Here is a 203176-nt window from a genome sequence, read left to right on the forward strand (position 1 = left end):
CAATAGGACAGGATAATTAAGGCATACTAAAAAGACCCCCTACGGAGCCAAAAGAATAGTCTGCCCTACACGATGCGATAATTTCATCATCTATGTTAAATTATCCTTCCGCTGCCGCCGCTCCGGCAGGCAAAACCTCTCTCTTTTTCTGCCAAATTTTAAAACCTTTCTTTATCGGCAGTACGTTATCCCGCACGATTACTGCCTCTTTTTTCAGAGCGACTACCTGATCCTTATGAATGATGAGCTGTCCTTTAAGCATATTGGCAAGCAAACCTGTTTTAACATAATATTTGACCACTTGACCGTCAAGATCATCAAACTCAAAATCCCTGATTTCGCCCAGAATATCGCCGCTCTCCGTCACGGCTTGATTTTTTAAGATTGCGAATTTCTCCCGGTCTAACGCTGAAACATGAGCATCTTTCTCAATCGGCGCGATGGAATTGGGAAAAGCCGCAATTTTATTATCCGCGATATTTTTAATATTAGAGAACAAGATATAACTCTCTTTATTGATCTTGAAAGCATATATTCTTCCTGTTTCCCTGACAATAAAAAAGCCCTTAACTATTCCTTCAAAGGGTCCCGCAGAGTCTTCAATCTTTCGGTTCAAAATTTTTTGGGCGGATAAAAGCATAGTGAAAAAATTAACCTAATTATTCTAATTAACCTAATTGACCTAAATAAATCAGGAATACCCAAATCCCAATGAACAAAATTAATTATCAAGTAAGAATTATTGGGTGATTCAAGATTTGTTCATTGTTTAGAATAATTAGAGCAATTAGAATAATTAGAAATTTTCATTTACTCTTCTTTCGGCTTGATTATCACGCGCCTTTCTTCCAGTTCGCCTTCGCTTTCCGTGACTACCTCATCGCTATCCGCCAAGAAAAGATGAATAATTCTGCGCTCATAAGCAGGCATTGCTTCCAAAATAAGGGGCTTTTTAGTTTTAGCCACTCGCTCCGCGGAATCCTGGGCTAATTTTTGAAGGTAAACCATCCGATTCTCCCTATATTTATTCACATCTAAGATGAAATTGACAATTTGATTAACCTTGCGCCTCACCGCCAATCTCAATAAGTGCTGCAACGCGTTTAAATTAGAACCTCGCTGTCCGATTAAAAGATTGGGGTTCTCTTTATTCTCAATATTAACCCAGATTATATCCTCGTTGTCCTGATCCACAATTTTCGCCCTCACTTTGCCGGAGAGGGACATCTTTTCCAGCAACCCCTCTGTAAGCCCGCAAATCACTTCAATAATTTCGGAGTTATTCACTTTCGAATGAGAACTTTCTAATACTTCTTTTTGCATATTTTTGGCGTTAATCTTGATAAATCCCGCAAAATTTTAATTCGCTCTATAGACCTTTTGTAAGACAACCTTTTCTGCTGCAATTAGCGGATTGCATAACGAAAAATTATCTCGCAAAAGGTCTTATTTAAAAAGCAAGAAATATCTTAAGAAACAGGGAATGATTCTTTGTCTTTATCTGAATCCTTTCTCATCACCAACCACTGTTGGGCAATGGAAAACAAAGTCGTCGCTACCCAATAAAGGGAAAGACCCGCGGGAAAACTTAAGGCAATAAAAATAGTTAAGACGGGCATAATATAAACCATCTGGTTGGTCATATTGGCGGCAATAGCGCTAAAATCATTACCGCTCGCCCGCGGCGCGGGCTTCTTTTTTTTCATCAGCATCCTGGACTGCCAGAATTGGGTCACGCCTGCCAAAATCGCCAAATAAACGTTCCTTGCTCCTAAATCTAAAAAATTTAAAAAGTAGGGATCTAACTTACCCGGATTATGGACAAAAGAGTATAAGAGCTTAAGCACCTCCGGATTATTGAGACCATCCCTTAAAACTTGATAAATCGCAATTAGGAATGGAAATTGAATCAAAATGGGCAGGCAAGAAGAAAGGGGATTAATTTTATTCTTGCGGTAAAATTCCATAGTCGCCCGACTCATTCCTTCCTTGTCGTTTTGATACTGCTTCTTGATTTTCTCAAGCTCCGGCTGTAAATCCTGCAAGGCTTTTTGCGATTTAACGGATTTCGCGGACAAAGGATAAAGGATGAATCTCAAAACAATGGTCAGGACAATAATCGCGATGCCCAAATCATGGCCTGGAATAATATTATAAAAAAATACCAGCAGATTGAAAAGGGGTTGATAGAGAAGAGTACGAAACAAATCGCCGAGCATAATTTGGAATTATAAATTATGAATAGATAAGAGTTATCGCACAGGGTCGTAACCACCCTTGCTCCATGGATGACAACGGATAACCCTTTTCAGAGCAAGCCACGACCCGCGCAAAACGCCGAATCTTTGAATAGATTCGTGACCATATTCAGAACAAGTAGGGGTAAAACGGCAAAAGCCATAAGGATGGCGAAAGGCTGGAAAACCATGATCCGGAGAGAGGGTGATTTGATATAAGCGAATGAGCTTTAGAAGAAGAAAACGCATAAATTTCATTGTTCTATTGTTTCATTGCTTCATTGTTAAAGCAATAGTTTGGCTTTTAAGCCTGAAAAGTCCGGCTCTTGCAGAGTAAATTTTTTATATCTTCTTGAATTTTCTGGAAGTTTTTGCCAACTATAGCTGGCTGCGCAATGATGACCACATCATATCCACCCTGTAAGTGATTTAAAAAAAACTTAACCGCCTCGCTCATTCTTCTCTTAATTAAATTGCGGCCGGTTGCTTTTTTAATCAATTTTTTAGAAATCACAAAGCCAAATCTCGCCACACCCCGATCATTTCTGACTATTTTAGCGATGAATAATTCAGATCTTAAACCCCAACCTTGCCTGAAAACATAATTAAAGTCTTTTTTATCCGTCAAACGATGTTCTTTAGGCAACATACGATTTATCTCTATTTGCTCAATCTTTTTCTGCCCTTACGGCGTCTGCGAGCCAATAAATTGCGGCCGGCGCCAGTTTGCATTCTTTTCCGAAACCCATGGACTCTCTTTCTTCTTTTTCTTTTAGGCTGATAAGTTCTTTTCATAAGAAAAAATAAATCCAGCGCATTTCGGCGGGGCGTTAATTGCCTAATCACCGAAAAGATCGCAGCTTTCTGACGCCACCGAACAGACAGCGGAGCATTCAAAAAGGTGCTGGATAAAAAATATTAATTATTAAATCCTCTTTCAAAAGTGTAACTGATATTACCCCCAAAGTCAAACTAATGTATTTTAACTTATTCAGCTAACTTTATCCCGCCAGAGAAAGCCCCGACGAAGTCGGTAGTGGAAAAAATATAGACGCTGACCCTGTTAGAAATAAATTTCTAACAGGGTCTAATGGGGTTTACTAATTCACTCTAATTTATTGCTTCCCCAAATATTCCACAGTTTATGCACACTTTATTAACATTCTAACATAACCCTGCTTGATAACGAGATGATTTTTTCAGATTAATGCCAACACAAACCCATTTTTCAATGATTAATCTTTCTGTTATCAAGATTTTCAATTTACTTGTGGATAAATATATTGTATTATTATATAATTAGAGTCTTAGGGGGGTTGCGCGTCTTTCACAAATAGAGCCCTTCGCGAAGGGCTCTATAAAGGATGTCGTTCGCGAACGACATCCTAAAATAAAAACATATGGATAATCAACAAATTTGGCAGAATGTTCTCGGCGAATTAGAACTCTCCATCAGTAAAGCAAATTTTACTACATGGTTTACCAATACCGCCCTTGTTTCTTACAAGGATCGCCAAGCGCTCATCAGCGTCCCTAACCTCTTTACCAAAGAATGGCTGGAAAATAAATATCAAAAACCAATCTTGCACGCCCTAATAAACGCCGTTGGCGAACGCATTGAAGGAGTGAAATATGAAGTGAGGAGCCTCAAGGCACAAAACCCGCCCTTGCGGGAAAAGATGTCTCCAACAAAAGAGACATTTTTGGAAGATTTTAGTCCCGATGGATTTTCAGTACAAAAGGATCTTCCAGATAATGAGAATGGGGCATCTGCTCCTTTCAAACAAAACAGCGCCGCCCAGACCACAAATCTAAATCCCCGTTATACTTTTAATAACTTTATTGTCGGATCAAATAACGAATTGGCCCGTGCCGCCTGTCATGCCGTCGCCTGCAACCCTGGCGAGACTTACAACCCTTTATTTATTTACGGCGGCGTGGGTTTAGGGAAAACTCACCTTCTCCAAGCAGTGGGCAACGAAATCACGAAAAAATTCCACGACAAAAAAATAAAATATATTGCCAGTGAAAGATTTACCAATGAACTCGTGCGGTCCATTGAAAAACACGATGTGGACTATTTTAAAGAACGATACCGCAATATTGATGTGATGATTATAGATGACATTCAATTTATTGCCGGCAAAGAAAAAACCCAAGAGGAGTTCTTCCATATCTTCAATGCCCTCTATGGAGAAAATAAACAAATTGTCATTTCCTCTGACCGTTCACCCAAAGCCATCCCCGCCCTGGAGGAACGTCTCTCTTCACGCTTTGAAGGAGGGATGATCGCCGATATCACCCCGCCAGACTTGGAAACCCGCATTGCCATTCTTAGAAATAAAGCTGAGAAAATGGGAATCACACCCTGTGATGAAGTATTAAATTACATTGCCATCAACGTTCAACGCAATGTGCGCGAATTGGAAGGGGCACTAAACCGAATTATTGCCCACTATCAGCTCCATCATCTGGAACTAACCCTGGAAAACGCGCAAAAAATTCTTAAAAATGTGATTAATACCCCAAGGTCCCATCTTATTTCAGCCAAAGAGATTATTGATTCGGTCATTCAATTTTACAACCTCGACGTTAAAGACTTATTAAGCGAATCCAGAAGAAAAGAGATCTCTTATCCGCGGCAGATATTAATGTATCTTTTAAGATCCGAGGCTAAAATTTCCTACCCTTCCATCGGGCAAGAATTGGGAGGACGCGATCATACTACCGTGATCCATGCTTATAAAAAAATTAACGGGGAACTTGCTGAAAACGAAGAGTTGCGCCAAGAGATTGAGCTTATTAAACAAAGACTTTATAATTGACATTTCGCAAGAAGCAAATTTTAGAAATATCTGTACTTTATAAGCAGGCCTGCCGAAATTTTACAAAATGAAATCCAAGCTGATAAGTCTGGCTTCGCCAGACTCCAGCCCGAATGATCTTGGCGACCAGACAATTCAGATATTAAGGAAACATTCAGTCTATTCAAAGTCAGAAAACCTGAATAACTAAATGATAAAATGGGGATAACATATTGAATAAGAGGTGTAAAGAGTGGTGAAAAACTAACCATTTATCCACAATTTTATTTACACAGAAAACCAACTACTACCTTTTTGCAATATTCATCCACATATTATTCTTTCGCTGTTCGCTATTTATCCTCCGCCCGAAAAATGTCTTTCTACTGAACTGTTAGCTTATTTTCAAAAGAGTGTTACTTGCGGTTTGAATGTTATCAACAATATAATAATAACAATAATAATTAATTAAATATTATTAAATATTATTGTTATTAAATTTAATTCATGAAAATACTTTGCACACAGGAAAATTTAAATAAGGGGCTAACCGCAGTTAGTAAGCTGGCAATCCCCAATATTAATCTGCCGATTTTGAGCAATATTCTTCTGGAAACTAAAAATGGTCGTTTAAGATTGGCAAGCACTAATTTGGAAACGGGGATTAACTATTTTGTGCGGGGAAAGGTGGTGTCGCAAGGCAGTATTACTGTTGCCTCCTCTTTAATTACTAATTATATTAATTCACTCCCCGTGAATAAAGTAACTTTAAAGGTGGAAAATGATAATTTAAATATAAAAACCGCGTCCGATAAAGCGGTAATGCGCGGTTTGCCAGCCTCGGATTTCCCTTTCCAGTATGCTTTAGTTAGTAAAATGAAAAAGGGGATAATGTTTTCCGTTAAAGAAAGGGATTTGCGATTCGGCCTTCTGGAGGTTAGTTTCGCGACGACGCAAGACGAGCTCCGTCCGGAAATTGCGGGTGTCTTTTTTAATTTTGGGAAGCAGGATTTGACCTTGGTGGCAACCGACAGTTATCGTTTGGCAGAGAAATGTATAAAGTTTGAGCAGATGAATAAAGAAGCCGCGAAGGCTATTATTCCCTTGAAGGCGATTCAGGAGCTCGTTCATATTTTGGAAGACAGCGAAGAGATAGTGAAAATCTTTTTTGTGGAGAACCAGGTCCTTTTCCAATTTAGAGAAATTGATTTTACCGCCCGTTTGGTTGAAGGTCAGTATCCTGATTACAAACAAATCATTCCTCAAAGGTTGCTCTGCAAAGCGAAGGTGAAGACGCGCGATTTCGCCCAGGCAGTAAGGCGAGCGAGTTTTTTTACCGCCCGGGAAACCAATGATATCAGAGTTAAGCTGGACCCTAAAAGTAACGAGATTTTGATTTCAGCGGAGAGCGCTGGAATAGGCACTAATGAGTCTAGGGTAGAAGCCGAGGTGCGGGGCGAGCCTCAGGAGATTGTTTATAATCATCGTTACTTTTTAGAGGGTTTAAATAATTTGCCTTCCGAAGAAACCATTTTTGAGACTAATGGGCCTGATGAGCCTGGAATTTTGAGGCCTGTTGATCCCGACGGCATGCCTGCCGGGCAGGCAGGTTCTTTTCTTTATCTAATTATGCCTATTCGGAATTGAATTCCGGAAATTAAGAAGCAGGAATTCCCGCAAGATCAGTGTTCCTGATTCCTGATTATTTCTGATTCTATTTTATGCGCCTGAACCATCTAAAGTTAGTTAATTTTCGCAATTATGACAGTTTAGACATAGGGACAAAAAAGAGGGTGATTATTTTAGTTGGCGACAACGCACAGGGCAAGACTAATTTTTTGGAGGCGGTTTACCTTTTGGCAATTACTAAATCTTTTCGTTTGAGAAGCGACGCGGATTTGGTTGGCGAGAAAGATGATTTTGTTCGGATTGAAGCAGAGGTTGTAAGTCAAAACCGAGATTCTAAAATAGAGGTTGTTCTTAAAAAACAGGAGAATCGGGGTAATATTCAGAAAATAATTAAGCTTAATGGTCAGATGGCGCCTGTGCGCGCGATTTTGGGCGCTTTTTCGGCAGTTTTATTTTGTCCGGAGGATATCAATTTAATTAAAGCGGTGCCTGGCGCCCGCCGCCGTTTTTTAGATATCGTGGCCTGTAAAGTAAATTCTACCTATTGCGAGACATTGATGGGATACAATAAAATTCTGAAGAATCGCAATCAAGTTTTGTTGCGGATCAACAGAGGAATTGGAAATCATGAAGAGCTGATTTTTTGGAATAATGAACTTACGCAAAAAGGAAGTTTCATTATTAAATTCCGCCAGAATATGGCGCAAAGGCTGGCCTCTTTAACTAAGATTTATTACAACAAAATTGCCAAAAGAGTTGAGACCGCATCGCTGCCAGAGTTGAGTCTGCATTATCTGCCCTCATTTCATATTCCGCCTAAACTAGACGAGGAGGCAATTAGTTTGAGATTCCGTGGCGAACTTTTAAAGAGGGAGGAGGTGGAAATCGCGCGTCAGCAGACTTTATCCGGTCCGCATCGGGATGATTTCACTTTTATTTTAGGTCGGAAGAATATTGTTTTCGGGGGTTCGCGGGGCGAATTTCGGAGCGCCATTTTGTCTCTTAAGCTGTCGGAATTGGATTTTTTAAAAGAAAATTTGGGGGAACGGCCAGTTTTGCTTCTAGATGATGTATTTTCTGAATTGGACCGGGAGCGGAAAAGAAGGATAGCGGCATTAGTGAAAAATCAACAGGTTTTTATCGCGACTACCGACCTCAAAGAAATCCCTCCTGAACTCAAGAAAGAAGCTTTAATCTTAAAAGTAGAAATGGGGCGGATAAAGACCGCAGTTATGTAACTTATAACTTGTAACTTGTAACGCAAGAACAATGTAACTTGAGTTATAAGTTATAAGTTATAGGTTACAAGTTATAAGAAATATGTTTATTCCTTTAAAATCTGTTTTGCCTCAGATTACCAACAGGGTGGGCATCAGTGTGGCAATAAAAGAAGACCAGATTCCATTGGCCTATAAAAAGGTTGTGGAAGAGATTCTTAATCAAAAAGCCGCGAGCGCTTCGCGGGTTTTATTTTTGCACCATAAAATTTTGACCATAGAGGTGCCTTCTTCAGCATGGGCTTGCCAATTGCAATTCTCCCAAGCGGAAATTGTGGAGCAACTCAACACATTATGCGGCAGAGAAGTAGTGGAGAGGATTATATTCAGGGTAACTGGTAATTAGTGTTTAAGTAATCAGTAATCGGTAACTAGTAATCAGTAATTTTTGCCATTTAACCACGCACCTGCCTTTCACTTTTTAAAAAAGGTGTGGGATAGTGCGGGGTTTTTATTTTATTTCCACAACCACCCTCGCGCTTTGAGTAGTTTCGTTTTCGTGGGAGACCAGAATGGTATAGATTTCGTACTGGCCGGGCAAGGGTTTTCTTTCCCAAATTAAATCATATTCCTCCCCGTCGGGCGTCGCGGGTTCAAAACTGGACCCGATAAGGAAAGCTCTTTTGTCCCGGGTGAGGTCGCGGGCGTAAAAATTAATTTTTCGGATGCCATTTGGATGTGAGGCAACTGCCTTCAATTTATAGGGAAAATTTTCGTCTTGCAAAGTAAGCTGTCCGGCGGGTTGGCTTATATAGATAATTTGTTCGTTTTTAAGATTAATGGTCACGGAATCCTGCGCGGTGTTCCCCATCTTGTCGTAAGCAATGACTTTAATGGTATGGAAACCGGGTTCATCATAACTTACATAATGTGTTTTAAAAGGGGGATTGCCGTTTTTAACATCAAAGAGTTTATTATCAAGATAGAATTCTACCTTGTCAAAGGTTAAAGGCGCTTCGCCATCGGCTTCAATGTTGATGTTGCTATCTTCAATTAAGTCATTGTCGGCTGGCGAGGTAATATTGATGGCGGGTTGATTTTTTTCTTCATGGTAATCGCAAGTTTCCGTGGGCACCTTTCCCGTCTCAATTTTTTCCCGCGCTATCCATTCTTGGATGGGTTTTTCCCAACGTTCATACATAGGATCGTTCTCGGGATGCTCTGGAACGGGACCGCGAGGATTATCCTTGTCCGCATAGTAAAGAATCGTATGAATCTCGCGGAATGTTTTTTCAACCACTTGTTCGGGGCGGCAACAGGTTTCATGCAGGATTTGATTATTTACTTCACAGACCCGCGCCGTGGTTTCATTATATTTGCCGTGCAATATCATTTTGTCCAGCTGATATTTCGTATAAGGGGTAAATTTTTCGGTAGAAGCGCCCTCTAGAGCCTTTTTCATAAAAGCCTGCCAGATGGGGGCGGCAACTTGAGAACCGTCAGCGCGGCGCATCTCACTATTGTCATTATTGCCCACCCAGACGCCCGCTGCTAACGATGGGGTGTAACCGACTGTCCAGGCATCGCGATAATCTTGGGTTGTGCCAGTCTTAGCGGCAACCGGTATTCCTCCTAAATTCAGATAATTATGGGTTCCAAAGATCATCGCGCGGGCATTATTATCAGAAAGAATACTGTTAATTTCTCTCGCAACTTGCTCGGGGATGACCCTTTTTCCTTCTCCTTGCTGCCATTCTTCCAAGATTTGGCCATCTTTATCTTCTATTTTCATAATTACCGTTTTTTCCTGACGGATGCCATCATTGGCAAAAACGCCGTAGGCAGGCACAAAATCGATTAATTTTACTTCACCGCCGCCTAAAACCAGAGAAAGTCCGAATCGCGACCGTTCCCCCAGGGTGGTGATGCCCATTTGATTAGCAAGGTCAATAGTTTCATCAATGCCCGCTAAGTAAAGCGTTTTTACTGCTGGGATATTAAGGGAATTAGCGAGTGCTGTGCGCATAGTGACTGATCCGTGTTCTTTACCATCGTAATTTTGAGGGATATATTCTTTGCCTCCCTGGAGGCCAAAGTTAGTGGTGAGATCGAAAAGCAAGGTATCAGGGGTGTAGCCCTTTTGAAAGGCGCGGGCATAAGCAAATGGTTTAAAAGAGGAACCTGGCTGGCGGGGTCGGAGCGTAACATTCACATTGCCGTCATTTTGGAGGTCAAAATAGTCGCGCGAACCGACCATTACTAAAATTTGTCCCGTCTTCGGGTCAGAAGCAAGCAGGGCGGCATTGCGGGCATTAAATTTTTGGGGATAATCACCGCTCATCTCGTAGACTAACTCTTCGGCTATTTTTTGTTTGTCATAATCCAAGGTCGTGTACACCTTCAAGCCTCCTCTTTCAATAAAGTCTTCGCCATATTTATCCGCGAGGATTTCTTTAATATATAATACAAAATGGGGGGCGATTATCCCTTCTCTGTTTTCCGCGTAGCTCAATTCTTCTTGTTTCGCGCTATTCGCTTCCTCGGGCGTGATATAACCCAAAGTAGCCATACGGTTTAAAATATATTCCCTACGGGCAGCCAAAGCCTCTGGGTGGGAGCCAAAAGGAGAGTAGTAAGTTGTGGCGCGGGGAAGAGAAGCGAGGGTGGCAGCTTCCCCCAAGGTTAATTCCGAGGCTTTTTTATTAAAGAAGGTTTGGCTTGCCGCTTCTATGCCGTAGGCATTAGAACCATAAGGAATTTCATTCAGATACATCTCTAAAATTTGATCTTTGGAGAACCGCCTTTCCAACTCCAGAGACAGGATTAACTCTTTGAATTTGCGGGAGAAGGTCCGTTCAGGGGTTAAAATAGAGTTCTTAATAAATTGTTGAGTAATAGTTGAGCCGCCTTGGCGTACGCCGCCGCCCTTCACATCAGACCAGGCTGCCCTTAAGATGGAGCGGAAATCAATGCCCCTATGGTTATAGAAATCGTCGTCTTCAGCGGTAAGGGTGGCTTTGATTAAATAATTAGAAATTTGAGCGAAGGGAACTATAGTGCGCTTTTCCTCGCCGTGGATTTCGTATAAAAGATGCTCGCCGGTGCGGTCATAGATTTTAGTGCTTTCCGTCATCTGGCGTTCTGCAAGTTTTTGGGGATCAGGCAGGTCTTTGGCAAAATAAGCAAAAACCGAGATAGCGCTGACAACTAAACCAAAAATTCCCAATAAAAATAAGGCGAGAATGATTTTCACTGTTTTTTTCAGCCGCTTTCTTTTTCTTGTTTTTAGTTCTTCGCGGGTAATTACTAAATCTCCCCGCTTGTAGCGCGCGTAACCCGTTTTTTTGCGCTTAGGCAAAGATTTTTGTTGCTTTTGCGGATTTTTTAACATAGATAGCTTAATTCTACGAGATTTTGGGAGAAGTGTCAAAAGGGAATCGGGAATCAGGAATCAGGAATTTGGAATTTGGGATTTTTTGACTGTTTTAAGGAAAAAAGTTATAATTAGAACATATTAATCAATTTTTTATTATGAATCAAGATAAATTAAAAGAGATAATTAATTCTATAAATGAAAGGCTCGCTTTGCATGGCGGTAGTGTGGATTTGGTAGATTTTGACGGGAAAAAAAAGATAGTGAAGCTAAGACTACAAGGCGCTTGTGGTCATTGTCCAATGGCGCAATTAACTAGCGAGAATTTTATTAAAAAAGAACTTTTAGCTAAGATGCCGGACTTGAAAGAGATCATGATGGTTGGGTAGTAATTTTTGATTTGTAATTTTTAACTAATTTTTATTGAATTAAAGAATTATTGGAAAATGAAATCATTCAAAATTAAGTAGTTAAAAATTAGTTAAAAAACAAAAATTAAAAATTTGCAATTCATCATAGGCTAAATAGGCTAATCCGCCCAAGAAGGCGGAAAATTAAGATTTATGTCTAGAGTTATTGTAGATAAGCAAAAAATAGATGAACTCTTAACCCGCGGCGTGGCAGAAGTAATAGATAAAGAAAATTTGGCGAAAAAACTTTTGGCTGGAAAAAAGTTAAGAGTAAAATTAGGGATTGACCCTACAAGTCCGAATATTCATTTGGGTCGCACGATTCCGCTTTTGAAATTGCGCGATTTTCAAGATTTAGGGCATCAGGTGGTTTTGATCATCGGCGATTTTACAGGTTTAATTGGAGATACAAGCGATAAAACTAGCGAAAGACCGATGTTATCCCATAGCGAGATTGAAAAAAATATGCAGACATATTTGGAGCAAGCGGGTAAAATTTTAGACACCAAGGCTTTTGAATTTCGCCATAACTCGGAATGGCTCAAAAAATTAAATTATTTAGAAATAGGGGAGCAGGCTGATCTTTTTTCGATTTCTGAATTTATTACTCGGGAAAATATCAAAAAAAGGCTTAATGAAGGGAAGCGCGTTTCTTTACGCGAAGTGCTTTATCCGTTGATGCAGGGTTATGATTCCGTGGCTATAAAAGCAGATGTAGAATTAGGCGGAACCGACCAGCGCTTTAATCTCTTAGCAGGCAGAAAATTGCAAGAGCATTTTAGCCAAAAACCGCAGGATATTTTAATGAATAATTTGATTGCGGGCTTAGATGGGCGCAAGATGAGTTCATCTTGGGGCAATGTAATTAATGTCGGGGATACGCCCGAAGAAATGTTTGGCAAAATAATGAGTATGGCTGATGATTTAATTATTCCTTATTTTATCCACTGCACGCGGACGCCTTCAGAAGAAGTTGAAGAAGCCCAAAAAGCGCTTAAAGAAGGCAAAAATCCCAAAGAAATTAAGGAAAAGTTGGCTTACGAGATTACTCGGATGTACTGGGGCGAGGACGGGGCTAAAAAAGGCAAGGATAACTTTGATCTTGTTTTTTGCCAGAATAAAATTCCGGAAGATATTCCCGAGGTTAGTTTTCAAGAAAAGGAACTGGATATTTTGGATTTATTAGTAAGGGCTAAACTCTGCAAAAGTAAAAGCGAGGCGCGGGATATGGTGGAGCAGGGAGCAGTGAAGATTGACCAAGAAATTATTCGCGATTGGAAGATAATAATTTCTGGGTTGAACAATAAAGTTGTTCAGGTGGGGAAGAGGAAATTTTGCCGCATCAAGAATAATAAATGAAACCTTAAAATATAAATTCTCTGATAAAATAATATAAAAATCCGCGATTTTTATTGCGGATTGATGTTTTTTAAGATTCAGTATTAAATTTTTTGATTTCTAACGATCTAACAGCGCCGCTCCGATCATTCCTGCTTCGCGGCCAAGCTTGGCTTTGACGATTTTTACGCATTCACCTAAACCTTTTAAGGTGAATTTTTTTGTATTGTGAATAGCAAGATCAGCAAAATTCGCAACTTCAGACAAGCCGCCGCCGAGGACAATTATTTCGGGCTCTAAGATATTGATAATATTGGCAAGGCCTACGGCTAAATAGTTGCTTGCTTGCCTAAATATGGATTGAGCTGGCTCCAGACCGCTTTTTGCTTCTTCTTCTATGGCATAGGCATCCCGCCTAAACCCGGTGCGGTTTTCATATTCCTGGATGATGGCTGTAGCCGAAGCATACGCCTCCAGGCATCCTTTTTGGCCACAGGAGCATTTTCGTCCGTTATAATCAATAATCATATGACCAAACTCTGTCGCGGACGTGCAGACGCCGTGGTAGAGTTTGCCGTCAATGACAAGACCCCCGCCGATACCTGTGCCCAAGGTGAGTCCGGCGGCTTTTTTCTTCCCATACGCAGCGCCGTAAGTAACCTCGGCTAAGATAAAGGCATTAGTATCATTATCCAAAAAGACCTGTACTTTAAATTCTTTTTGCAGAAGACGAGCAAAATCAATATGCTCCAGAGCCTTTAAATTAGGCGATAAAAGATTGATTTTTTGATTAATGTCAATAATGCCGGCTTGGGCAAGGCCGATTTTTTTTACTCCAGGGACAATAATTTTTTTAATATTTTCTTGGACAGCTTGAATCAATTCTTCTTCTTTATGGGGCGAAGAGATGGTTGTTTGCTTTAAAATTTTAAACCCCTCTTTGTTGATTTCAAGTAGACCGAAATTGGTTTTGGTGCCGCCTAGATCAATACCCACAGAAAGCATAATTTTATGTCCAAATTTGTTCTTTATTGTTTAGATATTTTTTTAGAGTGAGCCGCGCCAAAAGGTATGAAATTGTAGATTCCGCGCCTTGATTGAGATTGACTGAAGATTCTCTTAAACCATCGTGACAGCCGCCCGTGCTTTCGTCGTAAACCATCCGATTTAAAAGATTTTTGCCCAGAAACCAATAAAACGCGTTGATCGCTTGATTCAGATATTTTTTTTGTTTGGTAATCTTATAACATAGAGTAAGGGCTTGAACCATTTCCGCAGCCTCTTCGGGCTGTTGGTCAAAATACGCCCTTTTGCCGCTAAGCGTATACCAACCTCTTTGACCAATAGGAGAAAAGATTTCATTTTCAAAGGTAATAGAGCACAAAAAGTCCAAAGTTTTTTCCGCAACTTGCAAGTAATTTTGTTTTTTGGTCGCTAAATAGGCATAAAGCAAGGCTGCGGGCAGTTTCCCGTTGGAATATGAGACTTTGCGCTCAAACCATTGCCACGAAGGGTTAGAATTCTTGCGATAAAGCGCGACAAGAGAGTTGGCTTTACGCTGTATATATTTGATGTTTTGCAGAGATGGGGCGATTTTGTGGAATTTGCAGATTCCGATTAGGGCACAGGCAATAGCGCGGGAATATTTCAATTTTTTAGTTGGAGGGATTGCTTTTTGGAATAAGGCTTTGGCTTTGTTTCTAATCGTTTGGGGTAAAGATTTTGTCGCAGTAATCGTCCCTAAGGCCCAGACTGCGCGGCCGTGCGCGTCTTCAGACCAATGTTTTAGGTCAATCTCTTGATTATGATTGACGAAATTGAAAAATCTACCATCATTTTTTTGCACGTGTTGAATGAAATTTAAATATATTTTGAGCAAAGGGAGAACATTTTTTTTTCTAAAAAGCCTGTAATGATAGCAGAGAGCAATGAGGCCGCGCGCCACATCATCCGTTGAGTATCCTGAATTTGGATCTGGCGTCGCGTGTTGCGCGAATTGGATAATACCGAAATTATCACTTAACTTTTTAAAATGCTTTAGGCTCACTTGCGGCAGTTTTTTTAGAGACTTTTGCTCAAGGCTCGAATATTGCTGAAAGATTTTGGTATAGGAGAGAGCGACATTGGGCCAGGTCATCATTCGGCTGGAGGAATAAGCCTCTTTTTCTATTTTTGTTTTTAGATCGGGATTATTCAATATCTTAAGGATGGCTTTTGCAAAGGATTGGGGATTTTTAAAATCAACGAGAATGCCTTGGTTTTCATTTTGAATTACATCGCGCGCATGCAGGAAGGGGGTGGAGATGACAGCGCGACCGCAACCTAAAGCATAGGCTAAGGTGCCGCTTGTGATTTGATAGGGATTCAGATTAGAGGCAACATAGACATCGGTCGCTTGAAGATATTGGATAATCTCCTGCAGGGTTAAATATTTATTGTAGAATTTAACATTATGCTGCAGTTTTAATTTTTGCACATTTTTTTCCAGAGAATTCCTGTACTCTTCGCCTTTTAAACTTCTGACCACAGGATGGGTTTCACCAATAATTAAGTAAAGAAGATTGGGAAATTTTTCCACCACTTTAGGGAGGGCTGCGATAACATACTCATACCCTTTATCTTCACTGACTAACCCGAAGGAAGAAAGAACGATTCTGTCTTGATAACCAAGCTTGATTTTTGGCTTCAAATTCGGCACAAAGGGGACACTGGGAATTCCGTGCGGGATTATTTCAATAGCGGATTTTATATTATAATCATTCCTTAATATTTTTATCGCGCGAGGAGTCATCACGATAAGACAGCGGGCATAGCGCGCAATAGACTGAACAATATTTTTCAAATGGTCATCAGGATGGGGCAGCAGAGAATGAAGGGTAACCACTATGGGTTTTTGCAAGGTTTCTAGAAAAGGCACGAGGTAGCTTCCCCATTCGCCGCCGAAAATGCCGAACTCATGCTGAATGCATACTAATTTTACCTCTTTCAGGGAATTGATCTTTTTTGCAATGTCAATATACTCTTGAATATTGGATTCATTAATTTCAAAGATTACCTTCTTTTGATAATTATATATGTTTATTGCCCCTCTATTTAATGCCAGAACTTTTGTTTTTAAGCTTGGCATTTTGTTGGCAATGGCATTTGCCAAATCGTGCGTAAAAGTCGCAATACCGCATTCGCGTGGCGGAAATGTGCCTACATACAAAATCCAAGATGGCTCTTCTTTAGTAATCATAGACAGTATTTTATCACGAAGCGATGATCCAGTCAACTTACATTAATTTTTAAGGGACCCCGCTCTTCGAATCTGAAGGCTCGTCAGAGTCTGAACGACCTGAACGACCTAAGTTTTTTAAAATTTAGGCGGGAAAGCTTCAGGCATTGCGTAATAATTTCACCAAAAGTTCATCTAAATTTAAAGAAACAGCAGCAATGACCTGATCGGCGGCGCCATAATAAATATACAGTCGACCGTCAAAAAGAGCAGTATCAGTCGGGAAAATGATGTTAGCCACATTGCCAGATTTTTCATAATCCGCCTCTGGCGAAAATAAAGGATAATCCAGCCTGCCGATTACTTTTAGCGGGTTCTGTTTATTAAGTAATGCCGCTGTAGCATGATAAATTTTGCCGTAGCTGGAATCTTCCACGGCGTGATAAATTAAAAGCCAGCCAGCATCAGTTTCCAGGGGCGGCGCGCCGCCGCCAATATTGCGGGATTCAAAAGCATATTTCGGTTCTAAAATAACATATTCCCCCAGTTTTTTCAGATAATGCTCCCAATATTTTTTATCCATTAATTGTTCAAAGCGATCAAAAAAAATAACTTGCATACCCGGCAGAATGCGGTGGATTAACGCAAATTTTCCGTTGATTTTTTTAGGGAAAAGAAGGGCATCTTTTTCCCAGAGGATAACATCAGGGCCTACCTTGTCTTTATAATATGATTCAAAGAAAAAGTATTTTTCTTTAAGATTATAGCTGGATTTTCGGAAAAGATCCTCGGCTTTATCATAGGTTAATTGGCACGAAATAATACCCCTCTTTTTCCATTCTTTTAAATCTTTGCTTTCCGCGTAAGCAATCCTAGCATTTTTTCCGTCAAATGCTGTGTAGGTTAGATAATAGGTGCCTTCAATATAGGCGATGCGGGGATCCTCAATGCCTTGTTTTTCATAATCATATTCTGGACGCAAGATAGGTTCCGCCGCCCTTTCTACCACTTTTAACGGACCCTCCAGAACACAATAGCCGATTGAAGAATAGTTGTCTTTCTGGACTGCCCGATAAAACATCTTTAGAATCTTTCCCGCCTGGACTACAGCAGGGTTTGAAACAGCCTCAGTTTCATGTTTTTGTTCGGAGGGCTTTAAAATTACGCCTTCTCTCTTAATGTTCATTGTTTTTAGAATCAGTTAATTGATTTTTTTGAAATAGCCCCCAAAATTTTTTATTGGAATTTTTGGGGTTTACTCAATCATCAATCATTTCAGGCTGTTCGTGCAGAGGTGTGATGTCTAGTTGCCTGTAAACCCATCGCGCGACATTATGCCCCCATTCATTGAGTTTATTGGTTCTTAAATCCAGCACGCCACGCAGAGCTAAAACGCGGAATAATCTCTGATTGGGCGTGAGTTTAGAATTAAGGATAGGCACGCCATCGGCAATTAGAAATTCGTCTTTGGTTTTTAGATGTTTGTAATGATAGCCTTCTCGTTTAAAGATGAATTTTCCGTTTTGATACTTATAAATCCCGGCTGCTATTTCCTTTTTGTTTTCCGCCCATTTATAAAGGAGGTTATGCAGGATCATCTGGCTGCCAATTTTCGGTCGGCGGATATTGCGATTGACCTTGTTAATATCAATGCGGTAATTAGCCTTTAAAAATTCCAGGACGTGGAATCCCAAAAGAGGTGGTTCTCCATTGGCAATTTGGACCATAGGAAGGCAGGGAAAAGAGCCTAGAAGGCGAGGATTACATTCCACGACATAAAGCTTCTCGGTTTCTTTTTCAAGGAGCATATCCAATCCAAAGATTCCTTTGTAACGCAGGCCAGAGAGATGAGAACCGATTTTTTCCGCGATTATATTGGCTTGTCTCTGGACCTTTTCATTAAATACTGCCTGCGTCCAGTCGTGTCCAGAGAATAAACCCGAACCTTTTTTGAGATTCCAGAGTTCAGGTATGTCTAGGAGTTGAAATTGGAGTCCAGTTGAAATAATTCCTTCTCTGGTTACACAACCGGTTAGGCTAGGGGATGGACCGTGGATAAATTTCGTAATCACAACTTCGGGCGGGGTTTCATATTCCTGCACGCGGCTGTGGTTAATGAAATTATTATAGTCCTCTTTATTATTAATAAAAAAAGTTCCTTTCCCGCCGCCGCGATCAGGAAGCTGGATTACAAAATGCGGCCCATATTTTTTATTAAGCGCGTCAAAATCTATTTTTGAAAGATTATCGGTTTCACCAGGGATTAAGTCAATGTCGCATTTTTTTAAGATATCTCGGAAATAAACTTTGTTTTCCAAACTTTTTTTGCCAAATTCCGGTGAATTGTTAAGTATGGTCCAGCCATGTTTTTTGGATTCCGCCATAATCTTGTCAGTAGTTTTGTAAAAGAGCAGGGCTGGCTTCTCCGGCAGTTTTTTTAAATACTTTTGGGTACGGCGGTTCAAAATAATAGAAGTAGCGTTACGGTTGCATTTCAGATGTTTTGTCGGTCTGCCTCGTTCCAAGGAATAAACAGAAATGTCTTTTTCAATCGCTGGCGTGTCTAAGCTATATCTTAGGCAGACTATCTTGTAGTTTGGGACGATGTCTTCCAAACCAGTACGATTAAAAGCAGTTACGCCGACACCAACAATCGGTTTTTTGATGGTCTGAAATACTGCTTTCAAGTCTTGGAGGTTGGTAACACGAATGGCCATATTTTTTATTTAATAAATTTACTTTGTATGATTTTTATTAACTCCTTTTTAAAAATATCAAAAGCGGAGATTAAACCAATATTTTTATAATTGATAAAATGTTGTTTTAAAAATGTGAATTCCACTAAATCGAATTTACCTTGGCTAAGGCGATCAAGCAAAATAAAGGTTTGCTTTAAATCAAGATTCTCTTGTTTTATTAAGGCATTGATTTCTTTTAAACCAAAAAAATAAAGACTGTCATGGTAATTGGCGCCTTTAACTGCGCTTGACCGCAAGCCTCTCTTGGCGCGCAGGGTTAAGTCCCATGCCAGGTCGTTATTGATATTCAATTTAGTTAAAGTGATAAACGTTTGATAAAAAGATTTCTTTCGGGCTAGTAAAATAGTTTTAAGGCGCAGATGGGGAATAAGGCTTTCACGACGGCTGCGTGCTTGAGGCGTTAAGAACTTTTGCAGTTCTTGATAAGCCAGTTCGCCTATTTTTACAGCAATGCCCTCTTCTTTCCTAACGCTCGCGCTAGAGTTGTGGCGGGCGAAAAAAGCAGGATATTTCCGGGCGTTAGTAGAGATTAAAGCGTGGCCCAGGACTTCATGGGCTAGGCTGCGGATGATCCTGGCGGGTGAACGCAAGGTACAAATCCCGACTTTAATATTTTTTCTGCTCGTGATAATTCCCTGGAGACGGCTATCTATCGCCGAGATTTTTGCCCTGTGTTTTAAACCTAGTTTAGAAAGGATTTTTTGCGCGAAATAGACAGTTTCATAGGCCTCAATAATTTCTTGTTTATTACGGGGGAATGACAATTTAGCAGGGAGTCCTGAATGCTTTATTTTTTTAAATTCATAATATTCTCTGCTCGCTAGTGAAAAGCCTTTCTTTTGGCTCAAAGAATTAAGAATAATCGCCTTCTCGGCATCAAAGATGCGGCGTTGGTAAATCTGACCTAGGGCTGACTTGTCACTCTCTACCTCCCGCCGGAAAGCGTTTAATTTTTTAACTAGGGCAGCTGCTTTATCAAAAGTGAGGGGAGAGCTTTTTTTGTAGTGAAATGCGGGATTATAGATTTTGTTTTCATAAAGCGCGCGAAAGAATTTTTTTTGTTCACTCAATTCATTGGTAATCGCGTGGAGGGAATAGGTTTTAGTGAATTTTTGGGCTAGAGATTTTAGTCTTTGGTGGTATTCCCTGTCTTTTTGACGACTGTATTGGTTCGCGGTAATAATTTGAGGAATTTTCCCCTTGTTGATCTTAATATATTCTTTCACCCATCGCAGATAAGATTTAGAGTCAAAGTGGGTCATTGATTTTAAGTGAATTTTAACTGCGTATAGCTCCTCTAACTTAATGCGTTTTAGCTATTTTATGCGGATCAACCAAAAATCTTTTTAAATCTTTGCGGCCAATAATCATTGGATATTTTAAATGCCTTCGTTTGACAATGGAAACAGCGGTTTTTACTTTCATGCCCGCCAGCACAAAGGTTAAAGGAACCATTACGCGATAGGTAGTGCCATGGGCGGAATGGATAATAATTGTGTTTACTATTTCTTTGTAATTGCTCAACACCTCTTCCTCAACCTCCTGGGCTATTATTTTTGCCTGCTCGGGCGAAAGGGGAGTATTAAAATGGTATTTTCCAATCGCTTCCAGGGCGTTGTCAAAACCTAAAATACGGGCAAGCTCGGTGCTAATTGAACTATAGCCCGCTCCCGTATCAATTTTAGCTTGGATTTGATATTGTTCTCCATTTTTGGTAAAAAGAATAATTGGTTCGCTGGAACCCACGATATATTTACCGCCTTTTTCATCTCTTTTGGCTTCTTCTATATCACCACCAAAGAGTTCTTGCGCGATGCGGATGCCTTTTTCTGCGGTTTTAATTTTTAAGCCCCGCACCCTTTCCAATCTTTCTTTCAAAGGGGAGAGATTGGCGATTTGGATAGAAAGACCGGGCCTAGCATTTACTTCAAGGAGCACCGGGCCTCGATCGCGATCCAGAACTATATCTGCCCCTAGATACCCTAATCCTGAAGCAATCTGCGCTTCTACAGCGAGCTTTAAGATTTGTTTCCAGTGGGGAATTTTGATGTTTGAGAGCGCGCGATTGGTGCCAGGGATATTTTTTAACACTTGGTCATCTTGGATTGCGGTTGTGGTCATGCCCGTGGCAATATCAATACCCACCCCAATACCCCCAAGATGAAGATTGGCTTTGCCTTCGGAACGCCGCGTGGGCAGGCGAAGCATTGCCATTAAAGGCATTTTATTGTAGATGATAATGCGGACATCAGGCGTGCCGCGGTAGCATAAGCGGCGGAATTTTTTAGTTTTTTTGAGTCTTTCCTCAAAGAAGGCGATATCCGGATCGCCAGAAATAGAATAACGTCCGTCCAAAATATCTTGAATATGAGCTTTAAAATCGGCAATTGTGGCTTCTCCCCCCGATGATTTAATCCAGTTGCTGTTTTTTTTGCGGCCATAGATTACCATAATTCCACCTCCCCCTAAACCCATATTGGGTTTTAACACAAAACTGGAGGGAAGAGTCTCCCAAGAGAAATGGTCTAGATCAGTGCGGTTCGCGATGACGCCGTATAATTTTGGTACGGGAATGCCCACCTTCTGCAGAATATGTTTGGTTTTTAGTTTGTTATTCGCGAGCCGAATCGCGCGGCGGTTGTTACTCGGACGAATATAGTCAAAATTGCGGGCATTCATACCTAAGATACTTTGAGCAGTTTTAAGATATTGAAACATAGGTAAAATTTTAAATTTTCAAGCACCAATTTTCAATGAAATCAAAAAGCACCAAATTCCAAACAAAACATTTTTTGTTTGGTTGAAAATTGGAATTTGGAACTTCATTGCAATTTGAAAATTGAAAATTAGAAATTTTATTTTCCTTCTTCTTTTTTCTTTTGTATTATTGCCTTTATAACTTTCCGAAAGCGGAAGTATTCCGAGACGCGCAGCCCTGTCCATCGTCCTAAAGCAAGATTCAAGACGATGGTTAAAAAGATAAGCTCGGGATAAGCAATAATGAGCGTGCGCAAGGTTTGCCAAGTGACAATAAAATAACAAATAATGGAGAGAATTAAAGTTTCCAGAGTTAATTTAATCGCCGTGCGTGCGCCTTTATCCACTTGGACGTTTACAAACTGCTCTACTAATATAATCATAATTAACATCGGAAAGATGGAAACGGCGATGAGGCCGGTGCGACCGTGATAAGCGCCTTCAGCAAGCATCGCCAGAATCGCGATACTGACTAAAGTCAAAACAATCGCAATACGGGGCAGATGGAGCATTTTAATTTTCTGCAGTATGAGACGCATTAGGGTGCCAAAGATGAGAATTAAAAGGAAGATCGCCAGTCCGTATTTTAAACCCGTAGCCACAAAGGAGAGAGCTACCACAGAAGGGATATAAATACCAAAGGCTTTAATCCCTAAAATCTGACGGGCAAAGGCAATGATGGTGGCGACCAAAGGGAGCATCAGGATAAGCAGAATCGTATTGGTAGGTACGCCCTTGTTAATCATAAAGTTCACCGCATAGGAAGCAAAGTTCCAAGGCGCGAGTTTATTCAATGTTCTTTGGCTATGGACACCCACAGTTTTAAATTCGATTCCCTGTGTGCGTAAGGCAGGGATAATATTTTGGGGAGTGCGCGCTTCGATGATAAAGGTTAATGCCTCCTTGTGGGTTAAAAGCACCACTTCCGGCTTTAAAATATCAAAAGTGCTCTGTGCTACTCGGGAAGCGATGCCAAAACCTTTGTCCGTAATTGCCACAATCGTTTTATTATTAAAACTTAAGTCTTCAATCTTTTCAGTTTGTTGGCCAAGCTTAGCGAGCGCCTCTAGTCCCGCCAAGGAAGAAGTCCAGCTGATAATGATATTAGATTTTTTCAAGTCGGCGGAGGATTCCGCGAGTTTGCGGGTTAATTTTTCCAAGCCCGTGTATTCCGCCTCGCTAGGTTCATATTGGATTGGAATAATTAAAATTCCTTTTTGCGCCGCGTATTGGGTCAGAGATTTAAGTTCTGGATCGTCTAAGGTCTTGTCCGTGATCATTACCAGGAGATCATTATAGACAGTGACAAAGATTTCATCTTCGGATTCCAGCTCGCCAGCGGTCATTTTTAGTTTAATGCGATAGTTGCCTGGTTCATTATAGATATGGATTACATCCACGCCTTCTTCCTTTTCACCATCGCCAAAATTCCATTCATAGTTTACTTCTAAATCCTCCGGAATTACCGTTGATCCCGACGCGTCAAAAAGCACCTTTCTTTGGGTCGCCACATTTTGATCCTTGCCGGCATTGGCTTTGATTTGGGGTGCAATCTGGATAGGTAGGATTTGATTTTGGTTTTGCAGGGGCGCGGTCTCTTGCGCCAGAGCAGCATTGGCGATTAAGGAGACTGCCGTGACGGTCAAGAATATAGCGAAAGATAAATTTTTGGTCATAAAGTTTGACTAAATTTAATTTGTGTTTTCTAAACAATTGTATTTTAACTTAAATTGAGGCAAGAGGCAAGACAGGAATCGGGAATCAGGAAGCAGGAATTATGAATTGGGAATAAGGAGGAAAAAAATAAAAAAGCGCTATTAGATTATAGCACTTATATTTATTTCTGGATTCTAGTTTCTGGCTTTTCACCTCACCGAATTTGCGGCGCAGACGGCGCAGGCGAGAGCGTCAGCCGCGTCATCTGGTTTTGGGATTTCCTTTAGATTAAGCAGTATTTTTACCATTTTTTGGACCTGCTCTTTGCCGGCACGCCCATAACAAGCAACCGCTTGTTTTACTTGCAAGGGAGTGGCGTCAAAAACCGGAATCTTGTTCTGTTCCGCGCAAAGCAAAATAACGCCTCTTGCGTGCCCCACTATGATTGCGGTTTTTGTATTTTTAAAGAAGAAAACCTGCTCGCAAGCCAAAAGATCGGGTTTGCTTTTTTTAATTATTTTGTTTATTTCCTTGTAAATCGTGGCAAGCCGCATAGGCAGATCTTGCTTGGCTGGCGTAGAGATTATGCCATATTTAATTAAAGTCAATCTATTTTTGTCTTTTCCTATTAAACCATATCCAGTAGTCGCAGTGCCGGGGTCAATGCCGAGGATAATCATATTTTAGTAATCAGTAATTGGTAATCGGTAATTAGTAATTTTTATCGGCCGCAGGTCGATTTGTACTAATTACTAGTTACTGATTACGGATTACTTTTTAGATTTGTGTAAATCTCCTGCACATCATCGTGCTCTTCTAAAGCATTCAGTAATTTTTCCACCCTGGAAACATCAATGGCAACAGTATTTTTAGGCGCGAATCCGAGCTCCGCGGATTCAATTTTTATTTGCAGGGCGTCTAGTTTTTCTTTGACTTTTTGAAGGTCTTGGGGCGCGGTATAAATTAAGGTCTCGTTATTTTCAATTTTGATATCTTCAGCGCCGGCTTCAATTACCGCGAGTTCCTGTTCCTCGGATAATTTGCATGCTCCTAAATCAATAATGCCGCAAGGCGTAAATTGCCAAGAAAGAGAACCGCTTTCTCCAAATTTGCCGCCGTTTTTAGTGAGGATATTTTTAATCTCGGAAAGGGTGCGGTTTTTGTTATCGGTGGCGGTTTTAATGATAATCGCCAAGCCCTCGGGTCCCACAGCCCCATAGGTTGCCTCCTCAATTTGACCTTCTGCTCCCTCGCCCGTCCCGCGCTTTACTGCTTTTTCAACTGTTACTTGCGGCATATTCGCTTGTTTGGCTTTTTCTAAAGCAAGGCGCAGTTTAAAATTCATCATTGGATCGCCGCCGCCGCCCTCTTTGGCCGCGATCGCGATCATACGGCCGATTTTAGTAAAAATTTTGCCTCGTTTTTGATCCGCGGCTCCCTTTTGGTGTTTAATTGTGGCCCATTTAGAATGACCGGACATATAGTTAGAATCTAGAATCTGGAATTTGGAATCTAGAATCAAGAATAATGTGATATAAGTATTGTAGCGGAAAGAGGGGAGAATTTCAATCTTTAATTTGGGCAAGAAAAAAACCACAAGATGTGCTTGTGGTATTTAATTATACGACATTAAGTAAGGAATTTCTGTAACCCCGCTGCCATCAGTGAGTGGTAGAATAATGGTAACTAAATTTTGTGCCTGGAAAAGCGTCCTCGTTTCACGTTTTAGTTTGGTAATTTTGAAGCCCTGACGCAAAGCAATTTTTTCTTTACGGTCTATTTTCGGATTGGCATCAAAAATCAAAGTTATTAACGTGGGCAAGAGCAGATTCACAGTTTTTGCTAATCTTTGCAATTTAGAGTTTTTTTCTACTTTGAACTGGAAATCTGCGTCGCTAAGAGCACTTTTATCAATGTTGGTTAGAATTTCCTCAATGATGGTTTGTTTTCTGTCAATCAAAGTAAAGAGCTTTTTCTGCTCGTCATTCATCTCTCCCACTTCTTCCTCAAGTTTGGGGTTCTGGGGGTATCTTGGTTCAATGTAGTCTTGGGGTTCAATTTTTTGAAATTTCGTCCAAAGCCGTAGTTTCTTAAATAACAATTCCAGGTTTAACTCTCCGTTCGTTTGTTCTGACATTTTGTACCTCCAGCTGGTGTTTTTTTGCGTTTAATGTTCAAGCGGATTTAATAAAGGAGCAATTTTCATTTTTACAGTATTTTTTGATTTTTGTCAAATAAAAAATGAAGAAAAATAAGAAGACAGGGGAGTAATAAAAATACATATTGGGTCCGGTTTGGGGCAAAATTTTTTGCTGATTTGGCTGAGTTTGATTTTCTGGGGTTTTTGGTCTTGTGATTTTTGCGGCTAAAATTTGCGGAAACCCATTATCCTTACCAGGAGTCGGATTATCTGTCCATTGCCAATGATCCACATTTTGACGGCTGTAAGATTGTCCTTCTTTAGCTTTGCTATATTTAATTTCATCAACTGCCTGACCTAAAGGGTTTAGAAGCCGCACACAATCGCCATTGTTGTTTAAAGATATTTTAGTTTCTTTGTAGTAAAGGACGAGATAAGAATTGGCTTTAATTTTAGTGTTTTCGGGAAAGGTGTGCGGCTTGGAGCCCGCGCTTTCGCAATCATCAATCTGCCAATTTGTTAAATCAATTTCTTCTTCGCCTCTATTTTGCAACTCAATAAATTCGCCTTCTTCGTCTTTGCCTTTTGGATCAGGTAAAAATTCATTGATCCAGAGAGCGCGTGAATAATCTTTGGTTTCTTCTTCGGGCGATGCGGCGCATTCTTCATCTGATACAATTTTGTTTGGTTCGCCCGGCGTGGTATTACAGCTCCAGCTCCAGCCATTGTTGGTTTTATTGTATGATTCGCCCTCTCTAGGGTCGGAATACGGAACCTCGTCAATGGCTTGACCATTAGGCCATAGGAGCCTGACCCAGTCGCTGTTGTTATTAAGCGAAATTTTAGTTTGAGAATAGGGGAGAGTAAGATAATCCCCTCTCTTGATGATAAAATTTTCCGGAAAAGTATAAGGATGCGAGCCTTTATTTTCCTGGTCATCAATTTGCCAATTTGCTAAATTGATTTCCGCGGGACCGGGATTATAGATTTCAATAAATTCGTTTTCCGCGTCCTTGCCTTTGGGATTAGGGAAAAATTCATTGATCCAGATGTGGCGGGGGTAGGATTTATTCGGTATTGCATTCACGGGGTCATCTTTTGTGGCAATGATATTTTGTAAGCCTGGTGTTGCGGTTGCGCTCCAGGCCCAAGTGTTATCAGTTTGGCGGTTGTAGGATTCGCCAGTCGGTGCTGGACCAAGGTAAGTAATTTTGTCCGTAACCTGATTTTCTTTTATTAAATAAACCGTATCGCCATTTTTGTCATTATTTAAGGAGATCTCTTTGCCCGTGTAAAAAGCACGATAAGAAAGAGCAGGTATTGTCGTGCCTACTTCAATAATGAAACCAGATGGTTTTTCTTTTTTATTTTCGGATTCGTCTCTCAATTCCCAGAGTGAAATATCGGCTGTGGTATCACTGTTATTGAAAAGTTCAACATATTCACCTTCGTGGTCATCGTTTACTGGATCAGGAAGAAGCTCATTGATTAGAATGAAATTAACCGCAGGGGCAGTATCTTGGTTTGGATTTTCTGGAGGGGTAGAGGGTTCTTCTGGGGGCAGAATATCTTCTCCTTGTCTACTATTAATTTCGCCTGGCGTGCCTCCATCCATTAATGACTCTTGCCATAAGCCCGCATTATTTTTCTCTAAAGTTTTTCCATTGCCAGCTGCACCTATAGCTTTATCGTAATTGGCTGTATCAACCTCGGTGCCATCTTTATTTAATAGTTTTAAAATAGATGAAGTATTAGACAAGTCTATAATTGTATCAATAATTGTTCCTTGATAAGCTGGCAGATCGGTTATTAGGGTGGCAGCATCACCAGCCAATAAAGCATATTCGCCAGCCGCTAAAATTAAAGAGCCGCGGCTGTTGTTCTTGGGCGGGGCGTTGAGGCCGTGATTAGTGGCGGTGTCGCCGTCATTAAATTTCCAATCAGTTAAATCAATCGTTTCGGTGCCGTTGTTGTGAATCTCTACCCATTCGTGTTTGTCATCGCTGCCCGGTAAGTCATACATAATTTCAGTAATTTCAAGTTTTGTTTGAGCTAAACAAGGCAAAATATCAAAAACAAAAAATTCTACCTCCCAAAAGAATAATAGAACAACAATGATGCTTAATTCAGTTTTGTACTGGCGCACCTTTTAAAACCTTCCTTCCTAAAGGGGTTTTGAATTTATTCCTTTTTCTTGAAGAAATTACAGTTGCCGCTTGCGTCTACTTCGTGCCCGAAACACATTCCTTTTCCGGCGTCTTCGGCATTCGCTTGGAAGTTAGCGCAATCAACACAGCGCTGGCCTTCGGGGCCATTGGGGGTGTATTGCACGTCCATATGAGTATTTTAATTATCAGAATTTTTTTCTGATTTTAACTTTTTAAAGTTGTGGTAGCTACCGGGATAAATAGTGATCTCCATTTCTGTCCCGTCTGGGCACGGCATTATAATCTTGGGATACCCTTCGCGGCTCGTTTCCCCGCTCACTTCGCCAGAGGGGTAGCGCGGCCATTTAATACATTCCATCTCAATCTTTGTGCCGGGTTTAAAAAGCCCTGCGTCTTCTGCTTCATGAAAGCCTTGGCATACTTTTTCCGCTTCTTTTTGCCCCTCCTGTTCTGTTGACTTTTTAACTATTCTTATCTTATCACTTTCTTGCCGGAATCCTTCTTCTAACCCAGGCGCATTTTCTATGGACATAGATTTGTTTTAACTATTGATTATATTAATCGTTCTTTTCATTGCGACAAAGGCATAGGCCCAAAGCACGGGAAGCCAAAGGGGCATAATATTTAAGAGGCTCCGGCTTCAATAACTCACCCTTCCCCTCCCTTTAGAGGCGAGGGAGTACTAATCCCTCCTGACAAGGGGGCTAGGGGGGTTGCAATTATGACAAATCGAGCCTCCTATTATCCATAAGATAATATTTATTTGCGGTAAGAAACATATACATACACGGTTTAAGGTTGTAAGATTGGATTTATTTATTCTTTTAATCTTTTCTTTAAATACTCCACCACCTCCACTGGAGAGGGATCGGTTTCATACTCCAATGCGAGGTAGTAGCTTAGAAAGTCGCCGAAGTAGAGGGCGCCGAAGATTTTAGTTAAAGGGTTGCCTTCGGGCATTTCAATATTCATTACTTCCCCGCCTTTTTCGCGGATAATTTCGCTTGTGATGTCCATCCGTTTCAAGATGCGCGGGTGGTCGGCTTTATTGCGCAGGATGATGACCACAGTCGGGATATTTTCTTTTTTGAAATTGGTTAAGCCCGCGGTCTCATTGTGATTTAATTCGGGGAAATAATTGTAAAAGGCAAGAACTTTGGAATTTTCATTGAATTTGATTTTCCAAATGCGGGCAATATCCTTGAATCGTTCGCTGGCGTACACTACTATGAGTTTTCTTTTTAATTGGGGAGCAATTTGTTTCGCGTTTTCTTCAAAAGTCATTTTAGTTAAGGCTGCCGCGGTTGCTTTGATTTCATTGGTTTTGTCGGGCGCGAGACCAGCGCGCGTCATCGCGGCTAAAATGCCGGTGAACATATAGCCCGTGCCGCAGCGGGGCTGGATGTTTTCATTGGGGATTAAAATTAAGGGCAGCTTATCTTTTTGGCATAGTTTAGCGAGCTCGCCGCCAGTGGTAATGCCGATCATCTGGATTTTTTTGCGCCGGCATTCTTTGTAAACACTCAACGTTTCTTCGGTATTGCCGGAAAAAGAAGAAGCAAAAACAAGGCTTTTAGTATTTGCTTCTTTGGGCAGGGAATAATTTTGGCAAATCAAAATTGGCACTTTTATTTTGTCAGCGAGATAGGTTTCAATAATTGCCGCGGGCAGAGAAGAGCCGCCCATACCGGCAATAATGATGTTGGAATACTTTTTTTTAGGCACCTTTACTTTTGTTGCAATAGTTAGCGCTTTGCCAAATTGGAGGGGAAAGTCCTTCAGGACTTTATACATATTAGCTTTGTCAATTGGGGAAGGCATAGATGTAATAAGTTAAAAATGAAAAATGTAAAATGTAAAATCATAATTCAAAATTAAAAATTTTGCATTTTACATTGTCTCGCTTTGCGAGATCTCGCGAAGCGATGATAATTTTTCATTTTTTACTTTAAATTTTGAATTATGAACTATTATAGCATTTTCTGTTTGCGGGGAACAATATTTAAGTGCTCATAAGCAAGATGGGTGGCAATTCTGCCGCGCGGGGTGCGGGTCAATAAACCCGCTTGCAATAAAAATGGTTCGTGCACATCTTCAATCGCGTCTTGTTCTTCGGAAGAAGAAGCGGAGAGGGCATTCAAACCCACTGGTCCCCCGTCAAATTTTTCAATAATCACTTTCAATAGTTCGCGGTCAATGTGGTCTAAGCCTAACTTATCAATTTCCAGCATAGCCAGGGCGGCTTCAACCACCTCCAGATTAATAAAACCGTCTGTTTTCACTTCGGCGTAATCGCGCACTCTTTTTAAGAGCCGATTGGCGATTCTGGGCGTGCGGCGCGAACAGCAGGCAAGTTTTTTCAGAGCCGCCTTTTCTATCTTTTGCACTTTTAAGATGCGGCTCGCGCGCGCGATGATTTGTTCAATCTCCTCTACTTCATAATAGCGAAGGCGATAAACCGAGCCGAAACGGTCGCGCAAAGGTGAGGAGAGCATACCGATTTTGGTGGTCGCGCCGATCAGGGTGAAACAGTTCAAGGGGAGGCGGATGTTTTTAGCCGAAGGTCCTTTGCCGATAATAATATCCAAAACCTGCTCTTCCATCGCGGGATATAGAATTTCTTCAATTTGGCGATTCATGCGGTGGCACTCATCAATAAAGAGGATGTCGCCATCTTCAAGATTAGTCAAAATCGCGCCCAAATCGCCGGGACGCTCTAGCGCAGGTCCGGAAGTAGTTTTAATCGCTACCCCCATTTCCCACGCGATGATATTGGCAAGGGTAGTTTTTCCTAAGCCTGGCGGTCCGTACAAAAGGATGTGCTCCAAAGGTTCTTTCCTTTTTTTTGCCGCGGCTAAAAAGATTGCCAGACTTTCTTTGATTTGAGCTTGACCAATGTATTCTTTAATAGTTTGCGGTCTAAGTTTTAAATCAAGATTTTTGTCTTCATTTTTTTCAGTATGGGAGACGACTGGACTTAATGGCATTTTGGTTTGGATTTAAACCTGTTCATTATATTATACAATTGATTTTGCGCATTGACAAAGATTTGTTTTGGATTTTCTCCGTAAGGGCTTGACAGGAAATTTTAACTGTGCTAATGTACAGTGTTCGTCTGTAAACCCCGTTAGAGAATGAAGTTTTTTACCCCGCTTAGAAATTTATTTCTAACGGGGCTGACGGTGGCATTAAACCACCATTGGCGTCTCCAATGGGGTAAAGATGGTGCTTCTTAATCTGTAGGCGGTTTTGAAGAAGGGCTAATCTTTCTGCGATGGATATTTATAAAGCGCGAGTTACCCCTCACCTTTTGAGGATTTACTTTACATATAAAGGAAGTAAATGGTTTTGTTTTATCTTAGATCAAATTATTTGATCCTTAAAAGGTGGGGGGGGCAGACTTGCCTTATCCTCGGGGATTAGCCTTGCTCTCAAGTAGACTTGGGGGCGCACGTCTACAGATTAAGGGGCGTTATATCAGAGGTTTATGTTGTTGTTAAAATAACAAAGGAGGATATGAATGATAAGAAACGGGACGATAGTTGATTTTATATTGTTGTCATGTTGGAATGGTGGGCTTTATGCTATTTTTGCCATTATTATATGGCAGTTGTTTAAAAAACACTTGAAGCTTCCTCAAGGAAGATGGGGAATGATTATAATGGATATAATCATTTTGGCACCCGTTGCCCTGTTTGTTTATCACTTGAGATAGAAGCGAATTTTTATTTTATGACGGGGTCTACTCGTCATTTTTTTTATTCCTCCTCATTTGCTACAGGTGGATTCTTTTTTGCTTCTGTCGGTGGGGGCGGTTTTTTTTGTTGATTTTCTATTTTAGGCGGAGTATTTCCTTTTTGTTCGCCTTTAACATCAGTTCCGCCTGTGCCTACTAAGAATACGGCGTTCCAAGGCTGGTATTTAGAATAAAAACTATCACGCAGAATTTCCTGCCCATCACGGGTTACGGCGCGGTGAAAAACCGTGGAAATGCCCTTATGTTCCTTTTCTATTTGTTTTTTTTCTCCTTTTTTCAGGGTGTTGGTTTCAATGTATTCCGGCGGGCTCGGGTTAACCCACCCTGAAGTATAGTATGGACCTTCAATGTTCACCTTGCGGCCGTCGTCCGTGCCGTAAAAATCAAAATAGAGTTTATTGCCAATGATGCGTTTTTGAATCAAGATATGGCCCGGCGTGTCGTTTTTAAAACGCAGATCTGGATGAGGAATGTAAATCGTGGCATCCATTCCGGTTGGTTTATAATAAGAGACGACATATTTATGGGCTTTGCGTTCCGTGATCGGCAGTCCAGAATATATAGCCGCGCGGAAGAGGGTGGTGGAGACTTGGCACAATCCCCCGCCAAATTCGGGAATCGTTCCCTCGGGTTTTATCACAAGTTCTGGCTTGTAGCCCGTAGCCGCCGATACTTCGCCTAAAGTTTGAATAATGGAGAATTCTTCGCCCGGTTCAATTAAAACACCGTTCAGTTTTTCCGAGCCGACGCCAATATTATGTTTGCGGTTTAAAGGAGAACCGGCAAAGTCTGATTCTCCCGTACCAATCAAAGTTTTAATGCCGAGTTCATCAATATTTTGATTGCTTACATTGGGCGTGACCGTGCGCACTGTGATTTCCGTTTTTTTCTCGCTTCCTTCGGTTGGGGTTTGCAGGGCGTTTTTAATCAATTCCATGGTTTCTTCTAAATCAATCTTTTTGCCATCTTGCCCTAATTCAAAAGCAACGACGCGATTGTTGTCAATTTTAAAACGGGCATCTTCAGGTTCCTGTTCAATTTCAGCGGCAACATTTTTTAAAAAGGCATCCGCGGTTTCCCTTTTTAAACCTGCTTCCATCATTTTGTTTTGGTTTAGTTGAAAGTCAACCCAAGAAACAAGCATTTTTGGAGAAACAGTCCAATATTTTTTTTCATAAGTAAGTTTTAGAGGCTTTTGAATCATTTCCTCCGCCATATTATAAGCATCTAGGACATTGGCGCGAGTCACTTCAGGGTGGCTTTCTTTAATAACTACCTCAATTTTTTGATCCTGAAGATTATCTAAACTATTTTTAATTTTTTGCTTGAGTTCCGCGAGGTCTATCTCTTGACCGATTTTCTCTTCTTTGATTTCAAAACCAGAATTTTTCAAAATCACTTCCGCCATCTCCGGTTTTACTTCTAAGAACGTCAGATTATTTTTTAGATATTGATCCAACTTATCCTCGTCTAGTTCATATCGCAGAGGCAGATTCACGCCCCGTATCAGAATCGCAAGTTGGCTTTTTAACCTTTGAACAATATCCTTTTCGTGGCCTAGGAGAAACGCTTCGTCTAAAGTTTGGTTCACCTTGAAGGTAAGTCCGATATCTTTTTCAGCCAGGGGCCATTCCCTTTCTTTATAGAAAATAGAGACCCCCTGATTTTGAAAATAGTTGATACGTTCTTGCAAGATGCTTTGCGCCTCATTTTTACTTTTACCTCCGAGATCCAAACCCGCCACTTTAATACGGGGGTAAATTTTTTCGGCATAAAAGAGATTCTGCGTTAAAATAAAAACGCCAAATACCAGAAGGATGATGATAGTGAAAAACAATGGGAGATTCAGTTTATTCTTATTCCTTTTAGGTTTAGACATAAAATCAACTTTATTTTAAAACTAAAACTATGAAGCGTTTTTTCGAGCTGCGGTTTAAAATTCTACGCTTTGCGTTTTTGTTATTTACCCCGTTATAGAACTTCGTTTTCTAACTATACTATACTATAACGAAAAGATGCTTTTTTTTCAAATTTAAAACCCTCTTTCCAAATAAAGAGGGTTTTGTTCGTTATTCATTCGTTATAATTTTTGGAAATCCAGTTTCTAGAGTTTGGATTCTAAATCTTGGACTTTTTGCCTGATCTGTTCATTATCCGGATTAAGTTCCTGAACCCTTCGAATATTTTCTAAGGCTTTACCAATTTCACCCAGACTTTCATAAGCTAAGCCTAGACTATAGAGAGCATTTGCGTGGTTGGCATTTTGACTGACCACGAGATTGAAGGCATCCAGGGCGCGTTGGAAATCCAAGTTGTTTTTTAAGTCATTATGATCTCCGACCATTGCTTTATTGTAGGAAACGCGGCCTAATTCATAAATGATATCTTGATTTTGGGGAGCAATTTGATACGCGGCGCCGATTTGTTCTAAGGCTTCGTCAAACTGTTTTTTGTTTTCATAAATCAGGGCAAGATAATAATGGGCGGCAAGGTAGTCTGGCTTTAATTCCACCGCCTTTTTGAAAGCTTCCAGAGCCTGATTATAGTTATTTTCCTGTTCTTCGCCTTCTGCCGTGGAAGCGGAAACCATATAGGCGCGTCCGAGTTTCGCTAAAAAGGTGGGATTCGTCGGCTCCAATTCCAGCGCTTTTTCATAAGACTTAATCACCCATTCATTGGCGTTTCGCGAGTAGAGAGTTGTGTTTTCGTAGATTTGACCCCGAGCTTCCCATAGATTGACATCGCTAGGGGAAAGATCGGTAGCGAGTTTGGATTCGTTGATGCTATTGGCAACCAGGGTTTGAATTTGGTTAATGTCCGCCGCTTCTCCCTTGGCGGCTTCTAAATTAGCTTGGGTCAAGTAGTTTTGGGCTAGGGCTAAATAGTATATCGGTCGGTATTTGTTTAGCGTGACGGCACGGTTAAAGAGGCCGGTAGCTTCACTGTATTTTTCCGCGGCAATTTTCTCTAATCCTTGTTGATGGTAGACGTCCGCCAGATAAATTCTTCCAAGGTAAGTGAATAAAACCGTAACCATACAAAGGGCTAACACAAAGATAAAAGAGAGAAACAGCGCGTATTTGGGCGAAGTCTTAAAGGAAAGCTTTGTTTTTTTAAATTCTTGGGGGCGATAGATAGTAATGAGGGCCATAATCAACCCCATAGAGAGCCAGAAAGAAATTTGCAGCGTGGTGTTGGCGAAATTTAAGAAGTTAGCGAGCAACAGAGCCGCCCAAGCGCCTACGATACCTAAGATAATAAAATCAGCATGCGGTTCGGGGCGCGCTATCTCTTCCTCCTCCTCTTCCTCTTCGTCTTCTTTGATTGTTCTAGTTTTTAAATCCACGACTCCTTTAGATGATGGGGGGGGGAAGATTTTCCTTCCTGTTTTAAGGTTAATATTAATGTTCCGCGGTTCTTCCGTGGCTGGGAGGGCAGCCTCTCTCTCAATATTTGGGAGTTCTATTGGTGTTGGAGTTGTTGTTTCAGTCCTTTGTTTATTAGTGTTGCCAGAATCTATTATTTTTTCCGGGGGAGGGTTTAGGGTCGCGGATTTGTGAAACAAAGCAAATCTTGATTTTAAGAGGGATTGATGAGGAGGCAACGTTGTTTTTTGGGGCTTATTATTTATTCCAAAAAGATACTCTCTTCTTGATTTGATTAATAGGAGGCTGGAGGATCCAATAAAAATCAGAAGAATCACAATATAGGTTAATGCTCCTAAAGCGCCGCTGGTAGCTAAAAGTTCCAGATAGGTGTTATTGGCTTTGTCAAAACGGACATTCCAGATGATATTTTGGTTAAAGCTGGCTGGTCGGAAGCTTGAAAAATCATAACCGAAAGTCTCTGGACCGGAACCGAAAAGAAAATTAAAGAAACCATGCCAGAGGGTATGGCGAGTAGTTTCCAAGGAAAGTTTAAAGCTTAGAGAAACCTCACTAGGTATCTTCCCTTTAATAATAGAGGGAATACCCAATGTAGTGGCGAAAATAGCAATAACGAGGATAGCCGCGGGCACGATTAACCATCCTTTGTTAATATATTCTTTTTCCTTGGCGATGCCGAAACTCAAGATAATAAACATACTTAGGATAAGGATATGCCAGGCTATTTTGAAATTAATCGTGTTGAGCAGAATAAGCGCAGCTAAAACCAAGATTAAGATCAAGATTCTAAAGACGATATTCATTTTGGGCTTGAGTAGAAAAGCGGCGGCGATACTTAAGACAAAGGCGAGAAAGGTTACAAGCGACGAGAAGGAGCCTACGGGGTTGAAGGAAATGTTTTTCGCAAATTCAAAAGGCAGAATGAAGATATTAAAGATTTGGAGAAAAACAAAAACAATTAAAATAGTGGTAGAGATGAGAAGGCTTATACAAAGCCGCAATACTTTTTTGCGGCTGTTCACATTACTTACTATGATGAAATACAGAAGGGCGTAAAAGATAACACTTACCAAGCCCGTGGCGCCTTGGCCGTAAGCGCCTAAAATACTCGTTACGCGGTCCACCGAAAAAATGGTCGCCAGTCCATACACAATTAAAAAGGCTAGAATGGGAATATCCAGGGGGGTCCGTTTAATAATAAGTTTTTTGTTTAAAATTCCCTTGCCAAACCAAGCGAGATATCCAATCAGAACAGTAACAAAGAAAAGGACCTGTTTGGAGAATTCGGTGAGCTGCGGCGTAAAAGGAAGAAAAAAGAGGGGAACCGAAAAGGTCAACAAAATTAATACCCAAAGAATAATGTGGTCACAAACAGAAGAAATCTTGTTTTGGATTGTAATCATAGAGTGAAAATTATTGATTATTTTTTATGCGCGTGTGGTAAAAAAAGACAAACTGCGCGATTCTTTTGCCATTAAAAGCGCATTGAAAGAGGCGCGCCTTTTATGTAGCTTCCACGGTGATTGTTTTTGTTTTGGCTTTAGAGGCTTTAGGGAGAACGATGGTGAGAATGCCATTTTTTAATTCTGCTTTGATATTTTCTGCTTCCACATCCACGGGCAGAATCACGGAGCGGGAGAAAGGACCCCAGTAACATTCTTGATAGTAATAATCCTCGGGTTTATTCCGCGCGTCATTTTTGCGCACGCCTTTGATGGTGAGCATGTCGTTGTTGATTGTGACGTCTAAATCTTCCGGTTTCACGCCGGCAATAGTAGATTTGATCACAATTTCATTGGGAGTCTGATAGACATCAATGGTGAGTTGGCCTTCATAGTCTTGCGCGGGCTCTTCACGCGGCGGGATATTGCTCTCATTCCTTTGCGGAGCATTTTCCAGCGGAACATTTTTTGCTCCCGCCAATTTTTCCAAAAAAGTTTTTTTTGCCATTTTATTTTGCCTCCTATTTCTTAATTATTAAAATTATTTACCCTCACGCTAAAGATTTTGGTGGTGAGGCTTTACCTCGTTAGACTCCGTTAGAAATAAATTTCTAACGGGGCTAGCGGGATTTACTATTGAGTTGGGCTTTTTTCCCTTTCAGGCCTTTGATCAGCTGATTTAAAGTGATAAAAATACCGAGGAGCAAGATGATTAGGAAGGGGATAGTCATATTCAGTCTCAACGTAATCATAAAATTGTAGGCTCCATGGATGATGATGGCAATTAAAAGCCCGCGCAGGATTAGCTTTTTTTCCTCTTTCGGGTTAAAGCGGGCGCGACCTAAGTAATATCCGACAATACCAGAGGTTAAGGCATGCATTAGGGTGGCGGTAAAAAAGCGGAAGAGAATAATAGAAGGACCGCTGCCTAAGGTGGCCATCAGATTTTCCAGGGAAGCGAAGCCTAGACCCGCGACCGTGCCATAAATGATCCCGTCCAATCGTTCGTCAAATTCAGGGCGGCGGTAAACCTTTCTTTTGATGACAAGATATTTTAAATACTCTTCCACCGGCGCAATCACGAGAAAAGTCCCCCAGATAATTTGACCGATGCTATTATTATCCGAGTAAGGCATAATGTAGTCCACGATAAATTCCAAGGCGGCTGCCGGTATGGTCATCAACATACCCCAGATGAAGATTTTAAAGACGAGCTTTAAGGGTTCCGGCTCTTCACGATCCTTGCGGCGATAAAAAATAAGCCAAAAAATTCCCGGCGAGAGCGCGATCAAGATGTAGAATAAAAGTCGCATAATCAAAAAACGAGAACGGTTGATTTCGCGTTCATTATAACAGAACGAGAGTTAGGAGGCAATGCGTGATTTTGAAAGAGCAGTAAGTTTGTTCTTTAAACTATAACGGGAAAGAATGCGAAATACTGCATAAATAAAAAACTACCTCCCTGTGGTAAATCTTATCAAGATTTACAAAGAGGTAGTAAGGACGATGTAGCTCATCCTACGAATAAAGGTTCTTAGTACGCTTGATCAGTCTGTCCCTGATTGCGTCTATGAATCTGAGCCGCTCGGACTCGGATAGCCAGTAGCCACAGGGGAGGCCGGATTCCGGCATATGATACCGGAGTCCGCGTCCATAGTTGAAACCGATTTCGGCCATTAACCACCCGAACATAGCTAGAGCCACGGACAAAATCACTATTTTAATAAGTCACTTCCAAAAACGCTTTGTCAGTATGGTTCATAGAAAAAGTCAAAATTAAAAAATAACCCGGCTTATACATCGTCAATTGATAAGTCCCTTCATCCTGCGTTTTATAGCCCTGATTTTCAAGATAATCTTTTACCGCGGTCATATCGTCTTTGGTAACAATACGGTCAAATACATAACTGAGCATTGCTCCGCCCATATTGTCCGTCAGCTTGACTTGATCATTGTAAAGCTGATTCAAAATCGGCATCAACTCGTCGTGGATAGTCTGGCTCTTCTCATTAGTCGGTTCAACGGGGGTCTTCCCTTCGTAATTAATTTGCGGCCAAGTTCTTTTCGCGGTTGAAGTGTCGGTTGAATTTTGAAGCGGGGCGTCATAAGCAGAAACCGTAGGCGACTGCGGATAGAGAGTATCTTTAGAGCTGTTAAATGGGGCATAAACGGTAGTCTTTGCTTTTTTATAAAGAGAAAATTCTGGTTCTCGTTTTGTTAAATTGATTGAATAGGGGACTACCCGCGCGCTTAAATCATTAGAAATAGCATAGGGCGTCATTATTTCCGTGACGATTTTATCATTATAATTTATAACCCAGCCAGCATTATTTTTAACATTGCCGCTCGCGTCTAATTTTATCAGAAAACCGTCTTTATAATAGGTTATACTGCCATATGAAGCCGATTGAACTACATTAGTTTCGTATTCCCCGGCGATGATAGCCCCGCTATCCGCAGTCGCCTTCAAGACATAGTTGGCGGTTCCACGATGCGTATTGACCACTTTTGCCCAACTGATATTTAATTCTTGATCGGTTTTCATCATAAAAATGCCTTCACGAAAAGCATCCTGAACGGCTTTAATAGCCGCCTGAACTTTTTTCCAATCTTGCCGCGATTGTGCGGTTTTTTTGCTATCGTCTTTTAGTATTTCAGCTTCTCCATATTTTTCACTATACCATTTGCGCTGGACATTAACATTTTGAACTTTTGCTTGATAATCATCATCAGCCCAAGTAATGGGGCCAACAAACATCAATTTACGGTCAGCTGTCGAAGAAACGGAAAAATTCAGCATCGGCACGCCAAATATATTAAAACCCAAAGTAATTTTTTTGACACGCTCCAGATTGCCTTCTGAATCAAATTTAAATCCTATTAAATAAGAATGGGGCAGTCCTGATTTCAGATCCATGCTGTCTGTCATCAAAGATAGTGCCGCGGATAAATTTCCCAGGACCAGATAGCCGTTGTCTTGCGTCTTAATTAGACCGCGGATATTACTGGCTCCCTGGCGCAACTTTTGAGAGCCGATTTCAAAGCCTCCGTCCGGATTCGGAACAGCCGCGGCCATTTCATAAGGTATGCCTTCAAGGCTTTTCGCCCATTCAAAATTAAAATTTTTATCAAATTTAGCTAATCCCGGATAAGTATCATAATTATAGGGAGGGTCTTTTTCTGAATTTGTTTCGGCGAAATTGCCCGCCAAGGCGTAACCGCCGTCGGGGGCCTGGATTAAATAAGAATCATTTTTGCGAGAAATAAAATTCTTTATATTTTTTGACCATTGAATGTTGCCGTTCTGATCAAATTGAAAAATTTTAAGCGATGAGTAAGGTTGGTCATAATAAACCTCGCTGTCCTCTCCTCTTTTGTTGGGCGCCAGGTCGGTGATATTCGCGTAAAATAAAAGACCATTATCATTGGTTTCCAATAAAGAATTTTTCGCGTCTTCAACGAATGCATTGAAAGATTTGTTCCAAATCATATTGCCGTTCTTGTCTAATTTAGTAAGCAATATTTTATTCACTTCTATTCCAGCATCAAATTCTTTGACTGTAATAAACCCCCAGACCTTAGAAGCCATTAAATATCCGCCGTTTTTCAGTTCAATAATCGATTGGACATCTTCATCACCTCGAGGATTCAAAAGACTTCCGGCGCCGGGAGAGTTTTTAGTTTTCAAAAATTTCACCCACTGAATATTGCCTTGTTTATCAAGTTTGGCCACAAAACCATCCGGCGGGATAAACATGACATTGGGATTTGTCGTGCCGGAAACAATATAACCGCCGTCCTTAGTCGGCCAAGCGCCATTAATTCTCGTAGATACTAAGAGGCGATATGATTTTAAAAAAGTAGTATTGGGAAGAGGCATGGTCTTTAGTCCGGCAATAGGGAGAGCACGGCTTAACTTAGCGTCATCAACAACCGGAATCTGATCATGAAAGAAATAAACCAAACTAAAACAGCTGGCTAATAAAACGATTAGCCCTAAAATTTTCCAGTTGCTCCTAATAAAAAAACGAATTTTTGCCATAACAATATTTTTCTGATTCATGCCGCTTTACCCAATTTGGAAATAATATTGCGATATATTACTTCCACTTCCTCTTTGTAAAGATAACCTTCTCTTGCATAATTACTTACCAACGGAACAATAGTAATACCTTTATATTGATTTTTTGAGCAGCCCCACAGGGAACTTCACGTCGCTAAAGTCCCTTAAAACCTTGCGCCCGCCCGCCATGCCATGTATTGGCGGGTATGGTTTCAATACTTCCACAGCGGGGAAACTATTGTTTCCCCGACCCCCTTGCTTGGTTCGATTCCTTTTAGATATTGAAAAGGCTATTTTCTATAACTGATTTTTTATTTTTAGATTGTTTATTAGTACCGCCACGGGGAATCGAACCCCGGTTTCAAGGATGAAAACCTTGTGTCCTAACCACTAGACGATGGCGGCATAGCAAGTGCAAAATTTAAAAATCCAAATTTAAAATTTAGGTAAATATACAAAGTGACTTTAGCATAGAGATTGAAATTTTTCAATAATTAAGATAGCGTGTAGATAAGTAATTTTTAATTTTGATTTTTTGATTTTTAGCTAATTTTTATTGAATTATTGTATTATTGTCTTGCTTATGATGGCAATAAAAATTAAGCAAATAAAAATTAGTTAAAAATTAAGAATTAAAAATTATGTTGATCTTGGGTATTGAGACTTCTTGCGATGAAACAGCCGCGGCGGTGTTTCAAGATGGATGCAGAATTTTGTCTAACGTTGTTTCCTCACAAATTAAACTCCATACGCCTTATGGCGGGGTGGTGCCGGAAATCGCCTCTCGCGCTCATATGGAAAATATCATTCCAGTAATTCAAAAGGCTTTAGAAGAGGCTAAAGTAGAGGGAAAAGATTTGGATGCGATCGCCGTCACCACGGGGCCAGGTTTGATTACTTCTTTAATGATCGGCGTGGATACTGCTAAAACCTTGGCTTATGCATGGGAAAAACCAATACTGGGCGTAAACCATATTGAGGGGCATATCTATTCAGTAAAGCTCAAAGCTCAAAGTTCAAAGCTCAAAAGTATAAAACTTCCGGCGATGTGCCTTACGGTTTCGGGAGGACATACAATGCTAGTTTTAATTAAAGAGTGGGGAAATTATGAGGTGATTGGCGAAACCATTGATGACTCTTGCGGGGAGGCCTTTGATAAAGTGGCTAAATTATTGGGCTTGGGTTATCCGGGCGGACCGATTATTGAAAAGCTGGCGCGAGGCGGCGGGAGACAGGCCTTTTCTTTTCCGCGGCCAATTTTAAATCAGGGTAATTTTAACTTCAGTTTTTCAGGCTTAAAAACCGCCGTGCTTTACCAAGCGCGTCGAATTAAGAAAATGGACAAAAAAGTTGTTCAAGATATTTGCGCCTCTTTTCAGGAGGCTGCCTTTGAAGTTTTAGTGATTAAAACTTTGCGGGCGGCGCGAAAATTTAAGGTCTCCACGATAATATTGGCAGGCGGCGTGGCCGCGAATCAAGCTCTTCAAAATTTTTTCAAAAAATCCTTGTCAGTTAATGATTACAAGTTACTTATTACTGATTTCCCTACTGATAACGCCGCTATGATTGCAGGGGCGGCTTATCCGCGGGTATTAAAAGAAGACTATGATGACTGGCATAGTCTTCAGGCAGATCCTAACCTTAAACTCTAGCTAATATTTATTTCGGATAATGAGGGGTAATAGTGAATCCCAAAAAGCTTCGCTTTTTTGAGAACATCGCTCCTTAAAATAAAGGCGATGAATATCATTTAACTTACTCTTTTTAATTCTTCCAGGGTGGTATCGCCCCGTATCACCTTGCGCAAACCGTCTTGGATCAAGGTAAACATTCCTCCTTGAATAGCCTCGCTGTAAATTTCTTCGGGCGCGCCGCGACTGGCGATTAATTTGCGAATTGTTCTGGAAATATGCATAATTTCAAAGATGCCGACCTGTCCTTTATAGCCAATATTTTCGCAAAGTGGACACCCTTTGGACTTAAAGAGAGTTAATTTTTCTGGCAGGGGTATTTTATTTTGGGCGACTTTTTTAATTTTTTCATAAAGTTCCGGAGAGACATCGTAAGGCTTGCGGCACTCTTTGCAAAGAAGGCGTACCAATTTTTGGTTGATTAAAAGATTTAAGACGTTGGAGAGGTTTTGAGGGTCTGTGCCCATATTGGTGAGCTGCGTAATAATCTCGGGGGTAGAACCGGCATGGAGGGTAGAGAGGACTGTATGTCCGGTGGTGGCGGCACGAATGGTGATCTCCGCAGTTTCCGGATCTCTGATTTCCCCGACCATAATCACATCAGGATCTTGTCTCAACACGCCGCGCAGCGCCCGAGCGAAAGTGAGGCCTTCTCTTTCATTAATCTGGATTTGGGAAATCCCCTCAAGACGATATTCAATAGGATCTTCTAAGGTCATAATTTTAATTTCGGATGTCTTTCTGTGGCTTAAAAAAGCGTAAAGGGTAGTGGTTTTTCCGGAGCCTGTGGCGCCGGTGAGCAAAATCATCCCGCTAGTTTTACTAAGGTCGGTTTTTACTATCTCTAATTCTTCCTCGCTGATGCCTAAGTTTTCAATCTTGAGCAGGTAATCACGATCAAGACCAAGCAGGCGCAGGGTAATTGCCTCCCCGTAATTAGTGGGCAGGGTAGAAATCCGAATGTCAATTTCCGCATGATTGTGGTAAACAGTGAATCGGCCATCTTGAGGCATTTTTCTGACATTTAATTTCAGCCCCCCGATTAATTTTATTCGCGAAAGAAGACGGGGGTAAATTTGAGGGGAGAAAGCAATAATGTCGCGCATAATTCCATCAATACGGAGGCGCAGAACCACTTCATTCTCTTTAGGCTCTAGATGGATGTCGCTCGCTCTTGCCCCAATGCCCCGCGCAATAAGGAGACTAATAATTTCTTCAGTATTTTTATTGATGAGAGCCGGCCCTAAGGCTTGCCAGGATTCCAGTTCCGAGGAGGCTCCCGCGATTAAATCCGAGGTGATTCTAATTTTTTCTTCTTCCGAAAGCGGAATTTTGATTTCACCAACCATGAGCGGATAAAGGGAAATGGCGTGTTCAAAACTGGCTTCCGAAACAAGGTAAATAATGCATTGATATTGTTTTTTCAATGTGTCAATAATACTTAAAGCGGCTTGGTTGTGAGGGTCAGTAATGCCCAATCTTAAAACATCCTTACTTTTATAGAAACAGATGATTTGGCCTTTTACGCTTTCAGCTTTGGAAATCAAAGTTAAAGCTTCAGATTCAATCGCCAGCTTTTGCAGATTAATGTAGGGTATTTTATTTTTTAACGCCAGGGCTTTAATCCTTTTTTCTTCAAAGCTAATGCTTTTTTCTTCCACGGTGCTGAAAAGTTCGGTAACATCTTGGGATTGTTGATTTTGAATATCTTTAGGCATAATGTAGAAAGGTAAAATGTAAAGCGAAAAGTTTAAAGCAAAAATTCAAAATGCAAAATATAAATATAGAAACACTAATTTATTTTACGCTTTTATTATACTCTTTTTATGGAAAACAAAAAGACCTTCCTTTTTCCACGCCTCTAGTCGTTATGTGGAAGGTCTGTATATTTTAAGCGGGCAAGATTCCTTTAATTACATTCAGAATATCTTGTTCCATGTTGGCCAGAATACCTTCACTTTTCGTGAAAGAAATCAAATCATCGGGATTTTCTTTTACTTGGAAACCTTGTTCTTTAAATATCCTCTCAAGATTTTTCAAATCAATATTTTTATTCACCTTTTTGATTTTTAGATGGAAGGAGTTTGGCTTATCTTCCGCGAGGAGGAAGACGATTTCTGACTTCGCGGTATTATTTTTAAGATCAGATAAAATTTGATCCAGATGGGAAGCTTCACTTTTTGATTTTTCAAAATCCACGGGAGAAAGGAGCGACCAGATTACTCTTTGTTCCGCCGCGGTTTTAAGACGCGCCAAGGTTCTTCCCCAAAGGCGGAGGTGAGATAAGGGACGCGTTTTATAAAAATGATGAATAATTATTTCCCTGTTCGCTCCCATCTCCACTAATTTGGCGGCGGTGGTAAAAGCCGCTGGCGTGGTGTTTTGGGCTTGGAAGCTCTCTGTTATGCCGATAATACCCGCTAATAGGCAGGTAGCGATTTCCGGGGTAATATTTTTAGGATCAAAAATTTGGAAGAGGGAAAATAGAATTTCCGAGGTAGAGGAGACAGCGGGCTCTGCGAGATTGATTTCGCCGAAATTTTCATTATTCGGGTGGCAGTCAATATTAACAAGAGGGGACTCATAGAAGATTTCCGCGTTTTCTTCATAAAGGCTGCCTAATTTTTCTAAGGTAGAAGTATTAAGAGTAATAATTAAATCGTATTTTGACTTCCCTTTTTTTGTTTCTATGTCGCGGGGTTCAAAGTAACCATTGCTGGGCGTAATATAGATATTCAGTTTATTATCCTTAATGCTATATTTAAACTGCTCTACCTTTGTTCGGCTGATATCCAGAGAAATAATAAAATCCTTGGCGCCTTTTAAATTAGATTTAAGGTCGGAGAAAGCAGGCAAAAAATCTAGGTCTTTCATTTTTTCCACTTGCGCTATCGGGTCGTTTTTTTTACCTATTTTATTCAGGAAGAGATGGAAGGCGAGGAGGCTAGACAGCGAATCAATGCTATTTTGAGCTTCGGCAATTAATAAGATTTCTTTGCTTGGCTCAATGATTTTTTTGATTTGTTCTTGGGAGGTGATTTCCATGGTGCTTTTGATTTTTTTGAAAATGTTTATCACTTTAATTTATCGCATCTTATTAAAGGTGTCAAATAGGGTAAAATAAATTAAAATGCAAAATGTAAAATTATAATTAGAATTTTGTCATCTTCTTAATTTTTAGGTAAGATAAACAATGAAGCTTCGCGCTACATAGAGGCACAGAGAAGTAATTAAATAATAAAACAATGAATCTTTGGCAAGTGATTATTTTAGGCGCTGTCCAGGGTGCTACGGAATTTATTCCGGTTTCCAGCTCGGGGCATTTAATTTTAGCGCTCCGATTTTTCGGTTGGGCGGACAGCGGCTTGAGTTTTGATATAATTCTTCATTTTGGAACATTGGTGGCGATCCTTTTTTATTTTCGGGAAACTTGGCAAAAGCTGATAGTCGGATTTTTCAAATGGGAAGCAACTTCTCGGAAGCTTACTTTTGGAATTATAATCGGCACTATCCCTGCTGTAGTCGTAGGTTATTTTAGTGAAAAAATAATTGCTCAATATTTTCGTTCCGCTTTTGCCGTGGGGATTTTGATGATTTTGGTGGGTATAGGATTTATTACCATTGAATGGTGGAGAAGCAAGAAACAGGAAGCGCACGCGAAAGAAGTATTATCATTGAAAGATTATTTTGTTATCGGTTTGATCCAAAGTATTGCGTTGCTTCCTGGCGTATCGCGTTCTGGAACGACAATCGCGGCTGGGATGAGCCGCAAGCTCGCCCGCCGCGAAGCGGCCGAAGTCTCGTTCCTTTTGGCCGTTCCCGCGATTTTGGGAGCGACTGTTTATGATTTGGTAAAAAATTATAATATGTTGGTGGGAATTAAATTATCAATGTTGGCTATTGGTTTTTTGACTGCTTGTATTGTTGGCTATTTAAGTATTCGGTTTTTGATGTCCTATTTAAATCAGCATAAGCTCAATATATTCGCGTATTATTTATTCGTGGTTGGTTTTTTAGCAATTATTTTTAGCCTATGAGTTTAAAGCAAGCATTCCTGACTGACTCACCTGAAAAGACAAAAAAGCTTGGCGAGATTCTCGCGCAAAGTTTGATGAGTAGCGTTCTGATTTGCCTTTATGGAGATTTGGGTAGCGGAAAAACTACATTTGCCCAAGGCTTCGCGGCTGGATTAGGTATCAGGGAAAAAATCACAAGCCCGAGTTTTGTCTTGATGAAAAGGTATTTATTAAAAAAGAAAGGTTTAAAATATTTTTACCATTTTGATTGCTATCGTTTGCGCGAACCAGAAGAGATTTTGGCTTTGGGGTGGGAAGAAATTTTGGGGGATAATAATATTGTTTTAGTAGAATGGGCGGAGAAGATTCAAAAATATTTGCCGCAAGGGAGAATTGGAATAAGATTTGAGGTTTTAGGGGAGAGGAAGAGGGGAATTATAATAACGAATAACGCGTAATGAGTGAAGAGTTTTATTTGACATAAGAATTGATTTATGTTAAGATAAAAGAGCCTTATTGGGAGGCTCTTTTGATTAATTCAGTTATTTTTGTTTTCAGAATTGGAGGAAGGAAAGATGGGGAAAATAGAGTATTTGTCCGTGTTGGATTTTGACGGGTGTTGCAACAGTCGGACCGGTGGACCTGGCGTGCCTTGGGATCTTAGTGGGATGGAGGGACTAGCCAAAACCATAGCCAAGGTTCCAGATAATTTTGGTGTTTGTCTACTCACCGGGCGCGGCGCGCAATACAGCTTGGCAGTTGCCGAAGCCTTGGGGCTTATCAAATATCATCCGGGGCTTTGGTCTGGATTTGAAGGCGGACTTATAATGGCGCAACATCTGCCTGATTGGCCGTGCGGATACTCAAAGTGCGTAACAAAAGAGTATTTGGAAGCACGAGAGACTTTGGATATAACCCTTGCTTCGGCAATAAAAAAACGGGGCGGAAAACAAGAAAAAAAAGAGGTTTGTTTAACTTATAACCCGTCTCCAGACATGTCATTGGATGAATTGTTAGAATTAGCTAAGGAATTTGTCCGAGATCTAAGTTTGACTGAAACAGTAAACTGCACCCGCACAAATTCCGCGGTGGACATCTGGCCCCTTGGAGGCTCCAAAGAAAATAATATCCTGGATCTATGCGATAAAAACGGCGTGGATCCGAAAAATGTGCTTTATGTTGACGACGCCAAGGGGGGACTTCCTGTATTTGAGGTCGTTGGTTATTCCGGCGCGCCATATAATGCGCCAAAAGAAGTGCGTGAGGCGGCGAAGTTTCCGGCACCTAGTTATTCAGGGAGCGCGCCGTATGAAACGGCGTGGATTATTGAAACTTTTGTTGGATATATAGCAGTAAGGAGCTAAATGAAAGAGCTCCTTTTTTATTTCTCAAATTTTAGCTAAAATGGTATGATAGGAATTAGAATTACGAAGTAGGAATCACGAATTATGAATTAAGAGCATCCAGAAGTTAGTTAAAGTTTATTGAAATTAAGAGTTTTATTGTTAAGTGAATTTATGTCTTCTCAAAAAAGAAAGAAAAAATTTGTTCTCATTGATGCCAATGCGCTCGTGCATCGTGGTTTTCACGCTCTCCCCGCAACAATGACGACGAAGTCGGGCGAGATTGTGAACGCGGTTTATGGCTTTACTTTGGTTTTTTTAAATGTTTTGGCAAAATTAAAACCAGATTATATCGCCGCTTGTTTTGATTTGGCTGCGCCTACCTTTCGCCATAAAGCCTCGGATTTGTATAAGGCGCATAGAGTGAAGGGCGCGGATGAGCTTTATGCCCAGATTCCGCGGGTGAAAGAGCTATTGCGCGCTTTTAATATCCCTATTTTTACCAAGAAAGGTTTTGAAGCTGATGATTTAGTTGGCACTCTGGCGCGGCGGATTGGGCAAAAAAACAAAGATATTCAAACCATTATCGTGACTGGGGATTTGGACACCTTGCAGCTTGTCACTGATCACACACAGATTTTTACTTTACGCAAAGGCGTTAAAGATACAGTGCTTTATGATGAGAAAATGGTGCGGGAACGCTATAGTCTTAGCCCAGAACAATTGCCCGATTTCAAGGGTTTAGCCGGGGACGCTTCAGACAATATCCCTGGAGTTTACAAAGTAGGCGAGAAAAGCGCCATCCAAATTTTAAAAGCCTTTCACTCTATAGAAAATCTTTATGCCTTTTTAGATCAACATCCCGAAGAAGAGAAATTAAAATACAAGGGTTTAGAATTAAAGGGCAAGCTTTTGGAGAATTTAAGGAAATACAAAAAAGATTCTTTCTTAAGCAAAAAACTGGGTACTATTATCCAGGATGTGCCTTTAAAATTAGATTTACAGAAGTGCGTTCTTGTTGATTTTGACCGGCAAAAGGTTTTGAATCTTTTCCGCGAATTAGAGTTTCAGAGTTTAATTTCTAAGGTGCCCCAAAGTGAGCGACTTTCAGAATCCGCGCGTGGTCTCCAAATAAAGGATAAAAAGAAAAGTTGCGATTACAGGGTTATCAAGAGCTATGCCGAGCTGAACAATTTAGTTGTTCAGCTTCAAAACTCAAAAAATGGTTTTTGTATTGATACCGAGACCACGAGCGAGAAGCCAATGTTGGCAGAGTTAGTGGGCGTTAGTATTTGTTCTCAAGCGGGGCAAGCTTTTTATATTCCCGCGCGCTACCTGGATCAGGAAGTGTTATATGACGGCAAAAGCGCTTTGGAGGTTTTAAAACCCGTTTTAATAGATAAAAATTTGCCTAAAATTGGTCATAATTTAAAATATGACTATATTGTTTTAGCGCGCGCTGGCGTTAAGATGCGGGGCATCCCCTTTGACACGATGCTCGCCTCTTATCTTTTGTCTCCCGGCTCGCGCGCGCATTCTTTAGACGCCCTTTCTTTTAATTTATTAGGACACGAGAAGATTAAGACCGAGACATTGATTGGCAAGGGCAAGCAACAAATTACAATGAATTTAGTAAGCCTTCCTGAAATAGCGGAATACGCTTGCGAGGATGCGGATATGACTTTAAGGCTGATGCCGATTTTAAAGAAGAAGTTGCGGGGAGAAGGATTGGAAAAACTGTTTTGCGGCGTAGAAATGCCTTTGGTAAAAATTTTGGCGGAAATGGAAATGAACGGGATCCGCGTGGACCAGCATTATCTTAAGGATTTGGATTGGGAAATTAATGTGAAGATCCGCCTTTTTGAAAAGCGGATTTACAACCAAGCCGGGCAAGAATTTAATATCAATTCCACGCGCGAACTGGAACAAATTTTATTCCATAAATTAGGTTTATCAACCCTAGGGATTAAAAGAACCAAAACTGGTTATTCTACTGCGGCGGAAGAATTGGGGAAATTGCGCGCCAAGCATCCGATTATTGATTTAATCTCCCAATATCGGGAACTCTATAAATTAAAATCTACTTATGTGGCGGCGTTGCCTCGTTTAATCAACCCTAAAACCCGGAGAGTGCACACGAGTTTTAATCAGACCATTACGGCTACGGGCAGGCTTTCTTCTTCTGATCCGAATTTGCAGAATATTCCTATTCGGACGAAACTCGGGAACAGCATTCGCAAAGCCTTTGTGCCGGAAGAGGGATATAGCCTCGTGGCATTGGATTATTCCCAGATTGATTTGCGCGTCGTCGCCCATTTATCCGGCGACTTGCAGCTTATTGCCGCTTTTCAGGATGATCAAGACATTCACGCCGCCACCGCGGCAAAAATCCACAATGTTAACATTGAAGACGTGACGCCGCGGATGCGCCGCGCTGCCAAAGCGATCAACTTCGGCTTAATCTATGGGATGAGCGCCTACGGCTTGGCGCAAAGTTTAAAGATTAGCCGCGAGCAGGCGGAGGAGTTTATTGAAAGTTATTTGGAAAGCTATCCTTCTTTGGAAGAATATGTGCAGAAAGTGATCAAATTTGCGAAAAAACACGGTTATGTGCGAACGCTTTTGGGCCGTAAGCGTCTTCTCCCTGAAATCAATTCTTCCCAAGCGCAGATTGTGCGAGCCGCCGAGCGGATGGCGATTAATATGCCCTCCCAAGGAATGACCGCGGATATCATTAAAATGGCGATGATTGCGGTGCGCAAGATAATACAAAAGGATGCTCAAGAATGCCGCCTTTTGCTCCAGGTTCATGATGACTTGTTGTTTGAAATTAAAACCGCAAAGGCTAAATTATGGGCGCGGAAATTCAAGAAGATTATGGAAGCTGTGTATAAGCTTAAAGTGCCTTTGAAAGTGGAGGTATCCGTGGGGAAAAATTGGGGGGTGATGAAGAAGATAGAAGTTTAATTTTGATTTAGTATTATGATTCTTTTTTTATACGGCGAAGACACTTTTCGCTCGCGGGAAAAATTAAAACAGATTAGAGAGAAATTTTTAGAAAAAGACAGGCAGGGTTTAAATCTCACTGTTTTAAAAGAGGATATTACTTTTAGCCATTTCCGCGATGTGGTGCGGCAGATGCCTTTTTTGGGGAAGACGCGATTAGTGATCTTGGAAAATCTCTCCCAAGCGAAAAAAGAGGAGCAGGAAAAAATTATGAGTTTTCTAGGGCAGGAGCATATCCCCGCTTCCACGGTTTTAGTATTTTGGGAGGAGGGAGTCCCTGACGCGCGCCGTCATCTTTTTAAAACATTGGTCAAAATAGGCAAAAAAGAGGAGTTTGATTTATTGTCAGATTATAAGAGAGAGGAGTGGATTAAGGAGCAGGCGCACAGAGCGGGAGGGGCAATTGGAAAAGAAGCGATAGCGGAACTTAGTTTTCGTCTCGGCAGTAATCTTGACGCAATCAACAATGAACTGGAAAAATTATTAGCTTATAGAGCCAAAAAAGAAGTGAGGTTAGAGGATATAGAACTGCTTATTAAACCTAAATTAGAAACAGATATTTTTAAATTCGTGGATGCCTTGTCACAAAAAGAACGTGAACCAGCTTTAAAATTCATCTACGATCAATTTAACCTCGGCACAGACAAACTTTACCTCGCGTCAATGATCGCATACGCCTTTCGCAACTTGCTCGTAATCAAGGACCTAGCAGAACAAGGTTCGCAGAGAGAGGGCATTATTCGGGAAACGCATTTACATCCTTTCGTGGTTCAAAAAAATCTGGCGGCGGCTGCCAAATTCAGCCTTTCGGAGTTGAAAAGAATTTATGAAAAATTATTAGACTTGGACATAAAAATAAAAACAGGGAAAGTAAATCCTGTTTTCGGTTTAGAGATGTTTATTTTTGGCGCGACCGCTTAAAGATTATTTTTGCGCTGCGATTTTGTTCCAAGCCAAAGTTAACCGCGATTTTTTGCGACTGGCGGTATTTTTTTTAATGACGCCATTTTGCGCAGCCTGACCCAAGGCTTTAATGGTCTTTTGGAGACTCACTTTTGCTTCTTCTTTTTTTCCGTCGGCAATGAGCTTGCGCATCGTTTTAACTAGTCGTTTTAGATTATTTTTAATTGGCTGATTTTTTGCGGTTCTTTTTTTCGTTTTTCTTAAATATTTTTTAGCCGCTTGTTTGTTGGGCATAAATATTAGATTCAATGAATTTATTATTGGTTTCAATATAGCATAGGCAAGTGAAATGATCAAATTTTTGCTTATGAATAATTTTTAATTTTTATTTCTTAATTTTTATTAAATTTTCAATGTTTTAATTTTTAAACATAATTTTACGGCAATATTTCCATATGGCTTTCATTGTTTAAAAATGGAATTTGATTGGAAAGGAATTATTTTTTATGTTTCAACTGTTTAATCTGATCTCTTAATTTTGCGGCTTTTTCAAACTCAAGATTTTTGGCGGCTAATTCCATTTCGTCTTCTAATTCGTGAATGAGGTATGCCAGTTCTTCTGGGGGTATGTTTTGAAGATCCAATGCCTCTTTTTTAGTTTTTTGGATTTCTTGGGTTGGCAGAAAATCCTTGATTTTTTTCTGGATGCCCCGCGGAGTAATTTTATGTTTTTGATTATAAGCTACTTGAACTTTACGCCGCCGAGACACTTCACTGATAGCGCGGCGCATTGAGCCTGTCATTTTATCAGCATACATCAGCACTTTGCCGTCAATATGACGGGCGGCGCGGCCCATAGTTTGAATGAGGGCGGTTTCGCTGCGCAAGTATCCTTCTTTGTCCGCGTCTAGAATAGCGACTAAGGATACCTCCGGCAGATCTAATCCTTCGCGCAAAAGATTAATACCGACGATAACATCATATATTCCTTGGCGCAGTTTTTTCAAAATATCCAATCTTTCCATGGTATCAATCTCGGAATGGAGATGATGCACTCTAAGATTGACTCCTTCTAAATATTGCGCCAGTTCTTCAGCCATTCTCTTGGTTAAAGTAGTTACCAGAATGCGCTGTTTTTTAGCGATTCTCTTTTTGATTTCATTTATTAAATCATCAATCTGGTTCTCTATGGGTCGCACCTCTATTGCTGGATCTAAAAGCCCGGTAGGGCGAACGAGTTGTTCCACAATTTGTTTTGAATTCTGGATTTCGTATGGTCCCGGCGTGGCGGAAACAAGGATTGACTGTCGCACTTTTTTCTCAAATTCAGCGAATTTTAAGGGCCGGTTATCTAGAGCGGAAGGCAATCTAAATCCATATTCAATCAACATTTTTTTGCGCGATTTATCTCCAAAATACATACCGCCGATTTGCGGTATGGTCATATGCGATTCATCAATGAAAAGAAGAAAGTTTCGCGGGAAAAAATCAATTAGGGTGGAGGGCGGCTCTCCCGGAGCGCGATTATCCAAGTAGCGGGAATAGTTTTCAATGCCGTTGCAATAGCCGACTTCGCGCATCATTTCCAGGTCATAGCGCGTCCTTTGTTCGATCCTTTCCGCTTCCAGAGGTTTGTTTTCTTTTTGGAAAAATTTGATTTGTTCTTTAAGTTCTTTTTTTACCTGAACCAAAAAATTATTTATACCTTGAAGAGGGGTAATCCAGTGCCGCGCGGGAAAGATTTCGATTTCCGAGATGCTCTGGATTTTTTTTCCGGTTAAGCGGTTTACTGAAGAGATGTTCTCAATCAAATCCCCGAAGAATTCAACGCGCATTATTTTTTTATCTTCCGAAGCGGGAAAGATTTCCAGGGTGTCGCCGCGGACCCTGAAGGTGCCGCGCGTAAAACCAAGATCGTTGCGGGAATATTGGATGCGGGTGAGTTCGCGCAAGACTTCCTGGCGGTTCATGCGAGTTTTGATTTTTAAGGCGACGGCTTGGTCCTTGTATTCTTGAGGCGAACCCAAGCCATAGATGCAGGATACTGAAGCCACAATAATCACATCTTGGCGGGTGAGGAGGGCGGAGGTCGCGGCATGGCGCAATTTATCTATTTCTTCGTTAATATTGCTTTCCTTGGCAATATAGGTATCGGATTGAGGGATATAGGCTTCAGGTTGGTAGTAGTCATAGTAGGAAACAAAATAATGTACGGCCGCCTCGGGAAAAAATTCTTGAAATTCGCTCGCGAGTTGCGCGGCGAGGGTTTTGTTGTGCGAGATCACTAAAGTCGGACGATCAATGTTTTGGATTACATTAGCCATCGTAAACGTTTTGCCGCTGCCGGTTACGCCAAGTAAAGTTTGATATTTATAGCCCTTTTTGACGCCTCGCGTCAATTTTTCAATCGCCTGCGGCTGATCGCCAGCGGGCTTGAAAGGGGATTTAAGTTTGAATATTGACATAAAAAGGTTATTTTTGTAAAATTTAGAGTTGTATTATTTATTGTAGCATAGATAGAAAAAGAAAGGAGTGATAATTGATGCAGTTATGGAGAAATAAAGCAGACAATTCTTTGGCTGTGAGTAAGGACGTTTCAACTGGCTCGGGTGATCTAATTGTCATCGGTGAAGATGGAGAAGATGGTACCGTGGATATAGAAGATTGGGAACCGATTCCCTTAGAAGAATTTATGAAGGAGATAGGTAAATTAAGGAAGGGATTTGAGGCTGCAAAGAATGTGCCTTCAACGCAATTTTCGTTTCGACTCTGAAAAGAATTCTTTTTGATTTGGCATTTTTGTTTTTTAGGAGGAATAAGCTGTGGAAAGGGAACTTAAGTCTGGTGACTTGCTGAAGGATCCCGAGACAGGAGCATTATACATATTCCTAGGTGTTTTTATAGAAGAAGGGGGAAAGACAGTCCTTAAAATAAAATCACTGATGGTTGGTACTCTTGGAGTATGGGAAAATATAATTTTGTAAAAGTGCATGATAAAGAAAATGCCGCAATATCTTTATTAAAAGACATTAATGAAGAGAAAGCCTGCGCGGCAGGGTATCGCGACCAAACTATAAAGAAGTTTTCTGATGAGTAGCTGGTTCTTTAATCAGATATTTGGAAGGGGACAAGTTAACTGAACTTTATAAGAAGGAGTTCAGTTTTTTATTTGCTTTTGCTTCTTCTTTAGGCTAAAATAAAGATAATTCCTTTGATTCGTGATTCTTAATTCCTGATTCAACTTTTATGATTTCTTATTTACACGGCAAAATTAAAATCAAAACGGATAAGTTTGTGATTTTAGAAGTGAATAATATTGGCTACAAGATTTTTGCGCCGCAGAATGTGCTGGAATCTTTGAATGCCGAAGGCGAGGAGCAAGAATTATTTATTCACCATCATGTTTCCGAGGATCGAGAGGAATTGTATGGCTTTTTGAACTTTCAGGACTTGGATTTTTTTGAGCTTTTGATGTCAGTTTCGGGCATTGGGCCGAAATCCGCACTTGGCGTGATGGCGCAAGCGGATACGCAAACTTTAAAGACAGCGATTATCACGGAAGATAAAAGTATTTTCACTAAAGTCTCTGGAGTGGGTCAAAAAACCGCGGAAAGGATTATTTTGGAACTGAAGACTAAAATACCGGCAGATATCACTTTGGGGGGTGGCAATCAGGATTTAGAGGCTTTAGACGCTTTAATTCATCTTGGCTATTCCCAAAAAGAAGCCCGCGAGGCTTTGCGGCAAGCGCCAAGAGGTTTAATCCTTGCCTCGGAAAGAATCAAATGGGCTTTGCAGAATTTAGGAAAATAAATGAGAATTGTTGAAATAAATCAAAAAGAAGAGTTGAACAATTTTATTGTTCAGTATGGAGGCAGTAATTTTTTGCAATCTTGGGAATGGGGAGAGTTGCAAAAGAATTTAGGTAGAGACATCTGGCGCGTGGGGATAGAAGAAGCGGGAAAATTAGTTTTTTCCGCTTTGATTATCAAAAATAGACTGCCTTTGGGCAGGAGTTATTTGTATTGCCCGAGGGGACCGGTTTTTGAAAATTCAAAATTTAAAATTCAAAATTTAAAATTAGTTGGTTGGAAGCTGTTGTCAGAGAAGATAAGAGAAGTAGCTCAAAAAGAAAGAGCAGTTTTTTTCCGTTTTGATTATCCTGATTTACACTTGCCAGAGTTTCTGAAAGGCAAGGTTGTTCAATCTCCCAAGGATATTCAACCCAGAAGCACTTTAATTTGGGATATTACAGGGTCAGAAGAAGAAATTTTAGCCCAGATGAAGCCTAAAACGCGCTATAATATTCGTCTAGCGCAAAGAAAGGGGGTACGCGTCAGGCAAGGCGTAGAACAGACAGATTTAAATATTTTTTTAAGCTTAATTAAAGAAACCTCGCAAAGAGATGGATTTAAGATTCATCCGGAGTTTTATTATCAAAAAATGGTGGATTTTTTGGGTAAAGAAGGGATTTTAAAGATTTTTTTGGCTGAATTACAAGAAAAGGTTTTAGCCGCAAATTTAGTTTTGTTCTGGGGCGAGCGAGCGACCTACTTGCACGGCGCCTCGGGTAATGCGAATCGCAATGTGATGGCGCCGCACCTTTTGCAATGGGAACAGATTAGAGAGGCAAAACGGTTTGGTTGCAGGGAATATGATTTTTGGGGAATCATGTCGGAATTAGGAATCAGGAATCAGGAATTAGGAATAAAGACCAATGATGAGCAGAGTTCTTGGGTAGGTATTACCAGATTTAAGAAGGGTTTTGGGGGCAGGGAAGTCAATTATGCCGGCACTTATGATTTCGCGCTTAATCATTCTTGGTATAAAATATATCGCCTATTTAAATGATTAAAAAACTAATTAAAAAATCTTTTCCTGAATCCTGGCTTCTTTTTTATCATAAAATGTTAGCAGTTTTAGCGGATTGGATTTATCACTTTCCTTCTTCCCGAATGATTGTAATCGGGGTGACGGGCACGAATGGCAAAACTACGGTTTGCCATATGATTCGGGATATTTTAGAGCAAGGGGGATTTCGCGTGGGGATGACTACTTCCATTGACTTTCAAGATGGGAAAAGGACTTGGGAGAATAATACCAAACAGGGAATGCCCGGTCGTTTTCGTTTGCGAAAGTTGCTCTCTCAAATGGTGGAAAACAAATGCGATTACGCGATTATTGAAACTACCTCCGAAGGTATCAAACAGTTTCGCCATTACAGGATTGATTATAATATTGCCGTTTTTACTAATTTAACCCGCGACCATATTGAGTCTCATGGCTCTTTTGGGGCTTACCGCCAGGCAAAAGAGGAATTATTTAAAATTGTGAGCATCAAGAAGGATGGCGCGAGTATTATTAATTTAGATGATTCTAATGCCGAATATTTTTTGCGATATCAAGCGAAAAAAATTTATGGCTACGGGGCGCATTCGGAAAGAGCACGGGATGATCGAGTGACGGATCAGATTACCGCTGAAAATATCAAACTGTATCCTGAAGGTTCTGTTTTTACGGTTGGGGACAGGCTCTATAGTTTAGCTCTTGCCGGTAAACATAATATCTATAATGCCTTAGCTGGCATTTGCGTGGGTCTAGCCCAGAATGTGCCTCCCGAGATGATTCAAAAAGCCTTGACGCGTTTCAATGGCCTTCCTGGTCGGCTTGAGGAAATTTCAAATCATCAAGGTTTTCGCATTTTTGTGGATTACGCGCATACAGAAGACGCTTTAGAGAATATTTATGAAACCTTGAAAGCGATGCCGCACCAAAGAATGATTGCGGTTTTAGGGGCGACCGGCGGTGGCCGCGATAAAAAAAAGAGACCAGAACTTGGTCGTTTAGCAGCGCGGTATTGCGATTTAGTTTTTGTGACGAATGAAGACCCTTATGACGAAGACCCGCAAGAAATTGTGAATCAGGTTTTTACTGGCGTGACCGCGGGCGGTGGAAAAACAGAAAAAGGGAACTGTTGGCACATTCTAGATCGCAGAGAGGCAATAAAGGAGGCAATCCGGAAGGCAAAAAAAGGAGACATTGTGATTATCACGGGCAAGGGTTGCGAGAGGGTAATGGCAGTCAAGTATGGATTTATCCCTTGGGACGATCGGGAAGAGGTTAGAAAAATACTTGATCGGTTCACTCCGTTAGAGAAAGCCGCCGCCAAAGTGGCGGAAAAAATGTAGATGTCGACCCTACTAGAAAGAAATTTCTAGACGGGGTTTAACGGGGTTCACGGTAAAAACCAGTATAACAAAAGGGTAAGAATGATTCCTAAAATTGCCCCTCCTAGCACTTCTGATAGAGTGTGCCCAATTTTCTCTCTTTGGATTACAAAGCCATTTTTTTTGTCGTCAGACAGTTCATATACTAGCTTATTAATTGCCTTACTGTGTTCGTCTAGATAACGTCTTAAACCCAAAGCGTCGCGGACAATCAATATTGTAAAAACCATAGCCACAGCAAAAATACTGGAAAAGATACCCTCATAAAGGCCAATCAAGATTAAGACGGAAAGGGAGAACGCTGTGTGGGTGCTGGGCATACCGCCGTAACCGATTAGAATACCGCGATTAAAGCTTTGCCCTTTGGCGAGTTTAATCGCGATTTTAAGCACTTGGGCGACGAAGCCGACAATTAAAGGAATGAGAATAATTTGATACATAAATTTGTGCCTCCGCTATTATTATACTATATAAAGAAGATAAATTTCAAATTCAAAGCACTAAATCCTAAATAAATTACAATAGCCAAAATTCAAAATTAAAAACATAGATGAAAAGTTGAATTTTTGAGAATTGGAATTTTGAATTTATTTAGGATTTGGGATTTGGTGCTTGGGATTTATATATTATGTTTCTATTTATCAATACTGCCCTAAATAATAAACTCACGATTGCCCTTGTGTCGTATACTCTCGGGATTTTGGATAGAACTGATTCAGATATTTACCAAAATCATTCGGAAAAGCTGTTGCCTGCGGTGGAAAAGTTGTTGTCCCAAAATAAATTAATCTTGAAAGATTTAAAGGGTATTGGCGTGGTGCGCGGACCGGGCTCTTTTACGGGCGTGCGCGTTGGCGTCGCCTGCACTAATGCCTTGGGCTTTGCTTTAAACATCCCAGTAAAAGGAATAAGATATCAAGAAGGCAAAGATTTAGTGAAGCAAATTTTCCAGAGATTTCCTGGGGGTGGATTTGACAAACCTGTCGTTCCCTTTTATCAATATAAACCGGTATAGTGATAAAGATGAGTAATACCCTTGACAGCCTTTTTACTTATGTTACACTTAATCTATGGAAAATAATATATTAGTTTCGGACTGTTAGTCTTTCCGAAAAGACTCGTTTTTGGTTGATCCAAAAGGAGATTTGTTTTATTTGCATTTTATTATAGCTATTATTGGCGGAATAATGCGGGTTTTAAGGAGCTGCCACAGAAGCGCCATACAGGGCGTTTACTAAAGCGAGAGATGGGGTATTCCATCTGTAGCTCCCACAATTTATTTTTTATTTGCGGCATTAATTTTATGCGCTCTATTAAAAAGATAAAAAATAAGAAAACTATAACTTCAAGTAAATTCTCCAATGAAGTAAATAAATTTCCGCCGCGGAAATATTTTACTACGAATCATGAGGTGATGGAATTGCCTAATCTCATTGAAATCCAAACAAAATCTTATGATTGGTTTGTAAGCGAAGGTTTAAGGGAGCTTTTTGATGAAATTTCGCCGATTAAAGATTATTCCGGCAAAGAGCTGGAATTATATTTGAAAGACTATTATCTGGATGAACCTAAATATGATGAACTGACGGCAAAGTCCCGTAATACTACTTTTGAATCTCCTTTGCGTTGCCAAGTGGAGTTAGTGAATAAGAAAACAGGCGAGATTAAGGAGCAAGAAATTTACCTTGGGGATTTTCCTTTAATGACACCCCGAGGTACTTTTATTATTAATGGCGTGGAAAGAGTAGTGGTTTCACAACTAATCCGTTCTCCGGGCGTATTTTTTACCGCGGAGTTCAACGGGGAGCGCAGACTCTTCGGGGCGAAAGTAATTCCTAACCGCGGAGCTTGGTTGGAATTTGAAACTGACTCCCAAGGCGTCATTGCAGTGAAAATTGATCGCAAAAGAAAGGTGCCGGTGACGAGCCTTCTGCGTGCTTTTGGTTACACCACCAATGAAGAAATCAAAAGCCTTTTTAAAGAAGTGGATGCGCACCCGGATTTATCCTATATTCAAGTGACGATTAGTAAGGATCACGCTACAAATCAGGAAGAGGGATTGAAGGAAGTTTACAAAAGAATTCGTCCAGGAGATCTCGCTACCGCGGACAACGCCCGCTCTTTAATTTATGCGATGTTTTTCAATTTTGACCGCTATGATTTTGGCAGGGTGGGCCGTTATAAAATGAATAAGAGGCTCGGTCTCAATGCGCCGATAAGCAAAGAGGGGAGGGTTTTGCAGAAGGAGGATTTAGTCGCGATTATTCGTGAGATTATCCGTTTGAATAATACCCAGGGCGAGCTGGATGAAATTGACCATCTTGGGAATCGTCGGGTGCGGGCTGTGGGGGAGCTTATTCAAAATCGGTTCCGTGTCGGTTTGGCGCGCATGGAGAGAATTGTCCATGATCGGATGAGCACGATGGATTTATCCGTCATCACACCTTCTCAACTGATTAACGCTCGGCCAGTAATTGCGGCGGTGCGGGAATTTTTTATGTCTTCGCAATTATCTCAGTTTATGGACCAAACAAATCCTTTAGCGGAACTGGAACACAAGCGAAGATTGTCCGCAATGGGACCGGGCGGGTTGCATAGGAAAAGAGCAGGATTTGATGTGCGCGATGTTCATCGTTCGCATTACGGCCGGATCTGCCCTATTGCCACGCCTGAAGGGCCGAACATTGGTCTTGTCGGACATTTAGCGAGTTACGCTCGCCTCAATGAGTATGGCTTTATCGAAACGCCCTATCGCAAGGTAGTGCGGGAGGTGGAAAATAAATCCGGAGAAACCAGCGGCGAGATTGCGCGGGGGACTTTTCAAGATAAAAAGGGGAGAATTATTGTGCGAGACGGCGAGGAGATTACTTTAAAGGCAGCGCGGGAAATAGCAAAGATGCCGTTAGAAAAAATCACAGTTAAACCTCACCTCACCAACGAGATAGTTTACCTCGATGCTTTTACCGAGGAGGCAACGGTGACTGTGCCGGCGACCGTGAATCTAGACGCAAAAGGTTATTTTTTGGAACATAATGTGCGTTGTCGCGTTCAGGGCGAGCCTACGATCCGTTCCTCGGAAAAGATAGATTATGTAGATGTTTCGCCGCGTCAAATTGTGAGCATTACCACTTCTCTAATTCCTTTTTTGGAGCACGACGATGCCAGCAGAGCCTTAATGGGAACGAATATGCAACGTCAGTCCGTATCTTGTATTATACCTGAAGCCCCTATAGTCGGCACAGGGACAGAATCCGCGGCCGCGCTTTATTCCGGACAGGTAGTGGTGGCGCAAAGCGAGGGCAAGGTTATTGAGGTTTCCTCGGATCAGATAAAATTATTAACAGAGGGTGGCGAAATTGAGAATTATCCTTTATTGAAGTTTGACCGCTCTAATGCCTCCACGTGCATGAATCAGCGTCCCTTGGCAAATAAGGGTCAGAGGGTAAAGAAAGGGGATGTTTTAGCAGATGGCGCGGCCACGGATCATGGTGAATTAGCTTTGGGTCAAAATCTTCTTGTCGCCTTTATGGCTTGGGAAGGGGGAAATTTTGAAGATGCAATTTTAATCTCCGATCGAGTCGTGCAAACCGATCGCTATAGTTCTATTCATATTGAAGATTTTTCTATTGATGTGCGGGATACCAAGTTGGGACCCGAGATGGTCACGCGTGATATTCCTAATGTTAGCGAAGAACGTTTAAAAGATCTGGACGAAGAAGGAATTGTTCGCATCGGCGCTGAAGTATCCTCGGGAGATATCCTAGTAGGTAAAGTGACTTTAAAGGGGGAAAGTGACCTTTCTGCCGAGGAAAAACTCTTGAGAGCTATCTTTGGTGAAGAGGCGCGAGATGTCAAGGATACCTCTTTATATTTGCAGCACGGGGAACACGGCAAGGTTGTGGACATTAAGATATTTTCCCGTGATCAAGGAGATAAGTTGCCGACAGGGGTAATTAAAACTATTCAAGTAAGCGTAGCAAATTTAAGAAAGATTCAAGTCGGTGATAAAATGGCGGGTCGTCACGGCAATAAAGGGGTTATTTCGCGCGTCGTGCCCCAAGAAGATATGCCCTTCTTAGAAGACGGGACGGGAGTGGATATTATTTTGTCTCCCTTGGGAGTGCCTTCACGGATGAATGTCGGACAGATTTTGGAGACCCATCTTGGGTGGGCGGCGAGAGATTTGGGTTATCGGGTGGCGAGCCCAGTTTTAGATGGAGTGCCTGAAGAGATTGTGCGCCGCGAGCTCCTAAAGGCGGGTATACCTCCTGACGGAAAGGTGACCCTTTATGATGGTCGCTCTGGTCAACCCTTTATGGAAAAGGTGACAGTGGGGGTGATTTATATGATGAAATTAAATCACTTAGTGGAAGACAAAATGCACCAACGTTCCATAGGACCTTATTCTTTAGTTACTCAACAGCCCCTAGGCGGGAAAGCCCAGTTTGGCGGTCAGCGCTTTGGGGAAATGGAAGTTTGGGCGCTTGAGGCTTATGGCGCCGCCTATACCCTTCAGGAGATGCTAACGATTAAGTCTGATGATGTTTTGGGGCGCTCTAAAACTTATGAATCTATTATTAAAGGCGAGGAGATCCAACAACCGAATATACCCGAGTCTTTTAACGTATTAGTGAAAGAATTGAAAGGTTTGTGTTTAAATGTAGAGTTGGTCGGGGCAGAAGATAGAGAATCCAAAGGATCAAATTAACGAAGTCATCCCTTTCCGGGTAAAGGTCTTTTTCAAAATTTTAACAAAGTCATCATCACAAAGCGATTACTTTGTGGCTTCGTGATTATGTATCTTCCCACAACCCATATAGCTTTCGGTGTCCTAGGTTCTATATTGAGCAGTTTTATTTTGAAAGTTCCCTTGACGCGTGAAATGGTGGTTTTTGGAATGATTACTTCTGTTTTTCCTGACATTGATTATGTATATTATTTGGCGCGTTTTGGCATCAGACCCGCAAAATATAGCCATGAGCACCGCCAGGTCCTAACCCATAGCTTATCTCCTTATGTCGTCATCGCAGTTTTAATTTTTTTCTTTGGGAGTAAAGTTTGGGGCGCAACTTTTTTCCTTGCCTCTTTGTCACATTTAATCTTGGACAGCGTTCGTTCGCCTTGGGGCATTCGTTGGTTTTGGCCGTTTTCCAATCAATACTACAGCTTGAGCTTTAAGAGTGGTTTTCATGGCTTTACCAAAAAACAGTTAGACGAATTTACAAGTCAACGCAGTAATAAAGCCTGGGTAGACCGTTTCTTAAAGTGGGATAATCCTTATTTCCTTTTTGAATTTTCAGTTATTATATTTTTAAGCGCATTCTTATTCTTTTTCTTCTTTAAATATTTTTAATTGAGATACAATTATCTCCCCGCCAGTCCGCCTGAGGCGGGTGGTAGCGGGGCCGCTCCACGAGATTTAATTTTTTTTGTAAGATGCCACAGGCTCAAGACCGTGGAGCTTTATCTATACCAAAATGTCTAATATTACCCCTTTTAGAGCAATCAAATTAAAACTCGCCTCTCCTGAAGAAATTCTTGCTTGGTCATATGGAGAGATCACTCGTCCTGAAACCATTAATTATCGCACCGGTAAACCGGAAAAGGATGGGCTGTTTTGTGAAAAGATTTTTGGTCCCACGAAAGATTGGGAGTGTTATTGCGGTAAATACAAAAGGATTCGTTATAAAGGAATTGTCTGCGACAAGTGCGGCGTGGAGGTAACCCGTTCCATTGTTCGTCGTGAGAGAATGGGGCATATTTCTCTAGCCGTTCCCGTATCCCACATTTGGTTTTTGCGCGGCGTGCCTTCCAAGGTTGGCTTGGTGCTGAATCTCGGAGTACAGAGTTTGGAAAAAGTAGTCTATTTTGCAAGTTATATTATTACTAAAGTGTATAAAGAAGCGAGAGAAAAAGCGAGGGTGCAGATTAATAAAGAGTTAAAAGTGAAACGAGAAGATATCATTCGCAGATATAAGGAAGTCGTCAGTTTATTAAAACAAGAGAAAGGCAAGGCGCTCTCGCGCCTCGAAACAAAAAGCAAGAGGGCAAAGATTGAGGCAGGATTTGATCAAAAGATTATTGCAAAGCATAAAGAACGGGAAAAAGCGCTTGAAGAATTGTCGGGCGCTGTGTTACTTGCCCAGCGAGAGCTTGCTAGCATTAAACGTCTAGCCGTCATCTCCGAATTGCAATACCGTAATTTTTCCTTAAAGTATGGCGAGGTATTTGAGGCGGGAATTGGCGCGGGCGCAATCCGAGATATTTTAGCTAAAATTAATTTGGAGAAGTTGGCGCAAAAATTGAACATAGAGTTTAAAAAAGCATCTTCTACAGAGCAGAAGCGGCTTAAAAAAAGGATTTCTTTAGTAGAGGGTATGATTCGAGCTAAGATTCGTCCCGAGTGGATGATTCTAACCGAGCTTCCGGTCATTCCCCCCGATCTTCGACCTATGGTTCAACTTGATGGAGGACGTTTCGCCGCTTCCGATCTTAATGATTTGTATCGGCGCATTATCAACCGCAATAATCGCTTAAAAAGATTGCAGGAATTAAATGCCCCGGAAGTAATCAAACGTAATGAGAAAAGAATGTTGCAAGAAGCAGTGGATGCTTTAATTGACAATGAAGCGCGGCACGGCAAGGTGGCCTCTTCTACTACAGGACAAAAAAGAGTTTTGCGATCGGTGGCGGATATGCTCAAAGGCAAGCAGGGCCGTTTCCGACAAAATCTTTTAGGGAAGCGCGTAGATTACTCTGGTCGCAGCGTAATCGTTGTGGGACCGAAACTGAAGTTGCATCAATGTGGCATTCCTAAAAAAATGGCATTGGAGCTTTTTAAGCCTTTCGTTATTTCTAAACTTATTCAAAAAGAATATACCCATAATGTCCGCTCGGCGGGTAAACTTTTAGAGGCTGGTACTCCGGAGGTTTGGGATATTTTGGAAGAGGTAATTCGCGATCAGTATGTCCTTTTGAATCGCGCCCCAACCCTGCACCGTTTGAGTATTCAGGCTTTTAAACCTATTCTTATCGAAGGTAAGGCAATTCAAATTCACCCTATGGTGTGTAGCGCTTTTAATGCTGATTTTGATGGCGATCAGATGGCAGTCCATGTTCCTTTGACGCGGATGGCGCGGGAGGAAGCAAGGAAGATTATGCTTTCCTCGCGCAATTTACTCAAGCCGGCAACCGGCGAACCAATCACTACTGCTTCTAAAGATATTGTGTTGGGTTGTTATTATATGACAAGAATTAGAGAAAAAGCGAAAGGGGAAGGCAAGATCTTTGCTACGCCCGAGGAAGCTTTATTGGCGCATGAGGAAGGGATTGTTGATATTCAAGCCCTGATTTTTGCAAGAATGAATTCGGGGGAGAAAGTTCAGACCTCCGTGGGCAGAATTATTTTTAATCAAATTTTACCTCCCGCTTTAAGGTTTCAAAATCAAGTCATGGATAAAAAGGCATTGAAAAATTTGATTGATTCCTGCCTGAAGAGATATGGTCGGAAACGAGCAGTTAAACTGATTGATGACATTAAGGACATGGGTTTTGAATATTTGACTCGTTCAGGGCTTTCTTGGGGGATGAATGACCTTCAGATTCCTGCCAGGAAAGAAGAGATTTTGAAAAAGGCGGATATAGAGGTAGATCAGATTTACAGGCAATTTAAGGAAGGACTTTTAACCGACGAGGAACGTTATACCAAGGTTTTAGAGATTTGGGCTCGCACTAAAGATTTAATTACCAAGGAAGCCGAGAAAGCAATAGATAAATATGGGCCATTATACTCAATGTTGGATTCTGGAGCGCGAGGGAGCTGGAGCCAGGCTTCCCAAATGATTGGGATGAAGGGACTCGTTGCTAATCCTGCCGGCAAGACCATTGAATTGCCGGTGAAAGATAGCTTTAAAGAAGGCTTTTCGGTATTGGAGTATTTCATTTCCACTCATGGCACGCGGAAGGGAATGTCGGATACTGCCCTGCGCACCGCCACCGCGGGTTATTTAACCAGAAGGCTCGTGGACGTGGCGCAGGATATGGTGGTTCGGGATGGGGATTGCGGCGATACCAAGGGACTTTTAATTACAAGAGAGGAAACCGAAGAAATGGGCGAGACCATCGCTGAAAGGGTAACCGGTCGGGTCTCTTTAACTAATTTGCGCGATTTGAAAACAGGCGAGATTATTGTGAAAAAGGGCGATCTTATTGATGAGGAGCAAGCGAAGAAAATCGCCAAGATTGATCCTGGCGAGTTCTATATCCGTTCGTCCCTTACTTGTAAGACAGTAAAGGGTATCTGCCAAAAATGTTATGGTTGGGATCTCGGGCACAAACAGTTGGTTAGGCTAGGGGAAGCGGTAGGGATTATTGCCGCTCAATCCATCGGGGAGCCAGGGACCCAGCTTACGATGCGCACCTTCCACACCGGAGGTGTGGCGGAAGGAGATATTATTCAAGGGTTACCTCGGGTGGAAGGACTTTTTGAATGCCGACCCGTCAAAAATCCAGCAGTCATGGCGGAAGTGGATGGCATCATGGATATTGAAAACCGCGGTGATCAAAAAATCGTCAGGATATTTACTAAAGACATCATCACTGACCGTTATTCACTGCAAGGCAAAAAAGCAAGAGTAGAGAATGGTAGTTATGTGGAGGCTGGTGAAGAATTGGCTATTTCGGATAAAGGTCAGAAGATTAAAGCTAAAGCTGCTGGTATTGTGAAGATCCAAGGGGAAGAATTATCCGTGGTAAGAGAACAAAATGCGGCTCAAGAACATCTTTTACCTTTGGAAACACCTTTATGGGTAGAAAAGGGGCAGGAGGTTATAAGGGGTGATCAATTTACCGAAGGTTATTTAGACTTACGCAAGTTATTTAAGGTTTCGGGCGCGGAAGCAGTGCAGAAATATATTATTTGTGAAGTACAGCGTATTTATTCTACCCAAGGTCAGGATATTAATGATAAACATATTGAAATTATCACGCGTCAGATGTTTTCCAAGGTAAGCGTGGAAAATCCCGGAGACTCCGATTTCATCCCTGGCGCTATCATAGATAAATTGCGTTTTGAACGCGCGAATCAGGCATTAAAAAAACAAGGTCGCGAAGAGATTACAGGCGAACATCTTCTCTTGGGGATCACGAAGGCTTCCTTAAATACCGAAAGCTTTTTATCCGCTGCCTCCTTTCAAGAAACTGCTCGGGTGCTCATAGAGGCCGCGGTGATGAATAAAGAAGATAAACTGGAAGGATTAAAGGAAAACGTGATCATTGGTCGTTTAATCCCGGCGGGCACAGGTTTTAGAAGAGATGTCTAAAAGTATTGCCTAAAAAGTTTTTTAGGTTGTCTTTTTATGTCAAGCCTTTTGATATTGTTGGGGTAATATTTTTAAGGGTTTATATACATTATCAAATTGTAAAGCCTCTCATTTTGAATTTAGAATAATTTAAGGTGTGCAACCTTTTTGTTGAAAAGAGGTTGTTTTTGTTTTTTAAAACAAAAAATGTTATAATTTATTTAATTCCCTTACCTCGTTAGAGGAAGCCGCCGATTTTAATCGGTGGTCAATACTGGTCTGGTTTATTTATTAAAAAAATGGATCTTATGTTTCATTCTCCGAACGCGCGGCGCCGGGGCAGACCCAAAGGAGCAAAAAGCAGAAGAAGGGGTCGGCCTCCGAAAAAACAAAGCATTATGGGAGAGAGCCATGAGGAATTAATTTCCCGCCTTAATCCCCGTATGACACGGGCAGTGGTTTTAATCTTGTTTTTCATAAGCGGCGCTCTAGGGGTTTTAAGTGTCTTTGGTCGTGCCGGCATTTTAGGACAATATTGTAAACTTCTTCTCATTAATCTTTTTGGCTGGTCTTATTTTTTTATCCCATTTTTTATTTTGATCTTGGCTTATTTTGTTTTGAGAGCTCAACATTATCATTTGCGTAAATGGAATTATCTCGGTGCGGCTTTGTTTTTAGTAAATTTAGTCGCTTTATTCCAGCTGATTTTAGCCCGCAATTTGGGTTTTCAGGAGATGAAAGGAATCGCCGGCGGCGGTTATTTAGGTTTTGCGGCCACCTTTTTTCCCCAGAAATTTTTAGGCCTCGGGGGTAGTTTGGTTTTGGTAGTTGGACTTTTTGTTCTAGGCGTCTTCTTAATGTTTAATATTTCTTTAAGGGGTGTGGCCCAAACTACAAAAGAGGGACTAAATAAAGCTCATTTATTGGGCGCGAAATTGAAATTCGGGCAAGGGGATGATGTTGCGATTAGGGATTTGGATGGCGAGCCGAATTTAATGAGCACCGCAGAGATTGAAAAAGCAATGCGGCGGGAACAAAAGAAAGATCGGCCCCAGATTCATTTACCTGTGGATGTGGATTTAAATATAGCAAGCAGTAAGAGAGCAGAATCTTTCATTGATACTAGTTGGATTCTACCCCCTCTTACTCTCCTTAAAGAAGCGCGAGGCAAGCCAGTATCGGGTAATATCCGATTGCGCTCGCAGATTATTCAAAAGACTCTAGCGGATTTTGGCATTGCGGTGGAAATGGATCAGGTGAATATAGGGCCCACTGTGACCCAATACACCCTCAAGCCAGCGACGGGCGTGAAGCTTAGACAAATCACTACTCTCCAGAACGATCTCTCTCTCGCCCTTGCCGCTCATCCGATCCGTATTGAAGCGCCGATTCCGGGAAAGTCATTGGTGGGGATTGAGGTTCCTAATCAAGAGGTGGCTTTAGTGCGCCTTAAAGATATTCTTGTTTCTGATCAATTTTACGGTTTAAATTCTGATCTTAAGATTGCTTTAGGCAAAGATGTGGCGGGGCATCCGGTAGTTACGGATTTGGAGAGGATGCCTCATCTTTTAATTGGAGGAGCGACCGGCAGCGGCAAATCCGTATGCTTGAATGGCATTATTTTAAGTCTTTTATATCAGCGTTCGCCAAGGGAATTAAAATTTATTCTTGTGGATCCTAAAAGAGTAGAGATGACTAGTTATAATGATCTCCCTCATCTTTTAACGCCCGTGGTTACGGAACCCAAAAAGACCGTTAATGCTTTAAAATGGGCTGTTAAAGAGATGGACCGCCGTTTTCAAGTTTTGTCGGAAGCAGGGAAGAGAAATATAGGAGGCTTTAATGCGGCTTGTGTTCCGGAAGAACGTTTACCTTATATTGTAGTTGTTATTGATGAACTAGCCGATTTAATGGCCGTGGCCGCTAATGAGGTTGAAGCCGCTATTGTGCGGCTGGCGCAAATGGCGCGGGCGACTGGGATTCATCTTGTAGTTGCCACTCAAAGACCATCGGTTGATGTCATCACAGGCTTAATTAAAGCTAATATTACGAGTAGAATTGCTTTTAATGTCGCGAGCCACATTGATTCGCGGACAATTATCGATACCGCGGGCGCAGATAAACTCCTTGGTAACGGTGATATGCTTTTTATTTCCTCCACAGAAAGTAAACCTAAACGGATTCAGGGTGCTTTAGTATCGGATTCAGAGATTGAGGGAGTGGTGAAATTTTTAGGCAAACGAGAAGAACCCGAGTTCAATCCTGAAGTAACGGAAAAACAAGGCCGCTTGGGTTTCGGGGGTGTCCCTTTGCCCGAGGGGGAGGAAGAAATTGACGATGAGTTGTTTGAAGAGGCAAAAAATTTAGTAATTCAATCCGGCAAGGCTTCAGCTTCTCTTTTACAACGTCGCTTAAAGGTGGGTTATGCCCGCGCCGCCAGGCTTTTAGATTATTTAGAGGAGCAGGGGATTGTGGGGCCGTCAGACGGCGCGAAGCCGAGAGAGATTTTAACTAAAGGGAATGTGCAGATTATTAATGCCAATGGCGAATCCCAGAATACAGGGAATCAGGTCTTACGAGAGGATCTGGAACGGATTAAAACTTTTGAAGATGAAGAAAGGAATAATGGGAATTATTAATACGCGAATCAGGAATCAGGAAGTTAAAAAAATCGGGCAAAAGCCCGATTTTGTAATTGAAATAAGAAGAATCGTTTTTTTTATTTAATCTCCTTACTTGATTCTTTTCGCGCTCGCGCGAATAAATTCCAGAAACAACGGATGTGGATGCAGGGGTCGGGAAGTGAATTCGGGGTGAAATTGGGTGGCTAAGAAGAAAGGATGCGAGGCGAGTTCAATAATTTCTACGAGATTTCTTGCCGGGTTAATTCCGCTGACCGCTAATCCCTTCTTCTCTAATATTTTACGATACTGGTTATTAAATTCATAGCGGTGGCGGTGGCGTTCCGCAATGTGGGTTTTATTGTAAGCGCGGCGCGCGATTGTGTTTGGCAGAATCTCGCACGCATAATTGCCCAGACGTTGCGTGTCCCCGTATTTTTTGTTTTTTAAAAATTCTTTTTGTTCGCTCATTAAGCTAATCACAGGATAAGAGGTTTTAGGATTGATTTCTGTGGTGTGGGCGTTTTTCATCCCCGCCACATTGCGGGCAAATTCTATAGTGGCGAGTTGCATGCCGTAGCACAAGCCCAAGAAAGGAATCTTATTTTCCCGCAGATATTGGATGGCTAAAATTTTTCCATCCACACCTCGTGAACCATACCCGCCGGGCACGATGACGCCATCGTAATTTTTTAGCTCGGTTAAATCTTTGGGGTTTTTTTCATATTTTTCACTGGCAAGCCATTGAATAATTGGCTTTAAATGATTAGCCCAAGCGGCGTGTTTTATTGCTTCTATGACCGAGATGTATGAATCTTCCAGCGTAAAATCGCCGGTTTGAAAATATTTTCCCACAATACCGATTTTTACCTCTCTTTTGACGTTTTTAATTGTCTGCACTAATTTTCTCCAAGCCGCAAGGTCGTTTTTTCTTGGTTTAAGATGAAAGTGGGCGAGAATTTTTTCGCCTAATTTTTGTTCATCCAGAATGAGGGGCACCTCATAAATTGATTCTACATCCGGGTTAGAAATTACGTGTTCTTTGAGCACGCTGCAAAAGACGGAAATTTTGTCTTTCCTTTTCTCGTCTAAAGGCCGGGCAGCGCGGCCGATTACAAAATCAGGCTGGATACCCGCGGCATTTAAAGTGCGGACAGAATATTGGACAGGTTTGGTTTTCATCTCTCCTACAGTAGAGGGAATAGGGAGGTAAGAAACATGGACATGGGAGACGTGTTTGGGGTCTTCCCATTTCATCATCCGATTTGCCTCCAAAAAAAGTACCCCCTGATATTCGCCGACCGTGCCTCCGAGTTCAACAATCACAAATTCAGCTTTAGCTTTTTTCCCCGCTTCCTTGACGCGGCAAATAATTTCTTCGGGAACGTGAGGCACCACTTCCACATCCTCCCCATCATATTCCAGGTTCCTTTCGCGGCGAATCACCGCCTCATAAATCTGACCGGTGGTTAAAAAATTGGAAGCGTTAAGGTCTGTTTCTGTAAATCTTTCATAAGAGCCAATATCCTGATCAGTTTCAATGCCATCGTCTGTGACAAAGACTTCGCCATGTTCAGTCGGTCGAATCGTGCCCGCGTCAATATTAACATACATTTCGCATTTGACATTGGTGACGCGATAGCCTTTCGCTTGTAAAAGTTTAGCAATGGAAGCGGCGGTAATCCCTTTGCCTAGGCTAGAGATTACGCCGCCGGAGATGAAAATGTATTTAGTGGTCATAATATTGAATGCAAAAATTAAAAATCAATCTTTCGACTGCGCTCAAGATTGATGGTGAATAAAGTCGAACCATCAAAACGATAGTGTAAAATGTTAAAATTTCTATTTATTTTAATTTTACAAAATATAAAAACCCTTAATTATAGTTAAAATTATTTACAGGGTTTTTTTTAATTCTTATATTTAGTTCTAACTTTATTTTATTTGTGTTAAGATAAAAAGTCAAGGGGAGGTTATCCGCCTCCACAAGTTAAAAAGACCGCTTTTATCTCAAATAGGCGGAGCTACACTTTTGCCAATGATTCCATAAAAAGTTAAAATGATAATAGGGATTTAGAATATTTAAAACAATGACCAGTTTTAGTTCTAAAAAAATTCAAGGGGAAACCTTTGGCGAGATTTTAAAGAAGAAAAGAAAGAGCATGGGCTACAGTCTTAAGCAGGTTTCGCATCGCCTCAAGATTAACTTCGGTTATCTTAAAGCTCTAGAGGCGGAAAGTTTGCAGGGGTTGCCTCCTCCTGTTTATGTGCGGGGGTTTTTAAAGCATTATGCTCGTTTTTTAGGGCTTCCAGAGGAGACAATTTTACGATATTATAGGACAGAGCGGAATATTTTAGATAATCTTCATCCGGAGGAAAATCTGGTTTATCAAAGTAAAATCAAGAGAGTTTCTCTTTTGAATATCAGCCCAAAGGCAGTCAAATTCGGTTTTATCGCCTTAGGGATAGTGATGTTTTTTATCTATTTGGGATGGGAACTCTCGGGGTTTTCTGCCCCGCCGTCACTGAAGATTATTTCTCCGCAGGAGAATGAAAAGGTGACTACCGACTCCATGGTGGTTGCAGGGGAGAGCGAGAAAGAGGCAGAAGTTTTTATTAATGGTCAGCCGGTTTTTGTGGACGAGGAGGGCAATTTTCGGGAGCAGATTATTCTCAACGCAGGCGTGAACCCCATTGAGATTTTAGCGCGGAATAAAATAGGGCGGGAACGCAGAGTAGCAAGGAATGTTTTAGTTTATTTGCCGGCGAATGCGGGCGCCGTAATGGACGCGGCGAAAGAAAATAATAAGGAGGAAAAACTCCAAGAGTTATCATTGCTCGTTAAGATTAAGGAGGGCGCGACTTGGATTTCAGTAGATACGGACGGGACTAATGTTTTTCAGGGGACAATGTTGCCGGAAACTTCGCGGGAGTTTAAGGCGCGCGATAAAATCACGATTACCTCCGGGAGCGCGGGCAATACTTATATTGTCTTTAATGGTCAGGATTTAGGAAATTTAGGTGAAAACGGGGATGTGGTTCGAAATGTAGAATTCACAAAGGATCTTAAAATACCAGATAAAAATTAATTTATGTCTTACAAAATCAAAGCAAAAAATTTGGAGAAAATGTTTAATTTTTTACATCAGGTGGAACACTTAAAATCCACCTTGAGGTATACCTCGCTCGCGAGCGGACGCAAGGAATCCAGCGCAGAACATTCTTGGCGACTAGCTTTGATGACTTTTCTCGTCGCTGAAGCATTAAAATTGGATTTAGACAGCAATCGCGCTGTCAGAGTCGCCCTTGTCCATGACATTGCTGAATCCGTCACAGGAGATATTGATGCCGTTAAGATTGGCAGAAAGGAATTTTCCAAAGAAGAGAAACATCGCCTTGAAATTAAAGCGATTAAAAAGATCAAAAATAAATTACCCTTAGGACTTAGCCGCGAAATTCATGATTTATGGTTTGAGTATGAGAAAAGTTTAACCCCGGAAGCAAAATTCGTAAAGGCGCTGGATAAGTTAGAGACCTTAACCCAACTTGCAGAGGCAGGTTACAAAACTTATGACGCGCCAGAGTTTATCGCGAATTATGCTGATTTGAGTGTGCAGAATTTTCCTGCTTTAAAGGGAATGTTGAAAATCGTGAAACGCAAACTCAAAACAGAATTTAGGAAGGGGGATATTCCTTGGAAAAAGGAATATAGCACTTATCCTTAATTTTAGAAGTTGCTTTCTAATATTTCGTGGGTTATAATAAATTAATCTTTTTTATCCTCTTTTCTTTCAGGAGGGGAGAAGAAATAAAATGACTAAAATTAATACTATGGAGGAGGGAAAATCCCAAGCCGTGGAAATGGCGGTGAGCCAGATTAAAGAGAGGTTCGGCGAGGGTTCAATTATGAGATTGGGTGAAGCAAAGATTATGCAGGTAGAAGCGATTCCGACTGGTTCAGTTTCGCTGGACATTGCTCTTGGTATTGGCGGCGTGCCGCGAGGCCGGGTGATTGAAATTTTCGGCCCTGAATCTTCCGGCAAAACGACGTTAGCTCAACATATTGTCGCTACGGTGCAAAAGCGCGGAGGAGTAGCGGCTTTTGTGGATGCGGAACACGCTTTGGATCCTGATTATGCTAAAGTGATTGGCGTGAATATCAATGATCTTTTTATCTCCCAGCCGGATACGGGTGAACAGGCTTTAGAGATTGTAGAAACTTTAGTCCGTTCCAACGCGATTGACGTGGTGGTAGTGGACTCGGTAGCAGCTCTTACTCCTCGGGCTGAGATTGAAGGCGAGATGGGGGACAGCCACATGGGCTTGCAAGCGCGTTTAATGAGCCAAGCCCTAAGGAAACTCACTGCGGCTATTTCTAAATCCAAAACCACGGTGATATTTTTAAATCAAACACGGATGAAGATCGGCGTTTTTTTCGGTAATCCCGAGGATACCACGGGAGGAAAGGCATTAAAATTTTATTCCTCGGTGCGCATTGAATTGAGGCGGGCGGCGCAAATTAAACAAGGCGATAAGATTATCGGCAATCGCGTGAAAGCGAAAGTAGTGAAGAATAAAGTGGCGCCGCCATTCCAAACCTGCGAATTTGACATTATGTATAATGAAGGAATTTCTTACGCAGGGGATTTGGTTGATATGGGAGTATTTTATAAAATTTTAACTAAAAGCGGTTCTTGGTATCAGTTAGACGAGGAGAAACTGGGACAGGGCAGAGAGACGAGCAAGCAATATTTAAGAAATAATCCCAAGGTCGCGGAGATGATTCAGAAGAAGATTTGGGAGAGAGTGAATGAGCAAAGAAAGGCAGAGGTTTAGGTTGTGGATAACTTTTGAATCCATTGTTCGATTGTTCCATTGCTCAACTGTTACAGGTTCATTTTATTTTCCAAAAGATAAGGTCAACAATCGAACAATAGAACAATTGAGCAATCAAAATTCAAGACAGGATTAAATCCAATAAAAAAATAACCTTTAAGCGATGTTAGGTTATTTTTTATTTTCGTTATTAAAAAATTTTATGCTCGCTCTACGTACTCCCCTGTTTCCGTATTTACTTTTACTTTATCTCCTTTCTTAATGAACAGGGGAACGGTTAGTTTGGCATCTGTTTCTAAGGTGACCTGTTTGGTTCCTCCTTGAGCTGTGTCGCCGCGCACATCCGGAGGCGCGTCAACAACTTCAAGCACTACTTTCAGGGGGAGGTCAATGGTTATTGGTTGACCCTTAAAGATTAAGACATCAGTGCTTGTTCCTTCTTTAAGAAATTGCGCCTTCAGACCAATTTCTTTTTGCGGGAGACCAAACTGTTCATAAGTCTTTTCATCCATAAAATAGAAAATTTTGCTGTCTTTATATAAAAATTGAACCTTATTTTTAGTAATATCCGGCTCTTGAAATTTATCGTTGCCCTTAAAGTTTTTACTAAGGACATTTCCCTTGATGAGATTTTTCAATCTTGTTTGCTGCACTGCGCCGCCGCGGCCCAATTTAACATGTTGGGAAGCAATCACTGTGTAGGGTTCGCCATTATATTCAATATTGGTGCCAATTTTTAAATCATTGATATCCAGCATAGTGGAGTTTTATTTAATTGTGTAAGGAAGAAGGGCCATCAAGCGGGCATTTTTAATCGCGCGCGCTAATTTGCGTTGATGGAATGAACAAGTGCCTGTTCTCTTTTTGGGTCTGATTTTACCATAATTAGACAAGCACCGTTTGATTAATTCTACATTCTTGTAGTTAATATTTTTCTTGGGGTCAACGCAAAAACGACAATATTTTTTAGGTTGCATAAATGAGTTAGTAACTAGTAATCAGTAATCCGTAATTGGTAAAATATTAAAAATTGTCACTGATTACTAGTACAATTTATCAGTTATTTTTTAAAACGGTATATCTTCAATGCTAATGCCTTCATCTTCTTCCTTTTTTTCTGGAGCGCGCGGTTTCGCCTCCTGTTCAGATGTTATTGTTTCATTCTCCGTTTCTCTGGTTAACTCCTCTTCTACATTAATGGTGGGGATTTCGGAGGCGGGGGCGGGGGGAGTTACCGTGGCGGTAGGAGCGGGTGCGGCTTGCTGATTAGGATAAGGAGACCTTCCTTGGGTGCGCGGCGGGGATAACATAATCATATCCCGGGCTATAATCTCGGTGCGATAGCGCTTGATGCCATCTTGGCCTTCCCAGTCATGAGTCTGGAGCGAGCCTTCAATATAAACTCGGTCCCCTTTTTTTAAGTATTGACCGCAAATATCGGCTAGCTTGCGCCAGGCGACAATATTATGATATTCAACATTTTCTTGTTTCTGACCCTGGGCATTTGTCCAGACGCGGTTGGTAGCAATACCAAAATTAGCCACCGCATCTCCCGAAGGGATATTGCGGGTTTCCGGATCGCGGGTTAAGCGCCCGATAATCATTACTTTATTGAGGTCCATTTTATTTGTACTACCTCCTTGTTGTTTTGAATTAAAAAATTAGATATTTCAAAGCACTTCTTCTTTTAGGATCTCTTCCAATTTTTTATCCAAGTCTTCCATTTCAGCTTTAGGCTCTTTAGAGGTTTTAGAGATTTTTTTCTTCTCGGAGGGCGCTTCTTCTTGGGGAAGAGAGATTGATTTTTCAGCCTCTGGCTTAGGAAGAGCGGGTTCAGCTTGTTCTATAATATTTTCTTTTTCTTCGCTCTGAATGGCAGTTTCTTTTTCCTCTGTGACCGCTGTTAACAAAAATCTTAAGAGATGGACTACAGATTTCAGTTTTTTATCTAAAGAATCTACTTGATCTTTATTTAATTTAAACCAGGTGATATGATAATAACCTTGTTTAAAGTGTTTAATCTTGTAAGCCAAATCTTTCAGTCCCCAATATTCTTCTTTCTTAATCTCGCCACCCGATTCTTTAATAATGTTATTCGCTTGGGCAATTTTTTCCGCCGCTTCCTTTTCAGAGATTTGTGGCGAAAAAAGATACATTATTTCGTATTTGGGCATTATTTTTCTTCTATTTTTAACAATATTTATATGGTAAATAATAGCAGAGAAATTTTAAAAAAGCAAGGATAATGTCTGAATCTGGATTTTGGAATTTGAAATCCAGATTAAAGTTCTTTCTATGAAAAATCCATATTTTGGATTCAAGGTTTAAGATTCTGTCCTTTATTCTCTTGCTAAAGTCATTAAAAGAGAGTATAGTGTTTTTATTAAAATTTAATTTTGAGATTTTTAAAGTAAAAATATGAGAATCAATCCTTTCGTTTTCAGAAACTATGATATCAGGGGCATTGTGGGCAAAGAGCTAGATAGCGAGAAAGTATACGCAATTGCCAAGGCGTATGGAACTTTTTTACAAAGAAGAAAAATACGCCAGGCAGTAATTGGCAGAGATTGTCGGGTGAGCGGAGAAGAATTTAAAAAAGTATTTATTAAAGGTCTTAGAGAGATGGGCATTGATCTTATTGATATTGGTATGGTGATGACGCAAATGATGTATTACGCGCAATACCGTTTCCAGACCAATGGCGGGGTAATGATTACAGCCTCTCATAATCCGTATAATTTTAATGGATTTAAGCTGGGAATTGGTTTTTCCCTGACAACTGGGCCGGAGGAAGTGCAGGAGATAAGAAAAAATACTCAAACCGAGCGGTATTACGTTTCAAAAAAGAAAGGTTCTATCACAAAAGCTGACATCAGAGAAGATTATTTTAATGATGTTTTAAAGCGTCTTCGTTTAAAGAGAAAGTTTAAGGTTGTCGTTGATTTTAGGCATGGAACACCCGCTATGTATGTTCCTGAACTTTTCAAAAGAGCGGGTTGCAAACTGATTTTACGCAGAGAGAATGTGGATGGCAATTTTCCGGCGGGGACCCCGGATCCTACTGATGAAAAATTCATCAGGGAACTTGGCAAGGTTGTTCTTGCCGAGAAAGCCGATTTAGGACTCGCATTTGACGGCGATGGCGATAGGATAGGAATGGTTGACGAAAAGGGAAATATTTTATGGAATGATGTTGTGGTGGCAATTTTCGCGCAAGAAATATTAGAGAGATTTCCTAATTCAAAAATTATTTATAATACGCTTTGTTCACAGGTGGTTCAGAAAGTTATTAGTCGGAATGGCGGGATTCCGATGATGTGGAGAACCGGACACTCATTTATTAAGAAAAAAATCGCTGAAGAGCAAGCCGCATTCGGAGGAGAACTTTCCGGACATTTTTTCTTTAATGATAATGCCTATGGTCATGACGATGGAACATACGCCGCATTGAGAATTTTAGAGTATTTATCTGATAAAAAGCTTTCATTGAGTAAATTGTATCAAAGTTTTCCGCGATATATTTCCTCGCCCGAGATTAAGATTGGATGCGCGGATGAGAGAAAAGTCGCTGCTGTTGCGGATATTGCTAAAAGGTTTAGAAAGGATTTTCCGAACGCAAAAATTACTGACGCGACAGTTATTCCAGGAGATGATGGAACACGCGCTGATTTTGATGATGGTATGATGATTTTTAGATATTCTCAAAATGGCCCATATATTACGGTCAAATTTGAAGCGCGGAGCAAGAAAGTTTATGATAAGCGGAAGAAATATGTCCGGGAAATGCTGGAAAGATATCCTGAAATGATTTGGGAAGACCAGCTGTGTGTTAATCTTGAATCACTTCAGTAAATAAATACCGCAAGAATGATTAGTGTTGTTTATACCTCTTGTGGATAATTTTTTTGACTCTCTATTGCAGAGTATGATAAAGTATGATAGTATCATATTGAATCATACTTTTTTTATTAACAAATTTTTTAAAAGTGGTTAACAGACCCCCTCCAACCTCCCCCTTGGTAAGGGGGAGAAAATTATAGCGATGTCCAGAGAAAGATTAACAATTACCATTAACAAACGACTCATCGGCTTATTAGACGATTTTATTGACGGTGAGAAGATCCGCAACCGTTCGCACGCGATTGAGTATCTTTTGAGTAAAACGCTGGCGCCCAAGGTTTCGCGCGCGATTATTTTAGCGGGTGGCCAAGGCTTAAAAATGCGGCCTTTTACCTATGAAATGCCGAAGTGTTTGATTCCAGTGCGCGGCAAACCTCTTCTCGAGCACACTTTGGATTTATTAAAGAAATATGAAATCCGCGACATTGTGATTACGATCGGACACCTGGGAGAGAAGGTGCGGAATCATTTTGGCGACGGCTCGCGGTTCGGGGTAAAAATTACCTATGCGGATCAAGGAGAGGGTTTTCGGGGGACGGGCGGCGCTTTGAAGGTGGCAAGGAATCTAGCGGGACATCCTTTTTTGCTTTTCTATGGAGACGTCTTAGCAAATATTGATTTAAATGATTTGATTGACTTTCATAAAAGCCATGGCAAAACAATGACGATGGCTTTAACGAGCGTGGAGGATTCATCGGTTTGGGGAGTGGTGCAGCTTCACGGCTCCCAAATCCGGGATTTTGTGGAAAAGCCTAAACAGAGCCAGAGATTATCGCGGCTTATCAACGCAGGGATTTATGTCGTGGAGCCTAAGATTTTTGATTATTTCCCCGGAAAAAATATTTTTCGCCTGGAAGAAGATGTTTTCCCAAAGCTCGCGCAAAGCGATGAACTATATGGCTATCCTTTTGAGGGGCAATGGTTTGACATTGGCACGCCTGAAATTTACGCGCGGGTGATTAAGGAGTGGAACGGGATCAAATAAATGAAAAATTGTCTCGCTATGCGAGATCTGGCGGAGCCAGAAAAATGAAAAATGCAAAATTGCAATGCAAAATTAAAAATTGAATAAGAGATTTTTTAGATTGCAGGGTTGCGTTTTTTATTTTTTTGATCAGTTCTTTTTTAAGTTGGTTTAAATCTTTGATTTGAACCAAAATGGTTCTTTATGATTTATGATTTGGTGGTATTGGATTTTTGGATAAGGGAGGAGCAATGAGATCTTTTGATGAGGTTAAACAGGATATCTTGAGTCAGATTGAGCACGTGGCGTCAGTAAGATGCGATAGTACAGTAGCGGCTTGCTCTTTGAGGCGGAGAGAGAATATAAAATTCAGAATAAGTGGAGGGAGTTGCCCTGGAGCAAAGAGTGTTTGTGACGATGTGGAAGGCGCTTCTTCTATCCAAGGGCTGAAAGATAGCTTAGGCAGTCTAATGTGCGTTCAAACAATGTTTGGAGATATTTTGAAGGAGGGTGAGTAGTGGAGGAGGAAGAAATTTTTGACATTTTGCCTAGGCCCACAAAGAATATTAGTGCCGAGGAGATTCAGATGGCACTAATTGAGCTGCAAAATGCAGGAATAAAAACTTTTATGGGGGGTTATGATGTAGAAGCTTTGTTGATGTCAGTTTCAGAAGAAGGGGGGCAAGATGAACTTGGGGAAGTATATAGAGAATCTCAAGAACGATCTTGAGAATGGGGGCGTGGCAGATGATTCGGTCGCTGTACTTTGTTATATTACAGCAGCGAATCGTGCTAAAGAAGTTATCCAAGCAGGCGGACCAGAAAAAGAGACTGCTCAAAGTTTTCTAGATCTTTGTATGCAGTCAGGCTGTGAAGGTTTAAGAACTGTTGTAGCTCTATAATTAGTTCTTTGTTTGAAATCAAAAGACCGTGTGTAATTAAGACCCTTCTTAATTATTACACGGTCTATTTTTTTAGAGATTTTAGATTTTCAATTTTAGATTTTAGACTATCTCACCCCAATTTTCTCTCGTATTTCTTGCAAATTTTTCCCCGCGATTTCGCGCGCCCTTTTTGCGCCCTCAATTAAAATATTTTTTACTTCTTCGGGCTTTTGTTTCAACTCCGCATATTTTACACGCATATCGCCAAAGTGCAAGGCAATGTTTTGAGCCAAGATTTTCTTGCATTCCACGCAGCCCAAATTTCCCGAACGGCAATCTCTTTCAATGGTTTTTACTAAATCGGGGAGGGAGAATAATTTGTGCAAGGCAAAGATATTGCATTTTTCTGGATGCCCCTTATCGCCCTTTTTTATTTTTTTAGGGTCTGTAAAAGCATTGCGCAATTTAGCGTCAATTTCTTCTTGGGATTCAAAGAGCCCAATGTAATTATTCAAAGTTTTGCTCATCTTGTTTTTACCGTCCAAGCCCATAATCCGCGGCGCTTCGGTTTTTAAGGTTTGGGGCAGAGGAAAGGTTTCGCCGAAACGTTTATTAAAGCGCTCGGCGATAAAGCGAGTAAATTCCAGATGAGGATCTTGGTCTTCGCCAACAGGAACAGCATCGGTTTTGTAAACTAAAATGTCGGCCGCCATTAAAACAGGGTAAGAAAGCAGGGCTAAATTCAGATTATCTGGAAATTGTGTTTTTTTTTCTTTATAAGTGGGCATGCGCTCTAACATCCCCAAGGGAGTGAGCGCTCCCAGAATCCAAGCAAGTTCAGTTTGTTCCGGGACATAAGATTGGACAGTCAAAATGGATTTTTGAGGGTCAATACCGCAAGCGAGAAGACCAGTAGCCATCTCTATAATTTCTGAGCACAAGGTTTCTGGCTCAAAAGGCGTGGTTAAGCCATGGTAGTCCACGATTTCAAAGACACATTGGTATTGATCTTGCAGTTCCACCCAATTTTTAATTGCACCAAAATAATTGCCTAAATGTAGAGTACCCGATGGTCTGATTCCTGAAAATAATTTTTTCTCCATATTTTTGGAATTAGTCGCGCATTAGTCAAGCGGCTATTTTTTTCAGATAATATCACGCAGAATGACTATTTTAAAATTTTTGGTTTACTATGCTCCAATAATCACAGGTAAAATCATTGGCCGGCGCTCTGTGCGCTTAAACAGATATTCACCGATTTCTTCCCTGATTCGCGATTTAATGTAAGCCTCATTCACGCTTAATTCTTTTTTACCTTTTGTATCTACAATCTTTTTGATTTGATTTTTGACTTCTTTCAGTAGTTTATCAGATTCTTTCATATAAATAAAGCCGCGAGAGACAATATCTGGTTCGCCAATTAAAGCGCCGTTATCCTTGTTGACAGTGATAATCACCACGAACATTCCATCTTTGGCCATTTGCTGACGGTCGCGCAAGACTACATGGCCAACATCGCCGATACCGAGGCCATCAACTAGGACATAGCCAGAGGGTACTTTATCTTTTAAGATAAGCCCTTTCTGTTCTTGGTCAATATTCAGGATTTGACCGTTCTCCATAATAAAAATATTTCCGCTCGGTATGCCCAGTTCCCGGGCAATCCAAGCATTATTCACGAGCATATGATGTTCTCCGTGGATCGGGACAAAATATTTTGGTTTCAGGAGGGAGAGCATTAGTTTCATATCCTCTTTATGGGCGTGTCCTCCAGTATGAATATCCATAATTTTTTCATAAAATACGCGCGCGCCTAGGCGGAAGAGGTTATCCATCATATTATAGATGGAGCGTTCATTTCCTGGGATGGGAGATGAGGAGAGAATAATGGTATCCCCTTTATGAATTTTAACTTCTCTATGTTCTTGGCGGCTCATTCGGGCGAGGGCGGATGACTCTTGACCTTGACTTCCCGTAGCCACAATTACCACTTTATTATCGGGTAAGTTTTTGGCTTGTTTCAGGCTAATGACTGTATCAGGAGGAATTTTTAAGTAGTTAAGGCGCACAGTAATTTCCACTGCTTTTTCCAGCGACATTCCCGAGAAGGCGAGTTTACGGCCGGTTTGATAAGCAGAGTTTACAGCCTGCTGGATTCGGCTGATCAAAGTAGAAAAAGTGGCCATAATAATGCGTCCTTTAGCGGTTTCAAAGATGCGGTGCAATGTTCTACCAATCTTTTTTTCAGAGATAGAGTGGCCTTCTTTTTCGGCGCTTGTGGAGTCGCACATCGCGACAAGGACACCTCTGCCTCCGAGGAGTGCGATGCGCGAGAAGTCGCTCGGTTTTTCGTCAACAGGCGTGTAGTCAAATTTAAAATCACCAGTCGTCACGCACAGCCCGACGGGGGTGTAGATGGCGATGCCCACACCATCCGGAATATTATGATTGACGCGAAAGAATTCTAATTCAAAATTGCCGATCCGGATATTGTCATTGACCGTGAAGGTATTGAGACGCGCTCTTTTGTCCATTCCAAATTCTGCCAAGCGATCACGGATGAGTTCAATGGTGAGGGGCGTACCATAAAGGTAGGGGTTGCCTAGTTTTTCCAAAAGATAAGGGATTGCCCCAATATGATCTAGATGACCATGCGTAAAAATTATGCCGCGAATTTTATGCTTATTTTTAACAAGGTAAGAGATATCCGGGATCACATAGTCAATGCCGAGCATTTCTTCGTTGGGAAACATTAGCCCCATATCAATCACGATAATATCATTTCCATATTCAAAAACCGTCATATTTTTACCCACCTCTTCCAAGCCGCCTAAAGGAACGATTTTTAGGTTTGAGTCGCGAGGCTCGGAAAGAGGGGGAGACGGGATAGACTTGATAGCGGGTGGAAGTGTGGGTAGGGGTTTGGTAGTAAACTTTGGTTTTTTGTGATGAAGCATGATATAAAGGTCAAAAGTCAAATCTCAAAAGTTAAAAGTATCATTCTGAATTTTTTATTGTAGTTAAGATTTGAGTTTTGATTTTTGAGTTTTGAGTTTATGTTAGTGCTGGGAGGGAGATTTGAACTCCCATGGTATTGCTACCGCTAGCCCCTGAAGCTAGTGCGTCTGCCAAATTTCGCCATCCCAGCATTTTTTGAAAAGGCGCATCACGGCAGCGATTTTCAGACAAGAATCGTGATTTTCTGAAGATCTCGCGCAGTGATAGCAAGAAGAGAGGTTAGAATAAACCCTTGCAATTTGGTTAATCAATAAATTATTATTTTGTTTTTTATTTAAAAGGGGAGGAAAAAACAGTTTTATTCGTCTTGGCGTAAGAGTTGCCTTTTTTGTTCTGTATACCAGTAGGATAGTCCCGCAAAACGTTCGTAAGGGAAGACGACCTTTTCACTTTCAATACCTTTGATTTTTTTATTGACGCCGCAGAGATAGATGGATCTGTAGAGAGGAATAACTGGTATTTCTTGATTTAATATTTGTTCTAATTTTTTGTAATCTTCTTGCTGTAAGATCGGGTCATCGATAGTTTTTAGTTCTTCTAGAATTTTATCCGCTTCTGTGTTTTCAAAAGAAGCTAAGTTTAATCCGGGGTCGCGGATTTGCGAAGAATGCCAAAAGATATAAAGATCAGGATCGTGGACTAACACTTCTCCGTAGATGAGGGCGTCAAAATTACGCGGTCGGATATATTCTTGTTGAATTTTTGCCGTATTATAGGATTCCGTGATCAGTTCAATTCCCACTTGTCTGTAGGCGGTTTTTAGAATTTCCGCGGTTTGGACATATTCCGTCCAATCCGTAGTCACAAGAGTAAAACTTAAACGGTCTTTACCTTTAGCATATATTCCATCCGTCCCTTTTGTCCAGCCCTCTTTTTCTAAAATTTGCTCTGTTTCTTGGGGGTTAAACTCCCGTTTGGTAAGATTTTCTACATCCCTCGGGGCTGAAGCCCTTTCGGGACTGAAGTCTGCCAAGAGAAGGGGGGAGTAGGTTATTTGTCCGGCGTCTGCGATAGCTTCCTCAATAATTTGTTTCTTTGGGGTCGCATATTCTAAGGCTTCGCGAATATACTTCTCTTTAAATAATTTATTGCGGTTTGGATTTAGAAATATAGAATATATATGAGGCAATTCTAGAGAGTAGAGATTTAGAAAGTCGTTATTAGCAAGTTTATTTTTATATCCTTTAGGAATATAGCCCGTTCCATCAATCTGGCGGCTTTGCAGATCTGAAAGTAGAGTATCAAAATCGGGATAGAATTGGAAATTTAGTTTTTCTAGATAGGGCTTCAGACCATAATAATTAGGGTTCGGCTTTAAGGAGTAGGATTCAATGCCGCCTTCTTTGTTTTTTTTAAGTTTGTAAAATTGCCATGGTCCAGAGCCGATTGGTTTTAGATTATATTCAGATAAAGGGGCGTTCGCCGAGGGGATTGTTTCCCAGATATGCATGGGCAGGATGCCAAAGGTGAGCATGGAAAGAAAGGGAGCATAGGGTTCTTTGAGGGTAAACTTAAGTTTTAATGCGTCGATTTTTTCCATTTCTACGCTCAAAAAACTTGAGCGCAGGGGGCTTTTAAAGTCCGGGTCTTGAATTCTGTGAATGGTGAAAATAATATCGTCAGTAGTCAAAGGCTCGCCATCCTGCCAGATGAGGTTAGGCTTTAACGTGAATGTATAGGTCTTTTTATCCTCTGAAATTTCATAATCTCGGGCTAAGTCTGGAACCAATTCCTGTTTGTCATTATAAATCATTAAGCCGGAAAAGATGAGGTAGGCGAGATCCATATCAATGTCGTTGGTTTGGGCCAGAATAGGATTCACGTATTTAGGCTGACCTACTAGCCCCTCGGTATATTGCCCCCCTTGGGCTGGCACTAATTTGGAGTGCTTCAGATAATAGATATCTATCCAAAAGACAACACTGGCAAGAATGATGCCGCTTAAGATAAAGATCACGATCCGCTCCCAAGGTTTCAAGGTGCGGGGGATATTAGCAATCTGTTTTAATTTAGGAATGCGGATTTTCTTTGATTCTTCTTTAGAAAAAAAGGAAGTCCGCAGGGGGCGGATTTGTTTTAGGCCATCCAGGGATTTTTTGAAGAGAGAGGAGGAAGAAAGATTAGAGGATACTTCTTTCTCTTTTTCCCCGATTTTGGACATATTGTTAAATTAATACGTTCACTAACGCTATCGCGCCAAAGGCAATAGCTAAAAATATAGTCGCGCGAAAGACAATTTTTTCCACGCCTCTTTTAGTGCGGTAAAATCCTCCTTCGCCGCCAAAAGCACTGCCTAAACCTGTGCCGCGGGCTTGGACTAAAATCGCCGCCGTGAGCAATATTGCGAGGATAATCTGGACAATTTTTAATATTTGTGACATATTAAAACAAGGTCTTGCTTAAAACAAAAGGTGATTATAGAATACCATTTTAGAGTGGAGGAGTCAATAAGAAGGGAAGCAGGAATAGGGAATAGGGAATTATAAATAATAAATAATTCTTTTATCTCTTTATTTCTAATTCATTTTATTGTTCTTTTTATCCAGTGTTCTTTTAATCACAAAGACACTCTTGCCGGAGATTTTCATTTTCGGCAAGATTTTTCTGTTTCGGTTTTTGATTTTTTGCTGGGCTCTTTTAATTGGGTGGGTCATAGGTATTTGATATTTAGAAGGAGGTATTTTTTATGGGTGGAGCAGGAAGAGTTGATTGTGGTCTGTCTAATAAGGGAGATTCTTATCCGAATTCTCCAATGAACTATTCAGATCCGGTAGAATTTATAGCCACACCATCAAGATTACAAGAGAGGGTTGATGCCTTAGAAGCACAAGTTGCAGAACTTACCGAGTTAGTTAAGAAGCTCCAAAAAGGAGAAAAAGACGAGGAGGCTGACTTATTTGCTCGGACAGAGTTAAGTTGAAAGGAGGATTTTCGCGATATTGCGGCAGATTTAGTTATCTAGAGCCCTTATAACGATTAAGGCTGATGAGAAAATCAGCTTTTTGCCAACATTCAGTTGGCTTTTTTTATTTTTTCCCTTTGTTGGCTCCATAGTGGCGTTAGCCCTATGGAGCCATAATGCAAGCCGTGAAGAGAAAATATGATCAGACTTTATGTGCATTGCGGCTCCATAAGCTCCTCGCTTCGCTCGGGGACTATGGAGCCAACAGAGTCATTAAAGAGCAAGGCAGACAAAGAGACGATGATATCTTCCAAATTATACTTTAACTTTTCAAGACTTAGGTCTGCTCTTCTAATCTCTGGACTTTCAGTCCAGAGTGGTTGGGTTTAACAAATTTTTACTTCTTAATTTATGGTGATAGGCGATCGCAAAGCGGTGAGCTTCGTCGCGAATGCGTTTTAAGAGCATCAGACCCGCGGAAGCCAGAGGAATGCTAATGGGTTCTTTTTGATGGGGAATATAGATTTGTTCTAATTTTTTCGCCAGCGCGCAGAGGGGAATTGTGATTTGGTATTTTTTGAAGACCTGAAGAGCGGCATTGAGTTGAGGTTTGCCGCCATCCACTAAAATTAAATCTGGCAGAGGCCAGCTATCCTTTTGATTAATTCTTTTCAGGCGGCGAGCGAGGATTTCCCGCATCATAGCGACATCATTGGGGGAGTGGATGGTTTTAATTTTAAAGCGGCGGTAGGAATTTTTTTGAGGTTTGCCGTTTTCGAAAACAATAAGAGAACCGCTCGCCTCTTGACCCTGAATATTGGAGATATCATAAGCCTCAATCCTTTGAGGAGGTTTTTTAAGCCTTAAATAGCTCGCAAGTTCAATAAGCGCCTTTTCTATTTTTCTTTTTTGCGTTTTTTCTGTTCTGATGCGCGTTTTTAAATACTCACGGGCGTTTTTTTCTCCCATTTTGATCAGTTTTCTCTTTGGGCCTTTCTGGGGGACAGTGAGTTTTGCTCTAAGGAGAGGCGTTTTTTTCACTGTGGCGGGGAGGATAATCTCTTGAGGTTGATTCTCTTTGTAAAAATAGTATTCACCTATAAATCTTTGCAAAATTTCGTTGTCTGTTTTTTTCATTGTATGCAGAAGGATAAAGTTTTCTTTACCTATGAGATGCCCTTCGCGAATACGGAAAAGATTCACCACGGCCATCTTTTTGCCGCGGGTGACGCTAATCACATCTTGGCTTTTTAAATCGCGGCTTACTACTTTTTGTTTTTCCTGAATTTTTTCTAAGGCTAAAATCCGATCGCGCAGGATAGCCGCGGTTTCAAAATTTTGTTTAGCGCTTTCCTTCCCCATTTTCTTTTTTATTTCTCGGATAATAGGGAGATTATGACCGCGCAAAAAAGAAGTAATCTCGCTAATAATTTTTTGGTATGCTTCTCTCTCTATTTTATTCTCGCAAGGGGCAGGGCAGAGTTTGAGGTGCGAGAAAAGGCAGATGCGATGGGGTAAAATTCGGCAGGAGCGGTAGGGAAAAATTTTGCGCAAGACTTTAAGGGTGGTGCGCGCTTCGTCGCTCGCAGGATAGGGTCCGAAAAGAATACCCTCTTCCTTTTTGGTTTTGCGGTTTTCCCTTTCTATAAAAACGCGAGGGAATTTTTCAGCCGTGATTTTAATGTAAACATAGGATTTGTCGTCCTTGAAGACAATATTATAGCGGGGCCTATATTTTTTGATTAGATTATTTTCCAAAAGCAGGGCTTCCTGCTCGTTGTCCACGACAATATGTTCTAGGCTTTTAGCGCGAGCGAGCATAAGCTTTTTATCAGGCGCAAGGTTCTCTTGATTTCTGAAATAAGAAGCAATCCTTTTTTTAAGGTTTTTGGCTTTACCCACATAGATTACCTTTTGATTCTGATCGCGGAAGATATAGATGCCGGGAGCAGGAGGGAAGTTTTCTTGACTTATTTTGAGGTTCATAGGATAATTGTGAATTGAAATTTGGGCAGTTTGGTTCTTTATTATATTATAGATTTTGATTATTTTTTTGGAAAGGATGGAAAATCTAAAATCTTTTAGAAAGAGAGGGAGAAATGAAAGTGATTAATGAGGATGAATTAGAGAATTGCATAGAGAATATAATTTCGGAAATAGTGGATTTTGAGGATGGGATCGTCTAGAAGCTGTTTGATGTTTTGGGAGTTGGTTCTTTGGAAAGTTTAGGGGGTGAACCAACATTTTTAGACGACTTGGCGAGTGAGGTAGGTGGAATTTTAAGGAAGGGAAAAGCAAGTCTTAGCCAAGATAGAGGTTTAGAAGATATTTTAAAACAAATTGAGGAAAGAATATTGGTAGTTATTGTAGAATTTGTTAACAGTGTTTTAGATGCCGTTGATTTTGACAAAGGCAGAATAAATATTACTTTAAGGTGCCGCAAACCTTCCTCGGTTCTGCATGGAAAGATTAAAGGAATAATTGAAGATTATTTAACAGAAGAAACCAGCAATACTGCGTGATTAGATTCTCGCAGTTTTTTTTATTGGAAGGGAATGGAGTCGCACGGATATTTTCATCTTGCAATATGACTCCACAGCCCCTTTGGGGACTATGGAGCCAACACCCTATTATCAAGTTTTGACCCAAGGGCTTTTTTGGTATATAATTATAAAGTTTAAAAATTTTTAAGTAAGATAATTCAAAACAAAAAATAATGCCGAAGAAAATTATTATCCGCGGGGCGCGGGTGCATAATCTAAAAAATATCAATCTAGAGATTCCACGAGATAAATTAGTGGTTTTTACTGGTTTGTCCGGCTCGGGAAAGTCCTCGCTTGCCTTTGATACGATTTATGCCGAAGGTCAGCGCCGTTATGTGGAGAGTCTATCCGCTTACGCGCGGCAGTTTTTAGGTTTAATGGATAAGCCGGATGTGGATCAAATCGAAGGATTATCACCAGCGATTTCCATTGATCAGAAATCCGCTTCCTCTAATCCGCGGTCTACAGTGGGCACGATTACTGAAATTTACGATTACTTACGTTTGCTATTCAGCCGCGTCGGCAAACCTCATTGCCTTTCCTGTGGCAAGCCGATTACCGCCCAGACAGCGAGCCAGATTACAGACAAGATTCTTGCCCTTCCTCGCGATTCTCGGGTAATTATTTTAGCCCCCTTGGTGCGCGATCGCAAAGGCGAACATAAACGGGAAATGGCAGAGATTCAAAGAGCAGGGTTTGTGCGGGTGCGTTTAGATGGAGTGATATTAGAATTGGAAGAGGCGCTTCAGGGCAATATTAATCCTAAAAAGAAACACACTTTAGAGATTGTGGTGGATCGGCTAGAGATCAGTGGAAACAAAGAAAACAGAGAGCGGGTTGCCGATTCCATAGAGACAGCATTAAATTTAGGCAATAGTTTAATTATTGTGCATAATCTGAACACCAGTGAGGACTTGATGTTTTCAGAAAATTTTGCCTGCCCGGAATGCGGCTTAAGTCTGCCTAGCTTAGAACCGCGCGATTTTTCTTTTAATTCGCCGCACGGCGCCTGCCCGGAATGTACTGGTCTTGGCACTAAGTTAGAGGTTGACCCTCTCTTAGTGATTCCGAATAAAAGGCTTTCTATTTATGAGGGCGCGATTCGGCCCTGGGCAAGGAGCGCTTCGCGCAATGGTTGGTATATTCAGATGTTGGAAGCAGTGGCTTCTTATTACGGTTTTTCCTTGAGCACCCCTGTGGCAGGGCTTAAAAAAAAGGATCTGGAGATTATCCTTTATGGGACTGCCGATACCCGCATTCCTACCGCGTTTAAAAGAGATTATCGTTATTTGCAAGCCGAAATTCCTTTTGAAGGGGTGATCCCTAATTTGGCTCGGAGATATCAGGAGACAGAATCTGATTATGTGCGCCGTGAGATTGAAAAATATATGCGCATTTATCCTTGCCCCACTTGCAATGGTATGCGTCTCAAAAAAGAAATTTTAGGGGTAAAGATTATGGGGCGTTCCATTGTGGATATTGCGCAAAAGGACATTGCTGAAGCCATAACTTTCTTCCAAAATTTAGAAAAGGATTTAAACGCTCGGGATAAAATTATCGCTAAGCAGATTTTAAAAGAGATCCGCGCCCGTCTTTCTTTTTTGCAAAATGTGGGTCTTTCTTATTTAACTTTGGATCGGCCGGCAGCCTCCTTGGCGGGCGGCGAATCCCAAAGAATCAGGCTCGCAACCCAGATCGGTTCTGCTTTAGTCGGCGTGCTTTATATTCTGGATGAACCCTCTATTGGTTTGCATCAAAAAGACAATGTGCGCTTAATTGAAACCTTAAAAAAATTGAGAGATCAGGGTAACACGGTAATTGTAGTGGAACATGATGAAGAAATGATTTTAAACGCCGACTTTATCGTGGATATCGGACCAGGGGCGGGGAGAGAAGGCGGGGCAATCGTCGCTTGTGGAACACCGGCAGAGATTAAAAGGAACAAACGTTCTCTTACGGGTCAATATTTAAGCCGTCATCTGGAGATTCCCTTGCCTCAAAAATATCGTCCTGGAAGCCACAAAAAAATCACCATTTATGGCGCTTCGGCGCATAATTTAAAAGAGATTACCGCGGAGATTCCTTTGGGCAAGCTAGTTTGCGTTACCGGCGTTTCGGGTTCGGGTAAATCCACTTTAATCTGCGATATCTTGGCGCGGTCCTTGGCTCAATATTTTTATCGCGCCCGCACCCTACCGGCTAAACATAAGAAGATCACGGGTTTTTCATATCTGGACAAAGTGATCAGTATTGATCAATCACCGATTGGCCGCACTCCGCGTTCCAACCCGGCGACTTATACTGGCGCATTCACCCACATCCGTGATCTTTATGCGGCAACTCAGGAGGCCAAAATTCGAGGTTATCGCGCGGGTCGTTTTAGTTTTAATGTGAAAGGAGGTCGGTGCGAGGCCTGCCGGGGTGAGGGTTTAGTCAGGATTGAAATGCAGTTTCTGCCGGATGTGTATGTGGAATGCGAAGAATGTAATGGCACCCGTTACAACAAAGAAGCCCTGGAGATTTATTACAAAGATAAAAATATCGCTGATGTTTTAAAAATGACCGTGGCAGAAGCTTTGCAGTTTTTCCGCAATGTGCCAGCGATATATCAAAAATTAATAGTTTTATGCGATGTGGGTTTGGATTATATTCAGTTAGGTCAACCTGCACCTACTCTTTCTGGCGGCGAAGCGCAAAGAGTGAAACTCGCTAGCGAACTCGCGCGGCGCGCTACAGGGAAGACCCTGTATATTTTAGATGAACCGACCACGGGTTTGCATTTTCACGATGTGGGAAGGCTGTTGGCGGTTTTAAACCAACTGGTGGATAAAGGCAATACGGTTTTGGTGATTGAGCATAACTTAGATGTCATCAAATCCGCGGATTGGATTATTGATTTGGGACCGGATGGCGGGGAGGCGGGCGGCTATCTTGTAGCGGCAGGCACGCCGCGCCAAGTCGCCAAAGTGAAAGCAAGTTATACGGGACAGTTCTTGAAGAAATACTTTCAATAATTTTTAATTTTTAATTCTGAATTTTAAATCAAATCCAAATTTTAAATTCTTAATTTTAAAACTTTTTTTTCTTCGTTTTAAACTTTAAAATTCAAGCATTTAAAATTGATTTAAAATTAAAAATTTATAATTTAAAATTTTATTTAAGGATGAAAGCTGGTATTCAAAAAAATATCTTATACACTCTCACCTTTTTTGATTTGATTGGCAAACCTTTGACCATTTTTGAGTGTTGGCAATATCTTTTTAATGTCTTTCCCTTGAAATCCGGAGCAAGCATTATAGAGATAGAGAGTATTCTTCGGAAACATCCGAAGGTAGCAAATTTTCGTGGTTTTTATTTTTTGAAAGGCCATAGAGGGTTAGTGGACAGAAGGCGGAGAGAACATAATTTTTCTCAAGTTAAATGGAAGAGAGCGCGCCGCGCCGCCCGTCTTTTGTCTTATGTGCCCTTTGTGAGGATGGTCGCGGTCTGTAATACCGTGGCTTTTGATACAGCCGGAAAAGGAAGTGATATTGATTTTTTAATTTTAGTCCAGAACGGAAAAATGTGGACTACCCGCTTTGCGGTTACTTTTCTCGTCTCCTTTCTGGGCCTTAGAAGACATCATCGCAAAATCGCTGACCGCATTTGCCTGTCTTTTTATTTAGCGGACAATTGTTTGGATTTAAGAAGAGTGGCTTTAAGGAAAGAAAATGGCGCGATTAATGATCCTTATTTAGTTTATTGGACGAGTAAGGTGAGTCCTGTTTACGATGAAGGGAGGGGAAAATCTTTTTTATTACAAAACAATTGGATGCGTAAATATCTTCCAAACTATATTCCTTATTCGGGAGTAGGGAGGCGCGTTATTCAAAATAATCTTCCAAAAAAGATTTGGAAAAAAAGCATAGAATGGTTATTGTGTTCAATTTTTGGCAATTTAGGCGAAGATATTTTAAAGAAATTACAACTCGCTAAAATGTCACACAATACCAAAAGCGTGGCGCGCGAACAAAATACGAAAGTGATTATTTCGGATCAAATCCTGAAATTTCACGAACGGGATTTAAGGGGGTTTTATCAAGAGGGGCTTGACAAGAAATTTAATTTTGCTAAAATAATTTAGCACTCTTGACAGGAGTCTGCTAATTCTCTATAATTAATTATTATTAGAAATTAAATCCAATAAATCAAAAAATTATGATCATCCAACCTTTAGACGACAAAGTGGTGATTAAACCATTAGATGAAGAAGAAAAAACCAAAGGCGGCATTGTTTTACCTGATACCGCGGAGAAAGAAAAACCCGAAAAAGGAAAAGTGGTAGCTGTTGGTCCGGGCAAAATTTCGGATAATGGCGCGAGATCTCCGATGATGGTTAAGAAAGGGGATGTGGTTTTATTTACTAAATACAGCCCGAATGAAATCAAGATTGACGGCAAAGAGGTTTTAATTGTTTCTGAATCTGACATTTTAGCAATCCTTAAATAATTTTAAAACTTGTAACTAATAAACTTGTAAATCAGAGGAACATAAAATTTGAGCTATAAGTTGTGAGTTACATGTTACACGAATATGGCGAAACAAATTAAGTTCGACGAAAAAGCGCGCCAAGCCTTAAAGCGCGGCGTGGACAAATTGGCTGATGCTGTCAAAGTGACGTTAGGACCCAAAGGGCGTAATGTAGTTTTAGATAAAGGCTTCGGGGCGCCGACGATTACTAATGACGGCGTAACGATTGCCAAAGAGATTGAATTACCCGATAAATTGGAAAATATCGGCGCCGAACTAGTAAAACAAGTAGCCGAGAAAACCAATGATGCGGCTGGCGATGGCACGACTACAGCTACCTTGCTGGCGAAAAGTATGATACATGCTGGGATTAAGAATATCACCTCGGGTGCAAACCCCATCGCCGTTAGGCGCGGTTTAGAAAAAGGAGTAGAGGGAGTAGTTGCGGCTTTAAAAAAATCATCCAAGCCGATTAAATCCAAGGGTGAAATCGCGCAGGTCGCCACGATCTCGGCGCAAGACCCGCGGGTCGGAGAACTTATTTCAGATATTATGGAAGAGGTCGGCAAGGATGGCGTCATTACCGTGGAAGAATCGCAGACCTTTGGTTTGCAAAAAGAGGTCGTGGAAGGGATGCAGTTTGACAAGGGTTATGTTTCTCCCTATATGGTTACTGATGCGGACAAGATGGAAGCGATTTTTGAAAATCCCTACATTTTAATTACAGACAAGAAGGTAGCCGCGGTTAATGAAATTTTACCCCTTTTAGAAAAATTGGCTCAGACCGGCAAGAAAGAATTAGTGGTGATTGCCGAGGAGATTGAAGGCGAAGCCTTAGCCACCTTCGTGGTCAATAAATTGCGCGGCACTTTCAATGCTTTGGCGGTGAAAGCTCCTGGTTTTGGGGATAACCGCAAAGAGTTGCTTCAGGACATCGCCGTTTTGACTAACGCGAAGGTGATCTCCGAAGATTTAGGTTTGAAATTGGAAAATACCCAAGTTGCGGATTTAGGTCAGGCGCGCAAAGTAATCGCGACCAAAGAAAATACCACCATTGTTGAAGGTAAAGGCAAACCTCAAATGATTAAAGAGAGAATTGCGCAGATTAAGCTAGAGATTGAGCGTGCGGATTCGGATTATGATCGTGATAAATTGCAAGAACGTTTAGCGCGTCTTTCCGGCGGCGTAGGCATTATTAAAGTGGGCGCCGCTACGGAAACAGAGCTGGAAGAGAAAAAACATCGGGTGGAGGATGCCGTAGAGGCAACCAAAGCCGCCATTGAAGAAGGAATTGTGGTCGGTGGTGGCGTCGCCTTGATTCGTACGATGCCTATTTTAGCTAATTTAATAAAGAAGATGAAAGGCGATGAAAAGACCGGCGCGAGAATCCTTTACAAGGCATTAAGCGAACCATTAAAACAGATTGCTTATAACGCGGGCAAAGAAGGCGCGGTAATTGTGGAAAGCGTGAAGAAGGAAAAAGGCAATTTTGGCTACAATGCGGAAACAAATAAATTTGAGGATTTAATTCAAGCGGGTATTGTTGATCCGACTAAAGTTACCCGGAGCGCTTTGCAGAATGCCGCCTCTATTGCCGGAATGTTCTTGACTATTGAAGCGGTAGTCACTGATCTTCCTGAAAAGGAAGAAAAAGGACCCGCAATGCCCCAAGGCGGAATGGATATGTAAAAAATCAAAGTTTTTAGATAAAAAGAGACCCTTCTTAAAAGGGTCTCTTTTGTTTTTATGGTTTTATTGCGGTAGAGACAGGTTTTAAACTTGTCTCTACAAGGTGCAGGAATTTGTACTAAAAGTTTGACAGAAATAAATTTTTATGTTAGATTGAAGTGTCGAAAAAAATCAAATCTTTTCGGCTCAGCTTTGAACTGATGGTTCTTAAGACTTATAAATATTCAATTTTTCTGTTAAGGAGGTAAAAATAATGTTGAAAAGATTCTTTCTGTACGTAGCGTTAAGACCGGTATATACTTTCGTATTGTTCACATTATGTTTATTTGTCGCCAGTTTGGTGCCCTTATTTTGTAATGGTTGGTTATATTTAAAAGTGGCATGGATCGTGATAGCAGTATTGATAATGGTGTTATTGGTACTTTATTTGGCGGTGAGTTACAAACATATTACCAAAACAAGCAGGAAACAGAGGCGCAATGGTTATAAGATAATCAAGATTGAGAAGGGAAATATCGGGATCAGAGAAAAGGATGTCATGCGGGGAGATGCGTTATGGGGAAAAGAGAATACTTACGTTTTTAAATTTCCCGTCATAGGTGACAATAATATTACCTACTTTGAACTGGAACACGATGTCCCTGGGATCAAGCTTCCCATTGATGTTGTGATTGAGATTTCCGAGACAGGGATTAATTATCGGGAAGTCCGTGAGAAGGTCCTGAAAGCCGGCTTCAAGAGTATTGAGGAATGGTATAGAAGTTTAGTAATAAGCGCCTTTAAAGACAATCCGAATATTTCTAAAGCTTTGGAAGCATTTCAGAGCGATGGAGACACAAAGAAGTTGAGAAAAGCGATGGTTGATTGTTTAATTATGCCTGAAGGATTAGAATGCTTTAAAAAAACATGGATTGTTTTCTTTAGTGATCCCCAATTGAAAAGATGAAGTAAGCGCATAGCAGATTATCAAGGAGGAGAAAGATGAAAAAGGGTGAAAAGATATGCTGCTCTATTATTGCAATATTGGTGGTGGCTCTTATTATATTAGCGGTTTCAATCTTTATTGAATCCCATAAACTCCACCCAGCGGGACCTATTGCGTTTAATGATGATGGTGATCCGATAGCGATGGATGAACATCAGAATGTCTTAATTTTGAACGCGGACGGATCGCATAGAAAGTGGTTAAAGTTGAAATATGATCATTTTTTCAATCCGATGGATATGGTTTGTAGCAATATGTGGAAGCTATATCTATTAGATAACCAGATAATATTGGGATTCAACTACATTATTAGAAATAAGGAACTGTTGATACAAGGACAATATACAGATGAATTTGGTTGGCGGGAAGAACCTTATGTCGCAAAAGGGGGAATGAAAAGAGGCGGGGACTTTCTCTTTGTGGTCAGTGTTAAAAGACCTAGAGTGGAGATTTACAGATTCTCTGGATCCCAGATAGATGGAGAGAAGGTAATTTTCGTGGATACGGAGGGAGACCCTTTATCCCTTGATGTTAGTTCAAAGGGAGATTTATATGTTTTAACACAGCAATATTCTCCAGATAATCATCTAACATATCAGATAGAAAAGTTTGTCTGGGATGAGAGATTATTTTCTTATGAATATGGTGGTCAGTGGGGAGTGAAGCATTACGGTCTGGAATATTCTCATATAGCCATTGATAAATTAAGAGATTGGCTATATATTGCATATGATAATGGAGACATTCATAAATTTTCCCTCAATGAACCATTATCAGGTTCAATGTTAGATTTTGAAAAGGGGCATTCTATGCTCAATCTCGTTACCAATGAACACGGATATTTGTTCGCTGTCTATAGAGACAGGGTTATAGAGATTGATCCATCGGGTAAAGTAGTTACCCAATGGAAATAATTGTCCTTGCTCGCATATTTATGCGGGCTTTTTTTATTGGCTTCTACTGGTTTAAATTCAGACTTGAACAGTAAGATGATCTTCTGTGCAGAGACAGGTTTTAAACCTGTCTCTGCTGCTCTTTTATTTTTTCCTTATTTGCGTTAAAATAAAGAGAAATTTTGGAAACAAAATGCGAGATGAAATTTTTGTTATTATTCCCGCTTATAACGAAGCCGCTCGGATCGGGGCGGTTTTGGAGGGAGCGGAAAAGTATTGCCGCAATATTATCGTGGTGGATGACGGATCGGATGATGAGACTTCGGAGGTCGCAAAGCGGCATAAAATTATTGTTTTACGCCATAAAGTGAATTTAGGCAAAGGCGCGGCGCTCAAAACTGGCTCAAAGGCGGCTTTAAAATTGGGAGCGAAGATATTAGTTTTTATGGACGCAGATGGTCAGCATCAGGCAGAGGATATACCGCATTTCATTCAAGGCATTAAAGAGGGTTATGATTTAGTGATTGGGATGCGGCGTTTCAATCGGAGAATGCCATTTTCAATGTTGGTGGGCAACAAGATTTTTTCTAGACTCATTTATTACCTTTACAATTTTAATTTGCCTGATACTCAATGCGGTTTTCGTGCTCTTCGCGCTTCGGTCTATTTTAAAATTCAGTGGATGGCTCAAGGGTATGAGGTGGAAACAGAGATGCTGCTTAGCGCTTTGCGAAAAAAATTGCGTTGCGCCGCTATTCCGATTCAAGCCATTTACTATGATATTTATAAGGGAACGACAATAGTGGATGGGATAAAAATATTAATGAAAATTTTAGAGCAGAGGATATCTTTAAAAAATTTCTAATTTTTAATTTTCAATTTCTATTAAATTTTTAATTAATCAATTTTTAAATACTTATTTTAAAAGGAAGTTTAGAAATTAAATCATTAGAAATTTAATAAAAATTAGAAATTAGAAATTAAAAATTAACTTATGACTTCTTTTCTAGGTATTCAAATCTTAGGTGTTTTCTTCGGCGTTTTTATGGCTTATTTTAGTTTTATTTATTTTAAACGCCGTGAATTTTCGCTGGGGGTTTTGATTTTTTGGGAAGTTTTGTGGCTCGCTTTGATTTTTGTTTCTATTTTTCCCCATTCCACGAATTTTTTTCTCCAAGGCTTGGGCTTAATCAGGGCAATGGATTTATTTATGGTACTTGGTTTTATTATTGCTTTTGGTTTGCTTTTTTATAATTATGTGGTCGTGCAAAGGTTGAGGAAGAAAATGGAAAAGGTGGTGAGAAAGGAAGCGCTAAAGAGCGTAAAGCGTAAAGCGTAAAATGCAAAATAATATTAATAAAAGCAGTAGAGACACAAAATTTTACATTTCTACTATTTTTTGTTTTTTCTGTACCATTGAATAAATTTTTGTATCCCTTCCTCAATATTGGTTTTGGGATCAAAATGCAATAGTTTTTTAGCTTTGGTAATGTCGGCCCAGGTTTTAAGAAGATCGCCCGGCTGGGGCGGTAATTTTTTTATCTTTGCTTTCTTATTTAAATATTTTTCAAGTAGCTTAACTAGGGTTATGAGAGGGGTAGTTTGAGAATTGCCAAGATTATAGATTTCAAAGCCGCGGTGGTATTTAATAGTATTCATAATACCCTGGACAATGTCATCAACATAGGTGTAATCTCTTTGCGATTTGCCATGGGCATAGAGAGGAAGGGTTTCAAAGAGACTAATTAATCCAGTAAATTGGTGTATTGCCATATCTGGTCTTTGCCTCGGACCATAGACCGTAAAAAAACGCAAGACAGCAATATTGATTTTATAAAGTTGATGATAAGTATAGCATAAGAGCTCCCCTGCCTTTTTGCTCGCTCCATAAGGCGAAAGGGGATGGTCGGTCATGTCTTTTTCAGAGAAAGGCACCTTGGCATTTGCGCCGTAGACCGAGGAGGAAGAGGCAAAAATAAAATTTTTGATTTTATGGAGACGCGCTTGTTCTAGAAGGTTTAAAGTGCCGTTGACATTTACTTCCAGATATTCCGCGGGGTTTTTTATAGAAGGACGGACTCCCACTTTAGCGGCAAGATGGATAATGAAATCAAAATGATGTTGCGTAAAAATTTTTTTCAAGGGATTTTGGTCACGAATGTCGCCGCGGATCAGGGTGTAGCGCGGATTTTTTAACGCAGTTGTGATGTTTGTTTTTTTGATATTTGAATTATAGAAAGGATCAAAATTATCCAAGCTTAAGACTTGGTGTTTTTGTTGCAATAATTTTTCCACTAAATGCGAGCCGATAAACCCGGCACCACCTGTTACTAATATTTTTTGGGGCATAATTATAAAAAGTTAAGTTATTCGATTACTAAAATGCATTACAAGGATAGTGAAAGGTGGTGCGGGGTAAACCCCGCGCCGCCTGTGATGAGGATATTCATAATATTTTTAGATCCCTATTTTAGAGCATTGCCCAATGAGGGTTTAATTGTTATATTCTAAATATGAGTCCAAAACAGAGAATTTACAATTTTTTGCGCTGGTCGGAAAAATATACCCGAACCGATATGGTTTACCTTGCTCGCGGCGGATTCTGGCTGACAGCGGAGCAGGTCATTACTTCCCTTGCGGGAATCTTGCTCGCTGTTGCCTTTGCCAACCTTTTACCCAAAGAAACATATGGGGTTTACAGGTATGTTTTATCTTTAGTGGGTATTTTATCTGTTTTCAGCCTGTCCGGTATGAACACAGCGATCGTGCGGGCTGTAGCGCGGGGATATGAAGGTGTGCTGGCGCCTGCTTTCAAAACGCGTTTGCGCTGGGGAGCCGCGGGGGGAATTTTAAGTTTAGGTTTGGCTGGCTTTTATTTTTTAAACAATAACCTTACTTTGGTTTTTTGTTTCTTGGTCGCCGCCGCCTTTTTACCATTTATGGATTCCCTGACTGTTTATGAATCATTTTTTGAAGGGAAAAAACTTTTCAAAACGCGGGCCCTTTATAATATCTCTATTCGTATCGTCGCGACGCTGGCTTCGGTCGCGACTTTGGTTCTGACCCAAAACCTTTTTTTTATCCTTCTTGTCTATTTTTGCCTCTACACCTTTCTGCGTTTAATTTGCTTTTGGATGACTATTCGGAAATCATCCTTTAAGCCAAAACAAGATCTTGAGACTATCTCTTATGGCAAGCATTTAAGCCTGATGAATGCGATCGGAGTGGTGAGCAGCCAGTTGGATAAAATTCTTCTCTGGCATTTTTTAGGCCCTGTGTCATTAGCCTCCTACGCTTTAGCCACTACTCCTTGCGAACACATTGGCAACCTGTTTAAAAATCTTGCTCCTTTATCCTTGCCCAAATTCAGCGAGCAGTCTCTGGGGGCAATTAAAGCCAAGCTGTTTAAAAAAACTGCCAAACTTTTCCTTGCCGTTATTCCTCTTATGGGTCTTTATGTAATTTTAGCTCCCTGGATCTACAAACTTTTTTTTCCTATTTATTTAGAGGCCGTTTCTTATTCTCAATTTTACACGGTGGCGATTCTGCTAATGATTCCCCAAGTGCCCTTGGGCGCTGTTTTGGCGGCGCATATGAGGAAGAAAGAGCTTTATATTATAAAATTTACCTCTCCTTTGGTGCGCATTGTTTTAGTTCTGATTTTGGTTCCTCTATATGGAATTTGGGGAGCAATCATCACCGCCATACTTATTCAAGTGATTAATTTTGCCCTCTTATTATTTTTTTTAAGAAGGATGCAATAGTTTATTTAATCAATTGCCAAACGCGTTGCGCGGCTTGCCCATCGTTTTTAAAAGTATAATTTTTAACAAATTTTTGTCGATTGTTTTTTAACTCCAGTTGTGTTTTTGAGTTATCTAAAATATTTTTAATGCTCTCTTCAAGCTCTCTAGAGTTTTCCACGCTTAAAGCCGCTTTGGATCGCACGATGGGCAGTTCTGGATCATGATCCAGATTCATAATAATAATGTTTTTATCCAAGAGAGCGGCTTCAATATGAACAGTGGAGTGAACGGTGATTAGCAAATCGCAAATTTGAATTAGACTTAATGTGTCTTCATCTTTTAAAAATAGGATATTTTTCGGAGTTAACTTTTTTTCCTGAAGGATGGAAGCGTAGAAGGGGATTGTTTCTTCGGGGGCGGGATGGAGTTTAATTATGAAAAATGTTTGAGGCAGGGCTCCGGAGGCTTGGAGGATACTTTCAAAAACCGCCCTTTTTTTATTTTCGGAAAAATTTTGCGTGGCATAGAGGATGAGCTTCTTCTTTGGATTAATGTCATGGCGCTTGCAGAACGCAAGATGGTTGAACTGAAATTGAGGCGCTTTCAGCCTGTCAAAGCCGGGAAAGCCGGTAATCTTTATTTTATTTTCTGGCACGCCGCGGCGTAGAAAATAGTTTTTACTTTCCTCGCCCCACACGGCGATTTTATCCGCAGCAAGCGGAAGGTAAGCGATCCGGTAGTATTCTTTGTCTAGGGTAACCCCATGTTGGACCACTAAAGTAAAGATATTATTTTTTTGGGCTATGAGGGTAATCGTTTTGGCGAGAGGCCAAACATCTTGCGGGAGAACAACTGTTTTCAGATCTTTTCTTCGCTTGAAATATTTTTCCGCCGCTTCTATATGAAATAAAGAGGAGAGCCCGGATTTTTTCCATAGATTTCCTAAACTGTTGTTTTTTGAGCCTAAATTTATGCCACGGTAGCTTAGTATGGGATGACTTTTAATTTTTTTCCGCCAAGTTTTCTCCAGCCAAACCAATTTTTTAAGGAAGAAGAGAGGCTCGATATTAAGGTCGGAATGCAAAGTAGAGTAAATAATATTCTGCTTTTGGAGATAGCTATCTATTTTAGGGTCTCCGGTCGTGATGATTTCAAATGCCCCCCCTTTTTTTCTAGCGGCAATCTCTCGGACTGGTTCCAGAATTTTGAATCCTTTATCGTAAAAGAATAATATTTCCGGAGAAGATTTTTGTTTTTTTCCGGATTTTATTTTTTGGATGAGTTTTTCTAAATAAGATGCAAGATAAACCAGCCGGCCGCGATAATAAAGTAGTTTCAGAATTTTATTCCATCCAGAAGACAGGGAAGATAATGCGTAAAATTTGGTTTGGGCGTTACCCCTTTTTTTGATTAACTGAACTATCTCTTTGTCGGAAAAGAAGATGACCTCATCTAATTTATTCCGCCTAACCAAGCTTAAAATCATCTCTATCTTCTCCAGGGTTTTTTTAAAATAAAAAAAGATGGGGACTTGTAAAATTTTTCCCAAGGAAATATCTTCGTAGAGAGTCGGGTCTTGACCATCTTGGAGAAACCAATTCGTAGAAGATTGATATGCTGAATGGTCAATTTCATCAATGGCTTTCTCGGACAAATATTTTTCGGGCAAGACCAGAGAGCGGAGATTTTGGTTGGTAAAGTGCTTCCGGAGGGAAAAATCATACAAGCAGATGAGAACATCATTTTCAGGAGATAATCTCCGAGCGATTTTTAAAGACTTTCTGATTTCGCCTTCCATCTCCACAATAAGAGCAATTTTTTTCCGTTTTTGCGGGGTTGTTTTTTTTAATGCTATGATGAAATGTCGCGCGCGCGCTGAGCCGATGATTTTTAGGATCAGCCCCCTAGTAAGTTTCAAAACCGATTTTTTAGCCGCGACAGTCAGCAAATATTGCGTTTTTGAGTAGCGGACACGGCGCAGAATTTTTTTGTAATCGTCTTTTTCGCTAGGGGTATAGAAATTTTTTGATGGTTCAGCCTTTCGCGCCAGCACTCTCCAGCCTCTTTGCGCGTTAGCCGCGCTGATAATCTTGAATCCCGCTTTGGTGAGGATCATCTTGAGGGTGGCAGGGGAAAATAAATAGAGATGCGCGCTCGCGAAAAAACTGGAGTATAAAACTTTTATTTTCGGCCTGCGGATGTCAGGCACTTCTATAAATAGATAGCCATTATCGCTTAATTTTTTTCCGGCGATTGACAAGAAATCAATCGGGTCGGAAATATGTTCCAGGACGTGAGAGATGACAATGAGGTCAAATTTGATTTCAGGGAAGGTTGTTCTTTTAAAAAAACCCGTTTTCACATTTAATCCATATTCTTTTCTGCTATACTCGGCAAAGGACAGAGAAGGCTCTACGCCAAAGGCGTCCCATTGTCTTTTTTGAAACATATTTAACAAAACGCCGGCGGAGCTTCCGATATCCAATACTTTGCGCTTTTTAGTTTTAGGCAGGTGATGCTCTATCCATTGTATTTTTTCTCGCGCGTCAGGATAAATAATTCTGAAATATTTTTCCGAAGGAGCGTCTACCCTGAACTTGCGGGAGTAGATTGCAGCGAGTGTTTTAGCATTTAAAGGCGGATTTTGAAAGACCAAGCCGCATTTTTTGCAGACCACCATTCTAATTTGATGTCTGCAGGAGCTTACTCTTTGGACAAATTGGTCATTGCGGTGCGTTAATAAAATCTGAAAATTTTTGGAGCCGCAGATAATACACTTTTTTGCTTGCTCGGGATTATAGCTCATATTGTTCAGTCTGTTTTGTTTCTTTTAATTCCTGTAAAATTTTTTCTGCCAGCCACAAATCAAATTCATTATGGATGTCTATAAAAGGCGCCGCGGGGTCATTAATAATGATTGCGATTTTATCCCCGATTCTCCTGCCCTGCTTAATGAAACGCGCTCTCGTAGCGCAGGCGAGGCCTGTGTCCTCTCGGTATAATGATTCTCGTTTTTGTCTTGGTCCGCCATACGGAATATCAGAAGCCAAGCGCGCCCATCCTCTACCCTGCTTTCTCCAAAAATTTTTATGGGTGGGCGTGGCTATAAAAGCCGAATCCGTTTTTTTGTTTTCGAGCAACTCTTTGACTACTTCTTCAATTAGTCCCTTTTTTCTGAATTGATCCGTGGCTTGCAGAAAAACTAAGATGTCAGCTTGATAATGCTCGTTTTTTTCCAACCATTCCACGGCGTGTTTTAAAACCGGTTCGGTGGGCGTGGAAGCGCCTGCCAATCTTTTTGGTCTTTTAAAAGGCGTTTCCGCCCCGTATTTTTTGGCGATTTTAGCGATTTCACTATCATCAGTGGAGACAATTACTCTATTTACAAGATGGCAGTTTTTAGCCGCTTCTATCGCATAAGCGATGAGGGGTTTCCCGCCTAATAGGCGTATATTTTTGCGAGGCAACCCCATAGATTGTCCGCGGGCGGGAATGAGGGCAATAATATTTTGGGGTTTTAATTTTGGCTCTGTCATAAATTTAATTGTCTTTAAACTACTTTTTTATCCAAAGCTTGGGCGATTTTTTTCACCTTCTTTAATAAGGCGCAAAATTGCTTCAGACTCACGGTTTGATTTGGGTCGCTTTTAGACTCTCTGGGTTCGGGATGGATTTCAACCATCATTCCATCCGCCCCTGAAGCAGTTGCGGCGGCGGTTAAAGAGGGAATAAACTCTCTTACTCCGCAACTGTGGCTTACGTCTAAAATAATAGGCAGTTTACTAATTCTCTTGATCGCGGGAACAATGGTGATATCTAATAACCAACGCGCGTTAGGATCATGAGTGTAAGGCGCAGTAACACCGCGTTCGCATAAAACCAAGTCTTGGCAGCCATAGTATAAGAGCCATTCTGCCGCGCCTAAAAAATCTCGGAGGCTCGCACCAGGATGTCTTTTTAAAAGCACGGGTTTGCGGGTTTTGCCGATAGTGGCTAATAAATCGTAATTCTGCATATTGCGGGCTCCCACTTGAAAGACATCAATATATTGTTTAGCCAGCGGGATCTCGCTAATGGCCATCACCTCGGAAACACTAATTAAGTCATATTGATGAGCGATGTCTTGGATAATTTTTAACCCTTTTTTACCTAAACCCGGAGGAGAGTAAGGAAAAGTCGCTGGTTTGTACGCGCCCGCGCGGATCAATTTCAAATGATTTTCGCGCAGCGTTTGAGCCACGGCAGTCATCTGCTTTTTTGATTCCACTCTGCAAGGTCCAGCGATAACCATAAAATCGTTGGGGTTTAAGTCCCACCCCTTTTTTCCCATGCGAAACCGTCCGGGAGCGGAGGCAACCCGCTTTAAATTGTTTTTCAGGTCGTGTTTATTAATATCTTTCATAGAAGCTTCAGATTCAGCTTTTTTACTCCAGTAAAAAGGTCTCTTTAAGGGTGCATTCTCGGCAGGCATTTATTTTACAGAGTTTTTTTTGATGATGCAATCGGCGAATCCGATTTAATTTTTCTCCTTTCCAAAAAGATCGCACGGTTTCATTTTTAATTTCTCCTAAAACGTTTTTTAGAAACCAGTCCCGACAGCACATCACTATTTTTCCGTCCCAAGTAATCACCATCCTTTGCCATATTTGAGGGCAGGGCAATCGGTTTAACTTTTTTTTAGCAGAAGATAAACTTTGGTTCTTTTCTCCTCTTTTTGTGCAGTCTTGAGTGGTGACGGAATCCACAAGGGGCTTCCACATTTTAATTAAGCAATCAAGTTCCGCGAGATTAGAATTCATTTTCACCATCTGAATCCTAACCAATGGTTTTTTTAATCCCTTGCTGTTTCTCTTTGCGATAAAATTTTTAACATTACGGTTAAACTTGGCGAAGCTAGCTCCCCGCCTTATTTTTTCATATGTTTCTTTCGTGGCTCCGTCGCACGAGAAGATAATTTTATCCAAACCGGCGCTAATTAAGGCTTCTGATTTTTGAGGGGTCAAGAGCTGGCCATTAGTGTTGATCATAACTTCCTGAATGCCTTTTTGCTTGGCATATTTAATCATTGCAGGGAGATCTGGATGTAAGAGAGGTTCGCCTCGCCAATTAAATTTTATCGCGGAGAGGCCATTTTCAGCCCCTTCATTGATTATTCTTTTAACTAGTTTAAGATTGATAAAACCTAAATTTTTCTGATGGAATGCTATCATTTTAGGATTATCAAAACCGTGCGGACACATTACGCATCTTAAGTTGCAGAGGTTCGTGACCTCAATATCAAGGTTAATTGGAAAACGCGTGATTAATTTTAATTTGGGAGCGAGATGCCATTTCAACCGGTAAAGCCAAAATCTAAAATTCGGCTCGGTGGCGAGTTTAGCTTTCCATCTTTCCCAGATACTACCGGTTTCTTTAAAAGCTGATTTTTGGGAATTTTTTAACATCAAAGCAATAATTATTACTTCAAGGCGTAAATATAGAAACTATCTCCCATTCGCAAGAGATCAATTAATTTAACTAGCGGTTTGATGGTAAGGCACAGAAGCTTGTTTTTTCTAAAATTCTTGCGCCACCTTTTTTTCTCTTTCAGCCAATTTTGGAAGCTGCCCAGGATACCGGCAGTGCTGCTTCCATATTTCATTTTTTGGATTGCAAATCCGTGCTTTCGCAGTATCAGTTTTAGAGTAGCGGGGGCGTAGTGGTACAAATGCCTCGGGAGATCAAGATTAAACCAGTAGGATTGGAAAGTCTTAGCGGCTAAACTTTGAATGTTAGGTAGGTAAATTTGCAAAAGCCCGTCAGTTTTTAGGATTCTATGTATTTCTTTCAAGACGGCGTTGGGGTGAGGCAGATGTTCAAAGGTATGGTTCAACACTATAACATCAAAGAAGTCCGCGGGGTAGAGAGCAGAGAGCAGATCGCCGGTCAAAATATTCAAACCCAATCCTCTCGCTTTTTGGCTGGCGAGAGGAGATAATTCCACGCCGTAGCATTGCCAGCCTGAATTTTTAAGACGCTTTAGAAATTGGCCAGAGCCGCAACCGATATCCAAAATTTTACCCCTTTGCGGATGGCGCGGGGGCGCGCCTTTGATTTTGGAAAAGGGTTCTTGACGCAATCTCAAATACTTTTTCATTTTTCGTTTCCAGTTTGAGCCTTTTTCCATAAAGTCTTTGCTGTTTTGATGGGCGGCATATTCTGGGGGATAAAAAAGATCTATTTCCTCGCGGGTGGGCTGGGGATTAATATAAACGAGTCCGCATTTTTCGCATCGGACAAGTTTAAATTTTCCGGGCAAGCCGTAAATAAAATCTTTACTCACGAAGAGGTTGAAAGTTTGATTGGAGCCGCATAGAGCGCATTTTATAAACTGCATAATTTGCAAGATTCTAGTGGTGAGTGATCACAGAAAATAGGTTCTGCGCGTAATTTTTCCAAGAAAGATATTTTCGGACGGTTTTTCGCGCGTTTTCCCCCAGGACCTTTCTGCGGGGCGCATCTCGCAGAAGATTATTAATGGCTTGGGACAATTCTTTTATACTGCCTGGCTCAACGAGAATACAGTTTTTGCCATGTTCTAAGTAATATCCTTTTTTTATAGCTCCAGTTTTACTGACGACCACTGCTTTACCCATTGCCATCGCTTGCAACAGGGTAGTGGTTGCCCCAGAGTAGGAATTTTCTCTCACCGGCAAAACAATGAATTTCGCGCGGGCGATAAAGGTTTTGATTTTTGAAAAGGGGACATCCAAAATTATGGAAACATTAGGAGGCAAAACTGTCCATTTTTTCTTGATTTCCCGCATTCTCGCTGGGGTGGTAATTAGTAAAATTTTTTCCGGAATCAAACTTGCCAAATTTATCAGAAGATCAAAGTCTCTCTCGCGGTCTTTGCCAATAGACAGTAAATAATTATCTTCTTCGGTTTGCAGGGGTTGGAAGTATTCCGTGTCTACCCCGAAAGGAATAAATTCTATTTTTTCTTGGCCAAAGATTTCTTGGAGTCTTAAGCTTTCTTCATAGCCGTAACAAATAATTTTTTGTATGTTTTGCGCAAATACCTTCCGATAAAAGGCAAGCCAGCGAGGCCGCAGTTTTTTCAATTTTTCAAAGAAGCCGATGCTCACATAGATAATGGGTTTATGGGGAGCTAATTTGAAATATTTAAGGAGCGTCAAAGGAACGCCCACTCTATCCGTCGTGGAGAGAATAAGATCGGCCTCGCGCATCCTATGCCTTAGGGCAAAAATTTTATGCCAAGATCCGCCCAAAGCCCCTACGCTCACCCAGATTTTATTTATAACGAAGTCTATGGTTTTGCCATAGAGACTATTCTCAATTCTTTCGCAAATATCCAGATCATCCAGCGCGGAACAGCCATACCGCGCGGCGTAATCCTGACCATACAGGAGGTAAGTGTTGCGATCGCGTTCGTTACGGTCCAATATTTTTTTTCTCGCAGCCGAGTCGGCATAAAGATAAAAGATTTTCATAGCGGGTTTTTATAATACCAGTTCTTTGAATTTTAATACTGGCGCGATTCCTAGAATTTGGGCAGCGAGCGCTATGCCCTGTAGAAATATACAGGTTCCATGAATATCGGGTTCATTTAAACCCCTAGTAATTTTCGCTCCATAATAATAAATATTTGCTTGATTCGACGAAAAGGAAAAACCGCCGATTGCGGGGAAATAATATCTTTCGTAAGTTTCTAATCTATCTTCTGCGAATACTTTAATTTCGTTAGCCCGATAGTTATTTCCCGCAACTTTATTCGCGTAATGCAAAACATAAATAATATTGAAATTATCGCAGGCATGCTTATTATTTTTAGCTAAAAGACACAAATCTATTAATTTTTCCGGATATTTGAAATTTATTTTTTCTGCGACTTTTAGTCCGGTAATAATCTTCATCGCCCCATTAATTTTTTGTTGCAAGGAAGGGTGCCCTTGGTACCAAGTGCCATCTTGAAGATTTTGCTGTTTGTTAATCCATTTGATCGCGGTATCAGTAAGTTCGTTTTTATTGGCAAGATCGCTGTTTTGAAGAAAAAACAAGAGATGAGAAAAGTGGCTTCCCGCATGCCAGGGTTTTTGCCAATTTAGCTTTGATAAATATTTTATAATTTTTTTCCTTCCTTTGTCAGGATTTCCAACTTTGTTTTGAGGAACCCCCGCATCCCAATTTTTGGCGCGCGGGTCTAAAAGTTTAAGGCTGGAAATCGCTTGTCGAGTCTCGGCGCGCATCGTCTCTTTACCAAAGATATTCCGGAAATTTTTATTCTTAAGGGAGAGCAGCAGATTTTTTTTCCAAGCCAATCTTCTGATGAGGGGATCACAGATAGCGCCATCCTTTTTTTGAAAACTTTTTATAAAGGAAGCCATTGTTTTCTTTTGTTCTGCCGACAGACTTTCGAGTAAGCCTAAAACGGCATAGATTTTAACGGCAAACACTGTGTTGCCTAATCCCCATTTTATATTTTCATTATATAAATCGCCGCTTAGAGAATAATGAAAGAAACCGGGCGTGGCCTTGCCCTTTAATTGTTCCAAGAAAAGAGGCACTCTTTTTTTTAAATCAAAAATCCAAGTATAAGTTTCCATAAGTTTGGCGATTTTTTAAGAGAGACTTTGCCCGTAAGGTCTCTTTTGACAAAGAATGAAATAATGGTAAGGATTTTCCGGGACAGGATATTTTTTCACAATTTTAAATCCAATCCTTTTCACATCCCTTAAAATGTTTTTTAATGGATATCCCTTTTTGCCGATTTCCCAATAATGCTGACCGTTAAATATATGAGGACGCGGGAAGAAGTTAAAGATTTTCACCCAAGATATTGGTTTTAGAAAAGGGAAAAGGTGAATATTAAAGTAAGGCTTAAAGGTGCCGGTCGAGGTATAAGGCAGGCTTATGAGGAGATATTTTTTTGTCAGGGAATAGAGATTTTTGAGGGCGAGAGCGAAACTAGAATAGGGCAGATGTTCCAGCACCTCGCAGCATAAAACCAGATCAAATATTTCTGGGGGTAATTTTTTGGATTGAATGATGTCTGCCAGAAAATCGGGTCGCGTTTTAGGGCTTGAGTCTAGGGTTTTTACTTTGTAGCCCATTTTTAAAAGGGTGTCGGCAACGATTTTGTTTCCCGACCCAACTTCTAAAACGGAGTGAACGTTTTTTAAGGATGCCGCCTCCTTAATTTGATGCCAATAAGAAATCCACCTTTTTTTTCGCAAGTAATTAAGCGTCAAATAAGGCGTAGGCGTTGTTATTGGAGTATTTTTTCCTTGAGGTATAATGTTTTTTGAAGAATTTGGTAAGTGGCAGAGTAAGAAGGTAATTTATGCCCGGTTAATCTTCTCTCGGAGAGGATTTTTTGTTTACGTTTTATTAAAGCAATAAAAAGGTCCAGATAACCCTGCGCCATTTTGTTTGCTGTATGGGGATATTGGAGCATTTTTTGCGCCCAAATATGATAGTTTTTTCGCATTTCCCCAAGCTTTTGGGGAAAATCTTGGATGTTGCGAAAAGGGATCCCGAATCCTTGGCAGTATTCAGGAAGTGCTCCCTCTTGCCGATATAAGAGGGGAAGACCGCACAAGCCCCCTTCAATGTGATGCATGCCCGCGGGTTCGCTCCGTGAGGCAGTGAGATAGACGTGGTTTTTTTTAATTTCATTGGCTAACATTTGACCGCTTTGAGGGATAATGACTTTGGTTTTTTTGAATTGAATTCCTTGTGGCAGATTACCGATGAATGTGAATTCGATTTGGTTCTGCCTTTTTTTATTTAGTTGCGCGTCTAAAGCAAGGTAAATATCAAAACCTTTGTTCCAATGCGCGCCCCAGTGATGAGTAACGAGGCGCAAAGGCCCTTTGCGTGCCCATCTTTGATATCCTATGGGGTTGAATATTCTTTCATCTGCCCCATTTAAAATCAGGGTTGATTTGCGCTTTAGATTGGAGTCTTGCCGGAGAAATAAATTTTGCAGCCACGCGGAGATAAAAATCACGTGATCAGCTAATTTTGCATGTTGGAGGATAAATCTGTTCAGGAGTTTAATCTTTTGCCCTTTTCTTTCGTCGCATTCATTAATCCGGAAGACCACTAAAGTGTTTGGTTTTTGGGAAAGATATTCAGCCACCTCCCTTCCATCAAAGGCGCAAGAAGAAAGCCACCTCCTTGTTTCAGTTAAAAGAATGAGGTTTATGTCTTGGTCAGCTAAATTAAAAACCACATCAATGCCGCGGGAATTAAGAAAATTGCTTAGAGTTTTTCCAAATTGATTTCCGCCTCCGAACGCTCCTTTTTGGAGGTTCATTCCGATCGCAATTTTCAATTTTTTATTCATAGCAATTGAGCATAAATTTCTTGATAATATCTGCGGATAATTTTAGGCCAGCCGTATTGCTGCGCCTTTTGGAGCGCATTTTGAATGATTTTCTCCCGCAGGGATTGATCCTTAAATATCTTTTTACTCGCGGCGACAATGCTTTTGATGTCTGCCTTGTTAGCTAAGAGGATGTCTTCAGTATTTTTCGCAAGATCAGGCACCATCCCTACCGCAGTGCTGACGATAGGCACGCCGCTTGCCCAAGCTTCAAGAAGAGCACTCGGGCCGCCTTCAATCCGTGAAGTAATAAGATATAAATCGAGAGCATTATACATTTTCCAGATGTCTGAATAGTTTTTCAGATAAAAGTGTTTGTAAGGGATACCCGCTCTTGTCAAACCTTGTTTAACATAACCGCGGCTGGGACCAGTTAAAAGAATAAAGGGCTTGTATTTTTTGAGCGCCGTCACCGTCCGCAGAAAAATGTCCGGCCCTTTAATGAGCTTAGGTTGCAAGCCCTGGCCCCAACCAATGCCGTCTTTTTGAAAAGAGCCGATAATGAGCCGCTTTTGAGGCAGACCCAGAGCCTCTCTTATTTTTAGTTTTTGATGGACGGACACGGGTCGGAAGAGATTCAAATCCACGCCGAGGGGAATAGTAATTATTTTTTTTAATGGCAAACCAAGCCCCAAGAGCCTCTCTTTAGTAGATTGGCAAGAGGTATGGAAAAAATCCACATACTTCGCGGCCTTTTTAATCCATTTTATTTTGGGATCAAGAGGCATAAGATGAAAGCAGCTTACTACAATTTTATTGGAAGAGCGCAGCTTTAAAAATCCTTTTTGGGCGAGGAAGGCGTGGAGAGAACCAAAGTGGATGATTTGTTTTTTTAATCCCCATGGGGTAGTGGTGGCGTGAGCCTGCAACAGCCCAAAACTTCTCATATTTTCCGTGATGTCTTTACCCATTCTGTTAATGATCCAGTCGGCATTTTCCACAATGTAAAACAGCTGGTTGGATTCTTTGGCGCCAAGATTAAGGATGAAGTCTTTTAAAATTTTGATTGGACGACTGCCCATATTTCACCAAATTGAATGGAATAATTTTCTATTATTAAACCTGATTTTTGCAATTCATCTTCAAAAGATTTTAGGGTGTACTCAATAAAATGAGTTTTATCGAGTCTCCATTCTACGCCCAATTCTTTTTTATATAAAGCCAGCCAATCCCTGTTTATCATTGGCACTCTGATTAAAATTTTTGGAGCCAGAGTTTTGATTTTTTTTAAAAAATCTGTCCGCTTTTCAATATGCTCCAAAACATTGGATAAAACAACGGTGTCAAATTTTTGACAATTTTCAATATGAGTAATATTTCCTTCCTTATATTCTATATTCGGCGCGTTGTAGTTTTTTTTCGCCCAAGCAATATTTTTTTTATTAAAATCAATCGCTAAAATATACTCCGCCTTTTCGGCGAGGTCGCGCGTTAAGGCTCCATTACCGCACCCAAGATCCAAAACCCGACTTCCTTCTAAAATGTGATTTAGAAAAAATTGGTGATATTGCATAATCCTGTGCTTGGGGTGTTCGCCGTGATTGAATTTCATGACCGTTTCAGAGATTAAACGGTAAATAAAATTGTCAGTGAGGAGTAGTATCTTGAGGATAAATTTTGGCAAGATTTTTTTTCTCATATGTTCTAGAAAGTTTTCTGAAAGATGTAAAGGAGGGAATGGGCGGCAATTCTGGAGGAGAGTAGAGAGAGCAGGAGGTTCGCCCCCTTCATTACGGAATTTTGAGAGTCATACAGTTTTTGAAGGACAGGCCTTATAATGCCGCATTCATCTTTAAGCCCCTTGGTGCCGTCTAGATAATGTTGAGTGATTAAGGTCAACCCCCTTTTCCCTATATCTTTTTTTACTTGATTCGCGTCCAGCGCAAATTGATAAAAATTTTTTCGTAAATCCAGATTTTCTTTCCATAAAGGATAAAAATTTAATCTAGCTTTAATTTTTCGGAGAGGAGACATAAAAGGAAAGCATAAAAAAAGAAAGCCATCTTTTCTGAGAACGCGCGCCATCTCGTCAATGATTTTTTCATACCCCGCGTAGAAGTGTTCAATGACGCCGATTGACCAGTAACCATCGAAATAGCCATTTGGGACTTTCAGGTGTTCGAGATTTCCTACTTGAATATTTAATTGAGGAAAATGTTTTTTTACCCGCTTTATGGTTTGGGATGCATAATCTATCCCTTGGGCGTTAAACCCCTCTCGGGAGAGCTTGTATACATTTTGACCTCTCCCACAGCCGCCTTCTAAAATTCTACTTCCGCGGGGGAGGAATTTTTTGGTATATTTTACGACCAGATCAAAAGAGGAGTTTTGAGCGTATAATTTTTGAATGTTATATCTCCTCCAATGTTGGTCCCAAAAGAGGGGATCAGCCCGGGTACCAATAAAAATCAACCGACGCAAAGTTGGATCAAAATATTGGTTCACTTATTTAAATAAAAGTTCATAGATCTTAATTTCCTGCTTGGCAATATTTTTAAGATTAAATCTTTTTTCTATCGTTCGTCTGGCCTCGTTGCCCAATCTATTTTGCAGACAGTCATCTTGGATTAGATTCTGAATCCCTTTGCGTATGCTTTTTACGTTTGGGTTCACTAAATATCCATTAACATTATGTTGGATCACTTCTCTTATCCCTTCGATGTTGGTGCCCAAACAAGCCAAGCCGCAAGCCATTGCTTCAATCAGAGCTTTAGGCAAACCCTCATATAGGGAGGGAAGCACATATATTTTGTAGCGATTAAGAATGGCAGGCAAATTTTGATGGGGGATGATGCCTAAAAATCGGATTGAGACACCCAAATTGTGCGCAAATTTTTCCAGTTTGTTTTTTAATTTACCCTGACCAATGATGTCTAATTTAAGGCTGGTGTATTGAAGAGCCCTCACTAGATTAAACAGATTTTTTTGGGGGTGGAGGCGACCCACATAAACGATGGACTTCGCGAGTTTAGGAACATAAGGCTGGGGTTTAAAAAGATCAGTGTCCACATAGTTAGCAAGCACTATTAATTTGGCTGAAGATAAGTGATACTGCTTTTGCAAGTAGGCTTTATCTGCGGCAGAGGAAACTAAAGCCGAATCGCAGACGCGGTAAAGCCATGTTTCAAGGATGACCGTAAAAAGGCGCAGGATTTTATTCTCTTCCCTGGCAAAAAGGGACCAAGTGAAGCCAGTGCGGAAGACAAACTTTCCTCCGCGATTACACATCAATTTAGAGAGATAAGCGCTCCAGGCGCCATTAGCCTGATTGGATTTAAAAAAAGAACAGCTTTTCAGAGTATGACGGTGATACAGGGGGATCAGAAGAGAATAGAGAAAGTCTGGCAGTCTGCTGTTTTTAAAAATGATTTTAATATTGGAAGCAAGATACTTTTGAAAGGCTAGCTCTTGTCTCGCGCCATAAGTGAAAAAATATATTTTTCGGAATTGAGAAGCCAAGAGATTGTAAAGAGCAATCTCTCGTTCTAATAGGCCTGTTTCTGACCATTTTTTTAAAGAAAGGCCGCAGGTAAGAAAGAAAGCCAGATTTTTATTCCGTATCCTTGGTGGCATAGGGGTGATTTATCCCCCACCTATACTATAGGTGGGGGGTGTACTAATTTTGCCTTCGGAAAAGGCGGTTTAAAAAAATTCTTGTTTGGAGAGGCAGGAGGGGCACTCTTCTTTTTGTCTTTTCCATGATGGTTTGGGCGTTAAAAAGATGGTATTCATCCTGTCCCAATTTTAATCTTTGATTATAGAACTCTCTGGCTTTTTGAGCAAACCTTTTTTGGATTTTAAGATTTTTAAAACTTAAAGAGCCGCGATAATAACGATATTTAATTAAGCATTGAGGCAGATTGGTAATTTTTTCCCCTGCCGTTAAAAGGGTTAAGTAAAGGTCATAATCTTGGGCATAATAAAATTTTTCGCGATACATCCCCACACCAAAATTTTTGGTGTGGGGATAAACTCGTTTGTTGCGGAACATAATTGAAGGATGCAGGATACAGTTACGGCGGGTCAAGGTCTGTGCTGTCTTTTGGGGATTATCCTTTTTTAAATAATGACCGATTTTTTTACCTTGACCGTCAATAAATACAGCGGAACTGCCGATTAAAGACATTTCAGGGTGATTTTCCAAGTAAGAATATTGAATCTGCAAACGTTCAGGCAAAGAGAGATCATCCGCGTCCTGCCGAGCGATGTATTTGCCGCGGGCGACCTTAAGCCCTTCATTTAAAGAACGGGTTAAGCCGAGATTGCGATTATTCTTGATGATCTTTATTCTTTTATCCTGACTCGCGAACTTTTTTACTATTGACGAAGAATCATCTTCTGAAGCATCGTCAATGATAATAAATTCAAAGTTTGCGAAGCTTTGGTTTAAAATAGAAGAGATGCTGTCTTCTAGGTATTGGGCGCCATTGAAAACAGACATTATGATTGAGATTTGGGGAACTTTCATTCTTTTAACTTATAACTTGAAACTTGTAACCCAAGACTTGAGTTACAAGTTATAGGTTACAAGTTACAAAAACTTTTAATTGTTAGCTATCGTATTTAGTTTAGACTAAGTATATCAATATAATATAAGGTTATTCGTTTTTAGAATTTTTAGTTTTCTTTCATTTCAAATAATCTTACCCATTTTTCCGTTGCCCGATCTTTTTCTTCGTGGACGAGTTTTACTTTTTTCAATTCCCGTGGATGATAAACCATCTGCGCCAGAAAGGAGTTAGTCAATTCCTCTGTGCCCAGGGACTGTTCAAGCGCCCCGCGGAAACTGTAAGCGATTTTGTCTTGAGGCATTTTATAAATAGCAAAATCATCGGAATTAATGAGGAAATATTTGATTCCTTGTTCTTTCGCATAGGCTGTAGCTTCTTCCTCCCCTTGCCAGTAGATTTTGTTTTGGTCAAAGCCAGTTTTTGCCAGGCGATTTACGGGCGTGAGATTGGTCAAAAAGTCATAGTAAGGGGCTTCGCCCCAGTTTAAAAAGATTTTTTCTTGCGGCGGCGTATTCGCCTTCATCCATCGCGCCATTGTGTATTCGCCTTCGGTAAGCGCGGGTTTGATCCAATATTTATAAAGAAAAAGGGAGAAAAAAGAAGGGGCGAGAAGGAGAATTAAGAGAGCGGTGAGGTAGATTTTTTTGTTCACGATCTCCCTATATTTCTGAAAGTATTTTTTAAAAGCCCAAAGCAAAATTAAGGGCAAAAGAATAAAGATGACTTTATCCGGTGTTTTGAGCATTCCTGACCCGGGATTCAAAATAAATAAGATGATTAAAGCTGAAGCCACAACATAATTAAGAAGATGGAATTTTTGGCGATACCAGAAGGCATAGCTAGCTAAAATGGCGGCGGCAATGTTGAGCAGGCGGGAGCCGCGGTCCATCGTGGTCGCGAGGAAGTAGCTCGCAATAAAGAAGGTCGGGGCAATCACCCTCCTTTTCTCGTAGGCGGCGTAAAAACCAAAAGGCAGAAAGAAACATAAAACATATAAATCCAAGAATTTTTTGTCTATATCCGTCGGCACAAGGTCTTTGGAATTTTGACCGAGGATATAAAGAAGGTCAATGCCCTGCAGTTTGAGCAGTAGATGCTGAAGAAGCTGAAGAATTTGATCATAGAAGACATAACGGCTTAAAACCAAAGTCAGGAAAACAAAAACATAAAGTAAAAGAACAGTACTTTTTTTTACCTTTTTGTGTTTTCGGTAGAGGATTTGGAAAATGGAATAAATTAAGAGAAAGGGCAGGGTGAGTAAAAAGACAGGATTGATATTGAATCCAAGGTAAGCTAAAAGTGAAGAAGCAGCCAAGTAGGGCCAATTTTTTTTCAGGCCAATTTGCCACTTCTCGGAAGCATTAAATCTTTTCCAGAAAGCGACGACGCAGGTCAAGAACCCCAACATAATAGGAAACTGGATAAGATCATGGGTAAAAGAAACAACTGACAGAGCTTGCGTTGAAGAGATACCCGTATAGAAAAAAGCGGCGGCGAGTGGAATAAAATAATCATCTTCTTTGGATTCCTCTTTGGTGTTGGGGAGGATGAGATTTTTCACTAAATAAAAGATCATCACCGCGGTAAGGCTGGAAAGAATAGCGGCGAAAATGCTGACCGCATGAAGCAGATAATCAAAAGGAAAAATTTTGCCGATGAGCCTTAATAAATAAAGCGTGATATCTTTGTTCTTGAAAGTTAAGGCTTGGGTCGCTTTTTGGCAGTAGATCCAGATTTCGGTGAGATGGGAGGCGTGCCAGCCGTATTTTTCCCAAAAAGCAATGTCCAAAATAACCCTTTGGAATAATCCGTAAACAAAGATGGTGACGGCCAGCAGCTTGGAATTTTTTAAAAAGTTTTGCATAAAGTAATAGCGTCGATATAAGGAAGACGCCTTTCTTATAATTAGGGGAGCAACAGGGTCGTCCCATTTTGTGATGATGATTATTTTTTGCGCCCCGATGTTTGCCAATATTTGAGAACCCCTACCCCTAATCCTAGAAGAGCGACATTGTTGCGCAAAATACTGATCGCGGGATAAAGCAGCATCACCCGATCATTTTTGCGCCGCAGGGTCCAAATCATAGGAGGTAGGGTGGAGAGAAGGTAAAGCACGGCGAATAAAAAACAACCGAAAAAGAGCAGCGGGTCATTAAAGATAACCGCGAAGAGCAGAATGACAGGGATTAAAAAAGCCAGAACAATTTGAAGCTTAATGATATAATCATAAGGATAAGGAGTAATACCTTTTAGATATGGCCGGAAACGGGCATAGGCATAGGAACGTTTTAAAAAAGCCGAGAGTGTGGGCTTGTAATGATGCCAGGCCTTCGCGCCGGGGTTATAAACCAGCCGACCGCCAACACGGATCACTCTTGAATTGAATTCTATATCAAAAGAGGAGTTTTTTAAATCAGCACGGAATTGACCAATTTTTCGGAAGATAGACGCGCGGTAAAGAACATTTGCCGAGGTAAGATGGATTGGACAGCGCGGTTGATGCGCCAGCTTGTATTCTATTTCGGAGCCTGCCAAGCGCGCAATCCACTTGTCTTTTCGGAATGGTTGTAAGCTACCTCCCACTCCCATTATAACAGGTCTTTGAAATACAGGGAGATTTTTCTGAAGCCACTCCCTTTCAATTTTTACATCCGCTTCCACGAGGGCGACAAAGTCGTAGCCTTGCGCCTTTTTGAGCCCAAAGTTTAAAGCCGCTGCCTGGCTTTGATGTTTCTGCTGCAGGATTTGGATTTCCGGATATCGGCGCGCTAACTCTTGCACTTTTAGGACAGATTGATCACGGGAGCCGTCATTAATAACTAAAATCTTCTTCTGCCAAGCGCCTCTTTGGCTGATGATTGCGGAAAGGGATTCTTGAATAAACTCCTCATTATTAAATAAACTTACGATAAAAAGAATTTTTGGGTCGGGAATATTTTTTAGTTGAAGCGGGGCAATGTTGTTTTTTTGGTCAGGGATTGAGGGAAACATAGGGTTTTTTTGGGGATAACTTGCTTTTAGTAAATCGCGAACCCCCGATTTTTAATGGCAATGCCATTACTCTTTAGAGACCGCCTTTCATTATAACAAGATCACTTTGTTGTTGCTAGATTTTTACCCTGTGTTATAATACTAGAAGGAAAACAAAATCAAAGAAAAAGTTTTAAAAAATCTATCATTTCACAGACTGGGAAAAATCATAAAGAGTTTTTTATGATTTATTCTCCGCATCTATAACATAGGTGTGGGGGTATATTTCCAATTTGTGACTCTAAAAAAAGTGGCCGAAAACACAAAGACCCCTCCTTCTCCTCAGGGAGGCAAAGATGTTGAGGAGAATAAAGTTTTAGCGGCAATCAGCTATCTCTGGATTATTAGTTTGGTAATCCTGCTGATAAAGAAAGAGAGCCCTTTCGCGAAATTTCACGCTAAACAAGGGTTGATTTTATGGATTGCTTCAGTCGTCTGTTGGATTATTCCAGTGGTGGGTTGGATTTTGAATTTGGTGATTTTCATCTTTATTGTCATTGGTTTTATTCAGGCTATGTCAGGAAAATGGTGGAAGGTGCCGGGGGTGGGTCAGCTTGCGGAAAAAATCAAAATTTAAATTCTCAAAAATTGGCTTTTAGAATTGGAGAGGGTTCTCTTTTGAAAGAGGCGGATTTCTTGTTGGTTTTATTCCATCATATAATATTGTGGGTGTCAGCTCGTGACGATAAACATTTAAGTTATTCTAAAATTTTAATTTGTGTTGAAAAAGCAAACAAAAATTATCTGCACCATTGGACCAGCATCCAGCAGGATGGAGACTATTTTGACGATGCTGAAAGAAGGGATGGATGTGGCACGGGTTAATTTTTCCCACGGAACACATGAGGATAACGGCGCTTTGATTCGCAATGTGCGCGGCGCGGCGCGCACATTGGGGAAAGGAGTGGCGATTATCCAAGACCTTCAAGGGCCGCGCGTGCGCGTAAGCAACATCAAAAAGGGAGGTTTGACATTAAGGGAAGGTGAAACCGTAATTATTACTACCGCGCCCCTTACTCCGCAACAGAAAAAAAATCAAGATAAGCTCAAGGTTTTTCAGGTTACTTACAAGAAGCTGGATCAAGATCTAAAAAAAGGAAGAGTTATTTTGATTGATGACGGTCTCTTTAAATTTAAAGTCCTCGCCATTCGCAAGAAAGAGATTAAGTGCCGCGTTTTGATTGGCGGTTTGCTCACTTCCGGGCGAGGAATGAATTTTCCAGGGTCTGCTTTGGGTTTATCCGCCATCACCCCCAAGGACAGACAGGACTTAGAGTATGGGATCAAGATAGGAGTTGATTTTGTCGCCCTTTCTTTTGTGCAGAGCACAGAGGATGTGTTGGCTCTAAGACGTTTGATTAAGGTCTATGAAAATAGGGAAACGCCTCGGACTAAGGTTATCGCCAAGATTGAAAAAGAAGAGGCTTTAAATAATTTAGAAGCGATTATTGAGGAAGCGGATGGTATTATGGTCGCGCGCGGAGATTTAGGCATTGAAATTGATCCTACGCGCCTGCCCTTAATTCAAAAAGAGATTATCAGCAAGTGTTTAGCCGCGGCGAAGCCGGTGATCGTGGCTACTCATATGTTGGATTCTATGCAGGATAATCCTCGGCCGACGCGAGCGGAAATTTCCGACGTTGCCAACAGCGTGATGGACCATGTCGACGCGGTAATGTTGTCCCAAGAAACGGCAACAGGCAAGTATCCTACAGAGGCGGTGAGGTTTATGGCTCGCACCTGCGCCGAGACCGAGCGCTCGCCCTACGATGATATTATTTATCCCTCTCATCCCACAAAGAAAGAGTTATCGCCGGTTTTAGCGATGAGTCAGGCGGCTTGCATCTTAGCTGCCAATATTCGCGCCAAGGCGATTTTGGTGACCACGCGCTCTGGTTTTTCCGGTCGGGCGCTTGTGAGCCACAGGCCGAACGCCGGTTCTATTATCGCCATAACTGGCAGCCCCAATGTTTACCGCGAACTTTTACTTTCTTGGGGTATCACTCCTTATCTTGTTCAGGATTTTCACGATAGCCAGATGCTCATCCAGAAGAGCATAAAGACACTTCAGAAAGAAGAACTGGTAAAGGCAGGGGACAGGGTGGTAGTAATGACTGGATTTAAAGAGCGAGGCAATGGCTGGTCTACATCTTTACGCATCGTGACTGTTTGACTTTTTTTATTTTTATATTATAATTAAAGCACCGTCAGATATGGGTGTTTTTTGGTTTTTACACAACACCAATGAAAGGAGTGATAGGGTGAAAAGAAGCTTGTACTTCCGTGGGGACTCGTTCTTTGGCATACTGACAATCCATCGCTTTGGGAGGTGATGAATAAATGCGAGGGGATTGGTTTCGTTTTCCGACTTGAATTGTACCTTCAGTGTTTATGTTCTTGGTGCTATCCTAAAAATTTCCTATTATGGAGGGAAATAAGAATGAATCGACAGATGTTTGAAGACAGCGTTAGAAGTATTATTAAACAGGCTTGCAAAGCGGTCAATTTTTCCTTGGGTGATTTCAAAGATGTTGCCTTCTTCTTAAAAGCAGGTAGTACATTAAGGAAAATTGTGAAAATTCCACGCAAAATTGCTAACGCTATTGGTTTGTCGAGAGTTAGATTTGAGGGTAGTGCGAAATACATCATCGGATTGATCTTGAATGATGTTGGGCATTTACTGAAGGCTACATAACCAGTTTTTCATTGTTCCAAAAAATCGTAGGGCGTCGACCTTAGACGCCCTTTTCTTTTTGGCTTAAATTGGGTAGAATAAAGAGGAAGGAAGCAGGGATTTAGAAATTACGAATTTTTGTTTTTGATTCCATTATTCCCTATTTCTGATTCCATTTTTGGAGAGGTCGCATCGGCCCAAGGCCGACCAGCCTAGGGCTGGTAGTGGTCTAGTTAATATGTATTATGTATATATATTATTTAGCACGAGGTTAAAAAAAATATACAAGGGTTTCACATCTAATCTTAAAAGAAGATTTTTAAAGCATAATCTAGGTGAAGTTAGATCAACTAAGAAAGGAATTCCATGGCAGCTGGTGTATTATGAGGCTTTTTTAAGTAAGAGAGACGCTAGGAGAGAAGAGTTATTTTTAAAGTCGGGTAAGGGTAGAGAAAGGGTGAAATATTTACTTAAGGATATTATGGAATTTAATAAATAATATTTTGGGAGAGGTCGCATAGTTGGTTTATTGCGCACGCTTGGAAAGCGTGTATGCCGCAAGGCATCGCGAGTTCGAATCTCGCCCTCTCCGCCTTCGCCTCGCCGAAGCCCGTAATGGCGGAGGCGGGCTTCGCCACGCTGAAAGCTACGCCCTGCTGAAGGCGGGCTTCGCTCGGCTACGGCGTGATAAATCCGCCAAATATTGTCTATAATAAAAACATATGAAATTTAATAGTCTAAAACCTGAATTGTATGTTTCTAACTTTCAAAAAAGTTTATATTTTTATACAAATTTATTAGGTTTTAAACTCGAATACCAACGCCCTAATCCTTTGTTTGCCTTTCTTTCATACCAAGGTAGTCAAATTATGATTCAGCAAGAAGATAATGTTGAAGAATGGCATAATGGAAAACCAGAGTATCCTTATGGGCGAGGATTAAACTTTCAAATAGAGACAAATGATGTGCAAAGAATTATTGATTCACTTGCGAGCAGTAATTATCCACTAAAAAGAGGAATAAAAGACAGTTGGTACAAAGTGGATAATACATTACATGGTTGTCGAGAAATTCTCGTGATGGATCCTGATGGGTATTTATTGAGATTTTCTCAAGGGATAGGCATAAAACAAGAATAAAAAATTCTAACTTTGTCTCGCGCTCTCCGCCAAGTTGTGCTTTTAGCGAAATTGAAAGATGTTGCCTCGCACGCTCGAATTTTTATTCCGCCAAAGAAAAATTTAAAAATGGTTTGCACTATAAAATATGAGTGATAGACTAATTACAACTTTATTCATGCTTAGCTCTGTTGATGGAAAAATTTCCACTGGTGATACCGATAATATGGATACTGATTCTGATTTTCGCAAGATAAAAGGAATAAAAGAGGGAGTTCAGCAGTATTATGATCTTGAAAAAACCACGGATATGCATTTTTTGATCACGGGCAGAGTGATGACAAAAAATTGCGAATCGTTAAATGTAAATAATAGAAAAGACGAGCCGGCTAAGCTTCCGGCTAACTGCATAATCGTAGACGGAGTTCATTTGCAAGAAAGTGGCATTCTATATCTTTTAAAAAAGTTTAATTCATTAACTGTCGTAACAGCCAATAGAAATCATCCAGCAGAAAAAGTCAAATCAAAAAATTTAAAAATAATTAGTTATCAAGATGAGATTAATTTTTTGGATTTATTGAGAAAACTAAAATCGGATTATGGCATTGAAAGATTAACTATCCAGTCTGGGAGCACAATGAATGCCGCACTTTTGAGGGCTAATTTAATTGATCATATTTCACTCGTAGTTGCGCCTTGCTTGATTGGTGGGAAAGACACGGTTAGTTTGATTGGCGGAGAATCATTGCATTCTTTGAATGAGCTAAAACAGATTAAAGCGTTAAAACTCAAGCGGTGCGATGTATTAGAAAATTCGTACTTGCATTTGCAATATGATGTTATTAACAAAACAGAAGTTGAAAAATTTGTTATGTAGACAGCAAGCGCAATAATCATCTATACCATAATTATAAAAAATATAACAAATAATAAAAATTATGAACCAAAAAAGTATTACCACGGCATTGGAATTGCCGGGCAAAAAGATAACCCAAAATTTGGGTTTGGTGCGGGGCATCACTGTTCGTTCAAGGTCAATTTTCGGCTCAATCGGGGGCTCATTGCAAACTTTGGTCGGAGGAAACATTTCGCTGTTCACTTCCTTGTGCGAGAAAACGCGCCAGCAGTCGTTTGACTTAATGGTAAAACATGCCGAGGAAATGGGCGCCAATGCCATTATCGCGGTGCGCTATGATGCCAATGAAGTTATGTCCGGCGTAACTGAAGTGCTTTGCTATGGCACGGCAGTGGTGGTTGAATAAAAGGTTAGTAAAATAAATTTTTTCAATGGATTTCCAATAAATTGAACTTCAGATATCTCGGAACGTTATACGCCATAATTAAAAGCCTTAATAAAAGTAGCCTTCAAAAAAACAATATATGAGCATGAAATCCGCTCAAGAACAAATCAAAAATATTTTTGACGAGATTCATAAAAAGAAAGGATTAAAACCAGATCCCTATTATTCTTTTGTCAGAATAGTGGAAGAGATTGGCGAGGTGGCACGACAGATTTTCAGTGAAAAAATTCGTCCTGAAAAGTATGACGGGGAAAACCTCAAAGAAGAGATTGTGGATGTGATCATAGAATTGTTGTACTATAGCTCTTTGCATGGCATTGAAGTAGAAAAAAAGATTTTTGAGAAATTGGAAAAAATACGTCAAAATAATTTAAACAGCAAGACAAAAAATTTACATAACAGTGTGTATTAGGCGTGGTTCAATTCACAAGAGTTGAATTATCAGCTTAATATTCATAAATCAATATGAAGCAGACAAAATTAATTTTTACAGGTTTTTTGGACGCGCTTGGTGTTGCTGCTTATGTGGTTGTGATATCATTGATTCTGGGGCAGGGCGAAAAAATATTCGGCAAGATGGATAATTTTCTCGGGCCCGTGGCGCTTTTGCTGCTTCTCGTTTTATCCGCCGCGATTACCGGAGCGCTCACGCTCGGCCGACCGATTATTCTTTATCTTCAAGGTCTGAAGAGAGAGGCGATCAAGCTTTTTCTCTATACTCTAGGCTGGCTTTTTTTAATGACCTTATTGGTTTTCACATTGCAAGTTTTAAAATAAAATTTATTTTAAGAAGTGGAAACCCCGCTAGCCTAGTCATCGCTACGCGAGATCTTTAGACTAGCGGCTCAGGTAATCCATTCTTAAAATATAAAAAAATGTACATCGTCATTTTAGTCGTCCCTGTTATCATCGCTATGCTCTCCATCAAACAAATTAACCAATATCAGAAGGGGGTGAAGTTCACACTGGGGAAGTTTGCGGGTATTTTAAATCCGGGGTGGAGGATTGTAGTGCCGGTTTTTCAGAGTTGCCGCAAAGTGGATATGCGGATTAAAGCTGTGGATGTGCCTGACCAGGAAGCGATCACCAAAGACAACATCTCTGTAACGGTAAACGCGGTTATTTATTATAAAGTGCGCGACGCCCAGAAAGCGATTATTGAAGTAGAAGACTTTTTTTATGCTGTTTCCCAGCTTGCACAAACGACAATGCGCAACGTTGTAGGCGAAGTTAATCTAGACGAGCTTTTATCCAATCGCGAGGCGATTGCGGAGAAGATCAGGGGGATTGTAGATAAGGCTACGGATGCCTGGGGGATTGAAGTGCAATCCGTAGAATTAAAGGACGTGACTTTGCCCGAACAGATGAAGAGAGTAATTGGCAAGCAGGCGGAAGCAGAAAGAGAAAGGCGCGCGGTGATTATCCAAGCTGAAGGAGAAGCGGCGGCGGCGACAAATTTGGCTAAGGCGGCGACAATTTTATCCGGAGCGAATGGCGCCTTGCATTTGCGGACATTGAACACTTTAAATGACTTAGGCGCGGATAAATCAAATACAGTGGTTTTTGCCATTCCAGTAGAAATTTTGCGGGCTTTGGAAAAAAGGGGGAGCGATTATCCAAATCAATAAATTACATTTTTAACAAAAATAAAGAAATGAAAATAGAAAGCAAAAAATTTCCGCAACAAGGTTTAGCGAAGCCATATGGAGTTCTTATTGTTTTTATAGTGATTTTAGGATTGGCGATTCTTGGCTATTTTATTTATAGGGGACCAGTCAAACCGGACGGGGTGATTTCAGAGAATGGTACGGGAGTAGTACCGGAGGGGAAAAATGGGCCCGCCGCGATTCCACAGAAGATTTTGGACAATAAATTTGGCTTTTTGTCCGCGGGATTTGACGATTATTTGTTTATGAATAGCGTGGGCGCAGGCTGGGTGAGGCCGCATCCGGGCGCGTTTCTGTGGGACGCCATGCAGAAAAACAAAAGTGCGGACTATAACTTTGCCAACACTGACCGCGCAGTGAAAAAATACCAGGAGCATAATTTGGCGATTCTCGCTACGCTTTGGCCTTTCGCGGAATGGGATCAGAAAAGCAGGGACGGTTTTGACCTTTGCGCCGTGAGCGAGAATGACGAGTTTTTACTGGATATAACCGGAAAAAGAGGCGAGGAATATATTGCCCAGCATAGATGCGCTCCTATGGATTGGACGGCTTATACGGCTTGGGTGAAAAATGTAGTAGAAAGATACGATGGCGACGGCAATGCTGATATGCCGGGACTCAAAATACCAATTAAATATTGGGAAGTAATGAATGAGCCGGATTTAGACGGCAACGACAGATTGGATTTTTGGAAAGACAGCATAGCAGCATACGCGCAACTCTTAGTGCGCACAAGTGCGGCAATTAAAGAAGCGGATCCGGAAGCAAAAGTAGTAATTGCTGGAGCGGCAGGAGGGGACAAAAGATTTTTGGATTTTTACCGTTCAATTTTTAAGCAGAAGGAAGTGATAGAAATGTTTGATATTGCCAATATTCATTGCATTTCCAATGACACTTATGATTCCTTTAATGTTGAGCCATATAAAAAGATGCTAGCCGAATTCAAGATTAATAAACCGATTTGGGTGACAGAGGCAGAGGCAATAGTATCAGCGGATATGGATGTCAATGCGACGCAGACTATGAAGAGCGCGGAGAAAGCGCTTTCGTTGGGGGCGGAGAGGATTTTTTTCACGCGTTACGATTTTGGGATACGCGGGGATTTGAATGATCGGCCGATGAAGAATATCCCTTTGATCAAGGCTGAAATTTTCGGCAAAGACCCAGAAGCAGCGTATAAGAAAATAATTAGTCAGTAGATAATTTACAAAATAAATTGATTTTATCAGTATCAACTAAATTTTATGAAAAAATCACACGAAAATTTATTAAAAGCAATCGCTGGCGAATCGATGGCACGGAATAAATACACCTATTACGCGGAAATCGCAATGAAAGAGGGGTTAGTTTGGATCGCGCGCGTTTTTGAGGAAACGGCTGACAATGAAAGAGCGCACGCGCAAGAGGAATTAGAAAAATTGCATGAAAAGACAGAGATGACAAATACTTACGATATTCATCCACTGGGGACGACTTTGGAAAATTTGCGTAATGCGGCAGCGGGGGAAACCTACGAATTTGGCACGATGTATCCTGATTTTGAGAAAGTCGCGCGCGAGGAAGATGAAGAAGGGATAGCGACTTTGTTTAAAGAAATCGCGGAGGTGGAAGAGAAGCATGCCGAGCGCTATAACATTTTAGCCGAGCGCCTAGAAAAAGGATTGCTTTTCAAAAGTGATGCCGAGATTGAATGGAAATGTTTAAATTGCGGGTATATCCACAAAGGAATATCGGCGCCTGAAAAATGCCCGCTTTGCCAAAAACCGCAAGGCTATTATATGGCTTTGGGCGCGGTTAGATAAAATATGTTTTTTTGGATCTATTTAACAGGATTGTCGGCTGGCTTGATATCCGACATTCTATTGGTGCAAGATCATGAAAGATTACAAAAGCTTATTTGGCAAGTATAGAACAGTTGTCGACCTCTCTGTCCATACTATTTTATCTTTTGGAATTTCAATCTGGCTAATAGTTTTCCAGTTTCCCCTCGTTTATTTTGCTGCTTGTTTTTTAGCCGGATTATTATTAGATATGGATCATTTTTTGAACAGAACTATTGCTAGATTGTTAAGAGTAAAGAGCCACGAAGACAGCTTAATGTATGGATCTGGCGGTTGCGTAATTAAAATAGCGCACGGTTTTGACATTAGTTTTTTGTTTGGACTGTTATATTTTTTAATAACGTCCGACCTTGTTTTTTCATTATTGATTTTTATGAGTTTGTGCGCGCATGAGTTTTGGGATTTCGTCGTTTATCCTCATACATGGAAAGAATTATTTTTGTTCACCAGGATTAGAAAGGGTTTTTATCCTGGGCAGAGAAAGAAATTTGTTGGAAGAATATTTGATTATAAGACATTAAAATTTTAAGCTAACATAAAGGAAATAAAGCTATTTAAAAAAATAAATAAAAACCATGGCTAAACCCACTACCTATGCCACGCCGATTTGCCTCGGCTTAACAGCGCTTTTGATCATTGGCGCCATAATCGGTGTTTGGAAAATGAGCCCTCTTATAATTATTCTGTTTTTATTACCAGCGGTTGCCTACGAGGTTTACCGCACTGAAGGGAGGTCCACGAAGTTGGCTTCTTGGGTAATGCTTTTGATTTTGTTAGCGGAGATTATTGCCGTTTCCTTCAAGATTAATTTTAATCTGGCGAAGTTTTTTGGAGAGGAAGGAGGATATGTTGGCGGTTATTATGTTCCTTTCGGTGATTTGAGGGTTATTTTTCCGGCCATTGTCGCTGTCCTATCTATTATCCTCTTTGTGAGGACTTACGGCGTTTACACCAAGTGGCTGGCAGTTTTAATTTTTATCGGCGCTTTTGTAATCATTTATGTCTTGGATCCAGCAGTACTAAAGATGCTTTTAATAGATAACATACGGAAAGTTTTTTAATAGCGCATCACATAAAAAAGCCTAGCAGAATTGTCTTTATTTTAATAAATTTAAAAACTATGAGGACAAAAATTCTTCTTGCCCTTACCCTGATTTTTTTCCTGGGTGGGGTAAGCGCGGCAATGGCGAAAGCCACAGCCGCGGCGCAAAATTCTGGCAAGGTTAATACTGCCTGCATCCAGAGCGCGGCGGAAAAGAGAGAAAGCGCGATTATTGCTGCCTATGCTAAAAAGACGGATGCGATTAAAGCCGCTTTAGAGACGAGGAAAGCGGCTCTGAAGGAGGCTTGGGGAAAAGCCACAGTGCGGGAGAGAGTGCAAGCGCGAGCGCAGGCATGGAAGACCTTTAAGGCGGCGGAAGTGAAAGCGCGGCTTACTTATAATCGGGAATTAAAAGCGGCGTGGGCTACTTTTAATAAGGAGCGGAAGGCCTGCAAGATTACGGAAACTAATGATGAAAATGGCGCCACGGATACGGGGTTGTAAAATATTATCAGTTCACCAACGCGCAAAGGCGAGGTTTTTTCAAACCTCGCCTTTTTTGTTCTTTTTGCTTATGATAAGAATATTAGTTGTTAATCCTTTATAACTGAAGTCCATTTTTATGCGATTTTTAAGCCGTCTTTCGCGCAAAGAGCAATATATCAGTTTGGGGGTAGTTTTTGTTTTGACCACGATTTCCATTTTTGCCTTTAATCCATATGAATATGGCTTATCAGACCACGCGATTACTATTCCTTTTTTGAAATCGATAGCAAATCCCAGCCTATACCCTAATGATTATTTAGTAGCAGAAAAGTCTTATTATTATAGTTACTTCTGGCAAGCTTTGGGTTTTATCGGCCGTTACTTCCCGCTTAATATCCCCCTTTTATTTTTTGTTCTTTATTATGTTTCCCTGTTTTTCTTTTTCTGGGGGATTTACTTAATTGCCAAACTCATTTTTCAAAAACAGGAGGTGGCGTATCTATCTCTCTTTTTCCTTTTGTTTTTCAAGCCGACCTTAGGCGGAATGTCCACCTTTGACCGCGCTTTTTTGACGCGGGTGGCGGTTCTACCCATTCTGGTTTTTGCTTTTTATTTTTTTCTCAAAAAGAAGTTTTTGTGGTCTTTTGTTTTGCAGGGATTGGGTTTTCTGATGCACCCTTTAAGCGCGGCGCATATGATTGCTATTCTATTTTTAGCGTCAATCATTTGGATACGGGAGATGGGCTGGAAAAGATTATTGGTTTATTTAATTATTTTGGCAAGCATGGCAAGTCCAATTTTTATTTGGAAGATTATTTCCTCGCCTCCTTCCGTGAGCCTTTTGCACGCGAACGCAGATTGGTTAGAACTGCTTCGCTTGCGGTCCGCTGATGAAATTTTCCCCTTTTCTTGGTCTCGGGTAGTTTTTTTGGAGGCGGGATTAGTCTTTTTAGCTTTTTTAGCAAGTTGGAAATACAAGCCGCAAGCCCAATACCATCGGATCATCATTGGCGCCGCCTTTTTAATAATTGGTTTTTGCATTTTGGGCACAATCTTTTCGGAAATTTATTCCTTCCCTCTGGCGCTGAATTTACAGCTCTTCCGCAGTTTTCAGTGGTTAGTTTATTTAGCTTTCATCTATTTTGCCAATTATGTTTTTCAGGAACTTCGAAGCGGCAGGGGATTATGTAAATTATCAGCAGTTCTTCTCGCTCTCGGCATTTTTTATGGAGCAAGCAACTGGGTTTATGGTTACGCGGCTTTTTTGATTTTAGCGTTGCTCTTGGTTTTAAAAAAGAGAGGAACAGATTCTAAATTACCGCGCTATTTTGTCCACGCTCTTTTGGCTGTGGTTCTAATTTTAGGCAGTATTTTTTACTTTCAGGGAGAAAGATTTTCTTGGGGTAATCATCAAGAGAAATTTTGGCTGGATGTGGCGAAAAAAGCGAAGGCAGAGACAGGACAAAGGGATGTGTTCATTGTGCCGCCTCATTTAGAGGGTTTTCGTATTGAATCGGAGAGAACAATCTACGGCGACTGGAAAGACGGGACTTTGACTTTTTACAATCCGGCTTTTGGCAAGGAGTGGCTTATGAGGATGCAAAGACTGGGTTATCAGAGGGATGTTCCTTTGAAAGAGAGTTTTTTTGTTCTTTCGGAAGCAGATTTTCGCGCCATCGCGAAAGAAACGCGGCAAAGAGCGGGGGAGAAATCTCGGGTTTTTCTGGTAACTTTCCGCAATGGGAAACAACTTAATTTTCCCTTGGCTTATGGGAATGAGAAGTTTTTGGTTTATGAAATTAAGTAGAATATAAAGAATAAAGCATTTTTTATTTATTTAAGAAATCCGTAAAACAAGAAACAAAAAATAAGAAATGAGCAAGAAACAAAAAATACCAAATAATAAATATTGAAAGGCGAAAGTATAGCACAGCGAATACCGTAGTCTAAATTTCAGGGCATTGTTTCATAAATTATTAATTAATCTTTATCTTACAATTCAGATAGACTATAATTTAAAGACTAATGCTCTAAATTCTACATTCTACATTCCAAATTCTAAATTTTAACCTATGAATGAGGTTGAAGAAATTAAAAATCGGCTTAATGTTGCCGATGTAATCGCGGACTATATCCAATTGACGCCGGTCGGCGCCAATTTCAAAGCCCGTTGTCCTTTTCACAGCGAGAAAACGCCATCTTTTTATGTTTCGCCGGAAAAGCAGATTTGGCATTGTTTCGGGTGTGAAGCGGGCGGTGACATTTTTACTTTTGTCCAAAAAATGGAGGGGCTTGAATTTCGGGAGGCGCTCAAGATTTTGGCCGATAAGGCGGGCGTAAAGTTGGAAGCGCGCGATCCGAATTTGGAAACAGAACGCGATAGACTGGTTAGCCTTTGCGAGTGGGCGGCGCGCTTTTTTCACCAGGCTCTTTTGCGTTCCCGTGAGGGGAAGATCGCCAGGGATTATCTGGTTTCGCGCAAGGTTGGAGAAAAAATGATCCAGAAATTTCTGCTTGGCTATTCTCCTTTTTCCTGGAATCTCACTATGGATTTTCTGCGCAAGAAAGGGTTTTCCGCGGCGGAGATTTTCGCCGCAGGGCTTGCGAGCCAAAAAACCCCGGGCAGATTTTATGATCGTTTTCGGGGACGACTGACATTCCCTTTGCGCAACATCCACGGTCAGACAGTTGGTTTTGGCGCACGGGTTTTAAATGAAGAGAGGGATCATTTGGGCAAGTATATTAATTCTCCTCAAAGCCTGATTTATGATAAAAGCGGCTTGCTTTACGCCTTGGATCAAGCGAAACAGATGATTAAAAAAGAAAATCTCTGCATCGCAGTGGAAGGATATTTGGATGTGATCTCCTCCCATCAGGCAGGGGTCACCAACGTGGTGGGCGTTTCGGGTACTGCTCTTACTTCCGCTCAACTTGCTTTAATGAAAAGGTATACCCATAATCTTGCGCTTTGCTTTGACGCGGACATGGCTGGAGTCGGAGCCGCCAAGCGCGGCATTGAAAACGCAATCGCGGCTGGCTTAGCTGTCCGCGTCATTATTTTACCTAAAGACGAGGATCCCGATTCTTTGATCAGGAAAAATCCAGAGCTTTGGCGTGAAGCCACCAAGCGAGCAGTCGGAATTATGGAATTCTATTTTGATCTAGCTTTAAAGCGTTACAACCCAGAGGATCTTGCGGGAAAGAAAATGATTGCCGCTGAAGTTTTACCAACAGTTAAAAAAATACCAGACCAGATTGAACAAGCCTATTATTTACAAAAGTTGTCATCTCTCATTAACATTCGCGAGGAATCTTTGCGCGAGGCAATGGCTAGAATAGATTTAACTTTTCAATATTCTCAAAATCCTGATCGCAATACTGTCGCACCGCCAGCGGATTTTAGCCCTGCGCCCGCGGATATCGTAGGCCGCCGTCTTTTAGGTCTCGGCTTAAAATACCCCCGTTTTTTAGGGGAAATTTTAGAGGAATCCAAACCCTCTATTTTATCCTCCGAATGGCAGGATATTTACAAAGTCTTAAGCGAATATTATAATAAGAGAAGGAGCTTTGATTTTATTCATTTTAAGCGAAAAATTCAGACTTCCCATCCGCAGTATGTCACGCGTTTAGAAGTGGCTATTTTAGATGTGGAAAAAGATTTAGAAGAAAATGACCAAAAGGAGGACATTATCGCTTTAGAGGTGCAACAGGCTTTAAAAAGGCTTAAGGAGCAGTATTATAGACAAAAATTAGAAGCGATTGAACTTCAAATGCAGAGAGCGGAAAATATCAAAGATAGAATTCTCTTACAGAGTTTGACTAAACAACTTCAATCTTTCACCCAAAAATTGGGGAAATTATAGGTATAAATTTTTAAACTTTCATTCCTGCCTGCCTATCGGCAGATAGGTCTGCCAGCAGGCATGATTTAACTTTTAATTTAACCTTCGTGCCTCGTCGTAAAAAAACAACAGTGAGGCGCAAATCGCGCCGCAAGAAATCTTACAAGCGGAGTCCGCAGCCCAAAAAAATGGGAATAAAGAAGAGGAAAAAAAATAAGCCTAAAACTAAAAGAACGGCTTGGCAGAGAGCTCGCCCCGCAAGGAAGAGAAAACCTCTTTATTTTTCGCGCGCGAAAAAAAGCGCCGCTAGGCGCAAAAAGACCCGTCGTCCAGTCAGGCGGACGAGGCGGAAAAGCGCGGTTTCGCAAACGAAATTAGATTATCTTTTTCATAAAGGCAAAGAGCAGGGTTTTATCACGGTGAACGAGATTTTAGCAGCAATTCCTGAGATTGAAGATTACGAAGAAGCTCTAGACGATTTTTTATCTAAATTAGAAGAAGAGGGAGTGAGTATAGAAGAAACCAAAGGGGATTTAATTGAGAAGGCAGAAGAGAGCGGGGAGGAAGAAGGGGAGAAGTCTCCGAAAGAAATAGGATTTTGGGAGGGTCTGGATCTTGGCGATATCTCTTCAGATTCGGTTCAGATGTATTTGCGGGAGATCGGCAAAGTACCCCTTCTGACTTCTCAAGAAGAGGTTGATTTATCCAAGCGCAAAGAAAAAGATGACCAGGAAGCGAAGAATAAGCTTATTGAAGCTAATTTGCGCCTCGTTGTTTCTATAGCTAAAAAATACACCGGACGTTCTCTTTCTCTTTTAGATTTAATTCAAGAAGGCAACATTGGTCTTTTCCGGGCGGTAGAAAAATTTGATTACCGCAGGGGCTATAAATTTTCCACTTATGCCACTTGGTGGGTTCGTCAGGCAATCACGCGGGCGCTCGCCGACCAATCGCGCACGATTCGGATTCCCGTGCATATGGTGGAAACGATTAATAAATTCACCCAGACGGAAAGACGTTTAGTGCAGGATTTGGGACGAGAGCCGATGCCTGAGGAAATCGCGGCGGAAATGGGCATTCCCTTGGAAAAAGTGCGGCAGATTTTAAAGGTGTCGCAGGAAACTGTTTCTTTGGAAACGACCGTGGGTGAAGATGACGAAGATTCAACCCTTGGCGATTTTATTGAAGATGAAAAGACGCCTACCCCGGACCGCTTGGCGGGTCAGGAACTCTTAAGAAACCATATTAAGGACGTAATTCGGGATTTAAACCCCAGGGAGCAGAGGATTTTAAATATGCGTTTTGGTTTAAGCGATGGCATCTCTCATACCTTGGAAGAGGTGGGGCAGGAGTTCGGCGTCACCCGTGAGCGGATCCGCCAAATTGAAGCGAAAGCTTTGGAAAAGATTCGGGATCATACGTTGATTAAGAAGTTGAAGGATTATTAGAGTAGCAATCGGTAATCAGTAACTGGTAATCGGTAATATGAATATTATAGATAAAAAGATCGTCAAATTTTATGATCTGGAGGCTTGGCAGAAGGCTTATGAATTGGTCTTGGAAATTTATAAGATTACAAAGTTATTTCCCAAGGAAGAATTGTTTGGGATGACAAGCCAATTAAGAAGAGCGGCGGCTTCAATAGTAGCTAATATCGCAGAAGGTTTTGCGAGATACCATTATAAAGATAAGGTAAAGTTTTATTACCAAGCACGCGGTTCGGTTGCCGAGGTTCAAACCTTTTTGTTATTAGCCAAAGATTTAAAATATATTGATTTAAAAATTTGTAAATATTTAGGGGAAAAGTGCAATGAGGTAGGAAAGCTGATTAATGGTTTGATTCGTTCCATTGAGAAACAAAAATAGTTTATGAATTACTAATTACTAATTACCGATTACTGATTACGAATATATTCCGCGATAGCTCAATGGTAGAGCAACTGGCTGTTAACCAGTGGGTTGCAGGTTCGAGTCCTGCTCGCGGAGCCGACAAAAATATGGCTTAACAAATCCATATTTTTTATACCCCTTCGTGGACGTTAGAACTTTTTAATGATATAATGAAGTTATGAAAAAATATCCTCTTATTCTATATGCGGTGGCGATGGCAGCCGTCATAGTCGGTGTAGATTTAGTGTTCTTCAGAAATCATCCCTGGGAACGGCTGATAGTGAACATTGGCATTGTCTTGGTGTTCGCAGCTTTCTACTTGAGATTCCTTTATCGGTAAAAATAAACAACCATTGGCGGCGCGCTAACGAAGTTGGCACAAAAAATTGCGGCGGCGGAAAAAGAAGCGGCGAAAGCTTGGGCGATCTAAAAGTTTTTCAAAATTCAGCGTTCGGCCCCGAAGGAAAGCCTTCGGCTTCCGACGGGATAAAATTTTCGCTAAAAAAAGTTCGGATTTCGTTCAGCGTTTGGAGCTCATATAAAAAAATGGCTTATTTAAGCCATTTTTTGGTTAAAATTAGTAAAAATGATTGATAAAGTGTTGCTAAATATTACGTCTCTTTGATAAATTAGTAAAAAGTTATAAAATACATAGATCTTAATAATTTAAAGATAACTAAAAAGAAAGTATAAGAAGAAAGGAAGTGATAAAGATGGAGATGTTTAGTGGTTTTGATTTTTCGGAATACGGGTCACTCTCCAAGTTTGGGCAGCATCCGAAATTTGAAAGCTCGTTTAAAAAATGGCGGCGAAGGTTGCTCAATGGGCAATCCTCTAATGTTGTCAAATTAGCTGATATTCCGAAATTAGGGAGTGTTTATCTTATCCCAAGGGATCAATATATAGAGATTGTTGATGGATTCGGGGATACGATCGCTATTGGAAGTCCTGGTAATGCTATGTTTCCATTTAGCTCTTACGATTTTTTTGGAGACATCTATGAGGATGAGTATTTCCAGGAGCTTCTTCTGCAACCGTTCTTCCGCTTAGGAAAAATCAGTCAGCTCGGATATCTAGTTCCACCAAAGCCTGAGAGTTGGAAACTAAACGTTTCCATAATTTATCCCGCTCCTTATTTTGTCCATACCAGGTGGGCCCATTCAAGATTAGTTGCCTTTTTAATGGAGGTGATTCTTGCTAAGCATGGCTATACAGAGAAAGAGCGGCTTCCTGTTGTTTTAACTGCTGCTTATCATGATGTTGCTACGCCGGCGGGTGGGGACTCGGTCAAAAGAGTGGATGCTGAAGGTCTTAATGAAGAAGAGAATTTTGAATCGGTGCTAAGGCATTATGATTTGGTCCAAAAATGGTCTGATAGGTATGGGTTTGATATAGAAAAAGCAAAACAATGGGTAAAGGGTATCGGGCTCTTTGGCAGACTCTTGGATATTATAGATAGAGTAGCCTATACGGCATTGGACTGTTATTACGTGGGGTCTAGTCGTCCTTGTAAGCTTAGATTCTTTGGGCTAGAAAATCCTTTAACTCTGGACGTGTGGCAAGATTTAAAATTTAATGATGATCGCAATGACTTTGCTTTTACGGACCCAAACAGATTGTTCAAATTTTTACTCTTTAGGGCGTATGAGCACGAAGAGCTATTGATGAATCCGTATTCTAGGGCATTGGATTTTTTCCTGCAAAAGCTAGTCCAACCTCTATATAAAACGGGAATGATTATCCGGGAACAGCTTCTTTTGGGGGATGATGAGTGGTTATATGGAGTACTTAAAAAACATTATCCAAATAAAAATTTGTGGGCCTTTATTGAGCCAGAGATTGTAATCTGGAAAAAGTTTGACAGTTCAGAGGGGCTTTGGAGGTTTTGTTTTGGAGATGAAACGATAGATCACGTAGAGCAGATCAAAGGTTTTGATACTGGTTTGGGTCTTGGAGTATACAGCGGCGCGGAGATTTTGCCCGTCAGAGAATTGCTGGCGGATGATCAGATTGAGGAGTTGGAAGAAATCAATAAGCAGGTAAAAGGATATTATGCTTATTGGATAAAAGAGTGAAAGGTTGGGACAGTGCTAAGGGAAACAAAATTTGTTTCCCTTTTTATTGACTTTTAGAAAAATTGGTTTAATATGAGGGTTAGTTTAATTAGTTCATTAAACTTGGTTTAATAAGAGAAGGTGACAAATATGAACCTACGAGCTTGGTTTCAGAGAAGATATGTAAATGAGATAGTAAAAGTTTTAGTTGAGGATGATAGAAAATGCCAAGAACTCATCAGGAGAGTAGAGGCGGATTATGAGGTCAAAGTAAAACTACCGGACTCAAACAGCATACCAAGTTGTTTTCTCGTTGATATGCTGGAAAGAGCCTTTACAACTGGAAAGATTGTTTTGCCTCCGAAGATTACCGTCCTTGATTTCGGGTGTGGCGATTGGTTCTATGCTCCCTTTTTACTGGGTTTTCTAAAACATTGGCAAGGATTCAGGGAGGTTTGTCTGGAGGGGATTGATTTTCCCAGTCGGAAAAATAAAAGGTCCCTACGCCGATTGCAGAAAGGAGAACCTGATTTAAGAGTCCATTGGGGCGACATTATGAATTTGTCCCAAGAGAACAAATACGACATAATTTTTGCAAGCCATATGGTGGCTTCGCCCCATCATTGTAAAATGTGGGGGGTTCCTTATTACAAGCCCAGTATGTTGTTCTCTTATTTACAATCTTTAGGAAAGCCCGACTGTTTGTTCGTTGTAATAGCTTATGAATATGCTGGAGAAGACGCGATTTTTCGTTGCTTTAAATCAAAGTTAACAGAATTTTTCTATCAACCTTTGGTCGAAAAAAAGTTTAGTTCCTTTCTTTATAATCGTCGCGGCTTTCATGACAACTCAATTTGTATCAGTAGATCTCCATTTGTGGACCTAGAAGCATGCGCGAGATATGAAGAGAAGAATGAGGAAATGGACGCAATACTTTATTAAACAAAGGACGGCTCTATCGGGAGCGTCCTTTTATAATCTTAAGGATTACCGTTATCCGCTCCGTCTAAGATATAATGAGTAGCAGACCACGTCGCTCGCGAGCCCCGTCGCTCTTGAGCGACAGGGCGAGCGGCGTGGCAGGGCAAGGTAAAATATGATAAACTAAGCTTGCGGGTTTAAATCAGGAGATATTTTCACTAAAAATATTAAAACAAAAAATATGAAATGGCGCGTGATTTTATTTATTGTTTTTTTCTGGTCAATCGCGGGAAAAATAGAGGCCGCTCAAGTGACCATCAATGCAACCGCGGATACCTATGTGAACTCTTATGCACCGACCCAAAATTTTGGCAGCGTTAATACTCTGGAGGTGCGCTCGCGCGATATTTCCCGCTCGAGTTTTCTCCAGTTTAATCTTTCCCACTTTATTCCCTTAGATGCGACGGTGACCAGGGCTTACTTGAAACTATATCTTTTTGACAATTTTTGTTATACCAATGCCACCGCGCCGATGAATATCCGCATCTATCGGGTGAGCGGTCGTTGGTCTGAACAGAGCATTACTTACCAGAGCCAGCCTGATGCTTCCACCGTGGACGGCGCAAGCCTTACGCTTCCTCTAAATTCTGCCGCGGGATATAAAACTTGGGATGTTACGAATATTGTTAAGGGTTGGATTGATAACCAATATCTTAATTATGGTTTGCGCACATATTATTATTCAGAAAATAATTGTCAAGCCACATTTTATGCCCGTGAGGCAGGGGAAGGAATGAAGCCTCAGTTAGTTGTTGAATATACGCCGCCTCCGGACCGCACCCCGCCGCAGATTAGGGAAGTTTCAGCCGAAGTAACGGCGACGACAGCGACCATTCGTTGGAAGACATACAATGACCCCTCTTCAAGCACGGTTGCTTACCGGCGGCCGGGAGCACAGCTCTGGCCAATCCAGAGCGCCGGGGGTTTAACAGTTGATCACAGTGTAACTTTAACCAATTTACAACCCCAAACACTATATCAATACACGGCGAAATCCAGAGACGCGGCAGGCAATGAAGCGGTTTCCGCGGTTTTAGAATTTACCACGGCAGAGGCCGAAGATCTGACTGCGCCGGATATTTCCAATCTGAGCGTTAATCACCTTTCAAGCCGCGCGGTAGAAATTATTTGGAGCTCGCAGGAAGAGGGGACAGGAGAGGTACGCTATAGCACAGATCGCCAACGCGTATCCATTGCCACCCAGGCGGGGCTCAAGACCAATCATACTGTGCGGTTGGAGCCGTTATTACCCGCCACAACTTACTATTTTGTGATTGACTCGGAAGATGCTCACGGGAACAGGACAGTCCGCGAGGAGGATCAATTTACTACGCAGGCAGACGCTGCCGCTGAAGAAGAGGATGGAGAGGAACAGGATGAGGAAGAGAATTATAATCCTCTTTCCGTTTACAATATTGTTTCAGATGTTTTGAGCCCGACTAGTATGCGGTTCAGGTGGTGGAGCACAATTGACGGCACCTCTTGGGTTTTTGCTTCGGCAGACGCGGATGACGCGACATCGATTGAAGATTATGAGTTTGTCGCGGGGCGCAATGATGGAGTAGATATGCACGAGGTTGTCTTGAACAATCTCGCGCCCGCCACAACCTATAGCTATCGCGTTCTAACGCGCGGCGCGGATGATCAAGTGGGTCTTTCAGAACTTAAAACTTTTCGCACTGACGCCCAATCTGCTCCCGAGGCCGCGGATGAGCAGCCCGAGGCACCTCCCCCGCTGCCGGCTGAACCCGATGGCACTCCGCAAGGTCAAGTCCCAGAACAAGTTACTGATCCGGCGGTGATTGAAGAGATTCGGCACCAGGCTCAAGAGGTAGTAGAGAAAAAAGAGAGTCCGGAGCCTGCCGTGAAAGAAAGTGAAAATTTGGAAGATGAGGGTCAAAAACCAGCCAACTTGGGCTCAAAGTTTTTATTTATTTTATCGCGCTTCTGGGTTTGGATTATTCTGGGGGGCGTTTTTTTCCTTGCTTTGCTGGGCATATTACTGTATTTATTATTACGCAAGAAAAAAGGCGGTGAAAATAGGGAGGCAAATCCCATCGCGTCGCAGCCAAGCAAGACAGTACCGAGCCAGATAGCGGCAGGGCAAACAGGCACGCAGACCCCCCAGCCCCAAAAGACCAAAAAGAGCTAAGGATGTATTATTGCCTTCTTCTTAATTAGTTTTGCTCCTTTTTTGAGGGCATTCTTCTAAACACAGTTAAAATTGGAAAGATGAAAAAGATTTTAATAATTGGATTGATTGCAGGTATTTTAGTAATTGGAATTATTGCCTTTTTCTTATTACATTTTTCTTCAGAAGAGGAGAATAATGTGGGCCAAGAATCAGAAATTTTTTGCGCAGATTACGATGGAAATCAACAAGAATGTTTATCCTATTCAGAATGCAAGTGGAGTTCAGATATAAATGAATGTGATTCAACAGATATGGTTGATGAAAATTATGAAGGATTGAACCAAGAATTAGAAAATATTGCTGTTCCAAATAATCCCTCAAATACTCTTTGCAAAAAAATACCTTTGTCAGGTAAACCTCCTTATGGTGAAAGATATTACTGTTTGGCAGTTGTAAATCATGATGAAAGATTTTGTGAAGGGATTGATGAAGAAAAGGGGAAAAATATTTGCCTAGCCCATGCAAAAGCAGACCCCTCTTATTGTAAAAAAATCCAAGAAGATTCAGCTAAACATGTTTGTTATTATATGCTTGCGGTATCAAGCAAAAATGCTGATTTTTGTAGTGATATTAGTTATAGCCAACATGAAAAAGAACAATGCTATTTTAATTTTATGAGTAATTTATATCAGTGGGATAAATCTGATGAGATAAAAACAGAATACTGTAATCAACTTGGTACTCCAGATAAAAATACTTGTCTTGCGTTAAAGGCGAGAGATATTTCTCTTTGCGGAGATAATCCTCATTGTTTGACTTTTTTTGGGCAAGATTTGTCTTTTTGTGATGAACATCCTGAAATAGATGGTTGCATAAAAGATAGGGCAAAGACAAGTAAAAATGTGTCAATTTGTGAATTACTTCCCCAGCCAGATAGAGATAGCTGTGTCGGGGTTTATTGCACCCACACAGAGCTTGATGTTAATATTTGTGATAGGATTGAGGGTATTAAAGAAAGGCAAGACAGGTATATAGAACTTGCAATGAATTTAGGTAATTGGTAAAAATTTAATGCCGCAAAATCCTAAAAGTTTATTTTGTTTTTTTTATTCATTCTGATTCAAAATTAAAATCCAGTAATTTTTTCCTAGGGGAAATTGGGGTCAGATCTTGTATCTTGACCTCTTTTTATTTTAAAGCGGTTCATAACTTGGTCCGCCTTGGAGGAATTTATATAAAAATGGCTTATTACAGCCATTTTTTGGTTAAATAATTTGACAAAATAATTCAACTGTTTTATCATTATATTTTATAACTCATAATTTACTGAAAGAGGCGATTTTTTGAAACACGAACATTGTTTTTTGGAAGATAGACTTTTTCAGTAGAATAGAGAGTTTCAATCTCTATCCTAGTAATGATAATGATTTATAAGTTCTACTGTTCATTCACAATTGAATAAGGTTAGAAAATCTTGAAATTTCTGTGAGGAGGAAATGATGAAATCAAAGAATTATAATAAGAGATGGTTGGAAAAGTAGAGGTTATTTTTTAGCTATCTTTAGTTACGCTTGATTAGTAGGATACAAGGGTGTGAAAATCAAGAAGGAGAAAAAAATGGTAAAAGGTGATGTTGATAGAGTGAAGGGGTATATTGATAGTGGTCTGATTGATCCTGTCAAAATAGCTCAAGAAATTGAAGGGTTGCCAGCATTACAGGTGGCTTATATTATTGATACGTATGACTTGATGCCGTCTACAATTGAACGTGGTGAGCTATATGAATCTGATAGTTTTATTGACTTAGCTATGAAAACCCCTGGAATTCTTGAGGATACTCGTTTTGAAATACTTGCGCGATTTCATGAAAATTATGCTGCTAAGCTTTTTGCAGAAGGGCTGAAACTTTATCTTGATAGTCAAGAGGGAACTATTTTCGAATTTAATAAAGATACTGAAATAGATCCTACCAAGCCAATATCTTTTGTGAGGATTACTTACCGTCCTAATAAAGGAATAGAGCTGAAATATCTAAATGGAAATGCGCCTAGTAAGGGGTTTTATACCGTTTATTTGGGGAATAATTACACGGTTGTGTTTGATAACTCGGTTTTTAATAATAGGAAGGCAGTTTTTGAAGAACTTAGCTCAATTTTTTTATCTCGCAAAATTACATTTGTGGACTGTTCTCAGGAAGAGTTAAATGTGGTACAGCAATTAGAATCCGCTTTCTTATTAGCTTCAGTTGGCAGGACTCCGGTCTCTTGTCGATTTAAAGAGTCTTTCTTAATTGAGTGGTTGTCTTGGCAGGGCAAGCGGCAATTAGCCCGTGAGGAGGTAAAGCTTTTAGCCCGCCTCCTAAGGGAGAAAAATTTGTCTATCATGACTCCGGCAAGAATTAAGCTTTATAAAGCTTCAAAAGGGCAATATGATAGAAGGCTTTTGACGGATATATTCTTTAGGAAGGAGGAGCCCAAAAAAATGGTTTCTAATATAAATTGCCTAATGAATTTTAATATGGATTTAGCAGGCATTAAAGGTCCTATTGAAAAAGCGCCATTTCATATTTTAGCTCAAGACGTACCGATTAAGGTTGCTCCATTAAAAGGGTCGATTTCTTGCGCTTCTTATCTCATGAAATTTTATCCAGGGTATGGGGTATTAGACCAAAGTAAATCCATAATGGTATTAGATGAACTTTCGCGCGAGAAGCGCTCTCGTTTGTATCTTAGCTTCTTTTATGATCCCGAGAGTCCGCTTTACAAAGCGCATTCCGCTTTTAGTAATGAAGTTAGCAAACAGCTCAGAGAAAGAGGATTAGATAATGCCCGAAAGCTAATCCAGGCTTATATTGTTCGAAATAAGATGAGGATTGAAGATATAAAAGCCGAGGATATAGCTTTTCTATTTTCAGGTGGTTCTACTTTTTCTTTGTGCGGGATAAAAATACCTCATAGGACGAGACTTATTATGAATAAGATCTTTCCTGACGAATACGGACGGCTTTCTTTAGAAAGCGGTGAGGAATTATTTTCGCTTGATAATGAAGGCTTAATAGGTATTCGCAAAAGAGCTTATTTTGACGATGGTGCTGATGATGCCGATATTTATACATCGGATGAGTTAAAGAGAATCAAGGAACGTTTTCGAGAAAATAGCAAAATGGCAATTAAATGCTATCTTGCTTTGCATCCCGAAAAAAGCTTAGATCTATTAAGCCAAGGAGATTTGACCGCTATTTCAGCTAAAATGTTGAGAATTTTGGGCGGTAGTTCTGTAAGGGTTTGTTTGAATAGATTGATGCCTGATCAGTTCTTAATCCTTGATGAGGAAAAATCCCTTCATTATCTCATGGCAAAAGATAGGGATAAATTTTCTTTAGCCAGAAGATACATTCCGGATTATTACCATATCGTAGAGGAGGAGCCAGATAATTCCCAAATTTTATATGATGAGCATGATATAGCAGTGATTCGTGAAAGAACTATTGAGAATCTGAGAACTCTTGTTAAAACTCTTTTAAAATTCAAAGGATTTAGGTTTGTAGAGGAATTGGGCAGGCATAATACTGAAGGGCTGATTGATTTGCGCATTTTAGGCAATGCTTTCCCTAGTAGAGTTGATGGCAGTAATAATTTTATTGCTTCCACGAGAAAACTTTTCTTTAATGATTACGGTGTTTTAACTGAAGAAAAGTATAGATATTGGAAGCATCAGGCAACGGGTCCAAAGAAACGTTATTTAAGCAATGTTTTTTTTATGGATCCAGACCTTGAAGATGGCTGGACTAAAGAAGAAATTGAGGTAATCAAGTCACAATCTAAGAAAAATGCTATATTAGCCCTTAAGCTTTATATGCAAGAAGAAGGTATATTAGATATTCATAATATAACCAAGGAGATGCTGATAAAAGGAGTTGGGAAGCAGCCATTACTTCGTATCCTTGGTGTTTCTAGCTTTAGGAGCATTTTGAATGAAATATTCCCGGATGATTTTGCTGTTTTAACCCAAAACGGAGTTAAAAATTATTTTTCTTCTTCAACTACCCAGAAGCAGGCTCTTAATTATTCCTACTTTGGGACAAATGCTGACGGAGGGCTTGAACGGTATGCTGAAATTTCTGGCTTGAATAAAAAGTGGGTTTCTAATGCTATTGTGATGTTTCTTGAATTTCTAAGGGTAAATAGACTGTCATGGAAAGTATTCGGAGATGATGGGAGTTTACATTCTGATATTACTTTTACTCTTCCGGACAGTGTTTTTAGGATATTCAAGACCGATAACCATCACTTCATGTGGATTAAGGAGCAAATCGCGCCATTCCTTCATCCCATTGAAGATACAGAAGCTTTCTATTGGATCAATCTTGCTGAAACTGTAAATTTAGTAAAATTTTGGCAGTTAGATGATCTAAAAAATACTAATAGAATTCAAGACGTTCCTCTGCAGTTAAGAGCTAGAATCGCCGCAAAGGTTTTTGAGCATGGATATCCTTTTATTTCTAATCAAAGAAACATGCTCGCAGCTGATTCAAAGGCGCTATTGCTTGCTAACCTTGATTCAATATCGGATCAACTTGATGGGATTGAAAAAGTTTTATCGTTAGCTTGTTCCGACAGGTATGCCAATGTTAAAAAAGCTAGTTGGCAATCAATTTACTTGCTTAATCGCCACAATCCAGCGAAAGCAGAGGAAAGCATTGCAATCTTGATGCGTTCCCGCAATCTTTCTGATGCTGAGGTAAAAAATATTCCGTCTGAATTACTAAAGGTAGTGAGCATTACGGCTGGAAAAGTTAACAGCGATTTAGTTGACTTGCTTAAAATTTTTGGGCAAGAGCTAGATCTTGATCAAAATTGGCATAGCGACCAAATCAAGCTTATCAAGGGTGCGATTGCTGCGATAGATCATTTGGCCAAGGGTGAAATAGATCAATTGTTAAGATTGGCAAAGTTGGTTATAGAAAAGAATTTTTTTCTTTTTTATAATAGGGTTTTTAGGATTTTGGCAAAAAATATCAAATTTTTAACCGTTGATCATTTTGGAAGTTTAGCGCCAATAATTCCGGATTTAGTCTTTGATTCCAATGATGTGACGAAACAAGTCGGAATGATGCTGGTTGAAAATTTGCGTTTAGCTTACCCTGTTTTAGGAGAAACGAATCAAGCTATGACAGGGAATGTTTTACAAGATGTTAAGAATAGGATAATCACTGGAAATTTTTAGGTTTCCAGTGATTCAGGAGGTTTAAGATGGGCAGCACAATAATGAGCGGTTCTTTGATGAAATTAATTGATGCAACACTGGAAGAGGCAGAAAGAAGAAATGCGCTTTTAAAGTTTCGGGGGGAACATGGATTGGGAATAAAGCTAGTAAAGAGGAAATATTTACTTGAAGCTTTAGAAAGCTTAAATGCAAATGCAATGTCGGTTGTTCTTAACGAACAGCTGTTAGAAATTATTAAGTCATTTTGGGCGTGCATTATAGATCCTTTAATGAGAACAGGGTCTATTCTAGGCCACCATTTGGACTTTTTGCGCAATGAAGTAAAGCTTACAGCTACGATCGGCATCAAGGCTATATGTTTTATTCAAGAAAAATATGAACCACCAGAAGTTTTAGTGGACTTATATTTCAATGAAAAAAACAAAGAAGGCGTAGAAGCTAAGATCAATAAGCTCGGCGAATTGGTTTTTATTGACCCTGATATTAATAGGTTGTGGCCAATAAATATTCGCAGGGTTATCCAGGCTTCGGTCTTAGCTTATTATCTTGTATTAGTTTGTCCTGGAATATGCAAAGAGTCACCTAGCGGCGATGATGATGAAAAGGACAATGAAAAACGAGAGCAAAAAAAGAAACGGAAGGGAGTAATAAATTTCCGAAGGGCGCATTTACGCACATTGCCAGAAGGTTATGTCGCCTCAGCACGCCAGTTGGCACTAGCTATCTCTTCTGGAAAATATAGCGAAGAAGAGATTGAACATATAGTGCAAGAGGGAAGGCACCAAACTTTTGTGAAGGAATTTTCAAAAGAGGATAGCGACCTTCCGAATATAGATCCTAGAAAGTTATTTAGTAAAATTTCCCCAATAAAATTTCTAAATGCTTATTTAGATTTAACGGGAGGTTGAGTTTTCTGGGTTATTCTGAAAAAGAATAACCCTTTTTATTACTAAAATTTTAAAACAGACCGTGCTTTTTTTGTATTTATTTTTAATTGTTTAAATATATTTAGCTTCCACGAAAGAAAGATTTTTGAATTCTCCTGTAATTTTGTCCCAATCCGTCAAAATAGAGGAGGTTTAGAATAGTTTTTTTGTTTGCCGAAAGTAGGTTATAATAAAAAAGATATCCCCTTCAAGTTTGCTGCGGCTGGGTAATTTGTTAGTATATTGGAGACAAAAATCAAGGTGTATGAAACAACAATTAGCAAAATTAATTCCGGCTGGCAGCGTAATTTTGGGAATTACTACTTTAATCTCGTATTTATTAGGATTGGTTCGCGATCACTATTTCGCTCAAATCTTTGGCGCTTCAAGGGCTCTTGACGCTTATAACGCCGCTTTTTTGATTCCTGATTTGTTATTTAATATTTTGGTGGCGAGCGGGATTGCCGCGGCTTTTATCCCGATTTTTACCGAGCTTTTGAAACTTGACGCGGAGCGGGCTTTAAAATACGCAAACTCAGTTATTACCGCCGCTATCGGATCAATGATCATTATTTCGGTAATTATTATTATTTTTGCCGGTCCGATTAGCGCGTTAGTGGTCCCGGGGTTTAATCTGACGGATCGCGCGCTGGTGGCTAAAATTCTTCGCCTCTTGGCTCTATCGCCCATATTTTTTGGAGTCTCAAACGCTATCGGCGCTATGTTAGTAACTAAACGGCGTTTTCTTTTTTATGGCTTGTCTCCGGTTTTATATAATTTAGGAATAATCGGCGGCACAATTTTTCTCGCGCCGCATTTCGGAATTATGGGCGTGGCATTAGGCACTGTCGGCGGCGCATTTTTACATCTCGCAGCCAGATTTTTTGACGCGCGGCGGTCAGGTTTTGTTTTTAGTTTAAAATATTCTTTTGGGACCGCGGAGTTTAAACAAACTCTCAAATTAATGTTGCCGAAAATGCTTGGCCATCCGATGGAGCTCATTACTTTTTGGGCGTTTACAGCTATTAGTTCTACTTTAATTCCCGGTTCGGTAGCGGTGATGAGTTTTGCCCGAAATTTTGAAAGTGTTCCAGTTAGTTTAATTGGTATTACTATTGCCACAACCACCTTCCCGATTTTAGCGATGACGATTGCCGACCGTTCGATTGAACGTTTCCGCAAAATTTTAAGAAATTCTTTTTTGTTAATATTTTTTACCAGTATCGCCGCCGCCTGCGCTACCTTTTGGATAAAAGAACCCTTGGTTCGGATTGCTTTGGGAGGGGGAGCGTTTCAGGCGAGTGATATTGCCAGAACCTCGGCGACTTTAGGGATGTTTGCTTTAGCCATACCGACCGAAGCCTCGATTCAGCTTTTGGCGCGCGCTTTTTACGCTACAAAAAACACGATCATTCCGGTCGCGTTAAGTATTGTCGGGCTTATTATTTCAGTTGGCGGCGCCTATTTATTGGTTCCGCGCTATGAGATTTTAGCTTTGCCTTTAGGATTTTTTATCGGCAGCGCGGTAGAATTAATTTTGTTGATCTTCTTAATTTTGATTAGGACTCGGCAATTATTCAGCCATATTCCCAAAAATGAACAACCGTTGTTGCAGTAAGTTTTAGTTCGGGTAAACAACTATAATGGCTTTGCGGCCAGTGGGGATATCTTTCTCTAATTCTAAATTGTTTAATTCGCCGCCGCCAAAAGGCGCGTCGTGAACAGCGTTATATAGAACATTAGCGTTGTAAACATAATTGTAGCCTCTTCTTGTGCCGACATCATTGGTAATAAAGTTGCCATCTTTAGTTATACCTTTAACCACGATCATATGATAAATCGGTCCGGGTTGGCGATAAAACGGATTGTTGACCATGCGGCCAGCTAAGGGCACGATGACTGGACGGCCGGCAATTATTTGCGTTTTAATATCTTCCAGAGAAATATCATAATCGACATCTACCCGTTTATAACCAAAATATTCTTTTAGTATTTGTCCGGTTTCTTTGGCGGTGGTATGTTCGTAATAGCCAAAGGTTTTATTTTCCCAATCTACTATTTTAAGAATTTCTTGTTTGGCAATTGCCGGAGTAAGCTTTTCGTGTTTGTAAAAGCGGTCAACTAAAAGAGCCGAGGTTTCTTCGCAGGCTTCTCCATATGGCAAACTCCAATCTTTATATGGCGCTTGGGCGGAAAAGGGCACAGCTAAGTTTATGCCGGCAAATTTAGTGGAGGTGGCGGCAATGGGCGACGTTGAAACATTTTCAACCTCTGTTGGCAATTGGCGTTTCTCCAATTCCAGAATAAGGTCTCGAATATTGCTGCGAAAATAAAAAGCCGAAATCCCGACAACTATCAATGCCCCCGCGGTTATTAATATTTTTTTCATACTATTTATTATACAATATTTATATAATATCAAACAATATTAAGCCCACGCATTTCGCATTCTGATGCCGTTATGATAAAGGCAATCGCAGAATCAAAATGCGTAGCCCCAATAACCTTATTATGAACAAGCATTTAAAAGTTAAATCTTTCCAGGAAACTTTAAACGCTGGCATGTGCGGGCCGGCTAGTTTAAAGATATTATTTAGTTATTATGGGATAAATAAGACAGAAAAAGAATTAGCCAAGATGATTGGATGGGATAAAGATCTAGGGGTAGATGATAAAGGAATCAAACAGGTGGCAGAAACACTGGGTTTTAAGGTAAAAATAAAGAATAATAGCAGCTTCGGAGATATTGAGAACTGGCTAAATAAAGGCGTGCCAGTTATTGTGGACTGGTTCACGCGAGGCAGATCTGACTATCCTGATTCGGAAACAGCCGATGGACATTATTCGGTTGTAGCCGGTTTGGATAATAAATTTATTTATCTTCAGGATCCGGAGATTGGAAAAATAAGAAAAATAAAAAGGTATGATTTTATGAGAGTATGGTTTGATTTTAAAGGGGACTATATTCAGAAAAATAAATTGATAATTAGACAGTTAATAGTAATTTATCGCTAATAAGATGTTTGGAAAGTATCGTTTTTCCGAGAGCGCAAATATAGTAACTCCCAAAATACTAGGACCTAAATCCGAAGAACTATTAAGAATAAATTTGGGGTCAAGTCTTAAAGCTTGACCTTTTTTTATTTTAAATTATAAAATCGCCAGAAGGGCGATTTTTTGGTAAAATAAAAAAGAGTTCATTAAAATAAAAACAAATTTATGCATTTAAAAGTAAGATACATTTTTATCCTTGCCCTTTCGGTCATTTTTATAGGAATTGGCATATATATTTTGTTTTCAAAGACAAAAAAGGAGTCTTCTAAAACTCCAGAGAGGACTCAAATTATTTGGGTATTGGAAAAAGCGGGCGAAGATAAGGAGACAGGAGCGCCGCTTACGAGAGTAAAAGTAGATTTCAAAGGTGAAATCAATAAAGGATATGACGCGGGGGTTTATGCCGGAAACTGTTTTGAGATTGCCAAATCTGAATGGGAACTCTTAGAAAATGAAGTTTCGGGAGTGATTTGCTGGTGGGCAGGCGGGGGAGATGAAATCGGTATTTTTCAGGAGGATGACAAATTGGTTATCAAACACGGGACACTGAGCGCGGGTGGTCCTGCCACAGAAGATGAGCCAGCCATACCGAATTTTAGAGGCGACTTTGAAAAACTTTTTTGAAATGAAAGTAAGACCTGTTTTTTAACCCCAATAAAAAGAAGCATTATTTTATGAAGAGAATTTATCTTTTATTTTTTTTAGTTATTATAATTGCCGTCATTGTTTTATTAGTTTATATTTTTTTTCAAAAGCCAAAATCATCCTTGCCGCAAAACAATCTCCCCACGGTTTCAACCAGCGAGCCAAGGCAGAAAAATAATTCGCCATCAGTTTCAAACACAGAGCCAGCGCCGCAACAAACCCAACCCAAAAATGCAAATGTCGGAGATACTGGCAAAGGAAGTGCAAGTATTTTTCAACCTCCTTTGGATAGAGCAGGGGAAAGGGTACTTAAGAAAAAGTTTGGTATGTATATCACTCCTCAAAATTCGCCAGTGCAGCCGGAAAGATTTCAAGGATATCACACGGGAGTTGACTTTGAAATTTTTCCCGAGGAGTTAAACGCAGAGGTCCAAGTCCACGCGGTTTGTTCAGGAGAACTCAAGCTGAAAAAATACGCGTCTGGTTATGGAGGAGTCGCAGTTCAGGCTTGCGAATTAGATAAAGATCCGATAACTGTGGTCTATGGACACTTGAAATTGTCTGGTATCGCTGCTGATGTTGAAACAAATATTAATGTTGGCGAAATAATTGGGATTCTAGGAGCTAATAGAAGCGTGGAGACAGATGGTGAACGCAAACATTTACATTTAGGTTTTCATAAAGGAACAGCGATAGATATTCGAGGTTATGTGAGTTCGGAGGCAGAACTCGCTAACTGGATTGATCCCTGCCTTTATGTTTGTCATAATTAGAGCTATAAATTTTAAAAAGTTTGGGGTCAGGTCTAAAAAATTTAACCTCTTTTTTATTTGTTGGCTCCACAGCCTTCGCTAACGCTTAAGACTATGGAGCCAACAACTGACATCTAAAATGGCTTACTTAAGCTATTTTTGGTTTTGAATAGTAAATATTGACAAAAAGTAGATAGTATGCTATTCTATGAGCATAGTTCTTTGTAAATGAGACTTACCGAAATTTTACCGATTTTCCTTATTTTACCTCTGCTATTTCAGAGATTTAATTATTTTAGATGCCTGAAATGGCAGAGGTTAGTTTTGTCCATCTGTTGTCGCGTAAATTTAGTTGTAATAGTAAATGGGATAAAACCCAAGGAGAGAAAGATGAAGATATTAAAGTTTTTAGCAATAGCAGTGACATTTTTGTTGGGTATTGTTTTTGCGATTTTTACAGTATTATTAGGGATAGGATATTTATCCATGGTTTTTACTGGTACCCACTTATCTGCCGAAGAGCAGACAGAAATCTTGCTTATGGGTCTGCCAATATCTGCTTCCTGTTTGGGATTGGGGTATGTCTCTTATGGATTTTTCTCTTTTTTCCACTGGTTGCGGAAACGTTGGTTTCAGGTGAACAGAGAGGAGAAATTTGGGGTCAGGACATTTGGGGTCAGGTTTTGAAACTTGACCTCTTTTTTTATTTCTAAATTTCATTATCCCTTCGGTAAACTTAGGGTAAGCACCTTCGGCTTCACTCAAGGCAAGCATCATTTATCCAAGCGGGAAAAGTTTTACAAACCGAGCTATCTGTTCGGAAGTTTTTTTATAAAGCGAATTGCCAAAAAGGCGAATTTTTTGTAAAATAAAATAAAATAATACAAATATTTATGTTATCAGGAGGATTAAGCGAAAAACAAGTTTTAGAATTAAGAGAGAAATTTGGCGAGAATTTGATTCTATCTAAAGAGAAAACCACTTGGCTTTCAATTTTATTATTTCAACTTAAGAGCCCCTTAATTTATATTTTAATTGTTATCGGGTTTATTTCCCTATTTTTTAAAGAATACTTTGATCTGATTTTAATTTGGTCCGTGATCGTCCTTAATACCCTGATGGGTTTTTTCCAAGAATACCATGTTAAAAAAACCCTCGCTGCTTTTAGAAAACTTTTAAAGCCTAAGGCGCTAGTTGTCCGAGAAGGCAAAAGGAAGGAGATTGAAGCAAGGGAATTAGTGCCGGGCGATTTGGTTGTTTTAAATTCTGGAGATAAAGTCCCGGCTGACGGAAAAATCATCGAAGGAGTAAATTTGTTAATTAATGAAGCAATTTTAACCGGCGAAGAGGAGGCGGTGGCGAAAACAACAGAGAAAGAAAACAGTCTTGCTTTTATGGGCACGATGGTGATTTCCGGCAGGGGAATCATAAAAGTTTTAAATATCGGGAAAGAAACAGCAATTGGAAAGATTGAGCAAAAATTAGCCGACATAAAAGAAAGGAAAACGCCGATTCAGCTGAAACTTGACGAATTTTCAAAAAGTTTAGGGAAGATTATTTTAATCGTTTGCGTAATTGTTTTTTTAGTAGGATTGTTCTATCGGGTAGACGCTTGGGAAATGTTTAAGTTCGCCGTTATCCTGGCGGTGGCGGCAATACCCGAGGGTTTGCCGATAGCGATAACCGTGATTTTAGCCCTCGGGGTGAGGAGAGTATTAAAAAGAAACGGGCTGGTTAAAAGGTTAATTTCAGTTGAGACCCTAGGTTCAACCTCGGTTATTTGCACCGATAAAACCGGAACCCTGACAGAAGGAAAAATGAAAGTCGTAAAAACAGATTTTTTAGATAAGGGAAAAACATTGCTTGCTTTAACTTTGAATAATGAGCAAAGGAGCGGTTTGGAGGCTGCTATTTGGGATTATGTAAAAAAGGAAAAGAGATTTAACCCCCAAGATATTTTTGATAAAGCGGAAAGAATTTATGAGGAGCCATTTGATAGCGAAAAGAAATATTCAATGACTATAAATAAAGTTGAAAATAAGGAAATTGCTTTTTTGAAAGGGGCTCCAGAAATTATTCTTTCATTTTGCCAGATTTTTGATGAAGAGAAAAATAAAATTTTGAGAGAAATTGAAAAATGGGCGGACGAGGGATTGAGAATTTTAGGGGTAGCTTTTAAAGAGAAAGGAAATTTAAAGGAGAAGAAAGGATTTTCTTGGCTTGGCTTAGTCGGTATTATTGATCCGATCAGGAAAGATGTGAGAGAGGCAATTTTGAGCGCTCAAAAAGCCGGGATAGAAATTAAAATAGTGACCGGCGACTATCGAAAAACAGCCGAAAGATTAGCAGCCAATCTCGGATTTAAACTCGCGCCAAAAAATATTTTAGAAGGTCAGATGCTGGAAGCTATTTCAGAGGAAGAACTTGAAAAGAAAATAGACGACATTGTTGTATTCAGCAGGGTTGCCCCCCATCAAAAACAAAAAATAGTAAAAGTGCTTCAGGAAAAAGGAGAGATAGTGGCGATGACAGGAGATGGCGTAAATGATGTCCTTGCCTTAAAAAAAGCCGATATTGGCGTCGCGGTAGGAAGCGCTTCCGAGGTAGCCAAGGAAGCGGGAGATTTAATTTTACTGGACAATAATTTTACGACGATTGTCGCGGCAGTGGAGGAAGGCAGATTAATTTTTTCAAACATTAAAAAAGTTGTAAGTTATGTTCTCTCCAATTCTTTTGTGGAGATTTTTTTGATTTTCGGCTCCATAATTTTAGATTTGCCCTATCCTCTTATAATAGTTCAAATTTTGTGGCTTCACCTTATTTGCGACGGACCACCCGATATTATATTGGGCTTTGAGCCTAAAGAAAAAGATCTTATGAAAGAAAGACCAGAAAATCTTCGGAAAGAAAGCATTCTCTCTAACGCAATGAAATTTTTAATCTTCGGAATCAGTTTTATTATCGGATTCCTCTGTTTATTTCTCTTCTGGTATATTCTGGAAAAAACAGGGGATCTAATTTTTGCTCGCACCATTATTTTTACAACAGTCGCCATAGTTGATTTAATTTATATTTTTTCTTTTAAGAATTTGAAAAAACCCATTTTCAAAACCGAGAATTTTTTCAAAAATAAGCTTTTGTTTTTAGGCGTGCTTTATGGACTTTTACTTACTTTCGCCGCCATTTATTTGCCTGTTTTGAATCGAATTTTAGGCACAGAGCCTCTCAAACCAATTCATTGGTTATTAGTTTTAAGCGTTGCTTTAATTGCTACCCTTTGGGCTGAATTAGTTAAAATTGTATATAATCGAAAACATAGGCTTAATAATAATTAGCAGATATAATGATAAAATTCCATTTTACCTCTTTTTTATTTGAATCCTCACAGGAGTTATCTTTCAATTACTATAAAGAGGAGGGGTCGAGTCTAAAAAGCTTGACCCTTTTTTATTTCTATATTCTAGCAAAGCAGATGATTATTTTTTAATACCCACATTAGATAGCAAGAAATTTTGTGATATAATGAATGTGATTTTTAAAAACAAAACTATGAAAAAAATTGCCATTATCGTGGGTGCGATGTTGCTTTTTTCGGGTTGTAGTATTGGTGCGAATAAAGCATCCGAATCTGATACCAGCCAAGTCCAAAAAGGGAAAGAGGGAGAAGTTTGCAGCGCCAGCAAGATTTGCGAGGAGGGACTGAAATGTATCAGTAATATCTGTTCTTCGGGGGTCGTTGGTTCGGCATGCGCGACTTATAAAGATTGTCAAACGGGGTTGTACTGCATTAAAGCGGTCTGCTCTAATCCGCCTTCTTATACCCAATACTTTAACAAAATTCAGATCGGTAAAATGAAACCAGAACCGCCAGGGCCAAAAAATATTCCCGTTCCTGCCACCGAATTTACCTCGGCTGACACTCTGGAAATTGATGTGCAGACCAAAACCGGCGTGACAGGCACTTTGCATTATGAACTCATCAATGCCACGACAGGTCAAACCGAAATGTCTAGCGCGGACAACAAACAGAAAGTAGCGCCAGGATCGTGGGGGACAGGGTTCATGATCCCTGCAGGATTGTCGGGGCAATACGATTTGAATATCTATTTTAATGACGAGCTTATTTACACGACTACTATTACTGTGACCTAATAGTAAACCCCGTTAGAGAGTCGTTCTCTAATGGGGTAAATAACGAAATCGCAGAACCATAAGGAGGTGTGCATTTTGACTACACTTTTTTTGAGCTGACTAATTAAACAGGTTCTAACCCTTCGGCTTAGTTCGATAGGTATGACGGTGAGCCCGTCGAACCGATAACTATAAATTGCTTGAGGGCAGGCGTTCGTCCCGAGAGGACTTGAGCCCCGAGGGGCTATTGTCTACGATGCGGAGTTTATATTAAAAAAATGGCTTAAATAAAGCCATTTTTTGTTTCCAGTATTGACTTATCCGACAAAATAGGAAATAATGATGTTTATAGGATTTATTTTTTTTATTGAGATGGTTCTTTTTTACTAAAATTAATCTAGTATATTAAGCGGCAGAAGCGACCTTTGAGATGTATATAATATTTTTTGAAGTAATCATTATTTTTTGTGGAGGTGAAGATATGCAAGGAGGGCAGCATTGGAATATTCTGAAAGAGATCCCTGTTTCCATTAATAATATTATTGGTGACCCCTTCGTTCCAGCGCAGATAGAAGACACTTTTTATAAGTTATCTAGCTTACGGGCATCCGGTCATAAAGGGCCGATTTCCATCATCACTAAATCCAAATTTGATACCGCGATGTTGGAGAGGCTCTCCCTTTATGGCGATATGACCAACTTGATCATTTTCTACACATTAACAGGAATGAAAGAAGGAGGCATCCCGTTTCCGGAAAGAATTCAGACTTATAAAGAACTGGCACAGCTTAAATCTCACACTGTCTTGCTCTATCGCCCGATTATTCAGGGCCATAATGATTCCCCGGAAATAATTAAGACTATGGTGGACCTTTGCAAAGTGACAGGAACCCGTCTTGTTTATACCGGATTTTATAACCAGAAGAAAGAGAAGTTTCTTAATCCTGTAACAGAAAATAAAATTGTTCAATATGCTAGGGAAATGGGCGTTGGGAATTTTCCCAAATCAGCCTGCGCAACAAGCGATATTTTAGGTGATGTTTGTTTCGCGCATGTGAACGAGGGGTCCATGAACTTAAAGTTGATCAGGGAACTTTACGATATAGAGGACCAAGATGGGAAGATTATCCTTGCTTATGGTACGCCCGGTGATCGTAATTTCATTCGTTTCATCACCCATGCCAATGTTACTATCAACAAGAGTGAGCCTTACCATTTTTTATCTCTTCAGACAGAGATCCCTTTATTATGTTCATCAAGCTGGTTTAGCTGGAGCCAGATTGTGCCTTGCAGTATAGGATGCTGGTACTGCTCAACAGAATATGTGTTTCCGGAATGCAAGGAGCCGAAACAAATTGGATGCAACCCCGTAGAAATCCCGCATCTTGTTTCAGATAACATCGTTATGCCCGTTGGCGCATTATCTTAAATTATGCTTAAAACGGGCTTTTTATTTTTAACTTGAGAAAAGCGTCAAAGCAGGGTAAAATTAAAAAAGAGATAAAATTATGTGTAAAAAACCAATTGCCATTGCCACAATTTCTTTAAATAGGACCCCCGAAGAAGGAGAAACAGTTTTAGAGACAGTGAAAATTCTGAATAGTCTTGGTATCCCCATAGTAATAGCAGATGGCGGTTCCCCAATAAAACAAAAGAAAATAATGAAATCATTTTCCAATGTTACTTTTTTGGAAGCAGAAGGACTGACCAATGAAATAAAGACCACTTTTTGGCAGGGCGCGGCAATGGCTGATTCTCTTTTCTATCTTCATTTGGATAAATTGGATTTTGTCAGGAAATATGTTCCGAAGTTGATTCAACACTACCTCGCTTGCAAAAAGAAAAAGATGCTTGTTGTTGCGCGGACTAAAAAGTCCTTCCAAACTTATCCTCCCTACCAAAGGAAAGTGGAGGAATATTTGAATTATGTTCTCGGAGACTATTGCGGTTTAAGGTCGGATTATTATTATGGTCCGAAGATTTTTTCCTCAATGCTTGTCCCATATCTTAAAGCGCTCAAAGGGGATGTGGCTTTTGGCATTGAAGCCTATTTTTATGTTTTAAATCACAGACTCTCTCTGCCTATGGAATTCTATCCCGTGGAGATTACCGCCCCTGCCGAGGTGCTTGCAGACGAGCTCGAATTCAAACAATATCGTTTGAAAGGTCTTTCGCAACAGGTAGAAGGTTTTTTACAGGGGCAGAAAGTGGAAGTCGCAGGGTAATTCCCATCTTAAAAAGATGGCTCATTTAACAGCCTATATTAAAAATGGTTCCTATTGCGTTATTTTTCAATGGCAAAATTTCCAAGGGCATTGTCCAGAAATACTGTAACTTTTAGCGATTTTATATTATAATATTAATGAAGGGTAATAAAATAAATTAAATAAAAAATAAAGAGGAGGTAAGAATGAAAAAGTATATTTACATCTTGGTTATTCTAGTTGTGATCGTGGTGGGTTTAGGAGCTTATTTTTTGTGGAAGCGGTCAAATGCGCCGCAAGCCGCGCCTTCTGTTGGTCCGCAGAGCGTTTCGCAGGTGCTGTCGGAGGTGGAAAAGATCTCCGGGTTGCCCAGCGCAAAGCCAGTAAAAGTGAAACAGGATTTTGGCAGCACAGAGAATTTGCTGGACGCTCAAGGCTTTACCTTTACAGCAAAGTTGGGTGCGCCGGAAATTCAGCAAAAAGTTGACTCTACAGATGAGTGGCTCAAAAATCAGGGATTTACGGCACAAGAATTCAAGCAACCCGAATCAGACAGTGTGGGTAATCGGTTTATAAAATACAAAAAAGGCTCCACGGAGTGCGTTTTGGAAAAAACGGACATTGAAAGCCAAGACACAAGCGAAGTCTCTTTTGGTTGTCGTGAATTAAAGTAGAGGGAAGGCGAAGCCGCATAAAAAACAGACACGCGAGGCAACTCTAGAGAGGTGAAACTTGAGAGATTTCTGTTTAAAAAAATCAAAACAAAAAAATATAAGGATGGAATATGGTCATTATTCTATATTTTGCCTAGGCTAGTCTTGGGTATATTTTTTGTTTTTAGCTGATAAAGAAAAAGGGGAATAGTTTTGCGCGCGTCAAAATATCAGGGTGATAGTATGAGCGCACTAAATTACACATAAAATTTTGCCCTTTTGGAAAAATATGCTAAAGTAGTTTGATGTTTTCGGGAAGGAGGGAAACATCAAAAAGTTTTGTTTTTTCGTTCTTTCATAAATAAGAGCCGCGCGCGGCGGAATATTGGGATAGGCTCTTTTTTGTTTATTAGTTAAGGGAGGAATTGTGGTATGGATAAGAGAAAGGTCAACATAGGTTTAATTGGTTACAAATTTATGGGCAAGGCGCACAGCCACGCTTATCTGGATATGCCTAAATTTTTTCCGGATACAAGTGGTGTGCCGGTAATGCAGGCTGTGTGCGGAAGGAACGCAAGTGATCTTATTACTTTTGCGCGACAATGGGGATGGAAAAATTCATGTACGGATTGGCGCGATCTTATAGAACGGGATGATATTGATCTCGTGGACATTACCGCACCGAACAATAGTCACGCAGAAATCGCTATTGCAGCTGCGAAAGCAGGTAAACATGTGTTCTGTGAAAAACCGCTAGCAATGAACGTCATTGAAGCACGAGATATGCTAGGAGCTGTAAAAGAAGCTGGTGTCAAGCACATGATCAACTTTAATTATCGTAAAGCTCCAGCAATCGCACTTGCGAAGAAGATGATTGACGAGGGAAAGCTTGGTAAAATCTATCACTTCCGCAGCGTCTATCTGCAGGACTGGATAATTAACCCTGATTTTCCGATCGTATGGCGCCTAGATAAGACTGTTGCCGGTTCGGGCTCTCTTGGAGACCTTGGCGCTCATATAGTGGACCTTGCCAGATACCTCATTGGTGAGTTCAAGTTCGTTGTTGGTATGGGAGAGACTTTTATTAAGGAACGTCCATTGACCGAGATCGGCACTACCGGCGGATTAGCGGCAAAAGCGACTGGTGGCAAGGGCGAAGTTACTGTTGACGATGCTACGCTATTCCTCGCGAGGTTTGTAAATGGTGCTGTGGCGACTTTTGAGGTAACAAGGTTCGCCACAGGAAGGAAGAATTATAACAGATTTGAGATTAACGGCAGTAAAGGCAGTATAGTATTCAACCTTGAAAGAATGAATGAGCTGGAATACTACAATGTTGATGATCCTGAAGGTTTGCAGGGATTCAGAGTAATTCAGGTCACCGATCCATCACATCCATATATGCAAGCTTGGTGGCCGCCAGCCCACATCATCGGGTATGAACATACCTTTATACATCAGGTCTATGACTTGATGCAGGCTATAGCCAGTGATAAACAGGCATCTCCAAACTTTGAAGATGGCTTGGAATGTCAAAGAGTGTTGGAAGCAGTAAAGTGTTCGATAGAGGATGATAAATGGGTTCAGATATATTACATGTAACCCATTGGGTTATTGAAAAAAACAAGAAAGGAGAAAAGAAAAATGGCAAGACCAGTGACTCTTTTTACAGGACAATGGGCAGATTTACCCCTAGAAAAACTTGCAATCATGGCAAAAAAGTTTGGCTATGATGGGCTTGAACTTGCGTGTTGGGGCGATCACTTTGACGTGAGTGCCGCATTAAAGGTTAATTACTGTAGAGACAGATATTCAATTCTGCGTAATCAGGGGCTTGGAGTTTGGGCAATAAGTAATCACCTTGCTGGACAGGCAGTATGTGATAACATAGATCAGCGACATCAATCAATTCTTCCACCGCATATATGGGGTGATGGAAATCCTGAAGGTGTAAGACAAAGGGCGGCAGAGGAAATGAAAAATACAGCGAGAGCCGCTAGAATATTTGCTGATATAGTGGGTCACGAAATAGTCGTCTGCGGGTTTACTGGTTCAGGTATATGGCATCTGCTTTATTCATTCCCGCCTGTTTCACCAGATATGATTGATGCTGGATACAAGGATTTCGCAGATAGATGGAATCCGATTCTTGACGTTTTTGACGAGGTTGGAGTGAAATTCGCTCTGGAGGCGCACCCAACGGAGATAGCATTTGACGCATGTTCAGCAGCGAGAGCAGTTGAGGTATTAGATGGACGCAAAGCTTTCGGCTTCAACTATGACCCCAGCCATCTTGTGTATCAGGGGGTTGACTACATTAAATTCCTTGAAATGTTTGGCGATAGAATCTATCACGTACATATGAAGGATGCGTGGAAATCTGACAAACCAACCCTCGCTGGCACATTTGGGGGGCACACTAACTTTGGCGATGTGAGACGCAATTGGGATTTCAGGTCGCTGGGGCGCGGAAGTGTTGATTTTGAGGAGATCATTCGTATGCTCAACAGGGTCAATTATCAAGGTCCATTGAGTGTGGAATGGGAAGATTCAGGCATGGATCGTGAGCATGGCGCCGTTGAAGCCTGCGAGTTTGTGAAGGCATTGGATTTTCCGCCTTCAACTACAGCCTTTGATGCTGCTTTTGAGAAGAAGTAAATTTTCATTGATACCCTGCAATCGTTCGATTGCAGGTTTTTTATTTTTTTTGGAATTGTGTTAAAATAAACATAAAGCTACAAACAAGCCGTCTGTAAAAATAAAGATCAAAAAATAACTTAAAAAAATATGCCTAAGAAAAAATTATTACTCGGGATTTTGATTCCAGTTGGCGTTTTGATTTTAATCATTGTCGGCTTGTGGGTCTGGGGTTTTAGAGTACGTAAAAGTTTTTCCGCGAGGCAAAACATTACTGTTGATTTGCCGCAAGGAATGGATTACCAAAATTTGAATTCGGATGACCAAAAGAAACTTTTGCAGGATATTAAAAAGCACCTTCCAAATAAGATTGTAGTTCCTAATGAAGAAGGGCAGCCGGTGCGGATTGTGCAGGATGTGATATTGACTCAAAATCAAAAAGCGCTGCCTGCGGGATTAAAGTCGCTTAGCGGCGACAAAATTCTGGAGAGCACGCCTGCTCAAACTCTTCCTCTTTTCAGTCAACCTCAAGCCGCATCCGAGAAAACAGATATTAAGGGAGCTTCTCGCGTGAAACAAGTTCAAGGGAGGAAGATAGCGGCTAGTGAGAGCGGCTCGGAACAGGAAGAAGAAATTAACTGGCCGGCGCTTGCCTATTCTTATAATGTGCCGCCGGGCGGTCAGGATAAGGGCGTGGAGTACAAGGAAATGGTGAAGATTATGGAGCTCACTAAAAAATATTATCCCACACTGGTCAAATATTATGGCGAGCCTTTTAATGTTAAAAATCGGTTTCTGATGTTTGTTTATGACCCTGCGGCTGAATCTTCCGTTTTCCTTCCCCAATACGATACGATTATCTTAGCAAGTTCCAGACCTTGGGAAGTGATTCCCGCTTTTGTCGCCGCGTTTCAAAGCAATTTTTACTCTGTGATTCCGGAAACTTGGAGAGACGGCATGGTTTATGCCGTAGCGCAACTCGCGATTCGGCAATTTCCAGAGGATTGGCCTCGCGATCCAATGATGGATATAATCGTTCAGGGTGTGGAAGGCAGTTATGAAAAATATAATGTGGCGGCTTATCCTATCTTGGGCGCGAAGACCACTTATCTTAATGATTTTCCTGATTTTGCTTGGAAACGTCCTTTTTTGGCAGCCGCGGCGTGGCTCAAAATTTATCAATATGACAGAGAGTTCTTCCGCCGAATGAATATTGAGCTTTATGGCAATTCCTTGGACAGCGAAATCTGGCAGGATGAAATGAAGGTCTTTCTGCGCACCAAGAATATTTTTTATCCCGAGATTGAAAAGTTTACACCGGACTCTTGGTATAATAATCAGCATGTTTTACATCAAACACAAACCAATCCCATTGTTTTTTTAATGTGGGCGCTTTTTGGCAGCACCTTTGTGGTGGAGGACAATGGGATTCATCTGTATGAATTTAAAACTGCGAATGCCGGGCAAGGGACGCGTTTTGAGCCCCGCCAGAATCGTTCGCATATGCTCCAAATTCACAATGACCGCGCTTTACTTCAAACTATCAGCCGGAATACAGACAGCCGTGGTCAGATTGACATTCCTCTCGCGGAAGCAGGGACTTTAAGCAACGGTCGCTATGAAGTGAGATATAGCGAGGAAGTCATTCCCATTAACTATGCCTACTTTACGGAAAAACCGTATGCCTTATATGGAAGCGTGGATAATTTCGGGGAAGGGAAGATTTTAGCTTATGACCAGAACCAAAATCTGTTGGGAGAGGCGCCGATTTCCGCAGGCGCTTTTCGTTTTGAGAGACACTTTCAGGGCGTGATTAAATTAGATATTCAGGACTACTTGGGTGATATTCCTTTACATAAGGAGCTTTCCAAACCTGAAGGTCCATATTATGCCGCCCTCGCTTCGCGCTCCTCCTCTTATGAGCCGGAGGGACCAGGCTCGCGCGGCGCTCCGCCGATCGGCGAAGGTGAGACAACCGCACCGGAGAGCGAGGACACTTCTCCCGCTCCTCGCAATGTAGCGCCTCCAGCGCCGCAGACAGAAGGACTGCCGAATACTTTTATTTCCGACAAGTATAAATTTAAGATTAATTATCCAGATGATTTTGACGCGACGGACACCACTAAATTACAGGGACCAAACCTGACTCCTGATATTCCTATTAAAAGCGAACAAGCGGCGCAGTTTACGGAAAAGAATAAGCAAATCGGCGCGAAAGAGGTGGGGATTATTTGGCATTCCAATCCGGATAAATCGTTGAAAAGTTTTGCGGAAGATTATACGTCTATAACAGCAACAGAGGCGCAGTATGGCGCCCTGACCATTAACGGTCGGGAGGTAGTTACGGCGAAGTATAAAGTGACGCCGGGGGCGCCCGGTAATCCAGCCGCGCGGCTCCCCGAGGTGGAAATGAAAAGTTATTTTATAAACAGGGGGACTGATGTTTTTATTTTTGGTTGCACTCTAGATAAAGAGAGCCAGGATTTGCTCAATAAAATGATTCAGACCTTTGATTTTGTGCAATAAATTGGTTAACTTTCTAAAAAGGAGGTTAAAATGAAAATTAGACATTTGGTTTTAATTCCTATCCTACTCGGGTCATTAGCGATTTTGCCCGGTTGCACTGGTTATGAAATTTTAGATGTTGCTTTTGAAATTGCGGATGACATGTTTCATTTAAGTGGCGATGATGACCACGATGGCTTGACTAATCATCAAGAAGAGAGTGCGCATACCAATCCTGATGATCCTGATACGGATCATGATGGGCTGGACGATTATCAAGAGGTGAGGATTTACAAAACTGACCCCAATAATCCGGATACAGACGGTGATGGAATGATGGATGGTCCAGAGGTATATGCGGGACGCAATCCCCTCGTGCCTGATAATCCTGAACCGGGTACGGTTAGCCGTGGAGGGTCGGAGGAAGAGGATACAACGCCGCAAGCAGACCAGGACAGCGCGCCACCCGCCGAGACTCCTACCGAACCCCGCGAGAGCAGTGAGGCGCCGGTTTTGACAGGGGGGCATACCTATCTTAATGAAGCCTGCCGTTTTTCTTTTCATTATCCTAATGATTGGGAGATTCAAAGCGCAGAATTTTATACAATGTTAGATGGGACCAAAGCAGATTTTCCGACGGTAATTTTAGTAAGAGATGAAGCTCCTAATGACAAGATTGCCTTGAATATGCGCCAGGCTTTTTGTATGACCGTGGAGCCATATGACAAGAAGACAGAGAGCGCCGGCGCGAGAAAAGTGAATGTTTACACTTATTATAGCGCTGATCGCAAAACAAAAATTGGCGGCTGTTTGGAAGCAGAAGTAGAGGCGCTTAATATGAAGGGCAAAACAGTGACCTATACCTTTATTTCGCAATCCGATGATTCCATAGTTCTATCCGCTTTTAAAGAAGCAGTCAAAACATTCCAAGTGATAAAATAATCAAGACTGGAAAATATTCAATTAATATAAAAAAATGCGCACTGAACAAGAGATTCAAACCAAACTTTCTGAACTTGAAAAAGAGTTAGCAGAAATAGAAGAAGGTTTTGATGATGAGATTGAAATGGCGGAGGATGATGATAATACAAAGGAAGCAGAAAATTTGGAAGGTGAAAAGGAGATTAAGATGGAAAAATTAGAGAAGCAGGTGGAAATTCTAAGGTGGGTTTTAAGCTAATATGAATAAAATAAACCTCGGCAAAACTTGCGCCGAGGTTTATTGTCTTTAAATAAAAGGACTCTAATCTAGAATTCTTTCACTGTGCCAAATAAAAAACTCTCCATTATTTTTTGCCAGATGCGCGGCAATACTTGGAGGGACAATGTTTCTGAATCTTGGTTCCAGTCAATTTTAGCTTGCTCCACGTTTTTTTTGTCCAAAATAATACCGTACACTTCACTCTCTTCAGTAATACTACCCGAGTAAGGAGAGATATTGGCCATATAAGCATGGAGGGTGACCGTAGCAATATGCTCATTGCTGGTATAAATCGTTTTTAAGATTTCGCCCATCTTGAGCAGAGTATTCCTTTTAGCAGTTTTAGTGTCTAAATAGTAGTCAGTGTTAAATTCCAAGCTGACGCCATAATTTTCCTCCTTGGTCATTTGGCGGACAACGAGCAGAGAGGAGATGCGCAGATAAGGCTGCCCTACATTATTATTGCCAGCCAAGACATTTTTGATTTTAGACTCAATGTCGTGGATTGTTGCCTCTTCTTGTGCTTTTTCTCTGGCCGAACGTTGCTCTAATTCTTCAGCCGTTTCGGCGATTTTTTCCTCCTGTCTGGAAACTGGTCCGTATTTTTCTTGAATCTTTTTGCGGTGGAGATATTTGGGAATGATCACGGCTAATATAATTATCATCACGATAAAGATAATCACTCCTATGATAATAACCTTTTTATTTTGCATCAATTTTTGGAGCATAGATTTGTTTTTATTTTTTTGCACCTTTATTATAGTTTATTCCACCCAAGATAACAACGGAAGGGTTTACCCCTATTTTTATTGATGCTATAATATTTAATACTAATCAAATATGTTTAATGATATGCCTAAAATTATCGTTGTTTCCGGACCGGTGATTGTGGAAGATGGCAAAGTCCTGTTAAATCAACACGGCGAGGATAATTTTTGGAAATTCTGCGGCGGCAGGGTAGAGGATTATAATGCTGATTTAGTGGAAAACGCGCGGCGCGAGGCTAAAGAGGAAATGGGGATTGATATAGAAGTGATTAATGAAAATCCTTTTATTACTCATCTCCAAAAAGAAACAGCGGAAGGCAAGGTTGATGTTATTTTGGCGCATTTTTTAGTAAAAAGGATAGGCGAAGTGAAACCTGATGTTGAAATCAGGGAGTGGAATTGGTTTTCTGTAGATAACCTTCCTGAAAATACGGCGCCAAATGTGAAGCCAGCCTTGAAGCATTTTGGATTTTAAGCCGTCTATTAGCGAGCGAACTTCAATATCCTTTATTTTACAAAAATGAGAGATGAGTGGGGGAACGAAGCAATTTTATTGATGACTATGTTCAAAGTCATTCCAATAATTTTTTAAAGCTCAATGAATATTGAGTTTTATGAAATTGCTTCGTTGTCCGCCTGGGGCGGACTCCTCGCAATAACAAATGGATAATACTAAAAAACCCGGAGTGGGCGTAGGAGTAATGCTTTTGAAAGAGGGTAAGGTCTTGCTCGGCAAACGGCATTTTGATGCGGCGCGAGCGGACAGCGAGCTCCACGGCGAAGGCACTTGGACTATGCCCGGCGGCAAATTGCATTTTCACGAAGAATTAGAGGGCGCGGCGTATCGCGAGGTTTTGGAGGAAACAGGGGTGACCATTAATCAAAAAAAACTAAAGATGTTTAGTGTCACCAATGATATTGTGAAAGATGCGCATTTTGTGACCATTGGTTTTTTATGCGAAGATTTTCAAGGCGAACCAAAGGTAATGGAACCCGATGAAATTACAGAATGGCGCTGGTTTGCTTTAGACAAGCTCCCTCGCCCCATTTTCTTCCCGAGTAGAAAGATTTTAAATCAATACCAAAATTTTATAGACTTGAATCACAAGTAAGTAATTTCGGTGATTTCTAAACTATCAAATCTTTCGTTTTAATTTAGGTTTGGCAGTTTAAAAAATGGTATGCGGTTTGTTAAATATTTTTTAGTAATGATCTTTATTCTGATTGCGGTTTTTGTGATTTATCCGAAATTAAAGATTTCTTTTCATGAGATCCCTTTGTTATTTCAAGAGGCAAATAAGTTTTTGATTCTACTTCTTTTAGGGCTTCAGGTCGTTGTTTATTTAGGGGATGGTTGGCTCTCTAAATTACTTTTAGGAATAGCGGGTTTTCCCTTAAGCATCAGAGATACTTTGAAGGTGGCAATTTTAGGCAATTTAGGCAACCAAACAATACCTGTTACGGGGGGGCCGGCTGCGACTTACTATTTTTATCGTAAACTCAAGGTCCCTCCTGAAGGGATTTTTTTCTTGGTTTGGACTTGGTTCATTTCTGTCTGGGGCGTAAATCTTTTTTTCTTTCTTGTGGCGCTTTTTTTTCTGCCGGGCTCAATCTTGGGCTTAATTCAGCAAAAATTTTTCTTTGTTTTTTTGGTTCTTTTTGCGACACTTTTATTTATGAGTTATTTTTTATTGAGAAACCAGGGAAAGAGCCTCTTTTTTATTCTCCGTCCGTTGCTTGCGTTCGCGAATAAAATCGGTAGGCATTTTCACAATAAAAATTTCATCACGCCAAAACGGTTAAAAAGATTTGTGGCTGGAATGAGCGGAGGTTTACGCTTTTTGTGGTCTAATAAAAGCAAACTTCCTAAGATTATCCTCGCTTCCTCTATATTTTATCTAGGGACGATTGCCACCCTTTATTCTGCTTTTTTAGTTTTTGGTTTTAGACCCAATCCTTTCTATGTGATTTTTGGCTTTACGGTTTCTTCTATTTTAGCTCTTTTAACCTTTATGCCCGAGGCGCCAGGCGTTATAGAGGCTTCTCTTAGCGGGGTGTTTGTGGGTTTAGGTTTTCCCGCTCACATTGCTTTATTTGCGGCGATTTTATTTCGTTTTTTTTCTTACTGGATTTTTTTCCCTTTGGGACTCCATCTTTTTTTGACTTTGAGAAGAAAAAATAAACAAACTAACGATGTCAGAGAGCCTTAAAGAAAAACTAGCCCTGGTCCTGATCGCATATTGGGCGACTATCTTGGCGGCGCGCAGTTTTATTTTTTATTACGGGAACAAAAATCTAGCCGCACCTTTGATTATGATTGGCGGATTTCATATTTACCACTTTATTATTGGTCTTTTTTTGATTTTAATTTTTGGTGGCTTATTTTATCTATTGGGTTTGCAAAGAAATTTTTTTTCCCTTACTTTTTTGGGCATAGGACTTGGGCTTTTGTTTGATGAATTGTCTTTTTTATTTAGTTTGCGGTTCAACGACTATTGGGGGGTGCGCAATTTTCTGGCTATTGCGATTTTGGGACTCCCTTTGTCTTTATTTGTGTTTTGGCCAAAGAGGAAGCGGACAGAAGAGACTCCTGTTTCTAAAAGAATGTTTAATCGCAAGTCGGGCAGGCATTTTATTTCCGTAGTGATTCCAGCATTTAATGAGGAGAAATTTTTAGCAAGGAGCCTTCAAAGCCTTGCACGCCAAAGTTATCAAGATTTTGAACTTATTGTAGTAGATAACAATTCACAAGATAAAACGCGGGAGATTGCCGAAAGTTTCGGCACCAAAGTTATTTTTGAACCAAAAAGGGGGGTAGAGTGTGCGCGGCAGGCAGGGTTTCAGGCTGCCCAAGGGAAAATTATCGCGACTACTGACGCAGATACAGTTTTACCGCGAGATTGGCTGGAGCGCATTGTGCTGGAATTTAAAAAAGATAAGAATTTAGTTGCCTTTGGTGGTCTTTATATCCTTGATTCAGGGACATTTCCAGCTAAGTTAGGTGTATATTATTTTCTTTACCCAATCTGGATTTGGGACCGGTTAATCTCTGGTGGTTGGAGTTTGGCTGGAGCTAATTTGGCGGTGTGCAAAAGAGCTTTCTTAAAGGTTGGCGGTTTTACGCCAGAGATCAAACTGGGTGAAGATATCAATCTTGCTCGGAAACTCAAGGCCGTTGGCAGGGTGAAGCTGGACCCTCATTTTCGAGTACGCACCTCGGGACGGCGTTTTAAGGATGGTCTTTTAAGGGCGCTTTTTACTTATGCGCCCAATCGTATCGCGAGCACAGTTTTTGCCCGAGAAAAATTTCATCACCATTTTCCCACTATTCGCACGGAAACATCGTTGTTTCAGAGATCATTTTTGCTTCCCCTTTTGTTCGCTACTCTCTTTCTTTTCTTTTTATTTTATTTTTCGAACCCCTTAATTTCCGAAGCCAAGGGCGTGAAGCTCATCAAACGAGGCGTTGCTTCTCCTGTGCGAGAGGTAAAGAAAAATAGCAAAGAGATGAAGAATTTTTTCGTGAAAGCCGAAAAGGGCATCAAGAGCGGGAAAAGATTGCAACACTATAAAATATGGAAATTTCCAAAATTACATCACCTCAAGTTTTCTTGACCTTTGATGACGGACCGAGCGCGCCTTTCACCAATGAGATTTTAGATATTTTAGCAGGGTTTCAAGTGCTGGCTTCTTTTTTTGTTTGCGGCAAAAATGTAGAGCGGCATCCCGAAATTGCCAAAAGGATTGCGGCGGGCGGGCATACGCTTGGCAATCATAGTTATTCCCATTCTCGTTTTTTATCTTTGACTGGCTGTTTATCTTCCGAAATAGAAAAAACCCAATCCATTATCCAAGAAGTTACGGGAGTGAGGGTAAAATTTTTTCGGCCTCCTTGGGGGTATGTTCGTCCTTGGCTTGCAAGTTATCTCAAAAAGCAAGGTTACCAATTAGCGCTTTGGGATATAAAAGTTTATGATTGGCAAAAGCCGGCTGCCGCCATTATTGCTAAGCGAGTTTTACAAAAAGTGAAACCGAACGCTGTTATTCTTCTGCATGATGGCGATAGAACCCGCCTTTCCTGTGACCGTTCCCAGACCGTTCTTGCCCTTCCTATGATTATTCAGAACTTAAAAGAAAAAGGTTATACATTCGGTAAAATTGTTTAGCACTCATTTTTAAGATTCTGTTACAATAAAAACGCCCTTGGTTAATTCTAAGGGTGTTTTTTACCCCGTTAGAGAACAAAGTTTTCTAATGGGGTTTATCTGATAATTTTTTAATCCAGATTTATGGGTTGGGCGGATGATGAAAGCGGGCAACTAAATCCATAATTACCTTTTTGATTTTTTGCGGATGGGGGAGGGCATTAAAATAAAATTTATCCTGCTCCGCGCCAGCGGATTCAATCTCAATATCGCCATAGTCTAAAAATGCGGCAAGGATGCCAAACATTTTAATGGAAATGTCCTGAATGTTATATAATTTTAATTCATTCAAATTATATTTAAAAAATCCTTTTTGTTCATTTTCCATAACCCTCTTGTTGGTTATAATCACCGTGTTTAGGGTATAAATCATAATATTGTAAAAAGCGATCATCCATAAAATAAAAAGATAAACCGCCGCTAAAAACCAATAGACAGAGGAGAAGATTTCATACCAGCCGCTTGCTGCGATTAAAAAATAAATCCAGAAAGGAATTAAAGCAAAGAGGGCAAGGACGAAAAGAGGTCCGAATAATCTAATCCAGTGCCGGCGAGTGAGCAAAATAACTGTTTCATCTGGCTGGCGGCCGCGGAAATTATTTGTGGAAGAAAAGATAGGCATAAAATTAAGTCAAAACTCAAATCTCAAAAGTCAAAACTTAGAAGATATTTTGGGAAATTTCGTCCCAGTTGATTTGGCGATAAAGGATAAGAATAATGGCGAAAAAGAAAAAAGAACCCAAGAAGAAACACAGGGCTAAAATCTTAGGTTTACCCCCCACGCCAAACCGAATGAAATGATAGATAACGCAAAAGGCGTACCAAAAATAGATGGCAAGGAATATCAAGAAAACAATTAAGGGAAGATTGAAGCCATTTTCAAGAATAGAACCCATATTTTATGTTAAGTATAATTAAATCTATTTTAGCAGGAATCAGATAAATTGGCAAAGAGTTTTCCCGCGTTTCTAATTATGTTAGAATAGAATCAATTAAAAAATAAAATAATATTCGTTTTATGCCACTCAAAAAGTTTGGAAACAAAAAAATAAGGGTGCGCAAGTTAAATAAAAGGGATTTAGAACAGCCAAAGAAATTTCAGGATTTTATTAATTCTTTAGTGAAAGAAGACGTAATGATTTTGATGAATAGCAAAAAGACGCAAAAAGAAGAAAAGGATTGGGTTAAAGAACAGTTAGATAAAATCGCCAGAAAGAAAAAGATTTCTTTAGTAGCTGAATGCGAAGGGCGGATTGTGGGAGGCGCGAATCTAGAATTATGGAGAGAGCGCAAAAACCATATCGCGGAATTCGGGATTACGATTCGGGATGGCTATCGCGGGATTGGTTTAGGGCAGTACTTAATGGCTAAAATTATTCAGTATGCTAGGTGCGACTTGCAACCTTGTCCAAAGATCATCCGTTTAAGTGTTTATGAAGGAAACGATCCGGCAATAGGGTTGTATAAAAAAATGGGTTTTCGGGAAGCCGCGCGCATCCCGAAACAAATCCAATTTCAAGGAAAACTTATTGATGAAATTGTGATGCTTTTGGAATTGTAAATATCCATAGGTTAAAAGTCCGCTCCGTTGAAGTAGTCTTCGGTGGAGTAGGCTAAGCCCGTGAGGCTTCATTTACAAGCTGCGGAGGAAAAGACCGTAGCCTTGTTTTTTTATTGAAGATTTGCTAAGCTACCTTGTTTTACAGATTAAGTATAAAATCAGTTATTGGTAGAAATATAGATTGATGGCTTTTTCAACAAAGGAGATGAGTGATGGAAGAAGTTAATGTATTTATTCCCGGGAAGATTGTGCGGTTGTCGGTAGAAGATATAGAAGGTAATCAAAGCGAGGAACGCTTTAAGGTTCAAAGGAGACTCGGCACGGGTTACGCTGGCGAAGTCTATCTCTTGACCCATCAGGATTCAAAAGAGAAGGTGGTCTTGAAAATTCTGCGTTCGGGCAATTTTTTAAAGAGAATTATCGCGCTCTTGGCGCGGCTATTCGCCACTTCTGATTTTGCTTGGTGTGAGGCGGAGGTAAAGATGGCGGTTTTGCACCGTACGCTTTTACCCCTTGCAGTTAAAAAGAGGATAGGAAGAGATTATCTCATCCCTTCTTGGCGCCGCAGTTATACTCGGATTCCAGAAAAGAAGGCGTGGGGAATTTTTTTAGAGTATGATGATCTCCGTTCTGCCTATCACGGGACATTGTCCGGAGTAGATGATCTAGAGGTTAAAGAGCGGGCGAGGACAGCCCATATTTTGATTGATTATTTCAAGGGGATTGGCGCCCTTGCCTTTGCTTGGCAGTTTAATCATTTTAAGCGCGAGCCGAGAGGCAAATGGTATGTTTGGTGCACTTTGTTTTGCGCCTTAGCCGTTCTTCTTCTCACCATCTTTCTAAATCTTCCTTATGACCCGAAAGTGAATATGCTGGGGGTTTTGTGCCTCTTTTTCGGTCTCGCGGGCGCCTCTTGGTTATCCGCAGATAATCTGAAGAAAAGTGAAAAGCACGGATTTTTCCGCGGTCCGGATTTAGAGCTTGGAATGCCGCACATTGGATTCTGTCTGCCTGTAGGGTTTCTGGTTGTGTCAGCTCTCTTCCTGATGCATAAATTTTGGGGACTTTCTCCCTCTTGGGCGATTTTTTTAGCCTTACTCTTTTCTCCGGGCTATCTTTTCTTGTTCGAGTTGCCCTTGTTTTGGGAGAATATCAAGAAGGGTTACCCTATTCCTTTCGGACAATTAGAGATAGAGGAATTTGCTTATGCTTTTGGGGGTGATCCGGAATTAAAAGAAGATATTGAGCAATATCGCTCTCTGCTTTATCAGTTTGAGTCGGGAAGGCTTAATCCGATTAATCGTTTGTTCGCTTTGTTGGTTTTAAGGCGGCTTTTGCCTTTTTCCGGGCGGGAATGGCGGCGGCGCACTATTGAACGTTGGGGACTAAAGGGAAAAAACACTTCAGGGCAAGCGCAGAAGATGTGGGAAAGTTTTGCTTATTATTTTTTCTTTCTGGCGGTAAGTTTGTTTGGTATAATCCCTTGGCGTTTTATGCTGGACCGTGCTTTTCGCCAGAGGCAAATCGTTTATTGGAAGATGAGGCGGCTGGAAAAGATGTTGCAAAAAGGACAGATAAGCCGTCGGACAGCGAGAGAATTAGCTCTAGATAGAGTAAGCTTATTTTCTTTTTTCCTAAGCTCCGTTTTAATTCGGAAGTTTTATCGCCTTGCTTTTGAGCGGCATTATCGGAGGCTTTTTCTGCGCAATACTTTCAAGATTTTCTGGAACAGAGAGTTTCTGAAAAGGCGGGCGGTCGCTCGTTTTCAGCGCTATCTGACGAATCAAAGGCGCGATGGCCGCATCACAGACCAATATTATTACAGGATAAAGCGTTTGCAAGAAGTAACCGCTATTCACTGGTGGTTAATCCTGTATTTTAGCTTGCTTGCCCCTAAGTCAATCACCTGGTCTGTGCGCATCGCGGCAATTTCAGGGTTTTTGATGGCTCGGAAGTTATTAGACATAATGCCGGGATTGCCTAACTGGCTTGCCGAGATCATCAGGTATGATATTGTTCCGCACGTGCCGGGCTGGCTTGCCGTCATTCTTTTAGCGATGGGGATTACAGCCTTATATGAGATTGTGGCCACACTAATCTTCGGAGCGTTTTTTCTCCTGCGGCTTATTCCGCGGCTGAAGATGGAGAGGTTTCTAGCGGGTCGAGTTATCGTGGCTTTGTTGAATTTTTTCCTGTATGTTATTTTCGCTTGCCTAAACGGCATTCCCGGGTTTTCTATCGTGGGAGTGCCGTTGGCTGTGTCTTCAACCCCTTACCGCTCTCCCTTTTGGCTGTTGACGATAATCCGTTGGCAGTCATTGTTCTTGGGATTTATCCGTCTCATATCCCTTGGGATGTGGGATAAAGGAGGACTGGGGGAATTCTATTTTGCCGAGCTTGGCGTTAACAGCCAAGCCCGTATTATCCTTAAACTTTGTGCCCTGCCTGCTTGAAAAACAGCGCAGGGTTTTTTTATTTTGTATTTTGAATTACGAAATATATTTTGTCATTGTGGGCGATTTTTTCTCCTCTTGACCTGCGGGAGGTGGGGAGGGGTCTAATTTATAGATAGATGACTATTCTCCCACCCCCTCCCCGCCCGCCTCGCCTGAAGCGAAGCGATGGCGGGCAGGCATCTCCCCCTCGGGCAGGGGGAGTGGATACATTTCGTAATTCAAGCTTTTGTAATATAATGGGGTTATGATAAACAATAGAATTTCCCGAGCCGTCATTCAAAAAATAGAAAAAGAAGCTAAAGCATATTTTCGCGGCGCGAGCGGCTGCCACGACTGGAGTCATGTGGAAAGGGTCTTAAAGCTTGCGCTTCATTTGGGTCGCAGAGAAAAAGCGGATTTAGGCATTTTAGAGGTCGCGGCTTTATTGCATGATATCGGACGGCGCGAAGAAATGAAGGCGAAAGGCGCTTTCTGCCATGCTGAAGCTGGGTCTGCCTTGGCGCAAAAAATTCTAGGGAAGTATAAATTTAATAAAGACACGGTGAGGAATATTATTCATTGCATCAGGACTCACCGTTTTCGCGACCGCCGGAATGTTCCGAAAACCATTGAAGCTAAAGCGCTGTTTGACGCAGATAAACTGGATTCGATCGGCGCGGTGGGTTTGGGACGCGCCTTTCTCTTCGCGGGTGGTCCGGGTTCGGGCAATCTTTATACGGGCAATGAGAGACATTTAGCGAAAACAGGACGCGACTACTCTTTTACCAAAGAGGACTCTGCTTTTCTGGAATACGAAATTAAACTGAAAAAAATTAAAGATGTAATGCTTACTGCAAGCGGCAGGAGGATTGCCCTTGGCCGGCATCGTTTTATGGTTAATTTTTGGCAGCAGTTTTGGCAGGAGGTAGAGGGGAGAAAATAATTTTATAAAAATTTATGCACAAATGGAAATGTCAAAAATCAGAACTCATTTTGGATACGAAATATTTTAAAGTGCGCAGGGATACTGTCAAATTACCGAATCAAGAAATAGTAGAATGGATTTATTGGGACAGCAAAGATTCGGCAATGGTTTTAGGTATGACTTTTGATAAAAAGCTGGTAATGATTCAGCAGTACCGTTATTTAGCGGACAGAGAGGTATTGGAATTTCCCTCCGGCGGCTTGCATAACAATGAGAATATTGAGGAATGCGCGCGGCGGGAATTTGAAGAAGAAAGCGGGTATAGGTGCGGTCAACTAATTAAACTTGGTTCATTTTATGAAACCTATGGCCAGCTCAATCGCAAAATCCATTTCTTTTTCGCGCCGCAAGTGCAAAAAACCAAACAGAATCTGGATCAAGGCGAAAAAGGTTTTGAAGATATCAAGGTAGAGCTCGTGGAGTTTAAGGACGCGGTGCGGATGGCATCCGACAATACTATTGTCGCTATGGGCTCGGCTTTGGCAATTTTGTTGCTAAAGGAGAAGATAGAAAATAAGGAGATTAAAATTTGAAACTATTCATTTATGGCGAGTTTTAAAACCCATATTTCCTTTGGGATCATTTTAGGTATTGTAGCGATGGTTGCGGTTTTGTTTTACACCTCGCTTGCTAGCGGTTTTTTGTTTTCCGTTTTATTTTTTTTAGCCATTGTTTTAGGTTCCTTTCTGCCTGATTTTGACAGTGATGAAAGTATGCCCTTTCAAATTGTTTTCGGATTAGCGGCTTTGGTTTCCGCAGCGATCATTTTGATTTATTTTTATAAGCAAGATCCGCATAACTTTAAATTTTTAATCGGCGCGCCCCTTGCCGTTTTTATTTTTGTCCGATTTATTTTGGGCGCGATTTTTAAAAAGTTTACCCACCACCGCGGTATTTTTCATTCATTGCCGATGATGGGTGCGGCGGCGCTCTCTGCGCTTTTAATCTTCAGCCAATTTAATTTTTCGCCCCGCGAAAAGATTCTGCTCGCAGGCGGGGTGGGCTTGGGATTTTTAGGGCATCTTATTTTGGATGAACTGAAATCAGCTACACGCTTCAGAGGGATTTTTTTGATTCCGAGCCATTCCTTGGGGAGCGCTTTGAAACTGGTATCGCGATCGCGGATTGCAACTGTTTTTCTTTATTTAATTTTAGCGGTTTTAATTGGTTCAAACTGGCCAATCCTGAAGCAATTTTGAATGGATTAGCGACAGCCCTTGAAGAGACTACTATATAAGACCATCTTTAAGATGTCGTTCTGGGAGATTATGTGGTAAAATAGAAATAGAAATAGGACTTTCGCGTTGGGTAATAATTAAATTGAATATACTTATTGTCATTCCCGCCCCGTAATAAATACGGGGTAAACTCCAGCGGGAATCCAGGATTAGTGCTATCAATCTGGATCCCCGATCGGGTCGGGGATGACATTAAACGCGAAAGTCCTGAAATTAAAATAAAAATATGGAGAACAATCAAAATTTAGAGGCCTTACTTCCGGAAAACCGAAAGCCATCTCCGAAGAAAAAAAAGCGAGCTAGTAAAGTAGTAGCTATTATTATTGCCGTTCTTCTTTTGGGAATAATGGTTATCTTAGGTATTCAGAGACTGACTTTCAAACCGACTTCGATTCTTACCCCTTCTCTTCCCTCCGTCACTCGTAAGACCGAGGAGGTGAAAAAATTTGAGGGGGCGCAGGATTTCAAAGCTTATCTGGAAAAGGGGGCTATGCTTTCCGACAGCAGCTACTATCCTTCCGGCGCGGGTTTAGGGGGCAATCTTTTAAGGGAGGGAATGCCGACTTCAGAAGCAGCCGCGCCTACTGCCGCGCCTACTGATCTTGCCAAAGAGACTCCTTCTTCCGAAAGAGCTTCCGAAACCAATGTTCAGGTGGCGGGAATTGATGAGCCGGATATTGTCAAAACCGACGGCAAGGAGATTTATTATTCCGGAACGAACCGCTATTATCCTCTATATAGTGAAGGATCAGAGAGCGTTCCTCCCTACAGCGAGGCAAAAACACGGATTTTGAGGGCTTTTCCACCTGAAGATTTAGCCAAGAAATCCGAAATTGACAAGACAGGCAATTTACTTTTGGATAAAGATATTTTGATTGTCTTTTCGGAGCCGAATATCATAGGCTACAATGTCGCCGACCCGGAGAAGCCGGAAAAGAAATGGGAGCTTGCGCTGGAAGAGAGCACTGCTCTAGTAGCGGCGCGTTTATATCAAGACAAAATCTATTTAGTAACCCGCAATCAAATTAACGGAAATGAGCCTTGTCCGATTAAACCCTTGAGCGTGAACGGGGTCGCTTTAGAGTTTTCTTGCGGAGATATTTATCATCCTTCTGAAGTTATTCCCGTGGATGTGACTTTTATGGCGATGACTATTGATCCCGACTCGGGCAAGGTGGAGGATAAAATTTCCTTTGTGGGTTCTTCAGGCTCTTCGGTAGTTTATATGTCTTCCGGCGCGCTCTATGTGACCTATACTTATTACTCGAGCGTGGCGGGATTTTTATTTGACTTTTATAAAAACAAAGCCTCGGATTTAATTTCCGAAGACGCTTTAAAGAAGTTGGAGAAAATTAAGGATTATGACTTGAGCGAGCGGGCGCGCCTCACGGAAATTGAGGTTATTCTGGCTAATTATGCGGCGTCGCTCGCGTCTGATGAAGCTTTAAGAATAGAGAATGAAACCACAAACCGTATGGCGGCTTACCAAAAAGAACATCAAAGGGAATTGGAAAAAACAGGAATTGTGAAGATAGGACTAGATAAAGGTTTAGAAGTGCAGGCGGCGGGGGCAGTGGCGGGTCGTCCCTTAAATCAATTTGCCCTGGATGAATATGAAAGCAATTTGCGCGTTGCCACGACGGTGGGCGGGCGAAGCGGATTTATAGGACAAGCAGAGAGCGCCAATGATGTTTATATTCTAGATAAAGAATTAGAGCCGAAAGGTCAAGTCCATGATTTGGGGGTTAGCGAGCGGATTTACGCGGTGCGGTTTATTGAAGACAAGGGTTATGTGGTGACCTTTAAAGAGACTGACCCTTTTTATGTTTTAGACTTAAGTAATCCCGAAAAGCCAGTGATGGCTGGAGAGCTTAAAATCCCGGGTTATTCTGGTTATTTGCATCCCATTACCAAGGATAAAATTTTAGGCATTGGCGAAGAAAATGGCAAAGTCAAAATTTCTTTTTTTGATGTTTCTACTGCCGCCAATCCCAAAGAATTGGACAAGTACCTTTTAGATGAATATTACTCCGCTGTTCTGGAAACGCATCATGCCTTCCTTCTGGATAAAAAGCATAATGTCTTTTTTCTGCCCGGGGAAAAGGGGGGATATATTTTTTCTTACGGGGATGAAAAGTTGAAACTGGTGAAAGCGGTTTCGGAATTTAATGTGGAACGCGCGATCTATCTTGATGACTATCTGTATATTATCAGCAACAGCAAGATCACCGTGCTCAATGAGACGAATTGGGAAACGGTCAAAGAATTGTCATTTTAACCGTGGTTTATATCTAATCAATTTTCTTGAAGAAATTTTATGCTTGAATCCGATTCGCGAAGAGCGGAGTTTCAAGGTTCTTCCCATGAGGAGGAGGCAGAAGCGCCGAAGAAGAAACCCTACAAATTAGTGGGTAATCTTAGCGGACAGAATGTAGAAATTTATACCCACGCTCACGATTTAGGCGAGGCAATCCATAACGCTGGATACCAATTGGAAGAAAAATATCGTGAACCGGAATATAGCCGCATTCCATATTTAAAAAAAAGATTTATGGAAAAGGTGATAGTGTATTGTCAGGAAGACGCAGATTCCGATTGGACTAAGATTGATTCCGGGGAAGTGAATAAGATACTAACTTGGAGGAAATGAGAAAGGAAGGGATAATTTAACGCCCTTTAATTTAACCCGAATATTATCAATAATTAAAATTGCTTGGCACTCCTGCCTGCGTTCGTGGCAGGCAGGTTAATGCGGGCTAAAAAATTATGGCACAAGTTCAAGCACCTTCCGCTCCTTCATCAGGGGGGAACAAAAAAACAATTATTTTGATTGTGGTGATTGTTATCGTTGTGTGCGTTGTCGGCGCGGGGGTCGGCGGCTATTTGATTTTCAGAAAAATTAAGACAGCGGCGAAGAACAAAATTGAACAGACACTTACCAATCCTGCCGAGAATGGAGATTTATTGAATAAGCTTTCTGAAGAGGCAGATAACAGCGATGAGGCGGCGGAAGATTTTAAAAGGGTGGAAGATGTGGAAATAGCTGACAGTTATTTGAAGACATTGGATTCAAGCTTTCGCCCTGTACTCACGAGCGTTTTCGGCGAAGTAAAAATTACCAACTATCAGACTGATTATTTAGGTTTGGACATGGGTCAACAATTCTTGGAATACACAGTGAGCCGCAATATCGTGGCGCGTGATCTAAATGCTATTTTGAGCAGTTTAAAACAAGCCGGTTACACGGTAGGAAGCAGCAACCAAGATAAAGATGGGGCGAGTATATTGGCGGAGAAAAGTGGAGTCTCTTTAGAAATTACTTACTGGCATGATGATTCCACAATTGGCGTGGTCATAACACCCGTTGTTAAAGATGAAACTAACGGGGACGGAACAGCGGAGTAATTTTAACCCGTTAGAAATAAATTCTAACGGGGCATAACGGGGTTTACACCACTGGCGGCTTGCAGTAAAATAAAACTAGAAACTAAATATAAAATTTATGACCAAAAAGAAAAAAGATTCCAGTAATTCCTTGGAAGATTTTATTATTAATTTATTAAAAGACAAGGGTTTAGCGGGCGAAGACAAGATGGTTTTTGAGCAATTAAAAAGCGATTTGATGGGTGATTTAGAAGAAAGGATTAATGCAGCAATCTTGGCGGCGATGCCCGAAGAAAGGCTTGCTAGTTTTGAGAAGATATTAGACACGGGCAGCGCGGCTGAAATCCAGAAATTTTGTATGGAAAATGTGCCTAATTTATCTGAAATTACGGCTTTGGAAATGCTTAATTTTCGCAAGACCTATTTGACCGCCATTTAAGAGGAAAGATAAAGATATGAAGGGGAGTGAGAATATTGGTTTTTTGCCTGGCATAAAAGCATAATTTTTTTAGTGTTGTTTCAAACTTGAATAAAAGATAAATATTTTTAAAATTAAATTAAAAAGATGGAACGTGAAACAAAACAATCATGGAAGGAGTTAGGCCATGAAAAGAGGGAGAAGGTTAAAATGGAAAGAGAACAAAAGAAAGCCGAAAGCAAGGAGTCTTGGGCGCTCAAAATGGAAAAGATGAAAATAGCTTGGGGCAAGGCTAAAAATTTTGGCAAGAATATTTTGCGCCGCGTCGTTGGCGCGAAAGAATCCGCTTTAGATATGGCTTATGCCAGTCCAGATATGGCGAAAGCAGGCATAGAGACTACTGGCAGAGCGATAAAAGAGACAGGAAAGAAGGTGGGGGCAGGGGTTAAGGAAGGAGGCATTTTCGCGGGTGAAGTGGCTGCCGGAGCCGCAATAGGCGGCGTGGAGTTAGGAAAAAAAGGGATAGAGAAGTCTAAAGAGGGGGCAATCTTTTTAAAAGATAAAGCCATAGATTCGGCGGGCGCTGTGAGAGAAGGGGCAGTGGATTTGAAAAGCCGTTTGATTAGCGGCAAGGATGATCTGAATGAATGGGTGGATGGAAAATATGGGAGCTTAAAAGGAATGGTTGGGGAGAGTTATGATAGATTGATGGATGGGAAAGATAGAGCAGCGGGAAAGTTATCTGAAGGTATGGAATCGGCGCGCAATCTTTGGGAGGGTTGGAAACAACAAAAGGAGCAAAAACATTTGAGTGAACGGCTACAATGGGTGGATGGACAATTAGAAAACATAGATAAAGAAAAGAAATCATTCACGAAAGAGAGGGAAGAAATACTGGCAATGATGGAACTTAGTTCTTCTTTAGAAGGGTTACAGCAAGAAGCAGCTTAAAATAAATAAAGAAATTTAAAAAAATATGAACAAGGAAAGTATAATTAAACTGATTCAGGAATCAAAAGTGAGCGAGGATTTAAAGAGTGAACTTTTGGGTTTGGTTGGCGATGATGAACCTAGTCCGGAAATGATTCAAAAGATACAAGCGCGCTTGGAGCAAGCGGCGGAAGAGAAAATAGAAGAGGTTGCAAATAAAGTTGCCGAGAACGCAGCCGATACTTTTACTCAAGATGTTGATCAATTAGAGCAGGAAGAGAATAAAATAGCGCAGGAGATTAGCAAGAAGGCGGACGAAATAGATTTGGAAGAAACAAGAAAACAAATATAAAGAGCCAAGTTTTAGCGGTTATTTTCTGGCGCGGTTCAAAGCAAATTTATTAAAGGATCTAGAAGTTGCTTGGATTTGATTAATTTTTGCGTTTAAACAAGATATTTTTTATTTTAGATTTTTAGAATATTTTTTATTCCGCGCGTTTTATGTAAGATGAAATTTTAAGATTATGTTTTTAATATAAAAATAAATATATGAGCGAAGAAAATAATCCGGGTAAGGAATTGGGCATAGAGCACAAATTTCCGAGTCCTGATGAACAGAAGCGGGAGATTCAAAATGGTCTACTGGCGCGCGGGGAACTTAACGCAGAAACAGAACAGCAAGGGGAACCAGCTCACCCTTCCGTTGAAAAGAAAGAAGAAACACCAGAAAGCAGAAAGGAAATTTTGGCAAGTTTAGATTTTACTTTAGCTTGGCTCGCAGAATCAATTAAAAAAGCGCAAACCGAAGAAAAAAATAGATTGCAGTGGATTTTAGATTCCGCGCAAAACAGTTTGAAAGAATCAAGGGAGGCTTATGACGGCAAATATGAGGTTAAATCAGGGGAAGATGTTCAGCGCGAAGGCGCCCCGGTTGATGATTTATTAGAATGGTTAGGTGTGGAAATCAGCGTTTTAACGCAGGAAGGTAAGGCGGAGGTAGTGGAAAAATTAGAAAGGGCGCGTCAGATTTTAGAGCAAAATAAACAAAGTTATTGGAGGGCGCATTTTGACAAGGAATTAAACGAAATTAATTGGGACGAGGCAACGAAACAAAAACAGGATTGGCGGACGAAACACGAAGCAGGGTTGATTTCGCGGGATTGGCGGGCGACCGGCAATCAAAATTCTGATTATAAAAAAGCAGAAGACGCGATGGCGAAAAGGCAGGAATTAATTTTACCGGTATTGAGTGAGCAGGAAGAGGAAACAGAAGTTAAGCCGCAGAAGCAAGCGCAAGAAGAAGGGACAATAAAAGTTCAAGAAAAACCGGAAGAAACTCCCGCAGAGCCCCGCGAGGAAGGACCTAAAAAAGAAAAAGTGGTTTTTGCCAATGTCAGCGCGATGATTGAAGCGGCAGCTTGGGACGCGGCGAACGCGAAGATGACCGAAGGGAAAGAGAAATTAGGCGGGGCAAAAGGATTTTTGAATAAAATTAAAAATATCGGCAAAAGGCTTTGGAAATATAATTGGGCTTATGAGGTCTATAGACGCAACGAGTATGAAAAGGCTAAAAAAAGGATTTACCGCGATTACAAAGAAGGAAGAATTGATATTGATAAGTTGAATATACTTGCCGCGGAAGATGAAACCAGCCATCAGAAAAAACATCATGAAGCAATGGGCGCGATGTTTGAACGTTTCGGTTCGGAATATGACGAAGCGGTGGAAGGAGAGGCTGGCGAAGAAAAGAATAAAATTGAAGACGAAAGTATCAAAAAAGAAATAAGGGAGTTGATTCGGGATTACGCGGAAGGCAGTATCAGTGAAGGCGATTTAGCGAGAAAACATAATGAAATTTTAGGTAAAGTAGCTGGTCCGGACGTGAATGCCAAGCTTGAGGTTGACAATCTTTTAGAAATTGCGGAAAGAATTAAGAGAGCGGATAACCATAATAAAGGACGCGAAGCCTTGGAGCTTGATTTAGAAGTTATACGGGGTCGGGCGGCTGGAGGAATAAAGACAGAAGCGGGGTTAGGGCGGCTGGATAGAATCATTGATAAAATGAAAAAGATGAAAGGTTTATCTTGGGTTAATGAAACAACATTAGCACTTGGCGCGACCGCGGTTTATTGTATAGGGCGAGCTGTTTCTAAAAGATTCGCTTACAGTAAAGCGGCGAACATCGCGCTTTTCGGCGGCACAGCCGCTTTGTCAGGAGCTTATGCCGGTATTTTAGAAAACAAAAGAGTAAAAGAGGAAAGGGCGCAGCATGGGCGCGAGCGAGCGAAAGGCAAGACCTTCGCGCCCGAGGCGCGGCGCAGGCAGGAAATGGAAAAATTCCGTTACGAAACAGCCGAGGCTAAAATTATTCTTCAAGAATTGCAAAACAATTTTTATGATTCCTATGAAATTAAAGGCAAGAGAAGATTGAAAGATTTAAGCGGGGAGGAATTAGGGCAAGCTCTAGGCAATTTAGCCGATTTGGAAGCAAGATTATCATTGTCCAACGCGCATAAAATAGATTTAATTCGATATTCGGCTCCAGCAGAAGTAGAGACAGAAAGAACAAAACTTTTACTGTTGCGCAGCCGCATTAAAGCTGATTTGGAGGGTAAATATCCAGCCGGGTTTAAAATTGAGGGTAAGAATCAAAATTTAGATGATTTAGTAAATATAAGCAAGGCAGAGTTAATACAAGGCAAAGACGAGGCAGAGGGGATTTCAAAAAAGGATAATGAATTTGACAAGATGAAAGCGAAGAGAGTGGGGAAAAGAGTAGCGCAGGCGGCAGTAATGGGTTTAATTTTAGGCGCGACTTTTCAGGAAATTCAGGCGGCAATGGATGACGATACGCAAAGTTTATTAGAAGGTATTTTAGATAAAAACACGGACGCGGGGCACCAGACTGCCTTGGAAGGTTTGCGCGATTGGATTATGCCCCAAAAAGGCGAGGGCGCGGCTCAAGAATTAAGCAAGATTATGGTCGCGGGGCGCGAAGTGCAGTTAAGTTTGCCCAAAGGCGCGGAATTGAAAGACCCAGATAGCGACGGCATATATTCCCTTTTTTACCATAATAAAGAGCTTTGCGATAAAGTTTCCTTTGATAAAGATGGGAATTTATCTCAAGAAGCGCGGGCGGCTTTGGCGAGCCGCGGGGTGCATATTACGGAAACTATGCCCGAGGCTGGAGTAAAAGAAGCTTTAGCTGAAGTTTCCACGCCAGAAGGGAGAATGGCTTTTGTTGAAGAGCACCCGGAATTATTTAAAAAGATTACGCATGGTCCGTGGTATGACAATGATACGCCGAAGCCTATTTTTGACCATAATGAATTGCGTTTGGATTGGGGCGGCAAGAATGGCATGGGTGTAAATGAGAATGGGGATTATGTGTTTAGTATCAAAAGAATGACCGCAGATGGTTCTTGGCATAAGGAATTTTCCGTGGACGCGCATGAGGCGGCAAGAAGAGGGGAATTGAGTTTTTTACTTTCAGCAAGCCATGACACGGAACAATATGTGATTCCAATTAAAATTGATGAAAATTGGGGAGGCATTATTCCTCACGATAGTGAAGCCGCTCGTATGCTTCTTGCACAGGACGCGAAAGGTCAGGCGGATTATTTAGGGGATCACGTTGAAGTAGCCCAGATGATGGGAAAGACGAATAAAGAAGGAGCGGAGTGGATTAGAGTTTTGGCAACACACAGCGGAAAGAACGCGCCGGTCATTCCTGAACCCGTGGAGCCTGTACCGATTCCCATTTTTGAAATTCCGCCGCAGACTGATTTGCCGCCGGTGATACCGATATTTGGAAGGAGGCCGATGGAGAAAATGAGGGATTTGGGTCCGGTTGTTTTTCCTTATTATGGCGGTTATAACGCGGAGTTATCACCTAATACAGAGAAAGTTTTTACAGCGAGACGTTCTGAGGCATTGAATAAGAATCCGGAAGCAGAGCTGGACCATTACGAAGAGGCAGAGAAATATATCCAAAATTTTTCACCAGAATACAGAAAAGAGGCAGAAAATTTGGCAGCCCAAGCGGGCAAAATGGATAAAGAAACCCGATTATCCATTTGTATTCCCGTGGCTGGACATCAGGAAGGTAAGAATATATATGAAAGTTTAAAAAATTATACTTATCAGGATGCCGATTCAAAGATTTTTGAAGTTGTTTTATTTGTGAATCATCCGGAAGCTGATAAATCTGGGAATAAGATAAAGCCGGATAATACTTTAGATGAAATAGAAAGATTTAAAAAAGATTTTCCGGAAATGAACGTGAAAGTTATGTACTCCGCGCTCCCTTTGGAAAAGGCCAAGATCGGATATATCAGAAAAATTTTGGATGATTCCGCTTTATTAAGGCATCACGCGAGGGGTAAGGATGTTGAGGATCTTATTATTGTCAGTAATGACGCGGATAATAAAGGGGTTTCTCCGGAATATGTTGATAATTTTATTAAACATTTTGACAGCAATCCCAAAGTTGAAGCAATGCTGGGTCAATTAGATTGGGATCCGGAATCTTATGTTAAATATCCTTTAATTCATATCGGTACCCGTTTGTTTCAGTATTTGGATACTATTATTCGTCATGAAAGCGGCAGAATGCCGTCTAGCGGAGCTAATTTTGCTTTTCGTTCAAGTATTTACGCGGGGGTGGGCGGTTATATTGAAGACACGGATATAGCTGAAGATGTGGCTTTGGGTAGAGCGATTATTAGTGCCCGAAAAAGAGATGATTGCGTTAAATTTGCCGGGGCTAGGGCTTCTCGTCTTTATACTTCCTCAAGAAGAGTTGTTAAATCTTTGGGAGAAGGCTTGGCACCTATTGAACAGTGGGAAAAAGGATTTGGACCATTTGACGACGAGGTAAGGAAATTTGAGTTGGGTCAAGGTGAGAATTTGGCTTACAATAATCCAGAGGTGCTTGAAAAATTCAAGACAGATTTAGAAAAAATTGTTAATGTGACGTTGAATGTTTATGAAAGAGGAGCAAAAAGAGGCAAGGATCACCCATTCTACAAAAGGGCAATCGGGTGGCTTGGTATCCATTACCAGTTGGATGAAAGCGGCGAGGTAAGAATTACTGAAATGGATAGTTTAATTAATGGTCTAAAGAGATATGAGAAGGAAGGCGTTGAATTAAGAGATAGGAAATCTGGCAAGAAAAATACAATAGAAGGTTCAGGAGAGGCAAGAGGGAAGAGGGAACCTTTTTGACAATTATGTCTGGTTTATAAGGCGACTAAGCGCTAGTTTTTGCTAGCGCTTCACGATATTTTAAAAGAAATGAGAAATAACGAGATTTGAAAATGAAATCTTTAAAATTATTTTTGTTTTTTTTCTGTTTTTGTTTTTTATTTTCCGCGCAAAGCGTGTTGGCGAAATCTTGGGATTTTGAAAAATGGGTGAGTGATATTACGGTAAACCCGGACTCTACTTTTATGGTGCGGGAGACGCAGACAGTGAATTTTAGCGGCTCTTTTACTTGGCTAAAAAGAGATATTGCCATGAAGCGGTTCAAGAAGATTAGCGATATCGCGGTTTATGATAGCGAGGGGCGCAGGCTTTCTGCCGGCGAGGTGGAGATTAGCCGTAGTATGGGCAATGTGGGCGTGAAGATTAATACAGAGGCTCAAGACGAACAAAAAACTTGGACGATTGAATACAAGATCCACGGCGGGATTGGCTTTTTTAAAGATTATGACGAGTTATATTGGAACGCCATATCTTCGGCGCGCGATGTGCCGATTAAATTCGTAGAGGTTTTCGTGCATCTGCCGCAAAAGGCGCCGGAGAGCGAGTTGAAACAGAGATTATTTGTAGGCGCAGTCGGCTCTCAAAATGAAGTCCAGAATTTTAATGTTTTGGAGGATGGCGCTTTACATTATTGGGGAAAGGATATCGCGCCGAATACAGAGTTTACGATTGTCGCTGGTTGGCCGAAAGGTATCGTGAAAAGGGACTTATGGCTCGCGCTTTCGCCTTATTTTTGGTCTTTAATTCCCCTTGTTACTTTTAGCCTTTTATTTTTCAAGTGGTGGAAGAGCGGTCGCGATCCCAAGATGAAAGGAACGATTATTCCCCAATATGAACCGCCTAGCAAAATGACGCCTGCTGAAATGGGTGTTTTGGTCCGCGAGAAGGTAGAGATGAAAGATATCTCCGCGACCTTAGTTGATTTAGCGCGGCGCGGCTATTTAAAAATCGCGGAAGCGGAGAAAAAGGGGATTTTCACCACTTCTCGCACTTACAATTTCGCGCGCCAAAAGGATTTCAGAAGTGATTCTACTTTAAAAGAGCATGAGCGTTTAATTTTAAATGGCGTTTTGGGCGACCAGGAACAAGTTTCCCTAGAAGATTTGGAAAATAAATTTTACCGCCATATTACCGGCATTAAAAACGCAGTCTTGGACGAGGTTACGCAGTCTGGTTATTTTAAGCAAAACCCGTCTCGCGTGATGCAGAAGTACATTGTTTGGGGGATACTTGTACTCGTCTTGGGCGGAGTAGGCTCATTTTTATATTCCAGTGAGTTTCTGCCGCCTTTCGCTGTGAGTCTTGCCGGCATTTTCCTCATCATCTTTGGCCGTTTTATGCCGGCTAAAACCAAAAAGGGAGTGGAAGCAAAATGGCAAACCCTAGGCTTTAAAATGTTTTTGTCTGTCGCGGAGAGATTTCGTTTGAAGGCTAATGTTGACCCTCGGATGTTTGAGAAATATCTTGCTTTTGCTATGGTTTTGGGCGTGGAAGGGAAATGGGCAAATCGTTTTGCGGACATTTATACCGAGCCGCCGGATTGGTATACTCCTCTCTTCGTTGGAGGAGTATTTTCCCTTGTTAATTTTTCCAGCAATATTTCGTCAATGTCCAACAGTTTTTCTTCAGTTCTTTCTTCTTCTCCTTCCTCTTCTTCAGGATTTGGGGGAGGCGGGGGAGCGGGCGGCGGCGGCGGAGGAGGCGGCAGTTCCGCGGGGTAAATTCCCGCATCATCAAAATTTTGCCGCGGGGGTGAATTTTATGTTATAATTAAACTATCTGTAAATTATAGCAATTTATGCAAAAATCTCTCAAAAAGAAAAAGAAGAATATTGCCATTGATGACCTAGCGAGGATGGTTCAAATAGGGTTTAATGAGACAGCAAAACAGAAGGATATGGATAAACGTTTTAAGTCAGTAGATGAATGTTTTAAGTCAGTAGATGAACGTTTTGATTCCGTAGAAGAACGATTAGCTAGAATTGAAAATATTCTCATTTTGGATCATCGCCATCGCATTGAGAGATTAGAAGGAGAGATGAAAGAATTAAAAGAAATTTTTGCGGTTAAATAATTTTTAACATTCATTTTGATTCCAAGGGAATCAAAGTGAGTAAAAAAACTATGATTATTTTATGGATCATTCTTGGTTTGGGAGTGCTGTTGGTATTCTTCGTTATCGGAGCTTATAACAGCTTGGTAAAATTAAAAAATCTGACGCAGGAAGCCTGGTCAGATATTGACGTGCAGCTCAAAAGGCGGTACAACCTTATTCCTAATTTGGTTAATACGGTGAAGGGATATGCTGCCCATGAAAAAGAAGTTTTTCAGAAAGTAACTGAAGCGCGCGCCCGCGCGATGGGTGCGAAAAATCCCGAAGAGACGGCGGAAGCCGAACGGGGACTCTCTGGCGCATTGAAGACTTTATTCGCCGTTGCCGAAAATTATCCAGAATTAAAAGCCAATGAGAATTTTTTGAAACTGCAGGAAGATTTGACAGACACGGAGAACAAGATTGAGGCAGCGCGCCGGTTTTACAATGGCAATGTGAGGGATTACAATACCCGGCAAGAAGTTTTTCCATACAGTATAATTGCCAAGACGTTTGGCTTTACAAAACAGCAGTTTTTCCAAACCGAAAATGAGGAGGAAAGAGAGGCGCCCGAGGTGAAGTTCTAGTGGGTATTTTTTTACGGGGTAAAGACCCCCTCTCCGCCCGCAACGCCTCGCAAGGCTCAGCTTGCGAGGCGGGCAGGCAGCCTCCCTCTTTGTAAGGGGGAGTGTTTTTTTAGTTAAAATTAATCCCCCGCCTTTAAAGGCGGGGGATTTTTTCTTTTCTTTTCTTTTGTTTTTTCTCCTGCCTTGCTTTTATTTAATTTCAGGCAAAGCAGGTTTTATCTCACAAAAAAAGCGCTTTTTTTTGTGAGATTGATTTTGTGTAAAATTTACTCATTATTTACCAAAAGCAGTAACTGTTGAATTTTTGTCTGTATGCGAGACGACGATAATCATTCCCGGACTTACCGCGGCTGGCGCGGTAACTTCACCGACTAATTTCTTTTTCCAAATCAGAGTGCCCGCACGGTCCACACAGTAGAAATTGCCGCTTTGGTTACCAAAGCATATTTTTTTATCGGCGACAATCGGAGAGGTCTCCGCGGCTCCGCCGCTTTTGTAGCGCCAGAAGATATTGCCATTATCGCTACCCATACTAGTCAGTTCGCCATTGCCGTTTAAAGCATAAACACGGTTATAGGCGAGGGCGGGGGCATCATTAAATTCATCGCCTCCTTCTTTAGACCAGGAGAGTGTGCCATCGCTGTAACGGAATGCGTATATTTTACCGTCTGTGCCTCCGGTGTAAATTAAATCATTTCCCGCTGATACAGAGGTCAATTTGGTGTTCGCGTCTGTTTCATATGACCAATATTGGTTGCCATTAGCAGGATTCAGGCAAAAAAGCTCAAATTTTTCCTCCGTGTTTGTTTCCACGCCCACATAAATTTTGTTTTTGTAAATCGCGGGCGAGGTTAAAATTTTGTCTCCTAGTTTTTCGCGCCAATCCCTTTTACCCGTTTGCACATTTAAGGCATAGAGATAGCCATCTTCTGAACCTATAAAGACCTGATTTCCGAGAACAACCGGTGAAGAATTAATTACCCCTTCAGTGAGATGGCGCCAGACTTGTTTTCCGTCCTGTACATTTAAAGCATAGACAAATTTATCTTGGCCGCCGATAATTACCTTATTTGCGCTGACGGTCGGCGAAGATTTCCCAAAAGATTTTTGGCCTTTGAAAGTCCACAGTTCTTTGCCGGTCTTTAAATCAAGGGCGTGCACTTTTCCGTCTAAAGCGCCAAAGAAGACTTTATTCTCGGCAACCGCGGGAGAGCCCAGAATGACTCCTTTTTGATTGTCCTTTTCTTTGAGTTCATAAGTCCAGGCAACTGTAGCATTGGCTGGCGATCCGCTGGTAGAAAATCCTGTTCGGTTGACATCGCCGTGAAAAGTGAACCAGGTGCTTGCTGATAAACCCAGAAGGTCAGGTTTAATAATGGTGATGCAGAAAACAGCAAGGGCGCCTGTACCTACACAAAGAAGGAGGGTTAAAAACTTTTTCATATTTTTGATTTTAATCCTTCGGCAAAGCTCAGGATTAATGGTGAGTCGTGCCGAACCATTAATTTTTTATTTTTATGATTTTTAAGGTTAGTTTGATTATAGCACATTTTTAGCTTATGCACAAAAGGCGCGAATTATTTATCCCCAGTTGTGATGAGAGGAATAAAGAACCAAAAAATGGTATAATAGAATCAATAATAATTATTAATTTACCCCGTTAGAAATAAATTTTTAAGCAGGGTTAGAGAACGAAGTTCTCTAACGGGGTTTACAAAAATGATTTTTGGCGTCATTTTGGTGGCAATAGGAATAATTTTTCTATTGCAAAACCTAGACATTATTACGGGTAATGCGTGGAAGATTATTTGGCCGATAGTGGTGATTTTGATTGGGATTGGGTTTATCTTTAATCGGCGGAGGCGTCTCGCAGATCAGAATCAGCCTAACCGCCGCAGGTTTTTCCAAGAGAGGCCTGGCCATTTCGAGCAAGAAAGTGGAAAGCGGAATAAGGAGGAATAAATTTAAAGTTTTAAGCGATCTAAAAGGGGAGGTTTTTTATTCCTTAAATATTTTACTCCATTAGAAATAAATTTCTAACGGGCTTTACGCATCTTGCGGGTATTTTTTGCATAGGCTGGGCTCGCGAAAACACTGGAACTGCCTCCTACGAAAATATTAGCACCCGCCCTTTTCAATGACCCTAGGTTGTGCTTGCCAATGTTGCCGTCTACTTCAATTTCTGTTTTTAAATTTTGTTTTTGAATTATCGTCTTCAGCTCCCTCACTTTATCTAAAACCGCGGGAATCCACTTTTGTCCCGCAAAGCCAGGGTTCACAGCCATCAGGAGGACAAGATCCAGCTCGGGAAGAAGATATTGAATTACGGAAAGAGGGGTGGCGGGATTGAGAGCAATGGCCGCTTTCGCGCCGAGAGTTTTAATTTGCGCCAAGACGCGTTGGGGGTGCAGATTGGCTTCAATATGAAAAGAGAGAATATCTCCTTTTTTTAATTCCCAGAGGTCAAGATATTGCTCGGGGTGCTCAATCATCAGATGAATGTCTAAGGGTAGGTTGGAAAACCCTCTTATTTTTTTAACTAAATCAGGACCGAAAGTAAAATTCGGGACGAAATGCCCATCCATAATGTCAATGTGGAGATAGTCCACACCGGCTTTTGTAAGTTTTTGAACTTCCGTCTCCAGATTGCCCAGATCGGCGCACATCAAGGAGGCGGAAATTTTGGGAGAAGACATAGTTAGAAATTTTTAATTTCTAATTTATAATTTTCATTAAATTTTTAATGAATCAATTTTTAAACAATATTAACTTTATTTTTTTCTAATGAGATTGAAAATTTTGAATTTTTAACGGAGTAGATGGTTTAGAAATTAAGTCATTGAAAATTTAATAGAAATTAGAAATTGAAAATTAAGAATTATCACTATCTTTTAATTACTTTGTAATCAGTGTTTATGGGGAATAAATTGAATGCCTTCAAGTAGTGCTCTAAACAGCCCTTCCCATTCCTTCGCAATCGTCTCCCAACCAAATCCAGCGAGAGCGCGTTTTCTCCCATTTTTGCCTGCCTCTTTGAGATTAGCGGGGTTTTTTAGGAGGCGGATAATAAGGGGGGCAAGTTCTTCCTGACGGCGGAAAACAAAACCAGTTGTTTGATCCTGAATGGTTTCTTCTAGAGCGGAAAGGCCGCCACCCACCACTGGTGTCCCTGCTGTTTGAGCTTCTAGCGCGCCAATGCAAGATGATTCTTGATTTCGTATTTGGGGATTCACGACCACGAGAGCGGCGGACATCATTTCTTCGGCGAGCAAGGAGGGGTGAAGAGCGCCTCGGAGATAAAGATGGTCGCGGATTCTTCCCTCCTGATTATAGATGTATTTTTTGATTTGGGCAAAGAATTCATCGCCGTCAAAATAACCCGTTACTTTGTCCGCGTCTTCTTTTTTATACTGCTCTATGGAGCCGCACATATGCAACTCTGCTTGGGGCAGAGCTTTCTGAATTTGGTAAAAGACTTTCAGAATTTTGTCTGGATTTTTCTGCCGGTTAAAAACACCGACATAAAGGATTTTATAGGGTTTTTTCGCGATGCGGCGATAAAGCTCTTCAGAAAATAGATTAAGATTCACCCCATTATAAATGAAAGTAAATTTATTTTTGATTTTTTGGCGGTAGGCTGGGTGGAGAAAATATTTCATTTTGAATAGGGGGGGAAAATGTTTTATAGTATGATGAAGCACGGTTTGGCAGGCGTAATGGGTGGTGCAGACTATCTGGTCAATTCGGTTGGCGAGAAGGTGTTCCACGGTGTTTGGTTTGAGGCTTAAGCCATTAGCCCAGCAGACGACTCTTTTAACCAAGGGCTTGTGGTGGAAGAGGACGTTGGATAGGCCGCCCACAAGAATAAGGATGTCCGCTTGCCCTATCTTTTGGAAGGCAATCCTAATTTCCTTTTCCGAATTTGCGCCTTGGGGGGAGAGGGGAATCCAGTGGATATGGTCTATTTCTTTTTCTTCCGGTGTTTGGCAGATAAAAAAAACTTGATGTTGATGAGCGAGTTGTTTGGCAAGATATCCGGCGGCGAATTCCGTTCCGCCCACAGGGTCTCCTTGGAAGGTTTCTGTATTGAATTTTTTGGGATACTCTCCGCGGTAAAAGATAATTTTCATGATTTTTTACCCTATTAGAGAAAGTTCATCCCGTTACAAACAAATTTGTAATGGGACACGCCGATTTTAACCCCGTTAGAAGTCCACACCAAAGGTGTGACAATCGCCTTTGGCGGTTTACTTCTAATGGGATCAGAGAATGAGATTCTCTAACGGGGTTTATTTGCCTCTAAAGATCTTGATGAAAAGATAAGATTTTATGGTATAATGTAAGTAGTCAAATTTCTGATTGCTCTAATTTCTAATTTTTAAATAATACCCAAACCCCAATGACTAATGTCCAAATACAGAATAATTTTATATTTTAGTTATTGGTCATTAGACATTGGTCATTATTTAGGTCAATTAGAAATTATCTTTATGCTTTACCTACTATTCATCTCTCTCTATCTAATTTTTGGCTTAATTCTTTTTCTGTTATTTTATTGTGTATTTAGTTGCTTTCGTGTCCGGAGGGAAAGAAGAGAAGGTTTGCTCCCTGTCCGTTTGAAAAGCGCCTTGCGGTTTTTGGAGGCGGAAGATAGCGTGACAACGGATGAGTATGGAGACTATTTTGATATCTCGGAAGAATTAAGCCTTAAAGATTTAGAGATGTTAGATAATTTAGGTCTCGCGGAGAGGGTGGGAGAAGGAAGAGATATCCATTATCGTTTTATCAGACGAACTTAAAATGGAGGCGCAAAATTTCGCGTTGTTATTTTAATGGTTAGGGTTTTTTAGTTTATGGTTGACGCGGAAAAAGATTTTATCTTTTAGTCTTTGGCCTAAGCCGTTGATACTTTGGTGGCCCAAAAGGATAAATCCGGGGATGGTCATCATGAGAGTAATAATGCGCAGGATGATTACAAAAGAGATTCCCGTTCCTAAAGGCACGTTGGTGATGAGAGATAATAGACCTTGGCCTAATTCGTGGATGCCCAAGAGAGTAGGAATGGGAACTAAAATGAGGGCTTGGGTAAGAGAGAAGATTAGAATTAATTCCAGAAAACCAGACGCATAGCCCAAGAAAAGGATGATGAGATAGAAACGGAGGAGATAACAACTAATATTAAGGAAAGCTAATAAAATAGTGAGGGGAAAGTCGCGAAGGTAATGATGCAGATAATAAATTATACAGCGGTCAATATTGTGAATAACCTTTTTGTTTTTTCGGAAAAACGCGATTTTTTTTAGACCGAAGTAATGGGTAACGAGGCTAAAGAAGCCGCGCTTTTGAATCGTGTAGTGGAAAAAGGCGATAATTAATACAAACAAGAACAAGAGTAGGGAAAAAAAGATGGTTTTTAGAAGCGGGGAGGCGGTGGTGAAAAAGATATAACCGCAGCCTATTGCCACAAAGATCAGGGAGACCGCGATTTTGAGGATAATTTCTAAGATAATTGCGGCGCTCGCGGCGGAGTATGGGATGGTGTATCTTTTTTTCAGAAGATAAATCTCCAACGGTTCACCGCCATTATTGGAAAAAGGGGTGACGTAACTGATACTGGCGCGCATAAGTTCCAAAGGAAAAAGTTTTTTGATAGCGATAGGATGATTGAGTTTTTTTAAAATATGACTGATGGAGATTGTGGAGAGTAAATACTGGACCAAAAATATGGCGACGATAACCAAAGAATCCCAAATAGTGAAGGCACCCAAAGTGGCGATAATGGAACGGGGACCGGATTTCCCAGTTGTGATTAAAAATAAAAATAGCCCCACGCCCAGGGTGAGCACTAAGAACCGCTTTTGTGTTTTGAATTTTTCTAGCATAACAAATTTCCTTTTTATAGAATAACATTTTTTATTACTTTTGCACAGGTTTTATTATGCGCAAGGCTGACTTTAACCAAGAAGAATACTGGCGCAATTTGATCGAGATGTCTCTTATGCGGCTTTTTATTTTGTATATCTTGAGCGATGGGCCTAGTTATGGTTATGCCTTGAAGGATAAAGTGGCTCTCTTCTCCCGCGGTCTTTGCACCCCTTCGGAAGGAGGACTTTATCCCGCCCTTGGGAGTATGGTGCGGGCAGGGCTTCTCGCCGTCCAGCCCCGCTTGGTGCGGGACCACAGACGCAAAGTTTATTATATTACTCCCAAAGCGAAAGAGGCTTTTGCAGTGGGGATCAAAGTTTGGCGCCAGGTTGTTCCTTTATTGGAAGAGATTTATCGGAAGAGAAAGGGGTTTAAGAGAGTGAAGATTACGTGAAATTTTCAATTTTCAATTTCTAATTTCTATTAAATTTTCAATAAATCAATTTTCAAACATTAGTTTTAATAAGGGAGTTGAGAAATTAAAGAATTAGAAATTTAATAAAAATTGAAAATTAGAAATTAAAAATTTATTAATGATTCCTTACTTTGTTTTTGACCATTTTAAGAGCGGACCTTTCACTTTTTACCCTTGGGGTTTTTTGGTGGGTTTAGGTTTTTTGGCTGGTTGGCTTTTAGCGCTTAGAGAGGCGAAGAAGAAAAAAATGAATCCCGAAGAGATTACGGATTTAAGCCTTTGGATAGTCTTTGGGTCTATTTTGGGCGCGAGGTTGCTTTTTGTTTTAGAACATTATTCCTTTTTTACTAACGATTGGTGGGGTAGCTTCAAAATTTGGGAAGGGGGAATGTCTTACTACGGGGGTTTGGGAGGAGGAATTTTAGCGAGTTTGCTCTATGCCTGGAGAAAAAAAGTGAGTTGCAAGGAAATTGGCGATATACTGGTTTTAAGTTTGGCTTTGGGTCTTGCTATCGGACGGCTGGGTTGTTTTTTGGTTAATGATCATCTGGGCGCTATCACTAATTTGCCTTGGGGAATCCAGTATGGAGACGGCATAGCACGACACCCGGTGGCTCTTTATTTATCTTTATCACAGTTGCTTATTTTTTTCTTTTTGCTTATAATTAGAAAAAGAATTCTTACTCCAGGTCTTTTAGCCTCGTTCTATTTACTTTTATATAGCGTCAGCCGTTTCTTTTTGGATTTTACGCGGAGCAGGGAGGAGAATCTGCTTTTTACCGATCATTATTATTGGGGACTTAATTTAGCCCAGTTTATCAGTATTGCCTTGTTTTTTATATCTTGTTATTTTATTATTCAAATTAAAAGTCAATCCCGTAAAAGATCCTAGAGGAAGGCAAGGCGCTTTCGCGCCTTTTAGAGCGCTTTCCCTGGGTTTTATTTACAGGAGACAAAAAGTTCAAATGATTAATGAATCTAAAGAGGAAATGGATAATCTTGACAAACTCCATCGGGAGAGAACGCGTTGGGTAACGGCGACTTGGGTTTTTGGCGTTCTATTCGCTTTGGCGGCGGTTGCTGTCTTTAGTTTGGGGTTTTATTTGGTAAAACCTGGATTTTTAAAAAATGTGGGTTTGGAGCAAAAGGAGCAGACCCAACCCTCGAAAGAGGCGCCTAGCGCCGCAGATGAGACCGCGCCTTCACCTCAAGTCGCGGGTGTAAGTGTTGACGACGACCCTGTTCAAGGTTCTCCGGATGCCCCGGTGACGGTGATTGAATTTTCCGACTTTTTGTGTCCCTATTGCGCGGTTTCTGCAGGATTTCGACCTGATTTAACTGCGCAAATGAAATCCAGAGACGCGGCTTGGGAAGCTGCCGTGCCCAAAATCTTGGAGACTTATGTGAAGGAAGGAAAAGTGCGTTTTGTTTTTCGGGATTGTCCATTCCATGGAGAGGGAGCTATCTTAGCCGCAGAGGCGGCTGATTGTAGCCGCGACCAAGGGAAATATTGGGAGATGCATGATCTTCTTTTCCAGAGTCAGGATCAATTTCCAGAGACAGAAGGAGACTTACCTAATTTTTTGAAGGGATTGGCTGATAAATTAGGGCTCTCTCAAAGTCAATTTAGCGAATGTTTAGATAGCGGTAAATATAAAGATGAAGTGAACAAAGATTTGGAAGCGGCAAAGGCCGCTGGCGTCACGGGTACGCCTACTTATTTTATTAACGGTCAGAAGATAGTCGGCGCGCAGCCTTTTAGCGCTTTTCAGGAGATTATTGAGGCGGAATTGAAAAAGTAATAGACCGAGGATGGGTAATATATTGAGTTTTTGCCAATTGCGGATCAAAAAGAAAAGTTGGAAAGAGAAGGGGCAGAGGCGCGGGAAAACAATGCCGTGGATTTAAAGGAGATTATTTAAAAAATTGGAAACAAAAAAAGACTCCTTATGTAATGTAAATAGCAGGGGTCTTTTTTGTATTGATGAATTTATTTAATTGTTTCTGACGTCTTTTGCGCGATGCGGACAATTTTTTCAAAGGTTTCGGGATTAGCCGTGGCGAGATGCGCTAAAATTTTACGATTAAGCTCAATATGCGCGCAAGCAAGGCCGTTTATAAAGCGGGAATAGGAGAGATGATATTCTTTCAAGGCTCCGTTGATTTTTAAAATCCAAAATCCTCGCCTTTCTCTTTTTTTGTTGCGGCGGTCGCGGTAAGCATATTGACCTGCCTTAAGAAGTGCCTCCTTAGCTTTACGAAAATTAGAGCGACTTTTCTGGTAGCCCTTTGTTTTACTGATAATTTTTTTATGATGTTTATGGGTGCCAACACCTCTTTTGATTCTCATATGACAATATTATCAAATTTAAAATGAATAAGGCAGTAATTTTTTAATCTTTTTTCTTTCCACCGGACTTATTTCTTGATTTCTGCGTTTAGAGCGCGTCTTTGCGCCCCTTTCCCGCGCGTTAAAGTGATCTTGATGGGTATAACGACGCAAGATTTTTTTCTTGGCGGTAATTTTCAGACGTTTCGCGGTGGCTTTATGCGTTTTAGGTTTCATAAAATAAAATTTTAGTAAGGAGTAGACCGATTAGAAAAGTTTCATCTATCGTGATTTTCCATTAGGTGACCTTCGCGAGAATAGAGATAATACGATTCCCCAGCTTCCGCGGCGCTTGTTCCACTTTAAATTTTGATTGAAGGAGGGCCTGAAAAGCGCGCAGTTCCTGAAAGGCGATATCAAGATGAGAATGCTCTCTTCCCCTTAAAACCAATTCAACTTTAACTTTATGCCCTTTGTTTAAAAATTTATCCGCCTGCTTCGCTTTGAATTCTAAATCATGTTGACCAATATTAAAAGAAAGTCTGACTCCCTTTAATTCTGTTTTTTTATGCTTTCTTTTCGCCTTTTGCTCCCTTTTTTGTTTTTGATACTGATATCTGCCGTAATCTAAAATTCTGCATACGGGGGGATTAAGACTGCGTGAAACTTCAAGCAGATCTAATCCTTTATTTTGGGCAATTTCAAGCGCCCTCCTTGTATCTACAATTCCGATTTGCTTCCCATTTTCATCCACTAATCTAACGCTAGGAGAGTTAATCTCGTAATTTAACCTGAATTTTGGAGAATAAAAATTTTTTCTGAAAATAATCTCGTAACTAAAATTTATAAAAAATAAAGTTTTTTTGTGGACCCCGTTAGAAAATTTATAAAATCTCCAACGGGTTTTTATAATATCAAAAAATAAAAATTATTCTTATGTCTTTATTGCCTTATGTTTTTTCTAACGGGGTGGACATGATGGGAGTTGAACCCATGTCTGGAAGATGAACCGTAAAGTTTTTTACAGATGTAGTTTATTTTTATCCCCACACCTTTCCATGGAGGTATTTTGTAAAGTAAATATTCCGCAGAAAGGTGTGGGGATGAATTTCAATTATTAGCTTAGAAATAAACAAAAAACTAATAATCTATTTCGTGTAATTTTCAACAATCTTCGCCGAAAACAAAAATTGTTTATCCCGATAAATGGCACCCCGTTCTTCCGATCAGGATTTGGAAGAGGGGCGAGCTTTCGCGTTTTTTAGGCGAGAGCTAAAAGGGGAGAAAGTTGGGGAGCAAAAATGCTCGCCAATTTTTCTTTTACCCTTGAAAATGTTTTGGCATTTATCTTTTGCCTTCCGGTTTTTAATGAGGGTTCAGAAGGCTTGTCCTCAATCTGAAGACTTTAAATTTATCTTACCATCGAAACCTGGCATGCCCGAAATCTATTGTTCTATTGTTCGAATGTTTCATTGCTCCCGTTGTCGTTTTTTAATAATTGAGCAATGGAACAATGTTTTATGTGGTAAAGTTTTTTAAGGAGCGTTGGATCTTTCTTTGGTCATCTTTTTCTCGTATGGCTTGTCTTTTATCCCACTTCTTTTTACCCTGAGCTAGGCCAAATTCTAACTTCACTAGACCACTCTTATTGTATACTTTTAAAGGCACTAATGTCAAGCCTTTTTGTTTTAATTTTTGGGTTAAAGATTGGATTTCCTTTTTATGCAGAAGTAATTTGCGGGTCCTTTGGGGTTTATAATAAGGAAGATGGGCTTTTTTGTAAAGGGAAATTCGGGCGCCGACCAAACAGGGTTCTTGGTTTTCATTAATTGTGATATAGGCGCCCTTTAGATTCATTTGCCCCGCTTTGGTGGCTTTTACCTCTGCTCCTGTCAATACTAAACCCGCCTCATAGGTTGCGAGGATTTGATAATTTCTTGACGCTTGTTGGTTTGTGCTGAGAATTTTCATCCTATTAGTCCTATTTAGGAATTTGTTTCTAACGGGGTTCATAAGATTTATTGTATCATTTCATTTTATTTAAGCAATTGTTGTTGCCAAAAAGGGATATTTGGGGATATAATAAGAATAATGCAAAATTTAAAATGCAAAATGAAAAATTACGATTCAAAATGTAAAACTTTCATCAAAGATGAAATTCAAAAATTATTTCAAGATTCATTTGCTGAATTAAAGAAGAATCCCAAATATGAAAAAGCGAAGCCGATTTTTAATTTAGTGCATCCTAGCAGAGAAGAGTATGGAGATTGGTCCGCAAATATTGCGATGTCTATAGCTCATCAGATAGGTGTGAGTCCGGAAGAGGTTTGGAAAGATTTGAATTTAGTATTGAACAAAGAAATTGTTCACGAGAGAATTAAGAAAATTATCTTTGTTAAGCCAGGGTTTATTAATTTTTATCTTTCTAAAAGATGGTTTTGGCGGGAGCTCAAAAACATTTTGGAGAGGCAGGATGATTATGGCCGGATAGAGATAGGCAAAGGGAAAAAGGCGCAGGTTGAATTTATTTCTGCCAATCCCACCGGACCTTTAACTTTAGGCAACGCGCGCGGTGGTTTTTTAGGAGATGCGCTGGCGCGAGTTTTAGATTTCGTGGGTTATGAAGCGCAGCGCGAATACTATATTAATGACGCGGGCAAGCAAATTGAAGCTTTGGGACATTCTATTTTAGGAGATGCGGAGGCTGTATATGCAGGTGAATATATAAAAGGATTACGCCAGAGATGCCTGAAGGACGGCAAAATAAAAGATGCCTATCCAGCTGGGGAATGGGCGGCGGAAATCATTTTGCGAGAAATGATTCAAAAAACAGTAGAGAGAATGGGGATTCGTTTTGACCATTGGTTTTCTGAAAAAAGCCTGCATAAAAAAGGAAAAATTAAGGAAGTTATTGAAGAATTTAAAGAGAAGGGCTATGTTCAGGAAAAAGACGGCGCTCTTTGGTTTTTAGCCTCGCAGTTCAATTATGGACACGAAAATAACAGAAAAGATTGCGTTTTAGTGAAAAAAAACGGAGAATTTACTTATTTAGCCGGAGATCTTGCTTACCATAAAAATAAATTTGCGGATCGCGGATTTGGGGAGGTAATTAATATCTGGGGCGCAGACCATTATGGCGACATGGCGCGTTTGCAAGCAGGCGTGGAAGCCTTAGGTTATAAAGGTAAATTATCCATAATTTTAGTCCAACTTGTGCGCTTAATGGAAAAGGGGAAGGAAGTGCGTATGTCCAAGCGAAAAGGAACCTATGTTACTATCGATGAGCTTTTGGACGAAATTAGTTTAGATGTTGCCCGTTTCTTTTTTCTCATGTATGACGTGGATACGCATATGGATTTTGATTTAGATTTGGCGCGCGATACTTCTGAAAAAAATCCAGTTTTTTATGTGCAGTATGCTTACGCGCGGATTTGCAGTATTCTTAGGGAATCCCACCTACGCCCTTCGGGCTTCGGTGGGCAGGCAAGAATTAAGAATTTAGAATTATTGAAGCATCCAGCCGAGTTAGGTTTGGCGAGGGAACTTGCCAGATTTCCGGAGACGATTGAAAACATAGCCTCCGATTATAAAGTGCATCATTTACCTTATTACGCCATATCTTTAGCGGAGAAATTCCATCAGTTTTATAAAGAATGCCGGGTGCTAGGGGATAACCGAGATTTATCTTATGCGAGATTGATGCTGACTCGCGCCACCCAAATTGTTTTAAAGAATGTCCTTGCACTGATGGGGATTTCGGCGCCGGAGAAGATGTAATATTAATTTTAAATTCTCAATTTTTAATGGTTCGCCTACGGCTCACCACCTTCGGTTTGCAATTCAATTTTAAAATCTTAATTTAAATTTTAAAACGAAGGAAAAGAGAGAAGTTTTAAAATTTATAAATTTAAAATTTGAATTTGATTGAAAATTTAGAATTAAAAATTTAAAATTTTTTTATGCGCCTAGGCATTGACTGCCGCGCAATGCAGGGGAAAGGAGGCATTGCCACTTACGCTTTCCATTTAGTCAAAAACCTTCTCATTACGGACAAAAGGAATCATTATGTCCTTTTTTTTGATCCTCAAATTAGCCAAAATTTAAAAAATTTATCCGAACAAAAAAATTGTTCAATAAAATATTTTTCTCACAGAGGTCTGTTGGATAGTTTGCCTTTTGTCCGTTCTCATATTTTATTTAGCCGATTTTTAAAAAAACAAGGTTTAGATATTTTTCACGCGCCCGCCGGTTCCCTGCCTTTATTCTATAAAGGGAAGACAGTGGTTACGGCGCATGACATGGCAATCTACAAAAATCCAGAATGGTTTCCGCGTTTCCAATTTTTTTCTAAAAATATTGTTGTCCCGCGATCATTAAGAAAGGCGACATATATCATTGCCGTTTCCGAAAGTACTAAAAGAGATCTGCTTACCTTGTTTTCTATACCTTCAAAAAAAATCCAGGTTATCTATGAAGGAGGGCTGGATGCATCTTTGATTTCTTCAGGGAAGCAGGAGAGCGCTTTGGATTACATCCTCACGATTAGTACTTTGGAGCCGCGTAAGAATTTAGTTCGTTTAATCCGGGCTTTTACCCTTTATCGCCGCCATAATCCCCAAAAGAGGGAGAAATTGATAATTATTGGCGGAGAAGGGTGGAAATATAAAGGTATTTACAAGGAAATTAGAGAGTTGGGGGCGCAAAAAGAGGCGATTTTAGCTGGATATGTAGGCGAGAAAGAGAAAATAAGGCTGCTTCGGCGGGCAAAAGCTTTTATTTTTCCATCTCTTTATGAAGGTTTTGGCTTACCTGTGGTAGAGGCGATGAGTCTGGGAGTGCCTGTAATTTGCAGCAGGAGGGGAGCATTAGCGGAGATTTGCGGAAATGCCGCTTTTTTTGTTAATCCTTATGCCGTGCAATCCATTGCCGAGGGTTTGAGCAAGGTTTTGGGGGATAGGGATATAAGAGAAAAATTAGCGAAGAAAGGTTTAGAGAGGGCGCAAAGATTTTCGTGGCAGAAGTGTGCGAAAGAAACATTAGAGGTTTATCAAAATATTCATTAAAATCTATACACCGATTCACTCGCAACGCTTTTAATTACATAACAGGCGAGTAAATAGGTCACGGGTTGTTCCCGCGGAGCAGGACAGGTAAAAGGTCATATATTAAAATATATGGCTTTTTTATTTGGTGAAATTTAACATTGAATCAGTTTTATTTTGGGTCTTTGGTAATTTCTCGACTAAAGAATATGAAAGGCGGAATTGAAACAGTAAAATCATTACATATATGGTCTATACATTAAGATGTTTATTGGCTATATGCCGAATGTGGCGCAGGCTTTAGGGTTATGACACAGGATATTCTCACTCTGAATTGGAAAATAATTTTTAATTTTAGCTCCTTTGTTTTTTTGAATGGCGATGGATACGAATTTACTCCCTTGACAAAAAAAAAGAGGGGATAAGTGGTTTGCGTAATAGCTAAATTATATATTTTTTAATTCAAGATGTTAGGAATTCAGGTCATAGTATTTGCCATAATATTATGAAATACGAAATTTTTTAATCTGTATTAATACAGCTCAATGAGATTGTTTAGAACGGAAGCGAGGGACATGGCTTTAGAACCCTCCTTGCTAATAGACGACGCCAAGATATTGGAAGGTATTTTTAGGGAGAATAAATAGCGTAAATTTACGTGTTAAGAAATTCTGTGGATAAAGTATTAGAAAATAGCATTATTTAACAGTATAGTTTTTGGATTTTGCTGTGGATAATTCTAAGCAAAAAGAAGGTAAAAAAAGGGGTATTTTTAAGGCTTATTTAAGCCTTAAAATACAACTCTTTTTATAGCCCGTCTCTTTGTTTTTTTGTTATATTTATGGTAAAATTAATATCGGATAACCGATATCGGATAAGGTAAGATAAAAATACAAAATTTGCTCAAATTTGATACCCTAAAATGGGTTATAAACAAAACACAAAAACCAATCATATATCGCTCGCCGAGGCAACAAAGTATTGTGAATATTCACAAGAGTATTTAAGTTTGCTCGCGCGGCGCGGAATCCTGCCCGCAATTAAATTGGGACGCAATTGGTTCATTGCTCGCGAGGATATTTTGCGTTATACCCGCAAAATCGCGATCAAGAAAGGGGAGATCCAACCGCAATCTATTTCGTTAGCAGAAGCCGCAAAAGAATTTGGTTCTTCTCAAGAACATTTGAGTCTTCTGGCGAGCAAAGGGACTATTTCAGCAGTAAAAGTCGGCAGGGTTTGGTTTACAACCAGGGAGGATGTGGAAGATTATTTCCGCCGTGTGAGTTTAGGGAAAGAGGAAACTTTATCCATGGCTCGGGAGGAAGAGGTGAGCCTTGGAAGAGTTCCAGAGTCAGATACTCAATACCTTTTTCAACAATCGCAGTTAAAAGAGGAAATATATTTACAGCGTCCTGTTTTGAGATCCACATTGCTTTCTATTTTAGGTTTAATCATTGTATTTTTGAATATTTTTGTGATTACAGACGGCGTATTGGCTCAAAAAGGCGGGGGATTCAAAGATGGAATAGAGAAAATCGGAATTACCACCTCCAAAGGAGTTAAGGGCGCTCTTCGCGGCAGTCAAGGATTGAATGAATTTGCTGTTTTACAAGCGGGATCTTTTGTGCAAGGTTTGGAAAATACAAACCGGAAAGCAAGCCAAATATTCCAAGAGCAGATGGTTAAAGGTGCGCGAAAGAAAACAACAGCCATGATAGCCAAGGTTAAAAATACTCCAGCTAAAGTAACCAGTTTCACAGAAAAAACAGATCAGGGGGCGCGTAATCTCGTTCAAAAACTCGCTAAAAGCGGGGGAGCTAAGAATGTGGCTGTTCGAGAAGGCGTTCATTCTCTCGAGCCAGAGGGCAGGGAGGCGGGCACAAATTTCAAGAAATGGGCAGAGCAGGGCGCATTAAGGCTTAAAGAAGAGATTGTTCAATATAGAGAGGAGCAAGGGCAAAAAATAGAGGAATTACCTCAAAAAATAGATGAGATTACATACAATCTCGGCGTCGAATTAGAAAATACCCAAAATATTGATTACAAGGGAAAAGTAGCAGAGCGGGGAGTGGACATTGCAGAAAATGCTTCCAAATCTAAGGAAAATTTTTTAGAAAAGACTTCTTCTTTTTGGGCTTCTCGGATTGCGAATGCTCCCCAGGCTCTAAAATCTGCTGGCATTTCCCTTCTTAATACCCCTCCGCTTCTTATTGAAAACGCCACAGTGTTGGCAGAACAGGCTCGCAAAAAGGTTTTTTCCCTCCCCGCTGCAGCAGCAGAGAGAGGAGAGAGCGCTTGGTCTGATTTCGTGATGGTCAAAGACCAAATAGTTAAGCTTCCCTCCACATTGCAAGAGGCGCGCGCTCGCTTCTATG

At 40.7% G+C, this 203176-nt stretch carries 179 protein-coding genes, 4 tRNA genes and 1 other RNA gene; 109 read left to right on the forward strand and 75 right to left on the reverse strand.

Features of this window, described 5'->3' with window-relative positions:
• Positions 1-100 precede the first annotated feature (100 nt).
• The 6 genes from PHW01_02640 to rpmH all read right to left on the reverse strand — a co-directional run bounded on the left by PHW01_02640 (position 101) and on the right by rpmH (position 3032).
• Entirely contained in the window at positions 101-640 is a 540-nt protein-coding gene (locus PHW01_02640) for a hypothetical protein (protein ID MDD5626875.1), read from the reverse strand.
• Between the two features lie 170 nt (positions 641-810).
• The gene (locus PHW01_02645; GenBank protein MDD5626876.1) at positions 811-1323 is read right to left on the reverse strand and encodes a KH domain-containing protein; all 513 of its coding nucleotides are present in this window, start codon (positions 1321-1323) and stop codon (positions 811-813) included.
• 146 nt (positions 1324-1469) lie between these two features.
• Positions 1470-2219, reverse strand: a complete 750-nt coding sequence (locus PHW01_02650; protein MDD5626877.1) for a YidC/Oxa1 family membrane protein insertase — start codon at positions 2217-2219, stop codon at positions 1470-1472.
• A 33-nt stretch (positions 2220-2252) separates the two neighbouring features.
• Positions 2253-2486, reverse strand: coding sequence for a membrane protein insertion efficiency factor YidD (yidD, locus tag PHW01_02655; protein ID MDD5626878.1), 234 nt, complete (start codon positions 2484-2486; stop codon positions 2253-2255).
• 55 nt (positions 2487-2541) lie between these two features.
• The gene (rnpA, locus tag PHW01_02660; GenBank protein MDD5626879.1) at positions 2542-2886 is read right to left on the reverse strand and encodes a ribonuclease P protein component; all 345 of its coding nucleotides are present in this window, start codon (positions 2884-2886) and stop codon (positions 2542-2544) included.
• Positions 2887-2897: 11 nt separating this feature from the next.
• On the reverse strand, positions 2898-3032 hold the full coding sequence (gene rpmH / locus PHW01_02665; GenBank protein MDD5626880.1) for a 50S ribosomal protein L34: 135 nt from the start codon (positions 3030-3032) through the stop codon (positions 2898-2900).
• 605 nt (positions 3033-3637) lie between these two features.
• Here rpmH and dnaA point away from each other — a divergent pair.
• The 4 genes from dnaA (at position 3638) to PHW01_02685 (ending at position 8293) form a co-directional block, all read left to right on the forward strand.
• Entirely contained in the window at positions 3638-5062 is a 1425-nt protein-coding gene (gene dnaA / locus PHW01_02670; protein ID MDD5626881.1) for a chromosomal replication initiator protein DnaA, read from the forward strand.
• Positions 5063-5548: 486 nt separating this feature from the next.
• On the forward strand, positions 5549-6688 hold the full coding sequence (gene dnaN / locus PHW01_02675) for a DNA polymerase III subunit beta (protein ID MDD5626882.1): 1140 nt from the start codon (positions 5549-5551) through the stop codon (positions 6686-6688).
• Between the two features lie 74 nt (positions 6689-6762).
• Entirely contained in the window at positions 6763-7908 is a 1146-nt protein-coding gene (recF, locus tag PHW01_02680) for a DNA replication/repair protein RecF (GenBank protein ID MDD5626883.1), read from the forward strand.
• An 82-nt stretch (positions 7909-7990) separates the two neighbouring features.
• Positions 7991-8293, forward strand: coding sequence for a DUF721 domain-containing protein (locus PHW01_02685; GenBank protein MDD5626884.1), 303 nt, complete (start codon positions 7991-7993; stop codon positions 8291-8293).
• A 105-nt stretch (positions 8294-8398) separates the two neighbouring features.
• On the opposite strand, the gene PHW01_02690 is transcribed toward PHW01_02685, so the two are convergent.
• Complete coding sequence (locus tag PHW01_02690; GenBank protein ID MDD5626885.1) at positions 8399-11278, reverse strand: PBP1A family penicillin-binding protein; 2880 nt, start codon at positions 11276-11278, stop codon at positions 8399-8401.
• A gap of 140 nt (positions 11279-11418) precedes the next feature.
• Here PHW01_02690 and PHW01_02695 point away from each other — a divergent pair, with 140 nt between their 5' ends.
• Complete coding sequence (locus PHW01_02695; protein MDD5626886.1) at positions 11419-11649, forward strand: NifU family protein; 231 nt, start codon at positions 11419-11421, stop codon at positions 11647-11649.
• Positions 11650-11823: 174 nt separating this feature from the next.
• Positions 11824-13029 carry a tyrosine--tRNA ligase gene (gene tyrS / locus PHW01_02700; GenBank protein MDD5626887.1) on the forward strand — a complete coding sequence of 402 codons (1206 nt, stop codon included), beginning with the start codon at positions 11824-11826 and terminating at the stop codon, positions 13027-13029.
• Positions 13030-13128: 99 nt separating this feature from the next.
• On the opposite strand, the gene PHW01_02705 is transcribed toward tyrS, so the two are convergent.
• The 21 genes from PHW01_02705 to PHW01_02805 all read right to left on the reverse strand — a co-directional run bounded on the left by PHW01_02705 (position 13129) and on the right by PHW01_02805 (position 40758).
• Positions 13129-14013, reverse strand: coding sequence for an ROK family protein (locus tag PHW01_02705; GenBank protein ID MDD5626888.1), 885 nt, complete (start codon positions 14011-14013; stop codon positions 13129-13131).
• A 4-nt stretch (positions 14014-14017) separates the two neighbouring features.
• Positions 14018-16246: a glycosyltransferase gene (locus PHW01_02710; protein ID MDD5626889.1), complete on the reverse strand. Its 2229-nt coding sequence runs from the start codon at positions 16244-16246 to the stop codon at positions 14018-14020.
• 139 nt (positions 16247-16385) lie between these two features.
• Positions 16386-17411, reverse strand: coding sequence for a pesticidal protein Cry7Aa (locus PHW01_02715; protein ID MDD5626890.1), 1026 nt, complete (start codon positions 17409-17411; stop codon positions 16386-16388).
• A 73-nt stretch (positions 17412-17484) separates the two neighbouring features.
• Positions 17485-18942, reverse strand: coding sequence for an ATP-grasp domain-containing protein (locus tag PHW01_02720; GenBank protein MDD5626891.1), 1458 nt, complete (start codon positions 18940-18942; stop codon positions 17485-17487).
• A gap of 5 nt (positions 18943-18947) precedes the next feature.
• Positions 18948-20246: a DUF1704 domain-containing protein gene (locus tag PHW01_02725; protein MDD5626892.1), complete on the reverse strand. Its 1299-nt coding sequence runs from the start codon at positions 20244-20246 to the stop codon at positions 18948-18950.
• Positions 20247-20286: 40 nt separating this feature from the next.
• Positions 20287-21702 carry a sugar-transfer associated ATP-grasp domain-containing protein gene (locus PHW01_02730; GenBank protein ID MDD5626893.1) on the reverse strand — a complete coding sequence of 472 codons (1416 nt, stop codon included), beginning with the start codon at positions 21700-21702 and terminating at the stop codon, positions 20287-20289.
• A gap of 137 nt (positions 21703-21839) precedes the next feature.
• On the reverse strand, positions 21840-23417 hold the full coding sequence (locus PHW01_02735) for a 7TM domain-containing protein (protein MDD5626894.1): 1578 nt from the start codon (positions 23415-23417) through the stop codon (positions 21840-21842).
• Positions 23418-23606: 189 nt separating this feature from the next.
• Positions 23607-24077 (reverse strand): crossover junction endodeoxyribonuclease RuvC, encoded by a 471-nt coding sequence (gene ruvC, locus PHW01_02740; GenBank protein ID MDD5626895.1) that lies wholly within the window; start codon positions 24075-24077, stop codon positions 23607-23609.
• 83 nt (positions 24078-24160) lie between these two features.
• A complete protein-coding gene (locus PHW01_02745) occupies positions 24161-24877 on the reverse strand; it encodes a YebC/PmpR family DNA-binding transcriptional regulator (GenBank protein MDD5626896.1) in 717 nt (238 codons plus the stop codon).
• Between the two features lie 135 nt (positions 24878-25012).
• A complete protein-coding gene (locus tag PHW01_02750; protein ID MDD5626897.1) occupies positions 25013-25534 on the reverse strand; it encodes a hypothetical protein in 522 nt (173 codons plus the stop codon).
• A gap of 37 nt (positions 25535-25571) precedes the next feature.
• The gene (locus PHW01_02755) at positions 25572-27683 is read right to left on the reverse strand and encodes a lamin tail domain-containing protein (GenBank protein MDD5626898.1); all 2112 of its coding nucleotides are present in this window, start codon (positions 27681-27683) and stop codon (positions 25572-25574) included.
• Positions 27684-27718: 35 nt separating this feature from the next.
• The gene (locus PHW01_02760) at positions 27719-27874 is read right to left on the reverse strand and encodes a hypothetical protein (protein MDD5626899.1); all 156 of its coding nucleotides are present in this window, start codon (positions 27872-27874) and stop codon (positions 27719-27721) included.
• 9 nt (positions 27875-27883) lie between these two features.
• Complete coding sequence (locus tag PHW01_02765; GenBank protein ID MDD5626900.1) at positions 27884-28237, reverse strand: hypothetical protein; 354 nt, start codon at positions 28235-28237, stop codon at positions 27884-27886.
• Positions 28238-28521: 284 nt separating this feature from the next.
• Positions 28522-29526, reverse strand: coding sequence for a bifunctional phosphoglucose/phosphomannose isomerase (locus tag PHW01_02770; GenBank protein ID MDD5626901.1), 1005 nt, complete (start codon positions 29524-29526; stop codon positions 28522-28524).
• A gap of 149 nt (positions 29527-29675) precedes the next feature.
• A complete protein-coding gene (gene ruvB / locus PHW01_02775) occupies positions 29676-30692 on the reverse strand; it encodes a Holliday junction branch migration DNA helicase RuvB (protein MDD5626902.1) in 1017 nt (338 codons plus the stop codon).
• A gap of 771 nt (positions 30693-31463) precedes the next feature.
• Positions 31464-33341: a VanW family protein gene (locus PHW01_02780; GenBank protein MDD5626903.1), complete on the reverse strand. Its 1878-nt coding sequence runs from the start codon at positions 33339-33341 to the stop codon at positions 31464-31466.
• Positions 33342-33566: 225 nt separating this feature from the next.
• Positions 33567-36251 carry a tetratricopeptide repeat protein gene (locus PHW01_02785; GenBank protein MDD5626904.1) on the reverse strand — a complete coding sequence of 895 codons (2685 nt, stop codon included), beginning with the start codon at positions 36249-36251 and terminating at the stop codon, positions 33567-33569.
• Positions 36252-36351: 100 nt separating this feature from the next.
• Positions 36352-36798: an Hsp20/alpha crystallin family protein gene (locus PHW01_02790; protein MDD5626905.1), complete on the reverse strand. Its 447-nt coding sequence runs from the start codon at positions 36796-36798 to the stop codon at positions 36352-36354.
• A gap of 112 nt (positions 36799-36910) precedes the next feature.
• Entirely contained in the window at positions 36911-37603 is a 693-nt protein-coding gene (locus PHW01_02795; protein MDD5626906.1) for a PrsW family glutamic-type intramembrane protease, read from the reverse strand.
• A 407-nt stretch (positions 37604-38010) separates the two neighbouring features.
• The gene (locus PHW01_02800) at positions 38011-40332 is read right to left on the reverse strand and encodes a hypothetical protein (protein MDD5626907.1); all 2322 of its coding nucleotides are present in this window, start codon (positions 40330-40332) and stop codon (positions 38011-38013) included.
• A 354-nt stretch (positions 40333-40686) separates the two neighbouring features.
• A tRNA-Glu gene (locus tag PHW01_02805) sits at positions 40687-40758 on the reverse strand.
• A 236-nt stretch (positions 40759-40994) separates the two neighbouring features.
• Between PHW01_02805 and tsaD the strand changes: the two genes are divergently transcribed.
• Positions 40995-42005: a tRNA (adenosine(37)-N6)-threonylcarbamoyltransferase complex transferase subunit TsaD gene (tsaD, locus tag PHW01_02810; protein MDD5626908.1), complete on the forward strand. Its 1011-nt coding sequence runs from the start codon at positions 40995-40997 to the stop codon at positions 42003-42005.
• A gap of 98 nt (positions 42006-42103) precedes the next feature.
• Here the strand turns inward: tsaD and PHW01_02815 are convergent, their stop codons facing one another.
• Positions 42104-43762 (reverse strand): ATPase, T2SS/T4P/T4SS family, encoded by a 1659-nt coding sequence (locus PHW01_02815; protein MDD5626909.1) that lies wholly within the window; start codon positions 43760-43762, stop codon positions 42104-42106.
• Positions 43763-43934: 172 nt separating this feature from the next.
• Positions 43935-45089, reverse strand: coding sequence for a DHH family phosphoesterase (locus PHW01_02820; protein ID MDD5626910.1), 1155 nt, complete (start codon positions 45087-45089; stop codon positions 43935-43937).
• A 200-nt stretch (positions 45090-45289) separates the two neighbouring features.
• Between PHW01_02820 and uppP the strand changes: the two genes are divergently transcribed.
• The 5 genes from uppP to holA all read left to right on the forward strand — a co-directional run bounded on the left by uppP (position 45290) and on the right by holA (position 51330).
• Positions 45290-46081 carry an undecaprenyl-diphosphatase UppP gene (gene uppP, locus PHW01_02825; protein MDD5626911.1) on the forward strand — a complete coding sequence of 264 codons (792 nt, stop codon included), beginning with the start codon at positions 45290-45292 and terminating at the stop codon, positions 46079-46081.
• Positions 46078-46518 carry a tRNA (adenosine(37)-N6)-threonylcarbamoyltransferase complex ATPase subunit type 1 TsaE gene (tsaE, locus tag PHW01_02830; protein ID MDD5626912.1) on the forward strand — a complete coding sequence of 147 codons (441 nt, stop codon included), beginning with the start codon at positions 46078-46080 and terminating at the stop codon, positions 46516-46518. Before uppP ends, tsaE begins: the two co-directional genes overlap by 4 nt.
• 117 nt (positions 46519-46635) lie before the next feature.
• Positions 46636-47424: an HAD hydrolase family protein gene (locus tag PHW01_02835; GenBank protein MDD5626913.1), complete on the forward strand. Its 789-nt coding sequence runs from the start codon at positions 46636-46638 to the stop codon at positions 47422-47424.
• Between the two features lie 153 nt (positions 47425-47577).
• On the forward strand, positions 47578-50370 hold the full coding sequence (gene polA, locus PHW01_02840; protein MDD5626914.1) for a DNA polymerase I: 2793 nt from the start codon (positions 47578-47580) through the stop codon (positions 50368-50370).
• Between the two features lie 15 nt (positions 50371-50385).
• On the forward strand, positions 50386-51330 hold the full coding sequence (gene holA / locus PHW01_02845) for a DNA polymerase III subunit delta (GenBank protein ID MDD5626915.1): 945 nt from the start codon (positions 50386-50388) through the stop codon (positions 51328-51330).
• Positions 51331-51333: 3 nt separating this feature from the next.
• Here the strand turns inward: holA and rpsT are convergent, their stop codons facing one another.
• Entirely contained in the window at positions 51334-51606 is a 273-nt protein-coding gene (gene rpsT / locus PHW01_02850) for a 30S ribosomal protein S20 (GenBank protein ID MDD5626916.1), read from the reverse strand.
• A 203-nt stretch (positions 51607-51809) separates the two neighbouring features.
• Entirely contained in the window at positions 51810-53777 is a 1968-nt protein-coding gene (gene uvrB, locus PHW01_02855; GenBank protein ID MDD5626917.1) for an excinuclease ABC subunit UvrB, read from the reverse strand.
• Positions 53778-53854: 77 nt separating this feature from the next.
• Between uvrB and PHW01_02860 the strand changes: the two genes are divergently transcribed.
• The 5 genes from PHW01_02860 to PHW01_02880 all read left to right on the forward strand — a co-directional run bounded on the left by PHW01_02860 (position 53855) and on the right by PHW01_02880 (position 57500).
• Positions 53855-54085 (forward strand): hypothetical protein, encoded by a 231-nt coding sequence (locus PHW01_02860; GenBank protein ID MDD5626918.1) that lies wholly within the window; start codon positions 53855-53857, stop codon positions 54083-54085.
• A gap of 189 nt (positions 54086-54274) precedes the next feature.
• Entirely contained in the window at positions 54275-54409 is a 135-nt protein-coding gene (locus PHW01_02865; GenBank protein MDD5626919.1) for a hypothetical protein, read from the forward strand.
• Between the two features lie 149 nt (positions 54410-54558).
• Positions 54559-55125, forward strand: coding sequence for a Holliday junction branch migration protein RuvA (ruvA, locus tag PHW01_02870; protein ID MDD5626920.1), 567 nt, complete (start codon positions 54559-54561; stop codon positions 55123-55125).
• Entirely contained in the window at positions 55126-56163 is a 1038-nt protein-coding gene (locus PHW01_02875; GenBank protein ID MDD5626921.1) for a peptidoglycan bridge formation glycyltransferase FemA/FemB family protein, read from the forward strand.
• Positions 56160-57500 carry a UDP-N-acetylmuramoyl-L-alanyl-D-glutamate--2,6-diaminopimelate ligase gene (locus PHW01_02880; GenBank protein ID MDD5626922.1) on the forward strand — a complete coding sequence of 447 codons (1341 nt, stop codon included), beginning with the start codon at positions 56160-56162 and terminating at the stop codon, positions 57498-57500. Before PHW01_02875 ends, PHW01_02880 begins: the two co-directional genes overlap by 4 nt.
• A 47-nt stretch (positions 57501-57547) precedes the next feature.
• On the opposite strand, the gene PHW01_02885 is transcribed toward PHW01_02880, so the two are convergent.
• Positions 57548-57979 carry a divergent PAP2 family protein gene (locus PHW01_02885; GenBank protein ID MDD5626923.1) on the reverse strand — a complete coding sequence of 144 codons (432 nt, stop codon included), beginning with the start codon at positions 57977-57979 and terminating at the stop codon, positions 57548-57550.
• A 188-nt stretch (positions 57980-58167) separates the two neighbouring features.
• On the opposite strand from PHW01_02885, the gene tsaB reads away from it, so the two are divergent.
• The 5 genes from tsaB to PHW01_02910 all read left to right on the forward strand — a co-directional run bounded on the left by tsaB (position 58168) and on the right by PHW01_02910 (position 69477).
• On the forward strand, positions 58168-58554 hold the full coding sequence (gene tsaB, locus PHW01_02890) for a tRNA (adenosine(37)-N6)-threonylcarbamoyltransferase complex dimerization subunit type 1 TsaB (protein ID MDD5626924.1): 387 nt from the start codon (positions 58168-58170) through the stop codon (positions 58552-58554).
• Positions 58555-58842: 288 nt separating this feature from the next.
• Positions 58843-62247, forward strand: a complete 3405-nt coding sequence (locus PHW01_02895; protein ID MDD5626925.1) for a DNA-directed RNA polymerase subunit beta — start codon at positions 58843-58845, stop codon at positions 62245-62247.
• Between the two features lie 87 nt (positions 62248-62334).
• Positions 62335-62892, forward strand: coding sequence for a metal-dependent hydrolase (locus PHW01_02900; GenBank protein ID MDD5626926.1), 558 nt, complete (start codon positions 62335-62337; stop codon positions 62890-62892).
• Positions 62893-63016: 124 nt separating this feature from the next.
• Positions 63017-66859, forward strand: coding sequence for a DNA-directed RNA polymerase subunit beta' (rpoC, locus tag PHW01_02905; GenBank protein ID MDD5626927.1), 3843 nt, complete (start codon positions 63017-63019; stop codon positions 66857-66859).
• Between the two features lie 287 nt (positions 66860-67146).
• Positions 67147-69477 carry a DNA translocase FtsK 4TM domain-containing protein gene (locus tag PHW01_02910; GenBank protein ID MDD5626928.1) on the forward strand — a complete coding sequence of 777 codons (2331 nt, stop codon included), beginning with the start codon at positions 67147-67149 and terminating at the stop codon, positions 69475-69477.
• Positions 69478-69570: 93 nt separating this feature from the next.
• Here PHW01_02910 and PHW01_02915 read toward each other — a convergent pair whose 3' ends face one another.
• Positions 69571-71199, reverse strand: coding sequence for a CTP synthase (locus tag PHW01_02915; GenBank protein ID MDD5626929.1), 1629 nt, complete (start codon positions 71197-71199; stop codon positions 69571-69573).
• A 350-nt stretch (positions 71200-71549) separates the two neighbouring features.
• Between PHW01_02915 and PHW01_02920 the strand changes: the two genes are divergently transcribed.
• The 3 genes from PHW01_02920 (at position 71550) to recA (ending at position 74295) form a co-directional block, all read left to right on the forward strand.
• The gene (locus PHW01_02920) at positions 71550-72548 is read left to right on the forward strand and encodes a DUF4115 domain-containing protein (protein MDD5626930.1); all 999 of its coding nucleotides are present in this window, start codon (positions 71550-71552) and stop codon (positions 72546-72548) included.
• A 3-nt stretch (positions 72549-72551) separates the two neighbouring features.
• Positions 72552-73184: an HD domain-containing protein gene (locus PHW01_02925; protein MDD5626931.1), complete on the forward strand. Its 633-nt coding sequence runs from the start codon at positions 72552-72554 to the stop codon at positions 73182-73184.
• Between the two features lie 88 nt (positions 73185-73272).
• Positions 73273-74295 (forward strand): recombinase RecA, encoded by a 1023-nt coding sequence (recA, locus tag PHW01_02930; protein ID MDD5626932.1) that lies wholly within the window; start codon positions 73273-73275, stop codon positions 74293-74295.
• A 200-nt stretch (positions 74296-74495) separates the two neighbouring features.
• On the opposite strand, the gene efp is transcribed toward recA, so the two are convergent.
• From efp to rpsF, 4 genes are all read right to left on the reverse strand, one after another.
• A complete protein-coding gene (gene efp / locus PHW01_02935; protein MDD5626933.1) occupies positions 74496-75053 on the reverse strand; it encodes an elongation factor P in 558 nt (185 codons plus the stop codon).
• 9 nt (positions 75054-75062) lie between these two features.
• On the reverse strand, positions 75063-75272 hold the full coding sequence (rpsR, locus tag PHW01_02940; protein MDD5626934.1) for a 30S ribosomal protein S18: 210 nt from the start codon (positions 75270-75272) through the stop codon (positions 75063-75065).
• Positions 75273-75362: 90 nt separating this feature from the next.
• Entirely contained in the window at positions 75363-75917 is a 555-nt protein-coding gene (locus tag PHW01_02945; protein ID MDD5626935.1) for a single-stranded DNA-binding protein, read from the reverse strand.
• Positions 75918-75965: 48 nt separating this feature from the next.
• Positions 75966-76469 (reverse strand): 30S ribosomal protein S6, encoded by a 504-nt coding sequence (gene rpsF / locus PHW01_02950; protein ID MDD5626936.1) that lies wholly within the window; start codon positions 76467-76469, stop codon positions 75966-75968.
• Positions 76470-76713: 244 nt separating this feature from the next.
• On the opposite strand from rpsF, the gene PHW01_02955 reads away from it, so the two are divergent.
• The 4 genes from PHW01_02955 to PHW01_02970 all read left to right on the forward strand — a co-directional run bounded on the left by PHW01_02955 (position 76714) and on the right by PHW01_02970 (position 79889).
• Positions 76714-78147: a phosphomannomutase/phosphoglucomutase gene (locus PHW01_02955; protein ID MDD5626937.1), complete on the forward strand. Its 1434-nt coding sequence runs from the start codon at positions 76714-76716 to the stop codon at positions 78145-78147.
• A gap of 190 nt (positions 78148-78337) precedes the next feature.
• Complete coding sequence (locus tag PHW01_02960) at positions 78338-79180, forward strand: sugar phosphate nucleotidyltransferase (GenBank protein MDD5626938.1); 843 nt, start codon at positions 78338-78340, stop codon at positions 79178-79180.
• A 230-nt stretch (positions 79181-79410) separates the two neighbouring features.
• Positions 79411-79677, forward strand: coding sequence for a hypothetical protein (locus PHW01_02965; GenBank protein ID MDD5626939.1), 267 nt, complete (start codon positions 79411-79413; stop codon positions 79675-79677).
• Positions 79677-79889 (forward strand): hypothetical protein, encoded by a 213-nt coding sequence (locus tag PHW01_02970; protein ID MDD5626940.1) that lies wholly within the window; start codon positions 79677-79679, stop codon positions 79887-79889. Before PHW01_02965 ends, PHW01_02970 begins: the two co-directional genes overlap by 1 nt.
• Before the next feature lie 279 nt (positions 79890-80168).
• Here PHW01_02970 and trpS read toward each other — a convergent pair whose 3' ends face one another.
• The 5 genes from trpS to secG all read right to left on the reverse strand — a co-directional run bounded on the left by trpS (position 80169) and on the right by secG (position 85442).
• Positions 80169-81146 carry a tryptophan--tRNA ligase gene (gene trpS, locus PHW01_02975; protein MDD5626941.1) on the reverse strand — a complete coding sequence of 326 codons (978 nt, stop codon included), beginning with the start codon at positions 81144-81146 and terminating at the stop codon, positions 80169-80171.
• Between the two features lie 87 nt (positions 81147-81233).
• Positions 81234-83000 carry a ribonuclease J gene (locus PHW01_02980; protein ID MDD5626942.1) on the reverse strand — a complete coding sequence of 589 codons (1767 nt, stop codon included), beginning with the start codon at positions 82998-83000 and terminating at the stop codon, positions 81234-81236.
• A 106-nt stretch (positions 83001-83106) separates the two neighbouring features.
• Positions 83107-83191, reverse strand: a tRNA-Leu gene (locus PHW01_02985).
• Positions 83192-83359: 168 nt separating this feature from the next.
• Positions 83360-85222, reverse strand: a complete 1863-nt coding sequence (locus tag PHW01_02990; GenBank protein MDD5626943.1) for a peptide ABC transporter substrate-binding protein — start codon at positions 85220-85222, stop codon at positions 83360-83362.
• 4 nt (positions 85223-85226) lie between these two features.
• On the reverse strand, positions 85227-85442 hold the full coding sequence (gene secG, locus PHW01_02995; GenBank protein ID MDD5626944.1) for a preprotein translocase subunit SecG: 216 nt from the start codon (positions 85440-85442) through the stop codon (positions 85227-85229).
• 305 nt (positions 85443-85747) lie between these two features.
• Here secG and PHW01_03000 point away from each other — a divergent pair, with 305 nt between their 5' ends.
• Positions 85748-85981 (forward strand): hypothetical protein, encoded by a 234-nt coding sequence (locus tag PHW01_03000; GenBank protein MDD5626945.1) that lies wholly within the window; start codon positions 85748-85750, stop codon positions 85979-85981.
• 348 nt (positions 85982-86329) lie between these two features.
• Here PHW01_03000 and uvrC read toward each other — a convergent pair whose 3' ends face one another.
• The gene (gene uvrC, locus PHW01_03005; GenBank protein MDD5626946.1) at positions 86330-87949 is read right to left on the reverse strand and encodes an excinuclease ABC subunit UvrC; all 1620 of its coding nucleotides are present in this window, start codon (positions 87947-87949) and stop codon (positions 86330-86332) included.
• A gap of 230 nt (positions 87950-88179) precedes the next feature.
• Here uvrC and PHW01_03010 point away from each other — a divergent pair, with 230 nt between their 5' ends.
• The 9 genes from PHW01_03010 (at position 88180) to PHW01_03050 (ending at position 97921) form a co-directional block, all read left to right on the forward strand.
• Positions 88180-88485, forward strand: a complete 306-nt coding sequence (locus tag PHW01_03010) for a hypothetical protein (protein MDD5626947.1) — start codon at positions 88180-88182, stop codon at positions 88483-88485.
• 191 nt (positions 88486-88676) lie between these two features.
• Positions 88677-91520: an excinuclease ABC subunit UvrA gene (uvrA, locus tag PHW01_03015; GenBank protein MDD5626948.1), complete on the forward strand. Its 2844-nt coding sequence runs from the start codon at positions 88677-88679 to the stop codon at positions 91518-91520.
• A gap of 149 nt (positions 91521-91669) precedes the next feature.
• On the forward strand, positions 91670-92629 hold the full coding sequence (locus PHW01_03020; GenBank protein MDD5626949.1) for a hypothetical protein: 960 nt from the start codon (positions 91670-91672) through the stop codon (positions 92627-92629).
• Between the two features lie 74 nt (positions 92630-92703).
• Positions 92704-92994, forward strand: a complete 291-nt coding sequence (gene groES / locus PHW01_03025; protein ID MDD5626950.1) for a co-chaperone GroES — start codon at positions 92704-92706, stop codon at positions 92992-92994.
• An 84-nt stretch (positions 92995-93078) separates the two neighbouring features.
• Positions 93079-94704 carry a chaperonin GroEL gene (gene groL, locus PHW01_03030; GenBank protein MDD5626951.1) on the forward strand — a complete coding sequence of 542 codons (1626 nt, stop codon included), beginning with the start codon at positions 93079-93081 and terminating at the stop codon, positions 94702-94704.
• 406 nt (positions 94705-95110) lie between these two features.
• A complete protein-coding gene (locus PHW01_03035; GenBank protein ID MDD5626952.1) occupies positions 95111-95650 on the forward strand; it encodes a hypothetical protein in 540 nt (179 codons plus the stop codon).
• A 35-nt stretch (positions 95651-95685) separates the two neighbouring features.
• Complete coding sequence (locus tag PHW01_03040; protein MDD5626953.1) at positions 95686-96603, forward strand: hypothetical protein; 918 nt, start codon at positions 95686-95688, stop codon at positions 96601-96603.
• A gap of 172 nt (positions 96604-96775) precedes the next feature.
• Positions 96776-97447 (forward strand): glycosyltransferase family 2 protein, encoded by a 672-nt coding sequence (locus PHW01_03045; protein ID MDD5626954.1) that lies wholly within the window; start codon positions 96776-96778, stop codon positions 97445-97447.
• Between the two features lie 129 nt (positions 97448-97576).
• The gene (locus tag PHW01_03050) at positions 97577-97921 is read left to right on the forward strand and encodes a DUF2304 family protein (GenBank protein MDD5626955.1); all 345 of its coding nucleotides are present in this window, start codon (positions 97577-97579) and stop codon (positions 97919-97921) included.
• Positions 97922-97974: 53 nt separating this feature from the next.
• Here the strand turns inward: PHW01_03050 and PHW01_03055 are convergent, their stop codons facing one another.
• Positions 97975-98931: a GDP-mannose 4,6-dehydratase gene (locus PHW01_03055; protein MDD5626956.1), complete on the reverse strand. Its 957-nt coding sequence runs from the start codon at positions 98929-98931 to the stop codon at positions 97975-97977.
• A 164-nt stretch (positions 98932-99095) separates the two neighbouring features.
• On the opposite strand from PHW01_03055, the gene PHW01_03060 reads away from it, so the two are divergent.
• Positions 99096-100346 carry an oligosaccharide flippase family protein gene (locus PHW01_03060; GenBank protein MDD5626957.1) on the forward strand — a complete coding sequence of 417 codons (1251 nt, stop codon included), beginning with the start codon at positions 99096-99098 and terminating at the stop codon, positions 100344-100346.
• A gap of 1 nt (position 100347) precedes the next feature.
• Here PHW01_03060 and PHW01_03065 read toward each other — a convergent pair whose 3' ends face one another.
• From PHW01_03065 to PHW01_03140, 16 genes are all read right to left on the reverse strand, one after another.
• Positions 100348-103134: a methyltransferase domain-containing protein gene (locus PHW01_03065; GenBank protein MDD5626958.1), complete on the reverse strand. Its 2787-nt coding sequence runs from the start codon at positions 103132-103134 to the stop codon at positions 100348-100350.
• Complete coding sequence (locus PHW01_03070; GenBank protein MDD5626959.1) at positions 103124-103864, reverse strand: acylneuraminate cytidylyltransferase family protein; 741 nt, start codon at positions 103862-103864, stop codon at positions 103124-103126. Before PHW01_03070 ends, PHW01_03065 begins: the two co-directional genes overlap by 11 nt.
• 14 nt (positions 103865-103878) lie before the next feature.
• The gene (locus PHW01_03075) at positions 103879-104730 is read right to left on the reverse strand and encodes an N-acetylneuraminate synthase family protein (GenBank protein MDD5626960.1); all 852 of its coding nucleotides are present in this window, start codon (positions 104728-104730) and stop codon (positions 103879-103881) included.
• Between the two features lie 22 nt (positions 104731-104752).
• Positions 104753-105772 carry a radical SAM protein gene (locus tag PHW01_03080; protein ID MDD5626961.1) on the reverse strand — a complete coding sequence of 340 codons (1020 nt, stop codon included), beginning with the start codon at positions 105770-105772 and terminating at the stop codon, positions 104753-104755.
• A 14-nt stretch (positions 105773-105786) separates the two neighbouring features.
• Positions 105787-106704, reverse strand: coding sequence for a class I SAM-dependent methyltransferase (locus tag PHW01_03085; GenBank protein MDD5626962.1), 918 nt, complete (start codon positions 106702-106704; stop codon positions 105787-105789).
• Positions 106705-106717: 13 nt separating this feature from the next.
• On the reverse strand, positions 106718-107821 hold the full coding sequence (locus PHW01_03090) for a glycosyltransferase family 4 protein (GenBank protein ID MDD5626963.1): 1104 nt from the start codon (positions 107819-107821) through the stop codon (positions 106718-106720).
• A 9-nt stretch (positions 107822-107830) separates the two neighbouring features.
• Positions 107831-108934 (reverse strand): hypothetical protein, encoded by a 1104-nt coding sequence (locus PHW01_03095; GenBank protein MDD5626964.1) that lies wholly within the window; start codon positions 108932-108934, stop codon positions 107831-107833.
• Between the two features lie 15 nt (positions 108935-108949).
• A complete protein-coding gene (locus PHW01_03100) occupies positions 108950-109564 on the reverse strand; it encodes a methyltransferase domain-containing protein (GenBank protein MDD5626965.1) in 615 nt (204 codons plus the stop codon).
• A gap of 32 nt (positions 109565-109596) precedes the next feature.
• A complete protein-coding gene (locus PHW01_03105) occupies positions 109597-110679 on the reverse strand; it encodes a hypothetical protein (protein MDD5626966.1) in 1083 nt (360 codons plus the stop codon).
• Positions 110676-111740 (reverse strand): glycosyltransferase family 4 protein, encoded by a 1065-nt coding sequence (locus PHW01_03110; GenBank protein MDD5626967.1) that lies wholly within the window; start codon positions 111738-111740, stop codon positions 110676-110678. The genes PHW01_03105 and PHW01_03110 overlap by 4 nt, the downstream gene beginning before the upstream one ends.
• Complete coding sequence (locus PHW01_03115; protein ID MDD5626968.1) at positions 111713-112357, reverse strand: class I SAM-dependent methyltransferase; 645 nt, start codon at positions 112355-112357, stop codon at positions 111713-111715. Before PHW01_03115 ends, PHW01_03110 begins: the two co-directional genes overlap by 28 nt.
• A gap of 5 nt (positions 112358-112362) precedes the next feature.
• The gene (locus PHW01_03120; protein ID MDD5626969.1) at positions 112363-113163 is read right to left on the reverse strand and encodes a class I SAM-dependent methyltransferase; all 801 of its coding nucleotides are present in this window, start codon (positions 113161-113163) and stop codon (positions 112363-112365) included.
• The gene (locus PHW01_03125) at positions 113164-114291 is read right to left on the reverse strand and encodes a glycosyltransferase family 4 protein (protein MDD5626970.1); all 1128 of its coding nucleotides are present in this window, start codon (positions 114289-114291) and stop codon (positions 113164-113166) included.
• Positions 114292-114334: 43 nt separating this feature from the next.
• Positions 114335-115186, reverse strand: coding sequence for a glycosyltransferase (locus PHW01_03130; GenBank protein ID MDD5626971.1), 852 nt, complete (start codon positions 115184-115186; stop codon positions 114335-114337).
• 149 nt (positions 115187-115335) lie between these two features.
• Complete coding sequence (locus tag PHW01_03135; protein MDD5626972.1) at positions 115336-117093, reverse strand: hypothetical protein; 1758 nt, start codon at positions 117091-117093, stop codon at positions 115336-115338.
• Positions 117094-117173: 80 nt separating this feature from the next.
• Complete coding sequence (locus PHW01_03140) at positions 117174-118220, reverse strand: glycosyltransferase (protein MDD5626973.1); 1047 nt, start codon at positions 118218-118220, stop codon at positions 117174-117176.
• Between the two features lie 274 nt (positions 118221-118494).
• Here PHW01_03140 and PHW01_03145 point away from each other — a divergent pair, with 274 nt between their 5' ends.
• From PHW01_03145 to murJ, 28 genes are all read left to right on the forward strand, one after another.
• On the forward strand, positions 118495-118836 hold the full coding sequence (locus PHW01_03145; protein MDD5626974.1) for a hypothetical protein: 342 nt from the start codon (positions 118495-118497) through the stop codon (positions 118834-118836).
• 141 nt (positions 118837-118977) lie between these two features.
• Entirely contained in the window at positions 118978-120432 is a 1455-nt protein-coding gene (pyk, locus tag PHW01_03150) for a pyruvate kinase (protein ID MDD5626975.1), read from the forward strand.
• Positions 120433-120711: 279 nt separating this feature from the next.
• On the forward strand, positions 120712-120954 hold the full coding sequence (locus PHW01_03155) for a hypothetical protein (protein ID MDD5626976.1): 243 nt from the start codon (positions 120712-120714) through the stop codon (positions 120952-120954).
• Positions 120955-121171: 217 nt separating this feature from the next.
• On the forward strand, positions 121172-121432 hold the full coding sequence (locus PHW01_03160) for a GIY-YIG nuclease family protein (protein MDD5626977.1): 261 nt from the start codon (positions 121172-121174) through the stop codon (positions 121430-121432).
• Between the two features lie 7 nt (positions 121433-121439).
• Positions 121440-121525 (forward strand) — tRNA-Ser (locus PHW01_03165).
• Between the two features lie 130 nt (positions 121526-121655).
• Complete coding sequence (locus tag PHW01_03170; GenBank protein ID MDD5626978.1) at positions 121656-122072, forward strand: VOC family protein; 417 nt, start codon at positions 121656-121658, stop codon at positions 122070-122072.
• A 127-nt stretch (positions 122073-122199) separates the two neighbouring features.
• The gene (locus PHW01_03175) at positions 122200-122928 is read left to right on the forward strand and encodes a dihydrofolate reductase family protein (protein ID MDD5626979.1); all 729 of its coding nucleotides are present in this window, start codon (positions 122200-122202) and stop codon (positions 122926-122928) included.
• Between the two features lie 61 nt (positions 122929-122989).
• On the forward strand, positions 122990-123313 hold the full coding sequence (locus PHW01_03180) for a YbjQ family protein (protein ID MDD5626980.1): 324 nt from the start codon (positions 122990-122992) through the stop codon (positions 123311-123313).
• Positions 123314-123431: 118 nt separating this feature from the next.
• A complete protein-coding gene (locus PHW01_03185) occupies positions 123432-123764 on the forward strand; it encodes a MazG nucleotide pyrophosphohydrolase domain-containing protein (protein ID MDD5626981.1) in 333 nt (110 codons plus the stop codon).
• A gap of 53 nt (positions 123765-123817) precedes the next feature.
• Positions 123818-124129, forward strand: a complete 312-nt coding sequence (locus PHW01_03190; GenBank protein MDD5626982.1) for a hypothetical protein — start codon at positions 123818-123820, stop codon at positions 124127-124129.
• Between the two features lie 98 nt (positions 124130-124227).
• Positions 124228-124980, forward strand: coding sequence for a slipin family protein (locus PHW01_03195; protein MDD5626983.1), 753 nt, complete (start codon positions 124228-124230; stop codon positions 124978-124980).
• Between the two features lie 26 nt (positions 124981-125006).
• Positions 125007-126218 (forward strand): hypothetical protein, encoded by a 1212-nt coding sequence (locus PHW01_03200; GenBank protein MDD5626984.1) that lies wholly within the window; start codon positions 125007-125009, stop codon positions 126216-126218.
• A gap of 45 nt (positions 126219-126263) precedes the next feature.
• Positions 126264-126821 (forward strand): rubrerythrin family protein, encoded by a 558-nt coding sequence (locus PHW01_03205; protein MDD5626985.1) that lies wholly within the window; start codon positions 126264-126266, stop codon positions 126819-126821.
• A 73-nt stretch (positions 126822-126894) separates the two neighbouring features.
• Positions 126895-127389, forward strand: coding sequence for a hypothetical protein (locus PHW01_03210; protein ID MDD5626986.1), 495 nt, complete (start codon positions 126895-126897; stop codon positions 127387-127389).
• A gap of 46 nt (positions 127390-127435) precedes the next feature.
• Positions 127436-127921: a hypothetical protein gene (locus PHW01_03215; protein MDD5626987.1), complete on the forward strand. Its 486-nt coding sequence runs from the start codon at positions 127436-127438 to the stop codon at positions 127919-127921.
• 59 nt (positions 127922-127980) lie between these two features.
• Complete coding sequence (locus tag PHW01_03220) at positions 127981-128406, forward strand: hypothetical protein (GenBank protein MDD5626988.1); 426 nt, start codon at positions 127981-127983, stop codon at positions 128404-128406.
• A gap of 118 nt (positions 128407-128524) precedes the next feature.
• Entirely contained in the window at positions 128525-130195 is a 1671-nt protein-coding gene (locus PHW01_03225; GenBank protein ID MDD5626989.1) for a hypothetical protein, read from the forward strand.
• A gap of 265 nt (positions 130196-130460) precedes the next feature.
• The gene (gene dnaG, locus PHW01_03230) at positions 130461-132251 is read left to right on the forward strand and encodes a DNA primase (protein ID MDD5626990.1); all 1791 of its coding nucleotides are present in this window, start codon (positions 130461-130463) and stop codon (positions 132249-132251) included.
• 86 nt (positions 132252-132337) lie between these two features.
• The gene (rpoD, locus tag PHW01_03235; protein MDD5626991.1) at positions 132338-133678 is read left to right on the forward strand and encodes an RNA polymerase sigma factor RpoD; all 1341 of its coding nucleotides are present in this window, start codon (positions 132338-132340) and stop codon (positions 133676-133678) included.
• Between the two features lie 37 nt (positions 133679-133715).
• Positions 133716-134096, forward strand: a complete 381-nt coding sequence (locus tag PHW01_03240; protein MDD5626992.1) for a four helix bundle protein — start codon at positions 133716-133718, stop codon at positions 134094-134096.
• A gap of 48 nt (positions 134097-134144) precedes the next feature.
• Positions 134145-134216, forward strand: a tRNA-Asn gene (locus PHW01_03245).
• 617 nt (positions 134217-134833) lie between these two features.
• Positions 134834-136195 (forward strand): HD domain-containing protein, encoded by a 1362-nt coding sequence (locus PHW01_03250; GenBank protein ID MDD5626993.1) that lies wholly within the window; start codon positions 134834-134836, stop codon positions 136193-136195.
• A 129-nt stretch (positions 136196-136324) separates the two neighbouring features.
• Entirely contained in the window at positions 136325-137116 is a 792-nt protein-coding gene (locus PHW01_03255) for a class I SAM-dependent methyltransferase (GenBank protein MDD5626994.1), read from the forward strand.
• Positions 137117-137336: 220 nt separating this feature from the next.
• Positions 137337-139307, forward strand: coding sequence for a DNRLRE domain-containing protein (locus PHW01_03260; GenBank protein ID MDD5626995.1), 1971 nt, complete (start codon positions 137337-137339; stop codon positions 139305-139307).
• 80 nt (positions 139308-139387) lie between these two features.
• The gene (locus PHW01_03265; protein MDD5626996.1) at positions 139388-140353 is read left to right on the forward strand and encodes a hypothetical protein; all 966 of its coding nucleotides are present in this window, start codon (positions 139388-139390) and stop codon (positions 140351-140353) included.
• Between the two features lie 529 nt (positions 140354-140882).
• Complete coding sequence (locus PHW01_03270) at positions 140883-144515, forward strand: hypothetical protein (protein MDD5626997.1); 3633 nt, start codon at positions 140883-140885, stop codon at positions 144513-144515.
• A 26-nt stretch (positions 144516-144541) separates the two neighbouring features.
• Positions 144542-145423 carry a hypothetical protein gene (locus PHW01_03275; protein MDD5626998.1) on the forward strand — a complete coding sequence of 294 codons (882 nt, stop codon included), beginning with the start codon at positions 144542-144544 and terminating at the stop codon, positions 145421-145423.
• A gap of 283 nt (positions 145424-145706) precedes the next feature.
• Complete coding sequence (gene murJ, locus PHW01_03280; GenBank protein MDD5626999.1) at positions 145707-147059, forward strand: murein biosynthesis integral membrane protein MurJ; 1353 nt, start codon at positions 145707-145709, stop codon at positions 147057-147059.
• Positions 147060-147062: 3 nt separating this feature from the next.
• Here murJ and PHW01_03285 read toward each other — a convergent pair whose 3' ends face one another.
• Positions 147063-147830 (reverse strand): C39 family peptidase, encoded by a 768-nt coding sequence (locus PHW01_03285; GenBank protein MDD5627000.1) that lies wholly within the window; start codon positions 147828-147830, stop codon positions 147063-147065.
• A gap of 122 nt (positions 147831-147952) precedes the next feature.
• Between PHW01_03285 and PHW01_03290 the strand changes: the two genes are divergently transcribed.
• The 3 genes from PHW01_03290 (at position 147953) to PHW01_03300 (ending at position 149913) form a co-directional block, all read left to right on the forward strand.
• On the forward strand, positions 147953-148456 hold the full coding sequence (locus tag PHW01_03290) for a C39 family peptidase (protein ID MDD5627001.1): 504 nt from the start codon (positions 147953-147955) through the stop codon (positions 148454-148456).
• A gap of 204 nt (positions 148457-148660) precedes the next feature.
• Positions 148661-149119: a hypothetical protein gene (locus PHW01_03295; protein ID MDD5627002.1), complete on the forward strand. Its 459-nt coding sequence runs from the start codon at positions 148661-148663 to the stop codon at positions 149117-149119.
• Between the two features lie 50 nt (positions 149120-149169).
• Complete coding sequence (locus PHW01_03300) at positions 149170-149913, forward strand: M23 family metallopeptidase (GenBank protein ID MDD5627003.1); 744 nt, start codon at positions 149170-149172, stop codon at positions 149911-149913.
• Between the two features lie 486 nt (positions 149914-150399).
• Here PHW01_03300 and PHW01_03305 read toward each other — a convergent pair whose 3' ends face one another.
• Positions 150400-150669 (reverse strand): hypothetical protein, encoded by a 270-nt coding sequence (locus tag PHW01_03305; GenBank protein MDD5627004.1) that lies wholly within the window; start codon positions 150667-150669, stop codon positions 150400-150402.
• 116 nt (positions 150670-150785) lie between these two features.
• Between PHW01_03305 and PHW01_03310 the strand changes: the two genes are divergently transcribed.
• From PHW01_03310 to PHW01_03355, 10 genes are all read left to right on the forward strand, one after another.
• On the forward strand, positions 150786-153227 hold the full coding sequence (locus tag PHW01_03310; protein ID MDD5627005.1) for an HAD-IC family P-type ATPase: 2442 nt from the start codon (positions 150786-150788) through the stop codon (positions 153225-153227).
• Between the two features lie 214 nt (positions 153228-153441).
• Entirely contained in the window at positions 153442-154044 is a 603-nt protein-coding gene (locus PHW01_03315) for a hypothetical protein (GenBank protein MDD5627006.1), read from the forward strand.
• 460 nt (positions 154045-154504) lie between these two features.
• Entirely contained in the window at positions 154505-155452 is a 948-nt protein-coding gene (locus tag PHW01_03320) for a hypothetical protein (protein MDD5627007.1), read from the forward strand.
• Positions 155453-155531: 79 nt separating this feature from the next.
• Positions 155532-156248, forward strand: coding sequence for a hypothetical protein (locus tag PHW01_03325; protein MDD5627008.1), 717 nt, complete (start codon positions 155532-155534; stop codon positions 156246-156248).
• Positions 156249-156433: 185 nt separating this feature from the next.
• A complete protein-coding gene (locus PHW01_03330; GenBank protein MDD5627009.1) occupies positions 156434-156901 on the forward strand; it encodes a hypothetical protein in 468 nt (155 codons plus the stop codon).
• Positions 156902-157312: 411 nt separating this feature from the next.
• Entirely contained in the window at positions 157313-158482 is a 1170-nt protein-coding gene (locus tag PHW01_03335) for a Gfo/Idh/MocA family oxidoreductase (GenBank protein ID MDD5627010.1), read from the forward strand.
• A gap of 42 nt (positions 158483-158524) precedes the next feature.
• Positions 158525-159538, forward strand: a complete 1014-nt coding sequence (locus tag PHW01_03340; protein ID MDD5627011.1) for a sugar phosphate isomerase/epimerase — start codon at positions 158525-158527, stop codon at positions 159536-159538.
• A gap of 129 nt (positions 159539-159667) precedes the next feature.
• The gene (locus PHW01_03345; protein ID MDD5627012.1) at positions 159668-162043 is read left to right on the forward strand and encodes a hypothetical protein; all 2376 of its coding nucleotides are present in this window, start codon (positions 159668-159670) and stop codon (positions 162041-162043) included.
• Positions 162044-162073: 30 nt separating this feature from the next.
• Entirely contained in the window at positions 162074-162964 is an 891-nt protein-coding gene (locus PHW01_03350; GenBank protein ID MDD5627013.1) for a hypothetical protein, read from the forward strand.
• A 34-nt stretch (positions 162965-162998) separates the two neighbouring features.
• Positions 162999-163202 (forward strand): hypothetical protein, encoded by a 204-nt coding sequence (locus tag PHW01_03355; protein MDD5627014.1) that lies wholly within the window; start codon positions 162999-163001, stop codon positions 163200-163202.
• A gap of 68 nt (positions 163203-163270) precedes the next feature.
• On the opposite strand, the gene PHW01_03360 is transcribed toward PHW01_03355, so the two are convergent.
• A complete protein-coding gene (locus PHW01_03360; GenBank protein MDD5627015.1) occupies positions 163271-163951 on the reverse strand; it encodes a hypothetical protein in 681 nt (226 codons plus the stop codon).
• A 124-nt stretch (positions 163952-164075) separates the two neighbouring features.
• Between PHW01_03360 and PHW01_03365 the strand changes: the two genes are divergently transcribed.
• The 5 genes from PHW01_03365 to PHW01_03385 all read left to right on the forward strand — a co-directional run bounded on the left by PHW01_03365 (position 164076) and on the right by PHW01_03385 (position 168156).
• Positions 164076-164465, forward strand: coding sequence for an NUDIX domain-containing protein (locus PHW01_03365; protein MDD5627016.1), 390 nt, complete (start codon positions 164076-164078; stop codon positions 164463-164465).
• A gap of 187 nt (positions 164466-164652) precedes the next feature.
• Positions 164653-165102 (forward strand): NUDIX domain-containing protein, encoded by a 450-nt coding sequence (locus PHW01_03370; GenBank protein MDD5627017.1) that lies wholly within the window; start codon positions 164653-164655, stop codon positions 165100-165102.
• Between the two features lie 69 nt (positions 165103-165171).
• Positions 165172-166200, forward strand: a complete 1029-nt coding sequence (locus PHW01_03375) for a lysylphosphatidylglycerol synthase transmembrane domain-containing protein (protein MDD5627018.1) — start codon at positions 165172-165174, stop codon at positions 166198-166200.
• Positions 166184-167605, forward strand: a complete 1422-nt coding sequence (locus PHW01_03380; GenBank protein ID MDD5627019.1) for a glycosyltransferase — start codon at positions 166184-166186, stop codon at positions 167603-167605. The genes PHW01_03375 and PHW01_03380 overlap by 17 nt, the downstream gene beginning before the upstream one ends.
• Positions 167566-168156, forward strand: a complete 591-nt coding sequence (locus PHW01_03385; GenBank protein ID MDD5627020.1) for a polysaccharide deacetylase family protein — start codon at positions 167566-167568, stop codon at positions 168154-168156. The genes PHW01_03380 and PHW01_03385 overlap by 40 nt, the downstream gene beginning before the upstream one ends.
• Before the next feature lie 121 nt (positions 168157-168277).
• Here PHW01_03385 and PHW01_03390 read toward each other — a convergent pair whose 3' ends face one another.
• Complete coding sequence (locus PHW01_03390) at positions 168278-168817, reverse strand: PH domain-containing protein (protein MDD5627021.1); 540 nt, start codon at positions 168815-168817, stop codon at positions 168278-168280.
• A gap of 37 nt (positions 168818-168854) precedes the next feature.
• Positions 168855-169091: a hypothetical protein gene (locus PHW01_03395; protein MDD5627022.1), complete on the reverse strand. Its 237-nt coding sequence runs from the start codon at positions 169089-169091 to the stop codon at positions 168855-168857.
• Between the two features lie 122 nt (positions 169092-169213).
• Here PHW01_03395 and PHW01_03400 point away from each other — a divergent pair, with 122 nt between their 5' ends.
• The 15 genes from PHW01_03400 to PHW01_03470 all read left to right on the forward strand — a co-directional run bounded on the left by PHW01_03400 (position 169214) and on the right by PHW01_03470 (position 187090).
• Positions 169214-169756: a GNAT family N-acetyltransferase gene (locus PHW01_03400; protein ID MDD5627023.1), complete on the forward strand. Its 543-nt coding sequence runs from the start codon at positions 169214-169216 to the stop codon at positions 169754-169756.
• Between the two features lie 212 nt (positions 169757-169968).
• Complete coding sequence (locus PHW01_03405; GenBank protein MDD5627024.1) at positions 169969-172209, forward strand: hypothetical protein; 2241 nt, start codon at positions 169969-169971, stop codon at positions 172207-172209.
• A gap of 247 nt (positions 172210-172456) precedes the next feature.
• On the forward strand, positions 172457-173134 hold the full coding sequence (locus PHW01_03410; GenBank protein MDD5627025.1) for an HD domain-containing protein: 678 nt from the start codon (positions 172457-172459) through the stop codon (positions 173132-173134).
• 14 nt (positions 173135-173148) lie between these two features.
• Positions 173149-173709 (forward strand): NUDIX hydrolase, encoded by a 561-nt coding sequence (locus PHW01_03415; protein ID MDD5627026.1) that lies wholly within the window; start codon positions 173149-173151, stop codon positions 173707-173709.
• 12 nt (positions 173710-173721) lie between these two features.
• Positions 173722-174375 carry a metal-dependent hydrolase gene (locus PHW01_03420; protein ID MDD5627027.1) on the forward strand — a complete coding sequence of 218 codons (654 nt, stop codon included), beginning with the start codon at positions 173722-173724 and terminating at the stop codon, positions 174373-174375.
• Between the two features lie 265 nt (positions 174376-174640).
• Entirely contained in the window at positions 174641-176692 is a 2052-nt protein-coding gene (locus PHW01_03425) for a beta-propeller domain-containing protein (protein MDD5627028.1), read from the forward strand.
• Positions 176693-176731: 39 nt separating this feature from the next.
• A complete protein-coding gene (locus PHW01_03430) occupies positions 176732-177064 on the forward strand; it encodes a hypothetical protein (protein MDD5627029.1) in 333 nt (110 codons plus the stop codon).
• A gap of 116 nt (positions 177065-177180) precedes the next feature.
• Positions 177181-177819: a hypothetical protein gene (locus PHW01_03435; GenBank protein MDD5627030.1), complete on the forward strand. Its 639-nt coding sequence runs from the start codon at positions 177181-177183 to the stop codon at positions 177817-177819.
• 97 nt (positions 177820-177916) lie between these two features.
• On the forward strand, positions 177917-178237 hold the full coding sequence (locus tag PHW01_03440; protein MDD5627031.1) for a DUF5663 domain-containing protein: 321 nt from the start codon (positions 177917-177919) through the stop codon (positions 178235-178237).
• Positions 178238-178363: 126 nt separating this feature from the next.
• Positions 178364-179167 carry a hypothetical protein gene (locus PHW01_03445; protein ID MDD5627032.1) on the forward strand — a complete coding sequence of 268 codons (804 nt, stop codon included), beginning with the start codon at positions 178364-178366 and terminating at the stop codon, positions 179165-179167.
• Between the two features lie 25 nt (positions 179168-179192).
• Complete coding sequence (locus PHW01_03450; protein MDD5627033.1) at positions 179193-179498, forward strand: hypothetical protein; 306 nt, start codon at positions 179193-179195, stop codon at positions 179496-179498.
• 197 nt (positions 179499-179695) lie between these two features.
• On the forward strand, positions 179696-184372 hold the full coding sequence (locus PHW01_03455) for a hypothetical protein (protein ID MDD5627034.1): 4677 nt from the start codon (positions 179696-179698) through the stop codon (positions 184370-184372).
• 92 nt (positions 184373-184464) lie between these two features.
• On the forward strand, positions 184465-186132 hold the full coding sequence (locus PHW01_03460; protein ID MDD5627035.1) for a DUF2207 domain-containing protein: 1668 nt from the start codon (positions 184465-184467) through the stop codon (positions 186130-186132).
• Between the two features lie 77 nt (positions 186133-186209).
• Complete coding sequence (locus PHW01_03465; GenBank protein MDD5627036.1) at positions 186210-186485, forward strand: hypothetical protein; 276 nt, start codon at positions 186210-186212, stop codon at positions 186483-186485.
• 50 nt (positions 186486-186535) lie between these two features.
• Positions 186536-187090: a LemA family protein gene (locus tag PHW01_03470; protein MDD5627037.1), complete on the forward strand. Its 555-nt coding sequence runs from the start codon at positions 186536-186538 to the stop codon at positions 187088-187090.
• A gap of 273 nt (positions 187091-187363) precedes the next feature.
• Here the strand turns inward: PHW01_03470 and PHW01_03475 are convergent, their stop codons facing one another.
• The gene (locus tag PHW01_03475) at positions 187364-188533 is read right to left on the reverse strand and encodes a PQQ-binding-like beta-propeller repeat protein (protein MDD5627038.1); all 1170 of its coding nucleotides are present in this window, start codon (positions 188531-188533) and stop codon (positions 187364-187366) included.
• Between the two features lie 276 nt (positions 188534-188809).
• Here PHW01_03475 and PHW01_03480 point away from each other — a divergent pair, with 276 nt between their 5' ends.
• Entirely contained in the window at positions 188810-189052 is a 243-nt protein-coding gene (locus PHW01_03480) for a DUF5668 domain-containing protein (protein ID MDD5627039.1), read from the forward strand.
• A gap of 74 nt (positions 189053-189126) precedes the next feature.
• Here the strand turns inward: PHW01_03480 and rpe are convergent, their stop codons facing one another.
• On the reverse strand, positions 189127-189786 hold the full coding sequence (gene rpe, locus PHW01_03485; protein ID MDD5627040.1) for a ribulose-phosphate 3-epimerase: 660 nt from the start codon (positions 189784-189786) through the stop codon (positions 189127-189129).
• Positions 189787-189996: 210 nt separating this feature from the next.
• Complete coding sequence (locus tag PHW01_03490) at positions 189997-191220, reverse strand: glycosyltransferase family 4 protein (protein ID MDD5627041.1); 1224 nt, start codon at positions 191218-191220, stop codon at positions 189997-189999.
• A 276-nt stretch (positions 191221-191496) separates the two neighbouring features.
• Between PHW01_03490 and PHW01_03495 the strand changes: the two genes are divergently transcribed.
• Positions 191497-191889 carry a hypothetical protein gene (locus PHW01_03495; GenBank protein ID MDD5627042.1) on the forward strand — a complete coding sequence of 131 codons (393 nt, stop codon included), beginning with the start codon at positions 191497-191499 and terminating at the stop codon, positions 191887-191889.
• Positions 191890-191919: 30 nt separating this feature from the next.
• Here PHW01_03495 and PHW01_03500 read toward each other — a convergent pair whose 3' ends face one another.
• Entirely contained in the window at positions 191920-192972 is a 1053-nt protein-coding gene (locus PHW01_03500) for a lysylphosphatidylglycerol synthase transmembrane domain-containing protein (protein ID MDD5627043.1), read from the reverse strand.
• 56 nt (positions 192973-193028) lie between these two features.
• On the opposite strand from PHW01_03500, the gene PHW01_03505 reads away from it, so the two are divergent.
• The 3 genes from PHW01_03505 (at position 193029) to PHW01_03515 (ending at position 195232) form a co-directional block, all read left to right on the forward strand.
• Positions 193029-193409, forward strand: coding sequence for a PadR family transcriptional regulator (locus PHW01_03505; protein MDD5627044.1), 381 nt, complete (start codon positions 193029-193031; stop codon positions 193407-193409).
• A gap of 139 nt (positions 193410-193548) precedes the next feature.
• Entirely contained in the window at positions 193549-194322 is a 774-nt protein-coding gene (gene lgt, locus PHW01_03510; protein ID MDD5627045.1) for a prolipoprotein diacylglyceryl transferase, read from the forward strand.
• A 73-nt stretch (positions 194323-194395) separates the two neighbouring features.
• On the forward strand, positions 194396-195232 hold the full coding sequence (locus PHW01_03515; GenBank protein MDD5627046.1) for a DsbA family protein: 837 nt from the start codon (positions 194396-194398) through the stop codon (positions 195230-195232).
• A 188-nt stretch (positions 195233-195420) separates the two neighbouring features.
• On the opposite strand, the gene rplT is transcribed toward PHW01_03515, so the two are convergent.
• The 5 genes from rplT to smpB all read right to left on the reverse strand — a co-directional run bounded on the left by rplT (position 195421) and on the right by smpB (position 197730).
• Positions 195421-195780, reverse strand: a complete 360-nt coding sequence (gene rplT / locus PHW01_03520; GenBank protein ID MDD5627047.1) for a 50S ribosomal protein L20 — start codon at positions 195778-195780, stop codon at positions 195421-195423.
• Positions 195781-195798: 18 nt separating this feature from the next.
• Positions 195799-195996: a 50S ribosomal protein L35 gene (locus PHW01_03525; GenBank protein MDD5627048.1), complete on the reverse strand. Its 198-nt coding sequence runs from the start codon at positions 195994-195996 to the stop codon at positions 195799-195801.
• Between the two features lie 61 nt (positions 195997-196057).
• Positions 196058-196585: a translation initiation factor IF-3 gene (gene infC, locus PHW01_03530; GenBank protein MDD5627049.1), complete on the reverse strand. Its 528-nt coding sequence runs from the start codon at positions 196583-196585 to the stop codon at positions 196058-196060.
• Positions 196586-196726: 141 nt separating this feature from the next.
• Positions 196727-197199: a transfer-messenger RNA gene (ssrA, locus tag PHW01_03535) on the reverse strand.
• A 78-nt stretch (positions 197200-197277) separates the two neighbouring features.
• Entirely contained in the window at positions 197278-197730 is a 453-nt protein-coding gene (gene smpB / locus PHW01_03540; protein MDD5627050.1) for an SsrA-binding protein SmpB, read from the reverse strand.
• Between the two features lie 141 nt (positions 197731-197871).
• Here smpB and argS point away from each other — a divergent pair, with 141 nt between their 5' ends.
• From argS to PHW01_03555, 3 genes are all read left to right on the forward strand, one after another.
• Positions 197872-199536, forward strand: a complete 1665-nt coding sequence (gene argS / locus PHW01_03545; protein ID MDD5627051.1) for an arginine--tRNA ligase — start codon at positions 197872-197874, stop codon at positions 199534-199536.
• A 182-nt stretch (positions 199537-199718) separates the two neighbouring features.
• Positions 199719-200822 carry a glycosyltransferase family 1 protein gene (locus PHW01_03550; protein ID MDD5627052.1) on the forward strand — a complete coding sequence of 368 codons (1104 nt, stop codon included), beginning with the start codon at positions 199719-199721 and terminating at the stop codon, positions 200820-200822.
• A 901-nt stretch (positions 200823-201723) separates the two neighbouring features.
• On the forward strand, positions 201724-203176 hold a 1453-nt coding region (locus tag PHW01_03555; protein ID MDD5627053.1), incomplete at its 3' end, for a helix-turn-helix domain-containing protein.

It is taken from the genome of Patescibacteria group bacterium (assembly GCA_028717685.1).
GTDB lineage: Bacteria > Patescibacteriota > JAQUNI01 > JAQUNI01 > JAQUNI01 > JAQUNI01.

Bases quoted from the DNA above. Each gene is read 5' to 3' on its own strand.
- murJ (MDD5626999.1), top strand. From the start codon at position 145,707: ATGAAACAACAATTAGCAAAATTAATTCCGGCTGGCAGCGTAATTTTG.
- PHW01_02820 (MDD5626910.1), bottom strand. From the start codon at position 45,089: ATGGAAATCACCTCCCAAGAACAAATCAAAAAAATCATTGAGCCAAGC.
- PHW01_02640 (MDD5626875.1), bottom strand. From the start codon at position 640: ATGCTTTTATCCGCCCAAAAAATTTTGAACCGAAAGATTGAAGACTCT.
- PHW01_02865 (MDD5626919.1), top strand. From the start codon at position 54,275: ATGGGAAAATATAATTTTGTAAAAGTGCATGATAAAGAAAATGCCGCA.
- PHW01_03405 (MDD5627024.1), top strand. From the start codon at position 169,969: ATGGAAGAAGTTAATGTATTTATTCCCGGGAAGATTGTGCGGTTGTCG.
- PHW01_02815 (MDD5626909.1), bottom strand. From the start codon at position 43,762: ATGCCTAAAGATATTCAAAATCAACAATCCCAAGATGTTACCGAACTT.
- PHW01_03390 (MDD5627021.1), bottom strand. From the start codon at position 168,817: ATGCCTATCTTTTCTTCCACAAATAATTTCCGCGGCCGCCAGCCAGAT.
- PHW01_03330 (MDD5627009.1), top strand. From the start codon at position 156,434: ATGAAAAAGTATATTTACATCTTGGTTATTCTAGTTGTGATCGTGGTG.
- argS (MDD5627051.1), top strand. From the start codon at position 197,872: ATGAAAAATTACGATTCAAAATGTAAAACTTTCATCAAAGATGAAATT.
- PHW01_03035 (MDD5626952.1), top strand. From the start codon at position 95,111: ATGGTGTTATTGGTACTTTATTTGGCGGTGAGTTACAAACATATTACC.
- PHW01_03080 (MDD5626961.1), bottom strand. From the start codon at position 105,772: ATGTTAAAAAATTCCCAAAAATCAGCTTTTAAAGAAACCGGTAGTATC.
- rpsT (MDD5626916.1), bottom strand. From the start codon at position 51,606: ATGCCCAACAAACAAGCGGCTAAAAAATATTTAAGAAAAACGAAAAAA.
- rpoC (MDD5626927.1), top strand. From the start codon at position 63,017: ATGTCTAATATTACCCCTTTTAGAGCAATCAAATTAAAACTCGCCTCT.
- PHW01_02645 (MDD5626876.1), bottom strand. From the start codon at position 1,323: ATGCAAAAAGAAGTATTAGAAAGTTCTCATTCGAAAGTGAATAACTCC.
- PHW01_03215 (MDD5626987.1), top strand. From the start codon at position 127,436: ATGGCTAAACCCACTACCTATGCCACGCCGATTTGCCTCGGCTTAACA.
- PHW01_02720 (MDD5626891.1), bottom strand. From the start codon at position 18,942: ATGGCCATTCGTGTTACCAACCTCCAAGACTTGAAAGCAGTATTTCAG.
- tsaD (MDD5626908.1), top strand. From the start codon at position 40,995: ATGTTGATCTTGGGTATTGAGACTTCTTGCGATGAAACAGCCGCGGCG.
- smpB (MDD5627050.1), bottom strand. From the start codon at position 197,730: ATGAAAATTCTCAGCACAAACCAACAAGCGTCAAGAAATTATCAAATC.
- PHW01_02925 (MDD5626931.1), top strand. From the start codon at position 72,552: ATGTCTTACAAAATCAAAGCAAAAAATTTGGAGAAAATGTTTAATTTT.
- PHW01_03070 (MDD5626959.1), bottom strand. From the start codon at position 103,864: ATGACAGAGCCAAAATTAAAACCCCAAAATATTATTGCCCTCATTCCC.
- PHW01_02705 (MDD5626888.1), bottom strand. From the start codon at position 14,013: ATGCTTTCTGTGGGTATTGATCTAGGCGGCACCAAAACCAATTTCGGT.
- PHW01_02895 (MDD5626925.1), top strand. From the start codon at position 58,843: ATGCGCTCTATTAAAAAGATAAAAAATAAGAAAACTATAACTTCAAGT.
- dnaN (MDD5626882.1), top strand. From the start codon at position 5,549: ATGAAAATACTTTGCACACAGGAAAATTTAAATAAGGGGCTAACCGCA.
- PHW01_02750 (MDD5626897.1), bottom strand. From the start codon at position 25,534: ATGTCAGAACAAACGAACGGAGAGTTAAACCTGGAATTGTTATTTAAG.
- PHW01_03255 (MDD5626994.1), top strand. From the start codon at position 136,325: ATGAACCTACGAGCTTGGTTTCAGAGAAGATATGTAAATGAGATAGTA.
- PHW01_03380 (MDD5627019.1), top strand. From the start codon at position 166,184: ATGTCAGAGAGCCTTAAAGAAAAACTAGCCCTGGTCCTGATCGCATAT.
- PHW01_03420 (MDD5627027.1), top strand. From the start codon at position 173,722: ATGGCGAGTTTTAAAACCCATATTTCCTTTGGGATCATTTTAGGTATT.
- PHW01_02770 (MDD5626901.1), bottom strand. From the start codon at position 29,526: ATGCCTTCCCCAATTGACAAAGCTAATATGTATAAAGTCCTGAAGGAC.
- PHW01_03210 (MDD5626986.1), top strand. From the start codon at position 126,895: ATGAAAGATTACAAAAGCTTATTTGGCAAGTATAGAACAGTTGTCGAC.
- PHW01_03340 (MDD5627011.1), top strand. From the start codon at position 158,525: ATGGCAAGACCAGTGACTCTTTTTACAGGACAATGGGCAGATTTACCC.
- PHW01_03205 (MDD5626985.1), top strand. From the start codon at position 126,264: ATGAAAAAATCACACGAAAATTTATTAAAAGCAATCGCTGGCGAATCG.
- PHW01_03220 (MDD5626988.1), top strand. From the start codon at position 127,981: ATGAGGACAAAAATTCTTCTTGCCCTTACCCTGATTTTTTTCCTGGGT.
- PHW01_03065 (MDD5626958.1), bottom strand. From the start codon at position 103,134: ATGAGCTATAATCCCGAGCAAGCAAAAAAGTGTATTATCTGCGGCTCC.
- PHW01_03465 (MDD5627036.1), top strand. From the start codon at position 186,210: ATGCAAAAATCTCTCAAAAAGAAAAAGAAGAATATTGCCATTGATGAC.
- PHW01_02955 (MDD5626937.1), top strand. From the start codon at position 76,714: ATGAGAATCAATCCTTTCGTTTTCAGAAACTATGATATCAGGGGCATT.
- PHW01_03305 (MDD5627004.1), bottom strand. From the start codon at position 150,669: ATGATGCTTGCCTTGAGTGAAGCCGAAGGTGCTTACCCTAAGTTTACC.
- PHW01_03470 (MDD5627037.1), top strand. From the start codon at position 186,536: ATGATTATTTTATGGATCATTCTTGGTTTGGGAGTGCTGTTGGTATTC.
- lgt (MDD5627045.1), top strand. From the start codon at position 193,549: ATGATTCCTTACTTTGTTTTTGACCATTTTAAGAGCGGACCTTTCACT.
- PHW01_03075 (MDD5626960.1), bottom strand. From the start codon at position 104,730: ATGAAAGATATTAATAAACACGACCTGAAAAACAATTTAAAGCGGGTT.
- PHW01_03320 (MDD5627007.1), top strand. From the start codon at position 154,505: ATGCAAGGAGGGCAGCATTGGAATATTCTGAAAGAGATCCCTGTTTCC.
- groL (MDD5626951.1), top strand. From the start codon at position 93,079: ATGGCGAAACAAATTAAGTTCGACGAAAAAGCGCGCCAAGCCTTAAAG.
- PHW01_03090 (MDD5626963.1), bottom strand. From the start codon at position 107,821: ATGAAAATCTTTTATCTTTATGCCGACTCGGCTGCGAGAAAAAAAATA.
- PHW01_03050 (MDD5626955.1), top strand. From the start codon at position 97,577: ATGACTTCTTTTCTAGGTATTCAAATCTTAGGTGTTTTCTTCGGCGTT.
- rnpA (MDD5626879.1), bottom strand. From the start codon at position 2,886: ATGTTGCCTAAAGAACATCGTTTGACGGATAAAAAAGACTTTAATTAT.
- holA (MDD5626915.1), top strand. From the start codon at position 50,386: ATGATTCTTTTTTTATACGGCGAAGACACTTTTCGCTCGCGGGAAAAA.
- uvrB (MDD5626917.1), bottom strand. From the start codon at position 53,777: ATGTCAATATTCAAACTTAAATCCCCTTTCAAGCCCGCTGGCGATCAG.
- ruvC (MDD5626895.1), bottom strand. From the start codon at position 24,077: ATGATTATCCTCGGCATTGACCCCGGCACTGCGACTACTGGATATGGT.
- PHW01_03175 (MDD5626979.1), top strand. From the start codon at position 122,200: ATGAGTGATAGACTAATTACAACTTTATTCATGCTTAGCTCTGTTGAT.
- PHW01_02880 (MDD5626922.1), top strand. From the start codon at position 56,160: ATGATTAAAAAACTAATTAAAAAATCTTTTCCTGAATCCTGGCTTCTT.
- efp (MDD5626933.1), bottom strand. From the start codon at position 75,053: ATGCTGGATATCAATGATTTAAAAATTGGCACCAATATTGAATATAAT.
- PHW01_02685 (MDD5626884.1), top strand. From the start codon at position 7,991: ATGTTTATTCCTTTAAAATCTGTTTTGCCTCAGATTACCAACAGGGTG.
- PHW01_03115 (MDD5626968.1), bottom strand. From the start codon at position 112,357: ATGAGAAAAAAAATCTTGCCAAAATTTATCCTCAAGATACTACTCCTC.
- PHW01_03475 (MDD5627038.1), bottom strand. From the start codon at position 188,533: ATGAAAAAGTTTTTAACCCTCCTTCTTTGTGTAGGTACAGGCGCCCTT.
- PHW01_03400 (MDD5627023.1), top strand. From the start codon at position 169,214: ATGCCACTCAAAAAGTTTGGAAACAAAAAAATAAGGGTGCGCAAGTTA.
- PHW01_02800 (MDD5626907.1), bottom strand. From the start codon at position 40,332: ATGGCAAAAATTCGTTTTTTTATTAGGAGCAACTGGAAAATTTTAGGG.
- PHW01_03455 (MDD5627034.1), top strand. From the start codon at position 179,696: ATGAGCGAAGAAAATAATCCGGGTAAGGAATTGGGCATAGAGCACAAA.
- rpsR (MDD5626934.1), bottom strand. From the start codon at position 75,272: ATGCAACCTAAAAAATATTGTCGTTTTTGCGTTGACCCCAAGAAAAAT.
- secG (MDD5626944.1), bottom strand. From the start codon at position 85,442: ATGTCACAAATATTAAAAATTGTCCAGATTATCCTCGCAATATTGCTC.
- PHW01_02965 (MDD5626939.1), top strand. From the start codon at position 79,411: ATGAGATCTTTTGATGAGGTTAAACAGGATATCTTGAGTCAGATTGAG.
- PHW01_03155 (MDD5626976.1), top strand. From the start codon at position 120,712: ATGTTTGAAGACAGCGTTAGAAGTATTATTAAACAGGCTTGCAAAGCG.
- PHW01_03365 (MDD5627016.1), top strand. From the start codon at position 164,076: ATGCCTAAAATTATCGTTGTTTCCGGACCGGTGATTGTGGAAGATGGC.
- PHW01_02980 (MDD5626942.1), bottom strand. From the start codon at position 83,000: ATGCTTCATCACAAAAAACCAAAGTTTACTACCAAACCCCTACCCACA.
- PHW01_03055 (MDD5626956.1), bottom strand. From the start codon at position 98,931: ATGCCCCAAAAAATATTAGTAACAGGTGGTGCCGGGTTTATCGGCTCG.
- PHW01_03310 (MDD5627005.1), top strand. From the start codon at position 150,786: ATGTTATCAGGAGGATTAAGCGAAAAACAAGTTTTAGAATTAAGAGAG.
- PHW01_03445 (MDD5627032.1), top strand. From the start codon at position 178,364: ATGGAACGTGAAACAAAACAATCATGGAAGGAGTTAGGCCATGAAAAG.
- trpS (MDD5626941.1), bottom strand. From the start codon at position 81,146: ATGGAGAAAAAATTATTTTCAGGAATCAGACCATCGGGTACTCTACAT.
- PHW01_02915 (MDD5626929.1), bottom strand. From the start codon at position 71,199: ATGACCACTAAATACATTTTCATCTCCGGCGGCGTAATCTCTAGCCTA.
- PHW01_03525 (MDD5627048.1), bottom strand. From the start codon at position 195,996: ATGAAACCTAAAACGCATAAAGCCACCGCGAAACGTCTGAAAATTACC.
- uvrC (MDD5626946.1), bottom strand. From the start codon at position 87,949: ATGAACCTCAAAATAAGTCAAGAAAACTTCCCTCCTGCTCCCGGCATC.
- PHW01_02725 (MDD5626892.1), bottom strand. From the start codon at position 20,246: ATGACCCACTTTGACTCTAAATCTTATCTGCGATGGGTGAAAGAATAT.
- PHW01_02690 (MDD5626885.1), bottom strand. From the start codon at position 11,278: ATGTTAAAAAATCCGCAAAAGCAACAAAAATCTTTGCCTAAGCGCAAA.
- PHW01_02760 (MDD5626899.1), bottom strand. From the start codon at position 27,874: ATGGACGTGCAATACACCCCCAATGGCCCCGAAGGCCAGCGCTGTGTT.
- PHW01_03515 (MDD5627046.1), top strand. From the start codon at position 194,396: ATGATTAATGAATCTAAAGAGGAAATGGATAATCTTGACAAACTCCAT.
- PHW01_03500 (MDD5627043.1), bottom strand. From the start codon at position 192,972: ATGCTAGAAAAATTCAAAACACAAAAGCGGTTCTTAGTGCTCACCCTG.
- PHW01_02650 (MDD5626877.1), bottom strand. From the start codon at position 2,219: ATGCTCGGCGATTTGTTTCGTACTCTTCTCTATCAACCCCTTTTCAAT.
- PHW01_03370 (MDD5627017.1), top strand. From the start codon at position 164,653: ATGGATAATACTAAAAAACCCGGAGTGGGCGTAGGAGTAATGCTTTTG.
- dnaG (MDD5626990.1), top strand. From the start codon at position 130,461: ATGAATGAGGTTGAAGAAATTAAAAATCGGCTTAATGTTGCCGATGTA.
- PHW01_02785 (MDD5626904.1), bottom strand. From the start codon at position 36,251: ATGATTACAATCCAAAACAAGATTTCTTCTGTTTGTGACCACATTATT.
- PHW01_03085 (MDD5626962.1), bottom strand. From the start codon at position 106,704: ATGCAGTTTATAAAATGCGCTCTATGCGGCTCCAATCAAACTTTCAAC.
- PHW01_03130 (MDD5626971.1), bottom strand. From the start codon at position 115,186: ATGAAAGTTCCCCAAATCTCAATCATAATGTCTGTTTTCAATGGCGCC.
- PHW01_03140 (MDD5626973.1), bottom strand. From the start codon at position 118,220: ATGTTTCCCTCAATCCCTGACCAAAAAAACAACATTGCCCCGCTTCAA.
- PHW01_03460 (MDD5627035.1), top strand. From the start codon at position 184,465: ATGAAATCTTTAAAATTATTTTTGTTTTTTTTCTGTTTTTGTTTTTTA.
- PHW01_03325 (MDD5627008.1), top strand. From the start codon at position 155,532: ATGTGTAAAAAACCAATTGCCATTGCCACAATTTCTTTAAATAGGACC.
- PHW01_02730 (MDD5626893.1), bottom strand. From the start codon at position 21,702: ATGTTTCAATATCTTAAAACTGCTCAAAGTATCTTAGGTATGAATGCC.
- uppP (MDD5626911.1), top strand. From the start codon at position 45,290: ATGAATCTTTGGCAAGTGATTATTTTAGGCGCTGTCCAGGGTGCTACG.
- PHW01_02910 (MDD5626928.1), top strand. From the start codon at position 67,147: ATGTTTCATTCTCCGAACGCGCGGCGCCGGGGCAGACCCAAAGGAGCA.
- PHW01_03430 (MDD5627029.1), top strand. From the start codon at position 176,732: ATGCTTGAATCCGATTCGCGAAGAGCGGAGTTTCAAGGTTCTTCCCAT.
- PHW01_03355 (MDD5627014.1), top strand. From the start codon at position 162,999: ATGCGCACTGAACAAGAGATTCAAACCAAACTTTCTGAACTTGAAAAA.
- PHW01_03020 (MDD5626949.1), top strand. From the start codon at position 91,670: ATGAAAGCTGGTATTCAAAAAAATATCTTATACACTCTCACCTTTTTT.
- PHW01_03180 (MDD5626980.1), top strand. From the start codon at position 122,990: ATGAACCAAAAAAGTATTACCACGGCATTGGAATTGCCGGGCAAAAAG.
- tsaE (MDD5626912.1), top strand. From the start codon at position 46,078: ATGAGTTTAAAGCAAGCATTCCTGACTGACTCACCTGAAAAGACAAAA.
- PHW01_02765 (MDD5626900.1), bottom strand. From the start codon at position 28,237: ATGTCCATAGAAAATGCGCCTGGGTTAGAAGAAGGATTCCGGCAAGAA.
- PHW01_03505 (MDD5627044.1), top strand. From the start codon at position 193,029: ATGCGCAAGGCTGACTTTAACCAAGAAGAATACTGGCGCAATTTGATC.
- PHW01_03315 (MDD5627006.1), top strand. From the start codon at position 153,442: ATGAAAAAAATTGCCATTATCGTGGGTGCGATGTTGCTTTTTTCGGGT.
- recF (MDD5626883.1), top strand. From the start codon at position 6,763: ATGCGCCTGAACCATCTAAAGTTAGTTAATTTTCGCAATTATGACAGT.
- PHW01_03125 (MDD5626970.1), bottom strand. From the start codon at position 114,291: ATGCCACCAAGGATACGGAATAAAAATCTGGCTTTCTTTCTTACCTGC.
- PHW01_03200 (MDD5626984.1), top strand. From the start codon at position 125,007: ATGAAAATAGAAAGCAAAAAATTTCCGCAACAAGGTTTAGCGAAGCCA.
- PHW01_03350 (MDD5627013.1), top strand. From the start codon at position 162,074: ATGAAAATTAGACATTTGGTTTTAATTCCTATCCTACTCGGGTCATTA.
- PHW01_03135 (MDD5626972.1), bottom strand. From the start codon at position 117,093: ATGCAAAACTTTTTAAAAAATTCCAAGCTGCTGGCCGTCACCATCTTT.
- PHW01_03095 (MDD5626964.1), bottom strand. From the start codon at position 108,934: ATGGAAACTTATACTTGGATTTTTGATTTAAAAAAAAGAGTGCCTCTT.
- PHW01_03185 (MDD5626981.1), top strand. From the start codon at position 123,432: ATGAGCATGAAATCCGCTCAAGAACAAATCAAAAATATTTTTGACGAG.
- PHW01_03045 (MDD5626954.1), top strand. From the start codon at position 96,776: ATGCGAGATGAAATTTTTGTTATTATTCCCGCTTATAACGAAGCCGCT.
- PHW01_03345 (MDD5627012.1), top strand. From the start codon at position 159,668: ATGCCTAAGAAAAAATTATTACTCGGGATTTTGATTCCAGTTGGCGTT.
- PHW01_02885 (MDD5626923.1), bottom strand. From the start codon at position 57,979: ATGTATCAAATTATTCTCATTCCTTTAATTGTCGGCTTCGTCGCCCAA.
- PHW01_03265 (MDD5626996.1), top strand. From the start codon at position 139,388: ATGAAAAAGATTTTAATAATTGGATTGATTGCAGGTATTTTAGTAATT.
- PHW01_03285 (MDD5627000.1), bottom strand. From the start codon at position 147,830: ATGAAAAAAATATTAATAACCGCGGGGGCATTGATAGTTGTCGGGATT.
- PHW01_03110 (MDD5626967.1), bottom strand. From the start codon at position 111,740: ATGGGCAGTCGTCCAATCAAAATTTTAAAAGACTTCATCCTTAATCTT.
- PHW01_03335 (MDD5627010.1), top strand. From the start codon at position 157,313: ATGGATAAGAGAAAGGTCAACATAGGTTTAATTGGTTACAAATTTATG.
- PHW01_03360 (MDD5627015.1), bottom strand. From the start codon at position 163,951: ATGCTCCAAAAATTGATGCAAAATAAAAAGGTTATTATCATAGGAGTG.
- PHW01_03260 (MDD5626995.1), top strand. From the start codon at position 137,337: ATGAAATGGCGCGTGATTTTATTTATTGTTTTTTTCTGGTCAATCGCG.
- PHW01_03105 (MDD5626966.1), bottom strand. From the start codon at position 110,679: ATGAATAAAAAATTGAAAATTGCGATCGGAATGAACCTCCAAAAAGGA.
- PHW01_03550 (MDD5627052.1), top strand. From the start codon at position 199,719: ATGCGCCTAGGCATTGACTGCCGCGCAATGCAGGGGAAAGGAGGCATT.
- PHW01_03225 (MDD5626989.1), top strand. From the start codon at position 128,525: ATGCGATTTTTAAGCCGTCTTTCGCGCAAAGAGCAATATATCAGTTTG.
- PHW01_02920 (MDD5626930.1), top strand. From the start codon at position 71,550: ATGACCAGTTTTAGTTCTAAAAAAATTCAAGGGGAAACCTTTGGCGAG.
- PHW01_03480 (MDD5627039.1), top strand. From the start codon at position 188,810: ATGATTTTTGGCGTCATTTTGGTGGCAATAGGAATAATTTTTCTATTG.
- PHW01_03240 (MDD5626992.1), top strand. From the start codon at position 133,716: ATGAATATTATAGATAAAAAGATCGTCAAATTTTATGATCTGGAGGCT.
- PHW01_02790 (MDD5626905.1), bottom strand. From the start codon at position 36,798: ATGGCAAAAAAAACTTTTTTGGAAAAATTGGCGGGAGCAAAAAATGTT.
- PHW01_03300 (MDD5627003.1), top strand. From the start codon at position 149,170: ATGAAGAGAATTTATCTTTTATTTTTTTTAGTTATTATAATTGCCGTC.
- PHW01_03450 (MDD5627033.1), top strand. From the start codon at position 179,193: ATGAACAAGGAAAGTATAATTAAACTGATTCAGGAATCAAAAGTGAGC.
- PHW01_03190 (MDD5626982.1), top strand. From the start codon at position 123,818: ATGAAGCAGACAAAATTAATTTTTACAGGTTTTTTGGACGCGCTTGGT.
- PHW01_02715 (MDD5626890.1), bottom strand. From the start codon at position 17,411: ATGAACATTAAGAGAGAAGGCGTAATTTTAAAGCCCTCCGAACAAAAA.
- PHW01_03275 (MDD5626998.1), top strand. From the start codon at position 144,542: ATGGGCAGCACAATAATGAGCGGTTCTTTGATGAAATTAATTGATGCA.
- PHW01_03040 (MDD5626953.1), top strand. From the start codon at position 95,686: ATGAAAAAGGGTGAAAAGATATGCTGCTCTATTATTGCAATATTGGTG.
- polA (MDD5626914.1), top strand. From the start codon at position 47,578: ATGTCTTCTCAAAAAAGAAAGAAAAAATTTGTTCTCATTGATGCCAAT.
- PHW01_03440 (MDD5627031.1), top strand. From the start codon at position 177,917: ATGACCAAAAAGAAAAAAGATTCCAGTAATTCCTTGGAAGATTTTATT.
- groES (MDD5626950.1), top strand. From the start codon at position 92,704: ATGATCATCCAACCTTTAGACGACAAAGTGGTGATTAAACCATTAGAT.
- rplT (MDD5627047.1), bottom strand. From the start codon at position 195,780: ATGAGAATCAAAAGAGGTGTTGGCACCCATAAACATCATAAAAAAATT.
- PHW01_03425 (MDD5627028.1), top strand. From the start codon at position 174,641: ATGGAGAACAATCAAAATTTAGAGGCCTTACTTCCGGAAAACCGAAAG.
- PHW01_02780 (MDD5626903.1), bottom strand. From the start codon at position 33,341: ATGTCTAAACCTAAAAGGAATAAGAATAAACTGAATCTCCCATTGTTT.
- rpe (MDD5627040.1), bottom strand. From the start codon at position 189,786: ATGTCTTCTCCCAAAATTTCCGCCTCCTTGATGTGCGCCGATCTGGGC.
- PHW01_02945 (MDD5626935.1), bottom strand. From the start codon at position 75,917: ATGGACCTCAATAAAGTAATGATTATCGGGCGCTTAACCCGCGATCCG.
- rpmH (MDD5626880.1), bottom strand. From the start codon at position 3,032: ATGAAAAGAACTTATCAGCCTAAAAGAAAAAGAAGAAAGAGAGTCCAT.
- PHW01_02735 (MDD5626894.1), bottom strand. From the start codon at position 23,417: ATGACCAAAAATTTATCTTTCGCTATATTCTTGACCGTCACGGCAGTC.
- PHW01_03160 (MDD5626977.1), top strand. From the start codon at position 121,172: ATGTATTATGTATATATATTATTTAGCACGAGGTTAAAAAAAATATAC.
- PHW01_03495 (MDD5627042.1), top strand. From the start codon at position 191,497: ATGTCCAAATACAGAATAATTTTATATTTTAGTTATTGGTCATTAGAC.
- PHW01_03290 (MDD5627001.1), top strand. From the start codon at position 147,953: ATGAACAAGCATTTAAAAGTTAAATCTTTCCAGGAAACTTTAAACGCT.
- tyrS (MDD5626887.1), top strand. From the start codon at position 11,824: ATGTCTAGAGTTATTGTAGATAAGCAAAAAATAGATGAACTCTTAACC.
- PHW01_03415 (MDD5627026.1), top strand. From the start codon at position 173,149: ATGCACAAATGGAAATGTCAAAAATCAGAACTCATTTTGGATACGAAA.
- rpsF (MDD5626936.1), bottom strand. From the start codon at position 76,469: ATGCCCAAATACGAAATAATGTATCTTTTTTCGCCACAAATCTCTGAA.
- PHW01_02710 (MDD5626889.1), bottom strand. From the start codon at position 16,246: ATGATTACTAAAGAAGAGCCATCTTGGATTTTGTATGTAGGCACATTT.
- PHW01_03195 (MDD5626983.1), top strand. From the start codon at position 124,228: ATGTACATCGTCATTTTAGTCGTCCCTGTTATCATCGCTATGCTCTCC.
- PHW01_03000 (MDD5626945.1), top strand. From the start codon at position 85,748: ATGGGTGGAGCAGGAAGAGTTGATTGTGGTCTGTCTAATAAGGGAGAT.
- PHW01_02795 (MDD5626906.1), bottom strand. From the start codon at position 37,603: ATGCGACTTTTATTCTACATCTTGATCGCGCTCTCGCCGGGAATTTTT.
- PHW01_03410 (MDD5627025.1), top strand. From the start codon at position 172,457: ATGATAAACAATAGAATTTCCCGAGCCGTCATTCAAAAAATAGAAAAA.
- PHW01_03385 (MDD5627020.1), top strand. From the start codon at position 167,566: ATGGAAATTTCCAAAATTACATCACCTCAAGTTTTCTTGACCTTTGAT.
- PHW01_03375 (MDD5627018.1), top strand. From the start codon at position 165,172: ATGCGGTTTGTTAAATATTTTTTAGTAATGATCTTTATTCTGATTGCG.
- PHW01_02695 (MDD5626886.1), top strand. From the start codon at position 11,419: ATGAATCAAGATAAATTAAAAGAGATAATTAATTCTATAAATGAAAGG.
- tsaB (MDD5626924.1), top strand. From the start codon at position 58,168: ATGTTTCTATTTATCAATACTGCCCTAAATAATAAACTCACGATTGCC.
- PHW01_03395 (MDD5627022.1), bottom strand. From the start codon at position 169,091: ATGGGTTCTATTCTTGAAAATGGCTTCAATCTTCCCTTAATTGTTTTC.
- PHW01_02960 (MDD5626938.1), top strand. From the start codon at position 78,338: ATGTCCAGAGAAAGATTAACAATTACCATTAACAAACGACTCATCGGC.
- yidD (MDD5626878.1), bottom strand. From the start codon at position 2,486: ATGCGTTTTCTTCTTCTAAAGCTCATTCGCTTATATCAAATCACCCTC.
- PHW01_02875 (MDD5626921.1), top strand. From the start codon at position 55,126: ATGAGAATTGTTGAAATAAATCAAAAAGAAGAGTTGAACAATTTTATT.
- ruvB (MDD5626902.1), bottom strand. From the start codon at position 30,692: ATGCCATTAAGTCCAGTCGTCTCCCATACTGAAAAAAATGAAGACAAA.
- PHW01_02745 (MDD5626896.1), bottom strand. From the start codon at position 24,877: ATGTCCGGTCATTCTAAATGGGCCACAATTAAACACCAAAAGGGAGCC.
- PHW01_02860 (MDD5626918.1), top strand. From the start codon at position 53,855: ATGCAGTTATGGAGAAATAAAGCAGACAATTCTTTGGCTGTGAGTAAG.
- PHW01_03250 (MDD5626993.1), top strand. From the start codon at position 134,834: ATGGAGATGTTTAGTGGTTTTGATTTTTCGGAATACGGGTCACTCTCC.
- dnaA (MDD5626881.1), top strand. From the start codon at position 3,638: ATGGATAATCAACAAATTTGGCAGAATGTTCTCGGCGAATTAGAACTC.
- PHW01_03060 (MDD5626957.1), top strand. From the start codon at position 99,096: ATGAGTCCAAAACAGAGAATTTACAATTTTTTGCGCTGGTCGGAAAAA.
- ruvA (MDD5626920.1), top strand. From the start codon at position 54,559: ATGATTTCTTATTTACACGGCAAAATTAAAATCAAAACGGATAAGTTT.
- PHW01_03435 (MDD5627030.1), top strand. From the start codon at position 177,181: ATGGCACAAGTTCAAGCACCTTCCGCTCCTTCATCAGGGGGGAACAAA.
- recA (MDD5626932.1), top strand. From the start codon at position 73,273: ATGACTAAAATTAATACTATGGAGGAGGGAAAATCCCAAGCCGTGGAA.
- PHW01_02900 (MDD5626926.1), top strand. From the start codon at position 62,335: ATGTATCTTCCCACAACCCATATAGCTTTCGGTGTCCTAGGTTCTATA.
- PHW01_02835 (MDD5626913.1), top strand. From the start codon at position 46,636: ATGGGGAAAATAGAGTATTTGTCCGTGTTGGATTTTGACGGGTGTTGC.
- PHW01_03295 (MDD5627002.1), top strand. From the start codon at position 148,661: ATGCATTTAAAAGTAAGATACATTTTTATCCTTGCCCTTTCGGTCATT.
- PHW01_02990 (MDD5626943.1), bottom strand. From the start codon at position 85,222: ATGTCCAAAATCGGGGAAAAAGAGAAAGAAGTATCCTCTAATCTTTCT.
- PHW01_03170 (MDD5626978.1), top strand. From the start codon at position 121,656: ATGAAATTTAATAGTCTAAAACCTGAATTGTATGTTTCTAACTTTCAA.
- PHW01_03490 (MDD5627041.1), bottom strand. From the start codon at position 191,220: ATGAAAATTATCTTTTACCGCGGAGAGTATCCCAAAAAATTCAATACA.